207 protein-coding genes, 2 pseudogenes and 2 CRISPR repeat arrays (2 of these 211 only partly in view) are annotated in these 230,686 nt (G+C 42.4%); of the genes and pseudogenes, 94 read left to right on the forward strand and 115 right to left on the reverse strand.

The window, feature by feature from the left end; genetic code table 11:
* Positions 1–1,097: the 3' portion of an alpha/beta fold hydrolase gene (locus KCV09_RS06065; RefSeq protein ID WP_228301589.1), read on the forward strand. The gene continues 1 nt to the left of window position 1, outside the view; 1,097 of the gene's 1,098 nt are visible here — the last part of the coding sequence; the start codon is cut by the window's left edge — 2 of its three bases fall inside, at positions 1–2; it ends in the stop codon at positions 1,095–1,097.
* Positions 1,098–1,101: 4 nt separating this feature from the next.
* On the forward strand, positions 1,102–1,974 hold the full coding sequence (locus tag KCV09_RS06070; protein WP_151815595.1) for an NAD(P)-dependent oxidoreductase: 873 nt from the start codon (positions 1,102–1,104) through the stop codon (positions 1,972–1,974).
* Positions 1,975–2,057: 83 nt separating this feature from the next.
* On the opposite strand, the gene KCV09_RS06075 is transcribed toward KCV09_RS06070, so the two are convergent.
* Positions 2,058–2,576 carry a hotdog fold domain-containing protein gene (locus tag KCV09_RS06075; RefSeq protein ID WP_119689612.1) on the reverse strand — a complete coding sequence of 173 codons (519 nt, stop codon included), beginning with the start codon at positions 2,574–2,576 and terminating at the stop codon, positions 2,058–2,060.
* Positions 2,577–2,909: 333 nt separating this feature from the next.
* Here KCV09_RS06075 and KCV09_RS06080 point away from each other — a divergent pair, with 333 nt between their 5' ends.
* From KCV09_RS06080 to KCV09_RS06090, 3 genes are all read left to right on the forward strand, one after another.
* Positions 2,910–3,179 carry a YARHG domain-containing protein gene (locus KCV09_RS06080; RefSeq protein ID WP_004938629.1) on the forward strand — a complete coding sequence of 90 codons (270 nt, stop codon included), beginning with the start codon at positions 2,910–2,912 and terminating at the stop codon, positions 3,177–3,179.
* Between the two features lie 31 nt (positions 3,180–3,210).
* A complete protein-coding gene (locus KCV09_RS06085; protein WP_025094803.1) occupies positions 3,211–3,624 on the forward strand; it encodes an HIT family protein in 414 nt (137 codons plus the stop codon).
* A 240-nt stretch (positions 3,625–3,864) separates the two neighbouring features.
* Complete coding sequence (locus KCV09_RS06090; RefSeq protein WP_212515686.1) at positions 3,865–4,956, forward strand: porin; 1,092 nt, start codon at positions 3,865–3,867, stop codon at positions 4,954–4,956.
* Between the two features lie 39 nt (positions 4,957–4,995).
* On the opposite strand, the gene KCV09_RS06095 is transcribed toward KCV09_RS06090, so the two are convergent.
* Positions 4,996–5,622: a YidB family protein gene (locus KCV09_RS06095; protein WP_055414627.1), complete on the reverse strand. Its 627-nt coding sequence runs from the start codon at positions 5,620–5,622 to the stop codon at positions 4,996–4,998.
* Between the two features lie 104 nt (positions 5,623–5,726).
* Positions 5,727–6,188 (reverse strand): DUF6231 family protein, encoded by a 462-nt coding sequence (locus KCV09_RS06100; protein WP_025094806.1) that lies wholly within the window; start codon positions 6,186–6,188, stop codon positions 5,727–5,729.
* Positions 6,189–6,221: 33 nt separating this feature from the next.
* On the opposite strand from KCV09_RS06100, the gene KCV09_RS06105 reads away from it, so the two are divergent.
* Positions 6,222–7,091: a DUF2797 domain-containing protein gene (locus KCV09_RS06105; RefSeq protein ID WP_004938639.1), complete on the forward strand. Its 870-nt coding sequence runs from the start codon at positions 6,222–6,224 to the stop codon at positions 7,089–7,091.
* A gap of 30 nt (positions 7,092–7,121) precedes the next feature.
* On the opposite strand, the gene lpxB is transcribed toward KCV09_RS06105, so the two are convergent.
* Positions 7,122–8,297 carry a lipid-A-disaccharide synthase gene (gene lpxB, locus KCV09_RS06110; protein ID WP_212515687.1) on the reverse strand — a complete coding sequence of 392 codons (1,176 nt, stop codon included), beginning with the start codon at positions 8,295–8,297 and terminating at the stop codon, positions 7,122–7,124.
* Positions 8,298–8,529: 232 nt separating this feature from the next.
* Here lpxB and KCV09_RS06115 point away from each other — a divergent pair, with 232 nt between their 5' ends.
* From KCV09_RS06115 to KCV09_RS06140, 6 genes are all read left to right on the forward strand, one after another.
* Entirely contained in the window at positions 8,530–10,692 is a 2,163-nt protein-coding gene (locus tag KCV09_RS06115) for a TonB-dependent siderophore receptor (RefSeq protein ID WP_228301573.1), read from the forward strand.
* 62 nt (positions 10,693–10,754) lie between these two features.
* On the forward strand, positions 10,755–11,048 hold the full coding sequence (locus tag KCV09_RS06120; protein WP_151815599.1) for a hypothetical protein: 294 nt from the start codon (positions 10,755–10,757) through the stop codon (positions 11,046–11,048).
* A gap of 3 nt (positions 11,049–11,051) precedes the next feature.
* Complete coding sequence (locus tag KCV09_RS06125; RefSeq protein WP_151815600.1) at positions 11,052–12,623, forward strand: PepSY-associated TM helix domain-containing protein; 1,572 nt, start codon at positions 11,052–11,054, stop codon at positions 12,621–12,623.
* Positions 12,620–12,904, forward strand: coding sequence for a DUF1634 domain-containing protein (locus KCV09_RS06130; RefSeq protein ID WP_151815601.1), 285 nt, complete (start codon positions 12,620–12,622; stop codon positions 12,902–12,904). Before KCV09_RS06125 ends, KCV09_RS06130 begins: the two co-directional genes overlap by 4 nt.
* Positions 12,905–13,008: 104 nt before the next feature.
* A complete protein-coding gene (locus KCV09_RS06135) occupies positions 13,009–13,884 on the forward strand; it encodes a sulfite exporter TauE/SafE family protein (protein ID WP_212515689.1) in 876 nt (291 codons plus the stop codon).
* Between the two features lie 122 nt (positions 13,885–14,006).
* Positions 14,007–15,098 carry a 3-deoxy-7-phosphoheptulonate synthase gene (locus KCV09_RS06140; protein WP_004938664.1) on the forward strand — a complete coding sequence of 364 codons (1,092 nt, stop codon included), beginning with the start codon at positions 14,007–14,009 and terminating at the stop codon, positions 15,096–15,098.
* A 54-nt stretch (positions 15,099–15,152) separates the two neighbouring features.
* On the opposite strand, the gene KCV09_RS06145 is transcribed toward KCV09_RS06140, so the two are convergent.
* Positions 15,153–16,682 carry a TerC family protein gene (locus KCV09_RS06145; protein WP_004948093.1) on the reverse strand — a complete coding sequence of 510 codons (1,530 nt, stop codon included), beginning with the start codon at positions 16,680–16,682 and terminating at the stop codon, positions 15,153–15,155.
* 754 nt (positions 16,683–17,436) lie between these two features.
* Here KCV09_RS06145 and KCV09_RS06150 point away from each other — a divergent pair.
* Entirely contained in the window at positions 17,437–17,901 is a 465-nt protein-coding gene (locus KCV09_RS06150; protein WP_004938667.1) for a MarR family winged helix-turn-helix transcriptional regulator, read from the forward strand.
* Here KCV09_RS06150 and KCV09_RS06155 read toward each other — a convergent pair.
* The 4 genes from KCV09_RS06155 to KCV09_RS06170 all read right to left on the reverse strand — a co-directional run bounded on the left by KCV09_RS06155 (position 17,898) and on the right by KCV09_RS06170 (position 23,441).
* Complete coding sequence (locus KCV09_RS06155) at positions 17,898–18,557, reverse strand: SOS response-associated peptidase (RefSeq protein ID WP_151816033.1); 660 nt, start codon at positions 18,555–18,557, stop codon at positions 17,898–17,900. The two genes, KCV09_RS06150 and KCV09_RS06155, sit on opposite strands and share 4 nt — an antisense overlap.
* Positions 18,558–18,690: 133 nt before the next feature.
* Entirely contained in the window at positions 18,691–20,853 is a 2,163-nt protein-coding gene (locus tag KCV09_RS06160; protein ID WP_151816035.1) for a malate synthase G, read from the reverse strand.
* Between the two features lie 346 nt (positions 20,854–21,199).
* Complete coding sequence (zapE, locus tag KCV09_RS06165; protein ID WP_025095506.1) at positions 21,200–22,342, reverse strand: cell division protein ZapE; 1,143 nt, start codon at positions 22,340–22,342, stop codon at positions 21,200–21,202.
* An 88-nt stretch (positions 22,343–22,430) separates the two neighbouring features.
* Positions 22,431–23,441, reverse strand: a complete 1,011-nt coding sequence (locus KCV09_RS06170) for an AraC family transcriptional regulator (RefSeq protein WP_151816037.1) — start codon at positions 23,439–23,441, stop codon at positions 22,431–22,433.
* 153 nt (positions 23,442–23,594) lie between these two features.
* Between KCV09_RS06170 and KCV09_RS06175 the strand changes: the two genes are divergently transcribed.
* Positions 23,595–25,106 carry a flavin-containing monooxygenase gene (locus KCV09_RS06175; protein ID WP_151820179.1) on the forward strand — a complete coding sequence of 504 codons (1,512 nt, stop codon included), beginning with the start codon at positions 23,595–23,597 and terminating at the stop codon, positions 25,104–25,106.
* Positions 25,107–25,152: 46 nt separating this feature from the next.
* The gene (locus KCV09_RS06180; RefSeq protein WP_151815515.1) at positions 25,153–26,061 is read left to right on the forward strand and encodes a lysine exporter LysO family protein; all 909 of its coding nucleotides are present in this window, start codon (positions 25,153–25,155) and stop codon (positions 26,059–26,061) included.
* Here the strand turns inward: KCV09_RS06180 and pyrF are convergent.
* Entirely contained in the window at positions 26,058–26,789 is a 732-nt protein-coding gene (gene pyrF / locus KCV09_RS06185) for an orotidine-5'-phosphate decarboxylase (RefSeq protein WP_171497693.1), read from the reverse strand. The two genes, KCV09_RS06180 and pyrF, sit on opposite strands and share 4 nt — an antisense overlap.
* Positions 26,790–26,853: 64 nt before the next feature.
* Positions 26,854–27,402 carry a helix-turn-helix domain-containing protein gene (locus KCV09_RS06190; protein WP_055414827.1) on the reverse strand — a complete coding sequence of 183 codons (549 nt, stop codon included), beginning with the start codon at positions 27,400–27,402 and terminating at the stop codon, positions 26,854–26,856.
* Between the two features lie 88 nt (positions 27,403–27,490).
* Between KCV09_RS06190 and KCV09_RS06195 the strand changes: the two genes are divergently transcribed.
* Positions 27,491–28,147, forward strand: coding sequence for an AzlC family ABC transporter permease (locus KCV09_RS06195; protein WP_151745919.1), 657 nt, complete (start codon positions 27,491–27,493; stop codon positions 28,145–28,147).
* Positions 28,144–28,470: an AzlD domain-containing protein gene (locus KCV09_RS06200; protein WP_025095499.1), complete on the forward strand. Its 327-nt coding sequence runs from the start codon at positions 28,144–28,146 to the stop codon at positions 28,468–28,470. The genes KCV09_RS06195 and KCV09_RS06200 overlap by 4 nt, the downstream gene beginning before the upstream one ends.
* A gap of 72 nt (positions 28,471–28,542) precedes the next feature.
* Here KCV09_RS06200 and KCV09_RS06205 read toward each other — a convergent pair whose 3' ends face one another.
* The 25 genes from KCV09_RS06205 to KCV09_RS06325 form a co-directional block, all read right to left on the reverse strand.
* Positions 28,543–28,908: a lipopolysaccharide assembly protein LapA domain-containing protein gene (locus KCV09_RS06205; RefSeq protein WP_151815516.1), complete on the reverse strand. Its 366-nt coding sequence runs from the start codon at positions 28,906–28,908 to the stop codon at positions 28,543–28,545.
* A 28-nt stretch (positions 28,909–28,936) separates the two neighbouring features.
* Positions 28,937–29,242, reverse strand: a complete 306-nt coding sequence (locus KCV09_RS06210; RefSeq protein ID WP_004938699.1) for an integration host factor subunit beta — start codon at positions 29,240–29,242, stop codon at positions 28,937–28,939.
* A gap of 157 nt (positions 29,243–29,399) precedes the next feature.
* On the reverse strand, positions 29,400–31,073 hold the full coding sequence (rpsA, locus tag KCV09_RS06215; protein WP_004938702.1) for a 30S ribosomal protein S1: 1,674 nt from the start codon (positions 31,071–31,073) through the stop codon (positions 29,400–29,402).
* A gap of 113 nt (positions 31,074–31,186) precedes the next feature.
* A complete protein-coding gene (cmk, locus tag KCV09_RS06220; RefSeq protein WP_151815517.1) occupies positions 31,187–31,867 on the reverse strand; it encodes a (d)CMP kinase in 681 nt (226 codons plus the stop codon).
* A 10-nt stretch (positions 31,868–31,877) separates the two neighbouring features.
* Positions 31,878–32,312, reverse strand: a complete 435-nt coding sequence (locus tag KCV09_RS06225) for an SRPBCC family protein (RefSeq protein ID WP_151794590.1) — start codon at positions 32,310–32,312, stop codon at positions 31,878–31,880.
* Between the two features lie 100 nt (positions 32,313–32,412).
* Positions 32,413–32,925 carry a tRNA adenosine(34) deaminase TadA gene (gene tadA / locus KCV09_RS06230; protein WP_004938709.1) on the reverse strand — a complete coding sequence of 171 codons (513 nt, stop codon included), beginning with the start codon at positions 32,923–32,925 and terminating at the stop codon, positions 32,413–32,415.
* A 5-nt stretch (positions 32,926–32,930) separates the two neighbouring features.
* Positions 32,931–34,055 (reverse strand): enoyl-CoA hydratase/isomerase family protein, encoded by a 1,125-nt coding sequence (locus tag KCV09_RS06235; protein WP_004948124.1) that lies wholly within the window; start codon positions 34,053–34,055, stop codon positions 32,931–32,933.
* Positions 34,052–34,765: a uracil-DNA glycosylase gene (gene ung / locus KCV09_RS06240; protein ID WP_004938711.1), complete on the reverse strand. Its 714-nt coding sequence runs from the start codon at positions 34,763–34,765 to the stop codon at positions 34,052–34,054. Before ung ends, KCV09_RS06235 begins: the two co-directional genes overlap by 4 nt.
* Before the next feature lie 54 nt (positions 34,766–34,819).
* The gene (locus KCV09_RS06245; protein WP_025095495.1) at positions 34,820–35,416 is read right to left on the reverse strand and encodes a 6-pyruvoyl trahydropterin synthase family protein; all 597 of its coding nucleotides are present in this window, start codon (positions 35,414–35,416) and stop codon (positions 34,820–34,822) included.
* 164 nt (positions 35,417–35,580) lie between these two features.
* Positions 35,581–36,549 (reverse strand): type II secretion system minor pseudopilin GspK, encoded by a 969-nt coding sequence (gene gspK, locus KCV09_RS06250; protein WP_151815518.1) that lies wholly within the window; start codon positions 36,547–36,549, stop codon positions 35,581–35,583.
* Between the two features lie 16 nt (positions 36,550–36,565).
* Positions 36,566–37,189 carry a type II secretion system minor pseudopilin GspJ gene (gene gspJ / locus KCV09_RS06255; protein ID WP_212515690.1) on the reverse strand — a complete coding sequence of 208 codons (624 nt, stop codon included), beginning with the start codon at positions 37,187–37,189 and terminating at the stop codon, positions 36,566–36,568.
* Positions 37,186–37,572 (reverse strand): type II secretion system minor pseudopilin GspI, encoded by a 387-nt coding sequence (gene gspI / locus KCV09_RS06260; protein WP_004948134.1) that lies wholly within the window; start codon positions 37,570–37,572, stop codon positions 37,186–37,188. Before gspI ends, gspJ begins: the two co-directional genes overlap by 4 nt.
* Positions 37,562–38,107: a prepilin-type N-terminal cleavage/methylation domain-containing protein gene (locus KCV09_RS06265; RefSeq protein WP_004938724.1), complete on the reverse strand. Its 546-nt coding sequence runs from the start codon at positions 38,105–38,107 to the stop codon at positions 37,562–37,564. The genes gspI and KCV09_RS06265 overlap by 11 nt, the downstream gene beginning before the upstream one ends.
* Before the next feature lie 9 nt (positions 38,108–38,116).
* On the reverse strand, positions 38,117–38,728 hold the full coding sequence (locus tag KCV09_RS06270) for a TetR/AcrR family transcriptional regulator (protein ID WP_004938726.1): 612 nt from the start codon (positions 38,726–38,728) through the stop codon (positions 38,117–38,119).
* A 38-nt stretch (positions 38,729–38,766) separates the two neighbouring features.
* Positions 38,767–39,540, reverse strand: coding sequence for a TatD family hydrolase (locus KCV09_RS06275; protein WP_004948140.1), 774 nt, complete (start codon positions 39,538–39,540; stop codon positions 38,767–38,769).
* A 15-nt stretch (positions 39,541–39,555) separates the two neighbouring features.
* Complete coding sequence (locus tag KCV09_RS06280) at positions 39,556–39,900, reverse strand: PilZ domain-containing protein (protein ID WP_119690241.1); 345 nt, start codon at positions 39,898–39,900, stop codon at positions 39,556–39,558.
* Between the two features lie 2 nt (positions 39,901–39,902).
* Entirely contained in the window at positions 39,903–40,889 is a 987-nt protein-coding gene (locus KCV09_RS06285; protein WP_212515691.1) for a DNA polymerase III subunit delta', read from the reverse strand.
* 14 nt (positions 40,890–40,903) lie between these two features.
* Positions 40,904–41,665: a 3-deoxy-manno-octulosonate cytidylyltransferase gene (gene kdsB / locus KCV09_RS06290; RefSeq protein ID WP_151745924.1), complete on the reverse strand. Its 762-nt coding sequence runs from the start codon at positions 41,663–41,665 to the stop codon at positions 40,904–40,906.
* A 9-nt stretch (positions 41,666–41,674) separates the two neighbouring features.
* The gene (gene lpxK / locus KCV09_RS06295; RefSeq protein ID WP_151815520.1) at positions 41,675–42,682 is read right to left on the reverse strand and encodes a tetraacyldisaccharide 4'-kinase; all 1,008 of its coding nucleotides are present in this window, start codon (positions 42,680–42,682) and stop codon (positions 41,675–41,677) included.
* 6 nt (positions 42,683–42,688) lie between these two features.
* The gene (msbA, locus tag KCV09_RS06300) at positions 42,689–44,413 is read right to left on the reverse strand and encodes a lipid A export permease/ATP-binding protein MsbA (RefSeq protein WP_076032173.1); all 1,725 of its coding nucleotides are present in this window, start codon (positions 44,411–44,413) and stop codon (positions 42,689–42,691) included.
* 321 nt (positions 44,414–44,734) lie between these two features.
* Positions 44,735–45,625 (reverse strand): ParB/RepB/Spo0J family partition protein, encoded by an 891-nt coding sequence (locus tag KCV09_RS06305; protein ID WP_004938745.1) that lies wholly within the window; start codon positions 45,623–45,625, stop codon positions 44,735–44,737.
* Positions 45,622–46,404 (reverse strand): ParA family protein, encoded by a 783-nt coding sequence (locus KCV09_RS06310; protein WP_119690246.1) that lies wholly within the window; start codon positions 46,402–46,404, stop codon positions 45,622–45,624. The genes KCV09_RS06305 and KCV09_RS06310 overlap by 4 nt, the downstream gene beginning before the upstream one ends.
* Before the next feature lie 13 nt (positions 46,405–46,417).
* Positions 46,418–47,056, reverse strand: a complete 639-nt coding sequence (gene rsmG / locus KCV09_RS06315) for a 16S rRNA (guanine(527)-N(7))-methyltransferase RsmG (protein ID WP_004938752.1) — start codon at positions 47,054–47,056, stop codon at positions 46,418–46,420.
* A 69-nt stretch (positions 47,057–47,125) separates the two neighbouring features.
* Complete coding sequence (gene murU / locus KCV09_RS06320) at positions 47,126–47,830, reverse strand: N-acetylmuramate alpha-1-phosphate uridylyltransferase MurU (RefSeq protein WP_076032172.1); 705 nt, start codon at positions 47,828–47,830, stop codon at positions 47,126–47,128.
* Positions 47,827–48,843 carry an aminoglycoside phosphotransferase family protein gene (locus KCV09_RS06325; RefSeq protein WP_151815522.1) on the reverse strand — a complete coding sequence of 339 codons (1,017 nt, stop codon included), beginning with the start codon at positions 48,841–48,843 and terminating at the stop codon, positions 47,827–47,829. The genes murU and KCV09_RS06325 overlap by 4 nt, the downstream gene beginning before the upstream one ends.
* Before the next feature lie 120 nt (positions 48,844–48,963).
* Between KCV09_RS06325 and KCV09_RS06330 the strand changes: the two genes are divergently transcribed.
* Together KCV09_RS06330 and KCV09_RS06335 are read left to right on the forward strand one after the other, a co-directional pair.
* Positions 48,964–51,408, forward strand: coding sequence for an LPS-assembly protein LptD (locus KCV09_RS06330; RefSeq protein WP_212515757.1), 2,445 nt, complete (start codon positions 48,964–48,966; stop codon positions 51,406–51,408).
* Positions 51,408–52,748 carry a peptidylprolyl isomerase gene (locus KCV09_RS06335; RefSeq protein ID WP_004938760.1) on the forward strand — a complete coding sequence of 447 codons (1,341 nt, stop codon included), beginning with the start codon at positions 51,408–51,410 and terminating at the stop codon, positions 52,746–52,748. Before KCV09_RS06330 ends, KCV09_RS06335 begins: the two co-directional genes overlap by 1 nt.
* Before the next feature lie 96 nt (positions 52,749–52,844).
* Here KCV09_RS06335 and hfq read toward each other — a convergent pair whose 3' ends face one another.
* The 4 genes from hfq to tsaE form a co-directional block, all read right to left on the reverse strand.
* Complete coding sequence (gene hfq / locus KCV09_RS06340; protein ID WP_004948171.1) at positions 52,845–53,363, reverse strand: RNA chaperone Hfq; 519 nt, start codon at positions 53,361–53,363, stop codon at positions 52,845–52,847.
* A 91-nt stretch (positions 53,364–53,454) separates the two neighbouring features.
* Positions 53,455–54,399, reverse strand: coding sequence for a tRNA (adenosine(37)-N6)-dimethylallyltransferase MiaA (miaA, locus tag KCV09_RS06345; protein ID WP_208476562.1), 945 nt, complete (start codon positions 54,397–54,399; stop codon positions 53,455–53,457).
* 6 nt (positions 54,400–54,405) lie between these two features.
* Positions 54,406–56,370, reverse strand: coding sequence for a DNA mismatch repair endonuclease MutL (gene mutL, locus KCV09_RS06350; protein WP_212515692.1), 1,965 nt, complete (start codon positions 56,368–56,370; stop codon positions 54,406–54,408).
* Position 56,371: 1 nt separating this feature from the next.
* Positions 56,372–56,839, reverse strand: a complete 468-nt coding sequence (tsaE, locus tag KCV09_RS06355; RefSeq protein ID WP_212515758.1) for a tRNA (adenosine(37)-N6)-threonylcarbamoyltransferase complex ATPase subunit type 1 TsaE — start codon at positions 56,837–56,839, stop codon at positions 56,372–56,374.
* A 121-nt stretch (positions 56,840–56,960) separates the two neighbouring features.
* Here tsaE and KCV09_RS06360 point away from each other — a divergent pair, with 121 nt between their 5' ends.
* From KCV09_RS06360 to KCV09_RS06370, 3 genes are all read left to right on the forward strand, one after another.
* Positions 56,961–57,914, forward strand: coding sequence for a pseudouridine synthase (locus KCV09_RS06360; RefSeq protein ID WP_212515693.1), 954 nt, complete (start codon positions 56,961–56,963; stop codon positions 57,912–57,914).
* A 74-nt stretch (positions 57,915–57,988) separates the two neighbouring features.
* Positions 57,989–58,318, forward strand: a complete 330-nt coding sequence (locus KCV09_RS06365; RefSeq protein ID WP_025095482.1) for a type II toxin-antitoxin system RelB/DinJ family antitoxin — start codon at positions 57,989–57,991, stop codon at positions 58,316–58,318.
* Between the two features lie 93 nt (positions 58,319–58,411).
* Positions 58,412–58,855, forward strand: a complete 444-nt coding sequence (locus KCV09_RS06370) for a GNAT family N-acetyltransferase (RefSeq protein WP_004938777.1) — start codon at positions 58,412–58,414, stop codon at positions 58,853–58,855.
* Here KCV09_RS06370 and KCV09_RS06375 read toward each other — a convergent pair.
* On the reverse strand, positions 58,848–59,552 hold the full coding sequence (locus tag KCV09_RS06375) for a pseudouridine synthase (RefSeq protein ID WP_004938780.1): 705 nt from the start codon (positions 59,550–59,552) through the stop codon (positions 58,848–58,850). The genes KCV09_RS06370 and KCV09_RS06375 overlap by 8 nt on opposite strands.
* Before the next feature lie 203 nt (positions 59,553–59,755).
* Between KCV09_RS06375 and KCV09_RS06380 the strand changes: the two genes are divergently transcribed.
* The gene (locus KCV09_RS06380; protein WP_004948191.1) at positions 59,756–60,208 is read left to right on the forward strand and encodes a DUF441 domain-containing protein; all 453 of its coding nucleotides are present in this window, start codon (positions 59,756–59,758) and stop codon (positions 60,206–60,208) included.
* Between the two features lie 115 nt (positions 60,209–60,323).
* Here KCV09_RS06380 and KCV09_RS06385 read toward each other — a convergent pair whose 3' ends face one another.
* Positions 60,324–61,244 (reverse strand): LysR family transcriptional regulator, encoded by a 921-nt coding sequence (locus KCV09_RS06385; RefSeq protein WP_212515694.1) that lies wholly within the window; start codon positions 61,242–61,244, stop codon positions 60,324–60,326.
* A gap of 422 nt (positions 61,245–61,666) precedes the next feature.
* Between KCV09_RS06385 and KCV09_RS06390 the strand changes: the two genes are divergently transcribed.
* Entirely contained in the window at positions 61,667–62,872 is a 1,206-nt protein-coding gene (locus KCV09_RS06390) for an MFS transporter (RefSeq protein WP_004938790.1), read from the forward strand.
* 31 nt (positions 62,873–62,903) lie between these two features.
* On the opposite strand, the gene KCV09_RS06395 is transcribed toward KCV09_RS06390, so the two are convergent.
* From KCV09_RS06395 to KCV09_RS06410, 4 genes are all read right to left on the reverse strand, one after another.
* Entirely contained in the window at positions 62,904–63,851 is a 948-nt protein-coding gene (locus KCV09_RS06395; protein WP_151815889.1) for a nucleoside hydrolase, read from the reverse strand.
* A 74-nt stretch (positions 63,852–63,925) separates the two neighbouring features.
* Positions 63,926–64,777 (reverse strand): 2OG-Fe(II) oxygenase family protein, encoded by an 852-nt coding sequence (locus KCV09_RS06400; protein WP_004938797.1) that lies wholly within the window; start codon positions 64,775–64,777, stop codon positions 63,926–63,928.
* 124 nt (positions 64,778–64,901) lie between these two features.
* Positions 64,902–66,152 (reverse strand): NupC/NupG family nucleoside CNT transporter, encoded by a 1,251-nt coding sequence (locus KCV09_RS06405; protein ID WP_004938801.1) that lies wholly within the window; start codon positions 66,150–66,152, stop codon positions 64,902–64,904.
* A gap of 673 nt (positions 66,153–66,825) precedes the next feature.
* A complete protein-coding gene (locus KCV09_RS06410; RefSeq protein ID WP_055414805.1) occupies positions 66,826–67,173 on the reverse strand; it encodes a hypothetical protein in 348 nt (115 codons plus the stop codon).
* Positions 67,174–67,439: 266 nt separating this feature from the next.
* On the opposite strand from KCV09_RS06410, the gene rbsK reads away from it, so the two are divergent.
* Together rbsK and KCV09_RS06420 are read left to right on the forward strand one after the other, a co-directional pair.
* On the forward strand, positions 67,440–68,369 hold the full coding sequence (rbsK, locus tag KCV09_RS06415; protein ID WP_004938810.1) for a ribokinase: 930 nt from the start codon (positions 67,440–67,442) through the stop codon (positions 68,367–68,369).
* Positions 68,370–68,642: 273 nt separating this feature from the next.
* Positions 68,643–69,128: an Lrp/AsnC family transcriptional regulator gene (locus tag KCV09_RS06420; protein ID WP_004938816.1), complete on the forward strand. Its 486-nt coding sequence runs from the start codon at positions 68,643–68,645 to the stop codon at positions 69,126–69,128.
* A 206-nt stretch (positions 69,129–69,334) separates the two neighbouring features.
* Here KCV09_RS06420 and KCV09_RS06425 read toward each other — a convergent pair whose 3' ends face one another.
* The 3 genes from KCV09_RS06425 to KCV09_RS06435 all read right to left on the reverse strand — a co-directional run bounded on the left by KCV09_RS06425 (position 69,335) and on the right by KCV09_RS06435 (position 73,392).
* Positions 69,335–71,974, reverse strand: coding sequence for a bifunctional aconitate hydratase 2/2-methylisocitrate dehydratase (locus KCV09_RS06425; protein WP_004938822.1), 2,640 nt, complete (start codon positions 71,972–71,974; stop codon positions 69,335–69,337).
* A gap of 579 nt (positions 71,975–72,553) precedes the next feature.
* Positions 72,554–72,913, reverse strand: a complete 360-nt coding sequence (locus KCV09_RS06430) for a hypothetical protein (RefSeq protein ID WP_212515695.1) — start codon at positions 72,911–72,913, stop codon at positions 72,554–72,556.
* Between the two features lie 92 nt (positions 72,914–73,005).
* Complete coding sequence (locus KCV09_RS06435) at positions 73,006–73,392, reverse strand: metal-sensitive transcriptional regulator (protein WP_004948210.1); 387 nt, start codon at positions 73,390–73,392, stop codon at positions 73,006–73,008.
* Positions 73,393–73,457: 65 nt separating this feature from the next.
* Between KCV09_RS06435 and KCV09_RS06440 the strand changes: the two genes are divergently transcribed.
* Both KCV09_RS06440 and KCV09_RS06445 read left to right on the forward strand, forming a co-directional pair.
* Entirely contained in the window at positions 73,458–75,851 is a 2,394-nt protein-coding gene (locus KCV09_RS06440) for a heavy metal translocating P-type ATPase (RefSeq protein WP_212515696.1), read from the forward strand.
* A 7-nt stretch (positions 75,852–75,858) separates the two neighbouring features.
* Entirely contained in the window at positions 75,859–76,071 is a 213-nt protein-coding gene (locus KCV09_RS06445) for a heavy-metal-associated domain-containing protein (protein ID WP_151815569.1), read from the forward strand.
* A gap of 54 nt (positions 76,072–76,125) precedes the next feature.
* Here KCV09_RS06445 and KCV09_RS06450 read toward each other — a convergent pair whose 3' ends face one another.
* Positions 76,126–80,622, reverse strand: coding sequence for a translocation/assembly module TamB domain-containing protein (locus tag KCV09_RS06450; RefSeq protein WP_151815568.1), 4,497 nt, complete (start codon positions 80,620–80,622; stop codon positions 76,126–76,128).
* 24 nt (positions 80,623–80,646) lie between these two features.
* Positions 80,647–83,325: an autotransporter assembly complex protein TamA gene (locus KCV09_RS06455; RefSeq protein ID WP_212515697.1), complete on the reverse strand. Its 2,679-nt coding sequence runs from the start codon at positions 83,323–83,325 to the stop codon at positions 80,647–80,649.
* A 169-nt stretch (positions 83,326–83,494) separates the two neighbouring features.
* Between KCV09_RS06455 and KCV09_RS06460 the strand changes: the two genes are divergently transcribed.
* A complete protein-coding gene (locus KCV09_RS06460; RefSeq protein ID WP_004938840.1) occupies positions 83,495–84,817 on the forward strand; it encodes an MFS transporter in 1,323 nt (440 codons plus the stop codon).
* A 4-nt stretch (positions 84,818–84,821) separates the two neighbouring features.
* Positions 84,822–85,457 (forward strand): 2-polyprenyl-3-methyl-6-methoxy-1,4-benzoquinone monooxygenase, encoded by a 636-nt coding sequence (gene coq7 / locus KCV09_RS06465; RefSeq protein WP_004938843.1) that lies wholly within the window; start codon positions 84,822–84,824, stop codon positions 85,455–85,457.
* Between the two features lie 138 nt (positions 85,458–85,595).
* Here coq7 and KCV09_RS06470 read toward each other — a convergent pair whose 3' ends face one another.
* Genes KCV09_RS06470 through KCV09_RS06485 form a run of 4 tightly spaced genes read right to left on the reverse strand, consistent with a single transcriptional unit; the run spans position 85,596 to position 88,543 of the window.
* Positions 85,596–86,057 carry a 2-amino-4-hydroxy-6-hydroxymethyldihydropteridine diphosphokinase gene (locus KCV09_RS06470; RefSeq protein WP_212515698.1) on the reverse strand — a complete coding sequence of 154 codons (462 nt, stop codon included), beginning with the start codon at positions 86,055–86,057 and terminating at the stop codon, positions 85,596–85,598.
* A complete protein-coding gene (folB, locus tag KCV09_RS06475) occupies positions 86,014–86,394 on the reverse strand; it encodes a dihydroneopterin aldolase (protein ID WP_004938848.1) in 381 nt (126 codons plus the stop codon). Before folB ends, KCV09_RS06470 begins: the two co-directional genes overlap by 44 nt.
* An 18-nt stretch (positions 86,395–86,412) precedes the next feature.
* Positions 86,413–87,711, reverse strand: a complete 1,299-nt coding sequence (locus tag KCV09_RS06480; protein ID WP_212515699.1) for an ABC1 kinase family protein — start codon at positions 87,709–87,711, stop codon at positions 86,413–86,415.
* A gap of 46 nt (positions 87,712–87,757) precedes the next feature.
* A complete protein-coding gene (locus KCV09_RS06485) occupies positions 87,758–88,543 on the reverse strand; it encodes a HesA/MoeB/ThiF family protein (protein ID WP_151791487.1) in 786 nt (261 codons plus the stop codon).
* A gap of 231 nt (positions 88,544–88,774) precedes the next feature.
* Positions 88,775–89,463: a CRISPR direct-repeat array (repeat unit 28 nt; unit sequence CTTCACTACTGCACAGGTAGCTTAGAAA).
* A gap of 120 nt (positions 89,464–89,583) precedes the next feature.
* On the opposite strand from KCV09_RS06485, the gene KCV09_RS06490 reads away from it, so the two are divergent.
* Complete coding sequence (locus KCV09_RS06490; protein ID WP_212515700.1) at positions 89,584–91,560, forward strand: MFS transporter; 1,977 nt, start codon at positions 89,584–89,586, stop codon at positions 91,558–91,560.
* 119 nt (positions 91,561–91,679) lie between these two features.
* On the opposite strand, the gene KCV09_RS06495 is transcribed toward KCV09_RS06490, so the two are convergent.
* On the reverse strand, positions 91,680–93,380 hold the full coding sequence (locus KCV09_RS06495; protein WP_212515701.1) for an Hsp70 family protein: 1,701 nt from the start codon (positions 93,378–93,380) through the stop codon (positions 91,680–91,682).
* Positions 93,381–93,554: 174 nt separating this feature from the next.
* Here KCV09_RS06495 and mprF point away from each other — a divergent pair, with 174 nt between their 5' ends.
* Positions 93,555–96,125: a bifunctional lysylphosphatidylglycerol flippase/synthetase MprF gene (gene mprF / locus KCV09_RS06500; RefSeq protein WP_212515702.1), complete on the forward strand. Its 2,571-nt coding sequence runs from the start codon at positions 93,555–93,557 to the stop codon at positions 96,123–96,125.
* Between the two features lie 30 nt (positions 96,126–96,155).
* Complete coding sequence (locus KCV09_RS06505; protein WP_212515703.1) at positions 96,156–96,737, forward strand: flavin reductase family protein; 582 nt, start codon at positions 96,156–96,158, stop codon at positions 96,735–96,737.
* 49 nt (positions 96,738–96,786) lie between these two features.
* On the opposite strand, the gene KCV09_RS06510 is transcribed toward KCV09_RS06505, so the two are convergent.
* The gene (locus KCV09_RS06510; RefSeq protein WP_212515704.1) at positions 96,787–98,433 is read right to left on the reverse strand and encodes an AMP-binding protein; all 1,647 of its coding nucleotides are present in this window, start codon (positions 98,431–98,433) and stop codon (positions 96,787–96,789) included.
* A 159-nt stretch (positions 98,434–98,592) separates the two neighbouring features.
* Positions 98,593–99,363, reverse strand: coding sequence for a 3-hydroxyacyl-CoA dehydrogenase (locus KCV09_RS06515; protein ID WP_151815250.1), 771 nt, complete (start codon positions 99,361–99,363; stop codon positions 98,593–98,595).
* 166 nt (positions 99,364–99,529) lie between these two features.
* Between KCV09_RS06515 and KCV09_RS06520 the strand changes: the two genes are divergently transcribed.
* Positions 99,530–100,543: an AraC family transcriptional regulator gene (locus tag KCV09_RS06520; RefSeq protein WP_212515759.1), complete on the forward strand. Its 1,014-nt coding sequence runs from the start codon at positions 99,530–99,532 to the stop codon at positions 100,541–100,543.
* On the opposite strand, the gene prmC is transcribed toward KCV09_RS06520, so the two are convergent.
* Together prmC and prfA are read right to left on the reverse strand one after the other, a co-directional pair.
* Positions 100,528–101,346: a peptide chain release factor N(5)-glutamine methyltransferase gene (gene prmC, locus KCV09_RS06525; RefSeq protein WP_212515705.1), complete on the reverse strand. Its 819-nt coding sequence runs from the start codon at positions 101,344–101,346 to the stop codon at positions 100,528–100,530. The two genes, KCV09_RS06520 and prmC, sit on opposite strands and share 16 nt — an antisense overlap.
* A complete protein-coding gene (prfA, locus tag KCV09_RS06530) occupies positions 101,346–102,434 on the reverse strand; it encodes a peptide chain release factor 1 (protein ID WP_004938871.1) in 1,089 nt (362 codons plus the stop codon). Before prfA ends, prmC begins: the two co-directional genes overlap by 1 nt.
* 516 nt (positions 102,435–102,950) lie before the next feature.
* Between prfA and KCV09_RS06535 the strand changes: the two genes are divergently transcribed.
* Together KCV09_RS06535 and KCV09_RS06540 are read left to right on the forward strand one after the other, a co-directional pair.
* Positions 102,951–103,397, forward strand: coding sequence for a glycine zipper domain-containing protein (locus KCV09_RS06535; protein WP_004938874.1), 447 nt, complete (start codon positions 102,951–102,953; stop codon positions 103,395–103,397).
* Positions 103,398–103,546: 149 nt separating this feature from the next.
* Positions 103,547–104,548, forward strand: a complete 1,002-nt coding sequence (locus tag KCV09_RS06540; RefSeq protein ID WP_212515760.1) for an LLM class flavin-dependent oxidoreductase — start codon at positions 103,547–103,549, stop codon at positions 104,546–104,548.
* A gap of 46 nt (positions 104,549–104,594) precedes the next feature.
* Here the strand turns inward: KCV09_RS06540 and KCV09_RS06545 are convergent, their stop codons facing one another.
* Together KCV09_RS06545 and ppsR are read right to left on the reverse strand one after the other, a co-directional pair.
* Positions 104,595–106,037, reverse strand: coding sequence for a putative bifunctional diguanylate cyclase/phosphodiesterase (locus tag KCV09_RS06545; RefSeq protein WP_151815247.1), 1,443 nt, complete (start codon positions 106,035–106,037; stop codon positions 104,595–104,597).
* Between the two features lie 213 nt (positions 106,038–106,250).
* Complete coding sequence (ppsR, locus tag KCV09_RS06550) at positions 106,251–107,087, reverse strand: posphoenolpyruvate synthetase regulatory kinase/phosphorylase PpsR (RefSeq protein ID WP_004938884.1); 837 nt, start codon at positions 107,085–107,087, stop codon at positions 106,251–106,253.
* A gap of 104 nt (positions 107,088–107,191) precedes the next feature.
* Here ppsR and ppsA point away from each other — a divergent pair, with 104 nt between their 5' ends.
* The 13 genes from ppsA to alr all read left to right on the forward strand — a co-directional run bounded on the left by ppsA (position 107,192) and on the right by alr (position 120,109).
* Entirely contained in the window at positions 107,192–109,621 is a 2,430-nt protein-coding gene (gene ppsA, locus KCV09_RS06555) for a phosphoenolpyruvate synthase (protein ID WP_004938888.1), read from the forward strand.
* A gap of 64 nt (positions 109,622–109,685) precedes the next feature.
* On the forward strand, positions 109,686–110,453 hold the full coding sequence (locus tag KCV09_RS06560; protein ID WP_151815246.1) for an RDD family protein: 768 nt from the start codon (positions 109,686–109,688) through the stop codon (positions 110,451–110,453).
* Positions 110,454–110,749: 296 nt separating this feature from the next.
* Positions 110,750–111,802, forward strand: a complete 1,053-nt coding sequence (gene cyoA, locus KCV09_RS06565) for a ubiquinol oxidase subunit II (protein WP_151815245.1) — start codon at positions 110,750–110,752, stop codon at positions 111,800–111,802.
* Between the two features lie 3 nt (positions 111,803–111,805).
* The gene (gene cyoB, locus KCV09_RS06570; protein WP_004938895.1) at positions 111,806–113,797 is read left to right on the forward strand and encodes a cytochrome o ubiquinol oxidase subunit I; all 1,992 of its coding nucleotides are present in this window, start codon (positions 111,806–111,808) and stop codon (positions 113,795–113,797) included.
* 4 nt (positions 113,798–113,801) lie between these two features.
* Positions 113,802–114,422, forward strand: coding sequence for a cytochrome o ubiquinol oxidase subunit III (cyoC, locus tag KCV09_RS06575; protein ID WP_004938897.1), 621 nt, complete (start codon positions 113,802–113,804; stop codon positions 114,420–114,422).
* Positions 114,422–114,748: a cytochrome o ubiquinol oxidase subunit IV gene (locus KCV09_RS06580; RefSeq protein ID WP_004938898.1), complete on the forward strand. Its 327-nt coding sequence runs from the start codon at positions 114,422–114,424 to the stop codon at positions 114,746–114,748. The genes cyoC and KCV09_RS06580 overlap by 1 nt, the downstream gene beginning before the upstream one ends.
* 10 nt (positions 114,749–114,758) lie before the next feature.
* Complete coding sequence (gene cyoE / locus KCV09_RS06585; protein WP_151745947.1) at positions 114,759–115,637, forward strand: heme o synthase; 879 nt, start codon at positions 114,759–114,761, stop codon at positions 115,635–115,637.
* Between the two features lie 185 nt (positions 115,638–115,822).
* On the forward strand, positions 115,823–116,209 hold the full coding sequence (gene rpsF / locus KCV09_RS06590) for a 30S ribosomal protein S6 (protein ID WP_004938902.1): 387 nt from the start codon (positions 115,823–115,825) through the stop codon (positions 116,207–116,209).
* 11 nt (positions 116,210–116,220) lie between these two features.
* The gene (rpsR, locus tag KCV09_RS06595; RefSeq protein ID WP_004928375.1) at positions 116,221–116,448 is read left to right on the forward strand and encodes a 30S ribosomal protein S18; all 228 of its coding nucleotides are present in this window, start codon (positions 116,221–116,223) and stop codon (positions 116,446–116,448) included.
* Between the two features lie 8 nt (positions 116,449–116,456).
* On the forward strand, positions 116,457–116,903 hold the full coding sequence (gene rplI, locus KCV09_RS06600) for a 50S ribosomal protein L9 (protein ID WP_004938905.1): 447 nt from the start codon (positions 116,457–116,459) through the stop codon (positions 116,901–116,903).
* Between the two features lie 94 nt (positions 116,904–116,997).
* Positions 116,998–117,297, forward strand: a complete 300-nt coding sequence (locus KCV09_RS06605; RefSeq protein ID WP_004938907.1) for a TM2 domain-containing protein — start codon at positions 116,998–117,000, stop codon at positions 117,295–117,297.
* A 266-nt stretch (positions 117,298–117,563) separates the two neighbouring features.
* Positions 117,564–119,009 (forward strand): replicative DNA helicase, encoded by a 1,446-nt coding sequence (gene dnaB, locus KCV09_RS06610; RefSeq protein ID WP_004938909.1) that lies wholly within the window; start codon positions 117,564–117,566, stop codon positions 119,007–119,009.
* A 26-nt stretch (positions 119,010–119,035) separates the two neighbouring features.
* Positions 119,036–120,109, forward strand: coding sequence for an alanine racemase (alr, locus tag KCV09_RS06615; RefSeq protein ID WP_151815244.1), 1,074 nt, complete (start codon positions 119,036–119,038; stop codon positions 120,107–120,109).
* A 39-nt stretch (positions 120,110–120,148) separates the two neighbouring features.
* On the opposite strand, the gene KCV09_RS06620 is transcribed toward alr, so the two are convergent.
* From KCV09_RS06620 to KCV09_RS06635, 4 genes are read right to left on the reverse strand one after another with little or no spacing between them, the layout of a single operon-like run.
* Complete coding sequence (locus tag KCV09_RS06620) at positions 120,149–120,883, reverse strand: proteasome-type protease (RefSeq protein WP_004938914.1); 735 nt, start codon at positions 120,881–120,883, stop codon at positions 120,149–120,151.
* 15 nt (positions 120,884–120,898) lie between these two features.
* Positions 120,899–121,678: a transglutaminase family protein gene (locus tag KCV09_RS06625; protein ID WP_119026149.1), complete on the reverse strand. Its 780-nt coding sequence runs from the start codon at positions 121,676–121,678 to the stop codon at positions 120,899–120,901.
* Positions 121,675–122,277 (reverse strand): alpha-E domain-containing protein, encoded by a 603-nt coding sequence (locus KCV09_RS06630; RefSeq protein ID WP_025094465.1) that lies wholly within the window; start codon positions 122,275–122,277, stop codon positions 121,675–121,677. Before KCV09_RS06630 ends, KCV09_RS06625 begins: the two co-directional genes overlap by 4 nt.
* A 20-nt stretch (positions 122,278–122,297) precedes the next feature.
* Positions 122,298–123,848, reverse strand: coding sequence for a circularly permuted type 2 ATP-grasp protein (locus tag KCV09_RS06635; protein ID WP_025094464.1), 1,551 nt, complete (start codon positions 123,846–123,848; stop codon positions 122,298–122,300).
* A gap of 223 nt (positions 123,849–124,071) precedes the next feature.
* On the opposite strand from KCV09_RS06635, the gene KCV09_RS06640 reads away from it, so the two are divergent.
* Positions 124,072–125,070, forward strand: coding sequence for a helix-turn-helix transcriptional regulator (locus tag KCV09_RS06640; RefSeq protein ID WP_004938928.1), 999 nt, complete (start codon positions 124,072–124,074; stop codon positions 125,068–125,070).
* A gap of 375 nt (positions 125,071–125,445) precedes the next feature.
* Here KCV09_RS06640 and mnmG read toward each other — a convergent pair whose 3' ends face one another.
* Positions 125,446–127,326: a tRNA uridine-5-carboxymethylaminomethyl(34) synthesis enzyme MnmG gene (gene mnmG, locus KCV09_RS06645; protein WP_004948275.1), complete on the reverse strand. Its 1,881-nt coding sequence runs from the start codon at positions 127,324–127,326 to the stop codon at positions 125,446–125,448.
* Positions 127,327–127,561: 235 nt separating this feature from the next.
* Between mnmG and KCV09_RS06650 the strand changes: the two genes are divergently transcribed.
* The 13 genes and pseudogenes from KCV09_RS06650 to KCV09_RS06705 all read left to right on the forward strand — a co-directional run bounded on the left by KCV09_RS06650 (position 127,562) and on the right by KCV09_RS06705 (position 138,668).
* Positions 127,562–127,789 (forward strand): hypothetical protein, encoded by a 228-nt coding sequence (locus tag KCV09_RS06650; protein WP_004938933.1) that lies wholly within the window; start codon positions 127,562–127,564, stop codon positions 127,787–127,789.
* Positions 127,790–127,925: 136 nt separating this feature from the next.
* Positions 127,926–128,816: a bile acid:sodium symporter family protein gene (locus tag KCV09_RS06655; protein ID WP_004938937.1), complete on the forward strand. Its 891-nt coding sequence runs from the start codon at positions 127,926–127,928 to the stop codon at positions 128,814–128,816.
* Positions 128,817–128,921: 105 nt separating this feature from the next.
* Positions 128,922–129,827: a 50S ribosomal protein L11 methyltransferase gene (gene prmA / locus KCV09_RS06660; protein WP_151815242.1), complete on the forward strand. Its 906-nt coding sequence runs from the start codon at positions 128,922–128,924 to the stop codon at positions 129,825–129,827.
* Between the two features lie 24 nt (positions 129,828–129,851).
* A pseudogene (locus KCV09_RS16465) lies at positions 129,852–129,923 on the forward strand (MJ0042-type zinc finger domain-containing protein); the annotation flags it as partial.
* A gap of 144 nt (positions 129,924–130,067) precedes the next feature.
* A pseudogene (locus tag KCV09_RS16470) lies at positions 130,068–130,146 on the forward strand (MJ0042-type zinc finger domain-containing protein); the annotation flags it as partial.
* 909 nt (positions 130,147–131,055) lie between these two features.
* Positions 131,056–131,325, forward strand: a complete 270-nt coding sequence (gene fis, locus KCV09_RS06670; RefSeq protein WP_001086304.1) for a DNA-binding transcriptional regulator Fis — start codon at positions 131,056–131,058, stop codon at positions 131,323–131,325.
* An 81-nt stretch (positions 131,326–131,406) separates the two neighbouring features.
* Positions 131,407–132,981, forward strand: a complete 1,575-nt coding sequence (gene purH, locus KCV09_RS06675; RefSeq protein WP_055414780.1) for a bifunctional phosphoribosylaminoimidazolecarboxamide formyltransferase/IMP cyclohydrolase — start codon at positions 131,407–131,409, stop codon at positions 132,979–132,981.
* Between the two features lie 134 nt (positions 132,982–133,115).
* Positions 133,116–134,399: a phosphoribosylamine--glycine ligase gene (gene purD, locus KCV09_RS06680; RefSeq protein ID WP_151815240.1), complete on the forward strand. Its 1,284-nt coding sequence runs from the start codon at positions 133,116–133,118 to the stop codon at positions 134,397–134,399.
* A gap of 269 nt (positions 134,400–134,668) precedes the next feature.
* Complete coding sequence (locus tag KCV09_RS06685; protein ID WP_004938954.1) at positions 134,669–135,535, forward strand: MetQ/NlpA family ABC transporter substrate-binding protein; 867 nt, start codon at positions 134,669–134,671, stop codon at positions 135,533–135,535.
* 73 nt (positions 135,536–135,608) lie between these two features.
* Positions 135,609–136,634 (forward strand): methionine ABC transporter ATP-binding protein, encoded by a 1,026-nt coding sequence (locus tag KCV09_RS06690; protein WP_004938956.1) that lies wholly within the window; start codon positions 135,609–135,611, stop codon positions 136,632–136,634.
* Complete coding sequence (locus KCV09_RS06695; RefSeq protein ID WP_004938958.1) at positions 136,631–137,326, forward strand: methionine ABC transporter permease; 696 nt, start codon at positions 136,631–136,633, stop codon at positions 137,324–137,326. Before KCV09_RS06690 ends, KCV09_RS06695 begins: the two co-directional genes overlap by 4 nt.
* 125 nt (positions 137,327–137,451) lie before the next feature.
* A complete protein-coding gene (gene gloB, locus KCV09_RS06700) occupies positions 137,452–138,183 on the forward strand; it encodes a hydroxyacylglutathione hydrolase (RefSeq protein WP_151815239.1) in 732 nt (243 codons plus the stop codon).
* A gap of 281 nt (positions 138,184–138,464) precedes the next feature.
* Positions 138,465–138,668 (forward strand): hypothetical protein, encoded by a 204-nt coding sequence (locus KCV09_RS06705; protein WP_004938963.1) that lies wholly within the window; start codon positions 138,465–138,467, stop codon positions 138,666–138,668.
* 422 nt (positions 138,669–139,090) lie between these two features.
* Here the strand turns inward: KCV09_RS06705 and ubiA are convergent, their stop codons facing one another.
* The gene (gene ubiA / locus KCV09_RS06710) at positions 139,091–139,975 is read right to left on the reverse strand and encodes a 4-hydroxybenzoate octaprenyltransferase (RefSeq protein WP_151765284.1); all 885 of its coding nucleotides are present in this window, start codon (positions 139,973–139,975) and stop codon (positions 139,091–139,093) included.
* Positions 139,976–139,983: 8 nt separating this feature from the next.
* Entirely contained in the window at positions 139,984–140,481 is a 498-nt protein-coding gene (locus tag KCV09_RS06715; protein ID WP_025094455.1) for a chorismate--pyruvate lyase family protein, read from the reverse strand.
* A gap of 176 nt (positions 140,482–140,657) precedes the next feature.
* Between KCV09_RS06715 and KCV09_RS06720 the strand changes: the two genes are divergently transcribed.
* Complete coding sequence (locus KCV09_RS06720) at positions 140,658–140,867, forward strand: hypothetical protein (protein WP_227264751.1); 210 nt, start codon at positions 140,658–140,660, stop codon at positions 140,865–140,867.
* Between the two features lie 92 nt (positions 140,868–140,959).
* Here the strand turns inward: KCV09_RS06720 and glnA are convergent, their stop codons facing one another.
* Positions 140,960–142,375 carry a type I glutamate--ammonia ligase gene (gene glnA, locus KCV09_RS06725; protein WP_212515706.1) on the reverse strand — a complete coding sequence of 472 codons (1,416 nt, stop codon included), beginning with the start codon at positions 142,373–142,375 and terminating at the stop codon, positions 140,960–140,962.
* Positions 142,376–142,719: 344 nt separating this feature from the next.
* Here glnA and yddG point away from each other — a divergent pair, with 344 nt between their 5' ends.
* The 5 genes from yddG (at position 142,720) to KCV09_RS06750 (ending at position 147,007) form a co-directional block, all read left to right on the forward strand.
* Positions 142,720–143,607 carry an aromatic amino acid DMT transporter YddG gene (yddG, locus tag KCV09_RS06730; protein ID WP_151815694.1) on the forward strand — a complete coding sequence of 296 codons (888 nt, stop codon included), beginning with the start codon at positions 142,720–142,722 and terminating at the stop codon, positions 143,605–143,607.
* 232 nt (positions 143,608–143,839) lie between these two features.
* Positions 143,840–144,424, forward strand: a complete 585-nt coding sequence (locus KCV09_RS06735) for an anthranilate synthase component II (protein ID WP_004938990.1) — start codon at positions 143,840–143,842, stop codon at positions 144,422–144,424.
* Complete coding sequence (gene trpD, locus KCV09_RS06740) at positions 144,425–145,474, forward strand: anthranilate phosphoribosyltransferase (RefSeq protein ID WP_055415079.1); 1,050 nt, start codon at positions 144,425–144,427, stop codon at positions 145,472–145,474.
* An 11-nt stretch (positions 145,475–145,485) separates the two neighbouring features.
* The gene (gene trpC / locus KCV09_RS06745) at positions 145,486–146,292 is read left to right on the forward strand and encodes an indole-3-glycerol phosphate synthase TrpC (protein ID WP_151815693.1); all 807 of its coding nucleotides are present in this window, start codon (positions 145,486–145,488) and stop codon (positions 146,290–146,292) included.
* 10 nt (positions 146,293–146,302) lie between these two features.
* Positions 146,303–147,007 carry a Smr/MutS family protein gene (locus KCV09_RS06750; protein ID WP_151815692.1) on the forward strand — a complete coding sequence of 235 codons (705 nt, stop codon included), beginning with the start codon at positions 146,303–146,305 and terminating at the stop codon, positions 147,005–147,007.
* A gap of 10 nt (positions 147,008–147,017) precedes the next feature.
* Here KCV09_RS06750 and xdhC read toward each other — a convergent pair whose 3' ends face one another.
* Genes xdhC through xdhA form a run of 3 tightly spaced genes read right to left on the reverse strand, consistent with a single transcriptional unit; the run spans position 147,018 to position 151,895 of the window.
* Positions 147,018–148,010 carry a xanthine dehydrogenase accessory protein XdhC gene (xdhC, locus tag KCV09_RS06755; protein ID WP_151815691.1) on the reverse strand — a complete coding sequence of 331 codons (993 nt, stop codon included), beginning with the start codon at positions 148,008–148,010 and terminating at the stop codon, positions 147,018–147,020.
* A 3-nt stretch (positions 148,011–148,013) separates the two neighbouring features.
* Positions 148,014–150,392: a xanthine dehydrogenase molybdopterin binding subunit gene (xdhB, locus tag KCV09_RS06760; protein ID WP_151815690.1), complete on the reverse strand. Its 2,379-nt coding sequence runs from the start codon at positions 150,390–150,392 to the stop codon at positions 148,014–148,016.
* 3 nt (positions 150,393–150,395) lie between these two features.
* Complete coding sequence (gene xdhA / locus KCV09_RS06765; RefSeq protein WP_151815689.1) at positions 150,396–151,895, reverse strand: xanthine dehydrogenase small subunit; 1,500 nt, start codon at positions 151,893–151,895, stop codon at positions 150,396–150,398.
* Between the two features lie 402 nt (positions 151,896–152,297).
* On the opposite strand from xdhA, the gene folE reads away from it, so the two are divergent.
* On the forward strand, positions 152,298–152,846 hold the full coding sequence (gene folE, locus KCV09_RS06770) for a GTP cyclohydrolase I FolE (RefSeq protein WP_206541105.1): 549 nt from the start codon (positions 152,298–152,300) through the stop codon (positions 152,844–152,846).
* A gap of 101 nt (positions 152,847–152,947) precedes the next feature.
* Entirely contained in the window at positions 152,948–153,499 is a 552-nt protein-coding gene (locus KCV09_RS06775) for a VTT domain-containing protein (protein ID WP_004939027.1), read from the forward strand.
* A 42-nt stretch (positions 153,500–153,541) separates the two neighbouring features.
* Here KCV09_RS06775 and KCV09_RS06780 read toward each other — a convergent pair whose 3' ends face one another.
* Together KCV09_RS06780 and hemE are read right to left on the reverse strand one after the other, a co-directional pair.
* A complete protein-coding gene (locus KCV09_RS06780; RefSeq protein WP_151794555.1) occupies positions 153,542–154,363 on the reverse strand; it encodes a DUF817 domain-containing protein in 822 nt (273 codons plus the stop codon).
* Between the two features lie 7 nt (positions 154,364–154,370).
* Positions 154,371–155,444: a uroporphyrinogen decarboxylase gene (hemE, locus tag KCV09_RS06785; protein WP_212515707.1), complete on the reverse strand. Its 1,074-nt coding sequence runs from the start codon at positions 155,442–155,444 to the stop codon at positions 154,371–154,373.
* Between the two features lie 202 nt (positions 155,445–155,646).
* On the opposite strand from hemE, the gene KCV09_RS06790 reads away from it, so the two are divergent.
* Complete coding sequence (locus tag KCV09_RS06790; RefSeq protein WP_119690278.1) at positions 155,647–156,984, forward strand: L,D-transpeptidase family protein; 1,338 nt, start codon at positions 155,647–155,649, stop codon at positions 156,982–156,984.
* A gap of 204 nt (positions 156,985–157,188) precedes the next feature.
* On the forward strand, positions 157,189–157,878 hold the full coding sequence (locus tag KCV09_RS06795) for a pirin family protein (protein WP_004939041.1): 690 nt from the start codon (positions 157,189–157,191) through the stop codon (positions 157,876–157,878).
* Positions 157,879–157,939: 61 nt separating this feature from the next.
* A CRISPR array of direct repeats spans positions 157,940–160,672; the repeat unit is 28 nt; unit sequence TTTCTAAGTGGCGTATGTCGCCATGAAC.
* A 132-nt stretch (positions 160,673–160,804) separates the two neighbouring features.
* Here KCV09_RS06795 and cas6f read toward each other — a convergent pair.
* The 8 genes from cas6f to KCV09_RS06835 form a co-directional block, all read right to left on the reverse strand.
* Positions 160,805–161,398 carry a type I-F CRISPR-associated endoribonuclease Cas6/Csy4 gene (cas6f, locus tag KCV09_RS06800; RefSeq protein WP_212515708.1) on the reverse strand — a complete coding sequence of 198 codons (594 nt, stop codon included), beginning with the start codon at positions 161,396–161,398 and terminating at the stop codon, positions 160,805–160,807.
* 2 nt (positions 161,399–161,400) lie between these two features.
* Positions 161,401–162,414, reverse strand: coding sequence for a type I-F CRISPR-associated protein Csy3 (gene csy3 / locus KCV09_RS06805; RefSeq protein WP_212515709.1), 1,014 nt, complete (start codon positions 162,412–162,414; stop codon positions 161,401–161,403).
* 26 nt (positions 162,415–162,440) lie between these two features.
* Complete coding sequence (gene csy2 / locus KCV09_RS06810; protein ID WP_212515710.1) at positions 162,441–163,325, reverse strand: type I-F CRISPR-associated protein Csy2; 885 nt, start codon at positions 163,323–163,325, stop codon at positions 162,441–162,443.
* Positions 163,325–164,575: a type I-F CRISPR-associated protein Csy1 gene (csy1, locus tag KCV09_RS06815; protein WP_212515711.1), complete on the reverse strand. Its 1,251-nt coding sequence runs from the start codon at positions 164,573–164,575 to the stop codon at positions 163,325–163,327. Before csy1 ends, csy2 begins: the two co-directional genes overlap by 1 nt.
* Before the next feature lie 20 nt (positions 164,576–164,595).
* Positions 164,596–167,988 (reverse strand): type I-F CRISPR-associated helicase Cas3f, encoded by a 3,393-nt coding sequence (cas3f, locus tag KCV09_RS06820; RefSeq protein ID WP_212515712.1) that lies wholly within the window; start codon positions 167,986–167,988, stop codon positions 164,596–164,598.
* Positions 167,985–168,950: a type I-F CRISPR-associated endonuclease Cas1f gene (gene cas1f / locus KCV09_RS06825; RefSeq protein WP_212515713.1), complete on the reverse strand. Its 966-nt coding sequence runs from the start codon at positions 168,948–168,950 to the stop codon at positions 167,985–167,987. The genes cas3f and cas1f overlap by 4 nt, the downstream gene beginning before the upstream one ends.
* A 174-nt stretch (positions 168,951–169,124) precedes the next feature.
* Positions 169,125–170,087, reverse strand: a complete 963-nt coding sequence (locus KCV09_RS06830) for a response regulator transcription factor (RefSeq protein ID WP_004939043.1) — start codon at positions 170,085–170,087, stop codon at positions 169,125–169,127.
* The gene (locus tag KCV09_RS06835; RefSeq protein ID WP_151816066.1) at positions 170,084–173,542 is read right to left on the reverse strand and encodes a hybrid sensor histidine kinase/response regulator; all 3,459 of its coding nucleotides are present in this window, start codon (positions 173,540–173,542) and stop codon (positions 170,084–170,086) included. Before KCV09_RS06835 ends, KCV09_RS06830 begins: the two co-directional genes overlap by 4 nt.
* Positions 173,543–173,731: 189 nt before the next feature.
* Here KCV09_RS06835 and KCV09_RS06840 point away from each other — a divergent pair, with 189 nt between their 5' ends.
* The 7 genes from KCV09_RS06840 (at position 173,732) to KCV09_RS06870 (ending at position 179,893) form a co-directional block, all read left to right on the forward strand.
* Entirely contained in the window at positions 173,732–175,348 is a 1,617-nt protein-coding gene (locus KCV09_RS06840; RefSeq protein ID WP_151675718.1) for a purine-cytosine permease family protein, read from the forward strand.
* 236 nt (positions 175,349–175,584) lie between these two features.
* Positions 175,585–175,656 (forward strand): pyrroloquinoline quinone precursor peptide PqqA, encoded by a 72-nt coding sequence (pqqA, locus tag KCV09_RS16475; RefSeq protein WP_011182532.1) that lies wholly within the window; start codon positions 175,585–175,587, stop codon positions 175,654–175,656.
* Positions 175,657–175,728: 72 nt separating this feature from the next.
* On the forward strand, positions 175,729–176,643 hold the full coding sequence (pqqB, locus tag KCV09_RS06850; RefSeq protein ID WP_004948490.1) for a pyrroloquinoline quinone biosynthesis protein PqqB: 915 nt from the start codon (positions 175,729–175,731) through the stop codon (positions 176,641–176,643).
* Positions 176,633–177,400 carry a pyrroloquinoline-quinone synthase PqqC gene (pqqC, locus tag KCV09_RS06855; protein ID WP_228301574.1) on the forward strand — a complete coding sequence of 256 codons (768 nt, stop codon included), beginning with the start codon at positions 176,633–176,635 and terminating at the stop codon, positions 177,398–177,400. Before pqqB ends, pqqC begins: the two co-directional genes overlap by 11 nt.
* The gene (gene pqqD / locus KCV09_RS06860; protein WP_212515715.1) at positions 177,397–177,672 is read left to right on the forward strand and encodes a pyrroloquinoline quinone biosynthesis peptide chaperone PqqD; all 276 of its coding nucleotides are present in this window, start codon (positions 177,397–177,399) and stop codon (positions 177,670–177,672) included. Before pqqC ends, pqqD begins: the two co-directional genes overlap by 4 nt.
* Positions 177,669–178,826, forward strand: a complete 1,158-nt coding sequence (gene pqqE / locus KCV09_RS06865) for a pyrroloquinoline quinone biosynthesis protein PqqE (RefSeq protein WP_212515716.1) — start codon at positions 177,669–177,671, stop codon at positions 178,824–178,826. The genes pqqD and pqqE overlap by 4 nt, the downstream gene beginning before the upstream one ends.
* The gene (locus KCV09_RS06870) at positions 178,823–179,893 is read left to right on the forward strand and encodes a dipeptidase (RefSeq protein ID WP_212515717.1); all 1,071 of its coding nucleotides are present in this window, start codon (positions 178,823–178,825) and stop codon (positions 179,891–179,893) included. Before pqqE ends, KCV09_RS06870 begins: the two co-directional genes overlap by 4 nt.
* 41 nt (positions 179,894–179,934) lie before the next feature.
* Here the strand turns inward: KCV09_RS06870 and KCV09_RS06875 are convergent, their stop codons facing one another.
* On the reverse strand, positions 179,935–180,720 hold the full coding sequence (locus KCV09_RS06875; protein ID WP_025094919.1) for a 3-hydroxybutyrate dehydrogenase: 786 nt from the start codon (positions 180,718–180,720) through the stop codon (positions 179,935–179,937).
* 75 nt (positions 180,721–180,795) lie between these two features.
* Positions 180,796–182,211 (reverse strand): GntP family permease, encoded by a 1,416-nt coding sequence (locus tag KCV09_RS06880; RefSeq protein WP_004939072.1) that lies wholly within the window; start codon positions 182,209–182,211, stop codon positions 180,796–180,798.
* Positions 182,212–182,694: 483 nt separating this feature from the next.
* On the opposite strand from KCV09_RS06880, the gene KCV09_RS06885 reads away from it, so the two are divergent.
* The 5 genes from KCV09_RS06885 to KCV09_RS06905 all read left to right on the forward strand — a co-directional run bounded on the left by KCV09_RS06885 (position 182,695) and on the right by KCV09_RS06905 (position 187,891).
* Entirely contained in the window at positions 182,695–183,597 is a 903-nt protein-coding gene (locus KCV09_RS06885) for a LysR family transcriptional regulator (RefSeq protein WP_025094920.1), read from the forward strand.
* Between the two features lie 183 nt (positions 183,598–183,780).
* Positions 183,781–184,485 carry a CoA transferase subunit A gene (locus KCV09_RS06890; RefSeq protein WP_151964831.1) on the forward strand — a complete coding sequence of 235 codons (705 nt, stop codon included), beginning with the start codon at positions 183,781–183,783 and terminating at the stop codon, positions 184,483–184,485.
* A 2-nt stretch (positions 184,486–184,487) separates the two neighbouring features.
* Positions 184,488–185,129: a 3-oxoacid CoA-transferase subunit B gene (locus KCV09_RS06895; RefSeq protein ID WP_149930213.1), complete on the forward strand. Its 642-nt coding sequence runs from the start codon at positions 184,488–184,490 to the stop codon at positions 185,127–185,129.
* A gap of 118 nt (positions 185,130–185,247) precedes the next feature.
* Positions 185,248–186,657, forward strand: a complete 1,410-nt coding sequence (locus KCV09_RS06900) for a short-chain fatty acid transporter (RefSeq protein WP_004948517.1) — start codon at positions 185,248–185,250, stop codon at positions 186,655–186,657.
* Between the two features lie 55 nt (positions 186,658–186,712).
* Positions 186,713–187,891, forward strand: a complete 1,179-nt coding sequence (locus KCV09_RS06905) for a thiolase family protein (RefSeq protein ID WP_212515718.1) — start codon at positions 186,713–186,715, stop codon at positions 187,889–187,891.
* Positions 187,892–187,968: 77 nt separating this feature from the next.
* On the opposite strand, the gene KCV09_RS06910 is transcribed toward KCV09_RS06905, so the two are convergent.
* The 10 genes from KCV09_RS06910 to glnT all read right to left on the reverse strand — a co-directional run bounded on the left by KCV09_RS06910 (position 187,969) and on the right by glnT (position 200,082).
* Complete coding sequence (locus KCV09_RS06910; protein ID WP_212515719.1) at positions 187,969–189,705, reverse strand: acetyl/propionyl/methylcrotonyl-CoA carboxylase subunit alpha; 1,737 nt, start codon at positions 189,703–189,705, stop codon at positions 187,969–187,971.
* A gap of 7 nt (positions 189,706–189,712) precedes the next feature.
* Positions 189,713–191,302, reverse strand: coding sequence for a 5-oxoprolinase subunit B/C family protein (locus tag KCV09_RS06915; RefSeq protein WP_151815545.1), 1,590 nt, complete (start codon positions 191,300–191,302; stop codon positions 189,713–189,715).
* A gap of 19 nt (positions 191,303–191,321) precedes the next feature.
* The gene (locus tag KCV09_RS06920) at positions 191,322–192,134 is read right to left on the reverse strand and encodes a putative hydro-lyase (protein WP_004939095.1); all 813 of its coding nucleotides are present in this window, start codon (positions 192,132–192,134) and stop codon (positions 191,322–191,324) included.
* Complete coding sequence (locus KCV09_RS06925) at positions 192,135–192,899, reverse strand: LamB/YcsF family protein (RefSeq protein WP_151808301.1); 765 nt, start codon at positions 192,897–192,899, stop codon at positions 192,135–192,137.
* A gap of 11 nt (positions 192,900–192,910) precedes the next feature.
* On the reverse strand, positions 192,911–194,137 hold the full coding sequence (locus KCV09_RS06930) for an NRAMP family divalent metal transporter (RefSeq protein ID WP_004939104.1): 1,227 nt from the start codon (positions 194,135–194,137) through the stop codon (positions 192,911–192,913).
* A 379-nt stretch (positions 194,138–194,516) separates the two neighbouring features.
* A complete protein-coding gene (locus tag KCV09_RS06935; RefSeq protein WP_025094928.1) occupies positions 194,517–195,446 on the reverse strand; it encodes a LysR family transcriptional regulator in 930 nt (309 codons plus the stop codon).
* A gap of 151 nt (positions 195,447–195,597) precedes the next feature.
* Complete coding sequence (locus tag KCV09_RS06940; RefSeq protein WP_004939108.1) at positions 195,598–196,932, reverse strand: FMN-binding glutamate synthase family protein; 1,335 nt, start codon at positions 196,930–196,932, stop codon at positions 195,598–195,600.
* Between the two features lie 27 nt (positions 196,933–196,959).
* A complete protein-coding gene (locus KCV09_RS06945) occupies positions 196,960–197,688 on the reverse strand; it encodes a GltB/FmdC/FwdC-like GXGXG domain-containing protein (RefSeq protein ID WP_004948533.1) in 729 nt (242 codons plus the stop codon).
* 31 nt (positions 197,689–197,719) lie between these two features.
* Positions 197,720–198,643: a class II glutamine amidotransferase gene (locus KCV09_RS06950; RefSeq protein ID WP_212515720.1), complete on the reverse strand. Its 924-nt coding sequence runs from the start codon at positions 198,641–198,643 to the stop codon at positions 197,720–197,722.
* A 47-nt stretch (positions 198,644–198,690) separates the two neighbouring features.
* Positions 198,691–200,082: a type III glutamate--ammonia ligase gene (glnT, locus tag KCV09_RS06955; RefSeq protein ID WP_228301575.1), complete on the reverse strand. Its 1,392-nt coding sequence runs from the start codon at positions 200,080–200,082 to the stop codon at positions 198,691–198,693.
* A 292-nt stretch (positions 200,083–200,374) separates the two neighbouring features.
* Between glnT and KCV09_RS06960 the strand changes: the two genes are divergently transcribed.
* The gene (locus KCV09_RS06960; protein ID WP_004939122.1) at positions 200,375–200,971 is read left to right on the forward strand and encodes a helix-turn-helix domain-containing protein; all 597 of its coding nucleotides are present in this window, start codon (positions 200,375–200,377) and stop codon (positions 200,969–200,971) included.
* Between the two features lie 98 nt (positions 200,972–201,069).
* On the opposite strand, the gene KCV09_RS06965 is transcribed toward KCV09_RS06960, so the two are convergent.
* A complete protein-coding gene (locus KCV09_RS06965; protein ID WP_151815547.1) occupies positions 201,070–202,221 on the reverse strand; it encodes an MFS transporter in 1,152 nt (383 codons plus the stop codon).
* Positions 202,222–202,319: 98 nt separating this feature from the next.
* Between KCV09_RS06965 and KCV09_RS06970 the strand changes: the two genes are divergently transcribed.
* Complete coding sequence (locus KCV09_RS06970; RefSeq protein ID WP_088459244.1) at positions 202,320–203,186, forward strand: LysR family transcriptional regulator; 867 nt, start codon at positions 202,320–202,322, stop codon at positions 203,184–203,186.
* A gap of 181 nt (positions 203,187–203,367) precedes the next feature.
* On the forward strand, positions 203,368–204,678 hold the full coding sequence (locus KCV09_RS06975; protein ID WP_151815548.1) for an ammonium transporter: 1,311 nt from the start codon (positions 203,368–203,370) through the stop codon (positions 204,676–204,678).
* 56 nt (positions 204,679–204,734) lie between these two features.
* Here KCV09_RS06975 and KCV09_RS06980 read toward each other — a convergent pair whose 3' ends face one another.
* From KCV09_RS06980 to KCV09_RS07020, 9 genes are all read right to left on the reverse strand, one after another.
* Complete coding sequence (locus KCV09_RS06980) at positions 204,735–205,127, reverse strand: carboxymuconolactone decarboxylase family protein (protein WP_076032116.1); 393 nt, start codon at positions 205,125–205,127, stop codon at positions 204,735–204,737.
* A complete protein-coding gene (locus KCV09_RS06985) occupies positions 205,127–206,578 on the reverse strand; it encodes an NAD-dependent succinate-semialdehyde dehydrogenase (protein WP_151815550.1) in 1,452 nt (483 codons plus the stop codon). The genes KCV09_RS06980 and KCV09_RS06985 overlap by 1 nt, the downstream gene beginning before the upstream one ends.
* Positions 206,579–206,729: 151 nt before the next feature.
* Positions 206,730–207,893, reverse strand: coding sequence for a TonB-dependent receptor (locus KCV09_RS06990; protein ID WP_151815551.1), 1,164 nt, complete (start codon positions 207,891–207,893; stop codon positions 206,730–206,732).
* A 26-nt stretch (positions 207,894–207,919) separates the two neighbouring features.
* Positions 207,920–209,323: a purine-cytosine permease family protein gene (locus KCV09_RS06995; RefSeq protein WP_039909990.1), complete on the reverse strand. Its 1,404-nt coding sequence runs from the start codon at positions 209,321–209,323 to the stop codon at positions 207,920–207,922.
* Positions 209,324–209,689: 366 nt separating this feature from the next.
* Entirely contained in the window at positions 209,690–211,156 is a 1,467-nt protein-coding gene (gene tgnC, locus KCV09_RS07000; protein WP_323129879.1) for a (Z)-2-((N-methylformamido)methylene)-5-hydroxybutyrolactone dehydrogenase, read from the reverse strand.
* Entirely contained in the window at positions 211,131–212,213 is a 1,083-nt protein-coding gene (tgnB, locus tag KCV09_RS07005) for a flavin-dependent trigonelline monooxygenase oxygenase component (protein WP_004939152.1), read from the reverse strand. Before tgnB ends, tgnC begins: the two co-directional genes overlap by 26 nt.
* Before the next feature lie 2 nt (positions 212,214–212,215).
* Positions 212,216–213,148 carry a flavin-dependent trigonelline monooxygenase reductase component gene (gene tgnA, locus KCV09_RS07010; protein ID WP_004948563.1) on the reverse strand — a complete coding sequence of 311 codons (933 nt, stop codon included), beginning with the start codon at positions 213,146–213,148 and terminating at the stop codon, positions 212,216–212,218.
* Positions 213,149–213,177: 29 nt separating this feature from the next.
* Entirely contained in the window at positions 213,178–213,969 is a 792-nt protein-coding gene (tgnD, locus tag KCV09_RS07015) for a (E)-2-((N-methylformamido)methylene)succinate hydrolase (protein ID WP_151808292.1), read from the reverse strand.
* A complete protein-coding gene (locus tag KCV09_RS07020) occupies positions 213,938–214,540 on the reverse strand; it encodes an amino acid synthesis family protein (protein ID WP_076032114.1) in 603 nt (200 codons plus the stop codon). The genes tgnD and KCV09_RS07020 overlap by 32 nt, the downstream gene beginning before the upstream one ends.
* Positions 214,541–214,691: 151 nt before the next feature.
* Between KCV09_RS07020 and KCV09_RS07025 the strand changes: the two genes are divergently transcribed.
* Both KCV09_RS07025 and KCV09_RS07030 read left to right on the forward strand, forming a co-directional pair.
* Positions 214,692–215,366, forward strand: a complete 675-nt coding sequence (locus tag KCV09_RS07025) for a GntR family transcriptional regulator (protein ID WP_228128002.1) — start codon at positions 214,692–214,694, stop codon at positions 215,364–215,366.
* Positions 215,367–215,382: 16 nt separating this feature from the next.
* On the forward strand, positions 215,383–215,676 hold the full coding sequence (locus KCV09_RS07030; RefSeq protein ID WP_151839734.1) for a DUF1330 domain-containing protein: 294 nt from the start codon (positions 215,383–215,385) through the stop codon (positions 215,674–215,676).
* A 125-nt stretch (positions 215,677–215,801) separates the two neighbouring features.
* On the opposite strand, the gene KCV09_RS07035 is transcribed toward KCV09_RS07030, so the two are convergent.
* The 7 genes from KCV09_RS07035 to KCV09_RS07065 form a co-directional block, all read right to left on the reverse strand.
* The gene (locus KCV09_RS07035; protein ID WP_212515722.1) at positions 215,802–216,473 is read right to left on the reverse strand and encodes a sarcosine oxidase subunit gamma; all 672 of its coding nucleotides are present in this window, start codon (positions 216,471–216,473) and stop codon (positions 215,802–215,804) included.
* A 2-nt stretch (positions 216,474–216,475) separates the two neighbouring features.
* Positions 216,476–219,397 (reverse strand): FAD-dependent oxidoreductase, encoded by a 2,922-nt coding sequence (locus KCV09_RS16405; protein ID WP_212515723.1) that lies wholly within the window; start codon positions 219,395–219,397, stop codon positions 216,476–216,478.
* Positions 219,394–219,720 (reverse strand): sarcosine oxidase subunit delta, encoded by a 327-nt coding sequence (locus KCV09_RS07045; RefSeq protein WP_111811690.1) that lies wholly within the window; start codon positions 219,718–219,720, stop codon positions 219,394–219,396. The genes KCV09_RS16405 and KCV09_RS07045 overlap by 4 nt, the downstream gene beginning before the upstream one ends.
* A gap of 12 nt (positions 219,721–219,732) precedes the next feature.
* Positions 219,733–220,971, reverse strand: coding sequence for an FAD-dependent oxidoreductase (locus KCV09_RS07050; protein WP_004948578.1), 1,239 nt, complete (start codon positions 220,969–220,971; stop codon positions 219,733–219,735).
* A gap of 41 nt (positions 220,972–221,012) precedes the next feature.
* Positions 221,013–221,906: a bifunctional methylenetetrahydrofolate dehydrogenase/methenyltetrahydrofolate cyclohydrolase FolD gene (gene folD, locus KCV09_RS07055; RefSeq protein ID WP_212515724.1), complete on the reverse strand. Its 894-nt coding sequence runs from the start codon at positions 221,904–221,906 to the stop codon at positions 221,013–221,015.
* A complete protein-coding gene (gene purU / locus KCV09_RS07060) occupies positions 221,903–222,769 on the reverse strand; it encodes a formyltetrahydrofolate deformylase (RefSeq protein WP_004939180.1) in 867 nt (288 codons plus the stop codon). Before purU ends, folD begins: the two co-directional genes overlap by 4 nt.
* Before the next feature lie 259 nt (positions 222,770–223,028).
* The gene (locus KCV09_RS07065) at positions 223,029–223,262 is read right to left on the reverse strand and encodes a hypothetical protein (RefSeq protein WP_212515725.1); all 234 of its coding nucleotides are present in this window, start codon (positions 223,260–223,262) and stop codon (positions 223,029–223,031) included.
* A gap of 360 nt (positions 223,263–223,622) precedes the next feature.
* Between KCV09_RS07065 and KCV09_RS07070 the strand changes: the two genes are divergently transcribed.
* On the forward strand, positions 223,623–224,663 hold the full coding sequence (locus KCV09_RS07070; RefSeq protein WP_151816210.1) for an NAD(P)H-dependent flavin oxidoreductase: 1,041 nt from the start codon (positions 223,623–223,625) through the stop codon (positions 224,661–224,663).
* A 229-nt stretch (positions 224,664–224,892) separates the two neighbouring features.
* On the forward strand, positions 224,893–225,963 hold the full coding sequence (locus KCV09_RS07075; protein ID WP_025094949.1) for an iron-containing redox enzyme family protein: 1,071 nt from the start codon (positions 224,893–224,895) through the stop codon (positions 225,961–225,963).
* Here KCV09_RS07075 and KCV09_RS07080 read toward each other — a convergent pair.
* Complete coding sequence (locus KCV09_RS07080) at positions 225,947–226,507, reverse strand: TetR/AcrR family transcriptional regulator (protein WP_004948588.1); 561 nt, start codon at positions 226,505–226,507, stop codon at positions 225,947–225,949. The genes KCV09_RS07075 and KCV09_RS07080 overlap by 17 nt on opposite strands.
* Positions 226,508–226,781: 274 nt before the next feature.
* Positions 226,782–227,807 carry a tRNA dihydrouridine synthase DusB gene (gene dusB / locus KCV09_RS07085; RefSeq protein WP_004939192.1) on the reverse strand — a complete coding sequence of 342 codons (1,026 nt, stop codon included), beginning with the start codon at positions 227,805–227,807 and terminating at the stop codon, positions 226,782–226,784.
* Positions 227,808–227,892: 85 nt separating this feature from the next.
* On the opposite strand from dusB, the gene KCV09_RS07090 reads away from it, so the two are divergent.
* Positions 227,893–229,104, forward strand: coding sequence for a DUF1615 domain-containing protein (locus tag KCV09_RS07090; RefSeq protein WP_004939195.1), 1,212 nt, complete (start codon positions 227,893–227,895; stop codon positions 229,102–229,104).
* A complete protein-coding gene (locus KCV09_RS07095; RefSeq protein WP_151815000.1) occupies positions 229,071–229,724 on the forward strand; it encodes an HAD family hydrolase in 654 nt (217 codons plus the stop codon). Before KCV09_RS07090 ends, KCV09_RS07095 begins: the two co-directional genes overlap by 34 nt.
* A 76-nt stretch (positions 229,725–229,800) precedes the next feature.
* Here KCV09_RS07095 and proB read toward each other — a convergent pair whose 3' ends face one another.
* Positions 229,801–230,686, reverse strand: partial view of a glutamate 5-kinase gene (proB, locus tag KCV09_RS07100; protein WP_151794522.1) — the 3' portion only. The gene runs 248 nt beyond the window's last position; 886 of the gene's 1,134 nt are visible here — the last part of the coding sequence; its start codon lies off the right edge, out of view; the stop codon is at positions 229,801–229,803.

The following is a 230,686-nucleotide window of genomic DNA, read 5'->3' on the forward strand; positions in this document are numbered from 1 at the left end:
TGGATTCACTCAAATCCCTTATTCACAACCAGCAGATCAAGCTTAAACATCTTTCGGCTCGACTCTTTAGGGAAGAATCTCTCGTTATTTCTCAAACTACGCCTTATCAGGTGATTGGTGAGTTTGGGCAAACACGCATCCGCTATTATGCAGCAAGCACTAAACGATATAAAGAACCTCTGGTTTTTGTTGCACCGCTTGCCATCAACATGGCCATTTACGATCTTTATCCGTATCGCTCATTGATTCGTTACTTTCAAGAAAACGGATTTGATATCTATCTGATTGACTGGGGCCGTTTAAGCTATCGTGATCGACATCTGAATTTTTTATCGTTCATCGATGACGCCCTACCGCGTTATTTAAAGATGATTTGCGCACACGCCAAAAGTGATCAGGTGTCGTTGCATGGCTGGAGTATGGCTGGGATTTTTGTCATGCTCTATACCGCCTTGCATCATGCGAAGCATGTAAAAAACCTGATTGTACTGGGAAGCCCTATCGATAGTTATGCCTCGGGAAGAATTGGCAAGCTGTATCGTTTTGTCCATAACACCATCCAAAAAAATCCGTCTCTTGAACGTCGCATTTATGCGGGTTTACCCAAAAAACTGATTCATACGCCGGGCGTGTTAAATGCGTTGGGATTTAAAATTTTAGATCCTAAAGGCTGGATTGATGGTCACGTACAGTTACTTAAAAATCTTGAAAGCAAAAAACTGGTTCAGGAGCATGCCACACTGAGTCACTTTTTAAATAACATGATTGATTATCCGGGGGGAATCAATCAGGACATGCTATTTAATGTTTGGCTACAAAATCCATTAAAAGATGGCAAAATTCAGCTTAAAAATACCATAGTCGATCTAAAGAATATTGATTGCGCGCTTTTGGTGGGTGCAGGTCGTTCCGATCAGCTCGTCACAGCAGACGCGGTAAAACCATTAATTAAATTGACAAACAGTACAGATGTCACGTTTACTCTTATTCCGGGTGGACATCTGGGTTTGATGTCGAGCCAAGCCAGTTCCGAAGAGTTTTGGCCGCAGTTTAAAGATTGGTTAATACAACGTTCAACGCAAATAAAGAAAGAGTAAATCTATGATTCAATCAGTTGCATTTATCGGTTTAGGCGCTATGGGATATCGTATGGCGTCGCATTTACCGAAGCATTTTGACACGGTCTATGTATGGAATCGAAACTTTGAAAAAGCCAAACAACACGCCAATGAGTATGGTACTCAGGCAGTTGAACTTGAACAGGCTGTACAAGCCGATGTTATTTTTTCATGTTTACCTACCAGTAGAGATGTCGAAAACCTGATTGAATCGTTACAACTTAAACCCGGCACCATCTGGGTAGATTGTACCAGTGGCGTGCCAGACTCGGCGCGCACCTTGTCTGAAACACTTAAAGCCCAAAATGTAGATTATCTCGATGCACCAGTGAGTGGTCAGACCATTGGCGCCGAAAATGCAACACTTACCGTGATGGTCGGTGGTGATGCCGCTGCCTTTGAGCGTGCCTATCCGGCGATGCAAGCGATTGGCAAATTGATCAAACATGTAGGTACATCTGGTGCGGGCTTTGCCGTGAAGGCCGTCAACAACATGTTGCTTGCAGTTAACCTGTGGTCGGTGGCAGAAGGATTTACTGCACTCAAAGCCCACGGCGTTAATTTAAATGAAGCGCTAGACTGCATCAATGCCTCAAGCGGAAAAAGTGGCGTGACTGAAACCGTGTTGCCTCAGCGTGTGTTAAATCGAAGCTTTCCGGTCACATTTGCACTTCCGCTCTTAGCAAAAGACACTGGAATTGCATTAGATTTACTGCAATCTGCAAAACTTCCTGCACCAGTGATAGGATTAACGCAAAGCCTGATTCAGGCCGCAAGCGCAACAGCCGACGAAAATAGTGATTTTTCTGCGGCTGTAAAGTTTTATGAATCTTGGAGCAAAATCACACTTGAATAGCCAAAATTTTAAAAGTCGCATGCTTTTACTATAAGCTATTCATACAAGTCATTTTTTAGGTAAGAGAATCATCTAGTGTTCTTTTACCTTTTTTTATTCTTTTCTGTCACCCAAAGGGTAATGACACCATCAACCACCAACACGCCATCGGCTGTGTGTGCCTGAACCTGAATTTCAAAATCACCCGTATGCCAATCTTGTGCAATCGAAGCGGTCAGCTTGATATCTGAGTCGGCCTTCGCCAAATAACTGACTTGCATTCCTTTGGGTAACCAACGTAAATGTTTTGGAACAGATGCTTCTGCCAATACGCCCATTACAAATTCAAGCCCATTACAAATGGCAATCACGTGCACTGTGCCAATATGATTTTCTAAAGATCTTCTTTTCTTGATATGGGCGATACAGCTTTGCGTATCTAAATGCTCAATCACAGGATCAACTGTTTTAAAATAAGGTGCGACCCGACTCACTACTTTAGATAAAACCGTTAAACCACCCGGTATATGGCGGAGTGATTTAAATAGCGCCAATACATCATTTTCATGTAGATGCGGCTGCTTTAAAAATTTTGCTTTTAAACTTGAAATATAATGACTCATGTCTTTGCTCTTTTGAGAATTTGATTGCATTACACTGGGGTGATCTTAACTACCGTACTCAAATCACGCACTAAACTGAAATTGAGGGTATCACCCAGATGCACTTTTGATAACAATAAAAACTGAACCACTCATTTAAAACCATAAAAACTAAGCTCTTTTTATCGCCTCATGAAGTCCAACAAGAATTATCGGCGCTTTTTTACAAGATATGGATGAAATATGAAGCGAAATTACACTTGAGTAATTATTCAGCATTGAATTATTTTTGAAACCCCTTATATTGGGAAATAGGTCGTTACAATTAAGTCGACGATACAAGAGGAAAAGCGCATGAATAAGCTTGCTGTTGCATTTTTTACTGGACTCATTACCTTAAGTGGTGCCTCAGTGTTCGCTGCAACACCTGAACAAGAGTGTAAAAAACTGCAAGATGATTACAACCTCATTTATGCAGCAAAAGGCTTCTGCTTTAAAGATCCGGAAGCGAAAGCCAAATATGGTAATGATAACTGCTTTACCACCAAGCCAAAGTTTTCAGACAAAGAGCAGCAACGACTTGACCAGATCAAAGATCGTCAGAAAGAATTGAACTGTAAATAATCCCTGCTGTTGATGTTGATAAGGAATAAACATGGCTTACGATGACCAAAACATTTTTGCGCGTATTTTACGTGGTGAACTTCCGGCTATAAAAGTGTATGAAGATGATCACGTGCTTGCATTTATGGATATCATGCCTCAGGCCGATGGTCATACACTTGTGATACCAAAAACTCCTGCTGAAACTCTGCTGGATTTACCAGCTGATGCAGCAGCCTACACCATTCAAATTGTGCAAAAAGTTGCGCAGGCAATTGAGAAAGCACTTGATGCAAAAGGCATTGTATTAATGCAATTATCTGGTGCGGCGGCAGGTCAAACGGTTCCACACGTACACTTTCATCTGATTCCAAGTTCAATTCATGAACTCGGCCGCCATGCAGCCCAAATGGGTGATCAAGAGAAAATTGCTGGGTTTGCAGAAAAAATTAAAGCTGCACTCTAGTCGTTATAGAAATTAAAAGGAGCTTCGGCTCCTTTTTTATTGGTCAATTTAAGCATATAGAATAAAGATAAGTTTTCCATAACTCGTCATTAAATTGTCACTTAGTCTTCACCCCTTTGTAACAAAGTTTGCAGATACTGCTTAGCAAGTTGGTGAGCTTATGTAACTTTTTGTACAGAAGCAAACTTATAAAAGTGAATTGGATCTTCTGCCAGTTACAAAAAATCGTGGAGATATTTAATGAAAAAATTGCTTCTTGTTGCTGCTGTTTCAACGTTGGGGTTTAGTACTGTTCAAGCTGCACCTACACTATATGGTAAGTTGAACGTGACTTTGGATCAGGCTGATAATTTCGACTTTGCAGGCAACAACGTGACAGCGCTTAACTCAAATGCTTCACGTATCGGGATTAAAGGCGAAGAAAAATTAACCGATAAACTTTCTGTACTATATTTGGCAGAATGGGCAATTTCGACTGATGGTTCTGGCTCTGACGGTGACTTGAATGCGCGTAACCGTTACTTGGGCTTAAAATTCAAGGATATCGGTAGCCTTAAAGCAGGTAAATACGATTCTTACTTTAAAACTGCGGCGGGTAACAACCAAGACATCTTTAACGATCACACCATTTTGGATATGACCTCTGTACTACATGGTGAAGAGCGTCTGAACAACGTGATTGGCTTTGAAACTGATAAAAATCTGATCATTCCGGGTTTGCAGTTCAATATCATGGCGCAGCAAGGCGAACAAAATACTGGTGACAATACTGCTTTGGGCCAAGAAGGCAAACGTAATGGCTTTGGTGACAGTATTTCAACCTCACTCAGCTACGAAAACAAAAAATATGGTTTGGCTGCTGCTATTGCAGGTAACTTTGGTGTGGCTGGTAAATACAATGCCTACAACCTTTCTGGCATTTACTCAGATGCAATCCGTCTGACCGGTTCGGTTGATTTTGCAACTTATGGTCTAGATGGTTTTGTGGTAGGTGCGTTATGGCAAAATGCCAAACCAACTGACGATACTGTATCGACCACTGCAAGCTCTGTTGTGACCTCATACCGTGGCCTTGAAGAAGATGCTTATGGTATTACTGCAGCGTATGCGTTCCCATCAACACCATGGAAACTCAAAGCTGAATATATTGCCTCAGATACGTCTGTAGATACGCGTTCAGATCGCAAGATTTCACAATATGGCCTTGGGGTAGATTACAACCTCAATAAGCAAGCCCGCTTGTACGGCGTGTTGGCTCAGCAAAAACGTGACTGGTTAGCTAGCGATGATAAGCGTACCGTGATTGGTTTAGGTATGGAATACAATTTCTAAGCCTTACAGCTTACATAAAATAAAAGGGCTAATGCCCTTTTATTTTTTTAAGAAACCCGAAACCAAATTAAGCACATTTTGAATATCTTGATTGGCTTCTTGTGAGTTGGTCTTATCGCCTTGAGGCGTTAACGAGTTGATAATTTGTGGCAAAACTGACGAAATAGCACTATATACATCCTGCTTAGGTGCTTGAGTTTGCTGTGCCACCTGCTCGACCTCTTGATCATCAAAAAGCTGCTCAACCTGCTCCTTAGCCACATCGTGGTTATTGGTTTGCTGAGGATCCACCCAGCTTTGCACCTGAGTACCCAGACCTGCATTTTTAAGCTTATCGAGCGCGCCTTGCAAACCACCTTGCTTTTGAATCCATGCCAAAATAAGTGGTACAACTGCAATCAGTAACGTTTGCGCTGTACTTTTGCCTGCTCCCGTTGCCGATGTATTTGAGCTGTTTCCAAACTGATTGAGCACTGAGCTTAAAATCCCGCCTAATCCAGTATTGGTATTTTGCTGCGGATTCGCTTGTTGCTGCTGCGTTTGGCCACTGAGTTGCCCAAGTACACTACCTAAAATCCCACCCAGCCCGCTATTTTGCGAAGATTGGGAATTATTGCCAAGCGCCTGCTTTGCGAGCGTTTCAACAATATTTTTTAAATCTGTCATTGTTTGAATCCTGCCATCATTTTTTCTATCGTCTTAAACAGCATAGAAAAAGCAGAGAGCGGATTCAAAATACAATTTGTATTTTTTTACTTAACAATGATGTATTACCAACGAAATTTATCCCAGTTTTCAGGGTTGGCCCAAAATTTGGAGTTAAACCAGTCTGGTACATGTTTATAGGTCAAAATGTTAAATTGCCATAACGCAAAATCTGCCTCGTGAAGGGTTTTATCAATTAACTGGGTAAATCCTAATGAGCGCAATAATTTCTCGTCTTGTCTTTTACTGACCACCACAATCCGTTTGGCCATTAAATCACGCAAACGGACCAGTACTTGCGCTTTTTCTGTCTCTGAAATGTTTTGCATTTCAGCGGTATCAAAAACAACAAAACCCAAATCATAACGCTGCGTAAAAGGAAGACTTAAAAACGCATTTACGCTAAAATAATGCCACTGAATTGCGCTATTTTGGTCAATATTCTGACCTATACAAAGTGCAGTATGTATGGGCTGTTCACTTGATAAATCGTCTAGCATAGAAGTGATGACATTCTGTTCAGCCATAACTGCAACCTTTCTTGATGAGAGTTTAAATTCATGGAACTACAAGGCATTTGCCATAAAATGCACGCAGCTGCCAAAGACTGTAGTGTAACTGATCCACACACAAGCAAGGCAAATGTTGAATACAAATTTGTTCTAAATCGTTCAGAAGTTGATCTTCCATTTGTACCGGGCCAAGAAGTCGAAATTGAATGGACAGGTAATATTTATTGCACTTCTTGTGGTGCTAAAACACCTAAATCATATGCACAGGGTCACTGCTTTAAATGCTTTAAAACCAAAGCAGAATGTGACCTATGTATTATGAAGCCCGAAACCTGTCATTATCATTTGGGTACCTGCCGTGAAAATGAGTTTGCACACAATGTGTGCTTTCAGCCGCATATCGTTTACTTGGCGAATTCAAGTGCATTAAAAGTGGGAATCACTCGTATCAGCCACATGCCAACCCGATGGCTTGATCAAGGTGCGACACAAGCCTTACCTATTTTTCGTGTTGGTTCGCGTCGTTTATCGGGTCATATCGAAACTTTATTTGGCTCTCAGGTTGCAGATAAAACTGACTGGCGTAAGCTACTGAAAGGTGAAGCAGAGCCGCTAGACCTTATAGAGCAACGCGATCAGCTTGTGCAAGAATTTGCACCTAAAATTCAGGCGATTCGGGATGAGTTTGGACAAAACCTTGAATTTAATGAAACGATTGAATTGCTTGAAAATGAAAAACCACGCGAATTTATTTATCCGGTAGAGCAATATCCAGAAAAAATTAAATCATTGAATCTGGATAAAACCCCTACCATTCGTGGTGTTTTACACGGGATCAAAGGTCAATATCTGATTTTTGAACAAGGCGTGATCAATGTTCGAAAGTATTCAGGTTATGAACTGATTATCCGTACTTAAATTCAGTTAAAGGAGCTAATCGCTCCTTTTTTAGGTCTGAATCAATTTCAAAATTGCATCTACAGGGTTTTCTGTATCACCCGAAATAAGTTGTTTATGCATACTCAAGTGCTGCAAGGCTTGCAGTTGAGCCGTTTCCGTATGCATGAGCCTCTCTATTTCATTGGCTAAACGCTCGGGAGTCGCATCAGACTGAATCAGTTCTTCGATGACTTTCTTGCCGGCTATAATGTTGGGTAAAGAATAATACTGAATTTTGACCAGAAGTTTGGCAATGATATAAGTGATGGTATTTAACTTATAAAAAGTGACCATTGGACGGTGTAGCAGCATCGCCTCTAAGGTTGCCGTGCCTGATGCCAAGGCGACAACATCACTGGCATTCATCACCTGACGACCAATCTTAGATTCTTTGTCCTGATTTTCGAGCACATGGGTTTTTTTCGCCCATGAACTTGGCTTACTTTGCAAATGGGCTTGGATCTGAGCTTTACGTTGCTCATTAATGGCGGGCATTAAAAATTCAAGTTCAGGATGTTGATTCGAAAGACGCTCGGCTGCTCCCATTAAAAGCGGCATTAATCGTTCGACTTCGCCCTTACGACTTCCCGGTAAAAGCGCAATATAAGTTTTTTCAGGATCAAGATTTAAGGCCTGTTTCGCTTCAACTAAAGGATTTTTTAATGGTAACTGCTTGGCCAGAGGATGTCCCACAAAAGCAGCATTTACCTGATGCTGCGTATAAAAATTTTTCTCGAATGGAAATAGGCACAGCACCAAATCAATCGTTTTTTTAATGCCATGTACCCGACCTTGCCGCCAGGCCCAAACAGACGGACTCACATATTGAACGGTTTTAATCGGAAGATTATTTTCTTTTAATGTTTTAGAAAGACGTAAATTAAAATCTGGTGCATCGATGCCTATAAATACATCTACCGGGTTCTCTGTCCACTTTTGTACCAAGCCATCTCGGACCGCAAAAAGTTTTTTTAAGTCTTTAAGTACTTCAACGATACCCATCACCGATAAGGTTTCCATCGGATAATAGCTTTTAAATCCTTCGGCGATCATTTGTGGGCCACCAATGCCTTCAAATTCTGCATCAATGCCTTGTGCTTTAAAGCTGCGCATTAACTCAACGCCCAGCGTATCGCCAGATACCTCACCAACCACAATTCCGATTTTTAATTTTTGGATAGACAAATGACGAACCTTTTAACGAATTCACAAACACGCTTTGATAGTAACACACTCAAATTTGGAAAATAATTTTTCTATTGATGAGTGCCTTGAGTGTAGCAAAAAATTAAATCATGAATTCAAAATAACGTTGATTCATTATTTTACAATCCAAATTAACGATAAATAAATGATTGTGAGTTACACAAACAAACAATAAAATTAATGATAATTATTTTCATTCTTAAATATGGATATGAACGCTCCACGCTCCCACCTGTTTAAACTTTCTGTCATTGCACTGGCAATTTCTCAAGTACAATTGAGTTATGCTGAAGATGCCACACTGCCAGTCATCAAATTGCAAGCAGAATCAAATGCCGAGAAAAGTTCTGAGCAGACCAAAGCATACATCATAAAAAAAAGCAGCAGTGCCACCAAACTCAACATCGATGCGCAGGAAACACCCCAAACGATCAATGTAGTTACACGCCAGCAAATTGATGATTTTAAGTTAAATTCGACGCGAGATGTTTTGGCTCATACGCCTGGCGTAACTGTACTGAATCAGGAAACCGAACGAACGACATATATGTCACGTGGCTATGAAATTTCAAATATCCTTACCGATGGCGTTGGCTTTCCATTAACCAATTACAATTACAACAATACCAACCCAGATACCTATTTTTATGACCGTGTGGAAGTCGTAAAAGGTGCAGATGCACTCAATAGTGCTTTTGGAGACCCTGGTGCAACCATCAATAATATTCGCAAGCGTCCAACTAAAGATTTTCAGGCGAGTGCAGGCATAAGCTATGGTTCTTGGAATACCCAGCGTTACGAAGCTGATATGTCTGGATCACTGACTTCAGATGGAAGTGTCCGTGGTCGAGTCATGGGTTACGAGCAAACCGGTGACAGTTATCTCGATAAATACTCACTGGAGAAGAATGGTTTTGCAGGAATTTTAGATGCTGATTTGACAGAAAGCACCACATTTACAGTGGGTTATAGCGAGCAAAATCATTTACCAAATGCCAATAATTGGGGAGCTTTGCCACTTTTAGATGGTCAAGGTCAACAAATCAGTTACAGCCGTAGTTATAACCCTGCACCAAATTGGGCATACTGGGACGGTAAAATCCAAAACGCATTTGCTGAACTCAAACAAAAACTTGGCGATACATGGACTGCCAAGCTGACCTATAATCATGAAAAAAATAAAAAAGACAGTCGACTACTGTATTACTTAGGTTATCCGAATGCTGATGGCTCAAATGTCTCACTTTATGCAGGAAGTTATAAGGAAGTAAATCGTCGTAATCAATATAACTTTGACTTGAGTGGCGAATATACGCTCTGGGGCAAAAACCACGAAGCTAGCGTTGGCTATAGTCATGTCAACAGCAAACAAAAAGATCAGCAATCGACTGGCTTTATTAATGACAGCAATGTGAACAATGACTACTCACAAGGTTATTTAAGACAACTTACCACCAATTGGGCCAGTTGGACGCCTCAATCAGTCACATGGTTAGATTTTGCCGAATCTGCTAATTATGAGCAAAACGTCGATTCAATCTATGCAGCGACGCGCCTGCATTTATCTGAAAAGCTCAAATTTATTTTAGGTGGTAATTACATTAAGGCTGAGAGTAAGGGAATAAGTTACGGTTCAGATATGTCGTTTAAAGACGATAAGGTGTCACCATACGCAGGCATTACTTATAGCTTTACGCCTGAATACATGGGCTATGCCAGCTATACTTCAATTTTCAGACCGCAAACAGGGATTGATCAGGCAACCAATCAAGCACTTAAGCCAATCGATGGTAAAAGTTACGAGTTGGGCGTGAAAAGTACATGGTTAGATAATGCATTGGTTGGAAGTTTAGCCGTATTTAAAACCGAGCAGAATAATTATCCACTGAAATCTTCAGACGGAAATCCACTGAATAGGAAAACGCTAACAAGTGATCTGGAATCTCAAGGTGTTGAAGTCACCCTAGCAGGCCAAATCACTGATCACACCAATATAGCATTTGGCTACACACAATTTAGCCTGAAAGATAAAGTCAATGGTGGACAAGCACGTACCTATAATCCAAATCAAACCATCAACCTTTTGGCGACCTATACAGTGCCTGCATTGCCAAAACTCAAGCTCGGTGCAGGTTTGCGTTGGCAAGATGCCACAAAACAATCCGATGTAGGTTTAGGCACCTCTTACCTGATTAAACAAGATGCCTATACATTGATCGACCTGATGGCAAGTTACGATGTGAATGAACATTTGAGCATACAAGCCAATGGTAAGAATGTGACCAACAAAAAATATTTAAACAGCTTTCCAGACGGTCAGGCCTATTATGGCGAGCCTGCAAATTATACCGTCAGTGTAAAGTTTAAATACTAAGACTTTATGGCTATGAAGCAGCATGCTGCATAGCCAATTGCTGCTTTGGGAAACTGGTTACCATGAAAAAAACTGCACGTCTCGATTACACATACACCATGGCTGTAATCTATCGATTTATCCTTGCTTTTGTAGTGGGCTTTGTTGCAACAGCACTGCTTTCAGTTGCCCTCACCTCTATTTTAAATTTAGTACAACCCAAAGCAGAGTCGATTTATCTCGCAGGCTTTCTTTCAATATTATTTTATGTATTTTTTGTGATCTTCTCTTTTTGTATTCATTCACTTGTCAAATTAAGTCTATTCAGTGGCTTAGTTTGCTTATTTTTCTACCTGCTCATTGTAGGAGTAACTTGAGCCATGCAAAAAAATATTCGTCAATCCATGGCATGGTTACATTCTTGGACAGGTCTTTTACTGGGCTGGCTACTTTTTGCAATCTTTTTGATGGGTTCGATGTCGTATTACCGTCACGAAATCACCATGTGGATGCAACCCGAATTAGCTCAGTACGATGTCGCTCAAGAAACAGCCCTTAAAACAGCCTATCAATATCTAGATGTGCATGCTCATGATGCTAAATCGTGGTATATCGGTGTAGCATCTGAAAAGTCACCTGTGAATAATGTGTATTGGCAAAAAGCAGATGGTGGATTTGAACGCAAAACTTTAAATCCAGTCACAGGTCAAGAGCTGCAATTATCTGCGACCAAAGGCGGCGATTTCTTTTATGAATTTCATTTCCAGCTTTTTGGCGTACCCTATCTGATCGGTCGCATCATTGTGTGTATTGCTGCCTTTATCATGTTGATTGCTTTGGTTTCGGGCATTATCACGCATAAAAAAATCTTCACCGACTTTTTTACTTTAAGAACATTTAAATCGCAGCGCTCTTGGCTCGATTTTCACAATGTTTCTTCTGTACTGGCTTTACCTTTTTTTCTGACCATTACATTTACCGGACTGGCTATTTTCTTTTATATTTACCTGCCTTGGGGGATGCAAAAACTCTATCCTGACGACCCCTTTCAGTATTTTAAAGAAATTCGTGCTAAAGCTGCCGAGCAAACTGTTGTACCGAGTACACGCCAAGACTTACCAATCAACACACTGCTTGCTACAGTACATAAAGAATGGGGCGATACAACATTCGATTCTGTAAGCGCGCAAAACCCGAACACTACACACAGTCAAATTACGTTCACGCAAAGTAAAGATGAAACGATTACCCAAAATCGTCCAACACTGACCTTAAACGCTCAAACTGGTGAAGTGATAGCCAACACTCGAAATGACAGTGCTATTGCAACATTGAGTTTTGGCGTATATGGCTTACACATGGCAACTTTTGCACAACCCCTACTTCGCCTTGGCTTCTTTTTCTCGGGTATTTTGGGGTGTTTTATGATTGCCTCAGGATTATTACTATGGAGCTTAAAACGTCAATTACAAAATAAACAGCAGCGTTTTCATTTCGGGCATTATTTGGTAGATCGGCTCAATGTGGCGTCATTTGTGGGCTTACCGATTGCTATGCTGAGTTATTTATTTGCAAATCGTTTAACCGATGTACAGGCTTCTACAGCAAACTATGAAATTATCAGTTTCTTTACTGTCTGGCTCAGTAGTTTTTTGCTGGCGATTATCACGCCAAGACAATTACTGTGGCAATCACAACTGAGCGTTTTTATTTTTTGTTCGATCTCTCTCGCATGTTTTAATTTGATGTATCTCCTTCAGCACGATTATGTTCATCATATCTCAAGCTATTGGATTTTTTTACGTATTGATCTTATGCTGATTATATTTGCCGGACTGGCTTTGTTTATTTTAAAAAATATTCATCCCATTCAAACGCATGCACACAAGAAATTAAGTAAAAAAATTCATTCTACCAAAAACACTAAAAATACTGAGGTCAATGCCTCATGATTGATCTCATTACCTTTTTATTGATCTTACTCGGTATGTTCTTGCTTTACGCTGTGAGTACAAAACAGATAGAAAAAACCAAAAAATCAAGATTTCATCTACTCACCCGATCGGCATCCATCACCAGATGTATCGCTTGGTTATGTTTTCTCGCTGCGTGCGGATCACTTACTTATATTTACGGCAACAGCATTGGAATTGTGAGCTGGTTTATTTTTGCAACGCCGTTGGCTTTTTTATTGATTTGCACAGTAAACGATCTCAAAGCAAAAGCTAAATGATTGCTTTAGCGTTTTTTTGCATAAGCAAATCATTTTTCATCACAACCATTTATCTCAAAAAGTCATAAGATATGCATGTTTTGTGTATTTGGCTGATTAGTGAAATGTTTGGTCCTTTTGAGTTTATTTTGGCTGGTGTGTTGGTAGGGTTTTGCGTCGGTATTACAGGTGTTGGTGGCGGCTCACTGATGACACCTATTCTAATTAGTTTGTTTAGAATTGAACCGCATATCGCGATTGGTACAGATTTGCTCTATGCCGCGATTTCAAAATTTTGTGGATCAATGGTCCATGCTAAAAAGCTCAATATTGTGTGGCCAATCGTGCTTTGGTTAGCGGTGGGAAGTATTCCCGCGTCTTTTGCGACCTCTTGGGTACTTGAGCATTATTTGAGTCAATCTACACATTATAAAGCAGTCTTAACTATGGTATTGGGCTTTATGCTCACGCTTACGGGTATTTCTATTATTTTCCGCTCACGCATTGAAAAGTTTTTCATGCGCTTTCGTAAGCCAGATATCACTCAAATCAATGCTGAAAACCTCACCACCAATAAACGCATTTATGTGGTGATCATGGGTATCGTGCTGGGTGTGTTTGTGACCTTATCTTCGGTAGGTGCTGGTGCCTTTGGAATCATGGCCTTGATTATCATGTTTCCAAATTTACCCATGATTCGTATTATTGGTTCTGATGTGGTACATGCCGTCTTGCTCACCTCGGTCGCAGGTTTAAGCCATATGAGTGCAGGTAATGTCGATTTCGTACTCCTGATGTGGTTATTGGTTGGGTCTATTCCTGCCATCATTATTGGTACTTTAATCAGCTCAAAAATGCCAGAAAAACTGATTCGTAAAATTTTGGGTATCACCTTGTTTGCTCTCGGTGTCAATTTTATGATCAATCCAGCGAAGGCAAAACCAGTACAAAAACCTGCTGTTGTAGAACAGCACACACCTGAAAAAACCACTAAAGTTTAAAGGATAGAACGGGTTAATCGATTTTTTTAAACGATTAATCCGTGCCAACTATAGCTTTATCATTCTCGTTTCATGGTATATTCAGTAAACAGAAAACCAGTAAGATCCAGTCAGTGACAGCAATGAATACTTTACAGTCCAATCCAGTTTCACAGCCAGATATCGATGATGTTAACATCAAAAGCATTCAACCTCTTGTAACCCCTGCCGAGCTAAAAGCAGAGTTGCCATTGACAGAAAGTGCCTATCAAACCGTATTACATGGTCGTGAAACCATTCGTAATATTCTTGATGGTTCGGACAAACGTGTCTTTGTTGTGATTGGCCCATGTTCTATTCATGATCCAAAAGCTGCTCATGAATATGCAGATCGTTTGAAAGTTCTCAGCGAAAAAGTAAAAGATACGCTTTACATCGTCATGCGCGTTTATTTTGAAAAACCACGTACCACAGTGGGTTGGAAAGGTTTGATTAACGATCCAGATATGGACGATTCTTTCAACATTGAAAAAGGGTTACGTATTGGACGCAAACTTTTACTTGAGTTGAATGAAAAAGGCTTACCTTGCGCAACTGAAGCACTCGATCCAAACTCACCGCAGTATTATCAAGATTTAATTTCATGGTCAGCGATCGGCGCGCGGACAACTGAAAGCCAAACCCACCGTGAAATGTCGTCAGGTCTTTCATCGCCTGTAGGCTTTAAAAATGGTACCGACGGCGGTTTGACGGTTGCGACCAACGCGATGCAATCGGTTAAACACGGCCACAGCTTTTTGGGCCTCAATGAAAATGGTCAGGTTTCGGTTATTCATACCAGCGGAAACCCGTATGCACATGTGGTACTGCGTGGTGGTAATGGTAAACCAAACTATGATGCTGGCTCAGTCGCTGAAGCAGAAAACGCCTTGGCTAAAGCGAAGGTTAGCAATAAAATCATGATCGATGCCAGCCATGCGAACTCAAACAAAGACCCGTACTTACAGCCTCTGGTTCTAAAAAATGTGACCGAACAGATTTTAGAAGGCAACAAATCGATTGTTGGCCTGATGGTTGAAAGTCACTTAAAAGGTGGACGTCAGGATATCCCTGAAAATCTTTGTGATTTAGAGTACGGCAAATCTGTTACAGACGGCTGTATCGATTGGGACACCACTGAACAAGTGTTACTTGAAATGCACGAAACGCTCAAAACCGTTTTGCCATCGCGTTAATTCCTTATGTAAAAAAAAGCTCTCATTCATGAGAGCTTTTTTTTACATTTCAAATTAATCAGTTGGATATACAATTTTCACTAATTTGATTCGATTGCCATCCATTTCAATCACTTCGAAGTAAATTGTTTCGTACACAATCGAGGTACCCACCTGCACTTCTGTTTGGGTCTTGTCTAAGATTAAACCTGCCACACTGATATAGTCAGCATGATCTGGCATCAGCTCAATCATGCCTAACTCTAGCTCAAGCTGGTAAAGATCTAATAAACCATTGGCATGCCACGTACGCTCATCGACTTTAATCAAATCCAGTTGTTCGTCGGCATCTGGAAACTCACCCGCAATCGCTTCAAATACGTCTAGCGGTGAAATCAAACCTTGTACCACACCAAATTCATCACTGACCAAGACCAATGAACCTTTTGAGGTTCTGAGTGTATTAATTGCATCAATCACTTTCATTTTTTCAAAAATGAAAATAGGTCGCTGACGTTTGAGTACATTCGAAAGTTCATCTGGATCATCTAAGGCATCAATCAAATCCTTAGCACGTGCAATTGTAATGACTTTATCCAGACTTCCTCGACATACCGGAAACAGACTATGTGGCACTGAGAGAATTTGTTCGCGAATAATGTCATGATCTTCATCGATGTTGATCCATGAAATTTGCGTACGAGGCGTCATGATCGAGGCCACCGAGCGTTCTGCAAGTGTCAATACACCTCCAATCATATAACGCTCTTCACTCACAAAAAGACCATCCGTATCTTTTTTATCAATTGGCGTACTGATTTCGTCTTTTTCACCCATCAGTTTAAAAATTGCATTCGCAGTCCGATGACGCAATGGAATTTTGGCTTGATGTTTTTCCACATTACGCTGCGAAAACTGATTAAAGGCTTCAATCAAAATTGCAACGCCAATACCCGAATAGATATACCCTTTTGGAATATGGAAACCAAAACCTTCTGCAATCAAGCTAATGCCGATCAGCAACAAGAAGCTTAAGCACAAGATTACTACAGTTGGATGTCGGTTAACAAAGTTAGTCAATGGTTTAGATGCGATGAGCATGACAATGACGGCAACAACAACGGCTGTCATCATGACATAAATGTTATCGACCATACCGATCGCGGTAATGACAGAATCTAAAGAGAAGACTGCATCAAGTACAATAATCTGCGTTACCACTGCCCAGAAACTGGCATAGGCCACTGAAGAATTTGTTTTGATTTCAGGCTTGCCTTCCATTTTTTCATGCAGTTCTGTAACAGCCTTGTACACCAAAAATAATCCACCAAAAAGCAGAATTAAGTCACGACCGGAAAAACTGTAATCGAAGATAAAAACCAAAGGTTTGGTTAAAGTGACAAGCCATGAAATGACAGACAATAATGCCAAGCGCATGACTAAAGCCAATGAAAGCCCAATCACGCGTGCTTTATCACGTTGTTCAGGAGGTAATTTGTCGGCCAAAATGGCAATAAAAACGAGATTATCAATCCCTAAAACAATTTCCAATACAATTAAAGTAAGCAGCCCCACCCATATTCCTGGATCTAAAAGAAACTCCATCTTTAGATCTCCATCTTCTTATTTAAGGATGAGTAACACGATAACCTACACGGCGACGGATCCATATGGATAACCTCTACTTTTGAAAAACTTAAAATCATTATGCATAATTTTTTAAGGTTTTTTTAATTTTTTTGTGATTTTTAAATATTTTTTTACGTTCAATTTTTTAATTAAAAATAACTTATCGTATTTCTTTGTAAAACTGACAAAACAATCATTATTGAGTCGATCAAGTCTTTAAATCACCATTTATTTCACAAATTTTATTCATGTAAATACACTCAAGATGATTTTAAGTCAGCTTATTGATCAGTTTTTCTAATCAATTACTTGACATATGAAGTTGTTAAAATATCAAAAAATATGATCAATCTCTCAAAGTTACAAAATAATGTTTTAAGCATCAAATAAAAAGTAGAATTCATAAATTATAAAATTCGATAATGATTAAATAATAAACAATATATCAATATGATAAATAAGGGAATTTTAATGAAAAAAATTGTGGGAATTTTATCGTGAGTTAAATTATTATTTAATTTATCTATATATTTTGTGTAATTTTTATAGCAAGAAAATTACTCTACTTTTACAATTTTTATTTAAGGCAAGCTTAAATAATTTCTTTAAAGAATGACCAGTTAGGTTATACATTTTAAGCGCAAATTGAAAAAAATACGTTGCTTATAATTCAATATTTAAAATAAGATTACATTAAGGGATGAAAATTAAAACTGTTGAGGATGCAGCTATGACTAAAAAATATGATCGCTTCTTGCCATCAGAGAAGTCCTTCGACGTAAATAACTTTCCTTATTACTGGATCAGTCAAGTTCATGCCCAATATGTCATTAATATCGATAATGTACTAAAAAAATACGGTCTCGATAATTCACGACGCCGCATCTTATTGGCACTTTATTCAAGACCTAATGCCAGTGTTTCAGAGCTGTCTGAAATGGTGATCTCAAAAATGTCGACGACCACCAAAATTGTCTATCGACTTAAAGATGAAGGCTATGTAAATACCTACTCTTGCGATGGCGATGCTCGAATTACACGTGTAGTGCTTACCGATCATGGTATGCAAATGATACACAAGATTAATGATTTGACTGGCGCTGTACTAGAGCAGTCTTTCGAAGGTCTAACGCCTTTGCAAATTGAAAAGATGATCGATGGCCTAAAAATCCTGTTTAGAAACCTTTCCAATTAATCAAAAAAATTCAGTTGATTGGTTTGCTTAGTGCGATTGAGCTTAGGAACATAGGCACATTCAAACTCTTCAACTGGAAAACCTTCAATAAAAGATTCAATATCTGGAATGGTCAAACTAAGCCACTGATCTAGGCGCTCTTCGGGAATCACCACCACAGAGCGCTTTACATCGCCCGGCTCATGGAACTCTCTCATCATAGGATGATCAATCGCATCCATGGTAATCATGGTCGCTGAACGAATCACTTGGTCATCAATCTTGCAAATCTCATAAAGTGCCGCAATAAAAAACGCTTTTTTATCCTTACGCCTTACACACCAACGCTGTGGTTTGCCTTGAATATATCTGGCTTCATAAAACTCAGTGACCGGAATCACGCCAAATTGACATTTGGTGGTTGGCTCAAAAAAACTTGCTTTCTGTAGTAGCGTTTCACTTCTGGCATTATAAGTTTTCTTGGCGATCGTAAGATCTGTTGCCCATTTAGGTACCAGACCAAACATGACCTCGCGCCATTGATATTCACCGTCTTTTTTAAACATTAATGGCAAGCTATAGCCCGGATAAACCTCATCCACATATTCAAAATCAATCATGGGCAACTGCTGTTGTTTCAATTGCTCCAATGTCAACGGTTTAAAATTGGCACACATTAATGTTGTCTGATGACCTATTTTGATTGGTGTCTTAGTGTAAAACCGAGACGGATTGAGGGTCAATTGATTACACATAAATCGATAAAAAAACCGCAACATATGTTGCGGCTTTTCGCGACACACTGTTTACTTAATCACCTGTGTAACCTTTAAGTTTTAAACGTGCAGCATGTAGTAGAGGTTCGGTATAACCAGAAGGTTGTTCACCACCTTTGAAAATCAAATCTGAAGCAGCTTGGAATGCAATTCCTTCAAATCCAGGCGACATCGGCGTGTACTCTGGATCATTGGCATTTTGTTCATCCACTACTTTTGCCATACGCTTAAGCACCTCTTCAACCTGTGCTTTTGTCACAATACCGTGACGCAGCCAGTTTGCAACGTGCTGTGAGGAAATACGTAAAGTCGCGCGATCTTCCATTAGGCCAACGTTATTAATGTCTGGCACTTTCGAACAACCCACACCTAAATCAACCCAGCGTACAACATAACCAAGAATACCTTGGCAGTTATTTTCTAGCTCTTTGGTAATTTCATCGGCAGACCAGTTAGTTTCTGTGGCTAATGGTGGTGTCAGCAAGTCATCAAGTGAAATCGGCTGTGTACTTAACAGCTCTTGTTGACGCTCTGTGACATTGCACTGATGGTAATGGATGGCATGGATCACCGCACCAGATGGTGAAGGCACCCAAGCACATGATGCACCTGCTTCAGGATGCTCAATCTTGGTGTTATACATGTCTAGCAGCATGTCTGGTTTTGGCCACATACCCTTACCAATTTGTGCTTTTCCACGTAAACCTGCTTGCAAACCAATCATAACATTGCGGTTTTCATAAGCTGGGAACCATTTTTGTCCTTTGATCTCACCCTTACGAACAAAAGGACCGGCTTCCATGAAAGTATGAATCTCATCACCAGTACGGTCCATGAAGCCTGTATTAATAAAGATGGTACGATCTTTGGCTTGGGCAATACAGTTTTTCAGGTTGACCGAAGTACGACGCTCTTCATCCATAATACCGACTTTGAGCGATTTTTCAGGTAAGCCAAGCGCCTTTTCAACGCGCTCAAACAGCTCAACCGTAAATGCAACCTCCTCTGGGCCATGCATTTTTGGTTTAACAATATACATCGACCCTTTGCGCGAGTTCTTAATGGTATTTTGACCTTTAATATCCACCACGGAAAGCAGTGGCGTAATCAAGGCATCCATAATACCTTCGTAAATTTCTTCACCATCAACCAAAATTGCAGGGTTAGTCATCAGGTGCCCCACATTACGTAGCAGCATCAACGAACGGCCATGTAAAGTTGTGGTTCCACCAATCAAGTTTTTACATGTACGATCTTCACTGAGTTTACGTGTGATAGTTTTGCCATTTTTTTCAATTGACTCTTGCAATGTGCCTTGCATGAGCCCTAGCCAGTTACGATAACCTTCGACTTTTTCCTCTGCATCTACCGCAGCGACTGAATCTTCTAAATCCTGAATGGTCGTGATCGCAGCTTCAAGCACAAGGTCTTTCACCCCTGCTGCATCTGTTTGACCAATTGGACTGGTCGCATCAATTTCGATAATGACATGTAAACCATTATTTTTAAGCACGATTTCAGTTGGTGCTTGTTCATCGCCATTAAAACCAACAAATAAGGCTTCATGTTTCAAGGAGGTGCTTTCACCAGATTTTAGTTGAATCACCAGTGCATTGTGCTCAACGCTATATTTCACTGCAGCTGAATGAGAGCCTTGTGCCAATGGGAATGTTTCGTCTAGAAAGTTTTTTGCAAATGCAATCACTTTGGCACCACGCGCAGGATTGTATCCCTTGCCTTTCTCAGCTCCTCCTTCTTCAGAGATCACATCAAAGCCATATAGCGCATCATAGAGTGATCCCCAACGCGCGTTGGCAGCATTCAGTGAATAGCGTGCATTACGCACAGGAACCACCAATTGTGGTCCAGCCAGCAGTGCAATTTCTTCATCCACATTCTCTGTGGTAATTTGAAAATCTTCGACTTCAGGTAATAAGTAACCAATTTCTTTGAGAAAGGCTTTATAAGCACCTAGTTCAAATGTGTTATTGCGATGCCATTCATCAATTTGAGCTTGTAAATCATCTCGCTTCGCCAAAAGTGCCTTATTTTTTGGGCTCAGATCGACAACGACCTGCTCAAAGTTTTTCCAGTAGGTTTCACTGTCTAACCCCGAAGCAGTTAACGCTTCATTTTCTATAAAATCGTAAAGTTCTTTCGCAATCGCGAGCTTGCCTTTTTGAATACGTGCCGTCATCGTCTTTCCTGATATTGCTACTTTTTATACAAGAGATTCTAGTATAACCATTTATACCATCCTGAATAGCAGAATCACATTGTGAAATAACAAACATTTCACAGTAAAATTAAGCACCCAATTTACTTCGTTGTGTCTTGCAATCTCAGAAACTGAATTCTTGGTTTAAAGTATATAAAGTATGATCCATGTTAAAAAATAGCCAAAATTGGCTGGTTTATTCAACATATCCAAAACAACATGATTAGTTATAGCAAAATTTTTAGATTATTAAACAGATTTGAAAAATAATTTTTATGTGGATTTAAATATAATAAGGCATTCAAAATGAATGCCTTATCTTTAATTATGATGTTTTTGCGTCATCAATTTGTCGGTGAGCTGCGTGTAAATAATCGTCCGACTGCATTTCAAGCAAACGCGAACGGGTTCGCTCAATTTCAAACGCCAGTTTCTCGCCTTCGTATAACTCAATAATTGAATCTTGTGAAGTAAGTAGGAGCTTTACGCCGCGATCGTAAAATTCATCAACCAGATAAATAAAACGACGTGTGCCTTCGGAGAGGTAATCATTAAGATGCGGAACATTGCTTACCAAGACTGTATTGTAGATATTGGCAATCTCAATAAAATCGGCTGGACTACGTGGCTTAACACACAATTCTGAAAATTCACACCACAGTACATCTTCGGTATGACCTAAGGTTTCGACGATCCGATTATTAATGGTAATCGGCTCTTGAGAAACCGTTTGTGAACGGGTAATTGCCTCAAAACGCTGTGTCATCCATTCACTTGCATCGGCACTTAACGGATATTTAAACAGTTGTGCCTGCTTGAGAACGCGAAGTCGATAATCCACACCTGCATCGACATTTAAAATGGTACAGTTTTTTTGCAATAAATCGATGGTAGGTAAAAAGCGATCACGGTGAATACCGTTTTTATATAATCCTTCTGGTGCAATATTGGAGGTGGCCACCAAAGTCACGCCACGCGCAAAAAGCTTTTGAAACAGGTCACTTAAGATCATGGCATCAGTAACATTCGATACAAAAAACTCATCAAAGCAGATAATCACGGCATCTTTATAAATTTTGTCTGCAACTTGATCGAGAGGATTGCGCTGACCCGAAAGCTTGTTGAGCTCACGATGTACATGCTGCATGAAATGATGAAAATGCATGCGTGTTTTACGACGAAATGGAATTGACTCAAAAAATTGATCCATCAGCCAAGTTTTGCCACGCCCAACACCGCCCCACATATATACACCTTTTGGTGAGGTTTGACGGCGAAAACGGCGAAAAGCCTTTTTAGATGCCTTATAACGATTTAACAGTTCTTGCCAAACACGCTCAAGCTCACTGACCGCTTGGGCTTGAGCTTCATCTGGCATGAATTGTCCGGACGCTAGCGCTTGTGCATAGCGTTCTGCTGGCGATAAGGGCGTAAAAGCGGTATTGTGCGAAGCGCTACTATTTGACATATCGTTCTGTGCTATCTGGGTCTGATGAAAAGTATATTAGATGTTGGTTGAATACATATAGAACTTTAGCTGCATAATGCAACACAACTTATTTACCATAGCGCCGGGGGCTTTGTCCAAACCATCGCTTAAACGCATGATTAAATGCAGCAGGTTCAGAGTAACCAAGCAATTCAGCAATCATTTCAATTGAGTATTCTTTATATTCCATAAGTTTGAGTGCTTTATCCTTAATTAATTGTTCACGTATTTTTTTATAGCTGGTATCGTGTTGCTGTAATTGGTGTCGAAGTGTTCGCTCAGGTATATTTAGCGCAAAAGCCGTTTCTGCCATCGTTGGAATAACACCTTGTTGTAACTCCAGATAATCATGCACTTGCTGCACGAGCAGTGGTTGCTTTTTTTGCTCGGCATTTAAGCGATCAATTTCTGTCTGACATTTCACCTCATATACACGATGCGTAATTGCATCGGCAGATGGAATTTTTACATCCAACACATCCGCATCAAGGCTAAAAGCCGCACACGTATGGCCAAAATGCAGATTAGGACCATAATAATCGTAATATTGATGCAGTATTTGAAGGTCCTGAGGTGCTAAAAATGGCAATTCAACCCGAATCTCTGGCGCCATGAGCCCCATCATTTTATAAATATCTTGAATAAATTTATAAGTGCCTGAGACTTCACACTGTGCTCTGAGCAAACCTATTGAAGAGTTTAAATCTGATGGTCGGTATACCAAAGAAGTTTTTGCTGTGGTCGTGATTAGGTCTAGTTCACCTGAAAGGTGAGTCAGTTTTTGATATTCAATGCCTTTACAAATCGCTGTGCGGATACTGTCACTCGTAACAAGCAGCATCAATAGAGGGCCATAACCTGCCAATGCATAATGCTGCCCAATAAACAGTCCGTTTTCAGGCGCAACATCTTTTCCAATCACATACTGGATGTCCCACTCAAGTGAGTCATGAATGATCGAGTTCGGATCGATTGCATCGAGCTTAATTCCAATGGATGCCAAGCGTGTATCTACATCGATACCCGCATTCCGCATACCTTGGATAAGATACATAAGTCCGAGGATGGAGCGCTTCATTCTTTCAACTATATTAAAACTACCAAAATGTTTTACTATAAATACCAATTAATTTTAATTGCCGAATCTATCAATTTTAATGGCAGTGCAATCATGGAATTTACAGATAGCAGTCTTTAATCTCATGCTTAAGGTTTGACCAAGGAATAAATCATGCAGCATGCATCTCATCAAAAGATTCAAACAATAAAGATTGCCATTATTGGAGCAGGTTTTGGCGGTTTAGCCATGGCCATTCGACTGCTCCAAAACAATATTCGTGATTTTGTCGTGTTAGAAAAAGCAGCAGATTTAGGTGGAACATGGCGAGACAATCAGTATCCGGGGGCAGCCTGCGATGTTCAGTCGCATATGTATTCCCTTTCATTCGCTCCCAAAACTGACTGGTCTAAACGCTATGCAGAAGCCGATGAAATTTTTGGATATATGCAAGATCTAGCAGCGCGTTATCAATTCAAAGAATTTTGTCGTTTTGAACATGAAGTCATTTGCGCAAAATATGATGAAGATGGATGTTATTGGCATATCGACATTAAAGACCAAGCACCACTTCAAGCCCAATTCTTAATTTTTGCTTCTGGGCCTTTACATGTTCCGCAAATCCCGCATATTAAAGGCATTGAAACATTCAAAGGAAAAGTGTTTCACTCATCTCAATGGGATCACAGCTACGATCTAAGTAATAAACATGTTGCCTCGATTGGCACAGGTGGTAGTGCAATTCAATATATCCCCGAAATTGCACCTCAAGTCAAACAGCTTTACGTGATGCAGCGCACCGCAGCATGGGTTATTCCGCGCGATGAACGACGTTATTCAAAGCTGGATCAAACATTATTTAAACATTCTGAAGCGTATCGCAAGCTGCATCGTACTCGACTGTACTGGAGTAATGAATCGCGGGTTGTACCGATTGTTAAACCCACCATTATGAAATACGGGCAAAAACTGGCAGAAGCATTTATTCGTTATCAGGTAAAAGATAAGCAACTTGCCAAAAAACTTACACCCGATTTTGTCATGGGATGTAAGCGAATTCTAATATCGAACAAATACTTCCCGACGTTTAATCGAGAAAATGTAGAACTTGTTACAGATGGCATTCGGGAATTAAAAGCACATAGCATAGTGACGAATGACGGTAAAGAACGCCCCATTGACTGTTTGATCTATGGCACGGGCTTTGTAACCGATCCGCGGATTTATCTAAAAAAGTTTGAATGCTATGGCAAGCAAAATATCGAACTCAAAACAGCGTGGAAAAATGGTCCAGAAAGCTATTATGGTATTTGTACGGCAGGCTTTCCAAATCTGTTTCAGTTACTCGGCCCCAATACCGTATTGGGTCATAATTCAGTGATTTTCATGATTGAATCACAAGTCGACTATATTCTACAGTTAATTATAAAAGTCGATCTGTCACAATGCAGCGCCATTGAAGTTAAACAACAACAACAAGATCGATTCAATCAAAAAATTCAACAGCAATTGCAAGGTACGGTATGGCAAGCAGGAGGATGTGTTAGTTGGTATCAAACCCAAGAAGGAAAAAACTTTTCACTCTGGCCAACGTATACTTGGCAATACTGGCTTCAAACCCGTAAAGTTGATATCGCGGATTATCATCTCTGGTCAAGTCGGGATGCAAAAAAGATTGCAGTATAATTGATGATCGTCATAATAAGTAAGTTGTCTACAGCTTACTTATTTCATGCAATCTCTTCTTCTTATTACACAAATTTTAATTGTAGGTACTCTGGGTTATTTTTTGGGGCCTCGTTTATCTCAAACATTGCAGAAGCTCGTATTTAAAGTACTGCCTTATTTTTCTTATTTGCTACTTATGGCGGTCGCTTTTGAATTTAGCTTTGCATTTCATCAGCTCAAAGATCCACAACAAATTTTGCCAACTGCGCTGATTCTGGCTTTCACGACCACATGTGCTTCGTTTGTAGTGTGTATGCTTGCCTATCAGGTTTTAGATCGTGATAGCGTGCAAGGTAAAATTTCATTTTCACTATTTTTAAACGCAATTAAAAATATCAGTCATGCCTGTCTGGCCTTAATGCTAGGGGGAGCTATTGGCGCCATCTGTTTATGGCAAAACTGGGATCCGCACTTTAATAGCTGGTATTTATTGTTATTGTTTATTTTCCTCATTGGGATTGAACTGGCTTTTACACGCTTAGACAGATCATGGCTCAGCTGGAAAATACTGGTGGTGCCATGTGCTGCAATTTTAGGGTCTTGCTTGGCAGCGTTGGGATGTCATTACTTTCTACACGACCTTTCACTTAAAGAGACCTTCGCGCTCTCCCAAGGGTACGGCTGGTACTCGATGTCTGGTATTTTACTGACACAGCTACATTCTAGTGAACTCGGTGGAATGGCGCTCTTGACCGATTTGTTTCGCGAAATTTTTGCAATATTGTTGATGTATTGTTTTGGCTGGCGATTTCCTCGCTCAGCAATTTCTAGCGCAGGCGCTACATCGATGGATGCTACGCTGGCCATGGTCAAGCAGTCATGCGGCACACATTATGTGCCGTATGCGATGGTCAGCGGCATTATTCTGTCATTGCTTGCACCAATTTTGATGAGTTTGGTGCTTATGCTTTAAGCAAGGCTAGATAAAATACTTTTCAGCATTTCATTTGGATTTTCTGCACGCGTGATTGGGCGACCAATCACCAAGTGCGTCGAGCCATCCAGCATCGCCTGTTTCGGTGTCACGATGCGCTTTTGATCATCAGCATTGGCACCTTCAGGTCGAATACCTGGGGTTACCAACGCAAAATCTTGACCTAAAAGATCACGCAGCATCTTTGCTTCTTGCGCCGAACATACCACACCATCAAGACCACTTTCTTTAGTAAGTTGAGCTAAGCGTTTTACCTGTTCAGACGGCTCAATATCTAGGCCAATATCACGTAAATCTTCACGACCCATCGAGGTTAATACAGTCACGGCAATCAGTTGTGTCTGATAGTTTCCTGCTTTAAGACGTTCAACGCAGGTTTCCATCATTTTACGACCACCCGAGGCATGAACGTTCACCATCCACACCCCCAAATCTGCTGCAGCACATACGGCTTGTGCTGTGGTGTTTGGAATGTCATGAAATTTCAAATCGAGGAATAGTTCAAAACCGCGATCTTGCAAAATTCTGACTGTTTGCGGCCCATCGTGAGTAAATAGCTCCTTGCCTACTTTGACACGACAAAGTGATGGATCGAGCTGATCTACAATGCTCAAAGCGTCATATTGGCTCTTTGCGTCTAAGGCAATAATAATACTCACGAATCTAATTCCACAGCTTAAAATTCGGGTAATTATAGATGTATTCATGCTTTGCACAAAGCATGAATGTGGTTTTTATCAAAAAAAGCGTCTAAGACAAGTCCAATCGACCTTATCTTTGTTCAGAGATCAGTATTGCACGCGTATCTGCTTCAAGCGCCTCAAAAATGTGTTCCTGATCGGCCGGATAACAAATGTAATCACCCTCGTTCAGAATCTTAGGCTCAGATGTCAGCCCCACTCTGGCTTGCCCTTTCATAATGACAATGTGCTCAACACTTCCAATCGGATGTGGATGACTTAATCTTGGTTCTCCCGGTTGCGTGGTTAAAATATATAGGTCTCGACGAGCACCCGTCGGACATACCGCAAGAAGGATGGCCTGATAGTGCGCTACTTCGGATGAAACCGATGGCCCCTCGCCAAATCGAATAATTTGAGTCTGAGGGCTATGACTTTCCATTAATTTTGCAAAAGGAATATCCAGTGCAACACACAGCGCCCATAATGTCTCAAGGCTTGGATTACCTTGAGCAGCTTCAAGTTGCGATAAGGTAGATTTTGCAACTCCAGCGCGCCGTGCTACTTCTGCCAGTGACAAACCAGCTTTTTGTCTTTCTCGCTGTAAATTTTTAGAGACAATTTCAATGGGCAACGACATAACTCACCATAAAAAACGATTGTTCGTTTTGACGAACGATGTAGAATAAACTATTATAACGTACGTTCGTTTGATATAAAAAACAATCATGTCAACCAAAACATACATTTCTCTCGCTAAAGCCATCATATTGATTTCCATTGCGATTGGTATCGTTGGTCTATCACTTGGCTCGGTCGCTGCCAGCTTTGGGCTTCCTATGTGGATTCCAGTACTGTTATCTGTGAGTGTTTTAGCGGGCGCGGCAGAATTTACTTTTATTGGTATGGTTGCTTCTGGTGCACATCCAATTTTTGCAGCATGTACAGGTATCCTGATTAATTTACGTCACTTGCCTTTTGGCTTATCAGTCGCAGAATTTATCCAAAATAATCGTTTAAAATTTTTGGCCTGCCATATTATGAATGACGAAAGTGTCATGTTCGGTTTAAGTCAATCGGATCTGGTACTCAAAGCTAAGGCCTACTGGTTCTGCGGTATTTGCATTGCAATTTTTTGGCCTTTAGGCGTTATCTTAGGCTATATTTTGGGTCGATTTATTCCAGATATTTATGCGTTTGGTATCGATGCCGCTTTTCCAGCAATTTTATTTGCGCTCATTATGCCGATGTTAAAAAACAAGACCACCCGGAAACGCGCTTTTCTTGGTGCAGGACTTTCGCTGACCTCAATTCCGTTTCTTGCAACAGGATTGCCTGTTTTAGTTTCAATGTTGGGCCTTTTACTCGGAAGAAAATCGAAATGAATACTAATGAAATCATTATTTTTATTGGAATAATCGTGCTTTCGGCGGGTACTTATCTGATTCGCTATACTGGCTTCTACCTTGCCCACCAAATTTCATTTCAAGAAAAACACAAACAACTCATGTCTGATGCTGCATGCGTATTGTTATTCACGTTAGCCGTTTTTAACACGTTATTTGAACAAGATCAGTTTAGTGGAATGAGTAAGCTAATCGGTGTGCTCGTGGCAATCGGTATTGCTTGGAAAAATGGCTCTTTGGTATTTGTCATTCTTTCAGCCGTAGGCACCACTGCAATTTTACGCTTTCTCGGAATTAAATAAAAAATGGCCCCTAGATGAGAGAGCCATTTTATTTGTAATCATCACAACTTAAAAAACTAATCTGTATGCTATTTAAAGTGGATTACGATTTTGAGGTTCAGATTGCACATCTAATACGGTTTTTTCGTGTCTTACACTGGCTGCGGCCTCGGCAGCAGCAATCTGAGCAGTTTGAATCTGCTCTTTACGTAAGTATTCGATATCTTTACGTAGTCTTTTAATTTCCCAGCTTTTCTGGATTACCTTAAAGACTAACACCCCTAACAATAGGCCGATGACAACGCCGAGCACCAAAGTCAGTAAGAGTAACAAGCCCAATCGCATAGCAGGAACTTGAGTAAACAATAAGTCGACCGGTAATTCTGTTGGATTTTGAAGTACCAATGCTAATGAATATCCGAACAAAATAACGAGTAATGCGACAAGTATATAACGCATAAAGACCTCATTTTATTGAGTTTATAATTTATTTAGTAATTGCCTCATTCACGGCATCGCGAAGTGCTTTACCGGGCTTAAAATGAGGAACAGCTTTTGCAGCAACTTCAACCGATCTGCCTGTTTTAGGGTTACGGCCTACACGAGGTTCTCTATGATGCAACGCAAAGCTCCCAAAACCACGAATCTCGATACGATTATCATTTGATAATGCATCGATCATTTGGTCGATCATGATTCTGACTGCTTCTTCAACCAAAGGTTCAGCCAAATGTGGATTTTTTAAAGCAATACGTTCTATTAAGTCAGACTTGTTAAGTGCTTCAGTAGTCATCGATGACCTCTTTAATTATTGCTGCTTTGAATTAAGTTTTATAATAACCTGTTTAAATACAAAACGGTAGCGCAGTACACCAATACTACGCTACCGTTTACAGTAATTGTATAAAAAGTACCAATTAGTTACACTAACCGTACTTTTTTAACAGTACTTATTTCATTTGCGCTTTAATCAAGTCACCAATAGTCTTAGGACCATTGTCTTGAGATACAGAAGCTGTACGAAGGTTCGCAACCGCTTCTTTCTCTTCAGCTTCGTCTTTCGCTTTGATAGACAAGTTGATAGAGCGAGATTTACGATCTACGTTGATGATTTTCGCTTCAACTTCTTGACCAACTTCTAGGAACTTAGTTGCATCTTCAACGCGATCACGGTTGATTTCAGATGCTTTAAGTGTCGCTTCGATTTCGTCACCTAACTTAACAGTAGCGCCTTTAGCGTCTACAGCAGTTACAGTACCTTTAACCAACGCACCACGTTCGTTCGCAGCTAAGAAATCGTTGAATGGATCGCTGTTCAATTGCTTGATACCAAGGCTGATACGGTTGCCTTCAGCGTCTACAGACAAGATAACCGCTTCAACAGTATCACCTTTCTTGTAACGACGGATAGCTTCTTCGCCTTGTTCGTTCCAAGAAATATCAGACAAGTGTACTAGACCGTCGATACCACCTGGTAAACCGATGAAGATACCGAAGTCAGTGATTGACTTGATCGTACCAGAAACTTTTTCGCCTTTCTCGTGTGCTTTAGCAAACTCTTCCCATGGGTTAGCACGAGTTTGTTTGATACCAAGAGAAATACGACGACGCTCTTCGTCGACTTCAAGAACCATAACATCAACTTCGTCACCAATCTGAACAACTTTAGATGGGTGGATGTTTTTGTTAGTGTGGTCCATTTCAGATACGTGAACAAGACCTTCAACGCCTTCAGCGATTTCTGCGAAGCAACCGTAGTCAGTCAAGTTAGTTACACGTGCTTTAACGATAGAACCTTTAGGGTAACGGCTCATGATCGCTAACCATGGATCTTCACCAAGTTGTTTAAGACCTAGTGATACACGGTTACGCTCGCGGTCAAATTTAAGTACTTTAACAGTAACTTCTTGACCCACTTCAACCACTTCAGATGGATGCTTGATACGTTTCCAAGCCATGTCTGTAATGTGAAGAAGACCATCAATACCGCCAAGATCAACGAACGCGCCGTAATCAGTAAGGTTTTTGATGGTACCAGTAACAGTTTGACCTTCTTCAAGCTGAGCAAGAAGCGCTTCACGGTCAGCTGAAGATTCAGCTTCCATTACCGCACGACGAGAAACAACAACGTTGTTGCGTTTTGCATCAAGCTTGATTACTTTGAACTCGAGCTCTTTACCTTCAAGGTGAGTCGTGTCACGGATAGGACGAGTGTCAACCAATGAACCTGGTAGGAACGCACGAACTGGACCGATGTCAACAGTGAAACCGCCTTTTACTTTACCAGAGATAACACCAGTAACGATTTCGCCGTCTTCAAAGATTTTTTCAAGTTTAGTCCAAGTTTCAGCACGTTTAGCTTTTTCACGTGACAAAACTGTTTGACCCATACCGTTGTCAAGCGCTTCAACAACAACGTCAACAGTATCACCAACTTGAACTTCAAGTTCACGTTGATCATTTAAAAATTCAGTACGGTCAACAACGCCTTCAGATTTAAGGCCAGTGTCAACAGTTACCCAGTCACTATCGATGCTAACAACAACACCTTGGATGACTGCACCCTTTTCTACATTGAGGTTTAATTCACTTTCTTCAAAGAGGGCTGCAAAAGATTCGGTCATGATATACCTGATAAAGTCAGCGGTCTTGGATCAGACAAGGCCGGTTTAGTTAAGTCTCTACATAGTCCGTGTAAAACTGATCAAGCTATGCTTCAACTGATTGTTAATTTGTTTTAGGCCAGACGAAGATCGATGTAATCTGTCATTAACTGAAAAACATCGTCGATAGATAACGCCGAACTGTCGATAATATAGGCATCGGGTGCAGGACGCAGAGGGGCAACCTCTCGTTCCATATCACGCTTATCACGTGCCTGTATATTGGCCAAAATGTCGTTTATTTTAACATCAAGCCCCATACCCTGCAACTGTTTTACACGGCGCTCTGCGCGAGATTCTGCCGATGCAGTGAGGTAAATTTTCGCTTGTGCTTCCGGAAAAATTGCAGTGGCCATATCACGACCATCGGCGACCAAACCAGGTGCTTGAATAAATGCGCGCTGGCGATCAAACAATGCTTGACGAAGCTCTGGCACAGCAGCCACCTTAGATGCGTATTCACCCACATGCTCTGTTCGAATCGTTTTGGTGACATCTTGCCCTTCCAGATCGATCGATATTCCATCAGATTGAGTATTAAATTGAATATCCAAATGCTGTGCAATCTTCACACATTCATCTAGCTGATCTGAAAGCTGATCGAGTAGCTGTTTGTTGTGCAATGACAGCCCCAGCAAACGATACAATGCGCCCGAGTCTAGAAGATGAAATCCGTAATGTGATGCAAGCTTTGCCGCAAGCGTTCCCTTACCTGATCCACTTGGACCATCGATTGTGATGATATGCGCTGTCATTGAATTATGGCTAACCTATCAATTTTGCTAATTTTGAAAAACCTAGTGTAATGGCTGACTTGAGTTGTGCAAGAATTAATTTACTTACAAAAGGTACTTTTGCTGTTAATTCAATCGTATAAATCACTCGCGTACGTGTATCTGAGAGTGCTTCAAACTCGATAATCCCAATATGATGCTTAATTAATGGATTATGGATCAATTTATATTCAATACGCTTATTTTCTTCTAAATATGTGATTTCTTCTTGTATGGGTTTAACTGGACCAAACCCCATTCTTCGAATTGATCCAATTCCATCTGGCCGTGCCGGATCAGATGAGTCTTTCACACGCACAACCTGTATAGGAGCAAATAGCTTGTTATAGGCAGAGTGTTTAGACAAAACATCAAAAACCTGATCGATAGACGCATTAAATTCTTTTTTTACTGTTATTGCGTTCATATGCTTTCCTTTGACAATTCGAATTGTCGAATCAACATACTCAATTTATCGCAATTACTCAAGGCCATCATTTTCAGAAAATGTGTGCATTCAGGTCAATTTAATCTGAGCTTTGTGCACTATATTGCAATCGGAGTAACCGCTTTTGTTCACGGCGCTTTTTAAAAAAGTCACTCAGTTGAGTCGAACATTCTTCTTGCAAACACCCATACTCATAAATGAATTTATGGTTGAAATAGCCCAAGTTTAAAAGTTGACGCGCACTCACAAGCGAACCAGCTTTTGGCTCAGTAGTGGCAAACACGACGCGATGTATGCGCGCATGTACCAAAGCCCCCACGCACATTGTGCATGGCTCTAAAGTGACATAAAGGGTCGCATCTTCAGGGAGTCGATAATTTTGAATTGATTCACATGCCATTCGGATGGCACGGATTTCAGCATGTGCAGTAGGATCATGCAAGCTGATTGGCGCATTATAACCTGAGCCAATGATCTTATTTTGGCTCACAATAATGGCACCCACTGGCACCTCGTTACATGCACCAGCAACAGCGGCTTGCTCGAAAGCAAGCCGCATCCACTGTTCATCTGTTTCTTTTTGATCAGACATTTTGCTTAATTCATAATGCCGTAATGCTTCAATAGCTCATTCCAGCTTGCAATATCCGTTACTGGCGGATGGTCACCTAAAATCCCTTTCAAACTTAAATCTTGGGTATTTTTCCATGCAGGAGACAAATCCTTATCGACCAGACGCGCACGCACTCCTTCTACAAAGTCAGGATGGCGAATTTTCCAGTCTGAGATTTGCGCTTCAAGCTTAAACACTTCGTCCCATGCATGTACTTTTCTGCCCCATTGCCACAACAACCAAGTGATTGCAGCAGTGCTTGGAGAGCCTTTTTGCAAGTTTTCACTGGCCTGACGTAGCCAGTCGCTTCGAGCATCGATTAACCCGACAATCGACTGATAATCCTGTTCGAAGTTTTGACCCTTACATACACTATGAATCACATCGAGTGAATTTTGTAGCGGACCCGCTGCAACAGGACGATGCAAACTATTTAACGTGTCATCAATGGCTCTAAAATTTCCTGCTGGATAATGAGTCCAGTCGATATCCAGTACTTTTTTAAGTACATTGTCACGCTGCGCATCACAAATGTGGGTCGCCCAGCCGATACTATAGGCCCCTGCCGCGGTCATGATGGAACCCGTTAATCCGGTAAACAACCCTACAGGCCCACGGTCGGCCAGAAAACGACTGGCTCCTACATCAGGATAAAGGCCGATATTGATTTCTGGCATTGCCAAGCGTGAGTACGGGGTAACCAGTCTGAACGGTGCAGCCATAAATAGACCAAGACCACCACCCATTACATAACCCTCACCCCAAACAATGATGGGCTTGGCATAGTTATGTAGCAGCAAATCAAGCGCGTATTCTTTTTCAAAGAAACGATTTGCACTGTCGACTTCCTGATTAATCACCAGTTGTCTTAATTTGCGTACATCTCCACCTGCACAAAATGCTTTTGGCGTAGTGGAATCCAACCAAATGGCTTTTACTTCGTCATCTTCATGAAACTCTTCAAACACCTGCAACAGCGCGGTGACAATCGACTCATCAAGTGCGTGCAGGGATTTCGGACGGTTAAGACGGATAATACGCCAACCATTACTTGCTTCTTCAACAATTAAATCCGGATGATAACGTGTTACGTCGGAAGAATTACTCATGCGTCCAGCTGCCAGTCTATTGGCTCAATGCCATGTTGTTTCAGATAATTATTTGCTTTGGAGAATACTTTACATCCAAAAAATCCACCACGATTTGCGGCAAGTGGAGATGGATGCGCTGCTTTTAATACCAAATGTTTTTCACGATCAATACGCTGACCTTTACGTTGTGCGTAAGCACCCCATAAAATAAAAACAATATGTTCACACTGCTCATTCAATACATCAATCACGGCATCGGTAAACTGCTCCCAACCTTTGCCCTGATGTGAAGTCGGCTGCCCTGCCTCAACGGTTAAAACACTGTTCAGCAGTAATACACCTTGATCTGCCCACTTGGTTAAATCACCATGCTTGGACAATGGTATGCCTAAGTCAGTATTGAGCTCGTGAAAAATATTTCGAAGTGAGGGTGGCAGCGTAATGCCTTTTTGCACAGAGAAGCTTAGCCCATTGGCTTGGTTGGGCCCGTGATAGGGATCTTGTCCTAAAATCACCACTTTGACATCAGCCAACGGTGTTGTATTAAGCGCATTGAAGATTTGCTTACTTGGCGGATAGATGATCTTGTCTTGATTTTTTTGCTGCATCAAGAATTCACGCAGGTCATCCATGCGTGAACTTAACAAAAATTCCGCTAAAGAATACTTCCAACTTTCATCCAACTGAACTTTACTGAGTTTTTCATGTTGTTGCTCAGTCAACTGCATTTTTTCATCCTAAACGCTTATTTCATACCATGTAATGATGAGTGATAGGTTGAGTTAAACCTGAACCTGTAACTCAACCTGTGGATTTTTAAATCGATTACCTTGCTTTAACTTCTCATACATTAGTGCATCTGTCCATTCAGTTTGCACTTGTTCTGAGAAAATAATATCTTGCAAATGAAGTTGTCCCATTTGCGGGTTTTCAATATCTTCAATAAAGCTTTGCGCATATCCTGTATCTGTTTCATGCACAATCACAGAATATACCTCGACATCCCCTTCACCATTTTGCGTGATGGTTGAGTTAAGCACCTGTTGCGCTAGATAAAAGAAAATACGTGAAAATTGCTCCGCAGATGGCGACACTGGCAATGATACCCAACGCGCACTAAACTGTTTGCACGCCTGAATATATTCAGGACTGTCGTCTTGCCAGAAACAGATCGCATGATCAAAACTGTCATACAGCTCTTTAATCACACCTTTAAGCAACCCAAAATCGTAAACCATCTGACCATGATCGAGTTTATTGGCTTTAAGTAGCAATTCAACTTTATAGCTGTGACCATGGATTGAACGTTTGCAACGATCTGAGGTACAGTTACGCACAATATGCGCATTTTCAAATTTGAATAACTTACGAATTAACATGCGTCCGATCAAACTTCGACAACTAGATCGTACATTATAGATCAATTCGTCAGGCATTACATTTCTTTTAACGTTACTGACAATTAGCAAAACGTCTTAATTCAACTCAATTACGTATTTTTCTTCTTCAAATACCTCAAAATTCATGATTGCTCTACTAAAAATTAGTCCATAGTAGCTTTGGGCACAGATGCTAAACTACGAGAATACACATAAACTTTTTTATTGATACGTACCAGATCGCTCGTAAACTGACGTTTACGTTCACTTAACAACACCTCAATGTAAGCTCTGAAATAATCTGAGCGGACATCGAGCAAATTTTTAAATTTGTTCCGGTTTTCCGCACTGACCCCCTTAAAGGCATCAAGCGTCCACAATTCATCTACACTTTTAAAGTATCCCATATTGGACATTTTCTCTTGTAGTGCGTTTTGAACGGCTGCCGGATTTAAACTGGTATCCAAGCTGGTCAAGAGTAGCGTAGATGCCGTATTAATATTGACTTTGGTCGGTGCATTTGAAGGTAATGCTGTGACATAAGGACGTATTAAATCAAAATTTTTACCCTCAAATCCGCGAACCATACGCAGCTCATCTACACTATGAAATTTTGTGTTGGCTGCCAAATAAGGACGGCTCAAACCTTGATAATAGCTACTTTCTGCGCCAGCAGAACCCGACACTTCATCATTACGATCTTGCCAGTCAATCACTGCTTCACTTAACTGTGGTGACAATCCCACACGTACCAGTAACTGCTCAAACCATGCTTTGGCATTTTCATCGACTTTATCTTGCGCATCGACCAGATTATTCAGATTAAACTTTCCCGATTCATCTTTTAATACGCCAGAGACAAAACCATCTTCAACCGGAAACGGTGGCATAGGCTGAGCCCAGATTTCTGCTGGATGATCTGCTTCAGCCGCATTTTGTGCATCTTGCACCAGCAATTCGGAAAAAAATGCTTCGGCACTTTTTGCATATAACAGGGATTGGTTTTGACGGATTAGATATCCTGTATTTTGTGCCGTATTGCTCTGATGTTTTACAATAGATGCTGCCAAAATCGTTGCCAAAGCCACCATTACCAGAATCGTGATTAACGCAACGCCTTGCTGTCGTTTCATCGCTTTATCCTTTGGCCTATGATCCGTTTACACTCATAAATTGAGTATCTAAAAGCGGAAAAATCCATTCATAGTTTACATCTGAACGCTGTACATCAATCTTAAGCCCTCGCGGCAGGCGCTGCATGCTGGTAGACTGACTTAAATCTGCACCCGCCTCAGGCCACTGGTTGAGTATCTGCGGATTCAACACGGTTATTCGAAATTGATCTACATTTTTGAGCAGTACACTCGATTCTGGCTGCTCGTTGTTGGTGATATTCAGGCTACGGTATCTCAACCGATATACCATCTTTTCACTGGGTACATAACGATATTCAATACGTTCGTATGGCGCGAGGCCCTCTTTGAGCGGATCACTCACTCCTGCCTTGCTAAATTGCAAACTGGTATCACTCAGGCTGAGTGCAGGCCGGATTTGTCCGTTGATATTCGCCGTCATCGGGATGAGCTGAAGTGAATCTCGAAGTATAATTTGATAGGCATCTTGCAACTCAAAAATCTGAAGCTCATGTTGCTGGTTGCGTTCCTTGGTCTTAATCAGATAGTCAAAAATTTTCCAGCCCAATGCAGAAAGAACCGCAAAAATCGCAATCGCCACCAAGAGCTCAACCAGCGTAAATCCCGATCTTTTTTTCATGAGACGTTTTCTTTAGGCGGATAATTGAAAAACACCATATGCGTAATTCCCGCTTCAACTTTGTTTTGCTGAGGATCAAAGCGGCTGATCTGAATTTCAATCCGCTGTACGTTTGGGCTAATCGTCGCCTGCGCAGTTTTATCGACTTGCCATGTTTCACCCTGAGACGTCACTTGCTTTGAGGATGTGCCTTGCATCCATTCACGATTAATTTGCATCATGGCGGCTTCGTTCATTGCCACGAATTGTGCTTTGGTTCTTAATACGGCATTGGCCGTAGACTGAGTATACTGCATACCGAGCTTGGTCAAGGCCACCGCAGCGGTTGCAAAAATCGCGAGCGCCACCATCACTTCTAATAATGTAAACCCTTTAGTTTTCATTTATTTTACCCAAGTGATCTACTTCAATTTCTGCACCGACTGGTGTCTGGGCAGAATAAAACTGGATGCGAACAGGTTTAACTTCGCCATTTCCTAACCAGACCAACTGAGGCGCCTGTTGCCCCACCAGATCCTGATTCGATGCGGCACGATAATCGTAATCTACAGGCCGAATTTGAAAGCTGACATTGGTAGGCAATGAGCGCACTGGAAGGTCTTTGTAGACTTGCCATTTGTTATTGGCCTGAATGACGGTTTGAGCAGACGGTTCTATGTACTCAAGTATCTGGTAGCCAAATGGGCGTACATCGGTTTGTGGAAGTGTTGCCAGCGCTAGAATTCGCCCCTGATCTGTAGCTTCGCGATTAATACGCTGTAAATCCAAGAGAAAGAACTCGCGCGCCTGCATGGCTTTACGCTGATCTACACCACTTATATTCAACACAATCAGTGACGCTAAAATTCCAACAATTACAATGACCACCATCAGCTCGACCAAGGTAAAACCGGACTGCCGCAGTGGTTTATTGTTCATGTGGATACTCTAAACAAAATGAGGTTCTTGAAGATGTTTTGGAAGCGCCAATGCCTGATCAATATAGGCCACGCGTAAAGTATCGCGAGATCCTAAATAGCGCTGATAAAAACTCGAATTTAAAATAGCCGCTGCGCCATGGGTCAGCGACCAAATTGCAGCCAAATAGTCCCGCACCGGCATGGTACTATGAATTTCTTCAAGATATTTTTCAGTCATGTTGATGATGATTCTCAAGCGCTGTTTGCGCACCTGATACAACTCTTGAAACAGATGATAAATTCCCTGACCAGTAGTCGATAAGCGTTCTTCGATTTGATGAAATAACACTGTACGTTCGGGGTGATGTAAATGATGCAACATAAAGAATGCCAGATGCTCTGGAAAGGTTTTTTCTTTGTCCTGTACCATTTCTAGCAACATGCGCTCATTACGAACAATGAGCAGCATATACAATTCATCTTTACTCTGAAAATGCTTGTACAGCGTTCCTTTGGCGAGATCCAGTTCAGCAGCCAAGGCATCAAGTGTCATACCGGCTTCTCCATTGTCGAGAAGAAGTTGCTCTGCCACTTCAAATATTAATGCTTCTCTTGCCCTGAACTGAGCTTGTCGATCCATCTTCACGCCGTCACTCGCTTATCTATGTCATTTTAAAGTTATGTGTTTGCAAGGAGATTTTCAAAATTTTGACGTGTAATCAACGCAATCTCCTCGAGTGATTTATCATATACATCACTCAACGCTTTGGCTACATATGGCACGTATTTTGGTTCATTTGATTTACCGCGATACGGTACTGGCGCAAGATATGGACTGTCGGTTTCAATCAGCAGACGATCAAGCGGCACTTGTTTGGCAACATCGCGTAAATCTTGCGCATTTTTAAACGATACAATTCCCGAGAACGAAATATAATAACCGCAGTCCAAAGCAGCTTTAGCGGTTTCCCAGTCTTCGGTAAAACAGTGCAAAATACCGTGTGTCGATTGCTCTGCACGAATGATATCAATGGTATCGGTCTTGGCAGAGCGTGTATGCACCACCACAGGCTTTCCAACCTGTTTGGATGCCTGCAAATGTCGCGCAAAACAGGCCTTTTGCTGATCGACGAATTCCGCACTGTGATAATAGTCGAGCCCTGTTTCACCAAGTGCCCAGACTTTTTCAGGTTGAGCCAATTCGACCAAATACTCTGTCGTTGCTCGTGCCATGACTTCAACATCTTCACACGGATGCACCCCTACGGTATACCCGACATCTTCATGACGCGCTGCAATCGCTGATAATGCGATATGGTCATCAAGATCGACAGAGATGCTCATAAATTTAGATACACCTGCCGCGCGCGCTTCGTTTAGTGCCTGATCCAAATCGCCACCATATGGCGTTAAGTCGAGCATGGTTAAATGACAATGCGTATCTACAAACACAATTCTTTCCTAAAACTACATGGTAAAATTTGAGCGATCTGAGGACATACTACCTGCCAAAATTTTTTCGGCTTCAGTTTTATAGTATATACCTCGCTCTCCAGAGAGCTGTATGGCAAACCCTTGTGGTTTGATTCCAGCTTGCTTACGAGAAATCCAAATGACTTTTCCCGTAAGTGGAATTTTCAGTGTTTGCTCAGGCAAGGTTGCAAGAACAAATATCTCCTCACCTAACGTGACTGATTCTCTAGAAGGAATAAACAAGCCGCCACCATGTACAAAATGCATGTAACTGGCTTGCAAGGTTGCCCGATCCGGAATGTGCACATGAATCAGGCCGCCACTAATTCTCGATTCCATGTTCAACTCCCATTAACGTTCATGAGCTGAATAAACAATTGATCGATCACAAGATTGGTTTGAACATTCTGTCCGATCAATTGTTTTGAATGCTGGATCTGCGCATAAAGATCAAAGAGTTGTTCAAGTGCATACTCACCCGACAGTTCCTTAAAGTCCAAATCAATATTCTTAGGATCCTGATTTAGCTTGACACAAATTAAATCACCCAACAAGTATTCAAACATGATCAGCCAATCTGCCGCCGCTAGCTCTTTTTGCCACTTCGATGCAATCATCAAGGGCATATTTTTCTGTTTGACCAGTTTGATCCAGTCAGATACAAAATCACGGCGCTTATTAAACCAGTCAGCTTCTGCAAGCTCTACCGCCTTGAGCGGCATGTCATTGCTCAAATTTAACAGAAGCTGAATGTCTGCTGGATCGAGCGTTGGTAGTTGTTCGCTTAAATAGTCCTGTGCCTGATCAAAGGTCATTCGATCCAGTGAAAAATGCTGAAGGCGACTTCGAATCGTTGCTGGAAGCTTCAGATAATGATCGGCAATCAAGATAATCAATACTTTCTCGCCGGGTTCTTCAAGCGTTTTCAGTAGTGCATTTGCAGACGCGATATTTAAAGCCTCTGCTGGCTCAATCACAATAACGCGCCAGCCATCGACGGTTTGCTGGACAAACGGCAGCAGTTCGCGGATTTTTTCAATCTTGATTTTAGCATTTTGTTTTTTATTGTCGTCATCGGTAGTGATATACACATAATTTGGATGAGTATCCGATTTAAGCCACTGACAACTGATGCATTCACCGCACGCACCTTCTGGTTTTTTTTGCGTGCACAGCACCCAGCTTAAAAAATGTAATGCAAAAGCGTGTTTGCCACTGCCCGACTTTCCATAAAATAACAGACCATGACCCAATTGAGGGAAACGTCCTGTGAGCGATTTCCACACTGTAGCTTGCCAAGGATAAACCTTTGCTTGATGCTGTTTCACGCCATCATTTCCAATTAATCAAAATATGAAACAGGCAATGCGTTTAAACGCGCCAGATCTTCAGGTGTATCCACACCCGGTGGAAGTGCACTGTCTGCAACAGCAATGGCAATACGATGTCCATTTTCGAGTACACGAAGCTGCTCCAAACTCTCAAGTTTCTCAAGCACACCTTGCGACCATTTCACATATTCTTGTAACAGGCTTACGCGATACGCATACAAACCTAGGTGGCGGTAAGCATGATCAAAACTTGATGAAATCTGTTTCTGAGCTGCATCACGGTCATACGGTATTGTGGCACGACTAAAATACAGGGCTTCTTGCACATTGTTCATCACCACTTTGACAATACTGTCACGCGCGAACTCATCTAAAGAATGAATCGACTCACATAAAGTCGACATCGAGCAATCTGGCTTAGCCACCAACAGTGATGCGACCTGTTGCACCAGTGCTGCAGGTAAAAGCGGCTCGTCCCCTTGAACATTGACAATAATATCGTCTTTGCCCCAGCCCTTAATACGTGCTACTTCACTTAATCGATCTGTTCCTGATGGATGAGCAGGATTGGTCATGACCACATCGATTTGCTCTGCACGACAGACTTCGGCAATTCGCTCATCATCGGTTGCAACGCATAGATCATCAAAACCCTCTACTTTTTTGGCCTGATCAACCACACGTAAGATCATCGGACGCCCATGAATCTCAAGCAATGGCTTTCCAGGCAAACGAGTACTGGAAAATCGAGCCGGGATGACAATATGTTTCATATGAATGTCCTAAGAAAAGCGAATTCCAAGTGTTGTAAGCTGCTCTTCGAGCAAAGTGTAGCAGGCGTCGGATAAAACTGCCTCGACGGGAACCACCCAAATTTTTCGACTAAATTCCGGGTGCTGTTTTAGCAAGGGCAGTAATTTTACAGCATCTTTTTCAGTGGTAATAATGGCGTGCCGATCGTCAAATTCAAGATCTGCCAGTTGGTAGTCGTGATGGTCTGGAAACTCATGACATTGAAAATCATGGATTCCCATCGACTCTAAAGTAGTATAAAACCGCTGCGGAAAACCAATCCCCACCACTGCATAAAAACTCTCATGAGGATTAAAAAGAGAGACATCATGGGCAGGCGACATTAAATAAGGTTCACTTGGCTGTAAAAACATATTCAACGGCGACTTAGACGCATGACCATGCTCGATTACTGTCGCGCCAACCAAGCGCTGTTTGGACTCCCGTAGAAATCCTTCGGGCAATAATTTTTCATTGCCCAAACCGCGGTTTAAATCCAGCACAATCCACTCCAGATCACGTGCCAGCGCCCAGTGCTGTAATCCATCATCACTAATAATCAGATCAAGCTGATGATGTTTGATGAGTAATTCGGTTGATGCTTGACGATTCGGGCCGACAGCCATCGGCACATGGGTAGACTGAACAATTAAACAAGGTTCATCACCCACTTGTTCGGGTGTCGAGGTTTGAGTAACCAGCGCCGGAAACGGGCCTTCAGCACCATAACCCCGACTAATTACACCCACGCGGACGCCCTTGAGCTGCAAATAGTTGACCAACCGAATCAGTAATGGCGTCTTGCCGCTTCCTCCTACCGTAATATTCCCAATCACCAGTACAGGTAGCGGCGCACGATATACCGATTTCAGTTTTGTATCGAATAAAGATTTATTTAGCTTTGAACCGGCACAATACAACCAAGACAGTGGACGCAGCAACACCAACCATTTGGCTTGACGGTTCCATGCATCTTGAATGATCTGTGCCAGAGACATGAATCTTTATTCCTCAAAATTACGCTGATGCAACTGGAAGTAAGCGCCCTGTTTATCTAACAGCTCTTGATGTGTACCTTTTTCAACAATCTGTCCTTTATCCATCACCACAATCATGTCGGCATTTTCAATGGTGGACAGACGATGCGCAATCACCAGTGTGGTTCGATTTTGCATCGCTTCATCAAAGGCTTTTTGAATGAAATGCTCGGATTCATTATCTAGCGCACTGGTCGCTTCATCCAAAATCAAGATTGGCGCATTTTTTAAAATTGCACGTGCAATGGCAATACGCTGGCGCTGACCGCCAGAAAGATTCAGGCCTTGAGCACCGAGTACCGTGTCGTAGCCTTGAGGTAAATTCATAATAAATTCGTGCGCATAGGCGGCTTTTGCTGCCGCGATGATATCTTCATCTGCCGCACCTTCAAGCTGGCCATAAGCAATGTTTTCACGCACTGAACGGTTGAACAACACCACCTGCTGATTCACCATCGCCACTTGCTGACGCAACACCGAGAGCTCAATATCTCGAATTGGAATACCATCAAGATATAGCCCACCCGAAGTGGTTTCCTGAAAGCGGACCAACAAATTCACCAAAGAGGTTTTACCTGCCCCCGAACGACCAACCAAAGCAATGGTTTGGCCTGCCTGAATATCCAATGTAAAATCTTGAATGGCCTTTACACCGGCTGCATATTCAAGTGTCACATGATCAAAGCGTACACCGCCTTCAAGTTTTGGCGTTAATACACCTTTATTTTCTTCTGTCGGCAAATCGAGTACTTCAAATACCGAATACGCCGCCGCAATACCGCGCTGAAGTTTTTCATTGACATCGGTCAAGTTCTTTACAGGCTTAGCCAAAAGTCCCGCTGCGGTAATATATGCCACAAATTCACCCGCAGAGGTATCGCCTAAAATTTGTGGACGAAGTGCCAACCATACAATCAAGCTCATCGCCATCGCCATGACCAACTGAACCAGCGGACTGTTTAGATTTTGCACGATCACCATTTTCAAGCCGCGCTTTAAGTTGTCTTCAGATGACGTATAAAAACGCTTTTGTTCTGAAGCTTCACCTGCAAAGCTTTTGACCACGGCCTGACCCGCGATACTTTCTTGAACCACATGGTTCACATCGCCCATGGTGTTTTGCACCTGTATAGACAGTTTACGCATGCGCTTCGATGCTTTACGCACCAAAAAGCCAATAATCGGCATAAAAATAAAGATACATAGCGTAAGACGCCAGTTGGTGTAGAGCAGATAACCCAATAACCCCATGGTCACCAAGCCATCTTTCACCATAATTTTTAATGATTCAGAGGAAGCTGCCGTGAGTTGCTCGACGTTGTACATGATCTTGGCAGAGATATGCCCAGAGGAATTGTCGAGGTAGTACTGCGAGGGCAAACGCATAAGCTTGGCATAAACTTCTTGTCGAATACTAAAAATGAGTCGACGCGAAATCACCGCGGTGTAGTACCCACCCATAAACAAGCCAAGACCACGGAAGAAGACCAGTAATACAATTAGCAAAGGAAACCAGTCTAAGTCTTCTCGACTACCGAGTTGAATGGCATCAATAATATATTTTAAGAGTTTTGCGACTGATACTTCGGTTGCGGCATTTAAACCAAAACCAATCAGCACCAACAAAGCGATACCCCAATAAGGTTTTAAATAGGATATTAGACGTACATAAACCTTAAAATCTTGCTTCACTCAATCAACCTCTAATTCGGCACTAGCATAATATCAAGTAGTGCTTAGCGTTCCTTAGCTTGCTTCACTCATCTCAATGAGCTAACAACAGCAGTGTAAACCACCAACATTCACCTTGAACAAATAAACATACTAGATGCGAGCTGGAGTTTAACATACTTCAATACTTGCACCGTATGGTTTTGGTGGCAGATGTTGTTGTCTTAAGCTTAAAAAAGTATGAATTTTCAATAAAAATAAGGCATCAATACCGTTCATATCGACGCCTTATTTCATACAGAAAAGCTATAGCAAATCAGTCCGCGTATTTAAACCAAACAATTACGCATCTGGCAAACACAGGGTGAGAATACCATCTAGCTCATCAAGTGAATGGTACTGAATTACCAACTTACCTTTACCTTGTTTGTTGTGGTCAATTTTAACCTGAGCACCAAAACGCTCAGATAAACGCTGGGTTAATTGCTCAATATCTGGTGGTGTTGCCTCTTTAGGCTTTGACTGTTTCGGTTGATTCCACTCGCGAACCAACTGTTCAGTTTGACGAACCGACAGGTTTTTATCAATGATGACTTTTGCAATCGCAATTTGATCTTTTGCCTTCAAGGCCAGAATGGCACGGGCATGACCCATGTCGAGTTGCCCTTCTTGCATGAAGTCTTTAATCACATCATCGAGACTGAGTAAACGCAGAAGATTGCTGACTGTTGTTCTTGCCTTGCCCACCGTTTCAGCAATTTCCTGATGACTCAGACCAAATTCGTCATGAAAGCGTTGCAATGCCAAGGCTTGATCAATTGGATTGAGATCTTGACGCTGGATATTTTCAATCAGAGCCAATGCAATGGCAACCTGATCATTTAAATCACGAACAATTGCAGGAACCTGTTTCAATCCAGCCAACTGTGCTGCACGCCAGCGACGCTCACCCGCGATAATTTCATAACTAAACTGATCATCTTGAATCGGACGAATCACGATCGGCTGCATCACACCATGTTTTTCAATTGATGCTGCAAGCTCTTTTAAATCTTGTTCTTGAATAAATCGGCGTGGTTGATACTCACCACGTTTTAACAGATCAACATCGACTTGTTTTAGCTGACCATGATCAATTGCCTGTGCTTCAAGCTGGAGTTTTTCTTTTTGAATCGAACCAAGTAATGCATCGAGTCCGCGACCTTTTGCCAAACCTCGTTTTTTTGTGGTCATGCGCTGGTTCCTTTTTTCACTTTGCTTTTCTTCAACATTTCGGCAGCCAAGTTTAAATACGCTATCGCGCCTTTAGAACTTTTTTCAAAGTAAATAATCGGCAAGCCGTGTGCAGGCGCCTCGGCCAATCGAACATTACGCGGAATAACCGTATCGTAAAGCTTTTTACCAAAGAACTGCTCAAGCTCTGCCGATACATCACGTGTCAGTGCGTTTCGAGCATCATACATGGTACGCAAGACACCAGTGATCTGCAAATTCGGATTGAGCGCCTGCTGAATACGATCAATAGTCTGGGTTAAGTCAGCCAGACCTTCTAGCGCATAATATTCGCACTGCATCGGAATGATCACACTATCGACCGCAGCAAGCGCATTGACTGTAATGAGACTCAAACTTGGTGCACAGTCGATCACAATGTAATCAAACTTATCACGAACGGTATCTAGCGCTTTTTTTAGAATAAACTCGCGACCATCCTGCTCTGCAATTGCCAATTCGACGCCTGCCAAGTCACGGTTAGAACCTAAAACTTTGTAGCCGACCTCAGCCTTGGTAATAGCGGTTTCAATCGGAACTTCACCCAGTAAAACATCTGTTACTGAATACAACAGGTCATTTTTTTGAACACCCGACCCCATTGTGGCATTACCCTGTGAATCCATATCCACCAGCAATACCCGTTTTTTCAATACCGCTAAAGAGGCCGCCAGATTTACAGCTGTCGTGGTTTTACCTACGCCACCCTTCTGGTTTGCAATCGCAATAATCTGAGCCATGAGAACCCCAAACTTAATTTTTTAATTGTTGCAATAAAAGCAAATGACGCTGCTCGTCCAAACGTGGAACACGCAGTTCGATCACTTGACATGAAAATTCAGTTTTTAACTGTTCGGCCTCTTCGGTCGGTACCAAGCCTTTCATTGCTGCAATTACAGTTGAATCGTGCATATACGGACGTGCTGCCGCAACAAAATCTGACAGCGATGCAAAAGCACGACTGGTCACCACATCAAATTTACCCAAATCTTGGATCGAATCTTCGTTTTCAACGCGGGTTTGTACTGCAATGACATTTTTTAATTTTAAATCTGCAATAAATTGCTTGAGAAAACGAATTTTTTTACCGTTCGAATCGAGCAATACACAATCACGCTCAGGCTGACACAAGGCAACAATCATGCCAGGCATTCCGCCGCCTGTACCAACATCTAAAAGACGCCCTGCTGGTAAATCTTTTAAAATGCTTAAACTATCAAGCAAGTGCTTGACCAGCATTTCTTTTGGATCTCGAATTGCGGTCAGGTTATATGCCTTGTTCCATAATACCAAGGCATCTTGATACTTTAATAACAATCCTAAAGCATCATCGCTTAGATTCAACCCAAGGGACTGACTGCCCTGTTTTAACTCTTGGAAAAATGGATGCATATCCGCTTCACATCTTGAAAATTTAGGGGAAGTATACCGATTTCTCGGTCTACGCCTAGTCTCTACCGCTTAGTGAATACACAGTTGACTGTAGAAACCTTGCTTAATTTGTTGATCTAACAGGCTTAATCGCTCTGGGGTACCTACATCAACCCAATCTGCCTGCATTTTCTGTGCGCTTGCGCGTCCATCAAGCATGGCTTTTTGCAATAAAGGTGCCAAAGGTCTTTTGCCGTCACTTAAACCCGCAAACAGTTGAGGCGATATTACCGCCAAACCACTATAGGTCAATGCCTCTCCCGCTACTGCCTGCTCAAAGGTAAAGGCGCGCTGTTTGGCCAGTATAAAGTCACCTCTTGGATGCTGCACAGGATTATCGACCAAAACCAGATGCACCAAATTATCATGCAGTTCAATTTCAGTAAGTTCATTAAACGCCATGGTGGTCCAGACATCGCCATTAACCAGCAAAAAGGGATCTTGCCCCAAAAGCGGTAATGCTCGAATAATTCCACCTGCCGTTTCAAGCCCTTCACCTTCATGCGACCAGAGGATATTTACCCCCAGAGCAGCACCATCTCCAAGCGCCTCGACCAGTTTATCTGCAAGCCATGCCGTATTGATGACAATATCAGTAATACCGACTTTTTTGAGCTTTTCAATATGCCATACGATTAACGGTTTGCCGCCAACCTGAAGTAACGGTTTAGGCGTGTGCAGGGTCAATGGGCGCATGCGATTGCCGAGTCCGGCGGCCAAAATCATCGCCTTCATGCTGCAACACTCTCAAAGGTGCCGTAAGTTTCTTCAAACTTAGGTAAAACTTGTTCCATCATATAACGTCTAAATTCGGCAAGTTCTGGGTAAGGCTGACTTTCTTCCAGCAAATACCACATGACTCGCGGAAGATCTTTCAAATATCCTGATTTACCGTCACGTACAAATAAGCGCACAAAAATCCCTAAAATTTTGATGTGTCGCTGAATGGCCATCCAGTCAGCATCACGCTTAAAGGTTTCAAAACTACGCGCTACTTTTACTTGAGCTGGCAACAACGTATAAAAAGTTTCAAACCATTGGTAAACACGGCTTGGGTCCCACTGTACGTAAGCATCACGTGTGATCGAGATCAAATCATACGTGTCAGCACCAATTACTGCATCCTGAAAGTCAATCACACCGAGTGTCTCTTCATTGCCCAGTTTCATGAGGTTACGGCTGTGAAAATCTCGATGCACAATGACTTGTGGCTGAGTCAGTGCATTTTTGGCGAGCAAATCAAAGGTCTGCTGAATCAATTGTTGCTCATCTGAATCAGGCTGAATCTCCAGCGCAGGCAGCATCCACTCGGTGAGTAAATGCATTTCTGCCATCAATTTTTCGTAGCTATATACTGGAAATTGATCTTGTGGCGGTATCGATTGCAAGTGAATGAGCTGCTTAAACGACTGTAAATAGTAGGCATCAACTGTCTGGTCATTAAGTAAAGTCGAAAGCAACACATCGCCAAAATCTTCAAGCAATAAAAAACCTTGAGCTAGATCTTTGGCCACAATATGCGGAACACGAACACCATGCCGATCAAAAAACTCGTCAATTTGGACAAATGGCACACAATCTTCTTTTTCTGGTGGCGCATCCATTAACATATAGGTATTATTTTTGTATTCGACTCGCGCATAACGGCGAAAACTTGCGTCTCCGGCAAGAAATTGAATTCTAAAATCGCTTGAATTTAGAATCGAAGTAAGCCAGATATGTATCAATTGTTCACGTTGTGTATTCATTTGCAATAAAATCTAAAACGGGCTGAGATTTTGAAGTTCTAAGTGTAGCCACTTATAAACTTTTTCTCTATGATGCGACAATAATTAATTGCGTTTTAGCATACTTGGTTAATGACACAAATGAAGTATCAGTTTAAATTTAATCCGTTAGCAGCTGCTATTTTTACACTTTTGTGTGGTAGCACCATACAATCAAGCTATGCTGAAGCCAACGATACAGCTTCGACTGTGGACAATAAAAGACTCAAGGACAGCATTCAAAAAGCCTATCCGGGACAAGAGTTTTTTGAGCAGTATTATGTCGAGAAATCATCTCCAGAAGCTCAGGTGCGTGATACCAAATCATTGAGTTCCGCTTTTTGTAGCGGCACCTGGATTACCCCGATCAGTCCGACCACACAAGCTGTTGACCCTAAAGAGGCCACATCTACAGTCACAGCAGACTATGCACATTACAATCCGAATGGCGATTCAGAACTTGAAGGCAATGTCCTGATTGATCAGCAAGGCCGATCTGTGCGTGCCGATAAAGTCACGATCGATAAAAGCCAAACCTATGCCAACGCGCAAGGGAATGTGCAGCTTGCACAAGCTGGATTGCTGGCCAAAAGCGATCAGGTTAATTACAACCTGAAAACCCAGCAAGGTGATTTAAAAAATAGCTATTACATTTCTGAGCAGCAACATGCGCATGGCCGTGCAGACCTGATTCAGCGTACCTCACCGGATGTACTGGTGCTGCACAATGCCACCTATACCACTTGCCCACCCGAGCAAAAGCCAACTTGGAAAATTCAAGCCAAAGAAATTGAACTAAATCAGGAAACCGGGCGTGGTGTAACCAAAGGCACCAAGTTATATGTAAAAGATGTCCCTGTTTTGGCAGTACCGTATTTTAATTTCCCGATTGATGACCGCCGAACCACCGGGATTCTTAACCCAAACCTGGGTTTCTCAAACGATGGTGGGCTTGAACTCACCGTACCGGTTTATTTGAATCTTGCGCCAAATTACGATGCAACGGTTACTCCGCGATATATTTCAGATCGTGGCATGATGATGCAAGGCGAATTTAGATACCTCACCGAGAATTATGGTCAAGGTAAAATCTGGGGTGGCTACTTACCAAGTGATGATCGATACAATAATCAAGATCGTAAAGATTTTAACCTTTTGCACAAATGGCAAATTAACGATTATTTAACGGCAGATGCAGAATATCACTACGCCTCTGATAAAGATTACATCACTGACTTAGATACCAATCCAGATTCTAAAACCGATTTGAATCTACGCCGTGCGGTCACTCTAAAGTATAAAAATCAAATTCCTGGCCTGACTGCGCAGTTAAAAGTTGAAGACTATCAAACTTTAGATAAAACCATTTTGGATGCAGACAAGCCTTATGCACGCTTGCCGCAGTTCTTGCTCAACTATGTGACGGGCAATCCGCTTGGTTTGCAATATGAATATAACAACGACACCGCGTATTTCAAAAAATCGATTAATGACAACTCTGCACAAGAAAGCAGCGGTACGCGTTTGTATAACCAGTTTGCAGTGCGTTATAACTACCGCACCCCTTGGGCCTTTGTGATTCCAGAAGCTTCTGTTCGAAGCATCAATACTTTCTATGATAAAGACAGTATCGCCTCACAAAACCTAGATGCCAGCTCGGAAACTAAGTCGGTCGTCGTACCGCAGTTTACCCTCGATTCAGGTTTGATTTTCCAGCGTGATGGTAAGTACCTTCAAACCATTACACCACGTGCATTTTATGCATACGCGCCGTATGAAAGTCAAAATGGCTATGCCAACTTTGATACCACATCTGCTTCAATCAGCTACGATCAGCTCTTTAGCCCGTATCGTTTTTATGGTCATGACCGTTTAGAAGACAACAACTTCCTTTCTCTGGGCGTTAGCTATAGCTTGTTTGATACCGAAGGCCTTGAACGAATTCGTGCAGGTGTTGGCCAAAGTTTTTATTTCTCTGATCGCCGTGTGACGCTAACAAACAGCACTGACACTGAAGATACGTCTAAAACATCAGGGCCGATTGTCAGTATCTCGAGCCAGCTGACAAACAAGTTTACAGTAAGTGCCAACTCGGCATGGATGTCTAATGGCAATAATTCTCAGCACGATTTCCAAGCCTATTTCACAGGTGACAACGGAAATCTTTATAACGTTGGTTACTTTAACCGCAAGGAAATTGTAGATCGTCAAGTGGCGTACGATGCGGCTGTTGCATCATTTGTACAACCAATCAAGAACAACTGGCGTATTATGGGCCATGTTCAATATGACTTCAGAAACAACGTCGCACGTGAATACCTGCTTGGCGTAAATTATGAATCATGTTGTTATGCGGTTTCTGTTTACGGCCGTTCTTACTACAACGATCTAGACGATCCGAAAGATCCGAACGTCAACGTTAAGCGCGCGGTGATGGCAGAAATCACATTTAAAGGATTAGGCGGCTTAAACAACAAGTTAGCTTCTTTATTGGAAAATCGCGTTTTAGGCTTTAAAGAAATTAATCAATCTTGGACACAACGTTAATGAAGACAAAGTATTTGAAACAGTTATTTAAAACAACCGCGCTGGCTCTGGTTGTTTCTTCATCAATGCAAAGTTTTGCAGCGCCAACAGACGAAGTCGTTGCAATTGTGGACAATAGCGTCATTCTTAAAAGCGATTTAGATCAAGGTGTCACTGAAGCAACACACCAGCTTGAAGCACAAAAAAAAGGGCTTCCACCACAAAACTTCTTGCAACGTCAGGTGCTTGATCAGTTGATTTTACGTGAAGCCCAACTTGAAATGGTGAAACGTTATAACATCAAGATTGATGAAAACACACTCAATGATGCTGTACTCAAAGTGGCTGGTCAGTCAGGTATTAAATCACTCCCTGCCTTTCAACAGAAACTCGATGGTATAGCACCGGGAACTTATGCAGCACTGCGTGCTCGTATCAGTCAAGATTTGGCAATCAATCGCTTACGTCAGCAGCAAGTCATGTCACGTATCAAAATTAGTGATCAAGACGTTGAAAACTTTTTGAAGTCGCCTCAAGGTCAGGCAATGCTTGGTAGTCAGGTTCATGTTATTCATGCGCGTATCTCTGCCCAACAAGGAGTAGATCCGCAGCAGCTTGCCAAAGTTGCGCAAGATGTAAAACAAGCCTTGAATGAAAGTAATGACATTGCAGCGATTGGTAAAAAATTCTCAACCAAAGACGTTAAGGTCGAAGGTGCGGACATGGGATACCGTGATCTTGCCGACCTGCCTTCCGAATTAGCTGCGCGTGTTAGTCCACTTCAGCAAGGTCAAACTACCGAGCTGATTAATGTTCGTGATGGCATTCATGTTTTGAAATTGATCGAACGAAAAAGTAGCGATCAAAAAGCCATGGTGACCCAATACCAGACGCGCCATATTTTAATTCAGCCGTCTGAAGTCATCAGTCCGGATATGGCCAAACAAACTATTGATAGCATTTATAATCGTTTAAAGTCGGGTGAAGACTTTACCACACTCGCCGCAACCTACTCTTCTGATACAGGCTCAGCACGTGATGGCGGAAGTTTGGGCTGGGTAACGCCGGGCAGTATGGTGCCACAGTTCGAAGAGAAAATGAAAAATACACCAGTCGGACAAATTAGCCAGCCATTCCAGACTCAATATGGATGGCATATTCTTGAAGTCACTGGCGTTCGTGAAAAAGACATGACTCAAGAATATCAAGAACGTATGGCACGCCAGATCTTGGGTGAGCGACAGTTTGATAGTGAACTGGATAGCTGGTTGCGTGAAGTACGTGCCCATGCGTATGTACAAATCAAGGATCCGGAACTTGATACAAAATTGCAGCGAGCAAAAGCCATAGCAGCACAGTAATCATTTAATAGAACCAGCCAAATGCTGGTTCTTTTTTTATATTTTAGATAAAAAAAACCTCAGTCATATTGACTGAGGTTTTTTTATTGAAACAGATTAACGGTTGTTAGAATCGTCGTCCTGTCCATCTTCGAATTTTGTATCGTTGTCAAAGCCAGAAGCGCCTTGACCGCCGAAGCCACCTTGACCACCGAAGCCGCCTCCTTGACCACCAAAGCCACCTTGACCACCGAAGCCGCCTTGACCGCCGAAGCCGCCGCCTTGACCACCAAAGCCACCTTGACCACCGAAGCCACCTTGACCACCGAAGCCACCACCTTGACCGCCGAAGCCGCTACCTTGACCGCCGAAGCCACCACCCTGACCACCAAAACCACCTTGTGGTGCACCAGCTGGCGCGCCTGCTGGACGTGGGTTACGTGCAGGAACTACAGTTGAAATTGCATGCTTGTAAACCATTTGGCTTACCGTATTTTTTAGCAACACTACGTATTGGTCGAAAGATTCAATGTGACCTTGTAATTTAATACCATTCACAAGAAAGATTGACACAGGAATACGTTCTTTACGGAGAGAATTTAAGAACGGATCTTGTAATGTTTGACCTTTAGACATTTTATAACTCCAAAAAAATTAAAATCAGCGCAAAAAACCATCTTTATTTTTCAATTAAAATTTATAAAAAAGATAGTATGTAAATTTTGCTTTATCCATAAGAGTTTCGCAAGTCTTGTTGAGCCTGCTTTATAGTTAAATAAGTTTTAAAATAGTGCTTTTCTTGCAACGAACGTAACCAAGTGTATTGACGTTTCGCAAGTTGTCGTGTCGCGAATAATGCCTTATCTTCCATTTCCCTCCTATTTATGTGACTTTTATCACTTTTTAACAGAAAATCGAGTGCTTGACGATACCCGACAGACCGCATTGAAGGTAAATTTTCATTCAAATCGTATTTTTTAATTAAAGCTTCCACCTCATTTAAAAAACCGATATCCCACATTTTGAGCAATCTTTGCTCAATTCGCTGATGTAATTCTACCCGATCTGGCAGCAAAGCATAGTTATGAAATGTGTAACGATATGGTAAATTTTTCGGTTGCTCCATTTGTAATTGCGTAATCGGTATACCAGTCAATCGATAGACTTCTAGTGCGCGAATAATACGCTGGCGATCAGATACATTAAACTTTTCACCTGCGGTCGGATCCACTTTGCGCAATTGTTCATGCACAGTTTCCCACCCTTCAAGCGCAGCCTGCTGTTCAATTTCCGCCCGAATATCAGCATTTGCACTTGGAAGATTGCTTGACAGTCCTTCAAGTAAGGCCTTAAAGTACAGCATGGTTCCACCAACTAAAATAGGCGTTTTGCCTTGCTGATGACACTGGTCGATCAAGCGCGTGGCATCATCGACAAATTGCGCAGCAGAATACACTTCTAGCGGTGTAATAATATCAATTAAATGATGCGGATATTGTGCCTGCTCTTCTTTGGTGGGCTTTGCTGTACCGATATCCATATCTTGATAAATCAATGCAGAATCTACAGAAATCAGTTCAAATTGACCCTGCTCATACAGTTCACATGCCAAGGCTGTTTTACCGCTTGCGGTCGGCCCCATCAAATTGATTACGGGCAAAGAAGTTGACATGAAAAACTATTCTCCTCGAGCAAAAAGCTTGTCAAGTTGATGAAGTGGAAATGCGCGCCATGTTGGACGGCCATGATTACACTGACTGGCGAATTCTGTCTGCTCCATTTGACGTAACAAAGCATTCATTTCAGACAGACTCAGCATGCGATGTGCACGAACTGCACCGTGACATGCCATGCCAGCCAAAATGGCATCACGCTTATGCATAAGCGCCTGTGCCTGATCATTTGGATCCAGATCATGCAAAAGCTCAGGAATCAGTTTCTCAAAATTAGCTTTATGCAAAATGGCCGGAACTCCACGCACAATTGCTTGATCATCACCATATTGATCAATATCCAGACCCAATCGCGCCAGCTGATCTTTCAGATCTTCAATCCGTGCCGCTTGCATACGTGTAATTGAAACCACTTTAGGAATGAGCAATTGCTGTGAAATCCAAAACTCGGGCTTATCCCAGGCAGATTTCATCTGTTGTAATAAAATACGCTCATGTGCAGCATGCATATCAACAATAATCAGGCCTTCGGTATTTTGCGCCAGAATATAAATACCGTGCAATTGTGCTATGGCAATTCCCAGCGGAAACTCATCTACTTCGGACTCTGCTTGACGTTCTGCCGTATTTTCTACCGCTTCTGTTTGCTCACGCAAAGGAGCTAGATAACTTTTAAGGGCATTGTTGAGCCACTCTGGATCACTCACAGGTTGTGGGCGTCGCGAATAATCGACAGAATTGGGCCGACTGGCATTAAATTCGGTTAACAGCTCTGTTGATACGGCTGTAGTTGCCGCATGTGTGTGATCGGCCTCATGCGGTACTTGAGTTGATGCTGTTTCAGCGCGGTGCAAACTAAATTGTTCTTGATAGCTCGGCTGCGGCATGCGCTCAATAGACAATTGTTCAGGTTTCATGGCCTGAGACAACTCGGCCGCTGCGGTCTGAAATTGTGAGAGTGTTTCTTTGGCATAATGCCGTACAAACTCATGCACTTCACGCTGGTTTAAAAAGCGAATCTCATGCTTGGTGGGATGTACATTGACATCAATTTGTTCTGGATCGACCTCTAAAAACAGTAAATAAGCCGAATACTGATGACCATGCAAAATTCCATCGTAAGCCATGCGCAGTGCATGTGAAATGGTTTTATCTTTGACTATACGGCCATTCACATAGACATATTGCAAATCAGCTTGTGGGCGCGCGTCGGAGGGATGACCCAACCAGCCCGACAATCGCATGGAAATACTTTGCGTATCGAGCCAATAGGCATTTTGAGTAAACTGATGCCCAAGCAGTTGCTGAACACGCTGAAAACGCAGTTGTCCGCTGTCTGCTACAGGTAAATTCAAACGAACCTGATTGTTGTGCTCTAACATAAATCGAATATCAAAATGCGTCAGTGCCAGACGTCTGACAATTTCTTCGATATGTCCAAATTCGGTACTGGGTTTTTTTAAAAATTTACGCCGCGCAGGAACATTAAAAAATAAGTCCTGTACACGAATGTGTGTGCCCTTTCTGAGCGCAACAGGTTGAATCGCTTGATGATCAAAGGCTGTACCATTGACTTCAACCTGATACCCGACGCCATCGTCAGATTGACTACTCATTAGCGTCAAGCGAGATACGGCGGCAATCGATGCCAAGGCTTCGCCTCGAAATCCCAAACTTACGATGGCATGCAAATCATCGGAAGTCTTGATCTTACTTGTGGCATGACGCATTACCGCCAACGGTAAATCGTCACTATGAATCCCCTGACCGTTGTCGATGATTTCAATGAGCGTAGCGCCACCTTGCTCGACGCGAATGATCAATTCGGTTGCGCCTGCATCAATTGCATTTTCAAGTAATTCCTTCACAACCGATGCAGGCCGCTCAATTACTTCACCAGCCGCAATCTGGTTGGCCAGCGCAGGATCGAGAGTATGAATACGTCGCAGATCGCGGGATTCTTGCAGCATGTTAAATGAGGTCCTTTAATTGTGCGTATTGCTGAGCATCATTCAATTCAATCGTCACATATCGTTCAAGATCATCTTCAGATTTTTCAATTTGAATAATGATATCTGGCTCTGGAATCTCGTTTTCTCCCTTCGATGGCCATTCAAACAAAAACAAAGCATGCGGAACATCCAGATAATCCCGAATTCCCATTAATTCAAGCTCATAGGGATCGTTAAGGCGATACAAGTCGAAATGAAATATCTCTTTTTGCTGGATACGATACGGCTCGACCAAGGTATAGGTTGGACTTTTTACTGCCCCCTGATGACCTAGTGCTTGCAGAAAATGACGAGTAAACGTGGTTTTGCCTGCGCCTAAATCGCCAATTAAATACACCACACCTTCTTGGATCACAGCAGAGAGTGTTGTTGCCAGTTTTTGTGTGTCGAGTTCATCCGCTAGGGTTAAACGAAGGGAATACTGCATTACGCTCATACATGATTCAATCGGACTGTGTATAATACCATCCTGAATGTTTAAAAGCCTATGATCAAGTAAAAAGCTGCTTGCTTTTCAAACAGCCTGACTCTCTAGCGATATCTCCAAAATGGCCAACATGACCGCACACGAATTTATTCCTCCTACTCGTCAAGGCGTAAGTGCCAGCAAAGTATTTTTACCCACCATGCATGGCAAACCACCTGAAACAACTTTTGCTTACCTGTGTGCGCATTTTCCTCATATATTAGCCTCAGAATGGCAACAGCGCTTCGATGATGGACTAATTATCGATGCTCAAGGCCAAACGCTGAGTGTAGCTAGCCCCTATTTATCCAACCAGCATATTTTTTATTATCGTTTTTTATCGCATGAAGTTGCAGTGCCATTCCAGCATGAGATTTTATTTGAAAATGAACATCTACTGGTGGTCGATAAACCACATTTTTTAACCATGACACCCACCGGCAAGTATGTACAAGAAACACTGCTGGTTCGCTTAAAACAAAGTGGCCAAACTCCCAATCTAACTCCAATCCATCGTCTTGATCGTGAAACGGCGGGTGTGGTGATGTTTTGTAAAAAACCTGAATCCCGCGGTGTGTATCAATCTTTATTTGCAGCGCGCGATGTGCAAAAAACCTATCATGCCATCGCCCCTTATTATCACACGCTTCAGTTTCCTCGCACAGTTCGACTCAACATGAGCAAAGGTGAGCCGTTTTACACCATGAAAGTCAATCCAGACGCCGAGCCGAATAGTGAAACTTGGATTGAATGCCTAGAGTATTCAAATCATTGGGCAAAATATCGTTTAAGCCCCAAAACCGGAAAACAGCATCAACTTCGTGTGCATTTGGCTCATTTAGGGCTTGCTATCCAGAACGATCCGCTTTATCCATTTTTGGCACACAAAGCCGACGATGACTTTTCCAACCCCTTACAGCTTTTGGCAAAAGAATTACAGTTTGTCGACCCCATTACACAAACTGAAATGTACTTTTGCTCAAGACAGTCACTTTCTTTGTCATTTGATCGTAATGACAACCACGCTATTTTTTAGTTTTAAGATTGAAATTACAAATTCTTGCTTTAGAATAAGCCATTAAAAATTAAAAAATCGTTTGGTTTTTATTCATGCGAAAAACAGAAGTTTATCAGGTTCGACTTGATTCACACGAAAAGAAGCAGGCCTTTGCTGTTTTCAAACAATTGGGGATTACACCGGCACAAGCCGTGCGTCTTTTTTTCAAGCAGGTGGTTTTAACCAAATCTATCCCCTTTGCAATTGAAAATCAAAACATCGATATGGAGCAGCTCCTCAAATTGCGTAAAATTAAGTCGCAATCTGCCGCTGTTACGCCACGTGAAAATGATCAAGCCGATAGCGATCTACTCATGGATGATCATGAAGCACTTTTTGATGAGCTGAATGCCTTACTCGGTGAGAGTGATCAAGCGCCATAATGTTGCAGTTTTAAACAAGTTTTAACGTTCTTCGTATTTGATTTTGGTTATGCTTCTTCTCTATGACACATAATAATAAAGCTGGAGAATCGCATGATCGTTCGACGAGCCACTGTAGAAGATTTAAATCAACTCGCGGTATTGTTTGATGAATACCGTCAGTTTTATGGCGCATCATCCAACTTAACGCAATCCTATGATTTTTTAAAACAACGCTTTGAAAACAAACAGAGTGTCATTTTTATTCATGTCAAAAATGATGTTTTTACTGGTTTTATTCTGCTTTATTTGGGCTTTTCATCTGTCGCCTGCTCGACCTATTATATTTTAGATGATGTGTATGTTACGCCACTTTATCGCCGTCAAGGCTCTGCAAAGCAACTCATCGATACTGCCATTTTATTTGCACGCCATGAAAATGCGCTCAGAATCTCGTTGGAAACCCAAAAAAACAATATCGAATCAATGCGTTTATATCAAAAAATGGGTTTTGTGCTGGATCAGGAATTTCAAACCTATCACTGTTTTCTTAGGTAGACTGCCTGGCTAAATGAATCTGTGCATCAGACAAATAGATCCAATCCCCTTGTGCTAATTCAGGTAAAACCAACTGCCCGATTTGCTGGCGGTGCAGCGATTCAACTTTATTTCCAACCGCAGCGATCATGCGTTTGACCTGATGATATACCCCTTGATGAATCGTCAAGCTTAAATGATATTCATCAAGCTGTTGAACCGCGGTCGCAGCGAAAAGCCCTGTTTCATTACGTAGTTCCACCCCTTGCTCAAGCTGACTCAGCTGAACTTCAGTAATCGGATCTGCCGTGTGTACATGATATACCTTAGGGACATGTTTTTTAGGATGAGTTAAGGCATGCAGAAATTGCCCGTCATCGGTCAACAAAAGTAGTCCAGTGGTATCTTGATCGAGCCGTCCAACTGCTGCTATTCCACGATCAATCAGAATATCTGGCAGCAAACTGAATACACTCTGATGATGCTGAGGTTGATGCGAACATTCAAAACCTTGTGGTTTATTGAGCGCGATATACACCTTTTCACGATAGATATACGATTCACCAAATACACGGAACTGCAAGTGCTCGGTCTGAACGCGCAACTTTAAATCGGTAACGGTATCCTCTCCTATAGACACATGCCCATTTTTAATTAGCTGCTGGCAATGTTTACGTGAACCGAAGCCTTGTGATTGCAACATTTTTTCTAGAAGCATTGCTGAAATTTACCTGATATATTTTCGGCATAGTCTAACGGATTAGCTAAAAAAGTGAATGCCTTGAATGAGGTTATCACTCAAAATGCAGACGTTAAGGTTTGTTTTAAGTACACCAGGTTTTTTAAATCAAGCGTTTATTTTTATCTTATGATCAAAGCGCGCTACACTATAGCTCCCGCTTACATAAAAAGATGTTGATGATGTTGTCTCAGCTTGATGTCAATTTAATTGTATTACTGGTATTGCTAGCCTGTGGAATTTTTAGCCAAAATACAGCTGTGACCATTGCTGTAGGCGTTTTAATTTTATTTAAACTCACTCCGCTTAATACTTTCTTCCCCTATTTACAGCAACACGGATTAAACATTGGCATTATTATTTTGACCATTGGTGTACTGACTCCAATTGCAAGCGGTCAGCTCAGTGGCGAAAGTATTTTAAAGTCCTTTTTTAGCTATAAATCTTTGCTCGCCATCGGCGTCGGCTTACTGGTGGCATGGCTAGGCGGTCGAGGCGTCAAGCTTATGAGTAGCCAGCCCGATATTATTGCAGGGTTATTAATTGGTACCATTGCAGGTGTAGCGCTGCTAAGAGGCGTTCCGGTGGGGCCACTGATTGCGGCAGGATTACTCTCATTAGTGTTGTGGAATTAATAAGGCTTGGCAGTAAAACTTGCTGCAAATACATCTATATATGACATATTGAATCATCATGGCATTATATAAAAAGCCATGATGATTCAATAAATTCTATCTAGCACTTGAGTATTTAGGCAGCATAATAATTGGTGCGTTTTTGCGAAAATTTAGCTAACTGCTTTAAAAACCCTTCAAAATAACTTTTTTCTTTTTCCTCAGTTCTAAAGCCTGCATACAAGGTACGGCGCAACCCTTGCTGTGCCACACATTCCAGACGTCGACTCGTCACCCAGCCCTTTTGCTCGTACTCATTCACCACCCAGTCTGGTAATGCCGAAATACCCCGACCACTTGCAACCAACTGAATCAGCATTTGAGTCAGATCGGTGGTACGGATTTCTTTAGGTTGAATATTTGCAGGCAGAAACAGATGCGCCATGATGTCAAGTCGATGCTTATCGACCGGATAGGTAATCAGTGTTTCCTCTGCCAAATCCTGCACAGTGACTTTTTCAGCACGCACCAGATGATGTGTATTTGACAAGACCAAACGTGACTCATATTCAAAAATAGGAAAATACTCAACCCCTTTGAGAGCAATCGGATCTGCGGTAATGAGCAAATCAAATTCGGCATTTTGCAATAGCTCATGTGGATTGGCTTCAAAGCCCGAGGCAAAATCCAGATCAACATCAGGATACTGCTGGCGATACTGATTCAGTAATGGCATCAACCAATCAAAACAACTATGACACTCAGAAGAAAAAATAATCCGACCGGTTTGTCCATGCACAATACGGGTGATATCACTTTGTGCAATCTGAATTTGCGGCAGAATATCATCTGCAAGTTTCAGCAAACGCTGCCCAACATTTGAAAAGGTGACTGGACGACTGCGCCGATTAACCACCTCGACCCCATACCAATGATCGAGTTCTTTTAATTGATGAGAAATAGCAGATGGTGTCAAACATAAATCATTTGCAGCAGCAACCAATGACCCATGCTCACGTAGTGCTAACAAAGTTTTAAGATGTCGAATTTCGAGCATGAAAATAACCTATATATGACCAACCGTAAGGGAAAACATCTTGTGAACGTTAGCTCCCGACTCAGCATCTCATCGAAATGAAACCGTTTGGATGACAAACAGACCATGATGATTCTTTAATTCTAAACAGCTAATTTTAAATGTATTTTGATTTATACATCCAGCATTATTTAATGCAATAAAATCGAACAACGCGAAGGCAATAAAAAACCGAATTATGAATAATACTCATCTTATCATGGATGGCTTGAACCGACTGCAATTCAGCAAGCGCATTTGCACGCACAATAAAGTCAATCAAACACATCATGCTTAAATTTAAGTTGATATTCGCACTAGCTTCTTGCCCGAGTTCGCTTCGCTTTTATGTTCTTTTTCCATTATAATTTTCACTGTTTTTTCTCCCATTTTGTCTTTTTATTATGTCTTTAAAACCGAACACTTCTGTTCGATCAGCCCGACAATTTTCATTATTCTGGGTCATTCTCGCTTTAGCCAGTGGGGGTTTTTGTATTGGAACCACTGAATTTGTCGCGATGGGTCTGATACAGGAAATAGCGTCTGATCTACAGATTACTGTGCCACAAGCGGGTCATTTTATTAGTGCTTACGCACTTGGAGTGGTAATTGGTGCGCCAGTCATTGCAATTTTGGGTGCACGTGTACCACGTAAAACTTTACTGCTTGGCCTGATGCTATTTTACGGCATTGCAAATGCACTGACTGCACTGGCAAAAACACCGGATATGATTTTAGTCTCGCGATTTATCGCAGGCTTTCCGCACGGCGCCTACTTTGGTGTGGGCGCTTTAGTGGCGGCAGAACTGGCAGGGCCAAATCGTCGTGCATCTGCAGTGGCGCAAATGATGATGGGCTTAACCGTTGCAACCGTACTTGGCGTACCGCTGGCAACTTGGGTAGGCCAGCAGTTTGGCTGGCGCTCAGGATTTGAATTTTCAGCGCTCATTGCCCTTGTTACCTTAGTGTCTGTTGCAGTTTTTGTACCTCAAATACAAGTCCGTAGCACGGCCAGTATACGAAGTGAGCTATCCGGTTTAAAAAATATCAACATGTGGCTGACCCTTGCAGTTGGTGCAATTGGCTTTGGCGGCATGTTTTCGGTATATAGCTATGTATCGCCAATTTTGACTGAATATACTAAAGTTAGTATTCAGATTGTGCCGATTGCCTTGGCAATCTGGGGCATCGGTATGGTGATTGGCGGCTTGGTGGCAGGTTGGCTGGCCGATAAAAATCTCAATAGAACCATTATTGGCGTTCTCATCAGTGCGTCACTGGCTTTTATTGCTGCCAGCTTCATGATGCACAACGTATACACCGCCATTGCTGGCTTGTTTATGATTGGTATTACGGTGATGGGCTTAGGTGGTGGATTACAAATGCGCCTGATGGATGTAGCCGGAGATGCACAAGGCTTGGCAGCATCGCTGAATCACTCTGCCTTCAATATAGCCAATGCACTAGGTGCCTATTTGGGTGGTTGGGTATTGAGCCATAATATGGGCTGGATTGCACCTATCTGGGTAGGATTTGTACTCAGCCTAGGTGGGCTGATTATTTTATTGATTGCCTTTGCAGTCGAGAAAAAAACCCGAGCAGTACACTGATCGGGTTTAATCATAACTGATACAACTTCAATTACGCGTAAGTCGCCAGTCGCTCTGACAGTAATTGAAAGAAGGCATCTCGGTCAATGCTACGTAAAAACTCGGCATTAGCCTTACGCCCAGTCACATTCCACCAATCGGCAACCGTTGCACCCACAGTCAGTGGGCTATCTGTTTCAATTTCAACGTTAATCCAACGGCCTGTAAATAACGCTGGATTAATCATGTAGCCAATCACACATGGATCATGTAATGGCGCACCTTCCGAGCCATATTTCTCCATATCGTAACGCTCAAAGAAGTCAGTCCATGCTGCAACAGCCGGCCCAACCTTATTGTTCATTTTACGCAGACCATCCACCCAATCTTTTGAGGTTAATGCCTGATGAGTCACATCTAATGGAATGACGGTAAGTGGAATGCCCGCTGCAAACACAACTTTTGCTGCATCAGGATCGACAAACATATTAAATTCAGCTGATGGTGTAATATTTCCGCCTTCAAAGAAACCACCACCCATGAGTACAATGCGCTCAATACGCGTGGCGATATCAGGGGCTTTGAGCAGTGCCTGAGCCGTGTTGGTCATTGGGCCTAACGAGCAAATCGTAATCGATTTTTCTGGTGCACGGCGAAAGGTTTCAATTAGAAAGTCGACTGAATGCTCAGGACGAAGCGGCATTTTCGGTTCAGGTAATTCAATTCCATCTAAACCCGTTTTGCCATGCACATTTTCTGCAGTAATTAATGGACGTTTGAGCGGACGATCACATCCTGCAAATACAGGAATGTCTGGACGACCAGCCAATTCACACACTTTTCTGGCATTTACGCTGGTCAAACTTAAAGGTACATTTCCAGCAACTGTCGTGATTGCCAAAACATCAAGTTCCGGGCTGGCCAGCGCCAGTAAGATCGCAACTGCATCGTCTTGCCCTGGATCTGTATCAATAATAATTTGACGAGGTGTATTAGTCATTCCACTACCTTTTTTTAAAAAACAGCCTGAACTCGTGCTCAAGCCAAAACGCAATATATAAATCGATCTAAACGTTATAGCAAAATTTTGCCATCTTGGATTACTTTGAGTTCGCGCATTCGCTCTGCATGATATTCACCGGCGGTATAGCGTGACGAGAGCACCACATCACCGCGTGGTTGTAAAAAGAATGGCATCGAAATTCGTTCTTGCTGTGCATCTTGATCTTTGAATTTCACCACACGATGGGTGGTCGACGGGTAAAAGAACTGGGACGCTTCTTGAAGCATATCGCCAATATTAATAACCAGTGAATTCGGCTCGACAGGCACATCGTACCACTCACCTGCTGCATTTTTTACCTGAAGCCCCGGTGCTGTCGCAGCGGGCAAAATGGTAATGAGATTAATATCTTCATGCGCAGCAGCACGAACATAATCTTGATCTGTCGCTACAGGTGTATAACGTAATACACGCAATAAACCCTCCGCACCCTCAATCATACTGGGCAACGGCTCACTATAGGCAGCGCGAATATGCTCGGGTGTAAACTCTTGAATCCATTGTAAAAGATGTTTAGCCAAGCCGAATGCTTGTTGATAATAATTTAAACTCAGCGCTGATAATTCGGAAGGAAATACACCAGAAGGGAAAATATGAAAAAATTCTTTTAAATCTTTGACCGTTTCACCTTTGGCTGTTTCGGATAAGTCGGTTGGAAAAAATCCGCCTTTTTGTTCGGGACGAACACGGTAATTGTTTTTATACTCAGATTTAAAAAATGTCAGCCACTCGGTGTAGATCGACTGGATTAATGACCAGTCCAGCGGATGATTGATAATCACGGCAAAACCAGTTTCACGTAACGACTGTGCAAATGCAGCCCCTGCTTCGGGATGCGTATAATCAATGGTTGCAATGTGCATAAGAACTCCATGTTATTGTGTTTATGGAAGCAAAAAATAAGCCGTATTTATAGAATGAAATACGGCTATTTTTGTCAGTATTTGGTCAAAACTGAATGCATTAAAACTATCTGCGACAACGCAATTAGAGCGCGAAGCCTAGACAAATACCGGCAATTGTCGCGCTCATCAAGTTTGATAAAGTTGCGGCCAACAACGCACGGATGGCAAGTTTAGATAATACGGGCGTCAGTTTTGGTTCTACCATACCAAAAGCACCGAGTACTACACCAATCGAGCTGAAGTTGGCAAAACCACACAACCCAAAAGAAATAATGGCTGCGGTATGTGCCGAAATGGTTTGATCTGCCAGATGCGGCGCTAAGTTTAGGTAAGCAACAAACTCATTGATGACCAGCTTTTGCCCAAGCAAAGAACCTGCTAACTGCGCTTCATTCCAGTCCACGCCCATCACATAAGCTAAAGGAGAAAGGACATAACCAAAAATGGCATCTAGACTCAAGCCTGAATAGCCAAACCATCCACCCACGAAACCGAAGATACCGTTCACCAGACTGAGCAGGCCAACAAAAACCATAATCACGGTTCCGACACCTGCTGCAATTTTAAGCCCCATCATGGCGCCATTCGCAGCGGCCTCAATGATATTGGATGGACGTTGTTCACCAAATTCAAGATCCGATACTTCAACAGTTGAAGGCTCAGTGGCTGGACTCAATAAACGTGCAAACAGAATACCGCCAGGAATCGCCATCAGCGAAGCCGCCAATAAGTATTCCATGGGTACGCCTAATCCGGCATAGCCAACCAATACCGAACCAGAAACAGCAGCCATACCACTACACATGACGGTAAACAGTTCATTTTTATTCATACGTAGCAAAAATGGACGCAACGCGGCTGGTAATTCGTTTTGACCAATAAAGATGGTCGTCACCGCAGCAAAGGACTCAACCTTACTGATACCCAGCGCTTTTTGAAACAAACCACCCAGTACTTTAATAAATACCGTCATGATTTTTAAATAATACAAAATCGAAATTAGGGCAGTAACAAAAATAATGGTTGGCAGTACTTTCAGTGCAAAGATAAAACCTGCGCCATTAAATACCGTGTTCATCTGATCGCCGACCAAGGCACCGAACAAGAAAGCGCTACCTGAATCTGCATAACCAATCACATGGTTTACGCCATTGGCAAGCTGTTCAAAAATGTATTTTCCTAATGGAACATACAAAATGATAATTCCAAGCAGGAACTGCAAGCCCAAAGCCGGTAAAATCGTTCTCACTTTAATCATGCTTCGGTTATTGGAAAAAATATATCCAATCAACAAAAGAATAAAAATACCGATCAATCCACGATATTCAAACATTTTCATCTCCGTAACCTGAGCACACCCCATTCCAGCAACTCATGTCAACATCGTGGTACCTGCTGTATAAACAAACCAAGATGTCGTTACTGATCGCCCTGTACTCGAATTACCTTATCGCGCCATTCAGTGATGCTTCATAATCACTGATTTGTAAAATGAGGAATTGGAGACAATACAAAGATCATGCCATCTCAAAAAACAGCATGAATCTGAAAATTATCTTACCAATCATGATTTTGCCAGCTTTATACAAGGGGCAAATAATGCAAAAAGCCTAAAAATAAGCATTTGTTTTTAAACAAATATTTAATTGGGCTATTTATCGGGCGGTAAATTTAACAAAATTTTGCAGAGATTTCGAATGTTTTTTTTAGACTGCCCGATCAATTTTGATCAAATTAAAAAGCAGTATCGCATTTTTTTATTTTTTTCTTTTTATAATCGTGACTTAATTATATCAAACTCATAATAAAAATTTATAGCATTACAAAATTCTGCTTATGAATACCAGTGATGGTCTAAGACGTTGCCTTTTTTGAACTAACGGTAAAAAAACAGTGCGTATTGAATCGTTTTAATACATTTAATTTTATGAACTTAGTGAAATACAGCAATGAGATTCAAAAAAAAACAAGCACGGAATGTGCTTGTTTTATGGAGAATTCATTTGTTATGCCGCCTTTGGATAGGTAATCACTTTACCCTGTGCCAGATGCGCAATTGCGTTACTGTTAAAATCGATAGTTAAAATATGGTTGTCATGGCTGATATGGTAAGCTTTCACCAATGGTTCATTTCCATTATTGGTTTCAATCACGTATTCGTCCACGATATTGAGAATACCTTCTAAGTTGGTACTGCTCGAAGCGAAGTCATGATCAAAGAGATCATAAATCGTATTTAGGTTGAAGGTTTCTTGCACATGATTTGGATGATGCTTGATGTAGTTTTCTAGGAACAAAACAAGTTTGTGTGCAAAGAAATAGTAGTTCGGCTTATGAGTATAATGCAGATTCATCTCTGACTCCTTCAACAGTCTAGAATATCATTGTTTGTATGCCACTCATTCGTTTTAGGATTTCTATCTTAAATTAGTCTTAAAACACCTCCTTATGCATATCATTCTCACAATACGATAACATTATTAATTTTTGTTACTTTGCTTAAAAAAGCTGAATAACTAATCAGCAATATGGGCCACTTTTTTTAAGCGCTTGTTTGTTAAATTATACATCGCTTAAAATTAAAGGCATAATACGCCGCTTTTTAAATTTAGAGTTTCTAATGAGTTCAACCCGTCCTTTGCTTACTGTAATTGGCAGCATCAATGTTGACCATATCCTTTCTCTTGAACACTTCCCTCATCCGGGACAAACCCTGAATGGTCAGGAGTATCAGGTCGCGTTTGGTGGCAAAGGTGCAAATCAGGCAGTAGCAGCAGGCCGAAGTGGCGCCAATACCAGTTTTATTGCCTGTGTAGGTGGCGATGCCGTGGGCGAACAAATTCGTCACCAGCTCATCAAAGACCACATTGATACTCAAGCCGTACGTGCCGTTGAAGGTTTCACCACAGGTGTCGCACTAATTTTTGTTAATCAGCATGCAGAGAATTTTATTGGTATTCATGCCGGTGCCAATGCTGCGCTTGATATTGCATATATCGATCAGCATGCAGAGCTAATTCAACGCTCAAGCGCAATTCTTTTACAGCTTGAAACACCGTTGGCGACTATCTTGCACGCTGCAAAGCTTGCCAAAGCTGCTGGCGTAAAAGTGATTTTAAATCCGGCGCCAGCTTGTGAGTTGCCAGAAGAATTACTACGTTTGGTCGATATTATTACGCCCAACGAAACTGAAGCTTTGAGCCTTACTAATGTGATTGTGCATGATGATCACGACGCTGCCGAAGCGGCAAATGTGTTGCATCAAAAAGGCATTAAAACTGTAGTCATTACTATGGGCTCTCGTGGTGTTTGGCTGAGTGAATACGGTCAGGGCAAACTGATTGAAGGGTTTAAAGTAAATGCAATCGATACCATTGCCGCAGGCGATACCTTTAACGGTGCATTTGTGACGGCGCTTCTTGAAGGAAAAACCGCACAAGACGCTGCACGCTTTGCCAATGCAGCCGCCGCAATTGCCGTTACCCGATCTGGTGCCCAGCCGTCTGTGCCATGGCGTCAAGAAATTGATGACTTTTTGGCATCTCGATAAATGTATTTTGCATAAAAAAACGCAGATATTTCTGCGTTTTTTTATGCTTATTTTACTATTTCAGCGCGTGAAGCAAGCCTATTGAAAAGCACCCTTCTTTTCAATAGGCTCGCTGCACATCAAAATCACTACCCATATGACTTTGATTGAATAAAAACATCTTAACTTGAACGCTCTCAAAAATTTTACCGAATATTCAATTTTTTTTAGTTTTAACAGCATAAAATTTATGTATATTGAAAATATACAGCATAATTTTCTTTGGTTTAAATTTTGAACAGCACAGAATACACATTAGACCGTACAGATCGGAAAATTTTATCTGCCCTTCGGGGTAATGGCCGACTTACGATTGCACAACTCTCCGAAGAGGTCGGTTTATCATCCTCACCTTGCTGGACACGATTAAAGCGGCTTGAATCACTTAAAATTATCGATGGTTATACTGCTAACATTAATCCTAAAGCCATTGGAATTAATGAATTATTTTTTATTGAAATTACACTCGAACGGCATGACGATGAAATGCTCGAAAACTTTAGCGAAGCACTTGCAGAAATTCCAGAAGTGATTGAGGCGCATTTGGTTACAGGAGAATATGATTATCTTGTAAAAGTTGCGGTGAAGGATTCAGAACACTATGAGCGGTTTTTAAGAAAGAAACTTTATTCCATTAAAGGAATTCGGCATACACGTTCGACTTTTGCACTACGCCCATTAAAATTGGCGCATACCGCAGATTTTATGCTGATTGAATAATGTTGAAGATAGTTGCTGCAACTGACAGCTAAATATGATTTAATACGCGCAGTTTGAGATGAGCCTCATACAGTATATGACTCGATTCGTATACGACTAGCCCCGCTAATATGCGGGGCTTTTTATTTGCATAATAAAAGATACCATAAAAAAAGGGGCTGATTTCTCAGCCCCTTTTTACTCATTTAAACTCAATCATCAATCGATTAAGTTAACTGAGCCGCAGCAATTTTCTTGGTATCTACTTGATCAGCAGCATTGGTATATTCGCCCATTTGGTCGAAATTCAAATACTTGTAGATATCGGCAGACATACTGTCGATTTGTGCTGCATATTGTTGGTACTCTTCTGGCGTTGGTAATTTACCAAGTACAGCAGCAACAGATGCAAGCTCGGCAGATGCCAAGTATACGTTAGAGCCTTGACCCAAACGGTTCGGGAAGTTACGTGTAGAAGTCGATACAACTGTAGTATTTGGTGCAACACGTGCTTGGTTACCCATACATAATGAGCAACCCGGCATTTCAGTACGCGCACCAGCACGACCATAGGTATTGTAAAAACCTTCTTCCATTAACTGGTGTTCGTCCATACGTGTTGGTGGTGCCAACCATAAACGAGTTGTTAATGAACCACTTGGTACTTTCTCAAGTAACTGACCCGCTGCACGGAAGTGGCCAATGTTGGTCATACAAGAACCGATGAACACTTCATCAATTTTGTCGCCTTGAACGTCAGAAAGAAGTTTCGCATCGTCTGGGTCGTTCGGGCAGCAAAGAATCGGCTCTTTGATGTCTGCAAGATCAATTTCATACACTTTGGTGTATTCAGCATCCGCATCCGCTTTAAGAAGTGATGGATTAGCCAACCATTTTTCCATGTTTTCAACACGGCGCGCCATTGTACGTGCATCGCCATAACCTTGTGAAATCATCCACTTCAACATGGTAATATTTGAACGCAAGTATTCAGCTACTTTCTCTTCAGAAAGCGTGATTGCACAACCCGCTGCCGAACGTTCAGCAGACGCATCAGACAATTCAAATGCTTGCTCAACGGTCAAGTCAGTTTCCATTTCCGACAAGTCGATTTCTAAGATACGACCAGAGAAAATGTTTTTCTTACCTTTCTTCTCTACCGTTAAATCGCCTTCTTTGATTGCGTAGTAAGGAATTGCATGTACAAGGTCACGTAGCGTGATACCAGGCTGCATTTTACCTTTAAACTTCACAAGTACAGATTCAGGCATATCGAGTGGCATAACACCAGTCGCCGCCGCGAACGCAACAAGGCCAGAACCTGCTGGGAACGAAATACCAATTGGGAAACGTGTATGTGAGTCACCACCAGTACCGACTGTATCTGGAAGCAACATACGGTTTAACCAAGAGTGAATAATACCGTCACCTGGACGAAGCGACACACCACCACGGTTCATGATGAAGTCTGGCAATGTGTGTTGCATTTGTACGTCGACTGGCTTTGGATAAGCAGCAGTGTGACAGAACGATTGCATAACTAAGTCAGCAGAGAAGCCCAAGCAAGCCAAATCTTTTAACTCGTCACGTGTCATTGGACCAGTGGTATCTTGAGAACCAACAGTCGTCATCTTAGGTTCACAGTAAGTACCCGGAATAACACCTTGACCTTCTGGAAGACCACAAGCGCGACCCACCATTTTCTGAGCCAAAGTAAAACCTTTGCCTGTTGCAGCAGGTTGTACTGGCGTACGGAATAATGTAGATGGCTCAAGACCTAAAGCTTCACGCGCTTTCGCAGTTAAACCACGACCTACGATCAAGTTAATACGACCACCCGCACGTACTTCGTCTAGAAGTACTGGCGTTTTAAGTTCAGATTCAGCAATTTGCTCGCCGTTTTTGAACGCAGTGACTTTCGCTGCTGCATGATCAATCTTCAGAACGATTTCGTCGCCCATGTTCATGTTGGCAACATCAATCTCTACAGGTAATGCACCAGCATCTTCCATGGTATTGAAGAAAATCGGCGCGATTTTAGAACCTAAGCAGTAACCACCGTCTTTCTTGTTTGGAATGTGCGCGATTTCGTCACCGAAGAACCAAAGCACAGAGTTTGTTGCAGATTTACGAGATGAACCTGTACCCACAACATCACCAACATAAGCAACTTGATTGCCTTTCGCAATAAGTTCTTTAATTTGGCTTAGTGGACCAATTTCACCTTGTTTTTCAGGGTTAATACCATCACGCTCGTTTTTCAACATTGCATTTGCGTGTAATGGGATATCCGGACGGCTCCAAGCATCTTGCGCTGGAGACAAGTCGTCAGTGTTGGTTTCACCCGTCACTTTAAATACGGTTAATTTGATTTCTTCTGGTACGTCTTTGCGGCTGGTAAACCACTCAGCATCTGCCCAAGACTGCAAAACTGCTTTCGCGTTAGTATTACCCGCTTTTGCTTTGTCTGCCACATCATGGAATGCATCAAATACAAGAAGTGTTTTTTTCAGTGCATCTGCTGCTAAAGCACCGAGTTGGGCATCATCCAGTAGCTCAACCAATGGTGCAACGTTGTAACCACCAAGCATGGTGCCAAGTAAATACACTGCACGTTCTTTCGAAACGAGTGGAGAGGTCGCTTCGCCTTTTGCCAAGGCTGCCAAGAAAGCAGCTTTAACATATGCCGCTTGGTCGACACCTGCTGGAACACGATTTTCAAGCAAGTCGACGAGGAATGCTTCTTCACCTGCTGGCGGGTTTTTAAGTAATTCGACTAAGTCAGCAGTTTGAGCATCATCAAGTGGCTTCGGTGGTACACCGAGTGCGGCACGCTCTTCAACGTGTTGGCGGTAAGCTTCTAGCACAGTGTTATTCCTCTTTTTAAAAATTTACTTGTGAATTCCTGCTTATTAAAGCTTCACAAGTAATATGGACAGCAAAATTTTACTAAAAATCAAGTGAAAAGTTAATGCAAGGACCGTATTTCTCCGTGATTCTCGTTATTTTATAGCGAAATAGTAGTACACCCTAAACAGCGCTAAAAACCATTCAAAATACCTGTAGTTCTTGCAATTGCTTCCTGATTTTTTGCTCCCTTTTGCATTCATCAAAATGCAGATGCATCATGCATGATTTAATCATGAAATGCGATATCCACCTTGCAGATCCTTTAAAAGAAATCATCTATTTATCTACACGAGTGTGCCAATAAAAAGAGAGAATTTTTAGCAAACACAATGTCAAATATGAGGAAAGCCGTATTAGACATGATGCAATAATCAAAATTGTTTTAAACTGTAGAATTGTCAGGCCCAGTGATCTGAATTAATCAGAATTCCAATCGATCATGTGATTGCTTTATTTTATTCAAAGACGATTCGCCAACATGGGCGAATCAATCATATGGCATTATTTTATAAAGTAATTAAGCTTATCTCTTAAAATTAGAACTGCTTGTAATTTGGCACTTTATCGTGTGGGGTTACCAAACATTTTTGCATCAATTCAGTTCGGATCTGCTCACGGATTGCATCTGGCTTATCCGTCACTTGCTGTTGTGGCAGTGCATACACCTGTTCAACAATACTTAAAATAAAAGTTTTGGTGAACGGCTCTTCAATTTTATTGGCATGTTCAACCGCTTGTGTTTTCTGAATGCCATTTTGACGATCGAGCAAAATTGAACGCGCCGCATTGCCCATGCTGGTACAGTAGCCATGCCACTGTTCTTCAGGGGTAAGTGGTTTTTTTTCGCCACAGCCAACCAGTGCAACCAAGACAGTCAACGGTAGAAATTTTTTCATGAACGCTCTCCTTTGCAAATCATGATACTGAAATTTAGTTATTTTCCCAACTAGAACTTGGTTAAGTTTTTCATAGCGATACGATCAATTTTCTAGCGCATTTTTTTAATGAGCGTTAAAAGCTCATCCATGACCTCGTCTGTATTGTCATCTAACACCGCACGGCGCACACAGCCTTTAACGTGATCGTCAAGTAATTGCCTAGACACTGCGTCAAGCGCAGATCGAATGGCAGAAATTTGAGTGATGATATCGACACAATAACGATCATTTTCAATCATTTGGCTGACGCCATTGACTTGCCCCTGTACTCGACTCAATCGATTCAGCAATGCTTTTTTATGCGGTTGAATCACCTGCTTCGGACTTTGGCCAGTTTGAGTTTCAGATGTCTCACATTGCATACAAGCTGAAGGCTGAGTACTTGAATCAGCCTCTGATGTGTTGTGCTTCGAGGTGCCGGATTGAGGTTTTGACATATTGAGAGTCCTTCACAAATATACCCCATTGGGGTATTATTGATTTTATTTTACAGGAAATTAAAATGTCAGTACATACACATCAAGTGCGTCACTTTAATCTTCCTGTTCACGGTATGTCGTGTACAGCTTGTGCCATGCGGATTGAAAAAGTCCTGAATCGCTTACCAGATGTTCACGCCGAGGTCAGCTTCGCCAATGAGCGTGCACAAGTACGTTTGCAAGGCAGCGCCAGTTCGATAGAAGACGTGATTCAGGGGATTCAAAAGGCGGGTTTTGCCCTTCATGAAAACACGCTTGAATTAAACATTGAGGGCATGAGTTGTACGGCTTGCAGCCAACGTATCGAGAAAGTTCTCAAACGCCAGCCAATATTGGATGCTCAGGTTAATTTTGCCACCGAAACGGCATCTGTGCGTTATGTAGAGGGCTTGATTACGCCACAAGAGATTATCTCGACCATTGAGAAAGCAGGATTTACAGCTCAGCAAAAAAAGACAGATGTTGACACCGAAAGTGCCAATCGATCTGCCCAGTTTAAACAACAAAAATGGCTATTTTTAACTGCTGCTTTATTTACTCTTCCGTTATTCATTGAAATGCTGGCGATGATGCTGGGCTACCATGAAATTATTCCGCGAGGTATACAGTGGCTACTGGCTACTCCCGTACAGTTTTGGTGTGGTCGTTTTTTTTATAAACATGCCTTGAATGCAGTACGAGGCGGTTCTGCCAATATGGATGTATTGGTGGTTTTAGGTACCAGTGCCGCGTATTTGTTTAGTAGTGTTGTTTTGTTTTTCAACTTATCAGAGCATGTCTATTTCGAAGCCAGTGCCAGTATTATTACCCTTGTGTTATTAGGTAAATTACTTGAAGCACGTGCCAAAGCCAAAACTGGAGCAGCCATTGAGCGGCTGTTAAATTTACAGCCAAAACAGGCACATCAAGAGATCAATGGTCAAATTATTGATGTGGAAGTCGATCAGCTTGCGCTTAATGATATTTTTATTGTTCGTGCTGGAGAAAGCATTCCGGTAGATGGAATAATTATTGAGGGCAATTCTGAAGTAAATGAAGCAATGCTCACGGGTGAAAGCATGCCGGTTTCCAAGCAGCCCGATGATTCACTTTTTGCCGGAACAGTAAACCACCACGGCGTACTGAAAGTTCGTGCAACTGGTATTGGTCAACACACCATGATTGCCCGAATTGTGCACATGGTGGAGCAGGCTCAAGGTTCAAAAGCAGAAATCCAGCGCCTTGCCGATCAAATTTCTTCAATTTTTGTTCCTGCTGTTCTTACTATCAGTGTACTCACCTTTGGCTTTACATGGTGGTTTACAGATACATTTACAACCAGTCTGATCAGTGCAGTTGCTGTTTTGGTGATTGCCTGCCCTTGCGCACTCGGACTCGCAACACCCACAGCGATTATGGTGGGCACAGGCCGCGGGGCGCAATCAGGTATCTTGTTTCGTAATGCACAGGCACTTGAGCATGCTCAGCGCATCACCACGCTCGTGCTCGATAAAACAGGTACACTCACGCAAGGTACGCCAGTGGTCGCCAGCACCACCATACAAGCGTCTATTACAACCAAAGTGTTTTGGTCAGTTATCAGCGCGCTTGAAAGCCATTCCGAACATCCAATTGCTCGCGCATTGGTTGATCATGCCCAGCAGCTGAATATCGAATCAAATCCTGTGCAAAATATTGAAATTTTACCGGGTCACGGTATCCAAGCTGAACTTGATTCACAGCGTGTTCTACTCGGATCGCCTCGCTTATTAGCTCATCATGATGTTCAGCTTGATCAAGCATTGATCGAAAAATTTGAAGCGCAAGGGCAAACTGTAATTGGTCTTGCCATAAACGGCCAGATTCAGGGGTATGTCGGATTACACGATTCAATTCGTCCAGATGCAAGATCAACAATTGCCGCACTGAAGGCCCGTGGTATTGACGTCATTATGCTGACTGGTGATACCGCACGTGTTGCACAAGTGGTTGCTGAACAACTTGAGATTCAACATTATATCGCAGGCGTTTTACCTCAAGATAAACTCAGTGAAATCGAGCGTTTGAAGCGACAAGGTAAATGGATTGCAATGGTTGGTGACGGAATTAATGACGCACCAGCACTTGCTACAGCAGATGTTGCTTTTGCAATTGGTGCAGGTTCAGAGATTGCAATTGAAGCGGCCGATGTGGTGCTGATGCGCAATCAACTCAGCGGCTTGATTCACGCAATTGACTTGTCTCAAGCCACCTTATCTAAGGTTAAACAGAATCTTTTCTTTGCCTTTATTTACAACTCGCTTGGTATTCCTCTGGCAGCACTGGGTTTACTAAATCCAGTGCTGGCAGGCGCTGCGATGGCACTCAGTTCGGTTTCGGTATTATCGAATTCTCTGCTTTTGCGTCGCTGGAAACCACGCCCTTTTTCTTCGGAGTGAAGTGATCATGTCGCATTATATTTTTCATGTTGAAGGAATGTCCTGTGGTGGATGTTCAAGTAAGATCAAGTCTGCTCTCTCTGCACTTGAGCACGTTCAAAATGTTGAGGTCGATCTCGATTCGGCCGAAGTTAAGGTGTATAGCGATGCTGCACAAGAACTCAATCGAGATACCCTTGTAAGTACAATAGAAGACTTGGGTTTTGATGTGGTGAGCTAAATGCATCTCAATAAAAAAGGGCAATCGATTGAATTGCCCTTTTTTATTCTGCTATTAGAAGCGCCAGTTGTAGAAAATATCGAGCGATCGTTCCAGTGCCTGACTCGCTTCAAGGTATAAGCGCTTATTCACCTGATAACGCAAGGTCAGTTTATTGACTGGTGTAAATACGCCTACACCATATCGAATAAATAAATCTGGTGTGATGTAGCCCGTCAGGCTGACTTGGGTATCATCGCCTGTGCCTTGTGCGTCTAGAGCCAAACCGCTCAAACCGAAGGTCCGACCAATCTGATTCGTCAGTGCACGCGTTCCACCCAAGCCCATACTGATCCCTGCTGCTGCAATGGTATTGTTCACATCCGATTTAAAGCCGGCCGTATTACTTAAGCTACTACTTCCTTCATTGATTCGGCCTGTCACCAAGGCATTGAGTGCCTCTTGTTCAGACAACCCTGCATCGTTGTAAATCTGAATATTCGGTACCGAAGCTGTTCCCGTAACACGTACACCGACCGTACTGCCCTGCACGCTCTTATTGGCATCGACATCAAGGGTTGGGTTTGAAACAGGTCCATTAAAACGGGCAATTGCACGATTTAAATCTAGACTCTGCCCATAGGCTTCAATTTTAACTTTCTGACTCACCCCAATTGCCCCTGAGGCATTCATTGCAGTATCTAAACCGCGCTGGGTAAGGTTTAAACGACCCACCAATGGTATACGGCTATTAAAACCTTGGAAAATGACTTGATTGCCAATCGAAACGCCAATATCCGCACGAATTTGCCATGGTTTTGCCGCACGCAAAATCGCCAGCTGATCTTGGCCTTCACGCACCACGCGAACATCCGAAGAAACACCAACCACAGGTTCAGTCGCTTCAGGCATCGAAATTAATGCACGTGGTACATCGACTTTTCCTTGCACCGTTAAACGCTTACTTACAGGATACGCTTCCATCGAGATATCCGGTGTCACCAGTGCCGTAATCAATGGCGCCTGACGAACCAGTAAATTTTCACCTTTAAGATTTAACTTGATACGCGGATCATCTTTCCAGTCGATATCTCCGGTAAGGGTGCCCGCACCACGACCACTGTTAAACGCACCGTTAATACTTGCAGAATCTTGGCGAATAGATGAATACAACTGAATGTTAGTGAGATTGACAGGTAGCGAAATCATGCTGATTGCACCGTCTTTTAGTCGCATTTCTCCAGTTATTTGTGGCTGTGTCAGTGTTCCATTAACTTTACCCGCCAACGACAAGGTGCCTGCCATTGAGCGCACATCACTAATAAATGGTTTGAGTACTTTGAGTTGCACATTGTTAAATGCGACCTCACCCGACATCGGCATTGGTGTCTGATACGGATTAATGACAACTTTGGCATAGCCTGTACCGATTGCATCTGTTTGTACATCTAAACGCATCAGCAAACCTTGCGGAACACTTTTGGCAATCACACTTAACTGGTTATAGCTCAACGTCGATGCTGGATCTTGCGGATCAGACGCTGCCAAACCAATTTCACCATTACGCGTAACCAGCTGTGCATCGACTTGAGGCTTGCCGCCGTTGGCCCAATTGGCCTTGGCGTAACCATTGAGCTTACCAGTAATGGCCAGCCCATCTGGCATAAATGCGGCAAAGTCATTTAAGTCTAAGTTACGAGTTGCAAAGGATACATTACCACGCTGCTGACTCACCCGTAGCGGCTGATCAAAGCATAGCTGACTTTGCTGGCTGGCCCAGCAATGCTGCCCCACAAATAACTCTTGGCGAGCGCGATTAAAGATTACAGCCGCATTTTGCTGCTGTTTTAATACCGCACGACGAGAATCAAATACACCTTGCTGAATCTGGCCAAGCCAGTCATTTGAGGCATTAAAGCCACCCGCCAGCTGTACATAAAACTTAGAATAGTAATTCCAGCCTTGAAGTTGAACCAGATGTGCCTTACGCGTACCAGACAAGGTAATGCCTGCATACTGGATTTGACGCGTGCCACTTTGCAAATCATTTAATGTGGCTTTGAGTGATGTTGGAACGCTCTCAGATGTTGGTAATTCACCTTGAATCAGAATTTTTTTGATGCTGATGGTGTTCAGACCAAAATTATCTACAGCCAGATTCGCCGTCGCTTTAAGCCGTGGCTGCGCCTGTAGATTTAAATAACCGTAAGCACGACCACGCAGCGGCGCATAAATCTCATTGAGTGCAGGTGCATTTACTTTTAAACGTAAATTTTGTGCATTTCCTGAGGCTTGAACTTGGTTCTTCCCATAGGCTAAAAAGAGATTATTGGCTTCAAACTGCTGCGGTAATAAGCCTTTCTGATTTGCATTGATCACCAACGCAAGATTCCCCATTCCACGAACCAGTTTATTATTGATATAGCCCGCGAGATTAAGTTTTTCCAGATTGATACGTTTGCTTTGCTCAGACCACAGCCCTTGCGTCTTTAGATTACCCGATACTTCACCACGAACGCTCGAAACAAAATACTGTGGCTTGAATCGCACCAGAGAAGCATTGATATCCCAAGCAATTGCATTTTTTAGATTCACCAGCCCGCTGGCAAAAATTTTACCTGCGACACCATCGTGCTGAAGCTGTGCGATTTTGATCAATTCAGGCGTACCTGAAATATTAAATTTGAGTAACCCTTTGCCTTGATTCAGCGCATTTAAGCCGCCGTCATATTGAACAGCGAAGCCTTTAAAACCACCACCCGATTTTTCATCGTGAAAAACCATGGCAGCCGTACTGGCACCCGTCAGTTCAATCACATCATTTGGCCCAGAATTTGCCAAGTGTCCTTTTAAATCAATCGCATTAAGCTGAATAATCTGTTGGTTGGGTTTGGCATAGCCATTGGCTTTGACTTGTCCATTCAAACGATCGACAGGCGCAGCAGTCGAGATCGATTGCGGATTGAAGTCTTTTGCCGTTAGAAATGCATTCCATTTAAGCTGACGCTTTTCAGTTGGCAACTCAACTTTCGCTTGTCCACTTAAACTACCAGTTTGCGTGGCTTTGTAAGTAAATGCCGGTATATTTAAAATATTGTCTTTTAAATCTAGTCGTGCATCGTATTGACCAGGAGGCAACGTTGCCTGTTCATGTGCTTTAATGACTGTCGCAACATGAATGTCTTGTTTATTGTCAACTAACGCCAGATTAACTTGCCCGGAATCACTACTCAGCCAACCAATGTATGGCATGGCACGATCAATTTTACTCCATGAGATATCCAGCAATAACGGCTGTGGTTTTGCCTTGGCTTCTGCCTGATTCAGCTTAACCGACCACGCTTCGTATTTGTCAAAATCAAGATTGGCAGTGAGTGCCATTCCATTTTCAAGCGTTCCTTTCGAGCTAATATTGGCATCGAGTGAAGGCGGTAGAAAATCTTGAATCGCTTGCGGAATCACTTCATCTTTAGGATTTAATCGATTCAGACGACCATTCACATCCCATGTCACACGATCATCCCATCCCACATAACCGGCTAAATTGACAGATCCTTTCATGAGCTGACCATTGAAATCCTGAATGGTTAATCCATTGACCAGATCCGTTTGCATATTGGCAGTATATTGCCCTTCAGGGATGTTTTCGCCCTTTAAGTCTGTATCAAGCGTAAGGGCCAATGACTGGACATCCCCTTTAAATTTTACAACGCCATTTTTGGCAAAAAGCTTTTGCTCGACCAACAATGGAAGATGATAGTTCTTAAACTGAAGCTCACCAAACATTGGCACATGATCACGCACAGGATGCACCACGACCCATCCTGTAAGTAAATCTGGTGTATTGGTTGCAACACCTGCCTGAATCGTGTCTAAAGTCCCTTTGGCCGCCACTTTAATGGTTTTAATATTCAGGCTATTTAAGGACGGTAAACTCAGATCACCTGTAAGCGACAGCGGATATTTCCCGCTAAAGGTCATTTGGCCTGTGGCATTTTTCACCGCCAGATAACCCATATCGAATTCTGAATCTTCAAACTTTAACTCTGTGCCCGACCATAATGCATCTTTGAGATAGATATCATTAAAATCAACATGAGTTCCGCTGGTTTGAATACGCAAGTGATCCACATTGGCTTCATTCACACGCAAAATAAACGGCAGTTTGATTTCGCTAAACTTAAATGGTTCTCCGGTAGGCTTGGCATAGCTGATAATCTGCAAATTTTCCACATCAGCATGGCTTAAATGCACCTCTTTATTGATCAGTGCACGCCAACCCAGCCCAATATCGGCATGATCTATTTTTATATCGAGTTCTTTGAGTTTGACTAAGATATTACGCAGAATAATACCGTTGAGCAGATTTCCACCTTCGTATTCGTAGCGAATAATTTGCTGGCGTTCCATCACCCGATCAAGCAAAAATTTACTCCCACGGTCCGTCGATACCATGATGGTCAAGGCAGACACTAAAAACAGCAGAATAATGCCGAACGTAAATAAAACACTTCTTAAAATACGGCGTTTTTTTTCTGGTTTTTGAGCTGGTTGCTGTTCGAATTCACCCATAATGATCCTAGTACAAATTTTGTTTTAAAGTTGTGGGCCAATAAAGAAATGTAAACGAATCGGATGGTTTGGATCGGAAATTCCCGATGCCACATCGATACGAATTGGTCCAACAGGTGATTTCCAGCGAATCCCCACCCCTACACCATATTCTGTTGGTGTATTAAAATCTTTATCGTAAGCATTACCAAAGTCAGAGAATATCGCAGCTCGCCAACCCTCTTTGAACTGATAATTATATTCAAGTGATCCAACAGCCAAGGCTTGCCCACCCACCTTATAGCCAAATTCGAGTGGTGCAAGGCTCTTATAATCGAAGCCGCGTATGCTTTCATCTCCACCGGCAAAGTAGCGCAAATTGTATGGTACTTTCTCGAAGTCATTGGTGAAGATATAGCCTAAATCTGCTCGTCCGACAAATTGGTGATCGTCATTTTCACCTACTGAATAAATAGCACGCCAAGCGGCAGCTGGCATAATAATATTGGCATCTGAAATCAGGGCATCACTTGCCACCTGAAGCTTATAGGTTTGCTTAAAACCCTTGGTCGGATTGATATTGTTATTGCTACTGGTTTTAGAAACTGAATAGCCAAATAGCAAAGCTTGTTGATTTGGATCGGAACCAGGTACCTTAAATGCATCTGGTAGACTAGATTCATCAACCGTACCGCGCTGGTTAAGTGAATCTACGCGATAGCGAACGCCATAGGTTTGTTGCCAACCACCCAGTGGATTTTTGATAATACGCTCTGCACCAATCACAGCAGTCTGAGTTTCAAGAGTGACGTTTGGTCCAATATCATTGTCAAGTTCACGCTCAAACCCACCCACAATACTGATGTAATCATTGAGCGGATGTTTATAGGGAATGTTATAACGCACATCTACCGCTTGACGAATTTGCGAGACTTCCATGTTGGCATCGAATGAGTGGCCACGGCTATTTACGATCGCACGGCGATACTGACCACGCACTCGGAATCCCGTATCGGTTCCGTAACCAAAACCAGTTTCGATACTGTTTAAACGATCTGCATTGAGTGTCACAATCACAGGAATTTTCTTTTCTTCACGCGCTTTATTTTCAAGCTGATTACGCTCAGATTCTTGTTCTTTTTGCTCGCTACGCTGTAATCGTAATGCTCGATCTTGATTGTCAGACGCTTGTGTGCCGGCAAACTCTGCTTCATCTACAACATTTTGCGTCACTTCATTTGCAGACACAACTTTTTTACCCTGTTGAGGGCTTTGTTGTAACGTTTGTGATTGATTATCTTGATCCACCAAGGCCTGTAAATCTGGCGGCAACTCTAATGGCTTTTGAATCGGGTCTGGTTTAATTGTATCGACTAATGTGTAGTTAAAGTAACGGGAGTTGGTCAAGTTGTTGGCCAGTGCATTGACACGCCAGAAAGTGTAGTCGTCTCCCTCTTTCCAAGGTGTCATGCTGAGCAATACATCCATATCGAGGGGAATTTTCTTCGAAGGATCACTCATTCGAAATTCAACATTACCCAACTGATAACGCTCGCCTGTTTCATACTTTAAATTGATGTCGGCTGTATTTTGAGGTTGATTAACACGCACATCATGCAAGCGCCAATAACTATCAAAAAATCCGTTATCTGAGGCTACTGTCGCAATACGTGATTTTGTTTCTTCGTATTTACCGTGATTTAAAATATCACCCACGTCTTGTTCAGGAACAAGTCGAATCAATTGGAATTGAGGCAGCGATGCACCTGGGCCAGTGAAGTCGATATTTTGCTCTTCAATTTTAACTGGCTCATGCGGTATAACATTGACACGAACTTTGGAGTCGCTCAACTTTTCAAATTTAAACTCGGCATTGTAATATCCCACCGCCTGCGCAGCCTGATTCGATAAGTTACGAAGTTGCGGTAATGAGCTATTAAAATCTTGAAAAGCTTCTTGAGAATAACTCGATAACTTCGCCTTAATATTTGCAGCCAGCTCAGTTGGAGCACCTTTTACCTCTGCCGTAATACGAGGAATGGATTGTCCGCCAAGGTCTCGCTTTGGCTTAATTTTATCGATAATTCGTTTAAAGAATCCCTTTTTTTCTTCGGGTTGGCTGGCTTGTTGCAGACTGGTTCGTTCAAGCGTTTGACCAGTGGTATTGGCCTGAACATTAATCTGGCTATCCGAGCGGATTTGCTGCATCAGATTATCAACATTAACGGGAGCCTGATTAATCTGTGCCAGATCTTGCGATGGATTGGTCGTGGCAGATGTCGCTGAAGTCGGTGCTCTTGATGCAGTAGCCTGAGCTTCTGCTTTGGCTTGCTCTGCAACACGGTAAATTTCGTTGGCCATTGCCGAATCTACGGCAGTCGATGGTAAATTTTCAAGATCTTCAAACTCTATTGGTTTGAATTCTGCAATTGTTTTTGAAGATTGCGCTTGTTGTTGCAAGATTGCCAAACTATCCTGCTGGTTAGGTGCTGTTGTTGATACACTCGTGGCAACGTTATTAAGATCATTAGAGTCGATTGTAGGCTGAGTCTGCGATGAGCTCGATGCAGCAACAGATGGGTTTATTTCTTGAGCATAACTGGTCGACACCGTCAAACCCAATAACATGCTCGTGTAGATGAGTTTATTCAGGTCATGTACATTTAATATAAAACGTACAGACTGGGCAAGCGCGGACTGTTTAAATTTTTTGGTCGCAAGCATGTACAATGAACTCTAAACTTATTTTATTAATGGACTGCACAAATGTACCGATAATACTGATAAATCAATTGATTTTTCACTCGATCAACTACCGAAGTATCATACATGATTTTGAAGCAAACTTAACAAGGCAATGACACTTCTTAATAAAACGCAATGAAATATACACATGATGAAAAACAATGAACATCTCCTGAGCACTCGTCGTTTTTTGCCGATGTTTCTCACCCAGTTTTTTGGCGCATTGAATGACAATGTGTACAAACAATCCTTGTTGCTGGTCATAACCTATGGCTGGATCAGCCAGCAAAATGCCAGTGTGAGTACCTTAAACAATCTTGCTGCGTTATTGTTTATTTTGCCTTACTTTATTTTTTCTGCAACGGCTGGGCAAATTGCAGATAAATATGAGCGCGCTCAGTTGGTTAGAGCCATTAAGATTCTTGAAATTGTGATCATGCTAATCGGTATGGCAGGCTTCTTAACGGGTCATTTGTATTTACTGATGATTGCGCTTTTTATGATGGGCATTCACTCCACTTTTTTTGGGCCGATCAAATACGCAATATTACCAGAGATTTTAAAACCCAATGAACTCATGTCTGGAAATGCGCTGTTTCAGTCGGGCACTTCAATTGCAATTTTACTCGGTATGATTTTGGGCGGTGCAGTGATTGCGTCGTCAGATGGCAATTTACTATGGATCAGCCTGATGGTGGTCGGCATTGCCCTGATTGGGTACATTTGCAGTCGCTTCGTACTTAAACAAAAAGTATCTGCGCCTGACATTAAAATCGACTGGAATTTTTTTAGAACCAGTTTGCAAACCATTCGTTATGCCAAAAGTCTACCGCTGATTTTCACCATTTTGCTTGGAAACTCATGGTACTGGTTTTACGGTGCGACCTATCTTACCCAGATTCCCCAAATGACCCAACAAAACCTGCATGCTTCTGAAAATGTTGTGAGTCTTTTGCTCACCTTTTTTTCGGTAGGCATTGGGGTGGGATCATTGCTGTGCCGTAAAATTGGTGGGTCTGAGCTCAACATCAAGATGGTTCCGATTGGTGCAGTTGGCCTGACTGTATTTGCCTTTTATCTGGCTGCAAGTTTGTCGTTTGTTCCAGAACGAACCGGCGCCCTGCTTAGCCTAAAAGAGATATTCACCTCCGGACAAGTGTATTATCACGTCATGCTGGCTGTCACTTTACTGGGAATTAGCGGTGGATTTTATATTGTACCGCTCTATGCCATGATGCAAGCCTATTCTCCTCGCTCTCACCGCGCGCGCGTAGTGGCAGCCAATAATATTTTAAATGCCGCATTTATGGTGAGTTCTGCCATTTTTTCCATTGTCATCTTAAGTATTTTAAAAATAGACATTAAAATATTATTTATAATTACAGCCATATTCAGTGCAGTATTCACATTCTGGCTCTTACGTAAACTTCCACCCATGCTGCATAATGCTCAAGATACTTTAGAGGACTAATCCTATGCGTCAGTACAATGGTGTTGATCGACTCATTCAATCTTTTGATCAGGCGTTGCGCAGCTTAGTACCAGGCGCAACAGCTGCCCAGCGCAGCAATCCGGCAGACAACGCATCGACCCATTTAAGTGTCAGCGATGCACGCCATGTCGCAGGTTTGATGCGAGTTAACCATACTGGTGAGGTCTGCGCGCAAGCGCTGTATCATGGGCAGGCACTGACCGCAAAATTGCCAAATGTCCGTGATGAAATGAAACAAGCTGCGCTAGAAGAACAGGATCATTTGGCTTGGTGTGAAGACCGGCTTAAAGAACTAGACAGTCTGCCAAGTTTATTAAACCCAGTTTGGTATGGTCTTTCATTTGGTATGGGTGCTATTGCAGGAATTGCAGGCGACAAATATAGCTTAGGCTTTGTTGCCGAAACAGAACGTCAGGTAAGTCTGCATTTGCAAAGCCATCTAGACCAGCTACCTGCTCACGATGATCGATCTAAACGTATCTTAGAGCAAATGAATCAGGATGAACTACATCATCGCGAATCGGCACTTGAGGCTGGCGGTGTTGAATTGCCATTTGCAGTCAAAATTACCATGACTGCGATTTCCAAACTCATGACGACAACCAGTTATTATATTTAATTTGCATATCAAGCAATCGATTAAACGCCCCTTTAGTTCGTATTCATTCGTGCGATGCTAAAGGGAATCGATGTTAATCAAGCTTGATTTTTTATATTTAAATAGATGTTTGAAGATAAATAACAACTAAAAAATCGATCAATGCGTCGATGCGTAAAAATGATCAGTTTTAAAATCAACCACTGGAAAATTAGACACTTCAACCGCAAGGGCAGGATTTTGCCACAGCGTAGAAAGTGGAATTTTCACATCAAGTGCCAAAGGCATTTTTTTATGATTAAACTGCATTTGATCGAGCTGCTTACCCCATGCGATTAAGTCGATATCTAAACTGATCTGGTGTGAAGGTCGGATACGCCCCGCTTGTGCCTCTAAATGCTTAAGCTCGACTTCAATCTCGGCAGATGTCTTGTTTGAGATGAGCAAACAGGCCGAATTCCAATAATCTTGACCGACACCATCTCGGCATGGAATGAGATAAACATCTGAAAACTGCACCTCACCCCACGACTGAATCACCCGATAAGCCTGCGCGAAATGCTGCTCTGGCAGATGATTACTCGCCAGTGCGAGCGCAAAAATGTTTTCGTTGGCGTTCAAGGCGAATTCCTACCGACTGAGCTTCTGCAATAATCGCAGGTTTACGAATGGTAATAATGATAGATTCAATCGTGGGAAAAGTCTCAAACAATTTTTTTAAGACCAGATGGGCGGCATGCTCAATCAGTTTAGGCTGAGCATGCTCGATTGCATGTGCAGCCAATTCACAAATCAATGCATAGTTAAGCGTATCATCTAGCTCATCAGATTGTGCTGCCCGTTGCAGATCGTTATGAATGGTCAAATCGAGTAACAAAGGTTGCTTGATTTGACGCTCCCAATTAAAACAGCCCACGACGGTATTGACCTTTAGGCCTTCAATAACAATGGCATCCATAACGAACAAACTCGACACTTAATGCTTTAACAACGATTGTGGCTCCATAGTTTGAACCATTTTCAAACGCTGGTCTGCATAAATATCGGTATAAGGTGCAAGGATGCGCATAAACCGATCAAAATACAGCATTTGTTTAAATAGAAGCGCAAAGTCACGCGGAAATTTAATGCCGTGACGCTCACCCACCGCCACCACATCCAGCATGATGTCGTTTAAATCAGAAGGTTTCGACGCGAGAATATCTTGTGGATCGGCAAGTAATACACCACTAAATAGTCGTTCAAGATCTTGCGCGAGCACCGTCGTATCGACTTGAGTATCGGTCATGCCCATTTTGAGCATATTTTCAGCCATGGCCGTATAGTCGGTTTTTTGTAAGGCATCCATAAAAGCCAGACATGCTGTCCAGACTTGTGGGTTGAGTTGACCTACAATACCAAAATCGATAAACCCGATACGTCCATCTTCAAGCAGCATCAAATTCCCTGCATGTAAATCGGCATGAAAGCTTTTGCATAGCATCAAGCTACCAAACCACGTGTTCATGGCAGTAATCAGCACTTGCGAAGGATCTTTAGAGTATTGTTTTACAACATCAAAATCCGTAAGTGAAACGCCGTATAAGCGCTCCATGGTCAACACGCGACGCGTCGAGAATTGATGATAAACTTTTGGGGCAGTTGCGGCTTGATTGTTGGTGAGTTTGAGATAAGCAGTAAAGTCATCTAGGTTTTGCGCTTCTTCGATAAAATCGACTTCACGAATCATTCGAATTTTGATTTCTTCAACAATGTCAGATAGCGATGCAAACTTCACCTTAGGAATTGCACGTTCAAACATACGTGTCGCCCAATGCACCACATTGAGATCGGTATACAAGATGGTTTCAACACCCGGTTTTTGTACTTTAATGACCACGTCTTCACCAGTGATCAGCTTGGCAGCATGAACCTGCGCAATAGATGCCGAAGCAAGCGGTTTTTCATCAATCGATGCAAAAATTTGCCCTAAATCGCGCCCCTCGAACTCGCTGTCGAGTACACCTTGAATATAGCTAAAAGGGAGCGTTGGCGTTTGATCTAGGCACCCTTGAAACTCTTCGACATACTCACGAGGAAATAACGATGGCGTACTGGCAATAAACTGACCTAATTTAATATACGTCGACCCTAGTGATTCAAAGGTTTCACGCATCAATTTTGCATTACTCGGCTTTTCAACTGCATATTTATAGCCAGCTTTGGCTGCAAAAAAAGCGGTTTTGCCAATTCGTGCAACCGAGCGTAGTCCATCAAACAGAATATTTTTTTTCATATGATTCAATGTTATTTAACTCATTGGACAGTGTATCAAACTGAGTTTAGTTTACAGACAAACTTGCCTGACAAGTGGAACAATTTGTATCTTTTTCAAAATGTAAAATACGCTGTTTCATACTGAGTCCATCCCAAAGCAATAACTTTTCTTTGAGTGGGCTTTTGTCTAACCCCAGATATAGCAGCGCATGATGCGCCTGAAGTGAGGCCATGACTACGGGTGTGGTAGCGAGCACTCCTGAATCTGCGCAGCGTAAGCCTTCATCTGCCATTTGCTCTTTTGGAAACAAGCATTCGTAGCAGGCCGAATCCGCATCGACCATAAAGAGCTGACCTTGAAAACCAATTGCAGATGCACTAATTAATGGTATTGCATTTTTTTTACATGCTGCATTCACAACATAACGCGTTGTAAAATTATCACAACCGTCTAATACCAAATCTTGCTGTCGAACGAACTCATCGGCATTGCTTTGGTCAAGCTTACCCACATAAAACTCTACACGGATATGCGGATTGATTTGCATCAGACGTTTTGCCAAAGTATCGGATTTAAACTGCCCAATATCGGCAGGTGTAAATGCGATTTGACGTTGCAAATTACTGGTTTCAATGGTGTCTGCATCAATCAGCGTGATTTTGCCTACGCCTGCTCGAGCCAGTAGCTCTGCTGTTGTACAACCGATTCCACCCGCGCCTACTATCAAAACATTGGCGAACTTTAGTTTTTCTTGAGCATCTAGATCCCATCCATCGAGTAAAATTTGTCTGCTATATAAATGCATTTCGGCATCATTTAGCTCTAAATCCAGATTGTCCTGATCGTTCACTCGTGATTATCCCAATTTATCAATACCAAATTCATCACCATGATTATAAAGACAAGCTTACGTTGTGAGATGTTTTATTTTGACAAAAGTAAACTTTTACCCCAATATTTTACTTACTCTTTAACAGTTAAATAAAATCAAAGACTTATTTAGAGCTAAAATAAAATAGGTATTTTTATTTTATTTACTTTAGTATATTGTTTTTAATATATATTTTTATATTTTATTACTCTTCACTACTGCACAGGTAGCTTAGAAAAGTTTGTTGCACATCATATCTGATTTATATTTCTTCACTACTGCACAGGTAGCTTAGAAAAGACGACACTACAGAAACAGATCAGCCTGAAACTTCACTACTGCACAGGTAGCTTAGAAAGAAAAATATGTACCGTTACCCCAGGCAGAAGGCTTCACTACTGCACAGGTAGCTTAGAAAAGAAGGCGAAAGTTTTGCAGTGTAAGACCATACTTCACTACTGCACAGGTAGCTTAGAAAAATACAAGCTAATACAGATAACTCATCTTTTTCTTCACTACTGCACAGGTAGCTTAGAAAATCGGCATTTGTTGTTGTGACTGTTACTGAACCTTCACTACCGCACAGGTAGCTTAGAAAACACGCAATTTCCAATTCGTTTGCCCAAACGTCTTCACTACCGCACAGGTAGCTTAGAAAAAGAAGTTATTGTGCTGATCAGCATCTTCTCTCTTCACTACCGCACAGGTAGCTTAGAAAACTGTAAAAGACTCCATTGTTAAAGTTGCTTACTTCACTACCGCACAGGTAGCTTAGAAAACATATAGCCTTGCATCTGCCAGTCATAGCCTGCTTCACTACCGCACAGGTAGCTTAGAAAAGACAGCTTACCTTTCACCACTGCTGCAATGACTTCACTACCGCACAGGTAGCTTTAATATATTTTGATCAATCATTTGAAGCATATTAATATAGTCACTCAAACTATCAATCAAATATTACTTTGCTGATTCATATCAGCTTTTACTGACGATAGATAAGAAAATTTTGAGTAAAAGAAATGACTGCATGGCAACAACTTGGAATAGAACCTACTACAAATTTAAGAGCAATTAAGAAAGCATACGCTATAAAGCTCAAACAAATTGATCAAGACACTCAGCCAGATCAGTTTATTTCATTGAGAGAGGCCCTTCAAACTGCCCAATATGAAGCGCAGTATGAATTGTTTGATCAAGAAGACATTAATGATTCTATTTTTAATCATGAACAACACACATATCATTTAATTGAGCAAACTGAATCTGTTCAAGAAATCGAAATTAATCAATCATCAGATAACGAGCTTGAAGAAATTTATCTTGCAATTCAGCAGCGTATCATCGAGCAAGATATTCACTTTAATATTCGAGAAGCATTGCACGAATTTGGTGATCATCTCAATACAGTGAATGAAGAGGTAACGCGATTATCTTACATTGAACGCATGGATCACTTGTTACGTGATCACGATCTTGAAGACTTTATCGGCTATTTAGCAGAATCGACAGAACACTTAACTATAACATCTGACCAAACTAATGAGTTTTACAATCATTCAGAAATGGTTATTGATCTCAATGATGAACAATCTGATCAAAATATTACTCAGGGAATTGATCCTATCACTGATGAGCTTTATCAAGTCAAACAGTTACTGTGGGAAGATAATATTAGTGATGACGTTTTTGAAAGATTTAGTTTACTACTCAATCAACAGTTTGATCTACCACTTGAGCAGCAAATTGAGATTAAAGACCAACTCATGAGTGCTGTGGCAGAGCTAAGAGTAGATACGATGAGCCCACAATATTTCAGGTTTCTTGAGCGCTGGAATGATGTATATCCAGATGATCTGCATGAATACAACGATCATTATTATCATCGTATACTACAGCAACGTTTGCATGATTTTTTGCAGAAACGTGATTTATATAAATCATTATCGCATGAGGATTATTCTATCTTCGAGTACCTTTCAAGTTCACAAAGTTTTCATCCATTTAAGATGCTGCATCTTCAAAAACAGCTTGGACACCATCATCCAGAACAGAACGTCATGGATGTTATTGATCAATTTGAGATAAACGATACCGCATCCAATATCAACTACAACTTTCTTAAAAGCATCAATCATATAAAACACTTTGTTTTATTCAATTTAGTACTTTCTGTAGCTACTTTCTTCGTATTGAATCAGTTTTTATCAAATTTACTTACACAGAAAAGTCTGATTTTAATTTCAATTGGCGTTTTCATCGTATTTACATTTATTGTTCAACCTATAACTCATGCAAAAATTTTGGCTTTTCCAAATCGTGATGAGCAGTTACTTCGCTATCAGAAAATCTGGTTTATCAGCGGCTTTCTTATGTGCATTGCCGCTTCAGCTCTACCAACGATTCTGTATTCTTCACTGAGTTATCTATGGGTAATTTTTACAATTATTCTGTTGGGCTGCCTTAAACTAGATGCCCATAAAAATATGAATCGTATCTTTCAAAGCGCTTATATTAAATATGATTATCTGATGATAGGAATAGGTATAGCAATTTTGTGTCTTGGATTTGGTTTTATTTTTTATACTTTGGGTCAACCGTATCGACCTTGGCTCATCAGCTTTAGTTTAATTCCGATCAGTTGTTTATTATTTCCAGATTCATTTCGACCGCTGTTTTACGTGTTTGGTGCCAAGAAAAATACGGATGATTTAACCGAACAACAAGTTACACGCAAAGCAATCATCATTATTTTGCTTCGAATTGCTTTTGTTGGATCGGTTGGCTATTTTGTTATATCTGAAAATTCTCAGCACTATATTTATGCCGCCTGCTTAACTTTCGTAGGATTATTTTTTACGATATTCAATACCAAAAAATTTTCTTCTTTTATCAAATATATCTCTTATATCGCTACTATGATTGTTGGAGTTTATATCCTTATCTTAGGCCTTATCACTGCTTTTTATCTTTATCAAAGCATAAAAATAAAAAAATAGTTGAGTTAATTGCGTTGTAAAGATCGAGTGCCTGAAACTTCTGACAGGCACTCGTTCAACAAAGTTATGTTTACGTCATGAAAGGTTTTTCATGGTCATTGTTAGTCATTCAAAACTATTTAATATTCTTCGAACAAACTCAAATCTTCAACCTCATTCAAGAAAGCCTCAAAATATTGTCTGGCTTCACGAATTTGTCGTTCATCCTGTTGATTGAGAATTTGATTAAAGCGTTCTGTACGATCGCCAATTTGATAACGAAGATCACCCGTTCGTTCACTATACAGACGCTCGGCTCGTAATAGTAAACTCTTATTAATCAGGTTATCTCGTGGATGAATTTTAAGTGATTGGAGTTGTAACCGAGCTTTTTCAATCTCATCAGCAGACATGACACTTTGATGATTCACCACAACCTTTTGTAATCGCTCACCTGTTGCTGGAACATCCACATCAACATCCAGAATTCCGTTAGGATTATATGAAAATCTAACATCGATGGATAAGTAATCGTCATTTGGGGGTAATGGTACAGTTAAAGAGCCTAGAGAGACATTTTCTCGACATAATCGGTGTTCACCCTGATAAATCTGCACCACAATCTCTCGCTGGCCTTTCTTCATTGCAGTATAGGTATTTACCTTACTGGCTGGAATGACAATATTACGCTCCAGAATAGGTGAAAACTGATCTTCATCACCTACAGCAATTCCTAAACTAAATGGGCAAACATCAGTTAGAACCACTTCTTTTAAAGATTGATCTTTTGCTTTTAAACCAGCCTGAATACATGCGCCTCGAACAATTGCCTCATCTGGCTGAATACTGGTTGAAGGAAAACGTCCAAACAATTTGGTAACCAATTTGCGTACAGCAGGTATGCGCGTTGCCCCGCCTACCATAATAATCTGGTCTACTTGCTTTGGTAAAATTCGGGCATCCCGCAGGGCTCGTTCAAGCGGACGGCGTAATCTTAATAGCAACGGCTCTGCCCAGTTGGTCAAATCATCTTGAGAAATTTCGAGTGTTGCTTCATTATCATTCCATTTAAAATTAAGCTGGGTAGATGTCTGCTTACTCAGTACATGTAGACAATATTGAGCTTTGGCTTTTAATGCAATTTCAACATCATAAGGAATCGTAGTTTCATTATATCCAAATAGAGAAGCATTCTTTTTCCAGTATTGCTTCATGATTAACTGTACAAAGTCGTCTCCACCTAAGTAATTATCTCCTGCACTGGCTCGTACTTCAATAACACCATCAAATAACTCGACAATTGAAACATCAAACGTACCGCCGCCTAAATCAAAAATAAGAAAGCAACTATCCTCATTCTGACCAAGTCCATAAGCTAAAGCCGCAGCAGTTGGTTCATTTATAAGGCGACTTACTTTCAAGCCAGCCAGTTCGGCGGCAGAAATTGTGGCTTGACGTTGTATATCATTAAAATAAGCGGGCACAGTAATCACTGCTTCATCAACTTCAGATTGCAAAGCATGCTCAGCATCCTGTTTAAGAGAACGTAAAATCAGTGATGAAAGCTCAATCGCTGAAAAACTACGATCTCCTAATTTTAATGGTTTAGATGTACCCATCAAACGTTTGAAACTCGTCAAAACATCCCGACCAGAAGCGCGTAGCTCTAAAGCAGCCTGCCCAATCAAAATTTGCTGATCTTCATCCATCGCAATTGCTGAAGGTGTCAATTTGCTTCCATAAGCATTTTCAATGAGTCTGGGTTGACCATTTTCAAATACACCTACAAGCGAGTTACTTGTTCCAAGATCAATGCCAATTAAAGGTTTTATTTCTTTCATTTTTTATCAAATATTAAAAGTTTCGTTGAGAAAAGAGTAGGTTTAGCTATTCACATTCTAGCCAAGAAAAATATGTTTGACGACTCAAAATCATCAATATTCAGATAGGTATTTGATTAAAAATGCATATACTTAAATCAACAACAATAGTTTAGATTTTGGCACTTTTTTCTTATGCTCAAACAGCCCTTCCTCAAAAAGATAATTCAATATGCGCCAGTCATTTTATTTTGCATAGCATTATTTATCATACATAAAGAACTTGAGACCCATGAGTTTTCAGGCTTACTTAAACACTGGAACAATATTCCTTGGTCAATCGCGCTAATGGCATGTGGTTTGACATTAGCCAGCTATCTATTTCTTACACTTTATGATGTTTTGGCTTTAAGGTCATTAGGATATCGCAACATCAAATATAGATATATTCTATTCACTTCGTTTGTCAGCTTTGCTATCAGTAACAACACTGGGCATGCATGGGCCTCTGGGGGTTCAATCCGCTATCGTTTTTATCAAAAAATGGGCGTTCAGGGCTGGGATATTGCAAAAATCTCGGCTTTTTTAAGTCTGACTTTTTTTATTGGTCTGATGACGCTTGGATTAATTGCAATTGTATTTGCTCCCGCAAATGTACTCGATCATCTAAATCAGCTACATCTCTTTTATATTTTAATCTTGTTGAGTGCAGGATTTTTGATCATGTATTGGAGCATCGTTGTTCTTGTCAAAAAGCCAATAAGAATTAAAAACCTCAGTATCGATCTTCCTTCCCCCAAAACTGCTTTTTTACAAACTTTACTGGCCTGTTCAGATCTTATCTTGGCCTCTACTGTGCTCTGGATATTGCTAAAAGATATTCCAGGCATCAACTTTGAAAGCTTTATCGTTATTTTTATCTTGGCTCAGCTTCTAGGTTTAGTTTCTCAAGTACCCGGTGGTATTGGCGTTTTTGAAGGTTCTTTTTTGTGGCTTTCCAGCAATGTATTGGCAACAAGCCAACCCGCGATTGCAATTGCATTGGTTTTGTATCGGGTGATTTATTACTTTTTACCTTTATTCATTGCTGGAACCCTACTGGTTTTAAAAGATTTTTATCAGCATCGAAGTAAACTTATTCAGGCAGAAAAACTCGCAACACGAATAATTCCTTCTGTAGTGCCGCAAATTTTTGCCTTATTTTTATTTTTAAGCGGTGCTTATCTATTGGTTTCAGGGGCTTTACCCACTTTACCCAATAATCTGCACTGGCTGAGCAATTTCATCCCACTGCCAGTACTGGAACTGTCGCACTTAATGGGCTCACTCGTTGGGGTATTATTGTTATTTCTAGCACGGGGTATTTATCTCAAACTGGATGCAGCATGGTACGGCGCTTTAATTCTTTTGGCATTGGCAATTTTAAGCTCAGTTTTGACAGCAAGTGGCTGGGTTAAAGTTGTTGCATTACTCATTATTTTTGTTTGTATTTTAATTTCTCATCGTTATTTTTATCGAAAATCATCACTGTTTGAGCTATCACCAGAGCCTTTTTGGCTCATCAGTATCGTTCTTGTAGTCGCCGGCAGTACATGGTTAGGCTTTTTTGCCTATCATCATGTTATCTACTCTGATGATCTATGGTGGCAGTTTTCCTATAAAAATGATGTTTCACGATTTTTACGTTCATCTATCGTAATTGCAGTACTTCTAGTTGCAATATTTATCTGGCAATTATTTGGAATTTCCCGACCTGAACATATTGAACAACTTGATGAATCCGAACTTAACGATATAGAAAATATTCTCCATCAGACTCATGATACCCAAGGCTTTTTAGCATTACTGGGAGATAAAAAAATCTTCTGGTCAGAGGATCGATCCGCATTTATTGCCTACGCTACGACCAAAAAATACTGGATTGCAATGGGAGATCCGGTAGGCACTTCGTCGGCATTTGGCGAACTCCTTTGGAAATTCAAAGAACAGGCCGATCGGTTTGGTGCCAAAATTGTTTTTTATCAAATTAGTGAAGAATATTTACCGATTTATCTTGATCTTGGACTAAGTTTACTCAAATTAGGCCAAGAAGCTCGCGTTGAATTATCACAATTTGGACTGGAAGGAAAAAAACGAGATAACCTGCGCAGAGGTCGAAATAAATTAATTAAACAAAACTATTACTTTGAAGTACTTGAACGAGATGCCGTGGTGGCCAATATTAATCGACTGAAAGAAATTTCTGATGCTTGGCTGACACAAAAACAGGTTCGTGAAAAACGATTTTCGTTAGGTTTTTTTAGTGAAGCCTATATCTGCCGAACGCGGGTTGCGGTTGCACGATCACCTGAAGGTCAAATTATGGCTTTTGCCAATCTGTGGGAAACTTTTTCACATGAAGAGCTTTCTATAGATTTAATGCGTTATGACCCATTGGCTCCAAATGGTGTGATGGATTTTATATTTGCGGAGCTAATGCTATGGGGAAAAACGCAGCAATATACCTGGTTCAACTTAGGTGTAGCTCCATTATCTGGTCTGGAGCGGCATCCTCTTGCGCCACTTTGGCACAAAATTGGCACCACGATTTTTGATCTTGGTGAAGAATTTTACAATTTTGAAGGTCTTTATGAATATAAAGCTAAATTCAATCCGGTGTGGCAATCACGTTATTTAGCAACACCCGCTGGCTTGTCTGCTCCCTTTACCCTGTTAACCATCACGCGTTTAATTGCAGGCGGATGGAAAGGAATTATCAAAAAATAGCCACATCTCCATTAAAAGGTAAAATTTTTTATGCATCATAATACATACATTCAATCGGTTGAATTACCTAAATCATATCGCTTGCTTAATCATGGTCCAACCGTATTGGTGTCTGCAAAGTCGGGAGATACAGAAAATGTTATGGCTGCCTCATGGGCCTGTGCTCTTGAATTTTCACCCGCAAAAGTGACCGTGGTCTTAGATAAAAGTACACGAACGCGTCAACTGGTTGAGGAAAGCGGTTATTTTGCCTTACAGGTTCCTTGTCTTGCTCAAATTGATATGACCAAAGAACTGGGAACATTAAGCTTATTTAATGAACCTAATAAACTCGAGCAATGTGGAACCAAACTTTTTTATCAGGATGGGCTAGATGTACCACTTGTTGAAGGTTGTATCGCCTGGTTAGTGTGTAAACTTATTCCAGAACCCCACAACCAGCAAGAACATGATCTATTCATTGGCTCAGTAGTAGGTGCATGGGCAGATAATCGTGTATTTCGCGATGGACATTGGTATTTTGATGATGCCGATCCACAACTGAAAAGTTTACATTACATCGCTGGTGGAACGTTTTACACCATTGGCGATGAAGTAAAAACCGATAAATAAATACTTCAAAGCAGGTTGAGCCACGGCGCAACCTGCTTTTTTTTTAAACCTAACTGATTAAAGCATGCATCTGCATTTTGTCGATTTCTTGCTGTTTGAGCACGCCACGTTGAATTTTTCCGCTAACGGTTTTGGGCAAAGCTGCCATGAATTCAATCTCTTTAGGATAGGCATGCTTTGATAATCGACCACGAACATACATCTGAAGCTTTTCTTTCAAAGCATCTGAAGCAAGGTGCTGTGGTTTAAGCACCACAAACGCTTTCACAATTTCAGTGCGTGCAGCATCAGGCTTACCAATCACTGCAGACTCAAGCACTTCTTCACATTCGAGCAAGGTACTTTCGACATCAAATGGGCCAACACGATAACCCGACGTTGTAATGACATCGTCTGCACGCCCGATAAAATCGATTCCTCCCGACTCATTGAGTTGAACAGTATCTCCAGTTAAATAATAATTACCTTTAAATGATTTTCGATTTGTACCTGCATAACCTTTAAACCACATGAGTGGCGATTGTGTCCAGTCAATCGCCAACATGCCAACACCGCCCTTTTCAAGTTCTTGCAATTGTTCATTTAAAACAGCAAAACGATGTCCAGGTATCGCAAAACCAGCCGATCCGATCTTGACTTCATGATGAAGTGCATGATGATTACCAATCACCATACCCAATTCAGTTTGCCCATATTGGTCATAGATATCGACCTGAAGATATTCTTTAAACCAGTGAATCACTTCAGGCGTCAGTGGCTCTCCTGCACTACTTACCACTCTTAAATGTTGTGCAATTTGTGCATCAAATTTTTCTTTAAAGCCAAAGAACATCCGAAATGCTGTAGGAGAGCCTGTTAAATTGTTAATCTGATATTTCTGAAGTAATGTTACTGCACGATCGACACTAAACGACTGTTCATCCAAGAGGATGCGATGTCCCATACTTAACGGGCCCGTAATTCCATAATACAATCCGTAAGCCCAGCCTGGATCTGCTAAATTCCAAAATGCATCTTCCGCTCTCAAATCTACAGCATGTTGCAAATAACCTTTAAATGCCAAAATGGCTTTAAGTGGTACAGGAACCGATTTGGCTAGCCCAGTGGTTCCCGAAGTAAACATAAGTAAAAAGTCATCTTCAAATGTTCGATATTCAACAGGACAGACCGACTCAAAGCGATTCAGCGTTGTCCAGAAATCTGGCAGATTTTGATTTGGCTCATTACTTGCATCGACTACCAGTATCGAGTCCAAATTAAGCTGATTCAGTTTATGCAGATGTTCGGCATGTGTAACGATTAGCTGAGTATTTGCAGTTTCGATTCGATGCTGTATGGCTTTAGATTCAAACGCAGTAAATAAGGGCTGATAAATGGCACCAATTCGCCATGTGGCCAAAATTGTGATTAAAAGCTCGGGTGTTCGAGGCAATAACCCTGCAATACTGTCACCAACACGAATATTTTGACTTTTAAAAAAATTGGCCAATTGTGCTGAACGTAGATCGAGCTGCTCAAAGGTATAGTGTTCAACTTGGCCATGTTTTCCTTCCCAAATCAGCGCTGTTTTGTGTTGTCCAATATATCGGCCACAACATTCATCAAAGGCATTGATGTATTGTGCCGAGCCATGAAGCTGTTGCTCTATCAGTTGATCTAGATCAAATTCTGCATATGCCTGTGCTAATGTTTTCATTTTTATCGTCTCGCTCTTCCATTTTGCTGACAGATATCAATCTGTTTTCCATACGGCTTTTTTGTTTTTGTTGTCGTGGTTAAGAAGTGTATGACCCCCTCTTCCTCTTCCTCTTCCTCTTCACTCACTCACTAAATCGTTTTATACCTAGTTTAGGGTCTACTTCGGAGCCATTCGAATCGCGCCATCGAGTCGAATCACTTCACCATTGATATAGCTATTTTCTATAATATGACCAGCCAGTGCTGCAAATTCCTCTGGCCGCCCGAGTCTTGAGGGATACGGTACCATCTGGCCCAGTGCATCCTGTACCTGCTGAGGCATTGCTTTTAGCATGGGTGTTTCCATAATGCCGGGAGCAATCGTGACTACACGTATTGCATGTCGTGCAAGTTCACGTGCAATCGGCAAGGTCATGGAAACAATTGCACCTTTTGATGCCGCATAAGCAGCTTGTCCAATTTGACCATCAAATGCAGCAACAGACGCTGTATTAATAATCACGCCACGATCTTCATCATGCAGCGGATCGGTCTGTTTCAGCATGGCATCTGCCGCAAAGCGCAACATATTGAATGAACCTGTGACATTAATATTCATCACTTTTTGAAATAATGCGAGATCATGCAGGCCGTCTTTTCCCACCACTTTGGCTGAAGGGCCAATCCCTGCGCAATTGATCAGGCCATGTAGCGCGGCATGCTGGTGAAGATACTCCTCAAAAAAACGTTGTACTTCATTTTCACTCGTTACATCGAGCTGAAAAAACTGAGCACCTTTACCCAGACGGGCTGCTGTGGTCTGTCCGGCCTCGAGATTCATATCAATCAAACTCACATGGGCTTGCTGAGCAATTAAATACTCTGCCGTTGCAGCACCCAAACCAGAAGCCGCACCCGTCACAATAAAATGCTTATCCTTAATTTTCATTGCTATTTTTACCTACTGAATGCTTATTGCGAATTCACACTTACAGGTTAAAATCGAACGAACCGAAGTACAATTTCAAAACACCTCAATTCTACTGAGGTATTTGGCCAGTGAATTAGAACGTTCAATGTGGCTTTTTCAGATATGGGATATTCAAAACGTGACGATGCAACACACCAAAGGTACTATTTCAATCGCACTCGTCAATGAAGCCCTGAATGTCGCCCTCGCACGTGGCATTTTTATCGATCAAATTGCTCTACGTGCAGGTATTTCACCTGAATTGCTGGCATATCCTAAGGCGCGTATTTCAGTATCGGCTTATGCGCAGCTCTGGATTGAAATTGCCAAATGTCTGAATGATGAATTTTTTGGCATGGACTCACATCCAATGCGTTATGGAAGTTACAAACTTCTTTGCTACCTCATCATCTCGACAGACACAACAGAAATGGCGCTTCGTACTATTTTGGATTATTTCAATTTACTTCTCGATGATACTCGCGCACGACTCGAGATAGACCAGCACAAGGCTTATATTTATCTCGATGACCAGACACACATCAAACGGATGTTTACCTATGCCACCTATATCATGTTGGTTCATGGCTTGCTGTGCTGGATTTCAGATCAGCGTATTCCGATTCATCAGATCCGTGTGAAATGCGCTCAACCTGAATATCCTCAAGATTATTATGTGCGATTCTGTGAAAATATCGTATTTGATGATACGGTCAACTGCATTGAAATTGATCTGAGTTATTTAACGCTAAAAGTAAAAAAAGATAAAAAAGCTGCACATGCCTTTTTAGAACAGGTACCGCATAATTTGCTGGTCAAATATAAAAATGAAAATGCGCTGAGTGTTATTATTCGCAGGCAATTGATACATCTACATCCGTCAAGCTGGCCTGAACTCAAAATACTGGCACAGCAGCTATGCTTATCAGAAGCCACCATTCAACGGCGATTAAAAAATGAAAATACCAGCTATCAGCAGCTAAAAAATGATATCCGCTGCGATATTGCGATTGATCGATTGACCCATACACAACAAAGCATTCAAGAAATTAGTGATGCACTCAACTTCCATGAAGCCAGTGCATTTCATCGTGCATTCAAAAAATGGACTGGTGTGAGTCCAGGAGCCTATCGGCAGCAGACTCAACCCTTCATCTGACCCAAACTGATACGGTCATTTCCACCATAATCTTTTACTGTTTGCACCTGCGCAAACCCTGCTGCATTAAAAATCTGCCGCACCGCATTACCTTGATCATAGCCATGTTCGAGCACCAACCATCCATCAACATTGAGCCACTGAGGTGCCTGCTTGATAATATGCTCAAGATCAGACAAACCCTGATGATCTGCAACCAAGGCACGACGTGGTTCTGTAGCCAAGTGCTGCATGTGCACATCATCGGCATCGATATAGGGCGGATTAGATACAATCAAATCAAATCGCTGTGCGGGAATTGCCTCATACCATGCACCGCACACAAACTCCACCCGATCTAGCTGATGCTTCTGGGCATTTTTTGCGGCGATGTCTAATGTAGGTTGATAAATATCTGTCGCCAATACGCGCCAGTCTGGACGCTCTTTTGCCAGAGACAGCGCAATCGCGCCAGTTCCTGTTCCTAAATCAACCACGTTACTGTGCTTGGGCAAGGTTAATTCGAGTACCGTTTCAATCAGGATTTCGGTGTCTGGTCGTGGTACTAGCGTATCTTTAGTCACGATCAGATCCAGACTCCAAAATGGCTGCGAACCCGTGATGTAGGCCAAAGGCTCACCTTGTGCCAATCGAACTAAGCCTTCAAGGTAAGCTTGCTCCTGCTCTGAACTCAATACTTGTAACGAACGCATTCTAAGTTCTAGCGCATTAAGATGAACAATATGTTCAAGCAGCCAGATTGCCTCTTGCCGTTCATAGCTGTCAGGCTCACCACGCAAATTTAGTGCTTGCGCAATATTCATCAACCACCATTCTCTTGTGCCAACATGGCCAATTGATCAGCTTGATATTCACGATGCAAACTATCGAGTAATTCAGTCAAATCACCTTCCATAATGGCATCCAATTTATAAAGCGTTAAATTGATACGATGATCCGTCATTCGACCTTGCGGATAGTTATAGGTACGAATACGTTCTGAACGGTCGCCCGATCCCACCAAGTCACGTCGCATTTCCGAGGTCGCACTTTCTTGCGCAGCACGTTTTGCATTTTCTAAACGAGATGCCAATAGTGCTAACGCCTTGGCTTTGTTTTTATGCTGTGAACGTTCTTCTTGACACTCAACCACAACACCCGTTGGAATATGCGTAATACGCACTGCCGAATCGGTTTTGTTGACGTGCTGACCACCGGCACCCGACGCACGATAGGTATCGATACGTAAATCGGCTGCATTAATTTCGACGGTAGTATCTACATCGACTTCAGGCAAAATCGCAACTGTACAGGCAGAGGTATGCACACGGCCTTGAGATTCAGTTGCCGGAACACGTTGTACGCGATGCGCACCACTTTCAAATTTTAAACGGCCATATACGCTATCGCCATCGACACGGCAAATCACTTCCTTATAGCCGCCATGTTCGCCTTCATTTTCAGACAACACTTCAATACGCCAGCCTTGGGTCTCGGCATATTTGCTGTACATACGGAATAAGTCGCCAGAGAAAATTGCAGCTTCATCACCACCCGTGCCTGCACGAATTTCGAGATAAGCCGCATTGGCATCGTTTGGATCTTTAGGGATCATCAAAATATTTAACTGACCCTCGAGCGTTTCAATCAAAGCACGGTTTTCTTTGATCTCCTCTTGTGCCATATCCTTAAAATCAGGATCTTCCAGCATTTCTTCTGCTGTTTTGATGTCTTCTTCAGCCTGACGATACTGTCCCCAAACCTGCACAATCTCATTTAAGTCACTGTGCTCACGCGATAATTTTCGAAAGCGTTTATTGTCTGAAATAACTTCGGCGTCGGCCAACAATGCATTCAGCTCTTCATGACGATCACACAATTGATCTAAACGTAAACGTAGCGATTCTTTCATAAGAAGAACAATCTCAATAAATCTGGTTGGTTAGCTTTAATCTGACTAAGACTTGACAAACCATCTAAGAATAAAAAATTGCGCATAGTTTACAGACTCTCCTATACAAAAGACATAGCGATTGCGCAGTAAGGAAAAAACCTAGTTGTTTTTTTAATGATTCACAAAGCTGATAAAGGAATGTCGAGGGATTTAAATAAGCCAAAAACGAAAAACAACCCCTCAAAACTTTAATTTCTTATTAATGAAAAATTAATCAAACTATGAACAAAATGATTAAATTTATATAAATCAATTTCTTGAAACAAAAAATTCTTCTTTATTGCGTATATTTCCATCAAATAAAATAAATAAGTTCTTCATATTTTGGGGTAATGACACAAAACATCACAATCTGCACACCAAATCGCAATAGTCTGGATGATCGTCTTCACACTTTTTGACTCATCTCTTGTTACATTTACTTCAACGAAATATAGAAGGTCCTGTATCCACACACGGGGCATGGAGTTAAAAATGAAAATTAAAACTTGGTTAATGAGTGCCGTGATCGCGAGTTCATCAATGATGGCCATTTCAGCACATGCAGACAATACCACACGTGTCGCTGCAACATCTGCTTTGGGTAGTGTCGTGGGTACTGCATTGGGTAAACAAATGGGCGGTCAGTCTGGTGCCATGATTGGTTCTGCATTGGGTGGCGCTGGTGGTGCTGCCGTCGCAAGTAACCGTCGTGACCGTACCTCTTCCGCTATTGGTGGTGGTTTAGGTGGTGTTGGTGGTTATACCGTAGGTCGTAATGTCGGTGGTACAAATGGCGGTTACATTGGTGCAGCTCTAGGTGCAGCAGGTGGTTCAGCTTTAGGTAACAAGATTTCTAAAGATCGTGCCGAAGAGCGTTATTACGACAATGGTAATCATCGCGGCTGGAAAAAACATCACCGTCACCACCGTCGCTACTAATTTATCTTTACTGATACCGAAGGCAGCATTTCACATGCTGCCTTTTTTGTTTGTAAAAATTTACAAAGTCAATTTTATTTATCGTTTTTTATCGATATAAAATATCGTATAATATCGAAAAACATCGATATATGAGAGTAGATATGTCTATCACGTCGCTTAAAGATACACAGTTTTCCATTCTCGAATTAGCTTCTGTGCGTGACGATAAAAGCATTCAGTTTACTTTGCAGCATGCCCTGCAACTTGCACAACATGCAGAACAGCTGGGTTATCGTCGTTTTTGGCTTGCCGAACATCACAATATGGATGGTATTGCTAGCTCAGCAACGGCCGTCATGATGGGCTATATCGCAGCAAACACACAATCTCTTCGACTCGGTTCGGGCGGTATTATGCTCCCCAATCATGCTCCTTTGGTTGTTGCAGAGCAGTTTGGAACCTTGGCAACACTTTATCCAGACAGAATTGAACTCGGACTTGGCCGCGCTCCCGGTACCGACCAAATGACTATGCGTGCGCTGCGCCGCGGGCATAAGGAAACTGAAGAGCAATTTCCACAAGATGTTGCAGAGATTCTTCGCTACTTTGATACGCCAAAACCAGACCAATCCATTATTGCTACACCCGGGCACAGTACCCATGTTCCCGTTTGGCTGCTCGGATCGAGTTTATTTAGTGCTCAATTGGCCGCAAAATTAGGCTTACCGTATTCATTTGCATCCCACTTTGCACCGCGTATGCTCGGGCAGGCGATTCAACTGTATCGTGATAATTTTCAGCCTTCAAAATATTTAGACCAACCGTATGTATCGATGGGTGTGCCGACTGTTGTGGCAGAAACGGATGAAGAAGCAAACTATCTTGCAACCAGTGCTTATCAACGTATATTAGGACTGATGCGAGGTCAAAGTCTGCGCCTTAAAGCACCTGTAGATTCAATGGATTTACTTTGGGGGCCGGCAGAAAAACTCTCTGTAGAAAACTTTTTTGGTATGGCTCAAATTGGTTCGGTCGAACGAGTTAAAGCTGGTCTTGAACAACTTGTCGATCAATACGCCGTGGATGAGTTTATTTTTACCTGCGATATTTACGATACGCAAAAACGCTTGGATAATTTCAGTTATCTAATGGACATCAAAAACGCGTAGCCTAATGTGCATGGCTTAACGCGCCAAATAAGCAGCTTAAATTATATTATGATAAAAGTGCTTTGGCTTCAGCAGGAGCCAAAGCATGGCTAAACAAAAAGCCCTGCCCGATTTCACAGCCTTGTTGTTTGAGTAATTCTAGCTGGTGAACATTTTCAATACCTTCGGCAACCACATCGATCCCCAAATTTGAGCTCATACTGATGATCGATTGAACAATCGCAAAAATGAGTTTTTCTTGCTCCATACGCTGCACGAAATCACAGTCTATTTTAAGGCAATCCACAGGTAAATTTGCCAGACGAGTCAGAGATGAATGCCCTGTACCAAAATCGTCTAATGCGATTCGTATTCCCTCGTGTTTGAGCTTGTTCAATGCACGCGAAATATAGGCTTTGCCATGTTCATCTAAAAGATGCTCAGTAATTTCAATTTCGATCAAAGAATGCGGAATGTTGAAACGATCTAACCGATCAAGCAAAAGTTCAGCATAATTATCTTTTAAAAATTCCACGGGTGCGGCATTAATCGAGACAGGCACCATATCTAAACCTTGATCAATCCATTCGGCCATATCCCGAAAAACACGTAGCTGCATGATTTCACTCAAGCGGCTAGCAAGATTATAGTCTTCAAAAGCATTCTTAATGCGTCTGGGCAGTTGAAGCTGATCATGCTGATCATACCATCGCAGCAATGCTTCAAAACCGGTGAGTTGACCATTTTTTAAATTAAACTTTGGCTGATAAAATGGACAAATTAGATTGTGCCTTAAGATATAACGGGCACAATTGAATTGTTGTGCAATCACATTTTGCTCAATTTGCATTTCACGTTTAAAAATACAGTATCCACCACGCCCTGAAAGTTTTAAGCGACACAATGCGATATTGGCAGCTTGTACAACGTTCATGGTATCTGTCACATCACGAGGATAAATGGCGCATCCTGCACTAATATTACTTTCTATAATTTGATCTAAATATTCAATTGGTCTCGAAATTTCTTGATGAATCAGTGCATAGGTTTCAATGAGGTAAGCATCAGAATGAATATGAGGAATAAGTAATGCAAACTCATCACTACCCAATCGTGTGAAGAAAACTTCTTGCGGTAAAACGCGTTGAACTCGCTCTGCAAGCGTTTTTAAGATTTGATCGCCAACCAAATGTCCATGATTACTATTAATTTGATTAAAATAATCGAAATCAAACAAAATTAATCCAAACGACTCATCAAGTTTGATCTGACACTCTCTCATCATCAGATTAAGTTTCTTATTAAATCCCGATTGATTTGGCAAACCAGTTAAGGCGTCTATTTCAGTGCTGTGTTCTGCGACGTCTTCAATATGAACATTGTGCTGGTGTGAGATATTTTCTGACAAGGGATGAACCGCAAGGTGATGAGCGGTCTTGTGCAAGCGAATACGATCAACTTTCGAATCAAGTTCATAACAGCCAAGATGACGTGGAGTCATAAGATTCATACGCATCTCTCCTACTTACGAATGAAAAAAGTCAATGTAACTGCCACCCATGGTAGATTATAAAACTAAAATGTGACGCAATTTACATTTGGTTTGTACACTTATTGTCATAATTTTTCAAGTTTTAATTTTAGTACTCAATGAGTAAAGTCAAACAAAACAACGATGAAGAGAAATACATTTTTTGTATTTCTCTTTTTAAATCATAATAAATTAGCCAATTCGGCGTTTTAAACCCGTCGTTTGAAGAATGCGAGTTGAAATTTCCTCAATCGACATTTCAGAAACATCTAAATACGGAATGCCTTCCGAAATGAAAATTCCCTCCACCGCACGCAGCTCCATCTGACACTGACTATAGCTGGCATAGCGACTATTGGCTTTACGTTCTGTTCGGATGGCGACCAAACGTTCCGCATCAATCATTAAACCAAAAAGCTTGTTCTTATGCTCTTTGAGCACTTTAGGTAAGCGGTTATCGTCGAGATCTTCTTCTGTCAATGGATAGTTGGCAACTCGAATACCAAATTGCAAAGATAAGTAGATCGATGTAGGCGTTTTACCTGATCGCGATACCCCGATTAAAATAATATCTGCTTTATCATAATGTCGTGTCAATGCACCATCATCATTGTCTAGTGCAAAATGTACTGCATCTATACGTGCCTTATAATATTCCGAGTCAGTAACTGCATGCGTCTGACCCACTAAAGTGGTAGGTGACGTTCCAAGTTCTTGCTCAAGCTTACTGATCAGCCCTTCAAAAACATCTAGATTGACGGCTTTAGCTGTATTAATAATTTCACGTACATTGGGATCGACTAAAGTATCAAATACCAATGGTAGGGTTCCATCACGCGACTGGCACTGATTAATCGACTCTACAATGTTCATAGCCGCTTCTTCTGTTGCAATATACGGCATGATATGAATATCAAAGTCTACGTTAGGAAATTGTGCAAGCAATGAATGTCCGAGAGTTTCTGCTGTAATGGCAGTTCCGTCCGAAATAAAGAACACACTGCGCTTAATTTGTTTTCCTTCAGACATCAAAATTCTCCTCACAGATTTGTCTTAGTGCTATATAATCTTTATAGTAAACTGATCTTATATAACTGTCGCTTAGTAAAATCAAAACCTAAGGACATTTAATCATGTCTTCATGCCAAGATAGTACTAAATACTGGAAATGTGGAGTAGAAACATTGGAAGCGCGCGTAATCGGTCTAGAAAAATTAGGGAAGCACGACGTCGAACTTGTAGGTGGGAAAAACTCATCTCTGGGTGAAATGATCAGCCACTTATCCAATGCTGGTGTATCAGTACCAGGTGGCTTCGCGACAACGGCTGGCGCTTATCGTGAATTCCTCGATCAAAGTGGACTCAACGCTAAAATTCAAGCAGAACTTGCCCAGTTAAATGTAGAAGACGTGAATGCCCTAGCGCAGTCAGGTGCTAAAATTCGTCAGTGGATTATTGAAACTCCTCTGACGCCAGAATTTGAAAAAGAAGTCCGCGAAGCATTTAGTGCTTTGTCAAACGGCAACCCGGAAATCGCGGTTGCCGTTCGTTCTTCAGCTACAGCTGAAGACTTGCCTGACGCTTCTTTTGCAGGCCAACAAGAAACCTTCCTGAATATCCGTGGCATTGACAATGTTCTGATTGCCATCAAAGAAGTTTTTGCTTCATTGTACAATGACCGTGCAATTGCCTATCGTGTTCACCAAGGTTTTGATCACGATGTTGTGGCATTATCTGCTGGTATTCAGCGCATGGTTCGCTCAGAAACTGGCGCTGCAGGCGTAATGTTTACCCTAGACACAGAATCTGGATTCAGAGATGTCGTATTCATCACAGCCTCATATGGCTTAGGTGAAATGGTTGTACAAGGTGCTGTCAACCCAGACGAATTTTATCTTTCTAAACCATTAATACGTAACGGTAAACATGCTGTATTACGCCGTAATCTTGGTTCTAAACACCAAAAAATGATTTATGGTGACGAAGGCGCAGCAGGCAAGTCTGTAGTTGTGGTTGACGTCGAGAAACAAGAACGTCAGCAATTTGCACTGAATGATCACGAACTACAAGAATTAGCCAAACAAGCACTTATTATTGAATCTCACTATGGCGCACCAATGGATATTGAATGGGCCAAAGATGGAGATGACGGTCAGATTTATATCGTTCAAGCGCGTCCTGAAACGGTTAAAAGCCGTCAAAATGTAGGCACAATGGAGCGTTACTTACTCAAACAACGCGGAACAGTTGTATGCGAAGGTCGCTCGATTGGTCAGCGTATTGGCGCAGGTAAAGTTCGCATTGTGACGTCGATCAAGGAAATGGATAAAGTCCAAGACGGTGATGTTCTGGTTTCAGACATGACAGATCCAGACTGGGAACCAGTGATGAAACGCGCAGCGGCGATTATCACCAACCGTGGTGGTCGTACATGTCACGCAGCAATTATTGCACGTGAATTGGGTGTACCTGCAATCGTGGGTTGTGGTAATGCGACCGAAGTCTTGAACGATGGTCAGGAAGTGACTGTTTCATGTGCTGAAGGCGATACAGGCTTTATCTATGAAGGCGCACTAGACTTTGAAGTACAGCGCAACTCGATTGAGTCAATGCCAAAACTACCGTTTAAAATCATGATGAACGTGGGTAACCCAGACCGCGCATTTGACTTTGCTCAAATTCCAAACGAAGGTATTGGTCTTGCACGTCTTGAATTCATCATCAACCGTATGATTGGTGTTCACCCGAAAGCGTTGCTGAATATCGACAGCTTGCCACGTGAAACACGTGCTGCTGTGCTGGCGCGTACTGCGGGTTACACCTCACCAATCGATTTTTATGTCGAAAAACTGGTTGAAGGTATTTCTACTTTGGCAGCTGCATTTGCTGAAAAGCCAGTCATTGTGCGTATGTCAGATTTTAAATCGAACGAATATGCCAACCTTATTGGCGGAAAGCTTTACGAGCCAGAAGAAGAAAACCCAATGCTGGGCTTCCGTGGTGCAAGCCGTTATGTATCGGACAACTTCCGCGACTGCTTCGAACTTGAATGCCGTGCATTGAAAAAAGCACGTGATGAAATGGGTCTTACCAACATCCAGATTATGATTCCGTTTGTTCGTACTGTTGCAGAAGCAAAACGAGTGATCGAACTCTTGGCAATGAATGGTCTTAAGCGTGGTGAAAATGGTCTTAAAGTGATCATGATGTGCGAATTGCCAACCAATGCCCTACTTGCCGAGCAATTCTTGGAGCACTTTGATGGTTTCTCGATTGGTTCAAACGATTTAACTCAATTAACGCTCGGACTTGATCGTGACTCTGGTATTGTTTCTCATCTGTTTGATGAGCGCGATCCAGCAGTTAAGGCATTGTTATCAATGGCTATTCATGCGTGTCGTAAAGCAGGCAAATATGTGGGTATTTGTGGACAAGGCCCATCTGACCATCCAGATCTAGCTAAATGGCTTATGGAGCAAGGTATTGAGTCTGTCTCATTAAACCCAGATTCTGTTCTTGATACATGGTTCTTCTTAGCAGAAGAAAAAATCAAGCAAGCCTAATTATTCGTAAAAAAGGCCCATTCGTGGGTCTTTTTTCATCATTGGATGTTGAGATTAAAGACTTATGCAAATTTATTTGGCGCGCAATAATCAACAAGCTGGCCCATACACCTTAGAACAACTGAATCAGATGTTGGCGAGTCAACAGGTGCTCTTAACCGATTTAGCTTGGCATGAAGGTATGACCGAATGGAAAGCCTTAGGTGAGTTAACGCAAGGTAAACTTTTTTATCAGCCACAAATGCCACAAACTCAAGCGTATGAATTCCCGTCAGCAGAAATTCATCACAATGATGTGATCAAACACGTTCAAGTGAATAACAAAGCGATCATCACGCCAGCCAAAGTAGGAAAGCGTATTTCTGCGAAGTTGGTTGATCTCTTACTTTTTACGTTGCCACAGATTTTAGTGACACTGGCTTTTTTACCTCGTGACCTGATCCAGCAAGCACAAAGTTTTAATGTGAACGAACAGATCAAAATCGCAGAAGCCATGTCCAACAATATGCCATCTTGGGTTCCGATGGTCTTACTCGCCTACACCCTCGGGCTGCTGTTTGTTCAAAACTTTTTGATCTCAAAAAGCGGTCAATCGATCGGCAAGAAACTTTTCAAATTACAGATTGTCGACGCCACAACCAACAAGTTAGTGGGCCAATTCCGTGGATTTTTTATTCGCTCTTTCTTGTTCATTATTCTTTCACAATTCGTGAGCCTATTCCCGCTAATCGCCATCGTGTTTATTGCCGATATCGTTTTGTTTTTCTCAAAAGGAAACAACAGCTTACATGACCGTCTTGCAAAAACAAAAGTGATTGATATTTCTAAATAATTATCGCTTAAAATTTACACTGTGCAGTTCATTTCTTGAGCTTGATGTGCCTGTTGTCAAACCGCTAGAATAAGCTAAACCGAGTGAAAAACTCAGGTTTATCAACAGGCATATAAAGCGACTTTTGTATAGCTTAGTTTGTCGTTATCAGGCATAATGCCCTACAACGTAGCAGTGTCTCATGATCGAGAAATATGTTCTATTTTACATAGAAATTATTCTTCTCAATCATGCGACACTTTTATCGCTATCCCGTTTTTTCAAACGGGAATGGGACTCTTCACCGAGGTTGTAAAATGAGACAAACGATTTTAGCTGTATTGTCTTTATCTACGATTGCCGCACTTTTAACAGGGTGTGGTGGTGATATGGTACTTCTAAACTCAAAAGGTCCAGTGGGTCAGGGTCAAGGCGACCTCATGATGACTGCGATCTACCTAATGTTATTGGTGGTTATCCCATCAATTATCATGGCACTGTGGTTTAGTTGGAAATATCGCGCGTCGAATAAAGATGCAGACTATAAACCTACATGGGCACATTCAACTGCAATCGAAATTGTAGTATGGGGTGTTCCAGTCATTATTATTGGTATTCTAGCTTGGTTAACTTGGTGGGGTTCCCACAAGTATGACCCATACCGCCCTCTGGATTCAGATAAAGCACCTTTGACTATTCAGGTTATTGCTGAACAGTTTAAGTGGATTTTTATCTATCCTGAACAAAATATTGCAACGGTTAATGAAGTACGTTTCCCAGAAAAAACTCCATTAAGCTTCAAAATCACCTCTAACTTTACGATGAACTCGTTCTTCATTCCACAGTTAGGTGGACAGATTTATGCAATGGCGGGCATGCAAACTCATTTGCATTTGCAAGCTGATGAAACTGGTGTATTCCGCGGTATATCATCAAACTACTCAGGTTACGGTTTCTCACAAATGCGTTTTAAAGCGCACAGTGTAACTGACGCTGAATTTGCTCAATGGGTTGAAGCAGTAAAAGCTGGTAAGGGTAATACAATTAATCCTGCCGCTGTTCAAAAAGGTCTTCTTGATCAACCTGAACTTGCTGCGCTTAAAGACGGTGACCGTTCTAAACACCAGATCGAAGCTTTAGTCAATCGTGCCAAAGCTGCTGGTGATGAAGAAGCTCTTGCGAAAGCTGAAGCGATGAAGCCGTTCCCGAACAAGCCACACCCTGTGACATATTACTCTTCGGTTGAACCTAGATTGTTTGAAACAGTTATCAATCGTTACATGAGTAACTATCATGGTGCTGATCACTCTGCTGGACATGCAACGGCAGACACTCATGCTGCAGCTCCACACGCTGCTCAAGGGGAATAAGACATGGATATGATTTTTGGCAAACTGGGTTGGGATTCTATTCCAACAGAGCCGATTGTACTCGTTACCATGGTCATTATGGCAATTGGTGCAATTGCTGTTTTTGGCGGGATCACTTACTTTAAAAAGTGGGGATACCTCTGGAATGTATGGTTTAAAACTGTAGACCATAAAAAGATTGGTATCATGTATATCATCGTATCCGTGATCATGCTTTTGCGTGGTTTCGCAGATGCGATCATGATGCGTCTTCAACTTTTCCTCGCCCGTGGCGGTGGTGAAGGTTACTTGCATCCAGACCACTACGATCAGATCTTTACCGCACACGGTGTGATCATGATTTTCTTCGTGGCAATGGGTCTTGTAGTGGGTATGATGAACATTTCTGTTCCACTACAGATTGGTGCACGTGACGTAGCATTCCCTTTGCTTAACTCTTTAAGCTTCTGGTTATTTGCTGGTGCGGCTGGCCTCATGATGGCTTCGCTTGTACTTGGTGAGTTTGCTGCAACAGGTTGGATGGCTTACCCGCCTCTATCTGGTATTCAGTATTCACCAGGCGTGGGTGTTGATTACTATATCTGGGCGCTTCAGGTTTCTGGTTTAGGTACACTTTTATCTGGTGTTAACTTCTTTGTTACCATCATTAAAATGCGTGCACCAGGCATGAAACTTATGGACATGCCAATCTTTACCTGGACATCTTTGTGTACTGCGGTACTGATTATTGCTGCATTCCCTGTGCTAACAGCAACCCTAGCTATGCTAACGCTTGACCGTTACTTTGGCTTCCATTTCTTCACAAACGAGCTTGGCGGTAGCCCAATGCTATATGTGAACTTGATCTGGACATGGGGTCACCCTGAAGTATATATCTTGGTACTTCCAGCATTTGGTTTGTATTCAGAAATTGTTGCAACGTTCTCCCGCAAGACACTTTTTGGTTACAAATCAATGGTGTATGCAACAATTGCAATTACTGTGCTTGCGTTCGTCGTTTGGTTACACCACTTCTTTACTATGGGTGCTGGTGCCAACGTTAACGCATTCTTCGGTATCATGACCATGGTCATTGCAATTCCGACTGGTGTGAAAATCTTCTCATGGTTATTTACCATGTATAAAGGTCGTATCACTTTCGAAACGCCAATGCTTTGGACAATCGGCTTCTTGGTTACCTTTGGTATTGGTGGTCTGACCGGTGTTCTTATGGCTGTACCGCCAGCAGACTTCTTGGTTCACAACTCCCTGTTCCTTATTGCTCACTTCCATAACGTTATTATTGGTGGTGTGGTATTTGGTATGTTTGCAGGTATCATTTTCTACTGGCCAAAAATGTTTGGCTGGAAGCTTAATGAAGCTTGGGGCAAAGCAGCGTTCTGGTTCTGGTTCTTTGGTTTCTATTTTGCATTCATGCCGCTTTATATCCTTGGTTTCATGGGTATGACTCGTCGTTTGAATACATATGACAACCCTGAATGGGACCCGTACTTGGCTATTGCACTCTTTGGTGCCGTGCTTGTTGCAATCGGTATTGCATGTTTCTTGATGCAAATTATTGTAGGTTTCCTACAACGTCATCAAAACATGGACCATACAGGCGATCCATGGGATAGTCGTGTGCTCGAGTGGTCTACCTCTTCTCCTGCTCCGTTTTATAACTTTGCTAAAATTCCTGAAATCCGTGGTATTGACACGTTCTGGACTGACAAAGAAAACGGTGTAGCGTATGCACGCCCGACTAAATATGAAGACATTCATATGCCAACAGACCGTGCAGCTGGCTTTGTTATGGCGATGTTTATCAGCGCTATGGGCTTTGCACTTATCTGGCACATCTGGTGGCTAGTAGCAGTAACGTTTATTGCTTCAGTTGTAAGCCTGATTCGCAGTTCATTCACAAAAGAAGTGGATTACTACGTACCTGCTGCTGAAGTTGAGCGTATCGAAAACGAACGTTACGCGTTACTTGAAAAACACTTGAAGAAGGACTAAGTAAATGGCTGAAGTACTTCATCACGAAAACCATGGACACGACGATCATCACGAACATGATGATACGGACTTAACGGTCTTTGGTTTTTGGACATACTTGATGAGTGACTTGATTTTATTCGGTACACTCTTCATCGCGTTCGCTGTATTGAGCAGCCATGTTCCACCAGGCACACCAACAGCACACGATTTGTTCAGTGAATCATTAGGTTTTGTTTTAACTGAAACATTTGCCCTCTTGATCTCATCTGTAACGTTTGGTTTTGCGGTTCTTGCATCATACAAAAAGAACGTCAACCAAGTGATTGTATGGCTTTTTGTCACCTTCATTTTTGGTGCATCGTTCATTGGTATGGAACTTTATGAATTTCATCATTTAGTTCACGCTGGACATGGTCCGAGCACAAGTGCGTTCTTATCTGCGTTCTTTACCTTAGTAGGTACGCACGGTATTCACGTAACTTCTGGCTTGGTGTGGATGCTTGTTTTGATGTATCAAATCAAGACTCAAGGCCTCACTTTACCAAACACCCGTCGTCTTGCTTGTCTAAGCTTGTTCTGGCACTTCCTTGATATCGTATGGATCTGTGTATTCAGTATCGTTTACCTAATGGGAGTTCTCTAATGAGTCATGATCATAATGCTTCTGGCGCTTCACATGGTAACTTCAAGCAATACACGATTGGATTCATCCTATCAGTCGTGTTAACCATTATTCCGTTTGGAATGGTTATGGCTGGAGGGTTTGGTCGTGGCCTACTCATGACTGTAATCGGTATTACTGCCGTTGCTCAGGTATTGGTTCAACTTGTGTTCTTTTTACACATGAATACCTCATCTGAACAACGCTGGAATCTTATTGCATTTATCTATACCATTTTAACGATTGCTATCTTGCTAGTCGGTTCGGTATGGATCATGAATTACCTTCATTTCAACATGATGATCTAAACTGATTGTCATGCTGAAAAAGTATTTATTCCTGACAAAACCAGGAATTCTGTTTGGTAATTTCATTACCACCTTGGGCGGCTTCTTTTTAGCCGCCCAAGGCCATGTAGATTTCCTTTTACTTATCCTTACTCTTCTAGGAACCACTTTTGTTGTCGCCTCTGGTTGTGTGGTCAATAATGTGATTGATCAAGATATCGACCAGAAAATGGAGCGTACACAAAATCGTGCCTTAGTGAAAAAAACCATTTCTCCTACTACTGCACTCATTTTTGCCTTGGCTTTAGGTTTAATTGGGTTTGGTATTTTATGGTTTTGGGTAAATCCGTATTCATTTGCATTTGCTTTTATTGGTTTTGTTGTTTATGTGGTGCTTTATAGTCTTTGGACGAAGCGCACATCTATTCATCAGACTATCATTGGCAGTGTCTCTGGAGCATGTCCGCCGGTTATTGGTTACACGGCAGTGAGTCAGCAATTTGATGTTGCGGCATTGCTTGTATTTTTGGCTTATGCGCTGTGGCAAATGCCTCATTCTTGGGCCATTGCGATTTATCGATTTGATGACTACAAAAATGCTGGGATTCCTATTCTTCCTGTTGCACGTAGCGTCTTTCGAACCAAAGTGGAATGTTTAATTTACATTGTACTTTTTGCGGCGGTTCTAAATGGACTGTACTGTTTTGGCTATACCAATATTTTCTTCCTGATCACCTTCAATGCACTCAGTGCATACTGGTTATATTTGTCGATTATTGGTTTCAAGGCAGAAAATGATCAACTCTGGGCAAAGCGTTTGTTTCTCTTTTCTGTAATTTTGATTACGTTATTGAGCTTAAGCTTTAGTTTTAGTTATCAGTCCCCTGCTCCAAATCTTCCTCTCTTTTAATAAGAGAGGATTATTTTATAGATCATCAGAAATAAATCACGTCGTTTTTGCTAATTCATTTGTTTTCAATACCGTTATTCTTTATAATCTAGCCTCGCTATTTTGCGACATAGCTTTTTAAGCTATGACTCCTTGCTTCTGACCACAATATGGTTAGGGGCTGTTTAAACCGTAAGGAGCTGACAATGCGTCACTACGAAATCGTACTCTTGGTACATCCAGACCAAAGCGATCAAGTTGTGGGTATGGTTGAACGCTATATCTCACAAATTAAAGAAGCTGAAGGTCAAATTCACCGTCTAGAAGATTGGGGCCGTCGTCAATTGGCTTACCCAATTAACAAGATTCATAAAGCACACTACATTCTAATGAATGTTGAATGTGGTCAAACGACTCTTGATGAGCTTGAAGAATTGTTCCGTTATAACGATGCAATTATTCGTAACATCATTATCCGTCGTGAAAACGCAATCACTGAAGAATCTTTACTTGCTAAAAGTGCTGAAGAAAAACGTGCGCGTAAAGCTCAACGTGAAGAAGCACAACAAGCTCAAGAATCTGCTGAAGCTTAAGGAGAACATCAATGGCACGTTTTTACCGTCGTCGCAAGTTCTGCCGCTTTACAGCTGAGAATGTTGCGTACATCGACTACAAAGATATCGACACTTTAAAACAGTACATCACTGAAAACGGCAAGATCGTTCCTAGCCGTATCACTGGTACTAAAGCTCGTTATCAACGTCAACTCGCGCTTGCGATCAAACAAGCTCGTTACTTGGCTTTGATTCCGTACACTGACAACCATAAGTGAGGTGAGCTGTGGACGTTATCTTATTACAACGCATTAAAAACCTAGGTAAACTTGGTGACAAAGTATCAGTTAAAGCTGGTTATGGCCGTAACTTCTTGATCCCTCAGGGTAAAGCTGTTGCTGCAACCGAAGCAAACACTGCTGCTTTTGAAGCTCGTCGTGCTGAACTTGAAAAACAAGAAGCTGAAGTTTTGTCTTCTGCTCAAGCACGTGCTGATCAATTGAACGAAGTTAACATCGTAATCACTGCGAAAGCTGGTGACGAAGGTAAACTATTCGGTTCAATCGGTACTCGTGATATTGCAGACGCATTAACAAATGCTGGTCTTGCAGTTGACCGTGCTGAAGTACGCCTACCAAACGGTGCGCTTCGTCACACTGGTGAATTCAACATCGCAATCCAATTGCACCATGATGTTGTTGCAGAAGTTCTCGTTACAATCGTATCTGAGTAATTTTTGCTTCACAAAAAAAGCATGCTTTTTAGCATGCTTTTTTTATTATTAAAATGATGAATTTTTACACGATGATTTATAGATGGTAATAACGATGAAAAAGAAAAATCGAATTGTTGCTCTTATTCTTGCCATGTTCTTTGGAATTCTAGGGCTAGATCGCTTCTATCTTGGAAAAAAACTGAGTGGTTTTTTAAAATTAATTACGCTAGGTGGGCTGGGGTTTTGGTGGTTTATCGACTTCACTCTACTGCTTATCGATGCATTTCTTTATTCTCTTGGGAAAGATACTGGATTTGTCAAAGATGCAGCTCATAATAATCTTCGTTATGGGCTTTCGCTTTATCGATTAAAACATGGCAAGTTTGAAAAAGACTGGTTTGCCAAGCCTTAAATTTTATTTTACTCAAAATAAGCATGAAGAGATTGAATATCTCATCTCTTCATGAATGATCGAATAGAGATCACCTTCAATCATCTTTTCCCTTAATACCACTGTACAATCTACCTCAGTGTTTTGTGTGCTTATCATCAAAGTGTTGATTGAATAGACTATTGTACTGCTTACACAATTTTCAATGAATTTATTTGTCCTGTTCCGCTGCATTTGCATTAAGATAGGCACTTGGTTTTTGGTTCATCTTTTTATTAGGTCTTGCTATGTCACAGGCGAATGCCAATTTTACAAAAAATTCTCCAAACACAGAGAGTAAAGTGAGTGACTCAGGTCAGTTAAAAGAATTTCGTACCCCACCGCATAATTTAGCTATTGAACAAGCTGTTTTGGCAGCCTTAATGACCGTTGCCGAATCTTTTGAACAAGTGGGTGACTTACTCAAAGAAAATGATTTTTATGCGACACGCCATAAATATATCTATCGTGCTATTGAAAAATTAGCCCTTGAGAACTCTCCGTACGATGCTGTATTGGTCAATGACTGGTTACTCAAACAAAATCTACTCGATGCCATTGGCGGTGAAGAATATTTAATGCAACTAATGGCAGATTCGCCATCGAGTTTTTACAATCTTGAAACCTATGCCAATAAAATTAAAGAGTTTTCAACACTTCGAAGCATGATCAAGGTCAGCAGTGACATTTTACAAAATGCCTATGACACCAAAGGTCGCCCGGTCAGCGAAATTTTGGATTTGGCTGAAACCAATATTTTTTCGCTGGCCGAACAGCACAATAACAACAAAAAAGATGCAGGCCCAAAATCGATTAGCTCGGTAACCGCAGATGTCATCACCAAACTCGATGAACTATCGAAACTTGATGGCAATATTACCGGGCTATCTACTGGTTTTCTTGAGCTTGATAATAAAACCTACGGAATGCAGTCTGGCGATATGATTATCGTGGCCGCACGTCCATCAATGGGTAAAACTACTTTTGCCATGAATTTGGTCGAAAGTGTACTTTTCAACTGTAATTTACCTGCGTTGGTATTTTCGATGGAAATGCCCGCAGATTCGATTGCCATGCGTCTGATTTCATCTTATGGCAAAGTGCATCAAGGACATTTACGTTCGGGCAAGCTCGACGGCGATGAATGGTCGAAGGTCACGGGTACAATTTTACAACTTCAAGAAAAGCATTTGTACATCGATGACTCCTCCGCACTTCCACCCACAGAAGTTCGTGCACGGGCTCGACGTATTGCCAAACAACATGGTGGTAAACTCGGCTGTATCATGATCGACTATTTGCAGCTCATGAAAGTTCCGGGCATGGGTGACAACCGTGTAGGTGAGATTGGTGAAATTTCGCGAAGTTTAAAAGCACTTGCCAAAGAGATGGAATGTCCTGTGATTGCACTATCTCAGCTCAACCGTAGTTTAGAAAATAGACCCAATAAACGTCCGGTCATGTCAGATTTGCGTGAATCGGGTGCGATTGAGCAGGATGCCGACTTAATCATGTTTATTTATCGTGATGAAGTCTATAACAAAGAATCTAAAGAAGCAGGCACCGCCGAAATTATCATTGGTAAGCAACGTAACGGCCCAATTGGTACTGTGCGATTGGCTTTTGAGGGACAGTACACACGCTTTAGTAATCTCTCGCCAGAGTATTACAGCCAATACGATGACGAAGAGTAAGTTAGATTTGCAAGGGAGTAATCAGGGTGCGTCAAGCGACAGTCTACATCGACCAAACAGCACTTCAGCATAATTTTAATCGTGTTAAAGCGCTGGCACCAAATGCCAAGGTGGTGAGTATGGTCAAGGCCAATGCTTATGGGCATGGTGTCAAAGACTGTTTAGATGCCTTAAATGCCACAGATTCATTTGGGGTGGCGTGCTTGAGTGAAGCCTTAGAAATCCGACAAGCTGGCTATCAACACCCTGTGACACTCATAGAGGGCGTGTTTTCAGAACAAGAAATGCCTGTTGTACTTCAGCACCGATTCGAATGCGTGGTTCATCAGGCTGAGCAATTAAACTGGCTGCTTGCTCACAAAACCCAATATAACGCGCAAGGACTTAAGGTCTGGGTCAAACTCAATAGCGGCATGAACCGCTTGGGTTTTAAACCAGAAGTGATTGTAGATATAATTAAATTACTACAATCTGAAGGTTTTCACTGTGTTTTAACTATGCATTTTGCCAATGCAGATGAGCCTGATCATCCCATGAATCGGCAGCAGATCGACACCCTGCTGAGCATTCAATCTCAATGCACACCTATTGAGCTCTCGTGCTGTAATTCGGCCGCGATCTATAACTGGCCAGAGTTGCATTTTGATTATGTCCGCCCAGGTATTATGCTTTATGGTGCAAGCCCATTTGCAGATCGAAGTATAGAAGAATTAGGCCTGAAACCGGTGATGCGTTTAACTGCCAGTGTGATGGCAATCAATCATCTTAATACGGGTGATCGTGTTGGTTACGGTTCACTATTTACTGCGCCCCATGCAATGGACATTGCCATCGTTTCGATTGGCTATGGTGATGGCTACCCGCGTGCCTTTATTGAACAAAATTATGTTTCAATAAATGGCCAATTAAAGCCACTAATTGGTCGCGTGAGTATGGATATGCTGGCTATTGATATCACAGATGAACAGATTGAACTTGGAGCAGAAGTCGAATTGTGGGGCGAAAAACGCTTGGTCGATGATGTAGCTAAAGCCAATGGAACGATCGGCTATGAACTGCTGTGTCGTCTTACCCAACGTCCACAGCGTCAAAAAATTTAAATTGAGCTGACTGCATTTATCTGGAATAAATTTAAGTCTTTATTCCAGATAGTCTTCTTCAGGTTTAGGAATTTCATGTAGACCACGGCGTAAAGTTTCAGACCATTGTCGGCTGATCTTTTGAAAATACTCATCTTGTTGAGTGATTCGTTTCCCTCTTGGCATTTTCAATGTATCCGCACGATAAACCAGCAAATCGAGTGGCATACCCACAGATACATTTGATCTGAGCGTCGAGTCAAACGAAATTAAGCTACAGCGTACAGCTTCATCGAGTGGCATATCGTAGGTAAGCGCACGGTCTAGAATCGGCTTACCATATTTACTTTCCCCAATTTGAAAAAATGGCGTATCTTTAGTGGCACAGATAAAATTCCCTTGAGGATAAATATGATATAACTGCATTTCAGTATTACCAATTTGTCCGCCTACCAACAAGTTACAATAATAATTACTTTGTTCTTGGGTATCATCGGTCACATCTGCAATGATTTTACGTAAAGTACGCCCAACATGCTGCGCCACCTCAAACATGGTATTGAGCGTATAAATATTTGGCTCTTCTTGCAACGTTAACTGATTACGCAAATGTCCAATCACCGCCTGAGTCGTTGCTAAATTTCCGGCAGTTTGAATCGCAATAATACGATCCCCTTCTTTACCAAAAGTATAAAGTTTGCGAAAAACCGAGATTTGATCCACACCTGCATTTGTTCGTGTATCACTGATAAACACCAAACCATCTTTTAAACGTAATGCACAACAATAGGTCATATATTCCACTTCCATCTAACACGCCAACACTTGCACCGTTGATATCATCTTTTCAATACCCCCCTTTTCACGAATCCCCCGTACAGGAGCGGCATCAAAATAATCACGTCCTATTGCAACATAAATTAACGTGTTTGGCTCAAAAATCTGATTACTGACATCGAAACAATGCCATTTTTCGTCAAGATACACTTCCGCCCATGCATGGCTGGCCAAGTGCGGCGAATTATTATCATACAAATAACCAGAAATATAGCGCGCAGGTAATCCAAGCGCCCTGCACATTGCCACCATAATGTGGGCATGATCCTGACACACACCATTTTTTAACTCAAACGCATGCTCCGCAGTGGTTTGCACTGTTGTCGATTCAGGCAAATACGAAACGTGCCTTAAGATACGTTCACTCAAAACACGCAAACTATTGAGCGTTTTATTACTCATAATAGACATCGCAAAGTCCAGCATCTCAACCGAGCATTGTGTTGCAGGTGTATGTTGCAAAAACAATTCCACAGGTAGGTGCAGTGCATGGTTTACACCACTTCGAGGAGACAACTCAATTATACCCTGCGCCATAATGGTGAGATTCAGATAATTAAAACGTTGCGACGAAGTCATCCAAATATTATCAAAGATATCGCGCTGAACATCATGTACACCTGGGACACTAATGTCCCAGTTATGTACAGTTTGATGCGCTGAACTTTGGGGAACCATCTTGATATACTGGATACTGTTACACGCCATTTCACTGTAATGGTAATGGGTTTGATGGTTCACCATTAACTTCATGCAGTTCCCTCAAACATTAACTGCAATTGATCGCCAAAGTGATAAAGTGACATGGTGTCTGGAGACTGCTTCAATGAAATCCAAGCATCATCAAGTGCAGTCCATCCCAATTCATTTAATAGCCCTACAATCACATCGATTTCATTTAATACCGCTGATGGGTCTTGTTTAAACCGTATCAGACTGTCTAGCAGTTCAAGCTTTTGACCCAAACTAAAAAACAAAAAGACATCTTCAGATTCAGACTCCAGCAGCTCATTACATTCCGAAACAACATCGCATATATAACCCGGCTGACTACTGGCATTTTTCACTAGTTGAATCATTTCAGCGTATGTATTTGCACTCAATACGGCGCGCAGTTCATGAATATTATCGCGTGCCACTGCAAACTGGCTCATTAATGAAAATTGCTGTTCAGGATCAAGTGCCAAGGTGTTGAGTGATGCAGCATCATAAGCTGGCAAACAAAACGCATGACTAAAATCAATTGCCTTTTGATCGTCCGTAAAAGGGAGTTTATTGCAAAAGTACTGGATGCGCGTTAAATAGCGCCCTAACCAAAAAATATTATTCGCGTTTGAACTAAGTAAAATCATAAAGTTCCTTCCTGATTTAGTTAGGAATGCAGTGCATCAACAACCCACGTATCTTTAATTCCGCCACCCTGTGAAGAATTAACCACAAGAGAGCCTTCTTTCATGGCAACTCGGGTTAAACCACCAGGAACAATTTCAGTGCGATCAGGTGAAGTCAGTACAAATGGTCGTAAATCGATATGACGTTCAGCAATACCATCCTGAGTTAATGTCGGAGCAACCGATAGATCGAGTGTAGGTTGAGCAATATATAAATGCGGATGCGCAAGGATTTTTTTTCTAAATTCGGAAATTTCAGCAGATTCAGCTTTTGGCCCAATCAACATTCCGTATCCTCCCGATCCCTGAGCCTCTTTAACCACCAGACGCTCAAGATTACCAAGTACATAGTCTAGATGTTCATCCAGACGGCACTGGTAAGTCGGGACATTCTTTAAGATTGGAGTTTCATTCAGATAAAATTTAATCATGTCATCGACATACGGATAAACCGATTTGTCATCGGCCACACCCGTTCCCGGTGCATTGGCAATCACCACACGATTTTTTAAATATGCAGACATCAAACCTGGTACACCTAAGCTACTATCAGGTCTAAATGTAAGCGGATCTAAAAATGCATCATCGATACGACGATAGATCACATCGACACGTTGACGACCACGTATCGTCTTGACATAAACCGTATCGTTTTCAACATACAAATCGCGACTAGTGACTAAAGGAACGTCCATTTCTCGGGCGAGAAAGGCATGTTCATAGTAAGCACTATTGAATCGACCCGGTGTCAATATCACAATTAAAGGATTATCCACATGTGCATTTTCGGCTAGAATCGCCTTGAGCACTGTTGGATATTGTTCGATTTCATGTAGCTTGTTTGCAACACAAAGTTCTGGCATCAGTTTTTTACTGATTTTTCTGCTTTCCAGCATATATGAAACACCAGAAGGTGTACGTAGATTATCTTCTAAAACAAAAAACTCACCTTTTCCATCTCGAATAATATCGATACCGCTAATTTGTGAATAAACCTGCCCTTTTAAACTGTGGTTCAGCATATGTGGCTGAAAAGCTTCGTGGGTCATAATTTGTGTATGCGGTACAATACCTTCTTTGAGTATATTTTGATGGTGATAAATATCGTCTAAAAATAAATTAAGTGCCTTAACCCGCTGTTCACAACCTGTAGAAATTTTTTCCCATTGTTTTGTTTCAATAATTCGTGGAATAAGATCAAATGGGATAGTTCGCTCTGTTCCTTCCTGATCGCCATAAACCGTAAACGTAATTCCCTCATACAAAAAATGCTGCTTCGCATGAGTGTTTAACTGTTTTAACTCCTCCAATGAATGAGTCGATAGCCATTGTTCAATTTTTTTTGATGCTTCTCCATTAGACGTTACATCATCCAGCATCTCGTTAAAAAACTTAGATTTAAGTTGATCAAAAAGATTTGTGCTTACGCTAAGCTGGTTCAGAAACGAAGGCTGGGTTGATAAAACGTTGGTCAATTTTTCTTTCATATAATGCTCACTTATCGTATGCAAGTCTTTCTCTTCTTCTAACATACAGACCTCGCCTTTCTCGTTTACTTATTTTATGACTAGCAAATATGATGCCATTTCGCTGTCTCTTTGTGTTTCTTGTCTTACATAATGAACCGAGTTGTGATGTATTTCATCTATTAACCTGTATCAAAATATAGGCAATATTGTTCTTACATTCTTGCCAAACCAAAATAGTTTTTTTAAGGTGTAGGTAATTAAAGTATTTTGTTTGATTTAGTCGCTTATGTCTTCACAAGAAAAAGAAACATCGAATAGCCTCTTTCGCCAGTGGCACATCTTATCACGACTCTCGACCGGAAAATGGATGGGCACACGTGAATTGCAAGAAATTTTAGAGCGTGAAGGCATTGAAATCAGTTTGCGTACCATACAGCGAGATTTAAACCAGATTGCACAACGATTTCCAATTGAAAGCAATAAAACCGTTCCTCAGGGATGGCGCTGGCGAGCAGATGCACCGCTACAAAGTTTACCGCACATGACCAGCTCTCAGGCCGTTACGTTTATGATGGTGGAACAGCATCTCAAACATTTACTTCCACCCAGTTTGATCGATGAAATGAACCCATGGTTTGATCTGGCTCGTCGAAGCCTGTCTACTCAAAATAACGTCAGACAGTGGATCAATCGAGTTCGGATTGTACCTGCTAGCCAACCTCTGATTCCACCCACTGTCGACAAGCAGGCTCAGCAGGCAATTTACGAAGGTTTATTGCAAGACAAGCAAATCGAATGTATTTACACACCACGCAATATTCAGGCAGATGAAAAAACCTATATTTTAAATCCACTTGCATTGGTTCAAAAAGGTGCAATTATTTATTTGATCTGTACTCGTCATGGTAAAAGTGAAGTGCAAACCTTTGCCTTGCACCGTTTTAAATCAGCAACTGTACTGAATTCGCGCGCTTTGCACCCCGTCGATTTCGATATCGATGACTACATTGAGTCGGGTGCCCTTGGTTTCCGTTTTGATTACAGTAAACCGACCGAGATGATTCAGCTCAAACTCACCGTTAATGAAAGTACGGCGCAGAGCTTTTACGAAAGCCAGCTTACCAAAGAACAGCATATTCAGATGATCGATGAAAATCTGTATGAAGTGAGCGCTGAAGTGCCGTTTACATCACAATTGGTATGGTGGCTCAGAAGTTTTGGTAAAAAACTCATTCATATTGAACCAGCCGAACTTCATCAAGCCGTCAATGAAATAGAAGAATAAAAAAAAGAGAGCAACTATGCTCTCTTGAAAATCGTTTTTATTGCTGTTCTTAGTTTTGCGCTGTCAGTTTTTATTGTACAGAACTTGCCACATGAAGCCCCGCTCTTCAGTGTGACACCCGTAATACGTGTTAAGCCATACATGAAAAACAGCATGCAAGGTCATAACCGTTGTAACGAATGGATTTCATGGTCATAAACATTACCTCTTGCTTTAGAATGTAAAGACACTATAGAAAAAATTTGATCAGATGAAAAATAAGAAAAAACGCACAGAATATGCATTTAAATGTTTAACAGTATTTCTGCTTTCGTCTTTACGTTCATAAAAAAAGCCCAATCAAAATTGGGCTTTTTGTTCAGCATAAGGCTTAAACTATGCTGTTTTCTTTAATTGCGCATTTTTTCGGATAGTAATCATAATGAGCTGAACGGCTGCAGGAGTTACACCCGGAATGCGATGCGCTTGAGCTAGCGTATCAGGACGAACGGTTTTGAGCTTCTGCGTAATTTCTCTTGATAAACCAGATACAGCGTCATAATCAAAATCTGTTGGAATTTTTGTTTCTTCAAGACGCTTGAGCTGTGCGACATCTTCGTGCTGACGATTGATATAGCCTTCATACTTGACTGCAATCTCAATTTGCTCACCCACATGTACAGCAACATCTGAACCTGTAAGCTCAGCAATTTGGGTAAAGTTAATGTTTGGGCGTTTAAGCAAATCGATTGCACTGCACTCTTTACTTAAGTCGGCACCAGTCATTTCGACAAACTTTTTACCCATTGGGTTGTTTGGTGCAGCCCAAAGGTGCGCCAAGCGTGCCGTTTCAGTTTCAACTGCTTCCATTTTTTCACAGTAAGCTGCCCAGCGGGTATCATCGACCAATCCAAGTTCACGTCCGATCGGGGTCAAACGCTGATCTGCATTATCTTCACGTAGCATTAAGCGATACTCGGCACGTGAGGTAAACATACGGTAGGGTTCTTTCGTACCCAAGGTAATTAAGTCATCGACCAACACACCCATATATGCTTCATCACGTTTAGGCGTCCATTGTTCCTGATCCCATGCACGACGTGCTGCATTTAGACCCGCCAATAGACCCTGCGCACCAGCTTCTTCATAACCGGTTGTGCCATTGATCTGACCTGCAAAGTACAAGTTCTGAATTGCTTTGGTTTCTAGAGTAAATTTCAATGCTTGCGGATTAAAATAATCGTATTCAATGGCATAGCCTGGACGCAAAATATGGGCATTTTCCATCCCACGAATTGAACGGACCAATTCAAACTGAACATCAAATGGCAATGATGTTGAAATCCCGTTCGGATAAAGTTCGTGCGTATCTAGCCCTTCAGGCTCCAAAAATACCTGATGTGAATCTTTATCGGCAAAACGATGAATCTTGTCTTCAATAGATGGGCAATAACGTGGGCCAACCCCTTCAATCACGCCCGTATACATTGGTGAACGATCCAGTCCACCACGGATAATGTCATGAGTTTTTTCGTTGGTGTGCGTGATATAGCAGCTTACCTGCTCTGGATGCATGGATACATCACCCATAAACGACATCACAGGAGATGGAAAATCACCTGGCTGAGCCGTCATGACAGAAAAATCAACCGAGCGTGCATCAATACGTGGCGGCGTACCTGTTTTAAGACGTCCTACCGGAAGTTTTAACTCACGTAAACGATCAGCCAAAGCAATGGAAGGCGGATCACCGGCACGACCACCGCTCGACTTTTCTAAGCCAATATGAATCACACCACCCAAGAACGTACCTGTGGTCAAAACCACTGTTTTGGTGTCAAAACGAATGCCCATCTGGGTGACAACACCTTTGACGGTATCACCTTCTACAATCAGATCATCGGCTGCTTGCTGAAAAATATCTAGATTTGGCTGGTTTTCAAGTGAATCACGAATAGCCGCTTTATAGCGTACACGGTCTGCCTGTGCACGCGTAGCACGAACCGCTGCACCCTTTCTTGAGTTGAGAATTCGAAATTGAATCCCCCCTTTATCTGCTGCCAGCGCCATAGCACCGCCCAAGGCATCAATTTCGCGAACCAAATGCGATTTACCAATACCACCAATGGCCGGATTACAGCTCATCTGCCCTAAAGTCTCAATGTTGTGAGTCAAGAGCAAAGTCTGTCGTCCCATACGTGCAGCAGCCAATGCCGCCTCGGTACCTGCGTGCCCGCCACCGATCACGATAACATCATAAACTTTAGGATAATGCATGGCAAAAAATCACCAGAAAAAAAAGACGAAACATTATAGCAAAGTTCACCCTAGGATCATGCATGTTATTACAAAATTATTGATACAAAATTCATAGTCGCACACAGGTTTTGACAATTTGTTTCAGTATTAAAATAGAAAGCAATAGACTTTTTTAAAATCAATTTTAGAATAAAAAATGTACCACCACTTATGAATCACTTTCAAAATCAAATTTATATAATAGGTATGCAAAATGAAAAACATCATGTTAAAAACTTTTTCTGTGGCAATTGTCAGCTTAGCAGCAATGAGTATGGCAAATGCTGAAATGACCAAAGCAGAAACCAATGCTCAGATAAAAGCGTGTATGAAGAAAAAGCAAGGTGACTGGGCCTCATATGGCTACAAAGGTGTCACATTCAATGGTACCTGTCAGCCAAACGCCGATGGCAAACTGCAGTTCAAAGCACCTGCGCCATAACCCAAACGATTCAAATTATTTCGCCCATTAAAAACACAGGTTTTAATAACCTGTGTTTTTCTATGTATCAATGATCTATGAAATAACATAAAAGTCACGACAGAATTAAAACAACAGCTTATTCAGGATTTAAAAAATGGATTTAGGTATTATTACGGTATTCCTCCCCATTGCGCTTGCCATTATCATGGCTGGGCTTGGTCTGGAACTTCGCCCTCAGGATTTCACACGCGTTGCTAAGCACCCTAAGGCAGTTTTACTGGCATTAGTATGTCAATTGGTCATTCTGGTTGGAATTGCTTTTTTCATCTGCAAACTGTTAAGTCTTTCACCCCTTCTTGCCGTTGGCTTGATGTTGCTCGCCGCATCACCGGGTGGGCCCACAGCAAATTTATTCAGTTATTTATATCAAGGTGATATTGCACTCAATATTACGCTTACTGCAATCAACTCGGTCATCGCCGCGTTTACCTTACCTTTTATTGTCAATCTTGCAATTCAACACTTTATTAATGACGGTCAGCAGCTCGGATTACAGTTTAGTAAAGTGATTCAAGTGTTTTTAATCATCTTGGTTCCAGTCTGCTTGGGCATGATTATACGGCATACTTTGCCTCGTCTGGCAGACCGCTTGCATAAGCCCGTACGCACCTTTGCTGTGGTCTTTTTGGTGTTTATTATTTTGGCAGCGCTTACCAGAGAGCGACACAATATTATGGAGTACATTACTCAAGTCGGACTGGCAACTGCACTTTTTTGTTTTGCAAGCCTGTTCATTGGTTACTTTGTACCACGCTACTTCGGTATTAATAGTACGCAAGCTCGCGCCTGTGCGTTTGAGATTGGGATTCATAACAGTACATTGGCCATGACCATTGCGCTCACGATTTTATCGAGTACCACCATCGCCATGCCAGCCGCCATTTACTCAATCTTCATGTACATTTTTGCTGCCCTCTTCGGCAGTATGTTGAAGCGTTATTCACCCATAACGACTGAAAATAAGATGGCTATAAAAACCGAGTAAAGCGCCATAAATACGGATAAATCGTATGGCTTAAGAAATTAATGTTCTGGCTTTGCATTTATCCGTTACAATACCGCTTTAGAAGAAAATTTAGGTCTCATTCCCGTGAAGTGGTTACAAATACACATTACTGTCGATCAAGAACACGTTGATTTCACTGAAACATTGCTTTTGTCACTCGGAGCAGTCAGTGTCACTTTAGATGATGCAGAAGATCAGGCATTACTTGAACCGCTTCCAGGCGAAACACCGCTTTGGAATAAAGTGATTGTGACTGGAATTTATCAAGAAGATGAGCAAGATCCAATCGATGTTGCCAAACTTGAAGCGTTTTTAAGTGCGCAATTGCCTAATGCACCAATGCGTCATGAACAACTTGAAGATCAAGTCTGGGAACGCGCATGGATGGATTACTATGATCCGATCCAAATTAACGAGAAGTTCTGGATTGTACCTGAGTGGCTAGAAGCACCCGATGCAGATGCAGTCAATATTAAGCTTGATCCGGGCCTAGCTTTTGGAACCGGTAATCATGCCAGTACATTCTTATGCCTGCAATGGTTGGGGCAAACCGATCTAAAAGACAAGACGGTGATTGATTTTGGTTGTGGTTCAGGCATTTTAGCCGTTGCAGCGCTTTTATTGGGTGCTAAAAAGGTATATGCCACCGATATCGATCCGCAAGCGGTACTTGCAACCAAGCAAAATGCCGAACTCAACGGCGTACTTGATCGTTTGTATGTAGGTTTGCCTGAAGAGTTCGATGCAGAATTTAAATCAAAAGAATCTCAAGCTGATGTATTAGTGGCAAACATTCTGGCTAGCCCACTCATGATGCTGGCACCTGAATTTGCAACGCTACTAAAACCTGAAGGCGAATTTGCACTTGCAGGCGTGATTGAAGAACAGGTTGAAGATGTCTCGGCCGTTTACACGCAGTATTTTGATATCTTGCAAATCGAGAAACGCGAAGAAAACTGGTGTCGTATTTCTGGAAAACGCCACGCGTAAGCTTTAGACGAGGCTGGTCTATACATGAGCGCCAAACAAACCCGCTGCCCTCAGTGCAAAACGATTTACCACGTAACGCAAAAACAGCTTACGCTGGCTCAGGGTATGGTTTGTTGCGCAAAGTGTAATTTCACTTTTAATGCCATCACACATTTATATGCACCAGCAACGCTAGTTGATAAATTTGATGAGCTGCATCATGTTACATCCGCCATACAGCATGACAGTGAAAAACCCAATGTGCTTGAAATTTTTCAGCAGAAAATTGAAAACTCCAATATTGACTTATTAACCTATCTCAACAATTTAAAATATTTTCAAAGTATAGACAGCTTAAATTCTCCATTGTTGTATTTATCGAGTGACCGTGACAACTTGCGTCAGCAGCAAATAAAACAACGGAAAAGTAAACACTGGAAATACTATCTAATTTGGTGTGCGATTAACTTAATTTTATTTGGCTTATTATTGTTGCAGATTGTATGGTTTAATCCAGAGCTTGCGGCGCATTATGAAATCTTGCGTCAACTACGCGCCTTATTTTAATTGCTGGTTTCTTTAAAGACTCAGTCCGCGTGCACACAGCATGTCGGGTGATGACTCATTTACCAGCCTCTACGCACCATATTTCATCAATTCACCTGTTCAAACGTGATGCTTATACAATGACTTAATAAATTCGAAGACGATAATGATACTTTTTATATCGAGTTTATTCAATATAAAAAATCATATCAGCTTGAGTACGATTAAATAAATCTATCCAAACCCGATATTTTAATTAGAATTTACGATTGGCAAATTTTAAAATCGTTTTATTCGCTCTAAGTTAGGTTTTATAAGGCCTAGATATTCAAAAAAAATACAAAAAATTTAAAAAAAATGCAGTTAATTTGCTCACTTTTGTTTAGACAATGGTATGATACGCGCCACGAAAGCTTAGCCCTACATCGTCCTCGCGATTTACTCACAATAATCATTATTGTCATGCGTGCTTTATCAGAAGATAGTGCGTAGCGTGGCTTTTTTGTTTTTTAAATCGCAGCGGTAACAAATATTAAATTATTGTTACGCTTATTTTTCATACAAATGTGAGGAGTTGTGGCAAGCTAATTGTTTCCAAGTTTTAGAACCACTGTTTTAGGATCTAAAACGGGGTTCAGTAATTTTTAGACCACTTTTATATACTGCTTTACCCAAGCGGTATTTGATTTTCGGATTAACTCGCATGAATAGCAAATCTCCTATTTTTACTGCACAATCTGATGTTGCTCTACGCATCCATGTGGATCGCGCAGTTCGCCATTACTTTGCACAACTGCAAGGTGAGCAACCATCACAAGTTTACGACATGGTGCTGGCAGAAATGGAGAAACCTCTTTTATCTGTTGTTCTAGAATATACGCGTGGTAACCAAACCCGCGCTGCTGAAATTTTAGGGCTCAACCGTGGGACTTTACGTAAAAAGTTAAAAGCTCACGGTTTGATGAGTGAATAATTGATAAAATGCTCACGTTCTCGTGGGCATTTTTTATGCCTATTTGTTTTAATCTGTTTGACTTAAACCGTTGACTTTATCATGACTATTAAACGCGCTTTGATTTCTGTTTCTGACAAAACAGGAATTGTTGAATTTGCTCAGAATCTTGCGAAACTTGGGGTAGAGCTTTTATCTACTGGTGGAACTTACAAGCTACTCAAAGACAATAACATTGCTGTAGTTGAAGTTTCAGAACACACTGGCTTTCCAGAAATGATGGATGGCCGTGTAAAAACACTTCACCCTAAAATTCATGGTGGTATTTTGGCTCGTCGTGGTCTGGACGAAGCCGTAATGCAAGAACACAACATCGATCCGATTGATCTTGTTGTGGTCAACCTCTACCCGTTTGCTGCAACCGTGGCGAAGCCAAACTGTTCTCTTGCAGATGCCATTGAGAATATTGATATTGGCGGCCCAACAATGGTTCGCGCTGCAGCAAAAAATCACGCGTCTGTTGGTATCGTGGTCAATGCCAGCGACTACGCGACAGTGATTGCAGAACTTGAGCAAAGCGGCGCATTATCATACGAGACACGTTTTGATCTTGCAGTTAAAGCATTTGAACATACCGCTCAATACGACGGTATGATCGCGTCTTACCTTGGCGCACGTGTGGGTAAAGAAGAAGGTCAGGCAGATTCATTTGCACGTACCTTTAATACACAGCTTCAAAAAGCGCAAGACTTACGTTACGGTGAAAACCCGCATCAGTCAGCTGCATTTTATATCGACCCGCAAGCCACCGAAGCATCTGTTTCTACGTCGAAGCAACTTCAGGGTAAAGAGCTTTCTTACAACAACATCGCCGATACAGACGCTGCACTTGAATGTGTTAAGTCATTTGCAAAGCCTGCCTGTGTGATTGTTAAACATGCTAACCCATGTGGCGTAGCCGTATCTTTAGATGGCATTAAAGCTGCTTACGATTTGGCATATGCAACCGATACAGAATCTGCATTTGGTGGCATCATTGCTTTTAACCGCGAGCTTGATGTTGAAACAGCAAAAGCGATTGTAGAGCGTCAGTTTGTTGAAGTAATTATTGCACCTAGTATTGCTGATGGCGTACTTGAGGTTACCGGTGCGAAGAAAAATGTTCGCGTATTGGTATGTGGCGAACTTCCAGCAATTGATGAACGTGCAGCACAACTCGACTACAAGCGTGTAAATGGCGGCCTACTGGTACAAGATCAAGATCTTGGCATGATCAAGGCAGCCGACCTTAAAGTAGTAACTGAGCGCGCACCAACAGAACAGGAAATCGATGATCTGATTTTTGCTTGGAAAGTTGCCAAGTATGTGAAATCAAATGCAATTGTGTATGCAAAAGGCCGTCAAACCATTGGTATTGGTGCAGGTCAGATGAGCCGTGTCAACTCTGCACGTATTGCGGCAATTAAAGCAGAACATGCAGGCCTTGTGGTTGAAGGCGCTGTGATGGCGTCGGATGCATTCTTCCCATTCCGTGACGGCATCGATAATGCAGCAAAAGCTGGAATTAAGTGTATTATTCAACCTGGCGGCTCAATGCGTGATGAAGAAGTTATTGCTGCTGCAAACGAACATGGTATTGCCATGGTCTTTACAGGTATGCGCCACTTCCGCCACTAATTAAAACTCATTTAAAGCATAAGAAACTTTCCGGTTCTTTATCTTGACTTACCCTCTCCATGTGAGAGGGTCTTGTACTCAAGCAGCAAGGTAAAGTGAAGGATTTGGTTCTCGACTCATGGAGTATGAACCCAATGAATATTCTCGTTCTCGGTAGCGGTGGTCGTGAGCATGCGTTGGCATGGAAGATCGCTCAAGATCCGCAAGTCACTCAAGTGTTTGTTGCACCCGGTAATGCAGGTACTGCAACCGAAGACAAATGCAAAAATGTTGAACTGGATATTTTAAATAACCCAGCCATCATTGCGTTTGCAAAGGACAATCAGGTTGAGTTGATTATTGTTGGTCCAGAAGCACCATTGGTCAATGGCGTGGTCAATGCATGCCGTGAAGCTGGTTTAAAAATTTGGGGCCCAACACAATATGCCGCACAGCTTGAAGGCTCTAAGGCGTTTGCCAAAGACTTTCTGAAAAAGCATCAGATTCCAACAGCATTTTATGATGTGTTTACTGAAGTAGATGCTGCAAAAGCATATGTAACGCAGCACGGCGCGCCGATTGTGATTAAAGCTGACGGTCTTGCAGCCGGCAAAGGCGTTATCGTCGCGATGACCAATGAGGAAGCCTTTGCAGCCATTGATGACATGCTGGCAGGCAATAAATTTGGTGATGCGGGTTCACGTGTCGTGATTGAAGAGTTTCTCGCAGGCGAAGAAGCCAGTTTCATTTGTATGATCGACGGTCAAAATATTTTACCAATGGCCACTTCTCAAGATCATAAGCGTATTTTTGAAGGTGATCAGGGTCCAAATACCGGTGGTATGGGTGCGTATTCCCCTGCGCCTGTGGTTACTTCAGACGTGTTTGATCGTGTCATGAAAGACATTATGCGACCAACGGTTGATGGTATGGCCAAAGACGGTCATGTTTATACTGGTTTCTTATATGCTGGCCTCATGATTGATGAGCAAGGTCAACCACGTGTGATTGAGTTCAACTGCCGCTTTGGCGACCCTGAAACTCAGCCAATCATGATGCGCCTTAAATCATCATTGGTGGATCTTGTGCAAGCAGGTCTTGAGGGTCAGTTGCCAAGTGAAGCCGAGTGGGACGAGCGTAAATCGATTGGTATCGTGCTTGCAGCAGAAGGTTACCCTGAAACTGTACGTAAAGGCGATGTGATTTCAGGTCTTGGCCAGTCGCCAGAAGATACTAAAATCTTTCATGCTGGTACAGACACGACAGCCGATGGTCATATCATCACTGCGGGTGGACGCGTATTATGCGTAACTGCGCTTGGCGATACCGTACTTGAAGCACAAATCAATGCACTTGAAGTATGCGGTCAGGTGACTTTTGCAGGCATGCAATATCGAAGCGATATTGGATACCGCGCGATTGCACGCGAACAAGCCTGATTTTAAAGCTTAAAAAACGCGCATTTTTGCGCGTTTTTTTATTGTTAAGCTGTCTCTCAGGCTAATAACTCTTTTCAGAAAAACTCATATATATTTTTGTTTATATTGTTTTGCGTTCTGATCAAAAAACACTATACTCGCCTACTTTTAAGATTAACTGACTTTATTGCGTTTAACGTTGGATTGGGATGACTGTCATCTACACATCATCATGTACACACAGTATGATATCCGGACGATATTAAAACGCTGTAACTGGGAAAAACCTGATGAAAAAAGTATTGAGTGTTGTTCTTACCTCAAGCATATTGCTTGCGGCTGGTTGTAGCAAAAAAGAGCCTGAGCAAGGTAATGCAGCTGCTGCAGATCAGACTAAAAAGATCGTGCTGGCGTCTACAGGTTCTGATACCGACGTTTGGAAATTTATTGCGACACTACCTGAAACCAAACAAGCAGGTATTAATCTTGAAGTGAAAAACTTCACTGACTACGTGGCAATGAACAAAGCGACGGCAAACAAAGAAATCGATGTCAATGCATTCCAGTCGTATAACTACATGGTCGCTTACAACACCGAAAGCAAAGATAAAGTTGCACCCGTTTCGACAACCTATATCGAACCAATGGGACTTTATTCTGACAAATACAAAAAAATTGATCAGTTCCCAGCAAAAGCAACCATTGCAATTCCAAACGATGCTGCAAATGAAGCACGTGCACTTTCATTGTTGCAAACTGCTGGTTTAATCAAATTAAAAGCAGACTTTAACCCAATTCAGGGCACAACCAACGACGTCATTGAAAATCCGAAACAGATTCAGCTTAAAACCATTCCAATGGCAACAGCTGTTCGTGTAAAAAGCGATGTTGACGGAATTGTGCTAGGCAACACTTTAGCTATGGAAGGCGGCTTGAACGTTCTTAAAGATGCCGTATTTTATGAGCCAGCAGATCAGTCGACTAAACTGTATGTTAACCTTTTGGTGACTGCTGAAGGACGTCAAAACGATCCTGTATTGCAAAAATTAGGTACGCTTTACCATACAGAAGCAGTGAAAAAATTCATTGATGAGAAGTTTGGTGGTACGAAGGTGGATGTTAATAAGCCGATTAGCTACCTTACTGAATCAAAATAGTAATATAATGGTGTAATTGAAACAGGCAAGGTCGACTTGCCTGTTTTTTCTTTTATGTATAGTTTCTGACGACATGATCCAATTTAAAAACATTTCTAAACACTACGAGCTGAAAGGCCAAACGATTCGCGCACTGGATCAGATTAATCTGGATATTCCGGCGGGCAGTATCTTTGGCATTATTGGCTATAGTGGTGCAGGTAAAAGTACCTTAATTCGTTTGATTAATTTGCTCGAACGCCCAACACAGGGACAGGTCATTATCAATCAAAAAGATTTTACCGCCCTGAATGCAGCATCATTACGTCAGGAACGTGCAAATATAGGTATGATCTTTCAGCATTTTAATTTATTGCAAACCAAAACTGTGGCTGCAAATATTGAAATGCCAATGAAGCTCTTGGGTTATAGCAAAGCTGAGCGCGAAAAACGTTTGATGGAGCTACTTGAGTTTATCGATCTGGCACATAAAAAAGATGCCTTTCCAGATGAGCTATCGGGTGGTCAAAAACAACGTGTCGGTATTGCACGTGCGCTGGCCAATCACCCTAAAATTTTACTTTGTGACGAAGCCACCTCCGCGCTCGATCCACAGACCACCAAATCCGTACTGGCATTGCTCAAAAAGATCAATCAGGAGCAAGGTATCACAATTGTGATGGTCACTCACGAAATGGACGTGATTGAATCTATTTGTGACCATGTGGCCGTAATGGAATCTGGTCATGTGATTGAAACCGGACCGACCGTGGAAATTTTCAGCCGTCCACAGCACCCAACGACAAAAACCTTTATCCAGACCGTGTTGCAACAACATTTACCGGTCAATATTTTAAACAAGCTCGAACATCAGCATCATCACAGTATTTATCGACTACAGTTTTTAGGCAAATCAGCCCAAGAACCTGTGATTCAATCGATGATCAAGCAGTTTGATATCAGTCTGAATATCTTGTTTGCCAATATGACAGAAATTGATGGCACGGTGATTGGGCAAATGTTTGTTCAATTACTTGGTGACGACACCCTTATCCAGCAAGCGATCGAGTTTTTAGAGCGTCATGGTGTCAGTGTCAATCAAAGTGGAGAACAAGTATGAGAGACGTAATTGTGCAATGGCTGACCGAATTGACACAACCGTTCTGGAACAGTTCACTTTCGATTGATCAGTTTGTCACAGCGCTTCAAGAAACCTTTCACATGGTGTGCTTCTCGCTGCTGTTTGGTGGCATCTGGGGATTTATCCAAGGAATTGTGCTGTTGGTGACACGACCAAACGGTATTTTACCTAACCGATTTATTTATCACTTGCTCAACCCAATTGTAAACGCCCTACGTTCACTGCCATTTATCATTTTGTTGATTGCCGTGATTCCTTTGACTAAATTCTTAGTGGGAAGTTCAATTGGAACATGGGCCGCAATTGTTCCCTTGACTATTTATATTGGTCCTTATATGGGCCGATTGATTGAAACCTCCTTGCTTGAAGTCAACGAAGGTATTATTGAGTCTGCGCAAGCCATGGGCGCCTCTCCGTTTCAAATCATTTTCAAGTTTATTTTGCCAGAAGCACGTAGCTCACTCATTTTAAACTTAACCACAGCCACCATTAGTCTAATTGGTGCAACGGCAATGGCCGGTGCAGTAGGTGCTGGCGGAATTGGTGACTTGGCGATTTCATACGGTTACCAACGCTTCGATACCAGTGTGGTGATTCTTACGGTCATCATCTTATTATTACTGGTGCAGTTTATTCAAATGCTAGGCGACTGGCTCTCTAAACTTCGCTAGATTGCTACCCTCTTCGGAGGGTTTTTTTATATCTGAAGCAGTATTTTTTCGTATCTACTGGTGCTGCACTACGCAGATCGTGATTAAATAAAAACAGTACATACCATTTGATCAGGTTATCCGTCATGCGTTATCAAATTGATTATATTGATGTAAAAAACAGCCTTAAAAATTATATCTGGATTATTCAAGACACCCATACTTCAGAAATTGTGGTGATCGATCCAACAGAAGCAAAGCCTGTTCAGGACTATTGCCAATTACATCAGCTCAAGCTTGCGCAAATCTGGCTAACACATTGGCATAAAGATCATATTGGCGGTGTGCCAGACTTAATCGAAGGTACCCAAATTCCTGTATTTGGCCCGCGTGAAGAGCTCAGTAAAATTCATTTGATTTCAAATGCACTGCAACATGATGATCAATTTAAGTTTCATGACTTGCATGTAGAAGTTGTTGCAACGCCTGGTCATACCTTAGGGCATATTGTCTATTTTGTTGAAGCATTACGCAGTGTATTTTGCGGTGATACCTTGTTTGCGATGGGCTGTGGACGTATATTTGAAGGCACCTTTGAACAGATGTATCATTCACTTAACCGACTAGCTGCACTACCAACAGATACCCAAGTGTATTGTACTCATGAATACACCTTGTCTAATGCCGAATTTGCCCTGACCATCGAACCCGACAATCTTGCACTACAAGAGCGTTATGAACAGGTAAAGCAGTTGCGAGAACAAAATATCATTACCTTACCATCCAGTATTGAAATTGAACTGGCGACCAATCCATTTTTACGTACCGAAAGCGTTGAAGAGTTTGCTCGAATTCGTACGCTTAAAGATAATTTTTGACACACTACGACTAAAGTTACATATTTATTTACAACTCATCATAAACACAATATGTAACTTTAGAAGAAACAAATTATTTAAAATATTATTTTTAAATTCAATAGATTAAGATAAAAACTAAGACTTAAAACCAATTTATTGAGTCAATTTAAATGATCTACTGCTGATTAAATAAACAATATTAATCAGTTGAAAAATATTTAAACAGTTTAGCCCTTTAAAAACTTAATCAAAACCCTTATTAATTTAAATATCAGCGTTACATGAGAAGGAATTTTGAAGTGAAGAAAGTTGTTAAAGCAAAAAATTTAATTGCATTTCGTATTTGGTTAGAAAAGTTAGGTTATTCGGTTAAAAACCTAGCCGATGGCAAAGGTTTTACATTTAGCTTTAAAAAGGAATATGGGCTAGTGACTTGTGATTTATCGGGTAACTCTTTGGCAGTTCAGCTCGGTGAAGAGTTTGAGGATCATCTAAAAGCGTAAGTGACAGATGTGTTGATTCTATAAATTTTTTCTAATCATTTTATAGTTTTGAAGAATTCTAAGCCCCATGTGCCGTAACGCGCACATGGGGCTATCTTGTTTTATATGTGTTTTATCTATAATTGTGCTGAATATATGCTGAGAATATACTAAGGGATCTCTTGTATTATTTATTAGCATGGTGTATAAAAAATACTCAATACAATAAATTACAATATAAAGGTGGGGGCACATGAGAACATTAGAATTTGCTTTAGTTTCATCTACCGTATTTACGTTGATTATTATGGTTTATTTGTTTGGGCAACTGGCTTACAAATAATCCGCTATAAAGCTGAAAACGCACGATTTAAAAAACCGATCATAAATGATCGGTTTTTTAATCTGATTCAATATGCTGTCAATGCATTGGCAGTCTATTTTTATTGAGTCATCAATCCCATAAAAATCGCGATAAAAATCATTAGCCCGACCCAGCGATTGTGTCGAAATGCCCAGAAGCACCATTGTGGATCTTTGGTTCTGGTTTTGGTCCATTGATAAATAAAATCGGCAGCGACAATCAGCAATCCAATGATGCCCCACGGAAAAAGTAAGTCTTTCATGAATAAAGCCAGACCAATCAAAACCAAACTACTGATCTGTAGTAAAGAAATAATGACGATATCGTATCGACCAAATAAAATCGCGGTCGATTTCACACCAATTTTCAGATCATATTCGCGATCGGTAATTGCATATTGTGTATCGTAGGCAACCGTCCATGCCAAATTACCAAAATACAATAACCAACAAACCAGATCTGGTGTTTGGCCTGCAGCAGTGTAAGCCATCGGAATAGACCACGAAAAGGCTGCTCCTAAAAACACTTGCGGTAAGTGTGTATAGCGCTTCATAAAAGGATAAATGAACGCGAGAAACAATGCGCCAAACGACCAGTAAAACGTATTTAATGGCAAAAACAGCAATAGGCAGGCACTTGCAGCGACCAAAACTAAAAACACCCAAATGGCTTCTATCGGCTGAATCACACCCGTTGCCAGCGGACGCGTTTTGGTTCTGGCCACGTGTCCATCTACTTTACGGTCGGCAAAATCATTAATTGCACAGCCTGCTGCGCGCATAAACAATACACCTAAAGACATTAAAAGCAGGATTTTTAAATTGGGTACCCCTGCACTTGCAATCCATAGTGCCCACATGGTGGGCCAAAATACCAGCTCAGTCCCAATAGGCTTATCAAAACGGCACAGATAATAATATGCTGTAAGTCGTTCTCGCCAGGTGATCGATTGTACGGATGCCATATCTATCCTTAAATGCGATGATGTTGTAAGTACGCTTCAAACGAAGGCAGAAAAGTTTCTTGGACAATAAATTTGCAACCGTGCCACGTATAACAGCTTTGCCGAGTCCACCCCTCATTTAAACGTATGATCCGCCGCTCACACTCAGGCGTGGTTCGCTGAAATAAAAATCGGCCGATCGGTTGTTTACCAATATGTTTAAAAATACGGGCTTTTTTTTGCAAGCTTAAAATGGGGAATATACTTTTGGCCTGAACCCATGGCTGTGCTTCACATCCATAGAGTAAGCTTTCACGCACCCAAGCAATATGTGCCGCTGGCATTTTCATCCATTGACTGTCTATACGAGACATTTGCCGATAACGCTCCGATATAGGTTTCACTGAAAAGGCACCATGTGCAAGATCGGTCAATTGCTGGGTCAGTGAGCCTGATGCACATAACCATTTTTTTAATTCTGGCGTTAAATCATCATTGTATCTCTGATTTAATTGGTTTTTCTGCATGTGCAATCCACTACATTCACAAACTATAGTGTAACCGAAATCGGGCAAAGTTAAACGCTTTGAGCAAGGGTGCGATTCGGCTTTGTTGTTCTATGTTTATTAATTCTTTTTCATTGTCGCTATTTTGAGTTATCATAGATGCCGTTTAGTGATTAGACCGATTATGGTTAGGCATGATGAACGATAAATTAAAATTTATTCTGCTCTACGGTGGTATTTTCTGGGGCAGTGGCTTTACTTTTCTGACGCTGATTCATCGTTATATTTTTATTGATCCAACTTTACCTGAAGCAAGCCTGATCGGACTATATATCAGCTTGTGCTTTGTGGCAGGTTTGATCTGGGGTATCTGCGTATATCGCGGTATTGAAAAAAGCATTTCTTAATACGTATAAACGAATTCATTTGGATTGTTGATAACTCAACAAATCACCAATAAAAAAGCCTGCAACTTGCAGGCTTTTTTATATGAGACGTATTACAAGCTATAGTACATATCAAATTCAACTGGGTGAGTGGTCGTGTTAAGACGACGTACATCTTCAGTTTTAAGTTCGATATATGCATCAAGCATTTCTTTAGTAAACACGCCACCTTTTAACAAGAACTCATGGTCAGCTTGAAGCGCTTCAAGTGCCATATCTAGGCTGTGTGCAACTGTAGGAATTTTTGCTTCTTCTTCTGGAGGAAGATCGTACAAGTTCTTATCAGCAGCTTCGCCCGGATGGATCTTGTTTTGAATACCGTCGATACCCGCCATCAACAATGCAGCGAAACCGAGGTACGGGTTCATCATTGGATCTGGGAAACGTGCTTCGATACGCTTGCCTTTAGGACTAGAAACGTAAGGAATACGGATAGAAGCAGAACGGTTACGTGCTGAGTAAGCAAGCATGATCGGTGCTTCAAAGTGTGGAACCAAACGCTTGTAAGAGTTTGTAGATGGGTTTGTGATTGCATTCAAAGCACGCGCATGCTTGATGATACCACCGATGAAGTACAATGCCATTTCTGAAAGGCCTGCATATTCATCACCAGCAAACAAGTTCTTGCCATCTTTAGAGATTGACATGTGAACGTGCATACCAGAACCGTTATCGCCAACCATTGGTTTAGGCATAAAGGTTGCAGTTTTAGCGTATTGGTGCGCAACGTTGTGAACAGCATATTTAAACTGTTGTACTTCGTCTGCTTTACGAACCATAGTGTTGAAGCTTACACCAATTTCTAACTGGCAAGATGCAACTTCGTGGTGGTGTACTTCTACACGACCAGGCCCCATGATTTCTTCGATTTTGTTACACATCTCAGCACGCATATCATGCGAAGAATCTACTGGAGGAACTGGGAAGTAACCGCCTTTTACACGTGGACGGTGGCCAGAGTTACCAGACTCGTAATCTTTACCAGTTGACCATGCAGCTTCTTCAGCAATCAATGTATGGCGCGCGCCAGACATGTCGATTTCCCATTTTACTTCGTCAAAAACGAAGAATTCTGGTTCTGGGCCAAAGAATGCAGTATCACCGATACCAGTTGATTTTAAATATTCTTCTGCACGACGAGCAATCGAACGTGGATCACGCTCGTAACCTTGACCAGTAGATGGCTCAATAACGTCACAAGTTACAACAACAGTTGGTTCGGCAAAGAACGGATCGATAAAACCAGTTTCTGCATCTGGACGTAAGATCATGTCTGATGCTTCAATGCCTTTCCAACCTGCAATTGAAGAACCGTCGAACATTTTACCGTCTTCAAATGTATCTTCATCAATTGAATCAGCTGGGTAAGTAACGTGCTGCTCTTTCCCTTTTGTATCCGTAAAGCGAAAATCGACCCATTTTGCGCCACTTTCTTGTATGAGTTTAAGGACCTTGTTCGCCATGCTCATTTTGCTCCAATGAAGTATTATTGCACTTGTGAAGTGCGTGTTAGTCGTTGGCAGTTATTAAGCAAATCTCGTACCAACTTTAAAAAACACATCTAATTGTTTGAATTTTAATTCAAATTAGATACGCGTCCAGCTACCTGTTTGAACCATTATACTGTTTGCGTTTTGAATTGCACCATATTCAAACATTTTTGAGGCATGCTTTTCACAAAACCCACAAATAGCATCAAAATAGTGCAACTTTAAATAATTGGCTTAATCCAGTGCATAATTTGCGCGATGCAGTGGTGATGTAGATGCACTTTTTATACACTACGCCAGATTTATTCAATAATTTTGACATCATGACCCGCAGCAAAGCCAATTTTATCGGTATTACCTCTATCATGATCTGGGCATGTATGGTCAGTGGCGTGAAAATGATCACTGAACAGTTGGGTGCTATTTTGGGTGTTGCACTAATTTATAGCATCAGTGCATTGTGTGTGGCGTTTATAGATAAGAAATACTTGTGGCAAACATTGCCTCGACGTTACCTGCTAATCTGTGGCAGTTGCTTCGTACTTTATGAAGTTTTATTTTTGTGCTCAATCGGTTTATCCAAAACACGTGAGGAAGCGCTTATTCTGGCCATGATCAATTATTTATGGCCATGCTTCACCTTGTTTTTGTCATATCTACTCGGACAGCTCAACTTTAAAGCGCCAGCCTTTGCCGGTTTGATCCTTTCTATTTTAGGGCTGCTCTTGATTGTCAATCCGAGCATTGTTTCGGCTGAGGGCTTCATTCAAACACTTTCAAATAATCCACTGGCTTATACACTGGCCTTTTGTGGCGCAATTTTATGGTCCTTGTATTGTGTTTTCACGCCACATTATGCCCAAGGTAAAAATGGAATCGCCTTATTTTTTTGCCTGACCAGTGTGGCCTTATGGCTGTTATTTTGCCTGAGTGATCAAGCATGGCAAACGCCAAGTGTAAGCATGAGCCTCATGATTATTGTGGTTGGCGCTTTGGTTGGAATTGCTTATAAAAACTGGAATCAGAGCTTACAGTTTGGAAATATCCAATTGTTGTTATTGGCTTCTTATTTTACGCCTATTTTGTCGAGTTTAATGAGCAGTCTTATCTTGCATACCTTACCTAGCTGGAGCTTCTGGCTCGGAACGCTCGGTGTTAGCTTCGGTGCAATGTTAAGTTGGAAGTTTAGTACCTCAAACAAGATGCTGTAATCAATTATCTTGATTGTAGTTTTCTATATCTACTCTTAATACCACTCACCTAAGCTAATGATTGTTGACAAGTTCAATGGATTGTTACTCGCAAACTTTAGAATTTCTGCTAAAGTAGCCACTTCATTTAGTGGTTTTATTTTTAAGTGAAGATCTTAAATAAGTGACCTGAAATGGTCATTTTAAAAGGCTAAATCAATATCTAACTAATTTTCAATAGGTTGCGTTTAAAATGCTACTCATGATCGACAATTACGACTCCTTTACGTATAACATCGTCCAATATTTTGGCGAGTTAAATCAAGACGTTAAAGTGGTTCGCAATGACCAAGTCACTCTTGAGGACATTGAACGATGGCAGCCGAAGTATTTGGTGGTGGGTCCTGGCCCTTGTTCTCCAACTGAAGCAGGAATTTCAATTCCTGCCATTCATCACTTTGCCGGCAAAATTCCATTGCTCGGTGTGTGTTTGGGGCATCAAGCAATTGGACAAGCCTTTGGTGGACAGGTCATTCGCGCAAAAACCGTGATGCATGGTCGTTTGTCGGATATGTATCATTCTGATAAGGGAATCTTTAGCAACCTGCCTTCACCATTTTCTGCGACACGCTATCACTCTTTGGTGATCGAACAGGAGACCTTGCCTGAGTGTCTGGAAGTGACCTGCTGGACCAATCAGAACGATGGTTCAATCGAAGAAATCATGGGTGTAAAGCATAAGACACTGCCTGTAGAAGGTGTGCAGTTTCACCCAGAATCCATTTTGAGCCAGCACGGACACCAAATCTTCAAGAATTTTTTAGAGATTTATGCATAAATGAATATTCAACAAGCATTAAACCACATTACCAAAAACATTCATTTGACTCAGCCGCAAATGGAAGATGTGATGCGCAGCATCATGCAAGGTGAAGCGACAGACGCACAAATTGGTGCGCTGATGATGGGCCTTCGCATGAAAGGTGAAAGCATTGATGAAATTACTGCCGCTGCACGCGTCATGCGTGAACTGGCCATTAAAATTGATGTCAGTGATATCCCACATTTGGTCGATATCGTGGGAACAGGTGGAGATGGTCAAAATCTGTTTAATGTCTCGACTGCTTCAAGCTTCGTCATTGCAGCAGCAGGCGCAACCATTGCCAAACATGGTAACCGTGGTGTATCAAGCAAATCTGGCTCTTCAGATTTGCTTGAACAGGCTGGAATTAATCTTGATTTAGATATGCAGCAAACAGAGCGATGCATCCGTGAAATGGGTGTGGGTTTTCTATTTGCTCCCAATCATCATAAAGCCATGAAATACGCAGTTGCGCCTCGACGTGAATTGGGCATACGAAGTATTTTTAACCTTCTTGGCCCGCTTACGAATCCGGCTGGGGTAAAGCGCTTTGTGCTTGGGGTATTTTCAGATGAATTGTGCCGTCCGATTGCCGAGGTGATGAGACAACTCGGTGCCGAGCATGTGATGGTGGTGCATTCTAAAGATGGCCTAGATGAAATCAGCCTGGCCTCGGCAACCCATGTGGCTGAACTTAAAAATAATGAAATCACCGAATGGGTTTTAAACCCCGAAGATGTGGGAATTCCCTCACAAACGTTATCGGGTTTGATTGTGGCCGATTCGAATGAAAGCCTCAAGCTGATTAAAGACGCACTTGGGCGTAACAAATCTGACCTCGGCGAAAAAGCAGCCAATATGATTGCATTAAACGCAGGTGCTGGCATCTATGTTTCTGGCTTAAGTACCAGTTACAAGCAAGGTGTGGCCTTGGCACATGATATTATTTATGGGGGTCAGGCCCTCGAAAAAATGAGTATTTTGTCTGAGTTTACCAAAGCACTCAAACACTATTCGAACACGTGAGGTTATCCAAAATGATTCAAATTCAAAATACCATCTTGGGTAAAATTGTCGATCGCAAACATGAAGAACTTGCAGCGCGTTTACAGCAACGTAGCCTTCAAGATATCGAAGCGCTGGCACAAGCGGCCTCACCTGTGCGTGGCTTTGCACGTGCATTAAATGTTAAGCGCCCTGGCGTGATTGCTGAAATTAAAAAAGCATCACCTTCCAAAGGTGTGATTCGAGCAGACTTTAACCCTGCTGAAATTGCAGCGCAATATGAGCAGGCGGGTGCAGCGTGCTTGTCGGTATTGACCGATGTCGATTTCTTTCAAGGTCATGATGACAATATCGCGATTGCGCGCAACAATTGTCAGCTACCTGCACTGCGTAAAGACTTTTTAGTCGATCCATATAATGTGATTGAAGCACGTGCCCTCCATGCCGACTGTATTTTGCTGATTGTGGCATGCTTGTCTGATCAGCAACTCGAAGAGATGTCAAAAACAGCATTTGAGTACAATCTGGATGTATTGGTTGAAGTACATGACGAAGAAGAACTTGAGCGTGCGCTCAGACTTTCCGAAAAATGTATTCTTGGTGTCAATAATCGTAATTTGAAAACCTTCGATGTAGACTTAAACACCAGTTTACGCTTGAAGCGTTTACTTGATCCGTCACGTTTATTGGTAACCGAAAGTGGGATCGCCACTCCAACCGATATTGCAATGATGCAAGAACATGATATTCATGCGTTCTTGGTGGGTGAAAGTTTTATGAAACAACCTCGACCTGATCAGGCCTTTACTGCATTGTTTGGCCACCCTGCTACGATTTAAAACGAGTCCTATGAGTAATAAAGATTCTGCGCTGTCTAAAGAACAGCAAAAATTATTAAAGCAGTTTAAAAAGCAGATCAGTCAGCCGCATTCACACGCCATTGAAAATCGTAGTGAGCATGCAACAAACAATGCCGATCAGCCAGTGGATCGTGAGGCTGAAGAGCTAGATTTGTTTAAAAAAGCGCTGCAAGGTGTCAAGCCGATTGATCATGGTAATGTTGCAGATATCAAACCCAAGCGCAGCAAAAAAGTAGATGCTCAGATTTTAGCAAAACGGGCGGCGGCTGAAGGTGCGATCGAAAGTGAACTCGCTGAGCTTTCGGATACGCAGGCGGCATTAAATCCTGTCGCAAGCCAAGCCAGTTTGAGTTATCGCATTGCGACGCTACAGCATAAAGTCTTTGAAGACCTAAAAGCTGGAAAAATGCGCTGGTTTGAAGCAGTCGATCTGCACGGCTGTACTGTTGAACAAGCGCGTGCTGCGGTCTTGCAAATTATTCAGATGGCTAAGACCGAAAACCAAAACGTGATTAAGATCGTGCATGGTAAAGGGCCAGAAGCCATTTTGAAGACTTACGTGAATGGTTGGCTGCGCCAGCACCGTGATGTTCTGGCTTTTGTGAGTGCCCCAGAAAATCAGGGGGGTACAGGCGCTGTTTTGGTCTTGCTCAAACGTGCTGAGAAAAATCCAAAATATGAAACCAAGAAATGATGCGACAGCATCATTTCTTTTGATCGAAGATTTGAAGTAGCTCTGCCACTACCGAAACGGCGATGATGGCAGGTTGCTTCGAACTAATGCCTGTAATACCAATTGGACAGACCAAACGCTGTAATTGGGTCTGCTCATAGCCCCTCGCCTGCATACGTTTTTCAAAAATGGCACGTTTACTTTTAGAACCAATCATTCCGACATAAGCAAAGCGTGATTGTGAAGATTTAAGCGCCTCCATGCACAACTGCAAATCTTGCTGATGATCATGAGTCAAAATCAGAATTGCACCTTGCGGATCAAACCGCGCAATTTCCGCCTCTGGTACATCAGTACAAACACAATTGACCTGTTTGAGTAAATCTGGCGGAAAAATATTGTCACGGCTATCGACCCATGTCACTTGCACTCCGATTGGTTGTAAACACCGTACGATCGCCTCCCCGACATGTCCTGCACCAAATAACAAAACCTTCATGGCATAGGGTTGAACACACTGCTGCCAGCGCCAACCGGTTTCACCTGTTTCAAAAATAGCGGTAGATGGCACCTGTGTTGGAGTCACTTGCCAGTTCGAATACCCATTTTCATGTACTTGCCGCTCGATAGGTTGCCCTGATTGCCACGCAGCATAAGCAGATGCCAGCATTGAAGCATACTCTCGTGGCTGGAGTTTTTCAAACAGCAACCACATCACACCGCCACAACACTGCCCCAGCCGTGCACTTAAATTGAAACGTTCGACAAAAAGCGTTTGCTTATAGGTACCTTTCAGCATGGCTTGCGCAATATCGAAGGCTTGAAACTCAAGATGCCCACCACCGATGGTATCGGACTGGTAAACCTGATCGTCGCGCAAGCCGAGCAGCATCGTTGCACCCACTTCACGCGGAGTGGATCCGTCAGCACGAACCACGGTCACCAAAACCACGGGCGATGATTCAGCGCAACCATGTAGTGAAACGTGTGCCAAATCATGCCACCACTGTAAATGTTGTTGCATGGCTTATTTCAAACGCGGTTGAGGACGTTCTGCAAGCGCTTGACCGCGACCAATTGCAATTGCGCGTAAGATTTCTTCGGCTGTGGCCGGCGCATTAAGTACCAGTGGCGCATCCTTTGGAATGGTCGACTGCACAGCTTGCCGAATGGCAGAAAACACTGAAAGCCCGAGCATAAACGGCGGCTCACCGACCGCTTTTGAACGGTAAATGGTATCGGCCTCGTTGCTGTTATCAAACAGTTTCACATGAAATACCGGCGGTATATCCAGACTGGTCGGGATTTTATAGGTTGACGGTGCATGCGTGAACAAACGGCCTGCATGCGGCCCTTGAGGTTGCCAGCACAGCTCTTCTGTGGTCAGCCAGCCCATACCTTGTATAAAGCCACCTTCAATTTGACCAATATCGATTGCAGGATTAATCGAACGACCGACATCATGCAAAATATCTGCACGAAGTACTTTCATTTCGCCAGTTAAAGTATCAATCGCAACTTCGCTCGCCGCTGCCCCGTAGGCATAATAAAAGAATGGCCGGCCTAAATGATTGACCTGATCATAGTGAATTTCAGGCGTTTTATAAAATCCACTGTCCCAGAGTTGTACGCGGGCCATATAAGCACGATGCACCAGTTCATCAAATGGCCAAGACAAACCGCTTTGCGTGCTCACGGTATTATTTTCAAAATGTACAGTCGATGCTTCTGTTTGGCTGATTTCGGCAGCTAACTGGCTTAAGCGCTCACGAATCTTGATACAGGCATTTTGTACAGCTTTACCGTTTAAGTCTGCACCACTCGATGCAGCAGTGGCTGAGGTATTTGGTACACGCGACGTATCGGTGGCAATTAAACGCACTTTTTCAATCGATAGTCCAAGTTCATGTGCAGCGACCTGACGTACTTTGGTATATAAGCCTTGCCCCATCTCAGTACCGCCATGGGTAATGGCCACTGTTCCATCCATGTACACATAAACCAAGGCACCCGCCTGATTGTAATGCACCGCATTGAATGAAATACCAAACATCAGCGGAGTCAATGCCAGACCCCGTTTGATGATGCTGTTGTCACGATTGAACTGCTCAATTTCGGCTTTTCGCTCGAAATAACGACTTGAAACCAGTAGCTCTTCGACAATTTTTGGTGCGACATTGTCTCGCACTTCGGCACCGTAATGCATACGGTCACGGCCTTGCCCCGGTTTTTCCGCAAAAAAATTCTTTTGCCGAATATGTACCGGATCGCAGTTTAAATAGCGGGCAATATCATCAAGGATATTTTCAATCACAAACATGCCCTGCGGGCCACCAAAGCCACGATACGCCGTATTTGAAACGGTATTGGTTTTGCAGCGCAGGTTACGAATTTGCACCGCATTTAAATAATAGGCATTTCCAAGATGACAAATGGCTCGCTCGTTGACTGGGCCAGATAAATCGGCAGAAAAGCCACAATTGGATGCCAATTGAACTTTCAGACCATGCAACAAACCGTCCTGATCGAAGGCCACCGACCACTCATAGGCAAAACCGTGACGTTTGCCAGTTGACGTCATGTCGTCATCACGGTCTAAACGTAGCTTACACGGACGGCCCGAGTGCTGCGCTGCCAAGGAGGCAATGCAGGCCCACTGCGCCGACTGCGATTCTTTACCACCAAAACCACCACCCATACGGCGTGCTTCAACACTGACCTGATGCATATGTAGGCCCAGTGCATGGCAAATCAACAGTTGCATTTCGGTCGGATGCTGTGTGGAGCAATAAACTTTTAAGCTCTGATCTTCCAAAGGCACTGCATAAGAGATCTGCCCCTCGAGATAAAAATGCTCTTGCCCACCCAAATCGATTGAACCACTTAATTGATGAGGTGCATGCTCAAACGCGGCATCGACCTCACCATGCGAAAACTCGACGGGTGGCAACACCCAAGATTGCTGCTCGATTGCATCTTGAATACTTAAAATAGGGGTTTCTGCGGCGTACTCAATTTTGGCTAAACGTACTGCTTGGCGAGCATGCTGATAGGTATCGGCAGCCACCACAAACAAGGCTTGACCATAAAACTCCACTTCTCCATCGGCAAAAATAGGATCATCTTTGACAATTGGCCCCCAGTTGTTTTCGATCTCGATGTCTGCTGCGGTATACACTGCGTATACGCCCTGTGCAGCGCGTACAGCCTCTAGGTCAAATGCTGTGATCTTGCCTTTGGCACATTTTGAAAAGCCGACGGCCAAGTGCAAGGTATTTGCAAGTTCGGGCATATCATCGATATACACCGCCTCACCCGTCACGTGCAAATGAGCACTTTCATGCGCAATAGACTGTCCTGCTTTGGCAGAACGCTGACGAGGATTCAGGTCAATTGAATGATTCATCTTTTATGCCTCCACCATCGTAATCAGATTATCGATACGCGTGATCGATTGTGGATGAATATGTTCAACAAAAAAACGTTCTAAACAGTTCTTTGCCACTTGCAAACGATACGCAGCGCTGGCACGCCCGTCATTCAATGGCTGGTAGTCTTGCTCCATGGCTACTTGTGCCTCACGCAGTAAAGCCATATCAAAAGGCTGACCAAGTAAAACCGCTTCGGTATGAACAGCACGTTTTGGAATCGCCGCCATTCCACCAAAAGCGATTTTGATGGATTGCACCACATGATACTCATCGAGCTCGCAACTGAGTGCAGCACATACAGCAGAAATATCCTGCTCAAAACGCTTGGAAATTTTATATGTGGCCACTTTAAGCGTTGAATCTTTAGCACGTACAGGCACTAAGATGGCTTCTACAAATTCGCCTTGTTGAATGTCAGTTTTTTGATAATCCAGATAAAAGTCTTCTAATGCTATTTCACGTGTTTGCTGGCCACAGCGTAAGCGCAGACGCGTATTTAAAGTCATTAGCACAGGCATGGAATCGCCAATTGGTGAGCCATTGGCAATATTTCCACCTAGCGTACCCGCATTTTTAATAGGCATCGAAGCAAAGCGGCGCTGTAATTCGGCCAGTTCTGGATAGATGGCAGAAATGTGAGTTAGGGCATCGGTTAAGGTGACATTTGCACCAATACAGAGCTGACCCTCTTGAAGATTGACATGTTTTAGTGCTTCAACCTGCCCAATATAGAGCATATCGCCCAATTGACGACCTTGTTTGGTCACCCATAGCCCCACATCGGTACTGCCTGCCACTAAACGAGCCTGCGGATATTGCACGCGCAGATCTGCAAATGCATCTAAGCTTTTCGGTGCAAAAAACTGCGCGGACGCATGACGAAACTCAAGTGCCGGTAACTGCTGTAGCTGTTTAAGCACCTCGATAATGTTTTGGCGTGCTAAACGGATGGTTGGGTAATCATAGGCTTTTTGTGCAGCATCCAAAATTGGGCGATAGCCTGTGCAACGGCACAAATTGCCAGATAAATAGTCATGAACAGTCTCTTTAGATGGCGCATTCGGCTCATTTTCATACATGGCCCAAAGCGACATAATAAAGCCCGGCGTACAAAAGCCACACTGTGAGCCATGTAATTCGACCATGGCCTGCTGAACCGGATGTAAGGACTGATCTTCAGACATCGACAACTGTTTTAAATCTTCTACGGTAAATAACGCTTTGCCGTCTAGTGTAGGTAAAAACTGAATACAGGCATTAACGCTACGTAACTGCAACTGCTGATTGACCAGCTCACCAATGACCACCGTACATGCACCACAATCGCCCTCGGCACAGCCTTCTTTGGTGCCGGTTTGACGACCCTGTTGAGCCAATCCATGTTCACGTAAAAACTGCAAAACCGTCATGACAGGTGAAACACCTTGGACCTGCTGCGTTTGTCCGCGAAAAAAGAAAGTAATTGGACGTTCCGACATGTTTTATCCTTGAATTTTACATCATGACCTTAAGCATGCTGATAAACAGCAAGTTAAGTGCCATTAAAACGCTATCTTGTTGATCTGAATGGCTTTGAATAATCATTATTTGATTTAGAATATAAACTGAATATCCAAATAAATGACGCCTCAAAACGGCCCGATCTCGATAGAAAAAAAGAAACTGTTATGATCAGGTGTATCACAAAGCAGCCGATAAAACGAGTCGAAAGCGAGGCAAAGCGCTCTGAATTGCACATTTTTTTTCATGAAAATGCAGCATCTTTTATGCATCGGCACCAGAAGCGTATAAATATAGCGCGACAAGATATGAACATCTGAGCATGTTCTGATACAATGCCGAGCTTGTTTAGTAAAGTTAAGTCAAAACGTCTTATGTCAATGCAGCAATCCTATGCCAATATCCTGACCGCAGTGGGCGAAGACTTAAATCGTCCTGGGCTTAAAGATACGCCAATCCGCGCTGCCAAGGCATTTTCGTTTTTAACCTCGGGCTATGGCAAAAGTTTGGAAGAAGTGACCAACAACGCCGTATTTCCTTCAGATAACCATGAAATGGTTTTGGTTAAAAATATTGAATTCTATTCTTTATGTGAACACCATTTACTGCCATTCTATGGACGTGTGCACATTGCATATCTTCCTGAAGGCCAAGTGCTCGGACTTTCTAAATTTGCGCGCATTACAGAAATGTTTGCTCGACGTCTACAAATTCAGGAGAATTTAACCCAGCAAATCGCACAGGCTGTTGAAGAAGTGACCAAAGCACGTGGTGTGGCGGTGATGATTGATTCAGCGCATATGTGCATGATGATGCGAGGTGTAGGCAAGCAAGAATCGACAACACGGACCGTTTCTTTTATTGGCGATTTTAAAACTGACAAGGAAGCAAGACGCGAATTTTTAAGCGCAGTACCTGAAAGCTATTAATGAGCTGACGTTTGATGTGCGTTGAGTGTCTATCTGAGTCAGTGGTATCTTGGGTTAATACATTAACGAAGAGGTAAAAACGTAGTGAAGGTAGATAATTAATGGAATTTTTTGATTTCTTGATTGGATTTGAAAATTATTTACCTATCCTGATCCAAGAATATGGATTGTGGATTTATGCCATCTTATTTTTGATTATTTTTGCAGAAACTGCTTTTATTTTTATGTTCTTTTTGCCCGGTGACAGTCTGTTGCTGGCGGTGGGTGCCTTGTGTGCCACCACAGCGATTATGAATCTGGGCTTTATTATTTTCTTGTTATTTCTTGCGGCAACCTTGGGCTATATCGTCAATTATCATATTGGACGCCGAATGGGCGTACGTGTTTTTGAAGTCAAATCCCGCTTTATCAAACATGAATATCTGTTAAAAACCCACGATTACTTTCGTCGCCATGGCGCCATTACCATTTTGATCGCGCGCTTTATTCCGTTTGCACGTTCATTTGCACCCTTTGCGGCGGGTTCTAGCGGTATGAACTACACTGTGTTTTCAATTTATAACGTGATTGGTGCATTTATCTGGATTGCGATTTTGGTGACGGCAGGTTATTTGCTGGGCCATACCGTGATGATGATTGGTGATATTGACTAATCAGTGGTTGCTGCACTTGTACTTTATAGTGCAGCAACATGCTTAACGATTTGCGTTTGTTTGATGCTGAGTATGCAACTGCCACGAACCGTTGGCACTGCGCTGACCCAAGATCTTGAGCACAAGCACCAGACTTAATAAGAGTAATAAGTACCATGATCCGAGCTTGCCCCAGCCCACCATATGCCACGCATCGACCTGACTGGGGTAAAGCCATATCTTATAAAATGTACTGATGTTTTCTGCTATCCAAATGAGAAAGGCCAGCAAAATCAAGACAGGTAACATCGGCAAATTAAACCGTTTTTGATCGAGCTGAAAGCTTAAACGCGTTTTCCAAAACATGACCACACTGACCGCAAAAAGAACGTAGCGGATATCAGGCACAAAAAATTTGGTCATGAAATTTAAATAAGATAACACCGCTAAACCGATCATCAGGCCAAATGTAGGCAACCTCGTAAAAGATACCGAATATAAGCGCAGCGAACGTGCAAAAAAACTCCCTACCGCAGAGTACATAAAGCCCGCAAACAGCGGAACCGTCCAGAGCCGGAATACTGCGGGCTGTGGATACTGCCATGAAGCAATTGCAGGATGCGTCAGAAATATCTCCATGACCATCGCCATGAGATGAAATAACGCAATCACACGTACTTCTGCCCACGACTCTAACTTGAGGTAAATCAGGCACACCTGAATAATGACCGCATAAAACAGCAAATAATCATAACGAAAAAAACCGTAGTACTCCCGACTGCCCATGGGCGCAGTGAGCGCAAATGCAATCAAGAGCAATAAACCAAACAAGGCAGCCGAAGCTGCCTTAAATCCAAATAAACACGTGAGTTTGAGTGGGTACACGAGTGGCTTATCCTAAATATTTCGCGCTGTACTCATGTACGGTATCGACAAAGATTTTGGGTTGATCTGGATTGACCCATTGCGTAATACCATGACCAAGATTAGCCACATAGCCAGTTTTTTCACCATTGGCATAGGCATCATCGAGCATGGCTTTCACCGATTTTTGAATACTCTCGGCGTTACCATACAGTACAGCCGGATCGAGATTACCTTGTAAAGCCACCCGCCCTGCCACGGTTTGACGCGCCACATTTAATGGCGTGGTCCAGTCGAGACCTAAAGCATCTGCGCCAGATGCCACCATCGGCTCAAGCCATTGACCGCCGCCTTTAGTGAATATAATTACCGGAACACGACGACCATCATTTTCACGCTTTAGACCAGCCACGATTTTACGCATGTAATTGAGCGAAAACTCATGGTATTCACGATGTGCCAGAGCGCCGCCCCAACTGTCAAAAATCTGAACTGCCTGTGCACCTGCATCGATTTGAGCATTTAAGTAATCAGTTACTGCCACGGCTAGTCGGTCGAGTAAGGCATGCAACACTTCTGGCTGCGCATACATCATGTGTTTGGTGTAACGAAAATCCTTACTTGATCCGCCTTCGACCATATAGGTGGCCAATGTCCAAGGGCTACCAGAAAAACCAATCAACGGAACTTGCCCGCCCAGTGCCGAACGGATGGTTGATACCGCATTCATGACATAGTCTAAATCGGATGCAGCATTGAAATTTGGCAATGCCAGCACATCTTGTTCACTGCGGATGGTTTTTTTAAATTTTGGCCCCTCACCCGCTTCGAAATAAAGCCCAAGCCCCAATGCATCGGGAATGGTAAGAATATCGGAGAATAAAATTGCGGCATCGAGATCGTAGCGACGTAAAGGTTGTAAAGTCACTTCACAAGCAAATTCGGTATTTTTGCAAAGCGATAAAAAGTCACCCGCCTGAGCGCGTGTTTGACGATATTCTGGTAAATAACGACCTGCCTGACGCATCATCCAGACTGGCGTGGTATCGACGGGCTCCTGCAATAAAGCACGTAGAAAACGATCATTTTTTAAAGCCGTCATTTACTTTCTCAATCTAAATACTTATCTTGATCGCATAATAACAAAAAGAATTGGCCATGAATAAGGGCAAAATCCGAGAAATTATACAAACACTCGGGAAAGCAGGATTTACACAAAACAAATACTGCATCGCCAATTAATTTCTGTAATACTTGCAATGTTTTATACCCTGAAATATGAATAATTCTTAAGGTTGAAGTGCATGTTTGTTCGCTCTTTACTCGCATTGAGTCTAAGCTGCATCATTAGCGGTACAGTTTTCGCGGCTTCAACGGTTGAGCAACCGTTGCATCCTAAAGTCGTTCGTAGTACAGATTTAGTTCAAGATCCGATTGATCCACTTGCTGTAGATGCATCGACCAAATCTAGCAACACAGTCAATTATAAGCCTGTGACTGCTGCGCGTAATGCATCTGCGGCATCGAGCCCGGCTGCTGCTTCTGCACCAGTTGCGGCATCTGCTCCAGATAGCGCATCCATTACAGCGCAAGAAGAAAAAGATCTGAATCAAGCGTCGGCAACGCTACAACGTCTTGAAAGCACAGAAGATAAGCAAGCCGACACAGGTGCAGCTCCTTCAAGCGCACCAGCGGCAAAAACAACAGCAAGCAGCAAGACTGCTCAGGCACCTGCAAAAGTGACTTGGACGCTAGACAGCCTCAATAATGCCGACTGGTATGAAAATATTGGCCGTGGTCAGTTCCCAGTCTATGCACGCGCGCAAGTCATGTTAAACAATACGCATGCTTCTCCGGGTGCTATTGATGGTACCAGTGGCATGAATACATTAAAGGCGTTGTCTTCGTTTCAACAAATGAACGGTTTAAAAGCCACAGGCGAACTCACCAAAGAAACGTGGGATGCGTTACTGGCCAAACAAAACAAACCGGCTTATGTTGAATACACCCTGACTGAAGATGACTTGAAAGGTCCGTATGCGGCGTCTATTCCGCACGATTACGCACAACAAGCCAAAATGAAAGGTTTGTACTATGTACGTGTGACCGAAATGCTGGGTGAAAAATTCCATATGGATGAAGACTTTTTGAAAAAGTTAAATCCAAAGGCAACCTTTAAAAAGGCCGGCGAAAAAATCATTGTGGCGAATGTGCGCAACGATTTACCAGAAGACATTCACTTGATTATTGCGCACAAAGGCGCACGTCAGTTGTATCTCTTTAATAGCCGCAACCAGATGATTGCCTCTTTCCCTGCAACGATTGGTAGTAGCGATACACCGTCACCAGCAGGTACTTACAAAGTGGTGGGTGTGGCACGTAATCCGTGGTATAGCTACTCGCCAAGTAACTTTGTTCAAGGCAATAACTTAAAGCCACTTTCTTTACCACCAGGCCCGAATGGCCCTGTAGGGAATATCTGGATTGGCTTGAGCAAGAAATCATTTGGTATTCATGGTACACCTAATCCATCTGCTATTTCTAAAACTGCATCTCACGGATGTATCCGTTTAACCAACTGGGATGCCAACGACTTGGGTAACAAGGTGCGTAGTGGTGTAACTGTTCGTTTCTTAGAATAATTTTGCTTCTTAAAAAAGCCTGCACGTGCAGGCTTTTTTATTTTCGAGATAAAAATAAATTGTCCTATAATTAATGTATGTTTATACGTTGGCAGAATACCGTACTAAATTTAGGACAATTTGTTCTGATTCTATGGTTTTTGGCGATATTCAATCTTGTTAATCTACTCTCATGAAAGAACGACAATATTTGGGAGATACCGCATGAATGCTTATCTACATCGCAGTGAAAACCGTGGCCATGTTCAAGCTGGTTGGCTAAATACCTATCACAGCTTTTCATTTGGTAGCTGGTACAACCCGAAATATATGGGAGTTGGGCCACTTCGTGTGATTAATGACGATACCATTGCCGCAAATAACGGATTTGGTACTCATCCACATGACAATATGGAAATTCTGACTTATGTCACGCATGGCCGTTTAACGCATCGCGACAGTATGGGCAACGAAGAGTACATCCATGCGGGTGAATGGCAATTGATGAGTGCAGGTACGGGTGTTCAGCACAGTGAAATCAATAACACGGATGAACCGGTACATTTGTTTCAAATCTGGATTCAACCAAATGTCCGTAATGCCGAGCCGAGTTATCAGCAAATCAAGCTTGACCCGCATGCTGCACCGAATCAGTGGCATTTGATTGTAGGCCCAGATGATACTGCACCGATGTTTATTCGTCAGAATGCTGAGGTTAAAGCTGCGGTACTTGAAGCTGGACAATCACTTGAAATTGCGACCACTAAAAAACATAACTTTGTGCATGTGGTATCGGGTCAAATTATGATTGAAGACCAAATTGTAAAAGCGGGTGATGCGCTGCTGTTTAATGAAAAAACAGCGATTAATGCGCTTGAAGACAGTGAAATGATTTGGTTTGATTTACCCGCTTAATTGAAGTTGGAACTAAAAAACGCTGTTTCGTAAGAAGCAGCGTTTTTTATAACTAGATTTATTTCTAGGTGGCGTATGTCGCTATGAACTTCAGAAAGAAATTAGCGTATTGGCACAACAATTTCTAAGTGGCGTATGTCGCCATGAACATCTACTGCGTACCATTCAACGCGCTTCATAATTTCTAAGTGGCGTATGTTGCCATGAATATTTGCTCTGCCCAGACTTTTTCTTGTTGAGCTTTCTAAGTGGCGTATGTCGCCATGAACTGGATTTTGCTTTAACTCTTGATTCATCGAAATTTCTAAGTGGCGTATGTCGCCATGAACTTACAACAGTTGCATCAGTCGTTAATGATGCCTTTCTAAATGGCGTATGTCGCCATGAACATTTCTTGTTTTAATTGCCTTGCCTGCATCCTTTTCTAAGTGGCGTATGTCGCCATGAACACGTGCTTCAGATTGCAATTCAATTTCGCGCTTTTCTAAGTGGCGTATGTCGCCATAAACCCATATAGGGGATGCTCTAACGTGCCGACTCCTTTCTAAGTGGCGTATGTCGCCATGAACTTCGCTCGTAATATCTTGGAACGTCTCGCCTTTTTCTAAGTGGCGTATGTCGCCATGAACTTGTACTTTCTATAGCTGTGTTTTTTTTACTTTTTCTAAGTGGCGTATGTCGCCATGAACTTGTACTTTCTATAGCTGTGTTTTTTTTACTTTTTCTAAGTGGCGTATGTCGCCATGAACCGATGGAGCAATGGCTAAAAGCTACGCCATACTTTCTAAGTGGCGTATGTCGCCATGAACTTGGACATGATACAAATGCGATTCGAACGTCTTTTCTAAGTGGCGTATGTCGCCATGAATCAGCAGATAGCGAACAAGGATCAGATCATTCTTTTCTAAGTGGCGTATGTCGCCATGAACATTGCGAATGCTGCAAATCAATTGTTTACACAATTTCTAAGTGGCGTATGTCGCCATGAACTTCGTTTGAGCCGAACTACTGGTACACAGACATTTCTAAGTGGCGTATGTCGCCATGAACTTGGTAAAATGATGGATTGATCTATGCCAAAATTTCTAAGTGGCGTATGTCGCCATGAACTTTCCTGAAACTCTATCTATATGTTTTTCTTATTTCTAAGTGGCGTATGTCGCCATGAACTTACCGAACGGCGCTTTTTACCCTTCTTGATTTTTCTAAGTGGCGTATGTCGCCATGAACGATAAGCCATGCACGTGTGCTGTTTTTGCAATTTTCTAAGTGGCGTATGTCGCCATGAACTATGTATAACGCTACTGTAGGGGATTTTTATGTTTCTAAGTGGCGTATGTCGCCATGAACAGAATTTCATCGACTGGATTTTCTGCTTGTTCCTTTCTAAGTGGCGTATGTCGCCATGAACAATTCGTATAGTTTATAAAAATTACTTCTGAATTTCTAAGTGGCGTATGTCGCCATGAACCTCGATCTTCGCGGTCGCGTAGCCGCTGGAAATTTCTAAGTGGCGTATGTCGCCATGAACCATTCTACAACGGCACGACAGCAAGTACATCATTTCTAAGTGGCGTATGTCGCCATGAACATGCGTGTACGCGCTTTCGGGTGCAACTGGCATTTCTAAGTGGCGTATGTCGCCATGAACCATCGCTTGATATACCGAGAATATTTTCGTCCTTTCTAAGTGGCGTATGTCGCCATGAACATAAATTTCCTGCTCATCTGGTGCGACATATTTTTCTAAGTGGCGTATGTCGCCATGAACTGAGTTGCGCGAGATCGAGCATAAGCAGCGCATTTTCTAAGTGGCGTATGTCGCCATGAACCATTAACCCTTTCCGGCGATATTGATACGCAATTTCTAAGTGGCGTATGTCGCCATGAACCTTGATACAACGACCAACTACTATATTCGTGTTTTCTAAGTGGCGTATGTCGCCATGAACGTTTTGGTGTGGTGCTTGGTGGTTTGTCTGTATTTCTAAGTGGCGTATGTCGCCATGAACATTGTGGGTATTTTTGGTGGCCTGACAACTTTATTTCTAAGTGGCGTATGTCGCCATGAACGACCATTTATTCAGGGTCTTGGCTATCTCGGTTTTCTAAGTGGCGTATGTCGCCATGAACACATTTGTTCAGGTGATGTGTATATTGTTTGATTTCTAAGTGGCGTATGTCGCCATGAACTTCGGGGCCGATAAAATGAAAAAAAACCAAGATTTCTAAGTGGCGTATGTCGCCATGAACCATGTTGTAATAGCCTCACCAAATTCCCAAATTTTCTAAGTGGCGTATGTCGCCATGAACTTCATATATTTATGCAGCACGTATCGTAACGATTTCTAAGTGGCGTATGTCGCCATGAACAGAGATGTTCCTGATAACTCTATTATCTTCATTTTCTAAGTGGCGTATGTCGCCATGAACACAAGAACAGGACGTAAGTAAACGTCAGTACGTTTTCTAAGTGGCGTATGTCGCCATGAACTCAAAGAGAAAGCAAAAGTCACATCTAGTAATTTTCTAAGTGGCGTATGTCGCCATGAACAAAGACTTAAGCGGTGTGCTCTCTCAAATGCCTTTCTAAGTGGCGTATGTCGCCATGAACTATCGGTAAGACTGCTCAGCCATTAACGTTGTTTTCTAAGTGGCGTATGTCGCCATGAACCATGATCTGAAATTGGGGATCCGACCTCGGTATTTCTAAGTGGCGTATGTCGCCATGAACCACCATCATTGGTTAAGATCATGTGAGTTCGATTTCTAAGTGGCGTATGTCGCCATGAACAGTAAGAATAAAGCAAAAAATAAAGTTATAACAGTGCTTTAAGCCTAAAAAGTATGTAATACCCAAAGTTTTCAAGCAAAGTTATAACTTATTGATTTTATTAAGCTGTTAAAGAGTCTAAAAAATATTGGGTTAAAATTCTGGTACTGTGGATGTACGACTTAATCCATAGCTTCCAAATTTTCCAATTTTTGCCTCATCGGCACGCTTTTTTCCAATAATTAAACGGAAGTTCATATCATTGGTTTGGCTTTTCATATTGATATAAGGCTCAAAAGTCTCACTCAAATCCAATGCCATATAGTGTTTCTGCGCTTCTGCAATTGAAATTCCACGGCGCTCTGCCTGATGTAAAATACGCTGCTCAATTGTCAATTTCGGATTCACTTTAAAGTAAGTGGCATAACCGTTAATTTTATCCTCAGGAACTTTACGAGCGGATAAGACATGCACATAATCTTGCAGTCTTTCAAACCAATGGTTTAAGTTTAGTTGTTCCAATGCTTCAACTGAATCCGCAAAAATACGAACTTTATCACCTAAATAACCCAATTTTTTCTGCTGAATTAAACGATATTTTGGAAAAGATACTCCATAAATTATTTTTTGTTCGACATCTTTCTGCTCAACAAAGGCAAGATGAAGCTGGGTATATACTTTTGACCAAATTAGATGCAGAGGAACTTCTTCCTGCTCCAATAAAGTAATTTCTAAATAATAGAGCATAGTTAATCCTTGCTACTTTGACCAAAGACACCACCACGTACTAAAACTGCCATGACATAGTGCTCTTGCTCAGGATTTTCAAGTGATTCACCTAATGCGTATTTGTCAAATAAAGTAAAAAAGTCTTTTTTATCTTTCGGAGTACGATACGCTTTACCAAGATTGGTTACAGCACCGTATGGTTCAATTGCAATCGCTGTTTTTTTCTCATCAAATTCAGGATACCAAGTATCTATGGTACGTAAAGCATTACCTAGCTTTTGTGAATGCATCGCTGCAACATCATTTACATGGTAAAGAATTTTACTTTTTTCTCCTTTACCTTTATCTAATACAAGTTCTTCACTTGGATAGACTTCTTGACCTTTACCCACCAAAGCATAAGCTTCAACTTTAATAAGTAAATATGGGACTTCCCCTTTTAAAGCACTTGCAATTTGATTTGCCAAATTTTGTATTTTTTCATCAGTAGAATCAAAATTATGCAATGGATAATTTAAAGCATCAAATGTTACTGCAGCTTGATCATTGACTGTGACAACTACTTCTACTTTTTCTGCACCTACACGGTTACGCCATAAAAAACGTGCATTGGCAATATTTAGTGCATAACGTTTTGCTAGCTCACTAAAGCCATAAGTCGAAATGTAATTTTTAGCAACATCGTTATAGGACTTTAAGAAAATTTCATTATTACAAGCCGATGGATTTTCAACTCCACCCAGCACCTTTAAGGTAAATGCGATTTTTAAAGTATCTTGATTTTCACCTAAAGCACAAGCATCGACTTTTTGTAAATTAGCTTTTTCAACTTCTGCATTCAGCTTCAACGGATCACCCGCAACTGCAGGTTTTAAGCGGTTTGAAATCGTACCTCGTACAGATTTTTCAATCAATTTCAAAGCACTTTGTTCATCTCGTTTATTCCAGTTTGTCCCGTATAGATAACCATCCGATGGAACCAATTTTTTTTCAAACGCAAGTACGCTTGCTACAACTTTGTCATTTTTAGCCATGAGTTTTCCCTCTTTTTAAAATTAATTTAGTTTGTTGTTACGTTTTGGCAAAGATACAGATTATTTTCTAAATCAACATGATATTGCCAAAGTAGTTGATCGATACTTTCAATACGATAAGGCATAACAAATTCCCCGAGCGTCAAAACAGCTTCCGCAAAACGATGTGGTGTATGAGCATCACGTTGATTTTTAGCGATACCTAATTCTGAAATACCCTGAAAACCTACCGCAATTGGTACAAGCCAGCCCTTTTCTTTGCGGCTACTTAACCATTTGACTTTTCCATTCTCATCGATTTGTGAATTATGTGTGACCTTTAAATAATCCAAAATTGCATCCAGAGCATCTTGTCCTTCTTGCATACTTTGTATGACTAAATCACGCCGTTCGATCAGTACATGACCAAGCATAAGTTTATTTAAAATTGGTTTGAGTTCTTGGTCTTTATAACCGTCTTCATCAAAATCTAAAATTTGCTGATCATACACAGCTAAAACATCACCACCCGCAAACTTCATACTATTTATAATTTCAGGCAGAATAGTTAAAAGCCCCTCCCTTTGTTTTTTCCCAAGATTATCTACTTCAATTAAAAGTGACATTTCTAAATGGCAACGGGCTTCTTCAATAAATGCAGGTCGGCTACCATCCTTATCTAGTGGATTTGCTGTGCCAATAATGGAATGAACAAAATCATTTTGTCCTTTATGTGTTTGCAAGTTGAAGTCATGACAACTCACTGCAAGTCGCGTCAGTTGAATATCATGACCTTTAGTATTTAACTTACGTTGCAAAGCATGCATTGCTCCTAACCATGCCGTCATCGCAGGAAATCCAATACTATATGGACTGCTCATCGCATTGGCATTATGGATTTTTAAATGTGGAATTAAGATAAAGCGGCGCATTAAAAAAACTCCTTGATCTGTTGTAATGATTTCTCAATACGCTGTTTTACATCTAGCAACTCAACTGTTCCCAATGTATTAGCATCGCTGATCACTTTTTCGTAGCTACGAATGATCCATCGTGCAATTTCTCGACTTAGCTCATCTCGCCATTCTGAGTTTTCTTCACGTTCTTCTTTATAAATTTGATCTAACCAAATGCGTTGTAATTTGGGCAATCCAACATAATAGTCCTGATTTGACCATCCACTTTCGGCATATTCCCGTGTTTTTAGAGCCTGCAATAGAATTTGATCAATGACAAATTGAATAATATTTTTAATGGCTGTACGGATATTATTGTTATTTAAATCTAACTGCATAAGTTTATGCAATTGAACAAAACTCTCCTGATAATTTTTTCGATATAAACATTGGGAGAGGAAGTCTGTTTTAGGTAAACGAATTGCTCTTTTTTCCAGTACAGGCGGGCAGCTTGAAAGCAAATAAGCTCGCCCTGCGTTTTGACTATTTAAAACACTTACATTTTGTGGTTGAGTTCCGCCATATGCTGTAATGGTTAAATCATAGATATCAGAATAACCAATCTCATCTAATTCATTTTTTTTACGATTTTCTTTGGCTTGTTTAGTTTCTTCTGAAAATCGGATTTGATCAATGGATTGTTTTAACTTCGTAATTAAACCCGAGGGTGTTAACAACGACAATAAATGATATTCACCTTCTGCTATTGGAAAATACACCTGTTTCACCAAATGATCTGTTTTCACAGAAGAATCAGTTGTTTTTATTTTTAAAAATTCAAAACTCAATTGTTCAAAATCAAGCTTATTTTGAATTAAAAGTTTTTTTAAATCTTCATCTTGCTGCTCAAAGCCATCTAACACGGTTGATTGGTCAGTCAAAGGTAAAGATAAAAATTTAAAAACATCCATCGCAGCCGCATTACCAAAGACATCCAAACTATAATCAACATTGCCGCTACGCAGATAACCATCACTCTTCTTATTAGATGTAGCAATCACACTTGATGTTTTGGCGCTTGGATGGCTGAATTTACTTGGATGACTCACCATTGAAAGCTGAGAAACACGCTTTGCTGCATCAGGTAACCATTCATTTAAGTTAAATTTATCATCTGCCTGTTGATTTAATTCTGAAATTACAGCTTCTGTTTCTGCCTTTTTTAAACGATCTTTTAGCCACAATTCTTTACGCTCGTTTAAAAAAGTATGAATACTCTCAGTCATACTTTTCCCCTATATTGTTATTACTGTAAAATAATTAGTCCAAATTGTTCTGAATAATTCAATTGCTTATCTTCATCGTACTTGGGTAACATAATTTCCCCATAACGTTTTGATAATTTTTCAATCTTTTCATCAATATCCTCATTTTCATTTAAGTTATCAAGTGCCATACGACGTAAAATGTCGTGATAATCACGATTTAGCCATAATCGCTGTTGTTCAGTTGAATTTAATTCATAAGACTTTATTTTGTAGAAACCACTACGATTGATATATACACCCAAATCATCTCGCTCACAAAATATAAGCTTGTTATTTTCCAACACAGCAAAAAGCTGAATATTGGCTATACTTTGTCGAAATGGCGTAAATTGCTGAGGTAATGCCGTTAAAAACCACTTTTGCGTCAACCATGCATTTAGAGGTTTAGCACCTTGTTTTTGATACGATGTAAGTGCATCAATCATGACCGCATGCTCAAGATCTGCCAATTTTTTGACTGTCTGTAAAGGTTCATTCGCTCGAATTCTTGGAATAGCATTAACTTGTGCTAGATTTTCAATATCAATCAGTCTAGATAAATTTTTTGTTTCCAAAATAAAATTTGCTTTAGGAGAATCAACTTCAAATCCTGGTTTTTCAAAAGCTACTTTCGCTCCTCGCAGACCTTTCAAATTATATTGCATCAGTGCAATATTCGGCTGCTGAATATCCTGTTCTAGCTTCCGATGCCTTAAAACACGTCCTGCTAACTGAATAATCGAACGATAAGATGATGGTTCGATAATTGCCCAATCAAAATCATGGTCTCGTCCGACTTCTTCAACTGGCGTTGCAACGAGAATAAAAATTACATCACCGCAATCTGTGGTATCTAAATGCTGTCGAATAACCCCATCATTGCCTGTTTCTAAAAATGCTTTGGGCTGTTCGCCCTGTTTTTCTTTACGTTTTAGCGTTTCATCTAAATGTTGTTCTTGTTTACTACGCAATAACAGCACTTGCCTACTATGGTAAGCCATCACCCTTGGTGCAATATTTTCCGTCCATTCAGCGTTTAACAAATATCGAGTTAGTGCAACACATGGCGGAATATTTGCAATACGAATTACACCAAAAGAAACTCTCTTACCTGTTTTTGCATCAATGCTGTGGTGTTGCTGATGCAGTTTTTCCGCTTCAATCTTTATTCGTTCAAAATATTGCTTCTGAATACTTTCATCTAAACGTTCTTGTGCTTTTTCAGCGACCAAATCTTCACATTCAACGATATAAGCTTTATGTTTAACGATTTGTCGGCTCAAAGTATCTGCACGATTTTTCACAAATCGAGAATGTGCAGTTTGATAGTTTTGAATAATATTTTTTGGCTCAAGTAATTCAACTTTTTGAATTTGGGTCTTAAACTCATCTACCCACATACACTGCACATCTACATTTTTAATTTTTTTAAATGCACAGTATAACTGCCAACCTTGCTGGTAAGCATTGAAGAAACCTTCTGCCAAAGCAAGTGGAATGGTTGCCGATGAAATCATGACTTTACGCCCGAGCATCCCTGCAAGATGTACAAGCCGTGCAATCGCAATTAAATCTTGCCCATTAAAATCATCTACTTCATCTATGACTAAATCAGATGATGATAGTCGTAGACTCGGTAAAATGTATTTTCCGCCTCGTTTCGTCTCAGTTGCCGAAATAATATGGTCAATCGTGCAGACTAAAACAGGCTTATATAAAAATGCCTTATTTCGCTCAGCTTGATTTTGTGGGAATAATGCATCCATAAAATCAGCTTGAGGCATATTGTCATAAATTAGTTCGTTGCCTAATAACTCCTCTAAAGATTCTGAACCTAACTCCTCAATATCAGTTTCTTCCGTTTCATTATTTGGCTTATTTTTTTGCTGATGTAATTCCTGCACTACTCTTGAACCAATCAAAACTGCTAATTCATCTTTGGCTAAACCAATATCATGTTGATAAGCATCACCTGTTTGCAGAGTTAAAGTTCTTAACCCTAATGCCAAAATATAGCGTAATGATTGTGCATCTTTGGATAATGCTTGCATAATCTTGGCATTGGCAATGGTTTTGCCTTTACCTGTACTTGCCATATTGACAATAAACCAGCCTTGATTAACCTCAATTTCATTCTTCTCAATAAATTGTTGAATACCTTTAACTGCTTGATCTTGCCATTCAAAACCTTCTGGACTTTTCTTTTTCAGTTTTTTCAAATCATAGGCAGGCTCCATTTCATCTGCTAAGCGACTCAAAGACTGTGCAACTCGCATGGCATTATCACTGACACGCACCAAATGCTCATCAAGCTTTTGTTTGCCTTGTTTAGTTTTTGGATCGGTATTTGCTATGAGCGATAAACTGGTTTTCCAAAATTGATCAGCATTACAAGATGAATAATAATGATCGCCTAACATTAAGCAGAGTCGGGCATGATGTAAAACTACTCGCCAACTACCATCATTAAAAATTTGCTCTACAGAGCTTAGCTCTTGAACTAAACGACCTGACCATTTTTTTAATTGCTTTGTCCATTCAAGCGACTGACTTAATAAACCTTGTTCAAATTCAAAACATAATTTTAAACGTTGCTTGTACTCAGTTTCATCTTGTTTGTTTTGATATCCCCAATCAGCCTCAATAAAATCAAATAAATCTGTCAAATTTTTGGCAGGTTCATCTGTATATGATTTGAGTTCTTTATCATTCTGAATACTAGGCAAACGATGATGTGAAACAATCAACCATGCCACTAATTGCGCCAATCGCGGGAGCTGATCAAGCACTTTAGATTGATCAGAATTTTGCAAAATCGTATTTTTGAGTGTCTGTTCATCCCAACTATGTTGCATGAGTAAATTTAACCATGCCTCATCGGATTGATTATTTCCTGACGATTGCACCAAGGCATTGAGCAATAAACAAGAAATCCACTCATGTCGTAATGGATCGCCTTTTTTGGCATTTTTACTTTTGTACTGTAGTTTTTCTTGAAATAAAACTGTGGCTTTTCCCCAGTCATGTAATAAAGCTGATACTGCAACTAAGGCCTTAATTAAGGGCAAATAATACCAATCGTTTTCCCATTTATTTTGATCTAATTTTTTCTGTGTAGTATTTACAGGCACAATGCCTTCGCTATTAAACTTATTTCGATTGCCAACAATCCACATCAACTCACTTCGACGTCGCCTACGTATCCAATGACATGAAACAGCAGTATTCTTCGTTACTGTCTTTTTAAGTAAGCGCTTAACCGCCAATAATCCATCTTCGGTAATGACCGTTTGCCAGGTGTTATCCCCAATTCGATCTGCAAAAGCGTCTAATACACGACGAGTTCGAGGGATGGCTTTCTTTTCGCATTGAGAGATAAAGGTTACGATCATAATGTGCCGTCCTCGCTTACAACACTTTTGCAAGCTTGAGCTTTCACCTGATCAAACATCCAATCCAAACATTTGTACTCTGCAAATTTCTGCAAGAGTTGCTGACGAAACTCTTGCTCAGACATGCCCTCTTTGGCACAAATAAAAGCCCATGATAAAACCACGGCATCCTTAATTAAATCGGCCACATCGAACACCAAAGCACCACGACGCGTTTTACCATGCATCACCGCAAAACTGTGACTAATCCCCAAAACCCAAAGCGTGGTTGCTGCGAGGCCGTATGCCAAATAATTTCCATGATTTAAAAAGTCGTTGGCTAAATCTCCCTGTTCAGGATTACGCTCAAAACTAAGTTTGCAACGCGTCGCGGCGATCTTGTAAAGCTGTTTCGTGGTTTGTGCTTCGGCAAGTAATAGGTCCCCAACCTTAGTTTGATGTGGAATCTTGTTCTCAAATCCTGTCACGGCTTGTTCTATATCCGTATCAGTTAAATTAAAGCCTTCGTCTTTCAAGTCTTTATCTTTTGCCCAAATTTTACGAATAAATTCAATTCGGGCGAACTGAAATTGTTTTGCGACGTCTAGCCGTTTGGCATCATCAAACCAAAAACTCATCCAGCCTTGCATGTATTCAGTCGGACGATATTCACTTTGAGGCATCATCCATTCAATTTCAGATCCCATAAATAATGGTGTACCACCACCGCCTGTAAAACCTACTAATACTCCTGCACTGGCGAGCATGCGCATTGCTGCCTGCGTGATGGATGTTCCTGTTCCTAATAAAATGACCGTAGTATTGGCAATCGGAATATTCCAGTATTGGTTTTCGTTTTTTGCTTCAGTCAAATATAAAACGCGACCGTCTTTTTGCATCACACGGCAATGCTCAAGGTAATATAAGTTTGCCCGCTTTGAATGTAAGATGGCTTTTAAATCGGAGGGTGAAAGTTGTTCCATTTTTTATACTCTATTTTTTATTCTTTTATAATAATAAATGAAGCATTTTAAAAATACTTATGTTTAAACTTAGACGACATATTTTGTCGTCTAAGTTTAATTTTAAAGGTGAACTTTAGATTTAAAATATCTCAAAAAATGAATATAAAATCCAATGTGATGATTATTCCCTCCTCACATGGTATTTTCCTGCACCAAACTATTCATATAAGCCACGGCTGCTGTACGGTTTTCTACACAGAGTTTTTCAAAAATATGCTCAAGATGCTTATTTACGGTTCTTGGGCTGAGCTCTAATATCTCGGCAATATCTTTATTGGTTTTACCCAGTGCTAGCCAATGCGAAACTTCCGCTTCTCGTTGGGTCAGTTGCGGGCAATATTTTAAAATCTCCTCAACGCCCAAAGCCGGAGCAGACATTTTAATTTGCACCAGATAAGTGGCGTGCCCCACGGGTTGATCGTGCCATGGTGTAAGCAAAATAAGTTGCAGTTGATGTGATGCACTAGAATAGGTGCAACTCATTTTCTTTTTATTGTCTTTATCGCGTTTAATTTCGGCAAACCACTGTGTTAAACCAGTTTCAAAGCGTTCACGATCTTGCAAATACTGGTTCAGCAAAATATTGGCTTTTTCTGTGGTCCATGCAATTTTCCCGAGCTGATCGAGTGCCAAAATCGCGACTTCAGTGGCATCAATCACCTGCTTTTGCTGACGTAAAAGCTGCGCATGCGCCAGATGTGTTTTTACCCGCGCCAGAACTTCTTCAATATTAAGTGGTTTGGTGACATAGTCGACGCCACCCACTTGAAAGCCACGGACAATATGTTCGGTTTCAGACAATCCGGTCATAAAAATGACGGGAATAAACTGCGTAATTGGGCTGGCTTTGAGCTGTAAGCAACTTTCAAAACCATCCATATGTGGCATATTGCCATCGAGCAAAATCATATCTGGCTGACAGCGGTGCGCTATTTCAATGGCACTTAAACCATCTGTGGTGACCAATACCTGATAACCCGCCTGATCCAAACTTTCATGCAATAATCCGAGATTTTCAGGCACATCATCCACAATTAAAATCACCGCCTGATCGTGCGGGCGAAATGGAGAAATCGAAGCAATGTCCTGACTCATCGTGCGTCCTGAAGTAATTGGCGTGCGTGTTTTAAGTCAAATTTTTGCACAGATTGATTCAGTTGTCCCCATAGTTCGTTATATTCTGGAAAATCATGTTGATACTGTTGAACGGCGCGCTGAATACCGCGTATATAGCCCTGCCCAATCAGTTGCTCTAGATGATTCAAAGCCTGATCAAACGTCATCGACTGTGTATGAGTAGGTTGAGGCTCATTTACGACCGCTGTGGTCGTAAATGGCTGAGCAGAAATCGGTTCTGATGTTGGCACTGCTAGGGAGGCTTGTGTGGTTGAAGCTGTAGACTGATCAATCCATGTAAGCCCCAATTTATCGCCAATTTTATTTAAAAGTAAATTCAGATCGATCGGTTTAAGCATAAAGTCTTCACTTAATACGGCATCTTGCGGATTACCCTCACGCTCATTCACATTCGCCGATATAATCAAGATCGGGACGTTGGTAATATTATTTTGACGTAGTAAATGTGCCGTTTCCCAACCGCCCATCATGGGCATATTTAAATCCATTAAAATAAGATCGGGCTGAAATACTGGCACCTGTCTTAAACAATCGATACCTGATTCTGCCTCCTGAATAATAAAACCAAGTGGGCGTAAAAAATTCGCCACCAAACCTCGATCGACGGCTTCATTATCGACCACTAAAATCCGTTTTTGTTCACCGATATAGCCCGTGATCTGATTCGATTGTACATTTGAAATAGGATGTACCAGCGCCTTAGAAGGCAAATACAATTTAACCTTGAAACATGAGCCCTGATTTAGCTCACTTGTTACCGAGAGCTGGCCACCAAGTAAATCGACCAGTAATTTCACAATCGGCAGCCCAAGCCCGGTTCCGGTAAACCCACCCTGTACCACATTACTGCCACGCTCGAATGGGTTAAAAATCCGCTCAAGATCTTGCGCTGCAATACCGCATCCGGTGTCTCGAATTTCAAAATAAGCTGTTTGAAAACGATATTCCAGTTTCAAATGGATTTCGCCTTTGGTGGTAAATTTAAGCGCATTCCCCAGTAAATTGATTAGAATTTGTTCCAGTCGTTTTTTATCAGTTCGGACATATTCCGGTAAATGCTCACTCACCTTACAAATAAAATGTAGCCGTTTCTGCTCGATTTGCGGCTGAAACATCTGAATCATTTGTTCGATAAAATGAGGAAAATGTACATCGACCATATTCAGGCTGATCTTACCGGTTTCGATGCGCGATAAATCCAGTAAACCATCGATGAGCGAGGTCAGATGCTGTCCACTTCGACTAATCACACCCAGTGCCGTCTGGCCTTGTGGCGAAAGCTGTTCCTGTTTTTGTAATAACTGGCTGTAACCTAAAATACTGTTCAGTGGTGTTCTGAGTTCATGGCTAATACCCACCACATAACGGCTTTTGGCTTCATTGGCACGCTCGGCCTGAATACGGGCATCGTAAAGATGCTGTGAGGTTTGCTCATGCGCTGCGATTTCTTCTATGAGCAAACGGGTTTGCTGATGCGTCTCCTGCTCAGCTTTACGGCGGCTTTGATCATTAAGCACCAACCACCACGCCGCGACACTGATCAGTAGAAATAAAATGGTGTAGATTTTTAAAAATAAAGTAAATAACTGCTGGATGGCTTGCTCGTTGACTGCTTCCAAATAGGTTTTTTCTTGTAAATACACCAAGCTTAAACAAACCGCCAAAATGAGCCCGAGCGAGAGCATTAACAGTAAATATTGGCTCAGGCGAGTATTTAACCGCTGTGACCATGCTTTAGGTAAATAGCGCTCGATCCATGTTTTAAGCTGTACTGTCCAGCGGGCATGCGGCTTACATAAATCATGACAGCGTGCTTCGAGTGAGCAACAGAGTGAGCAAATTGAGTGCTGATAGGCTGGACACACTGCCATATCGGCTACTTCATAATCACGCTCACACACCACGCAAGTGGCTACAGGGGTTGAGGCAATCTGTTCAGGTGGGCGAGCAAGGTAGTATTTGCCACGGGTAAGTAATGCAATGAGCGGCACACTAAGCATAGACGTACCGAGTGCAATAAAACTGGCCAAGCCTTTTGCCGTAAGGCCAAACACTCCCAAATAACATAGCATTGAGACACATGATGCAATCACCAACGCACCTACGCCTACGGGATTGATGTCGTACAAGTAAGCACGTCGAAACTCAATCCCTTTGGGACTTAGCCCAAGCGGTTTGCAAATCATAAGATCTGCCACCACGGCGCCAATCCATGCCAGCGCCAGATTGCTATATAGCCCTAAAATTCGCTCGACCGCATGGATAATTCCCATCTCCATGAGTACCACTGCAATCAGCACATTAAAAATCAACCACACAATTCGGCCGGGATGACTATGTGTTAAACGCGCAAAAAAGTTTGACCACGCCAGCGAGCCCGCATAGGCATTGGTGACATTGATCTTGATTTGCGCCAGACAAACCAGTAACAGCGTGAGTAACAAGGCGATTTGCGGCGATGGAATAAACTGCTGATAAGCCATCCAGTAGAGGTAGGTCGGGTTATCTAATTCAGCAATCGGTACCAGTAATTGATAAGCCAACAGCATGAGCAACATCCCCATGCAAACTTTAAGAAAACCCGCCAAAATCCATGATGGGCCACCCAAAAATACTGCAAGATGCCACGAACGCTTTGCTTGTTGCTGTTGTGGCAAAAAGCGCAAGTAGTCGGCTTGTTCGCCAATCTGAATCACAAACACAAAAATCAGCGTGCAGGCAGCGCCAAAATAATACAGGTTAAAATCGCTTGAGGCCGATACTGCACCAGCAAAATGAATGCTGTCACTGAGCAAATGTGGTTGTTTCCAAAGCACCACGATCCACGGTAGCACCAACAAGATCAGCCATAACGGCTGAGTATAGGCTTGTACTTTATTGATAAACCCTATGCCTTTCACCACCAAAGGCAAAATGACCAGTGCAGAAATTAAATAGCCAATACTCAGCGGAATATTCAGTGCCAGTTCCAGCGCCATCGCCATAATGGCTGCTTCAAATGCCAGTAAAATAAAGGTAAAGCTGGCGTATATCAGTGAAGTGATGGTCGAGCCGATATAACCAAAGCCTGCGCCTCGCGTGAGTAAATCGACATCGACATTATATTTCGCTGCATAGTAACTGATCGGCCAACTGGTCATAAAAATAATCAGACACACCACAATCGCCGCCCACATGGCATTGCTAAAACCGTATTGCCACAGCATGGTGGCACCAATGGCTTCCATGGCCAGAAAACTGACCGTCGAGATGGCAGTATTGGTCACTGTCCACGGCGACCATTTGCGTACCGACGCTGGTGCATAGCGCAGCGCAAAATCTTCGATACTCTGGTCGGCCACCCAAAGATTATAGTCACGACGTGTTTTAATCACACGTTGTGGTGCGTGCGGAGTTTTTGAAGAATTTGACATGGCGAGCAATGGCTGGGCAGACTTAGGCTATATGGCCACTTTGCCAAATCTTGACGCAGATTGCTATGCTTATTGCATGCGCACGTATACGCAAAATAACGTATTTCCAATTTTGCCCTAACCCGACAGACTCCTCTACATCAAGCAATCCAATATTGCCGTTATTCGTTCTGTGGGGAGATCCAGCTTATGCGCGCATCCGAGCATTCAACTATTGGTACCGTCGACGACGCCGATTCACGTAAAGCCGTGAATGAAACCCTCGAAGATTACACACTGCGCTATGCACCGCACAGTTTTCGCCGCTGGAGCCCTAAAGTGGTGGCCATTACAGCATTGGGCGGCATTGCCTATCTGGCCGACTTTTCAATTGGTGCCAGTATTGGTATGGCCTATGGCACCACCAACGCCGTTTTTTCAATTTTATTTGCAGCGCTGATTATCTTTTTAACCGGTATTCCACTGGCTTATTACGCTGCACGCTATAACATTGATCTGGATCTGATCACCCGCGGTGCCGGTTTTGGCTATATTGGTTCAGTGCTGACCAGTATCATTTTTGCCAGCTTTACCTTTATTTTCTTTGCCCTTGAAGGCTCGATCATGGCACAAGGGCTGTTGCTCGGCTTAGGTATTCCGTTATGGCTGGGTTATCTCATCTCTACGGTGATGGTGATTCCACTGGTGATTTATGGCATGAAGGCCCTAAGTACCTTACAGGTCTGGACGACACCGATCTGGCTGATTCTGATGATTGGCCCTGTGGCATATCTGATTCATAAAGAGCCTAATCTGGTGGGCCAATTTGCCAATTACACCGGTGCAGAAGGCTTCGCACCGATGGACATGGCCGCGATTATGCTGGGTGCCGGTGTATGTTTGTCGTTGATTATGCAAATCGGTGAGCAGATTGATTACTTACGCTTTATGCCTGCCAAAACCAAACAAAACAGCAAACAATGGTGGGCAGCCGTGATTTCGGCGGGTCCGGGCTGGGTGATCTTGGGTGCGATTAAACAAATTATCGGGGCATTTTTGGGTTTTTACTTACTGACCAAAGTACCCGGCATTAACTCGACAGAACCTGTACAACAGTTTAATGCCGCATTTCATGACATGCTGCCGGGCTGGTTGGCACTCTCTCTGGCCGTGATTTTAGTGGTGATCTCACAAATCAAGATTAATGTGACCAATGCTTACTCAGGCTCATTGGCATGGACCAGTGCCTATACGCGCGTGACCAAACATTATCCGGGTCGTATCGTGTTTGTGATGGTTAATCTGGTCATTGCTCTGGCACTGATGGAAGGCAACATGTTTGCAGTGCTGGGCAAAATTCTGGGCTTTTATTCTAACTTTGCCATCGCTTGGGTGGTGGTGGTTGCAACCGATATTTCTATCAATAAATATCTCTTAAAGCTTTCTCCAAAAGAGCCAGAATATCGCCGCGATATGCTGCACAATATTAATCCTGTGGGTTTGGTGGCATTTTTGGCTGCAGCAGGACTATCAATTGCTGCATTCTTTGGATTATTTGGTAGCTTTTTGGCTGCTTACTCACCCATCATCGCGCTGGTGGTTGCGTTTGTAATGACGCCATTGATGGGCATTTTGACCAAAGGCAAATACTACATCAAGCAAGCGCACGACGGCATTCAAGAGCCTCGTTTCGATGCCGAAGGTACGCCTGTGGCAACCATTTATGAGTGCATCGTGTGTGATCAGCCATATGAACGCCCAGATGTACTATTCTCTCATAAGCATCACGGCACCATTTGCTCATTGTGTAAAACGCTAGATAAATAAATCTCATGGTGTAAAAAGTTTCGGGCGGTTTAAAACTTAAACCGCCCGTTTGCTATTTCAATTACTTTAAATAAGATTTGGTTTGTATGGCGAATGTAAGTTATTAAGTAAAACTGCAGCAATTGATACGATGAGCGCACAAAATTTATGTGTTTTATGTCAAAAAATAGCTTTTATTAAATAAAAATAATATATGCTTCTGCATTCGAGATGATTTCTAAAATGGAGATTTTGCTATGTGGACCAAACCAGCTTTTGAAGACATTCGTCTAGGTTTTGAAATCACAATGTATGCTGCTGTCGAGTAATTTGATTGCGCGTCGAAACATCCACAACCTTGTGGATGTTTTTCATTTTAACTTATCAATTTTTAAACATTCATGCTGATAAAAATCTTAGGTTCTGCCGCGGGTGGCGGTTTTCCACAATGGAACTGTAATTGTGAAAACTGTCTTGGTCTTAAACAGGGAACGCTTCAGGCACGTGCGCGTACCCAGTCTTCTATTGCCATTAGCGATAACGGTACAGACTGGATCTTGTGCAATGCATCACCCGATATTGCACAGCAAATTGCCCACAATCCCGAATTGCAGGCGCCAGCATCGGTTCGCCGCGGTACCTCGATCGGTTCGATTATTTTGACCGACAGCCAAATTGATCACACCACAGGTTTGCTCAATTTAAGAGAGGGCTGTCCGCACCAGGTCTGGGCTACGCCTGAAGTACACGAAGATCTCAGCACCGGATTTCCAATTTTTAATATGCTCAAGCATTGGAATGGCGGATTGGTACATCATCCAATTGATATCCAGACTCCATTTCAGGTGGCTGTATGCCCGTCTATTCGCTTTACGCCAGTGCCTATTTTAAGCAATGCACCGCCCTACTCGCCATATCGTCACCGACCGCTGCCAGGTCATAATATTGCGCTTTGGATCGAAGATACCCGCACTGGACATTCGCTGTTTTATGCGCCCGGTCTTGGACAAATGGATGAGCAGATTTTAAGCTACATGCAGCGCTCAAACTGTTTGCTGGTTGATGGTACGCTATGGAAAGATCAAGAGCTGGCCTTACTCGGTGTTGGTCACAACACTGGTCAGGATATGGGCCATCTGGCCTTGCAAGAAGAGCGCGGCTTAATTCATTTGCTGGCGCAATTTCCGCAACAGCGCAAAGTGCTGATCCACATCAACAACACCAATCCAATTTTAAATGAACAGTCTGTCGAACACGCAACACTCAAACAGCTTGAGATCGAAGTGAGTTATGACGGCATGCTGATTGAGGTTTAATATGGCTGCATCACTTTTAAGCCCATCCGAGTTTGAGCAGGCACTGCGTGATAAGGACTGCTACTATCATATTCATCATCCGTATCACATCATGATGAATCAAGGTGAAGCCACCAAAGAACAGATTCAGGGCTGGGTGGCCAACCGTTTTTATTATCAGGTCAATATCCCGCTAAAAGATGCCGCCATTATGGCCAACTGTCCCGATCCTGCAACGCGTCGAAAATGGGTGCAGCGCATTTTGGATCATGATGGACAGCACGATGATCATGGCGGTATTGAAGCATGGTTAAGGTTAGGTGAAGCAGTCGGGCTTGACCGCGACACAATTTTGTCTGAAAAAATGGTGTTGCCAAGTGTACGCTTTGCAGTGGATGCCTATGTCAATTTTGCCCGCCGTGCGTGCTGGCAAGAAGCGGCCTGTAGCTCGCTCACCGAGATGTTTGCACCGGCGATTCACCAGTCACGGCTAGATACATGGCCAAACCATTATCCTTGGATTGATGCTGAAGGCTATGCTTATTTCAGAAGCCGTTTGGGTCAGGCCAATCGTGATGTTGAACATGGTCTGGCACTGGCACTTGAGTATTGCACGACGATTGAGCGTCAGCAGCGTATGCTCAATATTTTACAGTTTAAGCTCGATATCTTATGGACACTGCTCGATGGCATGACCATGGCCTATGTACTGCATCGTGCGCCGTATCATACGGTCACTCAAGATATCGCATGGCACCAAAAAGGATTATTAACATGAAGGATATCAACAACCACACCCCTGTGTTTAATCGAGGCTATCGTTTTCAGTGGGAAGAAGCACAGCAAAGTTATGTGATCTTGTATCCCGAAGGTCTGGTGCGTTTAAATGATACAGCCACCCTGATTTTAAAGCAGATTGATGGTTCACGTCGCGTTACGGAGATTATTCAGCTTTTGCAGGCACAGTTTCCAGATGCCGATGGTCTCGATCAGGATGTGATCGACTTTTTACGGCAGGCTGAATCGCGGCAGTGGATTGATCTGTCATGAATATTCCGGTAGTGCCGCAGATCAAGCCGCCATTGTGGTTGCTGGCCGAGCTGACGTATCGTTGTCCATTACAATGTGCCTATTGTTCTAATCCATTGGACTACGCCGCAGTAAAAAATGAACTGAGCACAGCACAATGGAAACAGGTTTTTGATCAGGCACGCGCCTTGGGCAGTGTACAACTTGGATTTTCTGGTGGAGAGCCTTTACTGCGGCCAGATTTACCCGAGCTGATTCAGCATGCCCATCGGTTGGGCTTTTATACCAACCTGATTACGTCAGGAATCGGGTTGACTGAAGACAAAATTGCAGCTTTTAGCGAGGCAGGTCTGGATCATATCCAGATCAGTTTTCAGGCCAGTGATCCAGTGCTGAGTGAACTGCTGTCTGGGTCACGTAAAGCCTTCGAACAAAAGCAGCAAATCGCACGTGCGGTAAAAAAGCACCGCTATCCGATGGTGCTCAACTTTGTGATTCATCGCTTTAATATCGAGCAGATCGATCAGATGATAGAATTGAGCCTTGAACTGGGTGCTGATTATGTTGAACTGGCCACTTGCCAGTTTTATGGTTGGGCCAAACTGAATCAGGCCGCTCTTTTGCCGACTTCCACACAGATTGCTTATGTACAATCCAGAGTAAAGGCCTACCGAGCGCAGATCGATCAACAGGGCTTAAAAACCAAGTTGATGCTGGTTGCTCCCGACTTTCATCAAACGCGTCCTAAAAAGTGTATTGGCGGCTGGGGACAAATTTTTATTACCGTCAGCCCTGACGGTACGGTACTGCCCTGTCAGAGCGCCAAAGATCTGCCTTTAGACTTTCCCAATGTTGCCGATCAGTCCCTCAAAACGATTTGGAACGAAGCATTTGCCTTTAATGCCTTTCGGGGCACTGACTGGATGCAAGAACCATGTCGTTCATGCCCAGACAGAGAAAAGGATTTGGGTGGATGCCGCTGTCAGGCCTACATGATGACACAAAACATGTATGCCACCGATCCCGTATGTAGTAAATCACCTGAGCATCATCAAATCGAGGCCGCTCGTGCAGATGCCGATGAGCAGCAACCAACCACCCAAGATTTGGTATTACGCAACAGCAGAAACTCTAAACTGTTTTTTAAAACAGTTAATCTATCGGATACACCATGATGAAGGTATTTGATGGGCATAACGATGTACTGGCCCGTATGTGGCTCAGTAATGCGCCAGATCCTGTTGCTGCATTTTTAGAGACTGGATTACCCGGACATCTCGATCTTAAACGCTGTCAGGCCAGCCCTTTTGCAGGTGGGCTGTTTGCACTGTTTGTACCACCTTTCGATTACGTACAAAAGCATCATTCTGATAAGCTCAAACATACGCAGCAAACGGCTTTTGATGCAACAGAGATCAGTGACATTATAGAGACTCAGCTGAGCTACATTGAACAGCTTGCCGCACGCTCTTCGGGGCAAATTCAGATTTGTGGTGATGTGCCTGCTATTCGTAATGCCTTAGAGCAGAATCAATTGGCAGTCGTGATTCATATGGAAGGCGCTGATGTTTTAGATGCCAACTTCGAACGGCTGAATTACTTCTATGCGCGTGGCTTAAGAAGCCTTGGGCCACTCTGGAACACGCCCAATCAGTTTGGGCATGGTTTGCAGGCCAACTTTCCACATTCACCCGATACAGGCGCAGGCTTAACCGAACTGGGCCAAGCACTGATTCAGTACTGTTCAGAACGCCGAATCCTGATTGACGTATCGCACATGAACGAACAGGCCTTTTGGGATACCGCCAAGCTGAGTCAGTTACCCCTGATTGCCACGCATTCCAATGCACATCAGCTCTGTCCGCAAGCACGCAATCTGACCGACCATCAGCTTAATGCAATCAAAACAAGCCGCGGCTGTGTGGGTGTAAATTTTGATACGGCTTTTTTACGATCTGACGGACAGCGTAACAAGGCAACATCGTTAGATATCATTCTGGATCATATCGAGTATTTGATGCAGCATCTGGGCGAAGACCATGTGGCTTTAGGTTCAGATTTCGATGGCGGATTTATTTCGGATCAGCTTCAAGATGTTAGGGGCTTGACTGCCTTACAACAGGCCTTCGAGACGCGTGGTTACTCAAAGGAACTGCAACATAAATTATGTTTAGATAACTGGCTTAATGCTCTCGATCGCGTCTGGCATGGTGGCAATTCACAATTAAAATCAACGCAATAAAAAAAGACGGTACAAGTACCGTTTTTTTTTAATGCAAGTGATTATTGTGCAGTGTAACCACCATCAATGAGCACCGCCTGACCCGTCACGCCTGCGGCTTTATCGCTACACAGGAAAATCGCGTAATTGGCAATTTCTTCAACAGACAGTAAGCGCTTTTGCGGCACCATTGCCAAAATCACATCTTCAAGTGCAGTGGATTCACTTACATTTCGGTTTTTGGCCAGATCGGCAATTTGCCCTCGCACCAGTGGCGTGTCGACATAGCCCGGGCATAAAGCATTTACCGTAATACCCTCTTTGGCAGCTTCCAGCGCAGCGACTTTCGTCAGTCCGATCACGCCGTGTTTGGCACTGTTATAGCCCGCTTTACCTGCAAAACCAATCACACCATTAATAGACGCCATATTGATAATGCGCCCCGATTGCTGCGCTTTCATGATCGGAAAAACATGCTTGATCCCGATAAAAGCACCCGTCAGCATGACCCCAACCAGCTTTTGAAACACATCGGTTGGAAAGTCTTCAATAGCCGCAACATGCTGAAAGCCAGCATTGTTAATCAAGATATCAATGGTTCCAAACTCGCTTTTGGTCTGTTGCAGCGCAGCTTGGAATGCGGCTTCGTCGGTAACGTCACAAGGTGCAGCCAGTGCTTCAAATCCTTCATTTTTAAGCTGTTGCACAGCCTCATCACACTTTTGTACATTGACATCTGATATAACGACTTTTGCGCCTTCTTGGGCAAATTTCTTGGCAATTTCCAGCCCTATACCACTGGCAGAACCTGTAATAAACGCAACTTTTGCTTCGAGTTGTTGAGTCACTTGCGCTCTCCTATTTTTCATGCGGTAAGTGGTGTACAACGCATAACGATTGCGCGTGTACACCTTTAATATGAGTTAGACAATACCGAACCATGTAAATGCGGCAATCACCACAAATACGGCCATGGTTTTGATTATCGTGACTGCAAAAATATCTTTATACGATTGCTTATGTGTTAATCCCGTCACGGCCAACAAGGTAATGACAGCGCCATTGTGCGGTAGCGTATCCATACCACCCGATGCCATGGCTACCACGCGATGCATCACTTCAGGCGGTATGCCCGCAGCCAAGATCGCAGCGTTGTATTGTTCGGCCATTGCACTGAGCGCAATACTCATACCGCCCGATGCAGATCCGGTAATCCCGGCCAGCGTGGTGGTGGTAATCGCGCCATTGACCAATGGATTGGTAAAGGTATTACTCAAGGCATGGCTAATGAGTGCAAAACCCGGTAAGGCTGCAATAATGGCACCGAATCCGTACTCCGATGCGGTATTCATGACCGCAAGCAAAGACCCGCCGATACTGGCATTAACCCCCTCTTTAAACTGACTTACCACACGCTGATAATCAAACAGAACGGCCGCGATAATCCCGACGATGAGTGCCAGACCAACAGCCCAGATGGCACCGGTTTTTGCAACATCGACCGTGTAATTTGCAAGGCCAATCGCATTGAAATCGAATCCGTTGGGATACCATGTTTTGATGGCACCCGACAAATACTTGTTCATGACTGCAACCAAAATCAGGGGGACAAATGCCAATAATTGACGCCCAGCCGAGCCATTATTTTTAGCATCGACCACGGTGCTCGCCGCCACTAGATCTGCTTGATCAAAACCGGCATAGCCTTCACCTGCTTTTGCAGCCACACGGCGACGCCACTCCAGATAAGCCAAGCCCATGCACAATACAAAAATTGCCCCGATAATGCCCAAGAATGGCGCGGCATAAATATTGGTTCCAAAAAATGTGGTTGGAATTACGTTTTGAATTTGGGGCGTTCCAGGCAATGCATCCATGGTAAACGTAAATGCACCGAGTGCAATGGTCCCCGGAATCAGACGCTTTGGAATATTGGCCTGCTGAAATAACTGATTGGCAAACGGATAAATCGCAAATACTGCCACAAACAAGCTCACACCGCTGTAGGTCAGAATTGCACCGAGTAATACCACCGTCAAAATGGCTTTTTTAGCCCCAATCAAGTTCACAATGGTTTTGGCAATCGACTCTGCAATACCAGACATTTCGACCACTTTTCCGAAAATTGCACCAAGCAAAAATACTAAAAAGTAATCTTTAATAAAATTAACCATTTTGGGCATAAATACGCCCGAATAAAATGGTAAAACATTGGCTGGATTGATCAGCATCACCGCTAATAAGGCACATAGCGGTGCCATTAAAATGACTGAGAAGCCGCGATAGGCTGTATACATCAGCAGCCCTAACGACAGCAAAATGACAAATAATTCCCACATATTCTTTTACTCCATTACCAAGAATACATCTCAGGTACAGCCCCCATATCTTGCCTAAACGTGGGTTTTGGCCGACCTCATCCTTGTCTCGACACAATTGCTTAAAATAAAAAGCAATCATTAAAATATAAAACCGCTTTAATATTTTAAAATATCAACAAAAAGAAAAAATACAAGAAGATTAATTTTAATTTATTAATAAATAAATTTATATCATTAAAAATCATGGTTTTAATATTATAAAAAACAATATTCCTATTTATTTATAAAACAAATTGTTTATTTTAAAAAACTCATTAATCATTTTAATAAATAAATGTCGCATTATTTTAATATGAATCTATTTCAAAAAATCTTAACGTTTTATATCCCTTAAAACGAATCAGCACGACACACTGGTTTTACAAAAATAACCGCATAAAACTTGATAAATTCCATATAATTACATAACAAAAATCAAAAAATCGATCAGGATGACCTCGCATGACCCTCAAGCAACTGAAAGCATTTTTGGTACTCGCAAGAACGTTGAATTACGCCAGTGCCTCAACTGAGCTACATTTGAGTCAGTCTGCATTGAGCTTAAGCATTAAATCTCTCGAAGAAGAACTGGGCGGAAAGCTGTTTAAGCGCAATACCCGACGTGTCGAGCTGACCCAAGAAGGCCTCTCCTTGATTCCATTTGCACGTAAATTGCTGGCCAACTGGGAAGACATGGAAAAAGACGTCAAACAGCGTTTTAAATTACACCGTGGCACACTCAGCATCGCCTCTATGCCCTTTGTGACCCATGCTATTTTGCCTGAGGTGATCAAGATTTTTTCCAGTGAACATCCAAATCTCAGTTTTTCCATTCACGATATTCCCAACGAACGAATTATTGAAAATGTTCTGGATGGTATATTCGAACTGGGTATTTGTTTTGAGCCTGTGATGAACGAACAGCTTGAATTTAAACCACTCTTTGATGAAGACTTTTTGGCACTTGTGCCTAAGCATCATCCATTGGCTCAGCAAAATAGCGTGCAGTGGCCTGAATTATATGCCTGCCCGTTTGTGACGCTACAACATCCATCGATTGTGCGGCATCTGCTCGAACAAAATGCACAACAACACGGCTTAATTTTAGATTTGAAAGTTGAGTGCCATCAAATCAGTACCCTCTCAAGTTTGGTCGCACTCGATATAGGAGTCAGTGCCATTCCGCGTCATTTTCAAAATTTTATCGATAAAGAACACAATGTCTTGCTTGAAATCGAAAACAGCGATGTGCATCAGGCGGTCGGGATTGTCTATAAAAAAGATGGTGAACTCTCCAATGTCTCGTTACAGTTTATTGAAGCGCTCACACGTTTTTCTTATGCCTCGATTTTAAAAAGCGCCTGATGATGGGCTTTTTATGATGGATTCAGCTTTGTCCTTTGATTTGCGATTGTCGTTATCGTGTTGTCTTTGATTGTTAAATCAGCATCATTAATAAGTTTTCCTCATTAAACCTTTAAAATTTTCAACTTCTTTAAGCAAGTTGCAAATGCTAAAACTAAAAACAAGGGATTATGAGTAAAGACAATGAATAAAGTTTATTCAAGTGCAGCCGATGCACTTCAGGACATCGTCAAAGATCATCAAACCATTGCAGTTGGTGGTTTTGGTTTATGTGGCATACCAGAAGCATTAATCAATGCGCTCAAAGATACGCAAGTGAAGCACCTCACCTGTATTTCCAACAATGCGGGTGTCGACGATTTTGGCTTAGGGTTATTACTGCAAACCCGTCAAATCAAAAAAATGATTTCTTCGTATGTCGGTGAAAATAAAGAGTTCGAACGTCAGTATCTCAATGGTGAACTTGAGGTCGAACTCACCCCTCAGGGCACGCTGGCCGAAAAATTGCGTGCCGGTGGCTCAGGCATTCCTGCATTTTATACCCAAACCGGTGTCGGTACGCTCATTGCAGAAGGTAAAGAGCAACGTGAATTTGACGGCAAAACCTATATTTTAGAGCAATCTCTCACTGCCGATATCGCACTGGTGAAAGCCTACAAGGCCGATAAAGCCGGCAACCTAATCTTTCGTAAAACGGCTCGAAACTTTAATCCCGAATGTGCAATGGCTGGCAAAATCACCGTCGCTGAAGTCGAGGAAATTGTCGAGACCGGTACATTAGATCCAGATGACATTCATTTGGCCGGTATTTTTGTCAATCGCGTGGTGCTCAATGCGACCCCGGAAAAGCGGATTGAACAAAAAACCCTAAAAGCACAGGAAGCATAATCATGGCATGGACCCGCGAGCAAATGGCACAACGTGCCGCAAAAGAGTTACAAGACGGATTTTATGTAAATTTAGGCATTGGTTTACCCACTTTGGTGGCCAATTATATTCCAGAAGATGTTGAAGTCTGGTTGCAATCGGAAAATGGATTACTCGGTATTGGTGAGTTTCCAACAGAAGACAGCGTCGATGCCGATTTAATCAATGCAGGTAAACAAACCGTGACTGCCCGATCCGGCGCAGCGTTTTTTTCGAGCAGTGAATCCTTCGGCATGATTCGAGGTGGTCATGTAAATATCGCTATTCTGGGCGCGATGGAAGTTTCTGAGCAAGGCGATTTAGCCAACTGGATGATTCCCGGCAAAAAAGTCAAAGGTATGGGTGGTGCCATGGATTTGGTGGTCGGTGTACAGCGTGTTGTGGTGCTGATGGAGCACTGCGCAAAAGATGGTTCACCTAAAATAGTGCCAAACTGCAACTTGCCACTCACAGGTCAGCGCGTCGTGCATCGTATTATCACCGATATGGGTGTGATGGATGTAGTCGACGGTGGGATTGAACTGATTGAACTGGCCGACGGCGTTCGCTTCGAAGACATTCAGGCCGCAACAGGTGTAACGCTACGCAATACAGCACCCGCTTAAGCGATGTTGCTGATGATAAAAAACCGGTTCCATGACGGAATTTTAAAATAAAAAACCGAATCGGCAGCCTTATGCCGATTCGGTGTATCTATCTAAAACGACAAAATGGATGTTGATTATGGATAAACAACCCGCTTTATTGGAGCGTTTTGCGCTAAAAGTCAGTAACTGGTCTGAAAAATGGTTCCCCGATTCCTACATTTTTGCCTTATTGGGCGTGATTATTGTCTCAGTGGCTGCCATCTTTATTGGTGCACCAGTTAAAGATGTGGCTGGTGCTTTTGGAAACGGTTTTTGGAGCCTGATTCCCTTTACGCTGCAAATGACCATGCTGATTATTGTCGGTTATGTGGTGTCGGTGTCGGCACCGGTTAAAAAACTGATTCATAAAATGGCCCGAATTCCACATTCGGGCCGTAGTGCAATTGTGCTGGTCGCGACAGTGAGCTTACTGGTGTCGTTGGTCAACTGGGCGATCAGTACCATTTTGACGGCCTTACTGGTGATTGCACTAGCCAAGCGTAAAGAACTCAATATGGATTATCGCGCTGCTGCGGCTGCTGCAATCATTGGGATGGGCGCCACATGGGCATTGGGAATTAGCTCATCTGCCGCACAGCTTCAAGCCAACAAGGCCAGTCTGCCAGAATCGATTTATAATCTCACCGGCGTTATTCCATTTACCGAAACCATTTTTTTGTGGCAATCTTTAGTCATGACACTGGTACTGGTGATTGTTTCGATCGTGATTGCCTACTGGTCGGCGCCAAAAGGGCAAAACGTCAAAACGATGCAAGATTTCCAGCTTGATTTTGACGAAGATGAAAAAGTCGAGGAGAAGTCTAATCGTCCGGGAGACTGGCTCGAAAACTCTCCAATCTTAACCATTTTGGTGGTAGTACTCGGCTTAATCTGGATGGCTCTTGAGTTTTCTAAAAACAATCCGATTATTGCCATTTCCAGCCTGAACACCTACAACTTTATTTTTCTGATGCTCGGCCTTGCTCTGCATCGCACACCACGCAACTTTTTAAATGCCGTGAGTAAAGCTGTACCTGCGGTTTCGGGTGTACTGATTCAATTTCCGCTTTACGGCAGTATTGCCTTTATTATGACCCAAGCAGTGAATGCGCAAGATTTTTCATTGTCGCATTATATTGCCGAGTTTTTTGTCTCGATTGCCTCGCATGATACCTTTGCTGTGGTGATGGGAATCTACTCGGCTATTTTGGGATTTTTTGTACCCTCTGGTGGCGGCAAATGGATCATTGAGGCGCCGTATGTCATGCAGGCTGCGATCGACTTAAAGTACCATTTAGGTTGGTCGGTACAAATCTACAATGCAGCCGAGGCCTTACCAAACTTAATCAATCCATTTTTTATGCTGCCCATGTTGGGAATCTTGAAACTCAAAGCCAAAGACGTGATTGGATTTACCGTGACTCAACTGGTGGTACATTTGCCTTTGGTGATGTTTTTACTTTGGATCTTAGGCAAAACCCTGACCTACAGCCCTCCCGTATTTTAAATTTTCATGATGGGTTTGATGGCGATCTGTCAAACCCCAAAAGAAGGAATTGAACATGTCAAAAGTCATCATTGCCGCAGCCACTCGAACCCCGATGGGAAGTTTTCAAGGCAGTCTCTCCGATTTGCAGGCCCCCGATTTAGGTGCCGTGGTCATTCGACGCGTGGTTGAACAGACTCAGCTTGCAGTCGATGATATTAATGAAGTAATTATGGGCTGCGTGCTACCTGCCGGATTAAAGCAAGGTCCTGCACGACAGGCGATGCGTAAAGCCGGACTCCCCGATCATGTGGGTGCAACCACCATTAATAAAGTCTGTGGTTCAGGCATGAAAGCTGCAATGTTTGCAACCGACGCCATTCAAGCCGGCAGTATTTCGATTGCGGTAGTGGGCGGTATGGAATCGATGACCAATGCGCCATATCTGTTGCCTAAAGCGCGTTCGGGTTATCGTATGGGCCATGGTCAGGTGCTTGACCATATGTTTTTAGATGGTCTTGAAGATGCCTACACTGGCCGCGCGATGGGTTCTTATGCGCAGGAAATGGCCGATCAGAAAAACTATACTCGTGAAGCCATGGATGCCTTTGCCATTCGGTCTTTAACGCGGGCACAAACAGCCATTGCCGAAGGATATTTTGACGCTGAAATTACGCCTGTGACTGTTCAAACACGTAAAGGTGACATCACCGTTGTACATGATGAAAATCCGGGCAATGCCAAAATTGATAAAATACCAAGCTTAAAACCAGCTTTTGCCAAAGATGGAACAGTGACTGCCGCCAATTCTAGTTCAATTAGTGATGGCGCCTCTGCACTGCTGATTGTGTCCGAACAAGAAGCCAAAACGCGTCAGTTGCCTCAATTGGCCGAAATTAAGGGTTACGTCTCAAATTCGCAGCGCCCTGAAGAGTTTACGATCGCACCAGTGGGTGCAATTGAAAAGTTACTGAAAAAAGTCGGTTGGTCGGCTGAGGAAGTCGACCTTTGGGAGATCAATGAAGCTTTTGCGATGGTCACCATGGCAGCCATTGATGCCTTTGCGCTTGATCCTGAAAAAGTCAATATTCATGGTGGTGCCTGCGCCTTGGGGCATCCACTTGGATCTTCCGGCTCACGTATTATTGTAACGCTGATTCATGCACTCAAACGTCTGAACAAGCGTAAAGGTGTTGCGGCGCTGTGTATTGGTGGCGGAGAAGCCACTGCTATTGCCATTGAACTGATTGACTAAATCTCGATACTCGGGGGCTGCCTATCGCATCTCCCGAGTGTTTAAATAATAACATCGGCTATTTAAAAGACAGCGTTTTAAGAAGTCGCGATGATTTCCGCGATCTTTTCATCTGCCTTCAAGGTTTTTCCGGTTTGAGCCAGATGTTGCAGTGTACCAGCTTGATGTGCCATTACTTGAATCTCCATTTTCATGGCTTCCATAATCGCAATCACCTCACCTTTTGCAACCTGCGCACCTTCTAGAACTTTCCATGTAGTAATGACCCCATTAATCGGTGCAATCACATCATTTGGGCTGCTGCTTTGCTCAACTAGACTTTCACGACTCGGTTGAGACTGAGCTGCAAAGCCGCTAAACATGCCTATCGGTAAACCCACGCGGTGTAACTTACCGTCAATTTCCAGCATAAAATGCTGTACACCACTTTGACTGCTCAGCGAACTGCGCGGTGCAACATCAAAGTTATGCTGAAAATCCTGTTCAATCCAGCGCGTATGCACCTGAAAATTTTCAGTGAAATCCGGTTGTGTCAGTACTGCTCGATGAAATGGCAATACCGATGCAACGCCTTCAATTTCAAAAGTCGCAAGTGCTCGTCGGGCGCGCTGCAATGCAATCTCTCGGGTTGGGCCGTATACAATCAGCTTGGCCATCAGTGAGTCGAAGTGACTAGACACCAGACTGCCCGAGAGCACACCAGTATCGAGACGCACCCCCAGACCAAAAGGTGCGGTAAATTTTTCGATCCGTCCAAAAGCTGGAATAAAGCCACGCGCCGGATCTTCAGCATTAATTCGAAACTCGATTGCATGACCTTGAGGTTGTGGTGTCTCTTGAATACTTAAAGGCCGACCCAATGCAATCTGGATTTGTTCACAAACCAGATCGATGCCTGAGGTCATTTCCGTGACCGGATGTTCAACCTGTAAGCGGGTGTTTACTTCCAAGAAAGATAATTTGCCATCTCGACTCAGTAAATATTCGACCGTTCCCGCACCCACATATTGCGCAGCTCGGCAAATATTGGTCGATGAGCTAAGAATTTGTTGATGTATATGTTCATCAATAAACGGTGCAGGTGCCTCCTCCACCAATTTTTGATTGCGTCGCTGTAATGAACAATCACGGGTTCCCACCACTACGACATGACCATGCTGATCGGCGATAATCTGCGCTTCCAGATGACGGGGTTTATCCAGATATTGCTCGACAAAACATTCACCACGACCAAATGCAGCAATGGCTTCACGTACCGCAGACTCATACAACGCTTCAACTTCTTCGAGCTGCCATGCCACTTTCAAACCGCGGCCACCGCCACCAAATGCAGCCTTAATGGCCATAGGTAAGCCATAGGTTTGAGCAAATTCAAGTGCCTCTTGGGCATTGTTTAAGGGCTGAGCTGTACCATGAACCAACGGAGCACCCACCGATGCCGCAATTTTTCTGGCTTCGATCTTGTCGCCTAACTTTTCAATACTTTCTGGCGAAGGCCCAATCCAGATCAGGCCGGCATCTAACACAGCCTGCGCAAATTCGGCACGCTCAGATAAAAAGCCATAGCCAGGATGGATCATGGTGGCCTGCGCATTTTGTGCAATTTCAATCAAACGCGGAATATTCAGGTAAGTCTCTTTGGCGGTAACGCCAGACAATGCCCATGCCTCATCGGCATATTGAACATGCAAACTGTCAATATCATCATCGGCATACACCGCAATAGATGGAATGTTTAAATCTTTACATGCCTGAATGACACGTACTGCAATCTCACCACGGTTGGCAATTAAAATTTTATGTTGTTTGTCCATTATCTATTTACTCGGCGTCCAAATCTAAAACATGTGTAAATTGGCGAAACTGAATGAAAGCACCCGGCGGAATTTGCGCAACTTTATTCAGATCGTGTGTGGCAACAGCCGCCAATACCGGATAACCGCCAGTCAAAGGGTGATCATTCATAAACAAAACGGGCTGACCATTGGGCGGGATTTGTAAAGCACCTGTACAGGTTCCCTCGCTGGGTAGCTCTTGCTGAATCTGTCGCTTTAATCCATGTGGTGCCTTTAAACGCAATCCCACGCGGTTGCTTTCGTGTGTGACCTGCCATTGCTGCTTAAAAAACTGCTGAATACTTTCCGGTTCAAACCAGTCGGTGCGTGGCCCTAAAACCACATCGATTTCGATAACTTCACCGACTTTCGCTAGCTGCTCTGGTGCCTGCGCATAAAGTTCAACCGCACTTACAGCAGCGTTACCCACACAGATCAGATCATGTACCTGTAAAGGGGCTGGCCCTAACTCAGCCAAAGTATCGTAACTTGCGCTTCCTAATACGTGTGCAGTGGCAACGCCACCACGCACGGCAAGATAGTTGCGTATTCCAGCCTGTGGTGGATCGATCTGAAGCATGTCTTCTGGATCAAGTGCCAATGCGGTATAACCAGAAACACGACTACGTACCGCATTTCGATCAATCACCCAAATATTGCTCTGTGCCCCTGTCACAGCGACAACAGTGGGTGCTAATACTTTGAATTTTACTCCACCGTTGAGCACCTCAAGTGCCGCCGCATCTGGGCGATTACCCACAATCTGATTAGCCAAATGATAAGCAGCACGGTCCATGGCACCTGCCGCGCCTACGCCCATGGCGGCGACGTGCTTGCGGCCTTCGTCTTGAATCAGGGTTTGCAGGCCTGCCTGTAATACCTCTAAAACAGGCAAAAGCTCAGACTGTGCGACATCAGCCGTTTTAAGGTCCACATCATGTACAGCCACATGGGTTGGTCGATGCGTCACATCGATAAACTGAACCTGATCGCCGGGCAGTAATAATGCCGGATGCTCGCGTGTCAGATCCCACATTTTGCAGGTGGTTTGCCCAATGAGTTGCCAACCGCCGGGACTATCTTTGGGATAAATCCCAGAATATTCACCTGCCAATGCCACCGAACCGGATTGGATTTTTTTACGTGGTGAATCCAGTCGCGGTACGCTACCAAAGGGCTGGTCTGCACGGCTTAAATAACCAAAGCCGGGTGCAAAACCAATAAATGCCACCTGCCACGGCGCTTGAATATGTCGCTCAATCACTTCTTTTACTGATAAGTTGAGTAGTTCAGCGACATGCGGTAAATCAGGCCCGTCATAGCAAACTTCTATCTCGATATGACGATGATTTGACTGCGTATCGGCACTTGGTTTTTGTGCTTTAATCCAATGGATGAGTGCTCTGGCAGTGATTTGAAGCGGATTGAAATACACTAAAATGGTTGCTGCGGCAGGTACCATTTCACGTATATGCGGATGCGCGGCGTCTCGCAAATGTCGATACAACTGCATGGTGTGTTGTAAATCACCCAGTTCGATTAGAAGACTGTCGCTATTTACAGATAAAAATCGCATCTCGAAGTTCTCCTTATCCTTAGCGCATCCATGCCCGATCTGGCACATCGGTGATCAGCATATGTCCCGGCGCGTGACTGATCGCAAACGGAATTTTTGATTGCATGACAGCAGCTTGTGGCGTCACACCGCATGCCCAAAAGACCGGAATTTCATCGCTTAATATGCGAGGTGCATCGCCAAAATCTGGACAATTCAGATCTGAAATTCCCAAGCTTTCTGGGTGGCCAATATGCACTGGCGCCCCATGAACATTGGGCATTTTTGCAGTAATTTGTACGGCCTGACTCACTTGTGATGCTTTAATTGGACGCATAGAGACGACCAGTCGACCTGAAATTCGTCCTGCGGGAACACATTCAATATCGGTGAGGTACATCGGAACATTTCGTTGGTCTTGAATATGACGGACTTCGATACCAGCCTCTATCAGAGCTGTTTCGAAGGAGAAACTACATCCAATTAAAAACGTCACCAAGTCGTTGTGCTGATTCCAGATGGAAGTGGCATCGGTCACTTCATCGGTACATTGACCGTGTTCCCAAATTCGATACCGCGGAAAGTCGGTGCGAATATCATGGCCAGGTTCTTGAATGAGTTTGCTTTGAAACTGGCCAGCTTCAATTACATCAAGTACAGGGCAGCTTTGTGGATTGCGCTGGCTATACAGTAAAAAGTCATAGGCCCATGCCTTGGGAACCGAAATCATGTTGACCTGCGTTAGGCCCGCCGCCAAGCCAGCCGTCGGGAGGTCAAAGCCATTACGAATGTCATAGCGTGCTTGCTTTGCAGCATAAAGCGCTTCACCATGGGCAAATTGTAGCTGATTCATTTAAGTGCCCTCACAAAATGAGCGGATCTCGATACCCTCTTGAATCAAGGCCTCACGTATGGCTGCTGCCATCGCCAATGCGCCCTCGGTATCGCCGTGCAAGCAAATACTCTGTGCATCGATTGGTGTAAATTGACCATCAATTGAGACAACACCTCCTTCTTTGAGCATACTCACTACACGTTGTGCCACAAAGTCGGCATCATGTAGCACCGCACCAGGCAACCGACGCGATACCAATGATCCATCAGCATTGTACGCACGGTCTGCAAAGGCTTCGGCCACCACCTGAAGGCCTTGCTGCTGGGCATATTTAATCAAGCTTGAACCAGCAAGTGCCACCAACGTCAGGTCTGAATCCATCTTTTTGATTGCATCAATTACGGCTCTGGCCTGCTCCAAATCTGTGGCAATCGTGTTGTACAGCGCGCCATGTGGCTTTACATATTTCACTTCGGTGCCTGCCGCTTTGGCTAAACCTTGCAAAGCCGCAATCTGATACATCACATCAGTCATGAGTTCATCGTAAGAAAGCTGCATATTACGGCGCCCGAAACCGACCAGATCTGGATAAGACACATGTGCCCCGACCGTCACCTGTAACTGTGCTGCCTGTTTCAAGGTATTAAAAATACCCAGCGGATCACCGGCATGGAAACCGCAGGCAATATTAGCGCTGCTGACAATGGGTAGAATCTGTGCATCATTCCCCATGCTCCAAGATCCGTAGCTTTCACCTAAATCACTATTCAAATCGATACGCATATGGGAATGTCCTATAGAGTTTTGAGGTAATTAAAAATCGTGTTAAACGATACATAACCCATGTACCACGTAAGCAAGCAGGTCAGTACGCCTAAAACGGTCAGCCACATTGGGTAGTTGTAGCCGCCGAGCATATCTTTACGGCATGCGGCAACATATACAAAGATAGTCAGACCAATCGGTAGAACCAGACCGTTTAAACCGCCGACAAATACCAATAGGCTCGCTGGCGTTGCGCCAATCAAGACATAGAGCAACAATGCAAGCGCAATAAAAATAATGGTACAAAAGTTACGCTGCTTGAGGTCGAGGTCTTTTTTAAATGCTGTAAAGAACGAAACTGAAGTGTAAGCTGCACCAATTGAACTACTGATACCGGCTGCCCAAAAAATGAGGCCAAACAGTTTAAATCCGAACTCACCGGCAGCATATTGAAAGGCTTGAGCGGCTGGGTTGGCATTGTGCGATGCCAAATCAATGGTTGCGCCACTGACCACTACACCTAAAATCGCCAAGAACAGTACATAGCGCATTACGCCAACCACCACAATGCCTTTGGTTGCAGCACGTGAGACTTCTGCAATGTGCTCAGGACCCACGGCACCTTTATCGAGCAATCGGTGCGCACCGGCATAGCAGATGTAGCCCCCAACTGTTCCGCCTACAATAGTAGTAATACTGGCAAAGTCGACATGGCTTGGCAAAATCGTTTGATGAAATGCATCGGCCATTGGCGGTGCCACAATAAAAGCCACCACGACAATAATCGCGATTTTTAAAATACCCAGAATGATCATGCTCTTATCGACCACCAAACTGGCTTTACGCGATGCAAAAATCATAATTGCCATAGCACCACTAATGACACCGCCCCATTTGGTATCGAGTCCAAACAAGGCATTTAATCCGAGCGCCGCCCCGGCAATATTACCGATATTGAAAAAGAATCCTCCAAAAATAACCAGCACTGCAAGTACATAGCCACTTCCGGGCAACGCAATATTGGCAATGTCTGGAGCACGCTTTTGTGTTAGTGTGACCACGCGCCAGATATTTTGCTGTACCACATAATCAATAATAATCGAGAGTAAAATACCAAACCCGAATGCAGCGCCCATTTTGACGGTAAATGTTGCAGTTTGGGTAAGAAAACCCGGCCCCATGGCTGATGTTGCCATTAAGAAAATCGAGGCAACAATCGCCCACTGCCGTTCACTAAAAAATGTCTTTTTGTCCATAAAATTTATTCGCTCTTTGCTTAGCCTGAGGAGGAATCACGTTGCCCTGAGCAAGAAACAGATTTTAGTTTCTTCACTAATGTTGGCGCTTATTTACTTAAACACAGCAGACAGGATTGGAACAATATTTACACAGCATGAATGATAAAAAATAACTTATTCATTTATATGGTTTTTTTGATTTAAAATTAATTAATAATCTTTGCTTATCGATATCGATTAGCTACGGTTATATCTAAAAAAATAAATATTAAAAATCAGTACTTTAATAGTGCATACTGCACTTATATGACGCACTTTTTTGCGCTGATCTGGACACATCCAAATGAGTTCATTTAAGAACTCATCTTAATCAAATGCAGAGCGGTTGAGCGTGTATTTAACGATAATCATCGCCATCAAACTGGTTATTGAGCTTACGCAGTGAGTGCTGTGCAATCTGCTGCGCAATTTTCGACAAACTTTGTTTTACCAGATCATCTTTACCCGCAATATACACACACGAAAAACGAAATGGCTTTAATACCAACTCAGAGGGCAAAATCTGTAACCGTTTTTCACGTAGTTCGTGAATCACCGATAAATGTGGAATAATCCCAATTCCCATACCTTCTTCGGTCATTTTAATTAAAGTGGCTAAGGAGTAACTAGTAATGGTTTTAGGTTCTTTTAAGCCGTGCTGCATCAGCTGATTTTTTAAATCCATATAGGGATAGGTCATTTTGGGATAAGTCAAAATGGTGCTATTGGACACATCCTTGAGAGTAAGCTGACGCTCTAAAAAGCGTTTGTGGAAACGTGGTGCAATTAAAAAACTGTGTTGAAACTGACATAGTGGTATTTCTACACAATCAAAATTACAGCTTGATTCAAGTAAAAACGCCATATCCAGTTCGCCCGCTTCAACCGCTTGTTTGAGCATGGGGGTAATATTAATCACAATATCGAAAGTTACAGCAGGATACTCTTGTTGCACTTGCTCGATAAAATCGACCAGCCAAGTGTGTACAATCGTTTCTGCAACACCCAAGCGAATGGTGGCCTGAAGTGCCGTTTTTTCAGACAATGCTTTGAGTAACTCATGATTGAGTTGAATATATTTTTCTGCGTAGGCGTAAACGATTTGGCCTTTTTCGGTCAATTGCAAGCTGCGTGATGTCCGCTCTAAAAGCTTGACTCCAAGTTCTTGCTCAAAGGTATTTAAACGCTGAGACACCGCAGGTTGTGTGGTATTAAGTTTAACTGCGGCTTTATTAAAACTATTTAAACGGGCCACCCAATAAAAATTTTCAATACTTTTAAAGTTCATTAGCTAAACCCGTACACCACGATGTGACTTAAGGATTAGCATCATATCTGAATTATCCTGTTCTTTTCTATTTTTAAATGAATTAACACCCGACGCATAAAGCACCCTTTTTAGGTGCTTTATGCTCAAATAACGCTCACAAGGTCGATACTTAATATTGGAGTTGCCCCGGTACCCAGTTGGTTCCAGCCAATGGCACACGTGCCATGGCAGCGGCTTCTACTGTTAGGGCAACCAGATCTTCTGGATCGAGGTTATGTAGATGTGATTTACCACAAGCACGCGCCATGGTTTGAGCTTCCAAAACCAATACGCGCAAATAGTTGGCTAAATGTCGACCACCCTCAATTGGATCTAGACGATTGGCAAGTTCTGGATCTTGGGTGGTAATTCCAGCAGGGTCACGGCCATTTTGCCAATCGTCATAATAGCCTGATGCCGAACCGATTTTTTTCAGTTCATCATCAAGGCGTGGATGGTTATCCCCCAAAGCAATCAAGGCAGCAGTACCAATTGCGACTGCATCGGCACCGAGTGCCATCGCTTTTGCCACATCTGCACCAGTGCGGATACCGCCAGAGACAATCAGTTGTACTTTACGGTGCATGCCCATTTCCTGTAGAGCCTGAATCGCTTGGGGAATGGCAGATAAAATTGGAATTCCCACATGCTCAATAAATACTTCTTGAGTCGCGGCTGTTCCACCTTGCATGCCATCGAGTACAATCACATCTGCACCTGCCTTAACTGCAAGCTTGACATCATAATAAGGACGACTTGCTCCAATTTTGACATAAATCGGTTTTTCCCAGTCTGTGATCTCGCGGATTTCGGCAATTTTGATGGCCAAATCATCTGGCCCAGTCCAGTCTGGATGTCGGCAGGCGCTTCGTTGATCGACGCCGACAGGCAAAGTGCGCATTCCCGCCACACGCTCTGTCACTTTCATTCCGAGCAGCATACCGCCGCCCCCAGGTTTGGCCCCTTGCCCCAAGACAATCTCAATGGCATCGGCTTTACGTAAATCGTCTGGGTTCATACCATAGCGCGATGGCAAGTATTGATATACCAGCGTTTCGGAATGCCCACGCTCTTCGGGGGTCATCCCGCCATCACCTGTGGTAGTAGACGTACCGACCATACTCGCGCCACGGCCTAAAGATTCCTTGGCATTGGCAGATAACGCACCAAAGCTCATTCCTGCAATGGTCACAGGAATTTTTAGATGAATCGGTTTTTTGGCAAAACGTGTGCCTAAAACCACATCGGTACCACATTTTTCTCGATACCCTTCTAGCGGATAACGAGACATACTCGCACCCAGCAATAATAAATCATCAAAATGTGGCAGATGACGTTTGGTACCACCACCGCGAATATCATAGATTCCGGTCGCGGCAGCACGTTGAATTTCCTGAATGGTCAAACGATCAAACGTAGCCGATTCACGTAGTACTGGTTCAAATTGAGTAGCTGATTGTGTCATGGTTATTTCTCCGATCTACGTTTGATCTTAGTAAGCAGATGCATTGTCTACTTTGAAGTTATAAAGTTGGCGGGCTGAACCATAGCGTTTAAACGAGGTTGGGGATTCGTTAAAACCAGCTTTGGCCAGCAGCTCCGCCAATTCGGCAAGATGTTCAGCACGCATTTCTTTTTCAATGCAGTCTGAACCTAAAGATTTTACGGCTCCTTTCACATAAATACGGGTTTCATAAAGAGAGTCGCCCAGTGCATCACCTGCATCACCACAGACGACCAAACGGCCCGCTTGCCCCATAAAACAGCTCATATGACCGATATTGCCTCCCACGACAATATCTACACCTTTCATAGAAATACCACAGCGTGCGCCTGCATCCCCTTCAATTACCAGCAATCCTCCATGTGCAGTTGCACCCGCAGCCTGAGAGGCATTGCCCTTGATACGCACAGAGCCGGACATCATGTTTTCTGCAACGCCTACCCCAACGTTACCATTTACGACAATATCCGCTTCCTGATTCATGCCTGCACAGTAATATCCTGCATGACCATCAATGGTGACCGAAATCGGAGCTTTAATCCCCACCGCTATATTATGTATACCCGCAGGGTTTTTAACCGTCCAATGTGCAATTTCATTGACCAGATCCTTGCTATGCAATGCCTGATTGAGATCGCGTACGCTATCTAGATTTAAATCGTAAGTATCTTTTAAAAGTGTTTGCTCAATTTTGTCTGCCAATACTGTGCTGTTCATACTGCTGCTCCTGATTTTTTAACCGTTTAACTTATGCCGCTACGTTCGTTTTGGCTGACGAACGCTCCCATACATACAAGGTGGCTGGTTCGGGTTCCCACACTTTGGCTTGATCGATATTGGGTAAAGAAGCCAATGCCTGATACTCAGAGGCCATCGCAACGTAATCTTCGGTTTCGGCCAGTACAGCAGGTTTGCATGCAATCGGATCGCGAATAACAGCAAAGCCATCACGGGTTCCAATCGCAAAGGTAAAGAAACCATCCAGATCATCGAGTGCGTGATTCAACGCCTGCTCCAGATTATCGCCCTGCTGTAAACGCCAAGTGAGATAACCTGCTGCAACTTCGGTATCGTTATCTGTTTCAAAGCTAATACCTTCACGCTTTAACTCTTGACGTAAACGTGCGTGATTCGATAACGAGCCGTTGTGAACCAGACATAAATCGGCACCTGTTGAAAATGGATGACTTCCCTCCATGGTTACGGCACTTTCAGTGGCCATACGGGTATGTCCGATAATGTGGCTACCTTTCATGTTGGCAAGGCCAAAGCGTTCAGAAATTTCGACAGGTAAGCCCATGCCTTTTAAAATTTCGATACTTTGTCCAACACTCATGATTTTTAGTTCAGGGGCAATTTCATCGATTGCTGCACGCACTATTTCTTCATCTGCTTTAACTTTTACGACGGCAGCAGTTGCATTTTGAAACCAGTCAAAACCTGTAGATAATTTTGCTTGAAGCTTTTGTGCAAATGTCTGCCAGTTAAACGTTTCATCTGTGGTTTGCAAGGTTAATTTGACCCAGCCGTCTTGAACCTCATCACCATAAATCGCAAAGCCTGCGCTATCGGGACCACGACCGGTCATGGCTTGCAGCATTGGCTCAAACAATTTGCCAAGTTGGGATTCAAGCGCAGGATTTTTAAGATATAAACCAACGATTCCACACATAGGATGTCTCCAAAATTTAATTTTTAATCTGTTTGTTGTTTAAGGCTTTAGAAAAACTCTGTATAGCGCTGAATTTCCCAGTCGGACACATGGCGGCAGTATTCCACCCACTCCATGCTTTTTTGTTCAATAAATTCGTTCACAATTTCAGATCCCATTTTCTGTGCAAACAGTGGATCTGCTTTGAGTGCATCAATGGCTTCTTTAAGCGACTGCGGTAAGGTTTGAATGCCACGTGCTGCAATTTCTTCAAGCCCAAGGCTATATAGGTTTTCATTACAGGCCGGTGGTGGCATCAGTTCGCGTTCGATTCCGTCAAGTCCTGCTGCAATAATGGCAGCCGACACCAGATAAGGATTACAGCCTGCATCGGGCAAGCGCAGCTCAATACGACCATACGGAATACGCACCATGGCTGAGCGGTTGTTGCCGCCATATGCAATAAAGGCTGGTGCCCATGTCGCGCCAGAGAGTGAACGACCCACCACGAGGCGTTTATAAGAATTTACCGTTGGTGCGCAAAAAGCACAGAGTGCCGGACCATGTTCAAGCAGACCTGCAATAAAGTGGTAGGCCATTTTCGATAGACCCATTCCACTTGGATCACTGGCATCATGAAAAAGATTGCTATTTTTTTCACTGCCGATCGACAAATGAAAATGCATGCCGTTGCCTGCACGCTTCGGGTCAGGTTTTGGCATAAATGAACAAATCATGCCTAAATCGTTGGCAATTTCACCCGCAGCCATACGGAAAAAGGTAAACATATCTGCCGACTTCATGGCATCTGCATAGGTATAGTTGATTTCAAACTGACCGTTGGCATCTTCATGATCGATCTGATAAATATCAAAACCCACAGGAATGAGAGCTTCAGTTAATCGTTCTAAAAATTCGCGTGAACGAGACAAGCCTTTATAGTCATAACAAGGTTTATCCAGATTATCGGAGTCGTCTACCATTTTGAGTTTGCCGTCTTCGCCACGACGAAACAGGCTAAATTCCGGCTCAAGCCCAGTGTTTAATGTCCAGCCTTGAGCTTTTAGACGCTCGACTTGCTGGCGCAGTACATAACGTGAATCATATGGATGCGGCTTTCCATTCACATACCCTTCACAGACCACCCGTCCGTAACCCGGTTGCCAAGGGACTGGAGTTAAAGTAGATAAATCGCCTTTCACCATAAAGTCAGGACCATGGGGTTGCATTCCCATACCAGAAATAGCAAAACCTGCAAATCCGACACCGTCTTTCTCAATTGCTTTTAAGCCCGAAATCGGGACCGACTTGGTTTTGGCAGCACCATGAATATCAACAAATTGCGCCAAAACATATTTTAAATGATGCTGATCAATGACCTTTTGTACTTCTGGACGGTACATCGGTTGACTGGTCAATTCATATTGATCAAACATCTCCTTCACGGCTTGCTGCAACATAATTGACATACTCCTAATATGGCAAAACTGTATTTGGCTCAAAAAATGCACGTTCGTTTCTTAAATTGTTTAGCTTTCAATACAAGAAACTTTGTTTCCTATAAAGAAAGCAAATCCCTTGCCAACTTTTAAAAATTTCTTTTGTTTTTGTAATAAACGATCATATACGCCATATATTCCCAATAAGAATATATATTTCATCACAAGATTTTTTAAATGTATTACATCTACTTTTTGTTTTGAGTAAAATTCTCAGTTCATTGTCATCAAAATAGTGCAGAGTTGAACCATAATGAGACACACCAAAAACAGCGTGAAGCTGGAACAATATATTGGTATTCAAATTAAACGACATCGTCAGGAACAAGGCCTCAAACTCTCAGAAGTAGCTCAGATTGCAGGGATTAGTCAGGGCATGCTCAGTAAGATTGAAAATGCACAAGTGTCTACGAGCTTGGAAACCTTGAGCCGCCTGTGCGAAGTACTCGGAATTCCAATGTCGACTTTATTTAGTCAATACGATCAGCAAGAAAGTCATGCCATGCTGGTTAAATCTGGAGATGGTATGGAGGTGGTACGCCGCGGTACTGAAAAAGGCCATACTTATCGTTTATTAACGCATTCTAGAGGCCCAAGAAAGAACTTTGAGGCGTATCTGGTGAGTATGGATGATGCCAGTGAAGAATTCCCGACCTTCGCTCATCCAGGCACAGAAATGCTGTATCTGGTCGAGGGAGAGCTGATTTATCGACATGGACAAGAAGTTTTTCACATGCAACCAGGAGATTGCCTGACTTTGGAAGGTGAAATTCCTCATGGACCAGAGAAACTAGTGCAGGTGCCTATTCGTCTCTTGTCTGTAATGAATTATGGAAGCAGCGAAGAGTAATTGCTCTTCATGACCTGAAGCAATCGTATCTTCTATTTCTTCACCACTTTTCTTGTACTTAGATGACACTGGAAATAGAGATACGATTCAATCTTTAATTAATGCGTTCGGTTAAATTTTTGCAGCAGATAAAGACTAATAATTAGAAAGATTGTAATGATTTCAAATGCTCGATTAAGCGTGACATATTGCAGCATGAAGCTCCCGATTAACGCTCCCAAGCCAATACTGGCATTAAAAACTGCAACATAGATTGCCGAGGCTGCACTTGCCAAATCATCTGCCTGCTTCAAAACCCAAGTTTGTAACCCTACAAATATGCTTGCAATTGAAACGCCCCACAACGCCAAAAATACGATCGCGATGCTCAAAGTAACGTGATACCCCAAATATCCAAAAGCAAACACACTTCCCGAAATGAATACTAAACTGATCAAGATGATTGTGTGTAAATGTCGATCTATCAACTTTCCAGCAAGGATATTGCCGATTAAACCAGCCAAACCAAAAACAAGAAGAAGTAATGTGATCTGACCCGATTCAAGCTGTGCGATTTGGCTCAGAAACGGTTCAATAAATGTAAATGCAGCAAAATGTGACGAAATGATCAGTGCTGTAAGAATAAATAAACGATTTAAAGTCGAATGCTGAAGCACTTTTTTAAAAAAGCCAGACGCTAAAGGGGCTTGATCTGGAATTTTGGGCACAAAGAGCAGAATTAAAATACAAACAATGAAAGATAAAAGACCCAGAAATTCAAACGCCAGCCGCCAGCTACTCAGTTGAGTCAGATAACTCGCCAGAGGTACACCCAAAATACTCGCAACTGAAACACCTGAAAAAATAATTGATGTAGCCAAACCCAATTTATGTTTCGGAACCAGACTGTAAGCGACAGCTCCAATCAAGGCCCAAAAGCTACCGTGCGCAATTGCACCGATAATACGCGCAGAAAAAATCATATTAAATGATGAACTATAGGCCACGATGATATTGGAAATTGCCAAAATCAGCAGCATGATCATTAAGACCATTTTTCGTGGAAACCGAATGAGCAAAACGATCGAGCATAACGCCGAGATAGCCGCCACCCAACCATAGCCTGTCACAATCAGTCCAGTGATGGCTTCGCTTTGATTCAGGTCATGTGCCAAGGCGGAAAGTAAACCTATCGGCGCTAATTCGGTTGTGACAATGGCAAAGCTACTCAAGCTTAAAACAATCAAAGCTATCCATAATTTTAAAGACATTTATATATCCTCAGCATGTGAAAGCCGAAGTATCTATTTCCATTATTGAAATTTATATAGATAATAATTAAAACTAGTTTTTCATTTTTGGAAAATATATGCATTGGGATGATGTGAAAGTTTTTCTTGCAGTTGCCCGAACAGGCACACTCACCACCGCTGCCGAAAAATTAAATTTGGGTATTGCCACCGTATCGAGGCGTTTGGAGCGCCTAGAGCAAGATATGGCCATGACGCTGTTTACGCGACATCAAACAGGATATCAACTTACACTCGAAGGTGAAGCCTTACTTGGTAATGCAGAAGCATTCGAAAATGCAGCCCTCAGCCTGACAGAAAGTGGACAAAATTATGCACAAGCACAGGGACTAGTTCGTTTAGCTGTTTCAGAAAATCTGGCCAATGGTTTGGTGATCCCTTCCTTACAGTCGCTTTTTTCTCGCCATCCCGAGTTACGTATTGAAATTAATAGTGGTGTGCAACTCACTAACTTGCATCGTCGAGATGCCGATTTAGCCATCAGAACGATTCAACCTGACGCTGGTAATCTCACCATTAAACGCTTGGGAACACTTCGTTTTGGACTCTATGCCGCCACGTCTTACATGAAGTTTATTCAAGACAATGATCTTCAACCTGATCAATATCACTATGTAGGCTGGGCCGATACCCATCAACATTTGTCACTTGCGCACTGGATGAAAGACTTTATACGAAATCAAAACTTTAAGATTGAAACCAATAGTCTTTCCACACAAATTGATGCTGTGAAATCTGGCTTAGGCATTGGTTTGTTGCCAGACTTTATTGCGAATCAATCAGGACTTGTTCAAATCAATGAAAATACCCTGGTTGAACAACCCATCTGGTTAGTGGTGCATAGTAATTTGATTACGGCCAAAAGAATCAGAACTGTAATGGATCATCTGATCCAACTTTTTACAGAGCATCCTTCATTTCAGTAGTCAATCAAAACCCTTATTGCATTTACTAACGAAGATTTAGGCAACTTGATTAGGTCTGACATTGAGAAAATTAAGTGCAAAAAACCATCGTGGTATAAGAATTGCTTTAATAAAGTGAAATTAATATTCCCTTTAGGAATAAAAAGTTTTTCATTTTCTTTTTGCATTAGGAGTTTCTACCATGCCCTCCGATATACTCAAAAAATTAGGATTGTGTCTATTTATACTGATGCCTGCCGATGTATTTGCTGCCGATACACCTTTTGATGCTGCTTCCACTGTATGGCTCATGGTTTCAGCAATTTTAGTGCTCATGATGTTCATTCCTGGTCTGGCACTGTTTTATGGCGGAATGCTGAGAGCTAAAAACGTACTTTCAATTTTTTCCCAGTTTTTAGCAGTTGCAGGTGTAGTCGGCATTTTATGGATTGCCATTGTATACAGCATCGTGGCGGATACTACCCACATGAGTGAAGGTAGCCTTAATCTCAATAGTTTTGTTGGAGGTTTGGGTAAAGCATTTATGGCAGGAATTACCGATCAAACGCTGGTTGCAGGTGTGCCTGAATATGTTTTATGTATTTTTGGCTTGACCTTTGCCATGATCACACCATGTATTGCCATTGGTGGCTTTGCAGAGCGAATGAAATTTGGTGCTGTGGTATTGTTCGGTGCACTCTGGCTGGTTTTGGTGTATGGACCTTTGGCACATATGGTATGGGGCGGTCCCGGTGCAATTATGCATAACTGGGGTGTACTGGATTTTGCAGGTGGAACCGCTGTACACATCAATTCAGGTGTTGCTGCTCTGGTCGGTGCAATCGTTATTGGGAAACGTCTTGGCTGGCCAACAACCCCAATGCCTCCTCATAATCTGGTATTTACCATGATGGGCGCTGCTTTGCTGTGGGCTGGCTGGTATGGCTTCAATGTTGGTTCAGCACTGGCAGCAAATACTACAGCAGGCCTAGTACTCATGACCACCACCATTGCAACCTGCGGTGGAATTGTGGGCTGGATGATGATTGAAAAAATAATGACCAAACATGTGACTTCATTGGGTCTTGCATCTGGAGTCATCGCAGGTTTGGTTGGTATTACACCAGCAGCTGCTTATGTTGGCCCTTTTGGTGCAATTGCAGTCGGTTTGATAACCAGTATATGCTGTTTTTTTGCGGTGACGGGGCTCAAACGTAAATTCGGCTTTGATGACGCATTAGATGTATTTTCACTACATGGCATTGGAGGAATGGTAGGTTGTATTCTGACTGGAATATTTTGTATCCCTGCCCTTGGCGGCAATCAGGATGTAAATCTGTTTAAACAGTTCATCGCGCAAATTGCCAGTATTGGCCTAACAGTTGTGTACTGTGGCGTACTGACTTGGATCATTATGAAAGTCATCGATAAAACCATCGGTTTACGCGCCACATCCGAACAGGAACAACAAGGCCTCGATGTGAGTGAGCACAACGAGCGTGCTTATAATTAATCCATTGAGCAACAAAAAGAGAGCTTATGGCTCTCTTTTTTAACTTAGACCTTAAATTATTTTGCAAGGTGTTCTGCTTCATATTCTTTAATGGCTTCTTTGGCAATACGAAAGCTATCAACTGCTGCAGGTACGCCACAATAAATTGCCACCTGTAGTAATACTTCACGAATTTTTTCTTTGGGCACACCATTACGCAGCGCACCTTTCACATGCAGTTTTAATTCATGAGGTCGATTCAATGCAGAAATCATGGCTAAATTGATGAGACTTCGTTCTGGTTTAGACAGCTCCTCACGTCCCCAGACTGCACCCCAGCAATACTCAGTGACCAACTCTTGTAGCGGTAGATTGAAGTCGTCTGCATGATTGATCGAGTTGTTGACGTATTCTTCACCCAACACCTGTTTGCGAATACTTAAGCCTTTTTCAAATCTGTCATTACTCATTATAACCCTCCAAACAGTGTGTATTTAATTTCAAGATAATCTTCGATGCCGTATTTTGAGCCTTCACGCCCCAAACCAGAATGCTTGATTCCTCCAAAAGGTGCAACTTCATTTGAAATCAGTCCTTTATTGATGCCCACCATACCGTATTCAAGCTGTTCGCTCATCCGCCATGCACGTCCTAAATCACGTGTGTAGCAGTAGGCCGCCAGGCCAAACTCAGTATCATTAGCCATCTGGATCGCTTGCTGCTCGGTATCGAATTTGAAAATTACAGCTAAGGGACCAAAGGTTTCCTGCGTTGCAACCATCATTTCGGAATTGGCATCGGCAATCAGGGTCGGTTCGAAAAATAGCTCGCCTGTAGCGTCGACGTGTCCACCAGTAATTAGCCGACCATCTTTACTTAGTGCATCTTGAATGTGAGATTGTACTTTTTTTACTGCTTGCGCATTGATCAAAGGCCCAATTTCACTGCCTGCTTCTAGGCCATGTCCAATTTTTAAACTTTCGATTCTGATTTTAAATGCCTGAATGAATTTTTCATAAACACCAGATTGAACCAAGAAACGGTTTACACATACGCAGGTTTGTCCTGCATTTCTAAATTTTGCAATGAGTGCACCTTCAACGGCTGCTTCAATATCAGCATCATCAAAGACAATAAACGGTGCATTGCCGCCCAATTCGAGCGAGACTTTTTTCAGTGTTTTTGCAGATTTTTCCAGTAAGAGTTTACCAATCGGGGTTGAGCCGGTAAAAGTAAACTTACGTACATGATCACTGGCGAAAATGGCATCACCAATCTGAACAGCATCACCTGTAATCACACTGATCATTTCGGCAGGAATTCCTGCCTGTATTGCTAGATCAGCCAGTGCCAAGGCTGTAAATGGTGTTTCAGGTGCAGGTTTGACAATACATGGACAGCCTGCCGCCAATGCGGGGGCCACTTTTCGGGTAATCATGGCAGCCGGAAAATTCCATGGCGTTATTGCAGCCACCACCCCAATCGGCTGTTTGTTTACTACAATTCGTGCATCCGGATAAGGGCTTGGAATCACATCGCCATAGATCCTTTTAGCTTCTTCTGCAAACCATTCTATAAAGCTCGCCGCGTAGCTAATTTCGCCTTTTGCTTCATTAAGAGGTTTACCCTGCTCGGTCGTCAAAATTTCTGCAAGTACATCAAGATTGGCGATAATCAGCTCATACCATTTTTTGAGTAAAACTGATCTTTCCTTGGCGGTTTTTGTTTTCCACATATTCCATGAAGCATACGCTGCTTCAATTGCACGCTCGGTTTCAGCCCGTCCCATATTCGGAACATATCCAATCAATTCTTGGTTTGCAGGGTTGTAAATTGGCGTTTGCTGACCATTATCGGCATCACACCATTGCCCTGCGACAAGTGCTTTTTGTCGAAATAAAGGCTGTTTTTGAAGATCCATGTTTGCCAATCCCATTCAATCTTTTGAGGTCTAAAACGGCTATAAATGAGATTTATAGCCCACCACTGTAATGGATACCATATCTTACACATATGGTATACCATTTAAATTAAGAAAAAAATTTGAGCACTGCTGCTCTTAACCAAAAGGCTTAGAAATAATAAAACAGAGTCAAGTTGAGTAATCGGTTCGACTTGTTGGCATTATCTCCTTGTGCCAATGAGGTCGTATCACCGCCAATGAATGGATCATTTTTACTGATAATGTATTCAGCAACCAAAGACACCTTCTTATAGTCAAATGATGCACCTAAAAAGTGACGTGTTGAATTTTTATAACCGTCTGTATCCTTGATATAACTGGTATAGGTAGCATAAGGCGTAATATTGATACCCTTATAAACGTCTTTAAAGACGTAGCGAGCATCTGCGGTATAAAACTGGCCTTTATTGGCCACATAATATTCGCCATCATAAGATCCCATCACCGAATAATCAGGATGTAACGCATCTTTATTGGTGACATCATTTTGGCCGCCAGTGAAGCTTAAGGCTAGATTCTTGTAATTCAGGCCTGTAAACAACGCCCATGTCTTACGGTTTCCATCTAAACCAGAAGTCTTATTTTCAATATCGGAGTACCAGTAAGAACCACCCACATTCATGCTCATGCCAGGTGAGAGTTTAATATCCTGACTTACGCGCGCAATCCACATATTTTTTTCATTTAACGTCGATTGGGTTGGATCACTGGTTTTGACAAAATTTGCAGTATAACGCGCCGAATCACGGCTATCGCCCGTATAGTGCCCACCATCAGTTGCAAAGTAACCTAAATCAATTTTGGTCGAACCGATTTCATGATGATAATTTACACCCAGATTATGTGCATCTTCCAATCCCATGGTGTTATTAATCCCACCATAGAGTGAGCTTTCCCAAAAACGACCAATACCAAATGGAACAGGCTGTAATCCTAAGGTTAATGTTTGCTTATCAGTAAAACGATATCCTGCATAAGCATCAACCAATGTCGAGAAATCGCACAAGGTACTATACTGATAACAACGGTATTCGGCATGACCAAACCATTGAGGCGAATCATAATCTAGCGCCAATTTAGCCGCATTAAACTGGAGTTTATGATCGTTATCCGATCCGTAGTTTTTATCCTGATAATTGGCGCGTACATAGCCCGAAATCGTCAGTGCACCCGTATCTGTTTTTGCATCGCCAAACGTGAAGCCTGCAAAGCATGGTAATGCCATTGAGATACTGATCAACCCCACACAACTACTCAAATATTGTCTTTTCATCACTTTTTCCCGCTTTTCATTTTGGCTTAGCATTTTTTGGTCGAGACAGTGTAATCACGCGCTGTTACTTTAGACTGGTTAAATACAAAGTAAACAACAGCGGTTACGATCATGCCTACAATCCATGAGATATCAACGTCTTGTATGACATTGGCCCAGCGCCCTGTAAAAAATGAATTGGTAAGAAATGGAATTTGAACCACAATTCCAACAAAATACGTCACCAGAGTTTTCATGTTGTACTTGCCATACTGACCACCATGTTCATCAAAAATTGAAGCAATGTCGTACTGCATTTTATTGATGTAATAGAAGTCCATCAGGTTAATCACTACCCAAGGCACTAAAATGAAAAGCAAGGCAAAAATAAAGTTAAGAAAGTAGCTGATAAAACTGCTTGATGCCCAAAGTGCCGTACTGGTTGCAAGAATGAGGACAAAAATCGAAAGCATGATTCGTGTCGATTTGGTTGGAATCCATTTACCTGCAAATGTTTGAATTGCGGTAATAAATGAAAGCGAAGCGCCATAAAGATTCATGGCATTGTGACCAATAATGTTGCATAAGAACAAAATCATGAGCACCACGCCAAACCCGCCTGTGGCAGTTTTCACCGCTTCCATAGCATCATTGATGGTAAATAAACTCACCGCAAGCATACCGAAACAAAATGCCACCACAGTACCAAGAGCTGCACCCAGATAGGTATAAATAAACGGCTTAAAAATCCCAATCTCTTTAGGCAAATAGCGCGAGTAATCCGAGGTATATGGCGAGAAACTGATTTGCCAGATCGCACACACGCAGAACATTGCAAACCAGCCTTTCAAATTAAAAGAGCCTTTTGCCAATACATCTGCTGTGACATGTGGAATCATGAGAGCAAACCCAATCAGCAATGCACCGCCCATAAACCATGTTCCGATTTTGTTAAATTTATGAATAAAATGATAGCCAATAATCCCGATCAGCGTTGCTGTAATTGCACCAATCACAGTTGCTGTTGGTACCGGAATAGCAGGAATCACGGTATGTAGCGTTTTTCCAGATAAAATAATGTTTGACGTAAAAAAACCCAGATAGATAAAGGTGGTAAAAATCACAACCAGTAAAGCACCATAGCGTCCAAACTGTGCTCGACTTTGAATCATTTGTGGAATACCCACCTGCGGCCCTTGTGCAGAGGTCAGTGCCAAAATGGAAGCACCAAAAAAATGACCGAGAATAATTGCGGTCAATGCACTCATGATATTGAGATGAAATGTTTGCACTGACATCGCACCCGTAATGACAGCTAAAGGTGCAATATTGGTACAAAACCAGAGCGTGAATAAATCTTTCACGTGACCATTACGTTGAGAAGCATCCACATAATCGATACTGTTGCTTTCTATTTCAAACGCTTTGTTTGATGTTGCATTTTGACTCATTTCCTTAGTCTCACTTTTAAGACAACTGACCCAGATGACAATTCCAATCATTCCTGAAAGGAATTTTTTATTCCTTTAATTCAAAGCAATTTTTAGACCATTTTATATACAGATTTTAAAAATTTCTTTGAATGAAAGTGTTCATCTTTACGCTTCCTTTCCAACAGCTAAAAATGGAGATCAAGTTCAATGGAATTTTCATTGTTTTGTTTTTTAAATATTTTTATTTAAAATAAAACTTAGCCAAACCAATACCAATTTCAGGTTTAGCCTTAGAAAATCCATTTTCTGACATTAATCCCTTTCTTTAATTTACTTGAATAATCAAGTAAATTTACGACATCAAAATCATCCTGATTTGACTCACTACCTCATAACAAAAGGATCATCAATTGGCTGATCTGACATTCGAAGCCAGACAGTTTTTGTGGTGGTGTATTCAAGTGCAGCACTCAAACCACCTTCACGACCGTGGCCTGATAGTCCATAACCACCAAACGGTGCCAGTGGTGAAACAACCCGATAGGTATTGAGCCATACAATCCCCGCACGAATGGCACGGGTCATACGATGCGCCCGATTTAGATTGCTAGTAAACACACCAGACGCCAGCCCGTAAGGCGTACTGTTGGCTTTTTGAATCGCTTCTGCTTCTGTATTGAACGTATCGACCGATAGCACCGGACCGAACAGTTCGGTATGAATACTTTGTGCATCGGGTACGCCAGTACAATCCAGAATCGTCGGCGGATAGTAATACCCCGCTCCTGCGCACACTTGACCACCAGTAATCAGTTTTGCACCTTGTTCAATTGAACGCTGCACCACTTGCTGAATCTTTTCACGTTGCTTAAGCGTGCACAGTGGGCCGTATTCGGTTTGCATATCATCGGGTAAACCCATCTTGATACGTTGTATACGTTCGGATAAACGCTGCAAAAATTCATCTTTGATACTTGCTTCAATCAAAAGACGCGAACCCGCCACACAGCTTTGGCCTGTTGCAGCAAAAATTGCTGCAATCTGTGCATTCAAGGCACTATTCATATCTGTATCTGCAAATACGATAAATGGAGATTTACCCCCGAGTTCTAGTGAAACCTTTGCCAGATTTTCTGCACTATTTCGGACAATGTGTTTGGCTGTTTCTGGGCCACCAGTAAATGCAATATGAGCCACTTTAGGATGTGCACTTAACACAGCACCACATTCTGGCCCAAAACCAGTAATTACATTCACCACACCAGCAGGAAAACCAGCCTCATCAATCAATTTAGCAAATTCGAGTAAGGGTGCCGGTGCCTCTTCAGAGGCTTTTAATATAACTGTACAACCTGCCGCAAGCGCTGGTCCGAGTTTAACCGCAGACAAAAACAATTGACTGTTCCACGGGACAATCGCAGCAACCACACCCACTGGCTCACGTACAAGCCATGCCTGCATATCGGGTTTATCGACAGGAATCAAACTGCCTTCGAGTTTATCTGCGAGCCCTGCATAATAGCGATAGTACTCTGCTACGTAAGCAATCTGGCTGGAGGTTTCACGAATAATCTTGCCGGTATCTGTGGTTTCTAAAGCAGCAAGTCGTGGCGCCCCCTGTTCGACCAGGTCGGCAAGTTTATAAAGTAACTTGCCGCGCTGAGTGGCCGTCAACCCCGCCCAACTGGCGTTATAAAATGCTTGTTCGGCTGCATCTACCGCACGATTGACTTCATCTGTTCGTGCTTCTGGCATTTTTGCCCAGATTTCACCTGTAGCCGGATTGATGCTGTCAAATTGCGCAGCACCATTCTCAAACTGACCGTTAATATACAGCTGAAATTTTTGCATGACGGCGATCCAGTTTTGATTCAGAAAATGCGGGCATAACTTCATTAATCATACGTTCGAGAGAGGCTTTTTTACGTTCAAAACTCATTCCGGTATCAATCCAGAATGAATACTCGTCGTATCCCATAGCTTCATACGCTTTTAAACGCTCAATCACTTCTTGTGCCTGACCAATGACATTATTTTTACGCATCGCTTCAGGTGTATAAAAAGGATGCGCTGCAATTTCTTCATCTGACAATGGTGCAATCAAACCTTGATTGATTTCACGTTCATTTTTAAACCATGCACCGAAATAGTTGTAGAACACGTTCATCTCATTAGCCGCAAGCTGCGCATCTTCTTCACTATCTGCCACATAAGTATGGCGTAGCAACATAATTTCAGGGCGTGCAATATCCTGAAACTTTTCACAGGCGCTATTGAAATGTCCCATTAACTTTTCGACTTCTTCGTCGCCCTGATGAAGCGGAGTTACCTGTACGTTACAGCCATTTTGTACAGCAAATTCATGGCTATTTGGATCACGTGCTGCCACCCAAATTGGAGGATAAGGTTGCTGTAATGGCTGAGGTGCCGATGTGGTTTTTGGAAACTGCCAAAACTCACCGTGATGTTCATAATCCCCTTTCCATAGGTTTTTAACGGCGGGAATCATTTCGCGTAAACGCTGACCAGCACTCCATGCATCCATACCGGGTACCATACGCTCGTATTCAAAAGAGTACGCACCACGGGCAATCCCGATATCCAGACGGCCATTGCAAATAATGTCGGTCATAGCCGCTTCACCAGCCAATTTGATCGGATGCCAAAACGGTGCCACTACGGTACCAGTTCCCAAACGTACATTTTGGGTTTTGTTGGCTAAGTCGGCCAGATTCAAAAACGGATTCGGCGCAATGGTGAAATTCATGGCATGATGCTCACCCGTCCAGATTGCGTGCATACCACCACGGTCGGCAATCTGACACAACTCAATCATTTCATCATAAAGCTGTTTTTGTGTTTGCTGATCCGAGACACGTTCCATGTGTACAAATAGTGAAAAACGCATGGTTAAACTCCCTCTTTAACAATTTGACGAACTGTGCCACTGGTATGATTACCGTAATAAACACCATAGGTTTTCAGATAATTTTCTTTGCGATAACGCATCAGCATGCTTTGTAAAGCACTGTCGACGAACGTAAGTTTTTCAAGGTCATTTAAATCGACAAACTGACCTCTATGCGCAGTCGCTACAGGGGTATTACACAAGAATGCAATGTATTGCTGCTGAGTGGTGATATCGTCATACACAGAATAGATAAAGCTGGGTGATGCCTCTGGCTGATAGGTTGCAAAGATCTTTTCCAAGGCTTTTTCTGCACCGTCTTTTTCGACCATCAAATGCGGCAAGGCCCATTTATGATCGGCTGTCTGTTCGAGCAAGATTTTATTTTCGTGCCCAATCAATGCCATCATCATGACTTTCATGCTTGAAATGACATCTGTAGAGGATTTGGCTGGCGTGAAATAGGCACCGCGATAGTAGCCAAGACCTGCAAAACCCGCCGAAGCAAAATTTTCTACTTTACCAATGAGTATGGCATGGTCACCTGCATCGACCACCTGATAGGTGGTACAGTCGAACCAAGCACTGACGCCGTCAATTAATGGATTTTGATATTCACTTTTTGCCCAAGCTAAATGAGCAAATCGATCATCGCTTGGGCGGGCAAAGGTATTAGATACATCTTTTTGTTCTTCTGCCAAAATATTAATGGCAAAGTGTGATGCATCTGCAAAGTTATGATAATTGCTTGATGTCTTGGCAATGCTGACTAAAAGCAAAGCTGGGTCCAAAGACACCGAAGCAAAAGAGTTTGCGGTAAAACCAAGCGGCGTCCCGTCATCTTTACACGTGGTCACGACCGTCACGCCTGTCATAAATGATCCAAAGGCATCGCGTAGCTCACGTATTTTATTCACTGCATCCATTTCGCTCATTTCAATACTCCTTCAATCTCTGAAACAAATTAGGGGGCTGTTTCCAACCACGCTTGCATCGCTTGATTGACTTTCTCAGGTGCGGTGAGATTCACCATATGCCGTTCGTTTTCAATCACAATTGCAGTGCCATGCTTGGCCTGATTTGCCATTTGTATAGTCATTTCTGCGGTTGAGTTTGGATCATCTGTTCCAGTTAATACCAGTGCTGGACATTGGATATCCGCCCAGCCATCTGCATACACCAAGTCCCCTTGTGCAAAAGCACGATAGGCGGTGGTATATCCAGACATATTCACGTTTTCAAGCCACGATTTAACCCGTTCGGATGCGGTCTTTTCAATTTCGCTTTGGCCAAACCAGCGCTGCAAAGGTGTATCGATATCCAGATGACCTTGTTTGAGCGCTTCGGCTCGCTGAATCACAGCTTCTCGAGCCGCGTCGGTACGCTTATACACGCCATTGAGTACTGCCATGCGCTTTACCAGATCTGGTCGGGTCACACTTACACCTGTAGTGATGAGTGACCCCATCGAATGTCCCGCCAGATTGACAGGCCCCAGATTTAATGCACAAATACACTCAATGGCCCAGTCTACAAAATCTTGTAGCTGTGCATCTGCTGTAAGTGCAGTACTCTGACCATGCCCTGGCATATCCAGAGAAACAACATGATAATGCTTTGAAAAATAATCAATTTGTGGATACCATGCCTCGGCCTGCATTCCTACACCGTGAATGAGAACCAGCGGTTCTCCTTCACCTTGCTCAAAATAATGAGCGGTACGATTATTTGACAGCTGCAGGGTTTTTGAGATCATGGCCTAACTCTTCTAAATCTTTATAACGATCACCAATCCGGTGATGTGGGCGACCTGCTGTTGAGGCTGCAATCACCACCACCAGTTCATCTGCAGCGGGTGCATCGGCGATCGCGAATTGAACCGTCAAATAATGTGAACGGCGACCTTCATCATTTTTGTCCATCATCGGCACTAAAATCGGTGCATTTGCTGGGCCACGTGTATTGTTAAATGCCAAATAAGATTTCGCACCCACAGCGCTGCGGTAAGTATTACCAAAGTGCAAGGTATGAATGAGTGCAGAAGCATGTTCGAGCTCACCATCGAGCCCGACAACAGCAGATTTACCAAATGCCTCGACGGCTTCACCAGAACCAACTTCATCAATAATCATCTTGGTTAAATGCTTGCTCAACTCTGGCGCAATGCGACGGATTTCTGGTGCAAGATCTTCGACATATCCCTGTCCAGCCCATGGATTTTTAAGTACCGCAGCAGCAGCCACCATCTTTAATGGTTTTGGCGCTTCTTTGCCACCATCCACATAAATTGTTTCTACGTGCAGTACTGTTTTTCGGATTAGGCTCACGGATTTTCCTCCCTTGTTTTACATCAATATAAAACACAATATTATGGTATACAATAGTACAGACTACTCAAGTACCGTTTTTTTTGCTAATATTGATGCCTATAAATGTAACCAAAAATTACACAAATAAATTTTGAGTGAGTGTATGACTTTGAATCTAAAAATCGAGCATCCCCCTATTACGTTGAGGGAAATGGCACTAACCAATCTGCGTAATGCCATCATTACAGGCTATTTCCCAGCAGGAAAACGTCTGGTTGAGCGAGTATTATGTGAAGAATTAGGCGTGAGCCGCACGGTGGTACGTGAAGCGATTCGTTATTTGGAAGCAGAAGGATTGGTAGAAACCCTACCCAATAAAGGCCCGATTGTATCGGTATTAAACTGGCATGTTGCGCAGCAGATCTATGATATCCGTTTATTACTCGAACAAAGTGCCGTAGTTGACTGTACTAAAAAGCTTGACGAGCAAGGTAGTCAGAAACTTCAAAGCCATCTACAAAAGCTACATGATGCATTTGAAGATGGAAAAATGCAGGATTTACTCAGTGTTTCTAGAGATCTGTATCGTTTTATTTTTGAAATTGCCAATCATGATATTGCTTGGGAAGTAGTTGAACGCCTCAACGGAAGAATCAGCCGTTTACGTGCCATGACCATTAATTCCCCCCATCGTGCGGTGTCGGGTTATGAACGTATTTGTACGATTGTCGAGGCAATTTTAATGAAAGATGCCGATGCAGCCAAAGCAGCCGTTGCTGCACATTTGCATGAGGCATCTACAATCGCCAAGCAAATTCTTGAAAAACAAACACAGGAACAATAAATCAAAGGGATTAAATATGAGTGCTTACTGGATCGCACATGTCACCATTCATGATATGCAGCAATATCAGGAATATATGAAACTTGCGCCGGCTGCCTTTGAAAAATACGGTGCAAAATTCTTAGCGCGTGGGGGTGAATCTGTTTGTTTAGAAGGACAGGCTTATCAGCGTCATGTCATTATTGAGTTTTCAGATCTGGCGACTGCACAGCAATGTTATGACTCAGAAGAATATAAACAGGCGCGTTTAGCGCGTGAAGGATGTGCAGATGTGATGATTAGCTTCGTAGATGGCTTGCCAACAAGCTAAGACAAAACCCAAATACTCCTTAAAAAAAGGACAAATACATTGGGCAGATATTTGTCCCAAAACGAGTCGATCGCGTTCATCATTTTAATGGGGAAGTGATGAACGCTTGCAATGATCTTCCCGCATTACAATAACACATTGATTCCAGATATTTTTCCATCAAATTCCTGTATCGCATCTTGCAAAACACCCCACAAGTAGAGTGCTGCCGCACGATCACACAGAATATTAAACTTATGCGTATTTGGATCACTAACATTTACCACTATTGCATTGATTCGTGCGACGGATGTCTGTGCAATCTGCCCCACCTGAAATACATCAAGTCGCATATCCACAGCAGATAACTTTGCCATGACCTCGGCTACGGGCGCGCCAGATAACTGAATCCATGCATGGCTATCTTGGCGTGGGAGTAAATAATTGGCACACTCATCCATTTGCCAACCTTGCTCCAACTGGCTCACGCGCTCACCAAAATCCTGAAGCGACCCAAGTACACAATATTCAGTCAAGGATAAACGTAGCATCCAGCATCCATCTTCTTGCTGTATGGCCTGATTCGGTTGCTGTGGTAATTGAAATCCATAACTGCTCAAGTAGGCAGCGGCATCTTGTCCTCTAAACCCTACACGGGATAGATTGGTTAAATCTACAATACTGCACTGGGCTATCGTTTTTTCATCGGAAAAAGATTGATCCTTAAGAAAGCGTTTTCCCAAACCAAAGCTTTGATATGCAATTTGAGATCCAGCTTTTTCAATAGGACTACGTTCTGCCTGATAAAGTGACTGCATGGTTAAATCTCCTGACGCTGATTTTCTGGATCATAAAAAGGCGCTTTCACCACAGTGGCATGAACCATTGCGCCCTTCTCAACACGAATTGGAAATTGCTGTCCAACTTCACTTTGCCCAATTCCCACATACGCCATTCCAATAATTTTATCGAGCGTAGGTGAATATTCACATGAGGTGATATTTCCAGAAATATTCTCACCCTCAAGCACAATATGTCCTTCTAAGGGTTTTTCCTGCGATTTATCCAGTACAAATGACACCAATTTACGTTTTAAGGATTGTTGCTCAAGGATTGCAATTGAACGCTTGCCCACAAACCAAGGCTTGTTTCTGGCAACGGCCCATCCTAGATCAACCTCCTGAGGATGAGTCATGCCATCGGTATCCTGACTAATGATGATATGACCTTTTTCCAGACGTAACAGACGCTGGCTTTCTACGCCAAATGGCTTGATATCAAATGCCTGACCAGCCTGCATGAGGTGATTCCACATAAACTCGCCATAGCGTGCCGGAAAGTGAATTTCATAGCCTAACTCGCCTACAAAGCCAACTCGCAAGATACGTACAGGAATGCCCTGTATATGTCCTTCCCTTACACCTAAGTATGGAAACGCCGTATTTGACAAATCAACATCGTGACACACTTTTTGCATCACGGCACGTGACTGTGGGCCTGCGATATTCACCGCGGCTAACGCGGTGGTCACATTGGTAATGTCTAGATTCAAACGCCACTGTGCATTCCATTTCAGCATTTGTTGATAGATACGATCGACACCACTTGTAGTGGCGGTCACATAAAAGTGATGCTCACTCAAGCGCGCTGCAACACCGTCATCAATCACTACACCGTGCTCATTCGACATCACGGCATAGCGGGTTTTCCCCACTGGCAACTTTGTAAAGCCAAAGGTATAAAGCCGATTGATAAATTCAGCGCTATCTGGCCCACGAATTTCAAGCCCGCCGAGCGTAGAAACGTCAATCATGCCCACTTGATTGCGTACATGCTTCACTTCATTTTCAATATGTTGTAATCGGTGTGCCGCATCACCATAAAAAGCTGGTCGTTGCCAATTTCCTGCCGGCATCATGGTGGCGCCTGCTTCAAGGTGTTGCGCATGCATCGGAGTTTGGCGATACGGATCAAAACTACGCCCTGCGACATGTGCCAGTTTTTCCACAGTAAATGGAGGTCGGGCTGTGGTCACCCCTGTTTCACTTACACTGCGCTGAGTCGACTTAGCGACCAAACGAGCTGTGGGCAGTGCTGAATGACGACCTTGCGATGGCCCCATGCCAACCGTTGAAAAGCGCTTCACCAACTGGATATCGCGGTAACCACTTTTGGTGGCATTGACGATATCTCGAATTTGTAAATCTTCATCAAAATCAACAAACTCTTTGCCTTTAGGATGGGCAAAAATCGGCCAAGGAAAATTGACTGGATTGTTTTTTAATACAGTATTTGAAGGCCATTGAATATTAAGCGGCTGTCCTAAAGCATACTGTGCAGCCAGTGTGCCCGTATATTTTGCATGCTCCACCACCTGCTCAATGGCATGTATACCCTCGACTGAGCCTGTGACATGTAAGCCTTGAGGCAAGCCTGAAAGATGAAACTCGGCTTTTTGATCGTTATAACTCAGCTTTCCACCTGCTTGGCAGAGCAGTTGGTACACGGGCATGTATCCAGAAGACATACACAGTACGTCGCAATCCAGTTTTTTTATCTCTTGAGCGACTTGACCTTCAGATACAATTTTTCGAATATCAACACCATGAACGCGATGCATGGTTTTGTCATGCAAAGCTTCAAATACGGTACTGCCCAGATAACAGGCCACATTTTTGGCTTTGACCGCACCATAGGCGGCTTTATTACGTGGAACTTCACGCAAGTCGACCACCGCAACTACGTCTATACCTGCTTCAAGCATGTCCAGTGCTGCCAAATAACCATCATCATGACCAGTTAAAATGACAACTTTTTGGCCAGGCTTGACGGCATATAACTTGATGAGACGTTGTACTGCGCTGGTTAGAATCACCCCTGGTAAATCATTATTTCTAAAGATTACAGGTTGATCAAAGCTACCGCTAGCCACAATGCATTGCTTGGCGCGCACCTTATACATGCGCTTACCCTGAATCACAGGCAAATAATGGTCGGTAAACCATGCATTACATACTGCCTGCGTCATGACTTGAATGTTGGCATGTGCAGTGACGGCGTTTACCAGTTGCTCACGTAGCTGATCGGCCACCACTCCTTCAACATCAAAGCGTGCATAATTCAGGCTGCCACCCAACAATTTCTCTTGCTCGACTAAAAGTACCTTGGCGCCTTGTTCTGCAGCAGACAATGCCGCCTGCAAACCTGCTGGCCCACCACCGACCACGACCACATCGTGAAACAGATAAGCTTTGTCGTAATATTCTGGTTCAAAGTTTAAATCCAGAACACCCAAACCTGCTTTTTTACGAATGAATGGTTCCCAGAGTTTCCACACACCCTTAGGTTTGTAAAATGCACGGTAGTAAAAGCCAACAGGCATAAATTTAGAAAACTTACCTAAAAATGCATCAGAATCCTTCAATAAAGAACCTGAAAAGTTTTGCCCAGCGGCACGTAATCGCGGTTGAATGTCTGTGGTATCTGCCAAAACATTCGCTTCTTCTGGAAGCTGAATCAAGGTATTGGCATCTTGTCCAGCCATGGTCAATGGTGCACGTGGACGATGATATTTAAAAGAGCGCGACATAACCCAGCGCTGATTGGCAATTAAGGCGCTGGCAATGCTATCCCCTGCAAAGCCTTGATATTTTTGATGATCAAATTCAAACGCTACGACTTGGGTACGATCGATCATACGACCGTATGGATGCGGAAGCCGTTGTAAAGCAAGATTACTCATGTCAAAGACTCCTTCATAGGTGTAGCAGATGCGCTGGTTTTGACTGCAGAAAATTCAACACGTCGATCAAAGATTTCTTTAGGATCAAAAGTTCTTAAAATTTCATCGGTCACGGTATGTCTTTGCGCAATGAACCAGTAACTGCTCGGGGTATGCATCCACCACTCCAAAACCACGCCTGCAATATTGTCAGTATTGAATACATAATCTGCCCACTCCAGATCACTACACGCATTCTGATCCGGCATTTCTTTAAACTCACCACCGTAGGTAAATTCGCTGATATTTCGTGGCCCATTTAAAGGACAATGCATAATTTTCATTTCATATTCTCCTTAATGGCTCGCCGCAGTCGCGCCCATTTCATTGACTTGTTGAAAACGACTAAAACGTGACAGCTCAAATGGCTTGATCAGGTCGGGTGTACGCCCTGTTGCGACCAGCTCTGCCATGGTTTTGCCGCAAATAGGCGTCGATTTAAAGCCCCAAGTGCCCCAACCTGCATCCAGATAATAGTTGTTATACGGCGATTTCCCCATGATCGGACTATAGTCTGGGGTCATATCCGTGATTCCCGCCCATTGACGCATGAGCTTGACATTGGCCATAAACGGAAACATTTCAATCGCATGGGCAAGCAGGCTTTCTTTTAAATCTAGGGTGGAGCGCGTGTTGTACAACGGATACGGGTCTGATCCCCCCCCAAATACAATTTCTCCCCGACTGGTTTGCTGCACATAACAATGCAGCGCGGAAGAACTTACCAGCGGATTGATAAATGGCTTAAAAGGTTGTGAAACCATGGCCTGTAAAGGATAGGTATGAATCGGCGCGCGGATCTTGAGCTTATTCATTAAGATTGAAGACGCACCCGCAATGGCCTGAACCACACAGCCACATTGCACCATACCGCGATTGGTTTTAACTGCCGTGACCTGATTGCCTTGCACCACAAAATCTTGCACTTCAGTGAGCTGATGAATTTCCACACCACGCTTTGCAGCTTCTTTGGCATATCCCCACGCGACAGCATCATGACGCGCTGTCGCACCGTCGATATGCCACAACCCAGCCAATACAGGTAAATGTGCGGGATCTAGATTGAGACATGGCACCAGCTCCTTAATTTGCTTTCGATCAATCATTTCAGTGCGCCCACCAAAATGCTTGTTGACTTCTGCACGCTGACGAAATGCTCGAACTGTCGAATCTGTATGCGCCAAGGTCAATTGACCACGCTCGGAGTACATAATGTTAAAATCAAATTCATTTGATAGATTTTTAAACATCCGAACCGACTCGGCATAAAACTTCACACCGTCTGAAGTCAAATAATTGGAACGAATCACTGCCGTATTACGTGCCGTATTACCACCGCCCAAATATGATTTTTCCAGTACCGCAACATTACTGATGCCGTGATATTTCGATAAATAGTAGGCAATCGCCAAACCATGTCCACCTCCACCAATAATCACAACGTCATAATGAGACTTAAGTTCCTTAGGGGGTGGCAAATCCACTTCCACAGGATACTCATCACTTAATCCATACTTCAGCAGACTCAAAGGCATGGTGTATTTCTCCGCGGCGTGTCATAACGCCTTTTCATCATTTATATTTGTGGATGCTGCAAACGTACTGCCTGCAAGGTGTTTTTCATCAAATACGCAATGGTCATGGGGCCTACACCACCAGGCACAGGGGTAATCGCACTGACCATCGGCAAGGCATCTTCAAAATCGACATCACCCACCAAGCGTGTTTTTTCATGTGTCATAATTCGATTAATGCCCACATCAATCACCACGGCATCGGCTTTTAGATACGATGCGTTGACCATATTGGCTTTGCCCACAGCCGCCACTACAATGTCGGCCTGCTGACAAACCTGCTCAATGTTGCGGGTTTTGGAATGAACAACCGTGACCGTACAGCTTTCGCGGAGCAATAATGCCGCCATCGGTTTGCCTACAATGTTGGAGCGCCCAATTACAACCGCATGTAAACCACTTAAATCATCACCTAAGCTGTCTTTAAGTAAACGAATACAGCCCGTCGGTGTACATGGTGTTAAAACATCACGTCCTTGACTTAAGCCCCCCACATTTTCACTATGAAAACCATCCACATCTTTTTGAGGGTGAATGCGTTCAAGCACGCGAGTTTCATTGATTTGTTTAGGTAAAGGTAACTGCACTAAAATGCCATGTATGCTGCCATCTGCATTTAGCCGATCAATTTGTGTAAGCAGTTCATCTTCACTCAGGTCAGCATCAAAGCGAAATTCCAATGAACGAATCCCAACATATGCCGCTTTTTGAACTTTATTACGTACATACACCTGACTTGCTGGATCTTCTCCAACCAGCACAACAGCTAGACATGGCTCAACACCCTGAGCCGTATAACGCTCAACGTCTGACTTGACTTCATCAAGTACGCTTTGCGCAATGGCTTTACCGTCAATGATTTTGGGACTGTGCTGTTTTAATAAGACAAGACTCATTTGAACACCACCGTACGGTCATCATTCATAAAAACGCGATGCTCGACAAAATATTTCACTGCTTTAGAAAGTGCGACGGTTTCAGTATCGCGTCCAACAGAGACCAAATCATTTGGCATATACGCATGGTCAACACGTTGTACTTCCTGCTCAATAATCGGACCTTCATCTAAATCACTGGTGACAAAATGTGCAGTTGCGCCGATCAGCTTGACGCCTCGTTCAAAGGCTTGATGGTACGGCCGAGCACCCTTAAAACCCGGTAAGAATGAATGATGAATATTAATTGCACGTCCAGATAATTGAGTACATAAGCTATTGGATAAGATCTGCATGTAGCGTGCTAAAATGACCAATTCAGTTTTGGTTTCATCGACAATTTTTAATAGTTCTTGTTCTTGCTGCTGTTTAGTTTCCTTGGTCACTGGCAAATAAATGAAGCGAATCCCTTCACGCTCGGCGATGGCACGTAAGTCCAGATGATTGGAAACAATGGCAGTAATGTGAAAATCCAGCTCACCTTTATGATGGCGATATAACAAATTCAACAAGCAGTGATCAAACTTACTCACCATGATCAACACTTTCATCGGATTTTTCTTTTCGTAAAAATCTGCCTTCATTGCAAATTTCATTGTGACATCTGCAAACTTTTCTTTGAGTAATGCCAAATCTCCTTGCCCTTCGTTAAAACGAAATACAATACGGCTAAAAAAACGTCCTGTAATTTCATCGTCATATTGTGCCATCTCGCTAATGTAGCAATTATTTCCAGCTAAACAATTCGACACAGCAGCCACAATACCCGAGGCAGCAGGACAAGAGATTTTTAGAACATACTGATCGACAAGATCGTTGGCCATGATGTTTCCCCAATTAACAGATTCGAGACACTTAGCGATGTAATCAATGCAATCGGCAAACATCGGTAAGTTTACTATCAGGAAATTAAGTTTCCTTTTGGTAATTTATATAAGAAAATAAATCTCTCGTCTAGTGAATTTGAAAAATTTTTTTACTGTTGGGAATATTTTTTATATATGATTATCAATTACTTATAAATATACAGACGTGCAAAAACATGGATAATCCCGATTTGGACTATCCACATAAAGCGTGGAATTAGCACAACACTTCGACGGTATGAAATTGTTTGAGTTGCAACAATGAATCGAACGGATTGTCAGACTGGCATAATTGATTTAACTGATCATGAAATTGATGCACAAATACGTGATTACAATTGATAATCCAGCCTTTCACACATGATGTTTCAGTATTTTCCATATACAGTTCACAGGTCGTTTGACCAATCAAACGTATATTCTTGATTTTGAATCCACTGTCGATTTTCATGTCTTCATTTCCTGCAAAGTTGTCAGTTATTTTTTTAGAGCAAAGAACATGCCATGAATAAATTATCCAAATTTTCAATATTTTAGAGTTTTAAAAGTTTTATTATTCTTAATAAGAATTTTTTATGCATCATTTGAGTACAAAATAATGAAGTTTATGTCATGTTTTGATGCATAACATAACCTGCATCATTTTAAACCTGTCATCATGATCTTTCTCATTTTATTGAATAGTATTTCAAGTGCTGAAACTGCTTTATCTTTCACAAAAATTTATTTAACGTAGAATAATAATTCATCTCATAAATATGCTGCATGAATCATTGCAAGCTTTTGAACCATCGCATAAGGATAAAAAAGGATGTCATTATTATCGTTGCTCAAGATTAAACATCCCATCTTAGTTGCACCGATGGCGGGAGTTTCGACCCCCGAACTTGCAGCAGAGGTTTCAAATGCAGGTGGTTTAGGCGCTTTAGGCTTAGGTGCCAGCACTCTAAATGATGCAAAAAAGCAAATCGAACATACACAGACACTGACCGATCAACCTTTTCAACTTAACTTTTTTTGCCATACGCCACAAACACTTAATGCTGAGCATGCGCGTGCATGGATTGATTTTTTAAGCCCGGAATTTTCTCGTTTTAATGCCACGCCGCCATCCACCTTAAACCGTATCTATCCTAGTTTTTTAGAAAATGACGACTTTTTAGAATTGGTCTTGGCTACTGCCCCCAAAGCAGTGAGCTTTCATTTTGGCCTTCCCCATGCCTATCAAATTCAGGCCTTAAAAGCGGCGGGTATTGTCACACTGGTTAGTGCAACCAATCTGGCAGAAGCAAAAGCCATTGAGGCTGCGGGGATCGACATCATCATTGCACAAGGGATTGAAGCAGGTGGACATCGAGGTATTTTTAATCCCACTATTGATGCAGCCATTAATACAGCCGATCTGGTTCAACTGATTCACCAGCATTGTCAATGTCCAGTTATCGCCGCAGGTGGGATCATGACGGGTCAACAAGCGAAACACATGATGCGACTGGGCGCGGCTGCGGTACAACTTGGTACGGCATTTGTTCAATGTAAAACTTCAAACGCCAATGCGGCATACCGACAAGCACTTCGACAGCAACCACTCACGCAAATTACTGCCAGTATTTCAGGACGCCCTGCTCGAGGTATTATCAATCGCTGGCATACTGAATGTGATCATCCTCAGCGTCCAAATGTACCGGCTTATCCATATACATATGATCTGGCCAAACAATTACATCAACTGGCGGCTACACACGGAGATCATGAATACGGTGCGTTTTGGGCTGGCAGTCATGTTGCGCAAATCCGTGAGTTAGAAGCCACCGATCTGATCAATCAAATTTTACTAGAAATGTGCAGTTAATTTTTTTAGAGCCTATATTAAAATATTCTCTATAAGTTTATTTATTTCAATTGCTTATTTTTAATAAAAATCATCTTTCTTTATATTTAGCGTCAGTTTTTTAAGTTTATTTTTTAAGATTTTGGCTGTTTTTAATAGCCATATTTGAATTGAATTCCTGTATATTCTGTTGCGGTTTAGGGCACGCTCACGTGTCAAACCGTTTAATAAATAATGTATTGGTAGAATTATGGAAAAGCTTTTAACACCAGCAGAATCTTCAGCCGCGTTGTCCATCACGGATGTTGCTTGTTTATTGAAATATCCAGTGCATATTAGTCTTCAGCATATGATTCAATGCACCGAAATGAATCAATTTCTCCAATCAGATCCCGATTTTGAACAAGATTTTCTAAAGTTAGTTGAATCTACGCTTGAAAGAGCCTTTGTTGCGAAAGATGATCAAGCCGCCTACGAAATTCACTCATCACTTTACCAATTGTATAATCTGCAAATCTCAGACCCGCTTTCTTCAGAAGCACTGAATCAGCATCAGCCATTTTTTTATGCACTACGCAACACCATTGAAGAATACTGGTTAAACCATTTAAATCTGGATTCGATTTATCAGCTAGATCATTCAGCTGGTGATATTTCAGACACAATTATGCAGCTATGCGAGAGCAAGAATTTATCGGCTCATCCCTTGTTTGATTTTCTGGCTCATGAGGCTACCGATCGTCAGCTGTATGCTTTTTTCCATAGTGACTATGAGCTGAATATCCGCTTCTTCGATTTGCTCATTTTGACGCTTTTAAATTCGCCTGCAACTGCACGCATGGAAATGATCAAAAATCTTTGGGACGAATCTGGTAAAGGCGACCGCAAAGAAACGCACGTCAACATGTTTAATGACTTGATGGAGCATTTCAATCTGGATAATAAAGCGTCATTTCCTGCGCATGATTCTTGGCAAAAAATGGCAGGCTATAACCTATTTATGCTGGCATCCTTAAACAGAAAGCATTATTACCTTTTACTCGGCATTATGGCTGCGACCGAAATTATCGATCCACAGTCTTACCTTAAAGTTCAAGTCGCATGCCAGCGTCATGGCTTAACCGAATGGTTGTATCGTTACTACTCTGAACATTCTGAGATCGACATCGAACATTCTCAAGGCTGGCTCAATTACGTCATCGCGCCGATCTTAAAAGAGCGTGATGTTAACCGCGATATTTTACTTGGTGTGGTCTATCGCTTGAAAACCTGTCAGGAATACTACGACAGCCTACTCAAATATGTTAAGTCTGTTGGATAAGGCGTTTTGCTGCGTTCCAAGCATCTAGGGCCGCATGCCGATTGCCAATAATCTGGGCCGAAAGTGTAGCGCCATCGAGCAACATCATCATGATCGGTGCTACATTTTTTGCCTGAGTATCATCCATGAGTTCACTTAAAATCTGTTCGATCTTGTGAATTAACTGCTCTTTTTGCTGTGTAGCAACTCTATTGATTTCATTGGTTTTACTGGGGAACTCATTAATTGCTTTAGCAAATAAACAGCCCGTAAAGTTCTTTGCGGTAAACCATTCATTGTGCCAATCAAATACCAGCTCAAGCTTTTGAATGGGTGGAAGTTCATTCGGAATCAACTGACTCAGTGATTCCCGGCAAGCACGGTCACGTTCTTTAAGCACTTCCAAAATGAGATTTTCTTTGGAGAAAAAATACTTATATAACGTATTTTTTGAGATATCGGCATCTCTGATGATCCAATCCACCCCAACTGCATGGTATCCAAACGAGCTAAAGAGATCCGTCGCGACCTGCATGATCCGTGATCGTTTTAAGTTTCTTTGCATCTTTAATCCGTTAACAGAATTCTTAAGGAGCGTTATATCGATTTTTATGAATATTAGCACACTATACTGAAATGAGTGGATCAAATTTATTCAAACTGTTCATTTTTAACTGCTTTTGTACAATCTTTTCTCATGATGTATATTTAAGAACCAGTATGTCTTTAGATCGATATTTTTATTTAAAGATCAACTATATACCCATTATCACTCGAGTGATTTTTTGGAATTATGATAAAATGGCCACGATTCATGACCATTTTCTCATCAGAAGAAATTAACTAACCTCTAATAAATTAACTTGCTCGGTCTGAACATCACTCATACGTTCTCCCTGAGCCAACAATGCATCAAAATATGCTTCAACGACCTGCGCTTGTTGTAATGTGCTATCGACTTGATACATATTTTGACGAAACTCATTGCTCGAACGTAAGCCTTTGGTGTACCACGCAATATGCTTACGCGCGATTCGACATCCAGAGTATTCACCGTAAAATGCATATAGCTCAGCAAGATGCCCCAACAATACTTCTTTCACCTCTAAAATAGTCGGTGCATCTAAATGTGTACCCGTAGCTAAATAATGAGAAATTTCTCTAAAAATCCAGGGGCGCCCCTGTGCCGCACGTCCAATCATAATGGCATCTGCACCAGTATAATCGAGAACATATTTGGCTTTTTCTGGGCTATCAATATCCCCATTGGCAATCACGGGAATTTTAAGGCGTGATTTCACTTCCTTAATCAGTTCGTAACGCGCAGTATTTAAATACATGTCTTCACGTGTGCGGCCATGCAACGCCAAGGCCGCAATACCTGATTGCTCAGCTTGATTGGCCACGCGCAAAATATTTTCTTGACCATTCAAAAAACCAAGCCGTGTTTTAAGTGTTACAGGCACATCAACGGCCGCAACTACAGCGTCTAAAATACGCGCCACCAGATCTTCGTCTTGTAAAAGTGCTGAACCGGCAAGCTTGTTACAGACTTTTTTTGCGGGACATCCCATATTGATATCGACAATTTGAGCACCGTTAGCCACCTGATAACGTGCTGCCTCAGCCAGTTGCTCTGGGTCAGAACCCGCAATTTGTGCCGAAATTGGAGCCAACTCACCGTCAAAGTTTGCACGATAAAGACTTTTTTTCGTCATTCTCAAGGTCTTATCGGCCGTCATCATTTCGCTTACGGCATGACCGGCGCCAAAGTATTTGCACAGTGTACGAAACGGACGATCCGTTACTCCGGCCATAGGGGCAACGATTAAATTATTTGACAGTTGATAAGACCCAATATACATATATATATATTCATACATTTTACGATCAACATAGTATACTTCATCCGCTTTTTTGACTCATCCTTTTTCAAGGTGTTTTGCTTGCATGAACGATTCAACTCTTTCCGGTGGTTTGCTTAAAACGTTGTCTGTTGCACTTTTAGGGCTAACAATGGCAGGGTGCAGTGATAGTTCATGGTGGTCAAGCAATGATGAACCCGAACTCAAAGCCGAACAGATTAAAAAACTGATTCCATCACGTGTACATGACCGTCAATCGTGGGCCAATGACATTGATGAAATCATGCAAAAACTTAGTATTGCCAAAACCAAAGATAACGTCTGTACCGTCATTGCGGTGGTCGATCAGGAATCAAATTTTGTGGCAAACCCTGTGGTGGCTGGCTTAGGGGAAAAGTCGGTTCGAGAAGTCAGCACCCGTTTAAACGAGAAATTTGAAGATAAGCTGGGCAAAACCATAGGCGGGCCAGTGGCTGGTTATTTTGAAGATGTTCTCAAAAACCAACCGTCTAAAGAAGACAATTACATGAGTCAAATGCGCAAAGTACGAACAGAACAAGATCTAGATGTGCTGTATCGAGAAATGTTTGACTATATGGCTGGCCATTATCATGTGAGCGCTATTACTGGTGCGGCCAAACTTGTCGGTCAGGATATTGCAGAAAAAATGAATCCGATTACCACGCTGGGTTCTATGCAGGTCAATATCGTTTATGCCAAAGAGCACAAGCGTGTGAAGCTGCAAAGTGTCAATGATTTACGCGATGATTTATATACTCAATATGGCGGGCTGTATTATGGCATTCATCGCCTAATGCTTTATAAGGCAGATTACAGTAAGCCGCTTTATCGATTTGCAGATTACAACTCTGGTATGTATTCGAGCCGCAATGCGTCTGTTCAGGACATGATCAACAAGCTCAGCGGTGAGCAGCTTACCGAAGATGGAGATATGTTGCTTTACAGCAAGGATGGTTCCGTTTTGGGGACCAAGAGTAGCTCGGAAAAAGCCCTGATCAAACTGTTTACGCAAAACAATATTCTGATTACACCTAACCAGATTCGTACAGATTTAAAACTTGAAAAAACTCAAAGTTTTGAGCAATCACCGACATATATTGCTATTATTAAATTGTACGAGAAACAAACGGGCAAAGATGCCCCTTACGCCATTATGCCGCAGGTCGTCATTTCTGGGCCAAAGCTCAGTCGTGATTACAATACAAATTGGTATGCCACACGTGTAAACGGAAGATATCAGACATGCATGCAACGCGCGAAACGGATCAAGCTGTAAATCTTGCACTCTTTGATTTTGATGGCACTTTATGCACGAGAGACAGTTTTACGCATTTTATTTTTTATACCTTGTCTAAACGCCATATTGTGCGTCAGGGCATTAAAATTTTGCCTTGGATTCAGGCATATTATTTAAAGCTTTACCCTGCCCCGTCCATGCGGATCAAACTATTCGACAGCATGTTTCGTGATACTCCGTTGCCCCCCATTCAGCAACTCGCAAAAGAATATGCGGAGCAATTGATGAATCATCTTGATCCGAAACTATACGCTCAGCTCAAACAACATCAGTTGCGTGGCGATAAAGTGGTGATCGTCTCGGCTTCAATAGACTTATATCTCAAACCATTGGCTGATCTACTCGATGTTGAACTGATTTGTACCGAAGTCGATATCCGCAATCAAATCATCACTGGCACGTATACTACACCCGACTGTAGTTCTGAGCAAAAAAAGCAGCGTGTTTTAAGGCAGTATAATTTAGACCATTTTGAACTGGTTTATGCTTATGGCAATAGCCATGAAGATTTAGAGATGATGTCGTTAGCCGATGCCAGCTATATGGTTGGCGAAGATCAAACATTACCTCACATTGAGCAACTTAAGAAATTTGCCTAATATCAATCAAGATAGATAAAAAATTTCAAAAAAAAGCCCAGACATTCATTCTGGGCTTTTTTGTTCACATTGGATCTTAATAAATCGCCATATGATTGCGATGAATCATCTCAAGTGATCGAGCTTCACCCAATACCTGATAGACTTTATCTGAAGCAAGGCCTTTAATGATCTCAGCCGAACGTGAACTAAAATTTACTCGCCCAACCGCAACTCGCTGCCCCAACTGATCAACACACTCAACCACATCACCACGATTAAAATGGCCTTCAACCGCTTTAACGCCTACAGGCAATAAACTACGATGACGTTGTTTAATCGCATCGACGGCACCATCATCAATGACTAAACGACCAGCCGTTTGCAAATGCGCGGCAAGCCACTGCTGATGCGCAGTCATGCGATCTTTATCGGTACTAAAGAGCGTTCCGAGCATTTCACCCGCCATTAAGCGAGACAAGACACGGTCACTTTCACCGCTGGCAATCAATGTTGGACAACCAGACTTCGCGGCTAAGCGTGCTGCACGTACCTTAGTCACCATACCGCCGCGGCCTAAAACGCCACCACCGCCGGCCATTTCAAACAAACGATCGTCGAGTGCATTGACGATGGTGAGCAGTTTTGCTTCTGGATTATTGCGTGGGTCGGAGTCAAACATCCCTTGCTGATCGGTCAAAATAATCAGCAAATCAGCATGTACTTGGCCCGCCACCATCGCTGCCAGCGTATCGTTGTCGCCAAAACGAATTTCATCGGTCGAAACAGTGTCATTTTCATTGATCACCGGAATCACACGCCACTCAATCAGGTTTTGCAAGGCATCACATGAATTGAGATAACGTCGACGATCTGCCAGATCATCATGGGTCAGCAAGACTTGAGCCGTCTGAATCGAGTGCTTATCGAGCACACTCGACCACGTGTGAATCAAGCCCATTTGACCAATGGCCGCACAGGCT

Source organism: Acinetobacter soli, assembly GCF_018139125.1.
Classification (GTDB): domain Bacteria; phylum Pseudomonadota; class Gammaproteobacteria; order Pseudomonadales; family Moraxellaceae; genus Acinetobacter; species Acinetobacter soli.

Coding starts and splice junctions, on each gene's coding strand:
- KCV09_RS06070 (WP_151815595.1), top strand. CDS start 1,102: ATGATTCAATCAGTTGCATTTATCGGTTTAGGCGCTATGGGATATCGT.
- KCV09_RS06075 (WP_119689612.1), bottom strand. CDS start 2,576: ATGAGTCATTATATTTCAAGTTTAAAAGCAAAATTTTTAAAGCAGCCG.
- KCV09_RS06080 (WP_004938629.1), top strand. CDS start 2,910: ATGAATAAGCTTGCTGTTGCATTTTTTACTGGACTCATTACCTTAAGT.
- KCV09_RS06085 (WP_025094803.1), top strand. CDS start 3,211: ATGGCTTACGATGACCAAAACATTTTTGCGCGTATTTTACGTGGTGAA.
- KCV09_RS06090 (WP_212515686.1), top strand. CDS start 3,865: ATGAAAAAATTGCTTCTTGTTGCTGCTGTTTCAACGTTGGGGTTTAGT.
- KCV09_RS06095 (WP_055414627.1), bottom strand. CDS start 5,622: ATGACAGATTTAAAAAATATTGTTGAAACGCTCGCAAAGCAGGCGCTT.
- KCV09_RS06100 (WP_025094806.1), bottom strand. CDS start 6,188: ATGGCTGAACAGAATGTCATCACTTCTATGCTAGACGATTTATCAAGT.
- KCV09_RS06105 (WP_004938639.1), top strand. CDS start 6,222: ATGGAACTACAAGGCATTTGCCATAAAATGCACGCAGCTGCCAAAGAC.
- KCV09_RS06115 (WP_228301573.1), top strand. CDS start 8,530: ATGAACGCTCCACGCTCCCACCTGTTTAAACTTTCTGTCATTGCACTG.
- KCV09_RS06120 (WP_151815599.1), top strand. CDS start 10,755: ATGAAAAAAACTGCACGTCTCGATTACACATACACCATGGCTGTAATC.
- KCV09_RS06125 (WP_151815600.1), top strand. CDS start 11,052: ATGCAAAAAAATATTCGTCAATCCATGGCATGGTTACATTCTTGGACA.
- KCV09_RS06130 (WP_151815601.1), top strand. CDS start 12,620: ATGATTGATCTCATTACCTTTTTATTGATCTTACTCGGTATGTTCTTG.
- KCV09_RS06135 (WP_212515689.1), top strand. CDS start 13,009: ATGTTTGGTCCTTTTGAGTTTATTTTGGCTGGTGTGTTGGTAGGGTTT.
- KCV09_RS06140 (WP_004938664.1), top strand. CDS start 14,007: ATGAATACTTTACAGTCCAATCCAGTTTCACAGCCAGATATCGATGAT.
- KCV09_RS06145 (WP_004948093.1), bottom strand. CDS start 16,682: ATGGAGTTTCTTTTAGATCCAGGAATATGGGTGGGGCTGCTTACTTTA.
- KCV09_RS06150 (WP_004938667.1), top strand. CDS start 17,437: ATGACTAAAAAATATGATCGCTTCTTGCCATCAGAGAAGTCCTTCGAC.
- KCV09_RS06155 (WP_151816033.1), bottom strand. CDS start 18,557: ATGTGTGCCAATTTTAAACCGTTGACATTGGAGCAATTGAAACAACAG.
- KCV09_RS06160 (WP_151816035.1), bottom strand. CDS start 20,853: ATGACGGCACGTATTCAAAAAGGCAAGCTCGCGATTGCGAAAGAACTT.
- zapE (WP_025095506.1), bottom strand. CDS start 22,342: ATGTCAAATAGTAGCGCTTCGCACAATACCGCTTTTACGCCCTTATCG.
- KCV09_RS06170 (WP_151816037.1), bottom strand. CDS start 23,441: ATGAAGCGCTCCATCCTCGGACTTATGTATCTTATCCAAGGTATGCGG.
- KCV09_RS06175 (WP_151820179.1), top strand. CDS start 23,595: ATGCAGCATGCATCTCATCAAAAGATTCAAACAATAAAGATTGCCATT.
- KCV09_RS06180 (WP_151815515.1), top strand. CDS start 25,153: ATGCAATCTCTTCTTCTTATTACACAAATTTTAATTGTAGGTACTCTG.
- pyrF (WP_171497693.1), bottom strand. CDS start 26,789: ATGAATACATCTATAATTACCCGAATTTTAAGCTGTGGAATTAGATTC.
- KCV09_RS06190 (WP_055414827.1), bottom strand. CDS start 27,402: ATGTCGTTGCCCATTGAAATTGTCTCTAAAAATTTACAGCGAGAAAGA.
- KCV09_RS06195 (WP_151745919.1), top strand. CDS start 27,491: ATGTCAACCAAAACATACATTTCTCTCGCTAAAGCCATCATATTGATT.
- KCV09_RS06200 (WP_025095499.1), top strand. CDS start 28,144: ATGAATACTAATGAAATCATTATTTTTATTGGAATAATCGTGCTTTCG.
- KCV09_RS06205 (WP_151815516.1), bottom strand. CDS start 28,908: ATGCGTTATATACTTGTCGCATTACTCGTTATTTTGTTCGGATATTCA.
- KCV09_RS06210 (WP_004938699.1), bottom strand. CDS start 29,242: ATGACTACTGAAGCACTTAACAAGTCTGACTTAATAGAACGTATTGCT.
- rpsA (WP_004938702.1), bottom strand. CDS start 31,073: ATGACCGAATCTTTTGCAGCCCTCTTTGAAGAAAGTGAATTAAACCTC.
- cmk (WP_151815517.1), bottom strand. CDS start 31,867: ATGACAGCGCATATCATCACAATCGATGGTCCAAGTGGATCAGGTAAG.
- KCV09_RS06225 (WP_151794590.1), bottom strand. CDS start 32,312: ATGAACGCAATAACAGTAAAAAAAGAATTTAATGCGTCTATCGATCAG.
- tadA (WP_004938709.1), bottom strand. CDS start 32,925: ATGTCTGATCAAAAAGAAACAGATGAACAGTGGATGCGGCTTGCTTTC.
- KCV09_RS06235 (WP_004948124.1), bottom strand. CDS start 34,055: ATGAGTAATTCTTCCGACGTAACACGTTATCATCCGGATTTAATTGTT.
- ung (WP_004938711.1), bottom strand. CDS start 34,765: ATGCAGTTGACTGAGCAACAACATGAAAAACTCAGTAAAGTTCAGTTG.
- KCV09_RS06245 (WP_025095495.1), bottom strand. CDS start 35,416: ATGTTAATTCGTAAGTTATTCAAATTTGAAAATGCGCATATTGTGCGT.
- gspK (WP_151815518.1), bottom strand. CDS start 36,549: ATGAAACGACAGCAAGGCGTTGCGTTAATCACGATTCTGGTAATGGTG.
- gspJ (WP_212515690.1), bottom strand. CDS start 37,189: ATGAAAAAAAGATCGGGATTTACGCTGGTTGAGCTCTTGGTGGCGATT.
- gspI (WP_004948134.1), bottom strand. CDS start 37,572: ATGAAAACTAAAGGGTTTACATTATTAGAAGTGATGGTGGCGCTCGCG.
- KCV09_RS06265 (WP_004938724.1), bottom strand. CDS start 38,107: ATGAACAATAAACCACTGCGGCAGTCCGGTTTTACCTTGGTCGAGCTG.
- KCV09_RS06270 (WP_004938726.1), bottom strand. CDS start 38,728: ATGGATCGACAAGCTCAGTTCAGGGCAAGAGAAGCATTAATATTTGAA.
- KCV09_RS06280 (WP_119690241.1), bottom strand. CDS start 39,900: ATGGAATCGAGAATTAGTGGCGGCCTGATTCATGTGCACATTCCGGAT.
- kdsB (WP_151745924.1), bottom strand. CDS start 41,665: ATGAAACATATTGTCATCCCGGCTCGATTTTCCAGTACTCGTTTGCCT.
- lpxK (WP_151815520.1), bottom strand. CDS start 42,682: ATGTCTCTGGCACAGATCATTCAAGATGCATGGAACCGTCAAGCCAAA.
- KCV09_RS06305 (WP_004938745.1), bottom strand. CDS start 45,625: ATGACCACAAAAAAACGAGGTTTGGCAAAAGGTCGCGGACTCGATGCA.
- KCV09_RS06310 (WP_119690246.1), bottom strand. CDS start 46,404: ATGGCTCAGATTATTGCGATTGCAAACCAGAAGGGTGGCGTAGGTAAA.
- rsmG (WP_004938752.1), bottom strand. CDS start 47,056: ATGCATCCATTTTTCCAAGAGTTAAAACAGGGCAGTCAGTCCCTTGGG.
- murU (WP_076032172.1), bottom strand. CDS start 47,830: ATGAAGGCGATGATTTTGGCCGCCGGACTCGGCAATCGCATGCGCCCA.
- KCV09_RS06325 (WP_151815522.1), bottom strand. CDS start 48,843: ATGAATACACAACGTGAACAATTGATACATATCTGGCTTACTTCGATT.
- KCV09_RS06330 (WP_212515757.1), top strand. CDS start 48,964: ATGAAGTATCAGTTTAAATTTAATCCGTTAGCAGCTGCTATTTTTACA.
- KCV09_RS06335 (WP_004938760.1), top strand. CDS start 51,408: ATGAAGACAAAGTATTTGAAACAGTTATTTAAAACAACCGCGCTGGCT.
- hfq (WP_004948171.1), bottom strand. CDS start 53,363: ATGTCTAAAGGTCAAACATTACAAGATCCGTTCTTAAATTCTCTCCGT.
- miaA (WP_208476562.1), bottom strand. CDS start 54,399: ATGTCAACTTCTTTGCCCGTAATCAATTTGATGGGGCCGACCGCAAGC.
- mutL (WP_212515692.1), bottom strand. CDS start 56,370: ATGCTGCAAGAATCCCGCGATCTGCGACGTATTCATACTCTCGATCCT.
- tsaE (WP_212515758.1), bottom strand. CDS start 56,839: ATGCAGTATTCCCTTCGTTTAACCCTAGCGGATGAACTCGACACACAA.
- KCV09_RS06360 (WP_212515693.1), top strand. CDS start 56,961: ATGGCCAACATGACCGCACACGAATTTATTCCTCCTACTCGTCAAGGC.
- KCV09_RS06365 (WP_025095482.1), top strand. CDS start 57,989: ATGCGAAAAACAGAAGTTTATCAGGTTCGACTTGATTCACACGAAAAG.
- KCV09_RS06370 (WP_004938777.1), top strand. CDS start 58,412: ATGATCGTTCGACGAGCCACTGTAGAAGATTTAAATCAACTCGCGGTA.
- KCV09_RS06375 (WP_004938780.1), bottom strand. CDS start 59,552: ATGCTTCTAGAAAAAATGTTGCAATCACAAGGCTTCGGTTCACGTAAA.
- KCV09_RS06380 (WP_004948191.1), top strand. CDS start 59,756: ATGTTGTCTCAGCTTGATGTCAATTTAATTGTATTACTGGTATTGCTA.
- KCV09_RS06385 (WP_212515694.1), bottom strand. CDS start 61,244: ATGCTCGAAATTCGACATCTTAAAACTTTGTTAGCACTACGTGAGCAT.
- KCV09_RS06390 (WP_004938790.1), top strand. CDS start 61,667: ATGTCTTTAAAACCGAACACTTCTGTTCGATCAGCCCGACAATTTTCA.
- KCV09_RS06395 (WP_151815889.1), bottom strand. CDS start 63,851: ATGACTAATACACCTCGTCAAATTATTATTGATACAGATCCAGGGCAA.
- KCV09_RS06400 (WP_004938797.1), bottom strand. CDS start 64,777: ATGCACATTGCAACCATTGATTATACGCATCCCGAAGCAGGGGCTGCA.
- KCV09_RS06405 (WP_004938801.1), bottom strand. CDS start 66,152: ATGTTTGAATATCGTGGATTGATCGGTATTTTTATTCTTTTGTTGATT.
- KCV09_RS06410 (WP_055414805.1), bottom strand. CDS start 67,173: ATGAATCTGCATTATACTCATAAGCCGAACTACTATTTCTTTGCACAC.
- rbsK (WP_004938810.1), top strand. CDS start 67,440: ATGAGTTCAACCCGTCCTTTGCTTACTGTAATTGGCAGCATCAATGTT.
- KCV09_RS06430 (WP_212515695.1), bottom strand. CDS start 72,913: ATGAAAAAATTTCTACCGTTGACTGTCTTGGTTGCACTGGTTGGCTGT.
- KCV09_RS06435 (WP_004948210.1), bottom strand. CDS start 73,392: ATGTCAAAACCTCAATCCGGCACCTCGAAGCACAACACATCAGAGGCT.
- KCV09_RS06440 (WP_212515696.1), top strand. CDS start 73,458: ATGTCAGTACATACACATCAAGTGCGTCACTTTAATCTTCCTGTTCAC.
- KCV09_RS06445 (WP_151815569.1), top strand. CDS start 75,859: ATGTCGCATTATATTTTTCATGTTGAAGGAATGTCCTGTGGTGGATGT.
- KCV09_RS06450 (WP_151815568.1), bottom strand. CDS start 80,622: ATGGGTGAATTCGAACAGCAACCAGCTCAAAAACCAGAAAAAAAACGC.
- KCV09_RS06455 (WP_212515697.1), bottom strand. CDS start 83,325: ATGCTTGCGACCAAAAAATTTAAACAGTCCGCGCTTGCCCAGTCTGTA.
- KCV09_RS06460 (WP_004938840.1), top strand. CDS start 83,495: ATGATGAAAAACAATGAACATCTCCTGAGCACTCGTCGTTTTTTGCCG.
- coq7 (WP_004938843.1), top strand. CDS start 84,822: ATGCGTCAGTACAATGGTGTTGATCGACTCATTCAATCTTTTGATCAG.
- folB (WP_004938848.1), bottom strand. CDS start 86,394: ATGGATGCCATTGTTATTGAAGGCCTAAAGGTCAATACCGTCGTGGGC.
- KCV09_RS06480 (WP_212515699.1), bottom strand. CDS start 87,711: ATGAAAAAAAATATTCTGTTTGATGGACTACGCTCGGTTGCACGAATT.
- KCV09_RS06490 (WP_212515700.1), top strand. CDS start 89,584: ATGACTGCATGGCAACAACTTGGAATAGAACCTACTACAAATTTAAGA.
- KCV09_RS06495 (WP_212515701.1), bottom strand. CDS start 93,380: ATGAAAGAAATAAAACCTTTAATTGGCATTGATCTTGGAACAAGTAAC.
- mprF (WP_212515702.1), top strand. CDS start 93,555: ATGCTCAAACAGCCCTTCCTCAAAAAGATAATTCAATATGCGCCAGTC.
- KCV09_RS06505 (WP_212515703.1), top strand. CDS start 96,156: ATGCATCATAATACATACATTCAATCGGTTGAATTACCTAAATCATAT.
- KCV09_RS06510 (WP_212515704.1), bottom strand. CDS start 98,433: ATGAAAACATTAGCACAGGCATATGCAGAATTTGATCTAGATCAACTG.
- KCV09_RS06515 (WP_151815250.1), bottom strand. CDS start 99,363: ATGAAAATTAAGGATAAGCATTTTATTGTGACGGGTGCGGCTTCTGGT.
- KCV09_RS06520 (WP_212515759.1), top strand. CDS start 99,530: ATGCAACACACCAAAGGTACTATTTCAATCGCACTCGTCAATGAAGCC.
- prmC (WP_212515705.1), bottom strand. CDS start 101,346: ATGAATATTGCGCAAGCACTAAATTTGCGTGGTGAGCCTGACAGCTAT.
- prfA (WP_004938871.1), bottom strand. CDS start 102,434: ATGAAAGAATCGCTACGTTTACGTTTAGATCAATTGTGTGATCGTCAT.
- KCV09_RS06535 (WP_004938874.1), top strand. CDS start 102,951: ATGAAAATTAAAACTTGGTTAATGAGTGCCGTGATCGCGAGTTCATCA.
- KCV09_RS06545 (WP_151815247.1), bottom strand. CDS start 106,037: ATGAATCTTATGACTCCACGTCATCTTGGCTGTTATGAACTTGATTCG.
- ppsR (WP_004938884.1), bottom strand. CDS start 107,087: ATGTCTGAAGGAAAACAAATTAAGCGCAGTGTGTTCTTTATTTCGGAC.
- ppsA (WP_004938888.1), top strand. CDS start 107,192: ATGTCTTCATGCCAAGATAGTACTAAATACTGGAAATGTGGAGTAGAA.
- KCV09_RS06560 (WP_151815246.1), top strand. CDS start 109,686: ATGCAAATTTATTTGGCGCGCAATAATCAACAAGCTGGCCCATACACC.
- cyoA (WP_151815245.1), top strand. CDS start 110,750: ATGAGACAAACGATTTTAGCTGTATTGTCTTTATCTACGATTGCCGCA.
- cyoB (WP_004938895.1), top strand. CDS start 111,806: ATGGATATGATTTTTGGCAAACTGGGTTGGGATTCTATTCCAACAGAG.
- cyoC (WP_004938897.1), top strand. CDS start 113,802: ATGGCTGAAGTACTTCATCACGAAAACCATGGACACGACGATCATCAC.
- KCV09_RS06580 (WP_004938898.1), top strand. CDS start 114,422: ATGAGTCATGATCATAATGCTTCTGGCGCTTCACATGGTAACTTCAAG.
- cyoE (WP_151745947.1), top strand. CDS start 114,759: ATGCTGAAAAAGTATTTATTCCTGACAAAACCAGGAATTCTGTTTGGT.
- rpsF (WP_004938902.1), top strand. CDS start 115,823: ATGCGTCACTACGAAATCGTACTCTTGGTACATCCAGACCAAAGCGAT.
- rpsR (WP_004928375.1), top strand. CDS start 116,221: ATGGCACGTTTTTACCGTCGTCGCAAGTTCTGCCGCTTTACAGCTGAG.
- KCV09_RS06605 (WP_004938907.1), top strand. CDS start 116,998: ATGAAAAAGAAAAATCGAATTGTTGCTCTTATTCTTGCCATGTTCTTT.
- dnaB (WP_004938909.1), top strand. CDS start 117,564: ATGTCACAGGCGAATGCCAATTTTACAAAAAATTCTCCAAACACAGAG.
- KCV09_RS06620 (WP_004938914.1), bottom strand. CDS start 120,883: ATGACCTATTGTTGTGCATTACGTTTAAAAGATGGTTTGGTGTTTATC.
- KCV09_RS06625 (WP_119026149.1), bottom strand. CDS start 121,678: ATGAAGTTAATGGTGAACCATCAAACCCATTACCATTACAGTGAAATG.
- KCV09_RS06630 (WP_025094465.1), bottom strand. CDS start 122,277: ATGATTTTACTTAGTTCAAACGCGAATAATATTTTTTGGTTAGGGCGC.
- KCV09_RS06635 (WP_025094464.1), bottom strand. CDS start 123,848: ATGTTAGAAGAAGAGAAAGACTTGCATACGATAAGTGAGCATTATATG.
- KCV09_RS06640 (WP_004938928.1), top strand. CDS start 124,072: ATGTCTTCACAAGAAAAAGAAACATCGAATAGCCTCTTTCGCCAGTGG.
- mnmG (WP_004948275.1), bottom strand. CDS start 127,326: ATGCATTATCCTAAAGTTTATGATGTTATCGTGATCGGTGGCGGGCAC.
- KCV09_RS06650 (WP_004938933.1), top strand. CDS start 127,562: ATGAAAAACATCATGTTAAAAACTTTTTCTGTGGCAATTGTCAGCTTA.
- KCV09_RS06655 (WP_004938937.1), top strand. CDS start 127,926: ATGGATTTAGGTATTATTACGGTATTCCTCCCCATTGCGCTTGCCATT.
- fis (WP_001086304.1), top strand. CDS start 131,056: ATGAATAGCAAATCTCCTATTTTTACTGCACAATCTGATGTTGCTCTA.
- purH (WP_055414780.1), top strand. CDS start 131,407: ATGACTATTAAACGCGCTTTGATTTCTGTTTCTGACAAAACAGGAATT.
- purD (WP_151815240.1), top strand. CDS start 133,116: ATGAATATTCTCGTTCTCGGTAGCGGTGGTCGTGAGCATGCGTTGGCA.
- KCV09_RS06685 (WP_004938954.1), top strand. CDS start 134,669: ATGAAAAAAGTATTGAGTGTTGTTCTTACCTCAAGCATATTGCTTGCG.
- KCV09_RS06690 (WP_004938956.1), top strand. CDS start 135,609: ATGATCCAATTTAAAAACATTTCTAAACACTACGAGCTGAAAGGCCAA.
- KCV09_RS06695 (WP_004938958.1), top strand. CDS start 136,631: ATGAGAGACGTAATTGTGCAATGGCTGACCGAATTGACACAACCGTTC.
- gloB (WP_151815239.1), top strand. CDS start 137,452: ATGCGTTATCAAATTGATTATATTGATGTAAAAAACAGCCTTAAAAAT.
- ubiA (WP_151765284.1), bottom strand. CDS start 139,975: ATGGCATCCGTACAATCGATCACCTGGCGAGAACGACTTACAGCATAT.
- KCV09_RS06715 (WP_025094455.1), bottom strand. CDS start 140,481: ATGCAGAAAAACCAATTAAATCAGAGATACAATGATGATTTAACGCCA.
- KCV09_RS06720 (WP_227264751.1), top strand. CDS start 140,658: ATGAACGATAAATTAAAATTTATTCTGCTCTACGGTGGTATTTTCTGG.
- glnA (WP_212515706.1), bottom strand. CDS start 142,375: ATGAGCATGGCGAACAAGGTCCTTAAACTCATACAAGAAAGTGGCGCA.
- yddG (WP_151815694.1), top strand. CDS start 142,720: ATGACCCGCAGCAAAGCCAATTTTATCGGTATTACCTCTATCATGATC.
- KCV09_RS06735 (WP_004938990.1), top strand. CDS start 143,840: ATGCTACTCATGATCGACAATTACGACTCCTTTACGTATAACATCGTC.
- trpD (WP_055415079.1), top strand. CDS start 144,425: ATGAATATTCAACAAGCATTAAACCACATTACCAAAAACATTCATTTG.
- trpC (WP_151815693.1), top strand. CDS start 145,486: ATGATTCAAATTCAAAATACCATCTTGGGTAAAATTGTCGATCGCAAA.
- KCV09_RS06750 (WP_151815692.1), top strand. CDS start 146,303: ATGAGTAATAAAGATTCTGCGCTGTCTAAAGAACAGCAAAAATTATTA.
- xdhC (WP_151815691.1), bottom strand. CDS start 148,010: ATGCAACAACATTTACAGTGGTGGCATGATTTGGCACACGTTTCACTA.
- xdhB (WP_151815690.1), bottom strand. CDS start 150,392: ATGAATCATTCAATTGACCTGAATCCTCGTCAGCGTTCTGCCAAAGCA.
- xdhA (WP_151815689.1), bottom strand. CDS start 151,895: ATGTCGGAACGTCCAATTACTTTCTTTTTTCGCGGACAAACGCAGCAG.
- folE (WP_206541105.1), top strand. CDS start 152,298: ATGCAGCAATCCTATGCCAATATCCTGACCGCAGTGGGCGAAGACTTA.
- KCV09_RS06775 (WP_004939027.1), top strand. CDS start 152,948: ATGGAATTTTTTGATTTCTTGATTGGATTTGAAAATTATTTACCTATC.
- hemE (WP_212515707.1), bottom strand. CDS start 155,444: ATGACGGCTTTAAAAAATGATCGTTTTCTACGTGCTTTATTGCAGGAG.
- KCV09_RS06790 (WP_119690278.1), top strand. CDS start 155,647: ATGTTTGTTCGCTCTTTACTCGCATTGAGTCTAAGCTGCATCATTAGC.
- KCV09_RS06795 (WP_004939041.1), top strand. CDS start 157,189: ATGAATGCTTATCTACATCGCAGTGAAAACCGTGGCCATGTTCAAGCT.
- cas6f (WP_212515708.1), bottom strand. CDS start 161,398: ATGCTCTATTATTTAGAAATTACTTTATTGGAGCAGGAAGAAGTTCCT.
- csy3 (WP_212515709.1), bottom strand. CDS start 162,414: ATGGCTAAAAATGACAAAGTTGTAGCAAGCGTACTTGCGTTTGAAAAA.
- csy2 (WP_212515710.1), bottom strand. CDS start 163,325: ATGCGCCGCTTTATCTTAATTCCACATTTAAAAATCCATAATGCCAAT.
- csy1 (WP_212515711.1), bottom strand. CDS start 164,575: ATGACTGAGAGTATTCATACTTTTTTAAACGAGCGTAAAGAATTGTGG.
- cas3f (WP_212515712.1), bottom strand. CDS start 167,988: ATGATCGTAACCTTTATCTCTCAATGCGAAAAGAAAGCCATCCCTCGA.
- cas1f (WP_212515713.1), bottom strand. CDS start 168,950: ATGGAACAACTTTCACCCTCCGATTTAAAAGCCATCTTACATTCAAAG.
- KCV09_RS06830 (WP_004939043.1), bottom strand. CDS start 170,087: ATGAGTCAGGACATTGCTTCGATTTCTCCATTTCGCCCGCACGATCAG.
- KCV09_RS06835 (WP_151816066.1), bottom strand. CDS start 173,542: ATGTCAAATTCTTCAAAAACTCCGCACGCACCACAACGTGTGATTAAA.
- KCV09_RS06840 (WP_151675718.1), top strand. CDS start 173,732: ATGCGCGCATCCGAGCATTCAACTATTGGTACCGTCGACGACGCCGAT.
- pqqB (WP_004948490.1), top strand. CDS start 175,729: ATGCTGATAAAAATCTTAGGTTCTGCCGCGGGTGGCGGTTTTCCACAA.
- pqqD (WP_212515715.1), top strand. CDS start 177,397: ATGAAGGATATCAACAACCACACCCCTGTGTTTAATCGAGGCTATCGT.
- pqqE (WP_212515716.1), top strand. CDS start 177,669: ATGAATATTCCGGTAGTGCCGCAGATCAAGCCGCCATTGTGGTTGCTG.
- KCV09_RS06870 (WP_212515717.1), top strand. CDS start 178,823: ATGATGAAGGTATTTGATGGGCATAACGATGTACTGGCCCGTATGTGG.
- KCV09_RS06880 (WP_004939072.1), bottom strand. CDS start 182,211: ATGTGGGAATTATTTGTCATTTTGCTGTCGTTAGGGCTGCTGATGTAT.
- KCV09_RS06885 (WP_025094920.1), top strand. CDS start 182,695: ATGACCCTCAAGCAACTGAAAGCATTTTTGGTACTCGCAAGAACGTTG.
- KCV09_RS06890 (WP_151964831.1), top strand. CDS start 183,781: ATGAATAAAGTTTATTCAAGTGCAGCCGATGCACTTCAGGACATCGTC.
- KCV09_RS06895 (WP_149930213.1), top strand. CDS start 184,488: ATGGCATGGACCCGCGAGCAAATGGCACAACGTGCCGCAAAAGAGTTA.
- KCV09_RS06900 (WP_004948517.1), top strand. CDS start 185,248: ATGGATAAACAACCCGCTTTATTGGAGCGTTTTGCGCTAAAAGTCAGT.
- KCV09_RS06905 (WP_212515718.1), top strand. CDS start 186,713: ATGTCAAAAGTCATCATTGCCGCAGCCACTCGAACCCCGATGGGAAGT.
- KCV09_RS06910 (WP_212515719.1), bottom strand. CDS start 189,705: ATGGACAAACAACATAAAATTTTAATTGCCAACCGTGGTGAGATTGCA.
- KCV09_RS06915 (WP_151815545.1), bottom strand. CDS start 191,302: ATGCGATTTTTATCTGTAAATAGCGACAGTCTTCTAATCGAACTGGGT.
- KCV09_RS06920 (WP_004939095.1), bottom strand. CDS start 192,134: ATGAATCAGCTACAATTTGCCCATGGTGAAGCGCTTTATGCTGCAAAG.
- KCV09_RS06925 (WP_151808301.1), bottom strand. CDS start 192,899: ATGCGTATCGATTTGAATAGTGATTTAGGTGAAAGCTACGGATCTTGG.
- KCV09_RS06930 (WP_004939104.1), bottom strand. CDS start 194,137: ATGGACAAAAAGACATTTTTTAGTGAACGGCAGTGGGCGATTGTTGCC.
- KCV09_RS06935 (WP_025094928.1), bottom strand. CDS start 195,446: ATGAACTTTAAAAGTATTGAAAATTTTTATTGGGTGGCCCGTTTAAAT.
- KCV09_RS06940 (WP_004939108.1), bottom strand. CDS start 196,932: ATGACACAATCAGCTACTCAATTTGAACCAGTACTACGTGAATCGGCT.
- KCV09_RS06945 (WP_004948533.1), bottom strand. CDS start 197,688: ATGAACAGCACAGTATTGGCAGACAAAATTGAGCAAACACTTTTAAAA.
- KCV09_RS06950 (WP_212515720.1), bottom strand. CDS start 198,643: ATGTGTGGAATCGTTGGTTTATATCTTAAAAATCCTGCGCTTGAATCC.
- glnT (WP_228301575.1), bottom strand. CDS start 200,082: ATGTTGCAGCAAGCCGTGAAGGAGATGTTTGATCAATATGAATTGACC.
- KCV09_RS06960 (WP_004939122.1), top strand. CDS start 200,375: ATGAGACACACCAAAAACAGCGTGAAGCTGGAACAATATATTGGTATT.
- KCV09_RS06965 (WP_151815547.1), bottom strand. CDS start 202,221: ATGTCTTTAAAATTATGGATAGCTTTGATTGTTTTAAGCTTGAGTAGC.
- KCV09_RS06970 (WP_088459244.1), top strand. CDS start 202,320: ATGCATTGGGATGATGTGAAAGTTTTTCTTGCAGTTGCCCGAACAGGC.
- KCV09_RS06975 (WP_151815548.1), top strand. CDS start 203,368: ATGCCCTCCGATATACTCAAAAAATTAGGATTGTGTCTATTTATACTG.
- KCV09_RS06980 (WP_076032116.1), bottom strand. CDS start 205,127: ATGAGTAATGACAGATTTGAAAAAGGCTTAAGTATTCGCAAACAGGTG.
- KCV09_RS06985 (WP_151815550.1), bottom strand. CDS start 206,578: ATGGATCTTCAAAAACAGCCTTTATTTCGACAAAAAGCACTTGTCGCA.
- KCV09_RS06990 (WP_151815551.1), bottom strand. CDS start 207,893: ATGAAAAGACAATATTTGAGTAGTTGTGTGGGGTTGATCAGTATCTCA.
- KCV09_RS06995 (WP_039909990.1), bottom strand. CDS start 209,323: ATGAGTCAAAATGCAACATCAAACAAAGCGTTTGAAATAGAAAGCAAC.
- tgnC (WP_323129879.1), bottom strand. CDS start 211,156: ATGCAAAAATTTCAGCTGTATATTAACGGTCAGTTTGAGAATGGTGCT.
- tgnB (WP_004939152.1), bottom strand. CDS start 212,213: ATGCGTTTTTCACTATTTGTACACATGGAACGTGTCTCGGATCAGCAA.
- tgnA (WP_004948563.1), bottom strand. CDS start 213,148: ATGAGCGAAATGGATGCAGTGAATAAAATACGTGAGCTACGCGATGCC.
- tgnD (WP_151808292.1), bottom strand. CDS start 213,969: ATGATCTCAAAAACCCTGCAGCTGTCAAATAATCGTACCGCTCATTAT.
- KCV09_RS07030 (WP_151839734.1), top strand. CDS start 215,383: ATGAGTGCTTACTGGATCGCACATGTCACCATTCATGATATGCAGCAA.
- KCV09_RS07035 (WP_212515722.1), bottom strand. CDS start 216,473: ATGCAGTCACTTTATCAGGCAGAACGTAGTCCTATTGAAAAAGCTGGA.
- KCV09_RS16405 (WP_212515723.1), bottom strand. CDS start 219,397: ATGAGTAATCTTGCTTTACAACGGCTTCCGCATCCATACGGTCGTATG.
- KCV09_RS07045 (WP_111811690.1), bottom strand. CDS start 219,720: ATGAAAATTATGCATTGTCCTTTAAATGGGCCACGAAATATCAGCGAA.
- KCV09_RS07050 (WP_004948578.1), bottom strand. CDS start 220,971: ATGCCTTTGAGTCTGCTGAAGTATGGATTAAGTGATGAGTATCCTGTG.
- folD (WP_212515724.1), bottom strand. CDS start 221,906: ATGAGTCTTGTCTTATTAAAACAGCACAGTCCCAAAATCATTGACGGT.
- purU (WP_004939180.1), bottom strand. CDS start 222,769: ATGGCCAACGATCTTGTCGATCAGTATGTTCTAAAAATCTCTTGTCCT.
- KCV09_RS07065 (WP_212515725.1), bottom strand. CDS start 223,262: ATGAAAATCGACAGTGGATTCAAAATCAAGAATATACGTTTGATTGGT.
- KCV09_RS07070 (WP_151816210.1), top strand. CDS start 223,623: ATGTCATTATTATCGTTGCTCAAGATTAAACATCCCATCTTAGTTGCA.
- KCV09_RS07075 (WP_025094949.1), top strand. CDS start 224,893: ATGGAAAAGCTTTTAACACCAGCAGAATCTTCAGCCGCGTTGTCCATC.
- KCV09_RS07080 (WP_004948588.1), bottom strand. CDS start 226,507: ATGCAAAGAAACTTAAAACGATCACGGATCATGCAGGTCGCGACGGAT.
- dusB (WP_004939192.1), bottom strand. CDS start 227,807: ATGTATATTGGGTCTTATCAACTGTCAAATAATTTAATCGTTGCCCCT.
- KCV09_RS07090 (WP_004939195.1), top strand. CDS start 227,893: ATGAACGATTCAACTCTTTCCGGTGGTTTGCTTAAAACGTTGTCTGTT.
- KCV09_RS07095 (WP_151815000.1), top strand. CDS start 229,071: ATGCATGCAACGCGCGAAACGGATCAAGCTGTAAATCTTGCACTCTTT.